The organism is Micromonospora sp. NPDC006431 (genome assembly GCF_042870725.1).
Lineage (GTDB): Bacteria > Actinomycetota > Actinomycetes > Mycobacteriales > Micromonosporaceae > Micromonospora.
This window is the reverse complement of record NZ_JBIAHQ010000001.1, coordinates 379,103-605,217: the sequence shown is the minus strand read 5'-3', so window position 1 is coordinate 605,217 and position 226,115 is coordinate 379,103. Positions and strand designations below refer to the sequence as shown.

At 72.4% G+C, this 226,115-nt stretch carries 213 protein-coding genes, 4 tRNA genes, 6 pseudogenes and 1 riboswitch (2 of these 224 running past the window's edge); of the genes and pseudogenes, 90 read left to right on the top strand and 133 right to left on the bottom strand.

The annotated features are described in order from the left end of the window. The 3 genes from ACFYM6_RS02970 to ACFYM6_RS02960 all read left to right on the top strand — a co-directional run. On the top strand, positions 1–2,185 hold the 3' portion of the coding sequence (locus ACFYM6_RS02970) for an immune inhibitor A domain-containing protein (protein ID WP_387271626.1). It extends 122 nt beyond the left edge of the window; the window shows 2,185 of its 2,307 coding nt (coding positions 123–2,307); its start codon lies off the left edge, out of view; its stop codon occupies positions 2,183–2,185. 279 nt (positions 2,186–2,464) lie between these two features. Then, positions 2,465–4,906: an immune inhibitor A domain-containing protein gene (locus ACFYM6_RS02965; RefSeq protein WP_387271863.1), complete on the top strand. Its 2,442-nt coding sequence runs from the start codon at positions 2,465–2,467 to the stop codon at positions 4,904–4,906. 184 nt (positions 4,907–5,090) lie between these two features. Beyond that, entirely contained in the window at positions 5,091–6,023 is a 933-nt protein-coding gene (locus ACFYM6_RS02960) for an alpha/beta fold hydrolase (protein ID WP_387271624.1), read from the top strand. Between the two features lies 1 nt (position 6,024). On the opposite strand, the gene ACFYM6_RS02955 is transcribed toward ACFYM6_RS02960, so the two are convergent. Together ACFYM6_RS02955 and ACFYM6_RS02950 are read right to left on the bottom strand one after the other, a co-directional pair. Then, on the bottom strand, positions 6,025–6,390 hold the full coding sequence (locus tag ACFYM6_RS02955; protein ID WP_387271622.1) for a hypothetical protein: 366 nt from the start codon (positions 6,388–6,390) through the stop codon (positions 6,025–6,027). Continuing rightward, positions 6,387–9,077 (bottom strand): SseB family protein, encoded by a 2,691-nt coding sequence (locus ACFYM6_RS02950; protein ID WP_387271620.1) that lies wholly within the window; start codon positions 9,075–9,077, stop codon positions 6,387–6,389. Before ACFYM6_RS02950 ends, ACFYM6_RS02955 begins: the two co-directional genes overlap by 4 nt. Before the next feature lie 152 nt (positions 9,078–9,229). On the opposite strand from ACFYM6_RS02950, the gene mycP reads away from it, so the two are divergent. Beyond that, on the top strand, positions 9,230–10,564 hold the full coding sequence (gene mycP / locus ACFYM6_RS02945; RefSeq protein ID WP_387271618.1) for a type VII secretion-associated serine protease mycosin: 1,335 nt from the start codon (positions 9,230–9,232) through the stop codon (positions 10,562–10,564). A 123-nt stretch (positions 10,565–10,687) separates the two neighbouring features. Here mycP and ACFYM6_RS02940 read toward each other — a convergent pair whose 3' ends face one another. Next, positions 10,688–10,981, bottom strand: coding sequence for a WXG100 family type VII secretion target (locus ACFYM6_RS02940; RefSeq protein ID WP_357434745.1), 294 nt, complete (start codon positions 10,979–10,981; stop codon positions 10,688–10,690). An 18-nt stretch (positions 10,982–10,999) separates the two neighbouring features. Further along, positions 11,000–11,317, bottom strand: coding sequence for a WXG100 family type VII secretion target (locus ACFYM6_RS02935; RefSeq protein ID WP_357434744.1), 318 nt, complete (start codon positions 11,315–11,317; stop codon positions 11,000–11,002). Positions 11,318–11,614: 297 nt separating this feature from the next. Between ACFYM6_RS02935 and eccE the strand changes: the two genes are divergently transcribed. From eccE to rarD, 4 genes are all read left to right on the top strand, one after another. Further along, positions 11,615–13,411 carry a type VII secretion protein EccE gene (eccE, locus tag ACFYM6_RS02930; RefSeq protein ID WP_387271616.1) on the top strand — a complete coding sequence of 599 codons (1,797 nt, stop codon included), beginning with the start codon at positions 11,615–11,617 and terminating at the stop codon, positions 13,409–13,411. 65 nt (positions 13,412–13,476) lie between these two features. Then, positions 13,477–13,863: a phage holin family protein gene (locus ACFYM6_RS02925; RefSeq protein WP_387271614.1), complete on the top strand. Its 387-nt coding sequence runs from the start codon at positions 13,477–13,479 to the stop codon at positions 13,861–13,863. 93 nt (positions 13,864–13,956) lie between these two features. After that, positions 13,957–14,445: a GNAT family N-acetyltransferase gene (locus ACFYM6_RS02920; protein WP_387271612.1), complete on the top strand. Its 489-nt coding sequence runs from the start codon at positions 13,957–13,959 to the stop codon at positions 14,443–14,445. After that, a complete protein-coding gene (rarD, locus tag ACFYM6_RS02915) occupies positions 14,442–15,368 on the top strand; it encodes an EamA family transporter RarD (RefSeq protein WP_387271610.1) in 927 nt (308 codons plus the stop codon). The genes ACFYM6_RS02920 and rarD overlap by 4 nt, the downstream gene beginning before the upstream one ends. Positions 15,369–15,375: 7 nt before the next feature. On the opposite strand, the gene ACFYM6_RS02910 is transcribed toward rarD, so the two are convergent. After that, the gene (locus ACFYM6_RS02910) at positions 15,376–16,062 is read right to left on the bottom strand and encodes an anti-sigma factor family protein (RefSeq protein WP_387271608.1); all 687 of its coding nucleotides are present in this window, start codon (positions 16,060–16,062) and stop codon (positions 15,376–15,378) included. Further along, on the bottom strand, positions 16,059–16,553 hold the full coding sequence (locus ACFYM6_RS02905) for a sigma-70 family RNA polymerase sigma factor (protein WP_387271861.1): 495 nt from the start codon (positions 16,551–16,553) through the stop codon (positions 16,059–16,061). Before ACFYM6_RS02905 ends, ACFYM6_RS02910 begins: the two co-directional genes overlap by 4 nt. 239 nt (positions 16,554–16,792) lie before the next feature. Between ACFYM6_RS02905 and ACFYM6_RS02900 the strand changes: the two genes are divergently transcribed. Then, positions 16,793–18,910 carry a PhoX family protein gene (locus ACFYM6_RS02900; protein WP_387271606.1) on the top strand — a complete coding sequence of 706 codons (2,118 nt, stop codon included), beginning with the start codon at positions 16,793–16,795 and terminating at the stop codon, positions 18,908–18,910. A 76-nt stretch (positions 18,911–18,986) separates the two neighbouring features. Here the strand turns inward: ACFYM6_RS02900 and ACFYM6_RS02895 are convergent, their stop codons facing one another. Next, the gene (locus ACFYM6_RS02895; RefSeq protein ID WP_387271604.1) at positions 18,987–19,769 is read right to left on the bottom strand and encodes an IclR family transcriptional regulator; all 783 of its coding nucleotides are present in this window, start codon (positions 19,767–19,769) and stop codon (positions 18,987–18,989) included. Positions 19,770–19,943: 174 nt separating this feature from the next. Here ACFYM6_RS02895 and ACFYM6_RS02890 point away from each other — a divergent pair, with 174 nt between their 5' ends. Continuing rightward, positions 19,944–21,140, top strand: a complete 1,197-nt coding sequence (locus tag ACFYM6_RS02890) for an MFS transporter (RefSeq protein ID WP_387271602.1) — start codon at positions 19,944–19,946, stop codon at positions 21,138–21,140. 94 nt (positions 21,141–21,234) lie between these two features. Here ACFYM6_RS02890 and ACFYM6_RS02885 read toward each other — a convergent pair whose 3' ends face one another. The 20 genes from ACFYM6_RS02885 to mqnC all read right to left on the bottom strand — a co-directional run bounded on the left by ACFYM6_RS02885 (position 21,235) and on the right by mqnC (position 43,753). Continuing rightward, complete coding sequence (locus ACFYM6_RS02885) at positions 21,235–22,317, bottom strand: polyprenyl synthetase family protein (RefSeq protein WP_387271600.1); 1,083 nt, start codon at positions 22,315–22,317, stop codon at positions 21,235–21,237. An 85-nt stretch (positions 22,318–22,402) separates the two neighbouring features. Then, positions 22,403–23,956 (bottom strand): NADH-quinone oxidoreductase subunit NuoN, encoded by a 1,554-nt coding sequence (gene nuoN / locus ACFYM6_RS02880; RefSeq protein ID WP_387271598.1) that lies wholly within the window; start codon positions 23,954–23,956, stop codon positions 22,403–22,405. Beyond that, positions 23,953–25,485: an NADH-quinone oxidoreductase subunit M gene (locus ACFYM6_RS02875; protein ID WP_387271596.1), complete on the bottom strand. Its 1,533-nt coding sequence runs from the start codon at positions 25,483–25,485 to the stop codon at positions 23,953–23,955. The genes nuoN and ACFYM6_RS02875 overlap by 4 nt, the downstream gene beginning before the upstream one ends. Positions 25,486–25,549: 64 nt before the next feature. After that, complete coding sequence (nuoL, locus tag ACFYM6_RS02870) at positions 25,550–27,508, bottom strand: NADH-quinone oxidoreductase subunit L (protein WP_387271594.1); 1,959 nt, start codon at positions 27,506–27,508, stop codon at positions 25,550–25,552. 10 nt (positions 27,509–27,518) lie between these two features. After that, positions 27,519–27,818 carry an NADH-quinone oxidoreductase subunit NuoK gene (gene nuoK / locus ACFYM6_RS02865; protein WP_073834091.1) on the bottom strand — a complete coding sequence of 100 codons (300 nt, stop codon included), beginning with the start codon at positions 27,816–27,818 and terminating at the stop codon, positions 27,519–27,521. Further along, the gene (locus tag ACFYM6_RS02860; protein WP_073834092.1) at positions 27,815–28,585 is read right to left on the bottom strand and encodes an NADH-quinone oxidoreductase subunit J; all 771 of its coding nucleotides are present in this window, start codon (positions 28,583–28,585) and stop codon (positions 27,815–27,817) included. The genes nuoK and ACFYM6_RS02860 overlap by 4 nt, the downstream gene beginning before the upstream one ends. Continuing rightward, positions 28,582–29,223: an NADH-quinone oxidoreductase subunit NuoI gene (nuoI, locus tag ACFYM6_RS02855; protein WP_387271592.1), complete on the bottom strand. Its 642-nt coding sequence runs from the start codon at positions 29,221–29,223 to the stop codon at positions 28,582–28,584. The genes ACFYM6_RS02860 and nuoI overlap by 4 nt, the downstream gene beginning before the upstream one ends. 1 nt (position 29,224) lies before the next feature. Further along, on the bottom strand, positions 29,225–30,574 hold the full coding sequence (nuoH, locus tag ACFYM6_RS02850) for an NADH-quinone oxidoreductase subunit NuoH (RefSeq protein ID WP_387271590.1): 1,350 nt from the start codon (positions 30,572–30,574) through the stop codon (positions 29,225–29,227). Next, the gene (locus ACFYM6_RS02845) at positions 30,571–33,087 is read right to left on the bottom strand and encodes an NADH-quinone oxidoreductase subunit G (protein ID WP_387271588.1); all 2,517 of its coding nucleotides are present in this window, start codon (positions 33,085–33,087) and stop codon (positions 30,571–30,573) included. Before ACFYM6_RS02845 ends, nuoH begins: the two co-directional genes overlap by 4 nt. Beyond that, positions 33,087–34,403, bottom strand: a complete 1,317-nt coding sequence (gene nuoF / locus ACFYM6_RS02840) for an NADH-quinone oxidoreductase subunit NuoF (RefSeq protein WP_387271587.1) — start codon at positions 34,401–34,403, stop codon at positions 33,087–33,089. Before nuoF ends, ACFYM6_RS02845 begins: the two co-directional genes overlap by 1 nt. Beyond that, the gene (nuoE, locus tag ACFYM6_RS02835; protein WP_387271585.1) at positions 34,400–35,230 is read right to left on the bottom strand and encodes an NADH-quinone oxidoreductase subunit NuoE; all 831 of its coding nucleotides are present in this window, start codon (positions 35,228–35,230) and stop codon (positions 34,400–34,402) included. Before nuoE ends, nuoF begins: the two co-directional genes overlap by 4 nt. Further along, the gene (locus tag ACFYM6_RS02830; protein ID WP_387271583.1) at positions 35,227–36,555 is read right to left on the bottom strand and encodes an NADH-quinone oxidoreductase subunit D; all 1,329 of its coding nucleotides are present in this window, start codon (positions 36,553–36,555) and stop codon (positions 35,227–35,229) included. The genes nuoE and ACFYM6_RS02830 overlap by 4 nt, the downstream gene beginning before the upstream one ends. Beyond that, entirely contained in the window at positions 36,552–37,289 is a 738-nt protein-coding gene (locus ACFYM6_RS02825; RefSeq protein ID WP_387271581.1) for an NADH-quinone oxidoreductase subunit C, read from the bottom strand. Before ACFYM6_RS02825 ends, ACFYM6_RS02830 begins: the two co-directional genes overlap by 4 nt. Then, positions 37,286–37,963 (bottom strand): NuoB/complex I 20 kDa subunit family protein, encoded by a 678-nt coding sequence (locus tag ACFYM6_RS02820; protein WP_387271579.1) that lies wholly within the window; start codon positions 37,961–37,963, stop codon positions 37,286–37,288. The genes ACFYM6_RS02825 and ACFYM6_RS02820 overlap by 4 nt, the downstream gene beginning before the upstream one ends. A 14-nt stretch (positions 37,964–37,977) precedes the next feature. Further along, the gene (locus ACFYM6_RS02815; protein WP_073834101.1) at positions 37,978–38,343 is read right to left on the bottom strand and encodes an NADH-quinone oxidoreductase subunit A; all 366 of its coding nucleotides are present in this window, start codon (positions 38,341–38,343) and stop codon (positions 37,978–37,980) included. Positions 38,344–38,476: 133 nt separating this feature from the next. Continuing rightward, complete coding sequence (locus ACFYM6_RS02810; RefSeq protein ID WP_387271577.1) at positions 38,477–39,751, bottom strand: geranylgeranyl reductase family protein; 1,275 nt, start codon at positions 39,749–39,751, stop codon at positions 38,477–38,479. Positions 39,752–39,885: 134 nt separating this feature from the next. Then, positions 39,886–40,104: a hypothetical protein gene (locus ACFYM6_RS02805; RefSeq protein ID WP_073834102.1), complete on the bottom strand. Its 219-nt coding sequence runs from the start codon at positions 40,102–40,104 to the stop codon at positions 39,886–39,888. 90 nt (positions 40,105–40,194) lie between these two features. Next, on the bottom strand, positions 40,195–40,905 hold the full coding sequence (locus ACFYM6_RS02800) for a demethylmenaquinone methyltransferase (protein ID WP_357434727.1): 711 nt from the start codon (positions 40,903–40,905) through the stop codon (positions 40,195–40,197). A 164-nt stretch (positions 40,906–41,069) separates the two neighbouring features. Beyond that, positions 41,070–42,269, bottom strand: coding sequence for a hypothetical protein (locus ACFYM6_RS02795; protein WP_387271575.1), 1,200 nt, complete (start codon positions 42,267–42,269; stop codon positions 41,070–41,072). Between the two features lie 293 nt (positions 42,270–42,562). Next, entirely contained in the window at positions 42,563–43,753 is a 1,191-nt protein-coding gene (gene mqnC, locus ACFYM6_RS02790; protein ID WP_387271573.1) for a cyclic dehypoxanthinyl futalosine synthase, read from the bottom strand. Between the two features lie 134 nt (positions 43,754–43,887). Between mqnC and ACFYM6_RS02785 the strand changes: the two genes are divergently transcribed. Continuing rightward, entirely contained in the window at positions 43,888–44,568 is a 681-nt protein-coding gene (locus ACFYM6_RS02785; protein WP_387271572.1) for a hypothetical protein, read from the top strand. A 72-nt stretch (positions 44,569–44,640) separates the two neighbouring features. On the opposite strand, the gene paaE is transcribed toward ACFYM6_RS02785, so the two are convergent. The 5 genes from paaE to paaA all read right to left on the bottom strand — a co-directional run bounded on the left by paaE (position 44,641) and on the right by paaA (position 48,542). Continuing rightward, the gene (paaE, locus tag ACFYM6_RS02780; protein ID WP_387271571.1) at positions 44,641–45,777 is read right to left on the bottom strand and encodes a 1,2-phenylacetyl-CoA epoxidase subunit PaaE; all 1,137 of its coding nucleotides are present in this window, start codon (positions 45,775–45,777) and stop codon (positions 44,641–44,643) included. Beyond that, positions 45,774–46,250 carry a 1,2-phenylacetyl-CoA epoxidase subunit PaaD gene (gene paaD, locus ACFYM6_RS02775; RefSeq protein ID WP_387271570.1) on the bottom strand — a complete coding sequence of 159 codons (477 nt, stop codon included), beginning with the start codon at positions 46,248–46,250 and terminating at the stop codon, positions 45,774–45,776. Before paaD ends, paaE begins: the two co-directional genes overlap by 4 nt. A 55-nt stretch (positions 46,251–46,305) precedes the next feature. Beyond that, positions 46,306–47,031, bottom strand: a complete 726-nt coding sequence (paaC, locus tag ACFYM6_RS02770; protein WP_387271568.1) for a 1,2-phenylacetyl-CoA epoxidase subunit PaaC — start codon at positions 47,029–47,031, stop codon at positions 46,306–46,308. Between the two features lie 76 nt (positions 47,032–47,107). Then, the gene (gene paaB / locus ACFYM6_RS02765; RefSeq protein ID WP_357434720.1) at positions 47,108–47,395 is read right to left on the bottom strand and encodes a 1,2-phenylacetyl-CoA epoxidase subunit PaaB; all 288 of its coding nucleotides are present in this window, start codon (positions 47,393–47,395) and stop codon (positions 47,108–47,110) included. Positions 47,396–47,471: 76 nt separating this feature from the next. Next, on the bottom strand, positions 47,472–48,542 hold the full coding sequence (paaA, locus tag ACFYM6_RS02760; RefSeq protein ID WP_387271566.1) for a 1,2-phenylacetyl-CoA epoxidase subunit PaaA: 1,071 nt from the start codon (positions 48,540–48,542) through the stop codon (positions 47,472–47,474). A gap of 368 nt (positions 48,543–48,910) precedes the next feature. Here paaA and ACFYM6_RS02755 point away from each other — a divergent pair, with 368 nt between their 5' ends. Further along, a complete protein-coding gene (locus ACFYM6_RS02755; RefSeq protein WP_387271564.1) occupies positions 48,911–49,864 on the top strand; it encodes a hypothetical protein in 954 nt (317 codons plus the stop codon). Further along, entirely contained in the window at positions 49,864–50,808 is a 945-nt protein-coding gene (locus ACFYM6_RS02750; RefSeq protein ID WP_387271562.1) for a hypothetical protein, read from the top strand. The genes ACFYM6_RS02755 and ACFYM6_RS02750 overlap by 1 nt, the downstream gene beginning before the upstream one ends. A gap of 72 nt (positions 50,809–50,880) precedes the next feature. Here ACFYM6_RS02750 and ACFYM6_RS02745 read toward each other — a convergent pair whose 3' ends face one another. The 3 genes from ACFYM6_RS02745 to ACFYM6_RS02735 are packed head-to-tail and all read right to left on the bottom strand — an operon-like array spanning position 50,881 to position 53,768. Beyond that, complete coding sequence (locus tag ACFYM6_RS02745; protein WP_387271560.1) at positions 50,881–51,732, bottom strand: menaquinone biosynthetic enzyme MqnA/MqnD family protein; 852 nt, start codon at positions 51,730–51,732, stop codon at positions 50,881–50,883. Positions 51,733–51,765: 33 nt separating this feature from the next. Next, the gene (locus tag ACFYM6_RS02740) at positions 51,766–53,139 is read right to left on the bottom strand and encodes an MFS transporter (RefSeq protein WP_387271558.1); all 1,374 of its coding nucleotides are present in this window, start codon (positions 53,137–53,139) and stop codon (positions 51,766–51,768) included. A gap of 47 nt (positions 53,140–53,186) precedes the next feature. Next, positions 53,187–53,768, bottom strand: coding sequence for an ArsR/SmtB family transcription factor (locus ACFYM6_RS02735; protein WP_387271556.1), 582 nt, complete (start codon positions 53,766–53,768; stop codon positions 53,187–53,189). A gap of 182 nt (positions 53,769–53,950) precedes the next feature. Between ACFYM6_RS02735 and ACFYM6_RS02730 the strand changes: the two genes are divergently transcribed. Beyond that, a complete protein-coding gene (locus ACFYM6_RS02730; protein WP_387271554.1) occupies positions 53,951–56,158 on the top strand; it encodes a HelD family protein in 2,208 nt (735 codons plus the stop codon). Positions 56,159–56,280: 122 nt separating this feature from the next. Here the strand turns inward: ACFYM6_RS02730 and ACFYM6_RS02725 are convergent, their stop codons facing one another. The 4 genes from ACFYM6_RS02725 to ACFYM6_RS02710 form a co-directional block, all read right to left on the bottom strand. Continuing rightward, positions 56,281–56,880, bottom strand: coding sequence for a hypothetical protein (locus ACFYM6_RS02725; protein ID WP_387271552.1), 600 nt, complete (start codon positions 56,878–56,880; stop codon positions 56,281–56,283). Positions 56,881–56,884: 4 nt separating this feature from the next. Then, positions 56,885–57,238: a YbaB/EbfC family nucleoid-associated protein gene (locus tag ACFYM6_RS02720; RefSeq protein ID WP_357434712.1), complete on the bottom strand. Its 354-nt coding sequence runs from the start codon at positions 57,236–57,238 to the stop codon at positions 56,885–56,887. A gap of 9 nt (positions 57,239–57,247) precedes the next feature. Next, on the bottom strand, positions 57,248–58,174 hold the full coding sequence (locus tag ACFYM6_RS02715) for a WXG100 family type VII secretion target (protein ID WP_387271550.1): 927 nt from the start codon (positions 58,172–58,174) through the stop codon (positions 57,248–57,250). A 90-nt stretch (positions 58,175–58,264) separates the two neighbouring features. Beyond that, entirely contained in the window at positions 58,265–58,585 is a 321-nt protein-coding gene (locus ACFYM6_RS02710) for a type VII secretion target (RefSeq protein WP_073834123.1), read from the bottom strand. Between the two features lie 184 nt (positions 58,586–58,769). Here ACFYM6_RS02710 and ACFYM6_RS02705 point away from each other — a divergent pair, with 184 nt between their 5' ends. The 3 genes from ACFYM6_RS02705 to ACFYM6_RS02695 all read left to right on the top strand — a co-directional run bounded on the left by ACFYM6_RS02705 (position 58,770) and on the right by ACFYM6_RS02695 (position 61,275). After that, positions 58,770–59,657, top strand: coding sequence for an ABC transporter ATP-binding protein (locus ACFYM6_RS02705; protein WP_387271548.1), 888 nt, complete (start codon positions 58,770–58,772; stop codon positions 59,655–59,657). Positions 59,658–59,669: 12 nt separating this feature from the next. Continuing rightward, positions 59,670–60,407, top strand: coding sequence for an ABC transporter permease (locus ACFYM6_RS02700; protein ID WP_387271547.1), 738 nt, complete (start codon positions 59,670–59,672; stop codon positions 60,405–60,407). A 94-nt stretch (positions 60,408–60,501) separates the two neighbouring features. Continuing rightward, positions 60,502–61,275, top strand: a complete 774-nt coding sequence (locus ACFYM6_RS02695) for a VOC family protein (protein ID WP_387271545.1) — start codon at positions 60,502–60,504, stop codon at positions 61,273–61,275. Between the two features lie 44 nt (positions 61,276–61,319). On the opposite strand, the gene ACFYM6_RS02690 is transcribed toward ACFYM6_RS02695, so the two are convergent. The 4 genes and pseudogenes from ACFYM6_RS02690 to ACFYM6_RS02675 all read right to left on the bottom strand — a co-directional run. Further along, the gene (locus tag ACFYM6_RS02690; protein ID WP_387271543.1) at positions 61,320–62,129 is read right to left on the bottom strand and encodes an ABC transporter ATP-binding protein; all 810 of its coding nucleotides are present in this window, start codon (positions 62,127–62,129) and stop codon (positions 61,320–61,322) included. Further along, a complete protein-coding gene (locus tag ACFYM6_RS02685) occupies positions 62,126–63,214 on the bottom strand; it encodes a FecCD family ABC transporter permease (protein WP_387271859.1) in 1,089 nt (362 codons plus the stop codon). The genes ACFYM6_RS02690 and ACFYM6_RS02685 overlap by 4 nt, the downstream gene beginning before the upstream one ends. Positions 63,215–63,356: 142 nt before the next feature. Beyond that, a complete protein-coding gene (locus ACFYM6_RS02680; RefSeq protein WP_357434706.1) occupies positions 63,357–64,295 on the bottom strand; it encodes an ABC transporter substrate-binding protein in 939 nt (312 codons plus the stop codon). A gap of 112 nt (positions 64,296–64,407) precedes the next feature. Then, a riboswitch (cobalamin riboswitch) is annotated at positions 64,408–64,501 on the bottom strand. Positions 64,502–64,620: 119 nt separating this feature from the next. Further along, positions 64,621–65,937, bottom strand: a pseudogene (locus tag ACFYM6_RS02675) (M14 family metallopeptidase); the annotation flags it as partial. A gap of 205 nt (positions 65,938–66,142) precedes the next feature. Here ACFYM6_RS02675 and ACFYM6_RS02670 point away from each other — a divergent pair. Continuing rightward, entirely contained in the window at positions 66,143–67,480 is a 1,338-nt protein-coding gene (locus ACFYM6_RS02670; protein ID WP_387271541.1) for a C39 family peptidase, read from the top strand. 28 nt (positions 67,481–67,508) lie between these two features. After that, complete coding sequence (locus ACFYM6_RS02665; protein ID WP_387271539.1) at positions 67,509–68,852, top strand: C39 family peptidase; 1,344 nt, start codon at positions 67,509–67,511, stop codon at positions 68,850–68,852. A 72-nt stretch (positions 68,853–68,924) separates the two neighbouring features. Here ACFYM6_RS02665 and ACFYM6_RS02660 read toward each other — a convergent pair whose 3' ends face one another. The 17 genes from ACFYM6_RS02660 to mqnE all read right to left on the bottom strand — a co-directional run bounded on the left by ACFYM6_RS02660 (position 68,925) and on the right by mqnE (position 88,293). After that, positions 68,925–69,410 (bottom strand): hypothetical protein, encoded by a 486-nt coding sequence (locus ACFYM6_RS02660; RefSeq protein ID WP_387271537.1) that lies wholly within the window; start codon positions 69,408–69,410, stop codon positions 68,925–68,927. Positions 69,411–69,535: 125 nt separating this feature from the next. Then, a complete protein-coding gene (locus ACFYM6_RS02655) occupies positions 69,536–69,814 on the bottom strand; it encodes a DUF4229 domain-containing protein (protein WP_387271535.1) in 279 nt (92 codons plus the stop codon). 36 nt (positions 69,815–69,850) lie between these two features. Beyond that, entirely contained in the window at positions 69,851–70,273 is a 423-nt protein-coding gene (locus ACFYM6_RS02650; protein ID WP_387271533.1) for a hypothetical protein, read from the bottom strand. 57 nt (positions 70,274–70,330) lie between these two features. After that, on the bottom strand, positions 70,331–70,786 hold the full coding sequence (locus tag ACFYM6_RS02645; RefSeq protein WP_387271531.1) for a hypothetical protein: 456 nt from the start codon (positions 70,784–70,786) through the stop codon (positions 70,331–70,333). Beyond that, positions 70,783–71,889, bottom strand: a complete 1,107-nt coding sequence (locus tag ACFYM6_RS02640; protein WP_387271530.1) for a WxL protein peptidoglycan domain-containing protein — start codon at positions 71,887–71,889, stop codon at positions 70,783–70,785. Before ACFYM6_RS02640 ends, ACFYM6_RS02645 begins: the two co-directional genes overlap by 4 nt. 114 nt (positions 71,890–72,003) lie before the next feature. After that, on the bottom strand, positions 72,004–73,194 hold the full coding sequence (locus tag ACFYM6_RS02635) for an Ig-like domain repeat protein (protein WP_387271528.1): 1,191 nt from the start codon (positions 73,192–73,194) through the stop codon (positions 72,004–72,006). A 156-nt stretch (positions 73,195–73,350) separates the two neighbouring features. Continuing rightward, positions 73,351–74,124, bottom strand: a complete 774-nt coding sequence (locus ACFYM6_RS02630) for a phosphate ABC transporter ATP-binding protein (RefSeq protein WP_387271857.1) — start codon at positions 74,122–74,124, stop codon at positions 73,351–73,353. 183 nt (positions 74,125–74,307) lie between these two features. Continuing rightward, positions 74,308–75,255, bottom strand: coding sequence for a sortase (locus ACFYM6_RS02625; RefSeq protein WP_387271525.1), 948 nt, complete (start codon positions 75,253–75,255; stop codon positions 74,308–74,310). Between the two features lie 79 nt (positions 75,256–75,334). Continuing rightward, complete coding sequence (locus ACFYM6_RS02620) at positions 75,335–77,287, bottom strand: Ig-like domain-containing protein (protein WP_387271523.1); 1,953 nt, start codon at positions 77,285–77,287, stop codon at positions 75,335–75,337. Positions 77,288–77,385: 98 nt separating this feature from the next. Next, entirely contained in the window at positions 77,386–78,555 is a 1,170-nt protein-coding gene (locus ACFYM6_RS02615; RefSeq protein ID WP_387271521.1) for a hypothetical protein, read from the bottom strand. Between the two features lie 187 nt (positions 78,556–78,742). After that, the gene (locus ACFYM6_RS02610) at positions 78,743–81,370 is read right to left on the bottom strand and encodes a hypothetical protein (protein WP_387271519.1); all 2,628 of its coding nucleotides are present in this window, start codon (positions 81,368–81,370) and stop codon (positions 78,743–78,745) included. Beyond that, complete coding sequence (pstS, locus tag ACFYM6_RS02605) at positions 81,367–83,079, bottom strand: phosphate ABC transporter substrate-binding protein PstS (RefSeq protein WP_387271517.1); 1,713 nt, start codon at positions 83,077–83,079, stop codon at positions 81,367–81,369. The genes ACFYM6_RS02610 and pstS overlap by 4 nt, the downstream gene beginning before the upstream one ends. A 4-nt stretch (positions 83,080–83,083) precedes the next feature. Continuing rightward, the gene (pstA, locus tag ACFYM6_RS02600) at positions 83,084–84,346 is read right to left on the bottom strand and encodes a phosphate ABC transporter permease PstA (protein WP_387271516.1); all 1,263 of its coding nucleotides are present in this window, start codon (positions 84,344–84,346) and stop codon (positions 83,084–83,086) included. 10 nt (positions 84,347–84,356) lie between these two features. Beyond that, positions 84,357–85,403 carry a phosphate ABC transporter permease subunit PstC gene (gene pstC / locus ACFYM6_RS02595; protein WP_387271514.1) on the bottom strand — a complete coding sequence of 349 codons (1,047 nt, stop codon included), beginning with the start codon at positions 85,401–85,403 and terminating at the stop codon, positions 84,357–84,359. Next, positions 85,400–85,912 carry a hypothetical protein gene (locus tag ACFYM6_RS02590; RefSeq protein WP_387271513.1) on the bottom strand — a complete coding sequence of 171 codons (513 nt, stop codon included), beginning with the start codon at positions 85,910–85,912 and terminating at the stop codon, positions 85,400–85,402. The genes pstC and ACFYM6_RS02590 overlap by 4 nt, the downstream gene beginning before the upstream one ends. Before the next feature lie 343 nt (positions 85,913–86,255). Next, the gene (locus tag ACFYM6_RS02585) at positions 86,256–87,005 is read right to left on the bottom strand and encodes a hypothetical protein (RefSeq protein WP_387271511.1); all 750 of its coding nucleotides are present in this window, start codon (positions 87,003–87,005) and stop codon (positions 86,256–86,258) included. Positions 87,006–87,123: 118 nt separating this feature from the next. Then, positions 87,124–88,293, bottom strand: a complete 1,170-nt coding sequence (gene mqnE / locus ACFYM6_RS02580) for an aminofutalosine synthase MqnE (RefSeq protein WP_387271509.1) — start codon at positions 88,291–88,293, stop codon at positions 87,124–87,126. A 242-nt stretch (positions 88,294–88,535) separates the two neighbouring features. Between mqnE and ACFYM6_RS02575 the strand changes: the two genes are divergently transcribed. The 4 genes from ACFYM6_RS02575 to ACFYM6_RS02560 all read left to right on the top strand — a co-directional run bounded on the left by ACFYM6_RS02575 (position 88,536) and on the right by ACFYM6_RS02560 (position 94,439). Continuing rightward, positions 88,536–90,101: an NlpC/P60 family protein gene (locus ACFYM6_RS02575; RefSeq protein ID WP_387271508.1), complete on the top strand. Its 1,566-nt coding sequence runs from the start codon at positions 88,536–88,538 to the stop codon at positions 90,099–90,101. 111 nt (positions 90,102–90,212) lie between these two features. Further along, complete coding sequence (locus tag ACFYM6_RS02570) at positions 90,213–91,454, top strand: hypothetical protein (RefSeq protein WP_387271506.1); 1,242 nt, start codon at positions 90,213–90,215, stop codon at positions 91,452–91,454. A 184-nt stretch (positions 91,455–91,638) separates the two neighbouring features. Then, the gene (locus ACFYM6_RS02565) at positions 91,639–93,669 is read left to right on the top strand and encodes a DEAD/DEAH box helicase (protein WP_387271504.1); all 2,031 of its coding nucleotides are present in this window, start codon (positions 91,639–91,641) and stop codon (positions 93,667–93,669) included. Positions 93,670–93,818: 149 nt separating this feature from the next. Next, positions 93,819–94,439 (top strand): putative glycolipid-binding domain-containing protein, encoded by a 621-nt coding sequence (locus ACFYM6_RS02560; RefSeq protein ID WP_387271855.1) that lies wholly within the window; start codon positions 93,819–93,821, stop codon positions 94,437–94,439. A gap of 16 nt (positions 94,440–94,455) precedes the next feature. Here the strand turns inward: ACFYM6_RS02560 and ACFYM6_RS02555 are convergent, their stop codons facing one another. The 3 genes from ACFYM6_RS02555 to ACFYM6_RS02545 all read right to left on the bottom strand — a co-directional run bounded on the left by ACFYM6_RS02555 (position 94,456) and on the right by ACFYM6_RS02545 (position 96,929). After that, the gene (locus ACFYM6_RS02555; RefSeq protein ID WP_387271502.1) at positions 94,456–95,547 is read right to left on the bottom strand and encodes a PLP-dependent cysteine synthase family protein; all 1,092 of its coding nucleotides are present in this window, start codon (positions 95,545–95,547) and stop codon (positions 94,456–94,458) included. A gap of 22 nt (positions 95,548–95,569) precedes the next feature. Beyond that, positions 95,570–96,400 (bottom strand): SDR family NAD(P)-dependent oxidoreductase, encoded by an 831-nt coding sequence (locus ACFYM6_RS02550; RefSeq protein WP_387271500.1) that lies wholly within the window; start codon positions 96,398–96,400, stop codon positions 95,570–95,572. Between the two features lie 70 nt (positions 96,401–96,470). Further along, positions 96,471–96,929 (bottom strand): Lrp/AsnC family transcriptional regulator, encoded by a 459-nt coding sequence (locus ACFYM6_RS02545; RefSeq protein ID WP_357434683.1) that lies wholly within the window; start codon positions 96,927–96,929, stop codon positions 96,471–96,473. A 270-nt stretch (positions 96,930–97,199) separates the two neighbouring features. Here ACFYM6_RS02545 and ACFYM6_RS02540 point away from each other — a divergent pair, with 270 nt between their 5' ends. Continuing rightward, complete coding sequence (locus ACFYM6_RS02540; protein ID WP_073834151.1) at positions 97,200–97,466, top strand: BldC family transcriptional regulator; 267 nt, start codon at positions 97,200–97,202, stop codon at positions 97,464–97,466. Positions 97,467–97,496: 30 nt separating this feature from the next. Here ACFYM6_RS02540 and ACFYM6_RS02535 read toward each other — a convergent pair whose 3' ends face one another. After that, positions 97,497–98,141, bottom strand: coding sequence for a UbiX family flavin prenyltransferase (locus ACFYM6_RS02535; RefSeq protein ID WP_073834152.1), 645 nt, complete (start codon positions 98,139–98,141; stop codon positions 97,497–97,499). A gap of 170 nt (positions 98,142–98,311) precedes the next feature. Here ACFYM6_RS02535 and ACFYM6_RS02530 point away from each other — a divergent pair, with 170 nt between their 5' ends. Continuing rightward, positions 98,312–99,307, top strand: a complete 996-nt coding sequence (locus ACFYM6_RS02530) for a terpene synthase family protein (protein ID WP_387271497.1) — start codon at positions 98,312–98,314, stop codon at positions 99,305–99,307. 8 nt (positions 99,308–99,315) lie between these two features. On the opposite strand, the gene mqnP is transcribed toward ACFYM6_RS02530, so the two are convergent. After that, the gene (mqnP, locus tag ACFYM6_RS02525; RefSeq protein ID WP_073834153.1) at positions 99,316–100,230 is read right to left on the bottom strand and encodes a menaquinone biosynthesis prenyltransferase MqnP; all 915 of its coding nucleotides are present in this window, start codon (positions 100,228–100,230) and stop codon (positions 99,316–99,318) included. Continuing rightward, positions 100,230–101,690, bottom strand: a complete 1,461-nt coding sequence (locus ACFYM6_RS02520; protein ID WP_387271495.1) for a menaquinone biosynthesis decarboxylase — start codon at positions 101,688–101,690, stop codon at positions 100,230–100,232. Before ACFYM6_RS02520 ends, mqnP begins: the two co-directional genes overlap by 1 nt. Before the next feature lie 309 nt (positions 101,691–101,999). On the opposite strand from ACFYM6_RS02520, the gene ACFYM6_RS02515 reads away from it, so the two are divergent. Together ACFYM6_RS02515 and ACFYM6_RS02510 are read left to right on the top strand one after the other, a co-directional pair. After that, the gene (locus tag ACFYM6_RS02515) at positions 102,000–102,752 is read left to right on the top strand and encodes a hypothetical protein (RefSeq protein ID WP_387271493.1); all 753 of its coding nucleotides are present in this window, start codon (positions 102,000–102,002) and stop codon (positions 102,750–102,752) included. Continuing rightward, complete coding sequence (locus ACFYM6_RS02510) at positions 102,749–103,972, top strand: S8 family serine peptidase (RefSeq protein WP_387271491.1); 1,224 nt, start codon at positions 102,749–102,751, stop codon at positions 103,970–103,972. The genes ACFYM6_RS02515 and ACFYM6_RS02510 overlap by 4 nt, the downstream gene beginning before the upstream one ends. A gap of 82 nt (positions 103,973–104,054) precedes the next feature. Here the strand turns inward: ACFYM6_RS02510 and ACFYM6_RS02505 are convergent, their stop codons facing one another. Next, the gene (locus ACFYM6_RS02505) at positions 104,055–104,615 is read right to left on the bottom strand and encodes a carboxymuconolactone decarboxylase family protein (RefSeq protein WP_387271489.1); all 561 of its coding nucleotides are present in this window, start codon (positions 104,613–104,615) and stop codon (positions 104,055–104,057) included. Between the two features lie 63 nt (positions 104,616–104,678). Here ACFYM6_RS02505 and ACFYM6_RS02500 point away from each other — a divergent pair, with 63 nt between their 5' ends. Further along, the gene (locus ACFYM6_RS02500) at positions 104,679–105,149 is read left to right on the top strand and encodes a MarR family winged helix-turn-helix transcriptional regulator (RefSeq protein WP_387271487.1); all 471 of its coding nucleotides are present in this window, start codon (positions 104,679–104,681) and stop codon (positions 105,147–105,149) included. 134 nt (positions 105,150–105,283) lie between these two features. Here the strand turns inward: ACFYM6_RS02500 and ACFYM6_RS02495 are convergent. The 8 genes and pseudogenes from ACFYM6_RS02495 to hemL all read right to left on the bottom strand — a co-directional run. Continuing rightward, positions 105,284–105,409 (bottom strand): annotated as a pseudogene (locus tag ACFYM6_RS02495) (DUF397 domain-containing protein); the annotation flags it as partial. Positions 105,410–105,524: 115 nt separating this feature from the next. Continuing rightward, positions 105,525–107,051 (bottom strand): ATP-binding protein, encoded by a 1,527-nt coding sequence (locus ACFYM6_RS02490; RefSeq protein WP_387271485.1) that lies wholly within the window; start codon positions 107,049–107,051, stop codon positions 105,525–105,527. A 186-nt stretch (positions 107,052–107,237) separates the two neighbouring features. Continuing rightward, positions 107,238–108,221, bottom strand: coding sequence for a c-type cytochrome biogenesis protein CcsB (gene ccsB, locus ACFYM6_RS02485; protein WP_387271483.1), 984 nt, complete (start codon positions 108,219–108,221; stop codon positions 107,238–107,240). Then, positions 108,221–109,837 (bottom strand): cytochrome c biogenesis protein ResB, encoded by a 1,617-nt coding sequence (locus ACFYM6_RS02480; protein WP_387271481.1) that lies wholly within the window; start codon positions 109,835–109,837, stop codon positions 108,221–108,223. Before ACFYM6_RS02480 ends, ccsB begins: the two co-directional genes overlap by 1 nt. Further along, positions 109,837–110,718: a cytochrome c biogenesis CcdA family protein gene (locus ACFYM6_RS02475; RefSeq protein ID WP_387271479.1), complete on the bottom strand. Its 882-nt coding sequence runs from the start codon at positions 110,716–110,718 to the stop codon at positions 109,837–109,839. Before ACFYM6_RS02475 ends, ACFYM6_RS02480 begins: the two co-directional genes overlap by 1 nt. Continuing rightward, a complete protein-coding gene (locus ACFYM6_RS02470; RefSeq protein ID WP_073834163.1) occupies positions 110,718–111,290 on the bottom strand; it encodes a TlpA disulfide reductase family protein in 573 nt (190 codons plus the stop codon). Before ACFYM6_RS02470 ends, ACFYM6_RS02475 begins: the two co-directional genes overlap by 1 nt. Then, positions 111,290–111,937, bottom strand: coding sequence for a histidine phosphatase family protein (locus tag ACFYM6_RS02465; protein WP_073834164.1), 648 nt, complete (start codon positions 111,935–111,937; stop codon positions 111,290–111,292). Before ACFYM6_RS02465 ends, ACFYM6_RS02470 begins: the two co-directional genes overlap by 1 nt. 85 nt (positions 111,938–112,022) lie before the next feature. Continuing rightward, positions 112,023–113,360, bottom strand: a complete 1,338-nt coding sequence (hemL, locus tag ACFYM6_RS02460) for a glutamate-1-semialdehyde 2,1-aminomutase (protein WP_387271477.1) — start codon at positions 113,358–113,360, stop codon at positions 112,023–112,025. A 146-nt stretch (positions 113,361–113,506) separates the two neighbouring features. On the opposite strand from hemL, the gene ACFYM6_RS02455 reads away from it, so the two are divergent. Further along, entirely contained in the window at positions 113,507–113,839 is a 333-nt protein-coding gene (locus ACFYM6_RS02455) for an STAS domain-containing protein (RefSeq protein ID WP_387271475.1), read from the top strand. Between the two features lie 114 nt (positions 113,840–113,953). Here the strand turns inward: ACFYM6_RS02455 and ACFYM6_RS02450 are convergent, their stop codons facing one another. Beyond that, positions 113,954–115,546, bottom strand: a complete 1,593-nt coding sequence (locus tag ACFYM6_RS02450; protein WP_387271473.1) for an ABC transporter permease — start codon at positions 115,544–115,546, stop codon at positions 113,954–113,956. After that, positions 115,543–116,460, bottom strand: a complete 918-nt coding sequence (locus ACFYM6_RS02445; RefSeq protein WP_387271471.1) for an ATP-binding cassette domain-containing protein — start codon at positions 116,458–116,460, stop codon at positions 115,543–115,545. The genes ACFYM6_RS02450 and ACFYM6_RS02445 overlap by 4 nt, the downstream gene beginning before the upstream one ends. Before the next feature lie 96 nt (positions 116,461–116,556). On the opposite strand from ACFYM6_RS02445, the gene ACFYM6_RS02440 reads away from it, so the two are divergent. After that, positions 116,557–117,063 (top strand): GbsR/MarR family transcriptional regulator, encoded by a 507-nt coding sequence (locus ACFYM6_RS02440; protein WP_387271469.1) that lies wholly within the window; start codon positions 116,557–116,559, stop codon positions 117,061–117,063. Between the two features lie 4 nt (positions 117,064–117,067). On the opposite strand, the gene ACFYM6_RS02435 is transcribed toward ACFYM6_RS02440, so the two are convergent. Then, positions 117,068–117,625 carry a two-component system response regulator gene (locus ACFYM6_RS02435; protein WP_073834170.1) on the bottom strand — a complete coding sequence of 186 codons (558 nt, stop codon included), beginning with the start codon at positions 117,623–117,625 and terminating at the stop codon, positions 117,068–117,070. Beyond that, positions 117,622–121,989 carry a HAMP domain-containing protein gene (locus tag ACFYM6_RS02430; protein ID WP_387271467.1) on the bottom strand — a complete coding sequence of 1,456 codons (4,368 nt, stop codon included), beginning with the start codon at positions 121,987–121,989 and terminating at the stop codon, positions 117,622–117,624. The genes ACFYM6_RS02435 and ACFYM6_RS02430 overlap by 4 nt, the downstream gene beginning before the upstream one ends. Positions 121,990–122,152: 163 nt before the next feature. On the opposite strand from ACFYM6_RS02430, the gene ACFYM6_RS02425 reads away from it, so the two are divergent. Continuing rightward, entirely contained in the window at positions 122,153–124,219 is a 2,067-nt protein-coding gene (locus ACFYM6_RS02425; protein WP_387271465.1) for a SpoIIE family protein phosphatase, read from the top strand. Positions 124,220–124,318: 99 nt separating this feature from the next. Here the strand turns inward: ACFYM6_RS02425 and ACFYM6_RS02420 are convergent, their stop codons facing one another. Beyond that, positions 124,319–125,788: an FAD-binding oxidoreductase gene (locus ACFYM6_RS02420; RefSeq protein WP_387271463.1), complete on the bottom strand. Its 1,470-nt coding sequence runs from the start codon at positions 125,786–125,788 to the stop codon at positions 124,319–124,321. Between the two features lie 183 nt (positions 125,789–125,971). Between ACFYM6_RS02420 and ACFYM6_RS02415 the strand changes: the two genes are divergently transcribed. Continuing rightward, complete coding sequence (locus ACFYM6_RS02415) at positions 125,972–128,089, top strand: S9 family peptidase (protein ID WP_387271853.1); 2,118 nt, start codon at positions 125,972–125,974, stop codon at positions 128,087–128,089. 99 nt (positions 128,090–128,188) lie between these two features. Here ACFYM6_RS02415 and ACFYM6_RS02410 read toward each other — a convergent pair whose 3' ends face one another. Continuing rightward, positions 128,189–129,142: a threonine/serine dehydratase gene (locus tag ACFYM6_RS02410; RefSeq protein WP_387271461.1), complete on the bottom strand. Its 954-nt coding sequence runs from the start codon at positions 129,140–129,142 to the stop codon at positions 128,189–128,191. A 52-nt stretch (positions 129,143–129,194) separates the two neighbouring features. Here ACFYM6_RS02410 and ACFYM6_RS02405 point away from each other — a divergent pair, with 52 nt between their 5' ends. Beyond that, positions 129,195–129,374, top strand: a complete 180-nt coding sequence (locus ACFYM6_RS02405; RefSeq protein ID WP_387271459.1) for a hypothetical protein — start codon at positions 129,195–129,197, stop codon at positions 129,372–129,374. 8 nt (positions 129,375–129,382) lie between these two features. On the opposite strand, the gene ACFYM6_RS02400 is transcribed toward ACFYM6_RS02405, so the two are convergent. The 4 genes from ACFYM6_RS02400 to ACFYM6_RS02385 form a co-directional block, all read right to left on the bottom strand. Further along, a complete protein-coding gene (locus ACFYM6_RS02400; RefSeq protein ID WP_387271458.1) occupies positions 129,383–130,933 on the bottom strand; it encodes an FtsX-like permease family protein in 1,551 nt (516 codons plus the stop codon). Beyond that, positions 130,930–131,631: an ABC transporter ATP-binding protein gene (locus tag ACFYM6_RS02395; protein ID WP_387271456.1), complete on the bottom strand. Its 702-nt coding sequence runs from the start codon at positions 131,629–131,631 to the stop codon at positions 130,930–130,932. The genes ACFYM6_RS02400 and ACFYM6_RS02395 overlap by 4 nt, the downstream gene beginning before the upstream one ends. After that, positions 131,628–132,164, bottom strand: a complete 537-nt coding sequence (locus ACFYM6_RS02390; RefSeq protein ID WP_387271454.1) for a PadR family transcriptional regulator — start codon at positions 132,162–132,164, stop codon at positions 131,628–131,630. The genes ACFYM6_RS02395 and ACFYM6_RS02390 overlap by 4 nt, the downstream gene beginning before the upstream one ends. Positions 132,165–132,239: 75 nt before the next feature. Next, positions 132,240–132,806, bottom strand: coding sequence for a TIGR03086 family metal-binding protein (locus tag ACFYM6_RS02385; protein ID WP_387271453.1), 567 nt, complete (start codon positions 132,804–132,806; stop codon positions 132,240–132,242). A gap of 31 nt (positions 132,807–132,837) precedes the next feature. Here ACFYM6_RS02385 and ACFYM6_RS02380 point away from each other — a divergent pair, with 31 nt between their 5' ends. Then, entirely contained in the window at positions 132,838–133,647 is an 810-nt protein-coding gene (locus ACFYM6_RS02380; protein ID WP_387271451.1) for a DUF6597 domain-containing transcriptional factor, read from the top strand. Positions 133,648–133,666: 19 nt separating this feature from the next. Here ACFYM6_RS02380 and ACFYM6_RS02375 read toward each other — a convergent pair whose 3' ends face one another. Further along, entirely contained in the window at positions 133,667–134,869 is a 1,203-nt protein-coding gene (locus ACFYM6_RS02375; protein ID WP_387271449.1) for a PP2C family protein-serine/threonine phosphatase, read from the bottom strand. Positions 134,870–135,057: 188 nt separating this feature from the next. On the opposite strand from ACFYM6_RS02375, the gene ACFYM6_RS02370 reads away from it, so the two are divergent. Then, positions 135,058–135,414: an STAS domain-containing protein gene (locus ACFYM6_RS02370; RefSeq protein WP_387271447.1), complete on the top strand. Its 357-nt coding sequence runs from the start codon at positions 135,058–135,060 to the stop codon at positions 135,412–135,414. Here the strand turns inward: ACFYM6_RS02370 and ACFYM6_RS02365 are convergent. Further along, positions 135,375–136,703, bottom strand: a complete 1,329-nt coding sequence (locus ACFYM6_RS02365) for an MFS transporter (RefSeq protein WP_387271445.1) — start codon at positions 136,701–136,703, stop codon at positions 135,375–135,377. The genes ACFYM6_RS02370 and ACFYM6_RS02365 overlap by 40 nt on opposite strands. Before the next feature lie 49 nt (positions 136,704–136,752). Between ACFYM6_RS02365 and ACFYM6_RS02360 the strand changes: the two genes are divergently transcribed. The 4 genes from ACFYM6_RS02360 to ACFYM6_RS02345 all read left to right on the top strand — a co-directional run bounded on the left by ACFYM6_RS02360 (position 136,753) and on the right by ACFYM6_RS02345 (position 138,667). After that, positions 136,753–137,436, top strand: coding sequence for a FadR/GntR family transcriptional regulator (locus ACFYM6_RS02360; RefSeq protein WP_387271443.1), 684 nt, complete (start codon positions 136,753–136,755; stop codon positions 137,434–137,436). A gap of 41 nt (positions 137,437–137,477) precedes the next feature. Continuing rightward, positions 137,478–137,948, top strand: coding sequence for a large conductance mechanosensitive channel protein MscL (mscL, locus tag ACFYM6_RS02355; protein WP_387271441.1), 471 nt, complete (start codon positions 137,478–137,480; stop codon positions 137,946–137,948). Between the two features lie 80 nt (positions 137,949–138,028). Beyond that, positions 138,029–138,277, top strand: coding sequence for a hypothetical protein (locus ACFYM6_RS02350; protein WP_073834232.1), 249 nt, complete (start codon positions 138,029–138,031; stop codon positions 138,275–138,277). Positions 138,278–138,307: 30 nt separating this feature from the next. After that, a complete protein-coding gene (locus ACFYM6_RS02345) occupies positions 138,308–138,667 on the top strand; it encodes a hypothetical protein (protein ID WP_387271439.1) in 360 nt (119 codons plus the stop codon). Between the two features lie 8 nt (positions 138,668–138,675). On the opposite strand, the gene ACFYM6_RS02340 is transcribed toward ACFYM6_RS02345, so the two are convergent. Continuing rightward, positions 138,676–139,896, bottom strand: a complete 1,221-nt coding sequence (locus ACFYM6_RS02340; protein WP_387271437.1) for a benzoate/H(+) symporter BenE family transporter — start codon at positions 139,894–139,896, stop codon at positions 138,676–138,678. A gap of 83 nt (positions 139,897–139,979) precedes the next feature. Between ACFYM6_RS02340 and ACFYM6_RS02335 the strand changes: the two genes are divergently transcribed. From ACFYM6_RS02335 to eis, 3 genes are all read left to right on the top strand, one after another. Next, complete coding sequence (locus ACFYM6_RS02335) at positions 139,980–140,528, top strand: helix-turn-helix domain-containing protein (protein WP_387271435.1); 549 nt, start codon at positions 139,980–139,982, stop codon at positions 140,526–140,528. A 103-nt stretch (positions 140,529–140,631) separates the two neighbouring features. After that, positions 140,632–141,351 carry a PP2C family protein-serine/threonine phosphatase gene (locus ACFYM6_RS02330; protein WP_387271433.1) on the top strand — a complete coding sequence of 240 codons (720 nt, stop codon included), beginning with the start codon at positions 140,632–140,634 and terminating at the stop codon, positions 141,349–141,351. Between the two features lie 49 nt (positions 141,352–141,400). Next, entirely contained in the window at positions 141,401–142,597 is a 1,197-nt protein-coding gene (gene eis / locus ACFYM6_RS02325) for an enhanced intracellular survival protein Eis (RefSeq protein ID WP_387271431.1), read from the top strand. A gap of 160 nt (positions 142,598–142,757) precedes the next feature. On the opposite strand, the gene ACFYM6_RS02320 is transcribed toward eis, so the two are convergent. The 3 genes from ACFYM6_RS02320 to ACFYM6_RS02310 all read right to left on the bottom strand — a co-directional run bounded on the left by ACFYM6_RS02320 (position 142,758) and on the right by ACFYM6_RS02310 (position 144,792). Then, entirely contained in the window at positions 142,758–143,840 is a 1,083-nt protein-coding gene (locus ACFYM6_RS02320) for an NAD-dependent epimerase/dehydratase family protein (RefSeq protein WP_387271429.1), read from the bottom strand. 44 nt (positions 143,841–143,884) lie between these two features. After that, a complete protein-coding gene (locus tag ACFYM6_RS02315) occupies positions 143,885–144,184 on the bottom strand; it encodes a hypothetical protein (RefSeq protein ID WP_387271427.1) in 300 nt (99 codons plus the stop codon). Positions 144,185–144,306: 122 nt separating this feature from the next. Next, complete coding sequence (locus ACFYM6_RS02310) at positions 144,307–144,792, bottom strand: DUF1772 domain-containing protein (RefSeq protein ID WP_387271425.1); 486 nt, start codon at positions 144,790–144,792, stop codon at positions 144,307–144,309. A gap of 113 nt (positions 144,793–144,905) precedes the next feature. Between ACFYM6_RS02310 and ACFYM6_RS02305 the strand changes: the two genes are divergently transcribed. Continuing rightward, positions 144,906–144,977: transfer RNA gene (locus tag ACFYM6_RS02305), tRNA-Lys, on the top strand. Positions 144,978–145,127: 150 nt separating this feature from the next. Next, complete coding sequence (locus tag ACFYM6_RS02300; RefSeq protein ID WP_387271423.1) at positions 145,128–147,206, top strand: helicase-associated domain-containing protein; 2,079 nt, start codon at positions 145,128–145,130, stop codon at positions 147,204–147,206. A 260-nt stretch (positions 147,207–147,466) separates the two neighbouring features. On the opposite strand, the gene ACFYM6_RS02295 is transcribed toward ACFYM6_RS02300, so the two are convergent. The 3 genes from ACFYM6_RS02295 to ACFYM6_RS02285 form a co-directional block, all read right to left on the bottom strand. Further along, complete coding sequence (locus ACFYM6_RS02295; RefSeq protein WP_387271421.1) at positions 147,467–147,877, bottom strand: type II toxin-antitoxin system VapC family toxin; 411 nt, start codon at positions 147,875–147,877, stop codon at positions 147,467–147,469. After that, complete coding sequence (locus tag ACFYM6_RS02290; RefSeq protein ID WP_387271419.1) at positions 147,874–148,152, bottom strand: type II toxin-antitoxin system Phd/YefM family antitoxin; 279 nt, start codon at positions 148,150–148,152, stop codon at positions 147,874–147,876. The genes ACFYM6_RS02295 and ACFYM6_RS02290 overlap by 4 nt, the downstream gene beginning before the upstream one ends. Positions 148,153–148,599: 447 nt before the next feature. After that, positions 148,600–148,902: a MerR family transcriptional regulator gene (locus tag ACFYM6_RS02285; protein ID WP_387271417.1), complete on the bottom strand. Its 303-nt coding sequence runs from the start codon at positions 148,900–148,902 to the stop codon at positions 148,600–148,602. Positions 148,903–149,730: 828 nt separating this feature from the next. Between ACFYM6_RS02285 and ACFYM6_RS02280 the strand changes: the two genes are divergently transcribed. Continuing rightward, entirely contained in the window at positions 149,731–150,384 is a 654-nt protein-coding gene (locus tag ACFYM6_RS02280) for a hypothetical protein (protein WP_387271415.1), read from the top strand. 335 nt (positions 150,385–150,719) lie between these two features. On the opposite strand, the gene ACFYM6_RS02275 is transcribed toward ACFYM6_RS02280, so the two are convergent. Continuing rightward, positions 150,720–151,190 carry a hypothetical protein gene (locus ACFYM6_RS02275; protein WP_387271413.1) on the bottom strand — a complete coding sequence of 157 codons (471 nt, stop codon included), beginning with the start codon at positions 151,188–151,190 and terminating at the stop codon, positions 150,720–150,722. Positions 151,191–151,816: 626 nt separating this feature from the next. Here ACFYM6_RS02275 and ACFYM6_RS02270 point away from each other — a divergent pair. From ACFYM6_RS02270 to ACFYM6_RS02250, 5 genes are all read left to right on the top strand, one after another. After that, the gene (locus tag ACFYM6_RS02270) at positions 151,817–153,973 is read left to right on the top strand and encodes a hypothetical protein (RefSeq protein ID WP_387271411.1); all 2,157 of its coding nucleotides are present in this window, start codon (positions 151,817–151,819) and stop codon (positions 153,971–153,973) included. A 492-nt stretch (positions 153,974–154,465) separates the two neighbouring features. Then, positions 154,466–155,554 (top strand): hypothetical protein, encoded by a 1,089-nt coding sequence (locus ACFYM6_RS02265; RefSeq protein WP_387271409.1) that lies wholly within the window; start codon positions 154,466–154,468, stop codon positions 155,552–155,554. 159 nt (positions 155,555–155,713) lie between these two features. After that, entirely contained in the window at positions 155,714–156,391 is a 678-nt protein-coding gene (locus tag ACFYM6_RS02260) for a hypothetical protein (RefSeq protein ID WP_387271407.1), read from the top strand. A 356-nt stretch (positions 156,392–156,747) separates the two neighbouring features. Next, positions 156,748–157,161 (top strand): ATP-binding protein, encoded by a 414-nt coding sequence (locus ACFYM6_RS02255; RefSeq protein WP_387271405.1) that lies wholly within the window; start codon positions 156,748–156,750, stop codon positions 157,159–157,161. Continuing rightward, on the top strand, positions 157,158–157,508 hold the full coding sequence (locus tag ACFYM6_RS02250; protein ID WP_387271403.1) for an STAS domain-containing protein: 351 nt from the start codon (positions 157,158–157,160) through the stop codon (positions 157,506–157,508). Before ACFYM6_RS02255 ends, ACFYM6_RS02250 begins: the two co-directional genes overlap by 4 nt. Before the next feature lie 137 nt (positions 157,509–157,645). Here the strand turns inward: ACFYM6_RS02250 and ACFYM6_RS02245 are convergent, their stop codons facing one another. Continuing rightward, complete coding sequence (locus ACFYM6_RS02245; protein ID WP_387271401.1) at positions 157,646–159,040, bottom strand: hypothetical protein; 1,395 nt, start codon at positions 159,038–159,040, stop codon at positions 157,646–157,648. Between the two features lie 41 nt (positions 159,041–159,081). Between ACFYM6_RS02245 and ACFYM6_RS02240 the strand changes: the two genes are divergently transcribed. Beyond that, positions 159,082–159,843, top strand: coding sequence for an alpha/beta fold hydrolase (locus ACFYM6_RS02240; protein WP_387271399.1), 762 nt, complete (start codon positions 159,082–159,084; stop codon positions 159,841–159,843). Positions 159,844–159,923: 80 nt separating this feature from the next. Here ACFYM6_RS02240 and ACFYM6_RS02235 read toward each other — a convergent pair whose 3' ends face one another. Continuing rightward, positions 159,924–160,118, bottom strand: coding sequence for a hypothetical protein (locus ACFYM6_RS02235; protein WP_387271398.1), 195 nt, complete (start codon positions 160,116–160,118; stop codon positions 159,924–159,926). Between the two features lie 125 nt (positions 160,119–160,243). Here ACFYM6_RS02235 and ACFYM6_RS02230 point away from each other — a divergent pair, with 125 nt between their 5' ends. The 4 genes from ACFYM6_RS02230 to ACFYM6_RS02215 all read left to right on the top strand — a co-directional run bounded on the left by ACFYM6_RS02230 (position 160,244) and on the right by ACFYM6_RS02215 (position 163,840). Beyond that, positions 160,244–160,432, top strand: coding sequence for a DUF2795 domain-containing protein (locus tag ACFYM6_RS02230; protein WP_387271396.1), 189 nt, complete (start codon positions 160,244–160,246; stop codon positions 160,430–160,432). Between the two features lie 343 nt (positions 160,433–160,775). Next, on the top strand, positions 160,776–161,960 hold the full coding sequence (locus ACFYM6_RS02225; protein ID WP_387271395.1) for a low temperature requirement protein A: 1,185 nt from the start codon (positions 160,776–160,778) through the stop codon (positions 161,958–161,960). 392 nt (positions 161,961–162,352) lie between these two features. Continuing rightward, a complete protein-coding gene (locus ACFYM6_RS02220) occupies positions 162,353–163,192 on the top strand; it encodes a helix-turn-helix domain-containing protein (protein WP_387271393.1) in 840 nt (279 codons plus the stop codon). Positions 163,193–163,258: 66 nt separating this feature from the next. Continuing rightward, positions 163,259–163,840 (top strand): dihydrofolate reductase family protein, encoded by a 582-nt coding sequence (locus ACFYM6_RS02215; protein WP_387271391.1) that lies wholly within the window; start codon positions 163,259–163,261, stop codon positions 163,838–163,840. 146 nt (positions 163,841–163,986) lie between these two features. Here the strand turns inward: ACFYM6_RS02215 and ACFYM6_RS02210 are convergent. From ACFYM6_RS02210 to ACFYM6_RS02175, 8 genes and pseudogenes are all read right to left on the bottom strand, one after another. Then, positions 163,987–164,756, bottom strand: a pseudogene (locus ACFYM6_RS02210) (ISL3 family transposase); the annotation flags it as partial. Between the two features lie 9 nt (positions 164,757–164,765). After that, entirely contained in the window at positions 164,766–166,739 is a 1,974-nt protein-coding gene (locus tag ACFYM6_RS02205) for a zinc ribbon domain-containing protein (RefSeq protein WP_387271389.1), read from the bottom strand. A gap of 179 nt (positions 166,740–166,918) precedes the next feature. Further along, a pseudogene (locus tag ACFYM6_RS02200) lies at positions 166,919–167,394 on the bottom strand (ISL3 family transposase); the annotation flags it as partial. Between the two features lie 41 nt (positions 167,395–167,435). Beyond that, positions 167,436–168,083, bottom strand: coding sequence for a pentapeptide repeat-containing protein (locus ACFYM6_RS02195; protein WP_387271388.1), 648 nt, complete (start codon positions 168,081–168,083; stop codon positions 167,436–167,438). Between the two features lie 26 nt (positions 168,084–168,109). Continuing rightward, entirely contained in the window at positions 168,110–168,544 is a 435-nt protein-coding gene (locus ACFYM6_RS02190) for a hypothetical protein (RefSeq protein WP_387271387.1), read from the bottom strand. Positions 168,545–168,833: 289 nt separating this feature from the next. Continuing rightward, positions 168,834–169,535, bottom strand: a complete 702-nt coding sequence (locus ACFYM6_RS02185) for a WXG100 family type VII secretion target (protein ID WP_387271385.1) — start codon at positions 169,533–169,535, stop codon at positions 168,834–168,836. Next, positions 169,532–169,861 carry a type VII secretion target gene (locus tag ACFYM6_RS02180; RefSeq protein WP_387271383.1) on the bottom strand — a complete coding sequence of 110 codons (330 nt, stop codon included), beginning with the start codon at positions 169,859–169,861 and terminating at the stop codon, positions 169,532–169,534. Before ACFYM6_RS02180 ends, ACFYM6_RS02185 begins: the two co-directional genes overlap by 4 nt. A gap of 5 nt (positions 169,862–169,866) precedes the next feature. Then, positions 169,867–170,253: a YbaB/EbfC family nucleoid-associated protein gene (locus tag ACFYM6_RS02175; protein WP_387271381.1), complete on the bottom strand. Its 387-nt coding sequence runs from the start codon at positions 170,251–170,253 to the stop codon at positions 169,867–169,869. A gap of 309 nt (positions 170,254–170,562) precedes the next feature. Here ACFYM6_RS02175 and ACFYM6_RS02170 point away from each other — a divergent pair, with 309 nt between their 5' ends. Together ACFYM6_RS02170 and ACFYM6_RS02165 are read left to right on the top strand one after the other, a co-directional pair. Further along, a complete protein-coding gene (locus ACFYM6_RS02170; protein WP_387271379.1) occupies positions 170,563–171,456 on the top strand; it encodes an SdrD B-like domain-containing protein in 894 nt (297 codons plus the stop codon). A 126-nt stretch (positions 171,457–171,582) separates the two neighbouring features. Continuing rightward, positions 171,583–172,209: a phosphatase PAP2 family protein gene (locus tag ACFYM6_RS02165; RefSeq protein WP_387271377.1), complete on the top strand. Its 627-nt coding sequence runs from the start codon at positions 171,583–171,585 to the stop codon at positions 172,207–172,209. 140 nt (positions 172,210–172,349) lie between these two features. Here the strand turns inward: ACFYM6_RS02165 and ACFYM6_RS02160 are convergent, their stop codons facing one another. Beyond that, the gene (locus ACFYM6_RS02160; RefSeq protein WP_387271851.1) at positions 172,350–173,030 is read right to left on the bottom strand and encodes a prepilin peptidase; all 681 of its coding nucleotides are present in this window, start codon (positions 173,028–173,030) and stop codon (positions 172,350–172,352) included. Positions 173,031–173,816: 786 nt separating this feature from the next. Here ACFYM6_RS02160 and ACFYM6_RS02155 point away from each other — a divergent pair. From ACFYM6_RS02155 to ACFYM6_RS02100, 12 genes are read left to right on the top strand one after another with little or no spacing between them, the layout of a single operon-like run. Next, positions 173,817–174,278 carry a hypothetical protein gene (locus tag ACFYM6_RS02155; RefSeq protein WP_387271849.1) on the top strand — a complete coding sequence of 154 codons (462 nt, stop codon included), beginning with the start codon at positions 173,817–173,819 and terminating at the stop codon, positions 174,276–174,278. Then, the gene (locus ACFYM6_RS02150) at positions 174,272–175,213 is read left to right on the top strand and encodes a hypothetical protein (RefSeq protein ID WP_387271375.1); all 942 of its coding nucleotides are present in this window, start codon (positions 174,272–174,274) and stop codon (positions 175,211–175,213) included. The genes ACFYM6_RS02155 and ACFYM6_RS02150 overlap by 7 nt, the downstream gene beginning before the upstream one ends. A gap of 19 nt (positions 175,214–175,232) precedes the next feature. Then, positions 175,233–175,889, top strand: coding sequence for an SAF domain-containing protein (locus ACFYM6_RS02145; protein WP_387271374.1), 657 nt, complete (start codon positions 175,233–175,235; stop codon positions 175,887–175,889). Continuing rightward, the gene (locus ACFYM6_RS02140) at positions 175,889–176,722 is read left to right on the top strand and encodes a ParA family protein (RefSeq protein WP_387271372.1); all 834 of its coding nucleotides are present in this window, start codon (positions 175,889–175,891) and stop codon (positions 176,720–176,722) included. The genes ACFYM6_RS02145 and ACFYM6_RS02140 overlap by 1 nt, the downstream gene beginning before the upstream one ends. After that, positions 176,712–178,241 (top strand): CpaF family protein, encoded by a 1,530-nt coding sequence (locus ACFYM6_RS02135; protein WP_387271370.1) that lies wholly within the window; start codon positions 176,712–176,714, stop codon positions 178,239–178,241. Before ACFYM6_RS02140 ends, ACFYM6_RS02135 begins: the two co-directional genes overlap by 11 nt. Beyond that, positions 178,238–179,137: a type II secretion system F family protein gene (locus ACFYM6_RS02130; protein ID WP_387271368.1), complete on the top strand. Its 900-nt coding sequence runs from the start codon at positions 178,238–178,240 to the stop codon at positions 179,135–179,137. The genes ACFYM6_RS02135 and ACFYM6_RS02130 overlap by 4 nt, the downstream gene beginning before the upstream one ends. A 52-nt stretch (positions 179,138–179,189) precedes the next feature. Next, on the top strand, positions 179,190–180,050 hold the full coding sequence (locus ACFYM6_RS02125; protein WP_387271847.1) for a type II secretion system F family protein: 861 nt from the start codon (positions 179,190–179,192) through the stop codon (positions 180,048–180,050). A gap of 24 nt (positions 180,051–180,074) precedes the next feature. Beyond that, positions 180,075–180,284 carry a hypothetical protein gene (locus ACFYM6_RS02120; protein ID WP_073834216.1) on the top strand — a complete coding sequence of 70 codons (210 nt, stop codon included), beginning with the start codon at positions 180,075–180,077 and terminating at the stop codon, positions 180,282–180,284. Then, complete coding sequence (locus tag ACFYM6_RS02115) at positions 180,284–180,772, top strand: TadE/TadG family type IV pilus assembly protein (RefSeq protein ID WP_387271366.1); 489 nt, start codon at positions 180,284–180,286, stop codon at positions 180,770–180,772. The genes ACFYM6_RS02120 and ACFYM6_RS02115 overlap by 1 nt, the downstream gene beginning before the upstream one ends. Before the next feature lie 5 nt (positions 180,773–180,777). Beyond that, positions 180,778–181,245 (top strand): TadE/TadG family type IV pilus assembly protein, encoded by a 468-nt coding sequence (locus tag ACFYM6_RS02110; RefSeq protein WP_387271365.1) that lies wholly within the window; start codon positions 180,778–180,780, stop codon positions 181,243–181,245. Further along, positions 181,242–181,673, top strand: a complete 432-nt coding sequence (locus tag ACFYM6_RS02105) for a hypothetical protein (protein WP_387271363.1) — start codon at positions 181,242–181,244, stop codon at positions 181,671–181,673. The genes ACFYM6_RS02110 and ACFYM6_RS02105 overlap by 4 nt, the downstream gene beginning before the upstream one ends. Before the next feature lie 15 nt (positions 181,674–181,688). Beyond that, complete coding sequence (locus tag ACFYM6_RS02100; protein WP_387271361.1) at positions 181,689–182,774, top strand: LysM peptidoglycan-binding domain-containing protein; 1,086 nt, start codon at positions 181,689–181,691, stop codon at positions 182,772–182,774. Between the two features lie 13 nt (positions 182,775–182,787). Here ACFYM6_RS02100 and ACFYM6_RS02095 read toward each other — a convergent pair whose 3' ends face one another. Continuing rightward, positions 182,788–183,639 (bottom strand): Rieske 2Fe-2S domain-containing protein, encoded by an 852-nt coding sequence (locus tag ACFYM6_RS02095; RefSeq protein WP_387271360.1) that lies wholly within the window; start codon positions 183,637–183,639, stop codon positions 182,788–182,790. 137 nt (positions 183,640–183,776) lie between these two features. On the opposite strand from ACFYM6_RS02095, the gene ACFYM6_RS02090 reads away from it, so the two are divergent. The 3 genes and pseudogenes from ACFYM6_RS02090 (at position 183,777) to ACFYM6_RS02080 (ending at position 185,872) form a co-directional block, all read left to right on the top strand. Further along, positions 183,777–184,676, top strand: a complete 900-nt coding sequence (locus ACFYM6_RS02090; protein WP_387271359.1) for a DMT family transporter — start codon at positions 183,777–183,779, stop codon at positions 184,674–184,676. Between the two features lie 77 nt (positions 184,677–184,753). Further along, positions 184,754–184,933 (top strand): annotated as a pseudogene (locus ACFYM6_RS02085) (DUF397 domain-containing protein); the annotation flags it as partial. Positions 184,934–185,107: 174 nt separating this feature from the next. Further along, positions 185,108–185,872 carry a crotonase/enoyl-CoA hydratase family protein gene (locus ACFYM6_RS02080; RefSeq protein ID WP_387271358.1) on the top strand — a complete coding sequence of 255 codons (765 nt, stop codon included), beginning with the start codon at positions 185,108–185,110 and terminating at the stop codon, positions 185,870–185,872. A gap of 6 nt (positions 185,873–185,878) precedes the next feature. Here the strand turns inward: ACFYM6_RS02080 and ACFYM6_RS02075 are convergent, their stop codons facing one another. Beyond that, positions 185,879–187,360, bottom strand: a complete 1,482-nt coding sequence (locus ACFYM6_RS02075) for a dihydrolipoyl dehydrogenase family protein (protein ID WP_387271845.1) — start codon at positions 187,358–187,360, stop codon at positions 185,879–185,881. A 94-nt stretch (positions 187,361–187,454) separates the two neighbouring features. On the opposite strand from ACFYM6_RS02075, the gene ACFYM6_RS02070 reads away from it, so the two are divergent. Next, a complete protein-coding gene (locus ACFYM6_RS02070) occupies positions 187,455–188,558 on the top strand; it encodes a serine hydrolase domain-containing protein (RefSeq protein ID WP_387271357.1) in 1,104 nt (367 codons plus the stop codon). Between the two features lie 9 nt (positions 188,559–188,567). Here the strand turns inward: ACFYM6_RS02070 and ACFYM6_RS02065 are convergent, their stop codons facing one another. Beyond that, complete coding sequence (locus ACFYM6_RS02065; RefSeq protein WP_387271356.1) at positions 188,568–189,494, bottom strand: phytoene/squalene synthase family protein; 927 nt, start codon at positions 189,492–189,494, stop codon at positions 188,568–188,570. A gap of 117 nt (positions 189,495–189,611) precedes the next feature. Between ACFYM6_RS02065 and crtI the strand changes: the two genes are divergently transcribed. The 8 genes from crtI (at position 189,612) to ACFYM6_RS02025 (ending at position 195,415) form a co-directional block, all read left to right on the top strand. After that, positions 189,612–191,093 (top strand): phytoene desaturase family protein, encoded by a 1,482-nt coding sequence (gene crtI / locus ACFYM6_RS02060; RefSeq protein WP_387271354.1) that lies wholly within the window; start codon positions 189,612–189,614, stop codon positions 191,091–191,093. A 40-nt stretch (positions 191,094–191,133) separates the two neighbouring features. Beyond that, entirely contained in the window at positions 191,134–191,736 is a 603-nt protein-coding gene (gene idi / locus ACFYM6_RS02055) for an isopentenyl-diphosphate Delta-isomerase (protein ID WP_387271353.1), read from the top strand. Beyond that, a complete protein-coding gene (locus ACFYM6_RS02050) occupies positions 191,726–192,724 on the top strand; it encodes a MerR family transcriptional regulator (protein ID WP_387271351.1) in 999 nt (332 codons plus the stop codon). The genes idi and ACFYM6_RS02050 overlap by 11 nt, the downstream gene beginning before the upstream one ends. Positions 192,725–192,797: 73 nt before the next feature. Further along, positions 192,798–193,586: a polysaccharide deacetylase family protein gene (locus ACFYM6_RS02045; RefSeq protein WP_387271349.1), complete on the top strand. Its 789-nt coding sequence runs from the start codon at positions 192,798–192,800 to the stop codon at positions 193,584–193,586. Positions 193,587–193,729: 143 nt separating this feature from the next. After that, positions 193,730–193,802: transfer RNA gene (locus tag ACFYM6_RS02040), tRNA-Glu, on the top strand. Between the two features lie 33 nt (positions 193,803–193,835). After that, a tRNA-Asp gene (locus ACFYM6_RS02035) sits at positions 193,836–193,912 on the top strand. A 71-nt stretch (positions 193,913–193,983) separates the two neighbouring features. Further along, positions 193,984–194,057: transfer RNA gene (locus ACFYM6_RS02030), tRNA-Phe, on the top strand. Positions 194,058–194,899: 842 nt separating this feature from the next. Continuing rightward, a complete protein-coding gene (locus ACFYM6_RS02025) occupies positions 194,900–195,415 on the top strand; it encodes an SRPBCC family protein (protein ID WP_387271347.1) in 516 nt (171 codons plus the stop codon). A 72-nt stretch (positions 195,416–195,487) separates the two neighbouring features. Here the strand turns inward: ACFYM6_RS02025 and ACFYM6_RS02020 are convergent, their stop codons facing one another. Both ACFYM6_RS02020 and ACFYM6_RS02015 read right to left on the bottom strand, forming a co-directional pair. Next, entirely contained in the window at positions 195,488–196,195 is a 708-nt protein-coding gene (locus tag ACFYM6_RS02020; protein WP_387271346.1) for a DUF2786 domain-containing protein, read from the bottom strand. Between the two features lie 108 nt (positions 196,196–196,303). Further along, positions 196,304–196,693: a hypothetical protein gene (locus ACFYM6_RS02015; protein ID WP_387271344.1), complete on the bottom strand. Its 390-nt coding sequence runs from the start codon at positions 196,691–196,693 to the stop codon at positions 196,304–196,306. 166 nt (positions 196,694–196,859) lie between these two features. Here ACFYM6_RS02015 and ACFYM6_RS02010 point away from each other — a divergent pair, with 166 nt between their 5' ends. Beyond that, positions 196,860–198,200: an ABC transporter substrate-binding protein gene (locus tag ACFYM6_RS02010; RefSeq protein ID WP_387271342.1), complete on the top strand. Its 1,341-nt coding sequence runs from the start codon at positions 196,860–196,862 to the stop codon at positions 198,198–198,200. A 61-nt stretch (positions 198,201–198,261) separates the two neighbouring features. On the opposite strand, the gene ACFYM6_RS02005 is transcribed toward ACFYM6_RS02010, so the two are convergent. Beyond that, on the bottom strand, positions 198,262–199,005 hold the full coding sequence (locus tag ACFYM6_RS02005; protein WP_387271341.1) for an enoyl-CoA hydratase/isomerase family protein: 744 nt from the start codon (positions 199,003–199,005) through the stop codon (positions 198,262–198,264). A 76-nt stretch (positions 199,006–199,081) separates the two neighbouring features. After that, positions 199,082–199,939, bottom strand: a complete 858-nt coding sequence (locus ACFYM6_RS02000; RefSeq protein WP_387271339.1) for a 3-hydroxyacyl-CoA dehydrogenase family protein — start codon at positions 199,937–199,939, stop codon at positions 199,082–199,084. A 166-nt stretch (positions 199,940–200,105) separates the two neighbouring features. Between ACFYM6_RS02000 and ACFYM6_RS01995 the strand changes: the two genes are divergently transcribed. Next, on the top strand, positions 200,106–200,393 hold the full coding sequence (locus ACFYM6_RS01995) for a hypothetical protein (RefSeq protein ID WP_387271337.1): 288 nt from the start codon (positions 200,106–200,108) through the stop codon (positions 200,391–200,393). A gap of 74 nt (positions 200,394–200,467) precedes the next feature. On the opposite strand, the gene ACFYM6_RS01990 is transcribed toward ACFYM6_RS01995, so the two are convergent. Continuing rightward, the gene (locus tag ACFYM6_RS01990; RefSeq protein ID WP_387271335.1) at positions 200,468–201,244 is read right to left on the bottom strand and encodes a class I SAM-dependent methyltransferase; all 777 of its coding nucleotides are present in this window, start codon (positions 201,242–201,244) and stop codon (positions 200,468–200,470) included. A gap of 54 nt (positions 201,245–201,298) precedes the next feature. On the opposite strand from ACFYM6_RS01990, the gene ACFYM6_RS01985 reads away from it, so the two are divergent. Continuing rightward, complete coding sequence (locus tag ACFYM6_RS01985) at positions 201,299–201,679, top strand: PPOX class F420-dependent oxidoreductase (RefSeq protein WP_073834992.1); 381 nt, start codon at positions 201,299–201,301, stop codon at positions 201,677–201,679. A gap of 87 nt (positions 201,680–201,766) precedes the next feature. Here ACFYM6_RS01985 and ACFYM6_RS01980 read toward each other — a convergent pair whose 3' ends face one another. Together ACFYM6_RS01980 and ACFYM6_RS01975 are read right to left on the bottom strand one after the other, a co-directional pair. Then, entirely contained in the window at positions 201,767–201,976 is a 210-nt protein-coding gene (locus tag ACFYM6_RS01980; RefSeq protein ID WP_007073996.1) for a BldC family transcriptional regulator, read from the bottom strand. 253 nt (positions 201,977–202,229) lie between these two features. Continuing rightward, on the bottom strand, positions 202,230–203,069 hold the full coding sequence (locus tag ACFYM6_RS01975; protein ID WP_357434596.1) for a hypothetical protein: 840 nt from the start codon (positions 203,067–203,069) through the stop codon (positions 202,230–202,232). A 173-nt stretch (positions 203,070–203,242) separates the two neighbouring features. Here ACFYM6_RS01975 and ACFYM6_RS01970 point away from each other — a divergent pair, with 173 nt between their 5' ends. Continuing rightward, entirely contained in the window at positions 203,243–204,325 is a 1,083-nt protein-coding gene (locus ACFYM6_RS01970; protein ID WP_387271332.1) for a Glu/Leu/Phe/Val dehydrogenase, read from the top strand. A gap of 300 nt (positions 204,326–204,625) precedes the next feature. Continuing rightward, a complete protein-coding gene (locus ACFYM6_RS01965; RefSeq protein WP_073834995.1) occupies positions 204,626–204,841 on the top strand; it encodes a DUF3073 domain-containing protein in 216 nt (71 codons plus the stop codon). Between the two features lie 147 nt (positions 204,842–204,988). Here ACFYM6_RS01965 and amcA read toward each other — a convergent pair whose 3' ends face one another. From amcA to ACFYM6_RS01935, 6 genes are all read right to left on the bottom strand, one after another. Then, complete coding sequence (gene amcA, locus ACFYM6_RS01960; protein WP_073834996.1) at positions 204,989–205,225, bottom strand: multiple cyclophane-containing RiPP AmcA; 237 nt, start codon at positions 205,223–205,225, stop codon at positions 204,989–204,991. Next, complete coding sequence (amcB, locus tag ACFYM6_RS01955) at positions 205,194–206,297, bottom strand: cyclophane-forming radical SAM peptide maturase AmcB (RefSeq protein ID WP_387271843.1); 1,104 nt, start codon at positions 206,295–206,297, stop codon at positions 205,194–205,196. Before amcB ends, amcA begins: the two co-directional genes overlap by 32 nt. A 122-nt stretch (positions 206,298–206,419) precedes the next feature. Further along, on the bottom strand, positions 206,420–207,574 hold the full coding sequence (gene purM / locus ACFYM6_RS01950; RefSeq protein ID WP_387271330.1) for a phosphoribosylformylglycinamidine cyclo-ligase: 1,155 nt from the start codon (positions 207,572–207,574) through the stop codon (positions 206,420–206,422). Positions 207,575–207,636: 62 nt separating this feature from the next. Next, positions 207,637–209,184, bottom strand: coding sequence for an amidophosphoribosyltransferase (gene purF / locus ACFYM6_RS01945; protein WP_387271328.1), 1,548 nt, complete (start codon positions 209,182–209,184; stop codon positions 207,637–207,639). Between the two features lie 165 nt (positions 209,185–209,349). After that, positions 209,350–209,703: a sterol carrier family protein gene (locus tag ACFYM6_RS01940; protein ID WP_387271326.1), complete on the bottom strand. Its 354-nt coding sequence runs from the start codon at positions 209,701–209,703 to the stop codon at positions 209,350–209,352. 190 nt (positions 209,704–209,893) lie between these two features. Continuing rightward, on the bottom strand, positions 209,894–210,355 hold the full coding sequence (locus ACFYM6_RS01935; RefSeq protein WP_387271325.1) for a hypothetical protein: 462 nt from the start codon (positions 210,353–210,355) through the stop codon (positions 209,894–209,896). Between ACFYM6_RS01935 and ACFYM6_RS01930 the strand changes: the two genes are divergently transcribed. Continuing rightward, positions 210,336–211,880 carry a hypothetical protein gene (locus ACFYM6_RS01930; RefSeq protein ID WP_387271323.1) on the top strand — a complete coding sequence of 515 codons (1,545 nt, stop codon included), beginning with the start codon at positions 210,336–210,338 and terminating at the stop codon, positions 211,878–211,880. The two genes, ACFYM6_RS01935 and ACFYM6_RS01930, sit on opposite strands and share 20 nt — an antisense overlap. 642 nt (positions 211,881–212,522) lie before the next feature. Here ACFYM6_RS01930 and ACFYM6_RS01925 read toward each other — a convergent pair. From ACFYM6_RS01925 to purS, 4 genes and pseudogenes are all read right to left on the bottom strand, one after another. Then, positions 212,523–213,271 (bottom strand): annotated as a pseudogene (locus tag ACFYM6_RS01925) (2-phosphosulfolactate phosphatase). 10 nt (positions 213,272–213,281) lie between these two features. Beyond that, the gene (purL, locus tag ACFYM6_RS01920; RefSeq protein ID WP_387271321.1) at positions 213,282–216,167 is read right to left on the bottom strand and encodes a phosphoribosylformylglycinamidine synthase subunit PurL; all 2,886 of its coding nucleotides are present in this window, start codon (positions 216,165–216,167) and stop codon (positions 213,282–213,284) included. Positions 216,168–216,234: 67 nt separating this feature from the next. Then, on the bottom strand, positions 216,235–216,918 hold the full coding sequence (purQ, locus tag ACFYM6_RS01915) for a phosphoribosylformylglycinamidine synthase subunit PurQ (protein ID WP_387271319.1): 684 nt from the start codon (positions 216,916–216,918) through the stop codon (positions 216,235–216,237). Beyond that, on the bottom strand, positions 216,915–217,178 hold the full coding sequence (gene purS / locus ACFYM6_RS01910; protein WP_073835003.1) for a phosphoribosylformylglycinamidine synthase subunit PurS: 264 nt from the start codon (positions 217,176–217,178) through the stop codon (positions 216,915–216,917). Before purS ends, purQ begins: the two co-directional genes overlap by 4 nt. A gap of 362 nt (positions 217,179–217,540) precedes the next feature. On the opposite strand from purS, the gene ACFYM6_RS01905 reads away from it, so the two are divergent. Both ACFYM6_RS01905 and ACFYM6_RS01900 read left to right on the top strand, forming a co-directional pair. Continuing rightward, positions 217,541–218,221 (top strand): S1 family peptidase, encoded by a 681-nt coding sequence (locus ACFYM6_RS01905; RefSeq protein WP_387271317.1) that lies wholly within the window; start codon positions 217,541–217,543, stop codon positions 218,219–218,221. Positions 218,222–218,245: 24 nt separating this feature from the next. Beyond that, complete coding sequence (locus tag ACFYM6_RS01900; RefSeq protein WP_387271315.1) at positions 218,246–218,815, top strand: YbjQ family protein; 570 nt, start codon at positions 218,246–218,248, stop codon at positions 218,813–218,815. A gap of 143 nt (positions 218,816–218,958) precedes the next feature. Here ACFYM6_RS01900 and purB read toward each other — a convergent pair whose 3' ends face one another. The 4 genes from purB to ACFYM6_RS01880 all read right to left on the bottom strand — a co-directional run bounded on the left by purB (position 218,959) and on the right by ACFYM6_RS01880 (position 223,001). Continuing rightward, positions 218,959–220,383, bottom strand: a complete 1,425-nt coding sequence (gene purB, locus ACFYM6_RS01895) for an adenylosuccinate lyase (protein ID WP_387271313.1) — start codon at positions 220,381–220,383, stop codon at positions 218,959–218,961. Between the two features lie 124 nt (positions 220,384–220,507). Continuing rightward, positions 220,508–221,776 (bottom strand): hypothetical protein, encoded by a 1,269-nt coding sequence (locus ACFYM6_RS01890; RefSeq protein WP_387271311.1) that lies wholly within the window; start codon positions 221,774–221,776, stop codon positions 220,508–220,510. Then, the gene (locus ACFYM6_RS01885; protein WP_387271309.1) at positions 221,773–222,288 is read right to left on the bottom strand and encodes a SigE family RNA polymerase sigma factor; all 516 of its coding nucleotides are present in this window, start codon (positions 222,286–222,288) and stop codon (positions 221,773–221,775) included. The genes ACFYM6_RS01890 and ACFYM6_RS01885 overlap by 4 nt, the downstream gene beginning before the upstream one ends. Before the next feature lie 113 nt (positions 222,289–222,401). Then, positions 222,402–223,001, bottom strand: coding sequence for a hypothetical protein (locus ACFYM6_RS01880; protein WP_387271307.1), 600 nt, complete (start codon positions 222,999–223,001; stop codon positions 222,402–222,404). Between the two features lie 123 nt (positions 223,002–223,124). On the opposite strand from ACFYM6_RS01880, the gene ACFYM6_RS01875 reads away from it, so the two are divergent. Further along, positions 223,125–223,865, top strand: coding sequence for an SDR family NAD(P)-dependent oxidoreductase (locus tag ACFYM6_RS01875; RefSeq protein WP_387271305.1), 741 nt, complete (start codon positions 223,125–223,127; stop codon positions 223,863–223,865). 101 nt (positions 223,866–223,966) lie between these two features. Here the strand turns inward: ACFYM6_RS01875 and ACFYM6_RS01870 are convergent, their stop codons facing one another. From ACFYM6_RS01870 to ACFYM6_RS01860, 3 genes are all read right to left on the bottom strand, one after another. Next, the gene (locus ACFYM6_RS01870; protein ID WP_387271303.1) at positions 223,967–225,253 is read right to left on the bottom strand and encodes a hypothetical protein; all 1,287 of its coding nucleotides are present in this window, start codon (positions 225,251–225,253) and stop codon (positions 223,967–223,969) included. Further along, positions 225,250–225,768 carry a SigE family RNA polymerase sigma factor gene (locus tag ACFYM6_RS01865; protein ID WP_073835012.1) on the bottom strand — a complete coding sequence of 173 codons (519 nt, stop codon included), beginning with the start codon at positions 225,766–225,768 and terminating at the stop codon, positions 225,250–225,252. The genes ACFYM6_RS01870 and ACFYM6_RS01865 overlap by 4 nt, the downstream gene beginning before the upstream one ends. 285 nt (positions 225,769–226,053) lie before the next feature. Then, a protein-coding gene (locus ACFYM6_RS01860; RefSeq protein ID WP_387271301.1) for an acetyl-CoA C-acetyltransferase crosses the window boundary here: on the bottom strand, positions 226,054–226,115 show its end. The gene runs 1,231 nt beyond the window's last position; only the last 62 of its 1,293 coding nucleotides appear in the window; its start codon lies beyond the right edge, outside the window; the stop codon is at positions 226,054–226,056.

The following is a 226,115-nucleotide window of genomic DNA, read 5'->3' as shown; positions in this document are numbered from 1 at the left end:
GAAGCACGGCAGGGACAACCTCCCGGATCCGAAGGCGGATCAGCACCGGGAGGTCCGGAAGCAGGCCATCGCCGACCTGCTGACGGGCAAGGCCAAGCTTCAGACGCGCAACGGCTCGAAGGTCATCCAGGTAAAGGACGACCTGTTCGTCGAGTACCAGCAGGCGCCGAAGGTCGACCCCATCTTCACGATGCTGGTCAACTTCGGCGACAAGACCGACCCGCGTACCGGGGGCACCCCCGGCCCGGTGGTCAACCAGATCCCCGAGCCGGACCGCAATTGGGACGGCGGCTCGACCGACAACAACAGCACCCTGTGGCGCCCGGACTTCCACCGGGAGCACTACACGGACATGTTCTACGGTTCGGGCGAGTCGATGCGGGACTTCTACCTGCAGCAGTCCGGCGGCCGGTACACGGTCGGCGGCGACGTCAGCGACTGGATCTCCGTGCCGTACAACGAGGCGCGGTACGGCAGCAACAAGATCTCCGACGCCGACGGCTCCTGGAACTTCGTCAAGGACAGCGCCACGTCCTGGTATGACGCCCAGGTCAAGGCCGGCAAGACGCCGCAGCAGATCAAGGACTACCTGGCCCAGTTCGACGTCTGGGACCGGTACGACTACGACGGCGACGGCAACTTCAACGAGCCCGACGGCTACATCGACCACTTCCAGGCGGTGCACGCCGGCGAGGGCGAGGAGGCCGGCGGCGGCGCTCAGGGCGAGGACGCCATCTGGTCGCACCGCTGGGCCGCGTTCCCCAACCTCGAGGGCAAGGCCGGCCCCGCCGGCAACCTGGCCGGTGGTGTCCAGATCGGTGACTCCGGTTTCTGGATCCGGGACTACACCACGGAGCCGGAGAACGGCGGCCTGGGCGTGTTCGCCCACGAGTACGGCCACGACCTCGGCCTGCCGGACCTGTACGACACCGCTGGCGGCGACAACGGCGTCGGCTTCTGGAGCCTGATGGCATCGGGTTCGTGGCTGAGCCACGGCACCGACGACATCGGTTCGACCCCGGGCTACATGGACCCGTGGTCGAAGCTCTTCCTGGGCTGGCTGAACCACTCGGTGGTCGACCAGAAGAGCGGCACCACCCAGGTGACGCTCGGGCCGGCGGGCGACAGCGACGGGCCGAAGGCCCAGGCAGTCGTCGTCAACCTGCCCTCGCAGACCCAGACCACGAACTACAACACGCCGTTCGGCGGGTCGTACGAGTGGTGGGGCGGCAGCGCGGACGACCTGAACACCACGCTGACCCGCACCCTGGACCTGACCGGCTCGGCCTCCGCGTCGATCACCGCGAAGGCCCAGTGGGACATCGAGGAGGACTACGACTACCTCTACGCCGAGGTGTCCACCGACGGTGGCGCCACCTGGCACTCGCTGAGCAACTCGCTCATCGACCAGGGTGAGACCGGGGTCGACGGCTCCACCAGCGGCGCGTGGGTCGACCTGACCTACGACCTGTCGGCGTACGCCGGCAAGACCGTGACGTTCCGCTACCGCTACGCCACCGACGGCGGCGTGCACCTGGCGGGTCCGTTCCTGGACAACATCGCGCTGACCAAGAACGGCACCGTCGCGTGGACCGACGACGCGGAGACCCTGGCCGCGGCGTGGACCGCGAAGGGCTGGACCCGGATGGGCGGCTCGGTCACCGACACCTTCCCCCGCTTCTACATCGCCGAGAACCGGACCTACTTCGGTTACGACGACGCGCTGCGGACCGGTGGGTACAACTTCGGCTGGGCCAACTCCCGGCCGGACTTCGTGGAGCGGTTCTCGAACCACCCCGGTCTGCTGATCTGGTACGTGAACTACGCGTACGGCGACAACAACACGTCGCAGCACCCGGGCTACGGCCTCAACCTGCCGATCGACGTTCGGCCGGGCAAGATCCAGGTCGGCAACCAGGGCACGATCACCAACCGGCGCGGCGGCTACGACTCGACGTTCAGCCTCTACGCCAAGCCGGCACAGACGTTCCACAAGAACGGCGCGTCGATGACGGTGCCGCAGCTCGACCCGACGCCGGTGTTCACCGACAACGGGGTGAACAAGTACTGGAACAGCAACAACCCGTGGAACTCGGTCAAGGTCGCCGGCACCGGCACCAAGATCGAGATCCTGCAGCAGGGCACCACCCCGACCAGCGACATGGTCATCAAGGTCAGCAACTGATCGGGTAGCACCAAACCGGAAAGGGCCGGTGGCGGAAACGCCACCGGCCCTTTCGCGTGCCCGGGACGTTCCCCTGATCGAACCACCCGATCGACTGATGCGGATGTGACGGTGAGGAGCGTTCCCATCAAAAAGTTGCTACAAATCGATGCGCCCTTCTTCCCACCCGTCACAGGAGTGTCTATCTTCACCAGTGGTCCCACTCGTGGGACGTCTTCACCGGCCCGACCCCGTGGGCCGATTCCCTCACACCGGAGGTACCACGTGCGCAAAGTCGCAGTGGGTCTGCTCGGGCTTTCGCTGACAGCGACGGGACTGGTGGCGGGCACGGCCGCCAGCGCCGCGCCGCAGCCGAAGTTGCCGGCCACCGCTCCATCGGTGGCCGAGCCCGCGCAGGCTGAGCATGATCTGCCGGACAAGTTCGAAGAGAAGCGCCGCGCGCTTCGTCAGGAGGGTCTCAGCGAGGTCCTGTCCGGCAAGGCCACGCCGCAGAAGATCAACGGCAGCACCGTCGTCAAGGTCGGCGAGACCGCCGGCGGCGCGGCGACGGCGGCCGGCGCCCGGAGCGCGGCCCCGGGCAAAAGCGGCAAGAAGAACCAGTACGTCGAGTTGGCCCGGGAGCGCACCGACAAGATCTTCGTGATCCTGGCCGAGTTCGGCGACGAGCGGGACCCGGCCTACCCGGACAAGGACATGAACCCGGACATCCCGGGTCCGACCCGGTTCGACGGGCCGCGGCACAACGAGATCCCCGCACCGAACCGCGCGGTCGACAACTCCACCGTCTGGCAGGCCAACTACAGCCCGGAGCACTTCCGCCAGCTGTACTTCGGCACGAAGCCGGGCGACGAGTCGCTCAAGCAGTACTACGAGGCCCAGTCGTCCGGGCGGTACACCGTGGACGGCATGGTCACCGACTGGGTGAAGGTCAAGTACAACGCCGCGCGGTACGGCCGCTCGGACGACCCGATCGCGGACGACGACGTCGACAACCCGGCCAACGACCCGGCGGTCTGCGACAGCAACGTCTGCCAGAACACCTGGGACCTGATCCGGGACGCCGCCAACCAGTGGGTCGCCGACCAGAAGGCCCAGGGGCGCACCGACGCCCAGATCAAGGTCGACATGCAGTCGTTCGACCAGTGGGACCGGTACGACTACGACGGCGACGGCAACTTCAACGAGCCGGACGGCTACATCGACCACTTCCAGATCGTTCACTCGGGCGGCGACCAGGCGGACGGCGACCCGCACCAGGGCGAGGACGCGATCTGGAGCCACCGCTGGGCGGCGTACAACACCTCGCAGACCGGTCCGGCGAACTTCCCGATCGGCGGCACCGAGATCGGCGACACCGGCGTCTGGATCCGTGACTACACCATTCAGCCGGAGAACGGTGGCCGCAGCGTCTTCTACCACGAGTACGGCCACGACCTCGGCCTGCCGGACGACTACAACGTCCTGAACGGCGGCGACAACAACAACGAGCACTGGACCCTGATGGCCCAGAGCCGGCTCGGCGACAAGAACGACCGCGGCATCGGCGAGCGCGGTGGCGACCTGGGCGCGTGGAACAAGCTCCAGCTCGGTTGGCTCGACTACGAGGTGGTCAAGGCCGGTCAGAAGCGCACCCTGGAACTCGGGCCGCAGGAGTACAACTCCAAGAAGCCCCAGGCCGCGGTCGTGGTGCTTCCGCCGCGGACGTACACCTTCAACAACGGCAAGCCGTTCGAGGGCGCCAAGCAGTACTTCTCGGGTAACGACGACGACCTGGACAACACCATGACCAGGACGATCGACCTCACCGGGAAGTCGACGGCCGCCCTGTCGATGAAGGGCCGCTACTCCATCGAGTCCGGCTTCGACTACCTCTTCTTCGAGGCGTCGACCGACGGCGGCAAGACCTGGTCGGCGCTGCCCGGCACGGTCAACGGCAAGGCACTCCCGCCCGTCTCGGGCAGTGACCCCCGTCCTGCCCTCAGCGGCAGCAGCGGCGGCAAGTGGGTGGACATCAACATCCCGCTGGACGCGGCGGCCGGCAAGGTGACCCAGTTCCGGTTCCACTACGTCACGGACGGCGGGCTCTCCGCGGGCGGCTTCTTCGGTGACGCGATCACCGTGACCGCCGACGGGCAGACCCTGCTCAGCGACGGCGCCGAGAACGGCGCCGGGGACTGGGCGCTCAAGGGCTGGAGCATCGCCGAGGAGACCTACACCCGGGACTTCGCCAACTACTACATCGCCGGCAACCGGTCGTACGTCTCGTACGACAAGTACCTGAAGACCGGCCCGTACTACTTCGGCTACCTGAACAGCCGGCCCGACTGGGTGGACCACTACGCGTACCAGCAGGGTCTGCTGATCTCCTACTGGAACCTCCGGTGGGCCGACAACGACACCTTCGCCCACCCGGGCGAGGGTCGGAACATGATCATCGACGCGCACCCGCGGCCGATCTACAACCTGACCGGCAACCCCTGGCGGGCCCGGGTCCAGGTCTACGACGCGCCGTTCAGCCTCAACAAGGCGGACTCGTTCACGCTGCACATCAACAGCCAGCCGCAGTACATCCGTGGCCAGGACGCGCAGCCGCTGTTCGACGACACCAAGCAGTACTGGTTCCCGGAGCTGCCGAACCACGGCGTCAAGCTTCCGGCCACCGGCACCAAGATCAAGGTTTTGAAGCAGAGCGGCACCTCGATGAAGGTCCAGTTCTCCTGAGCCGCTGATCACCGCACGACGCGATGCCCGGGCAGGCCACCTGCCCGGGCATCGCCCGTTCCGGCCTGACCCGTCGCCGCGGCGTCGGCAGCGACGCAGGTCGCCCTGATCGGCGGCAGCCGTGTGGAGCGCCGGCCCGACGGCGCGCGGCGGCCGCACGCGCGCAGCGCCTACGCTGGGGCACATGACCGACCAGCGCGGCGGACCTGTCGACGAGTCCTGCGTCCTCCCCGACGGGCCGTGGGCGCACCGGTTCGTCGGCGCCAACGGCAGCCGCTTCCACGTCGTCGAGGCCGGCACCGGTCCGATGGTGCTCTTCCTGCACGGGTTCCCCGAGTACTGGTACGCCTGGAAGGACCTGCTGCCGGCGGTCGCGGACGCTGGGTTCCGGGCCGTCGCGGTCGACCTGCGCGGGTACGGCGCGAGCGACAAGCCACCGCGGGGGTACGACGGCTACACCCTCGCCGCCGACGTCGCCGGGCTGATCCGGGCGCTCGGCGAGCGGTCGGCGACCCTGGTCGGCTCCGGGGCCGGCGGCCTCATCGGGTGGACCGCCGCCTCGTTCCATCCCAGCCTGGTCCGGCGACTGGTGGTGCTCGGGGCACCGCACCCGCTCCGGCTGCGGGCCGCCATCTTCGCGGACCCGCGCGGCCAGTTCGCCGCCTCCACGCCCACGCTGAAGTTCCAGCTACCCCGCTACGAGCACGTGCTGACCCGGGACGACGCCGCCGAGGTGGAGGCGATCCTGCGCCGCTGGGGCGGACCCCGCTGGGTCCAGGGCCCGGACTTCGCGGCGTACGCCCGGTGCTGCCGGGAGGCGATGCAGATTCCGCAGGCCGCCTTCTGCGCCATGGAGGGCTACCGGTGGGCGTTCCGTTCGGTGCTGCGGCTGCATGGCTACCGGTTCGTCAAGCTGATGCAGAAACCGCTGGTCACGCCGACCCTGCAGCTCCACGGCGCGCTGGACCAGGCGTCCCTGCCGCGTACCGCCCAGGGTTCCGGCCGCTACGTCATCGCGCCGTACGAGTGGCGGCTGCTCGACGGGGTCGGCCACTTCCCGCACGTGGAGGCCCACGACGTGGTGCTCGGCGAGATCCTGCGCTGGACGAAATCCTGACTCAGACCCGCTGCTCGCGCCGGTCGGAGACCTCGTGCGCCGGCGCCCAGCCCTGGTAGACGCCGAACTCGAACGCCTCCAGGCCCATCGCGCGGGCCACCGGCCAGCGGCCGCCGGTGTACTCCACCCGCAGCCAGCCCTCGTGCTCGGCCAGCACGATGAACGGCTGCCCCTGCCAGGTGCAGGTGGTCCGCACGTACGCCAGGTCGTCGACCTCGGCGACCGGCACCACCCGGACGTGGCGGCCGGGGCGTACCTCCGCGAAGCCCTCGCCCGGTTCGGGCTGGTAGAGGCGGACGTCGTCGCCGTCCGGGCTGGCCTGGTACTCCCGGCCCCGCCAGCGGGCCACGTAGCCGTCGCGGCTCACGACTCGTCACCGACCGGGCGCCAGCGCAGCGCGTCGGTGTCGAGCACCGCCACCATCCGTTCGCTGCCGTCCGCGCCGATCCGCCACAGCTGCGCGCCGTGCGGCAGCCGGGCACTGTCCACCTTGAACTCGGCCACCACGTCGCTGCTCTCGCCCGGCGCGAAGCCGTTGCCGCGGAACGGGGGCCGCTCGATCACCCAGCCCTCCATCGCCCGCATGGCGGCCTCGTTCTGCCCGCCGTACGGGATGCGGTAGAGGCTGGGCCGGTACGCCGGCCAGCGCAGCACGTAGATCTCCTCGGCGTCGCGGGCGAACGGCGAGTCGGGATGGCCGAGGCCGAGCGCGTCGTACAGCCTGGCCGGGGTGCTCAGGTGGGCCAGCTCGCCGGCCCGGTGCACGAAGCCGGACACCCGGTCGTAGCCGCGCTCCAGGTAGTACGCGAGCTGGCTCGGGGCGACCGCCTTCTGCATGGTGACCGGCCGGCTCGGGTCCACCGGGGGCACCGCGGGTCGGGCCGGGGCCGCCGGCTCCGGCGCGGGCGGCTCCGGATCGCCCTCCGGGTCGTCGCCGAGGCCCACCTCGGCGGCCCAGTTGGCCAACGCCAGGACCTGCTCGCCGGGGTACTTCGCGCCGACCGGGGTGCCCGGGTTCACCGCGAACGACCAGTTCTCGTCCGGCCAGCGCCGGATGAGCTGGACGAACTTGACGCGTACCGTCTCGACCGGCCCGTCGACCCGGTCCGCGAGCCGCTCCGGCGAGGTGTAGACCACCACGTACGTCTCGCCGTCGAGCTCCTCGGTCCGCCAGACAAACGCGGAGTCGCCGGGTCGGGCACCCGGCGCGGAGTCGGCCGCGACCGGCAGCAGCACCCGGGCCAGCAGGAGGGTGGAGAGGAAACCGTCGGTGCTGCCGCTACCCACGGCACCGAGGAGTTCCTCCTCCACCTCGTTGGCGGGCACGAAGTTGGCCGGCCCGGGTGCCGGGGGCGGTGGACCGGCGGGGGTGGCGTCCGTGCCCGCGGTCTCCCGGGTGCGGCCGCTCGTCGGCACGGCCGGGGCGGCCACCTCGTCCGGTGCCGTCGGTACGCTCGCCCGCGCCGTGGGCTCCTCCCCCATCCTGGGCGGCGCGGCCGGCGACGTGGCACGCTGCTCCGGCGGGCCGGCGGGCTGGAACAGCGACCCGGTGCCCGGTTCCGGGGAGGCGCTCCGGCCGAACAGCGGCACGGTCTGCTCGGCGGCGGGCGACGGGGGCGGGTCGACCGTGATCGGCACGGTGGGATCGGCGGGACCGGCCCAGGGCGTGGGTGCATCGTCGCCGTCGGCCCGGTACGCCGTCGGCACCGTCGCGGTCGCCATCGCGGAGGCGGCGGCAGGGACGGTCGGTACGGCGTACGGCTCCGGCACCACCGGCGGTGGACCGGCGGCCGGGGCCGCCTCCGGCTCCTCCGGCTCGGTCAGGTCCCGGGCCTCGATGACGGTGCCCTCGATGACGATCGGCGAGAAGCCCCGGCGGGGCGCGGGCGGGCCGGAAACCGGTTCGGCGATCGACGGAGGCAACTCTTTTGCGTCCGCCGGCCCGGAGAGGGTCCGGTCAGCGGCGCCGCCCGGGTGGGCGCGAGCGGGAATCGGCTGGGTCGCTTCCTCCGCACCCGGCCCGGAGCGGGGATACCGGCGGGGCAGCGCCTGGGTGGCCTCCTCGGCGGCGATCGGGGCGGCCGGCCGGGACAGTCGGGGCGGCTCCGCCGGACGGATCGCCTGGGTGGCCTCGGCGGCGTCCGACCGGAACGCATGGGTGGGGTCCGCCGGCACCGGTTCGCTCAGCGGGCGGCGACGCGGGAACGGCTGGCTGCCGCCGGCGAACCGGGACGGCGGCACGGCCCGTGGCGCCGCATCCGGCGGGCGGGACGCCCGGCCCGAGGCGGGCTCGAAGAACGACCGGGCGGGCTGCGGTGGGGCGGCCTCGCCGGACCGGCCGGGGCGGGCGAGCGGACCCTGCTCGTCGGGACGCCGATGCCGGTCGGTGAGCCAACCGGACCGGCCGTCGGCACCTGGCTCGGCGGCGGACCGATCGCCGACGCGGGCGGAGCCGGCGGTCGACCCGCCGGGCCACCCGTCGCGAGCCGGCCGGTCGTCCTCGGCCGACCGGCCGAGCGGCGCCGGGGGGCCCGGGGCGCGGTGGCCGTTCGCCGGATCAGGCCGGCGGGCGGCCGGCGGGCCGGGCGGTTCGGTCGAGCCCGCGGCCCGGGCCCGGGTGGCCTCCACCCGCTCCAGGCGGGCGCGGGCGCCCATGGTCCGGCCCGGCAGCCGGACGTCGCCCCGGGCGAGCTGGGCGACGAACCAGGCCGGCAGGTAGCCCTCGATGGGCAGGCCAGGGTTGACCGCCAGCCACCACTCGTGGTTGGGCCAGGTAGCGGCCAGGTCGGCGTACCGGACGCGGCGGGTGGCACCGGTGTTCTCACCCAGGCAGGCCCGCAACGCGGTGGCGGAGGTGAAGGCGAGGACGTGGGTCCGGCCGCCGGTGGTCCAGGTGCCCCAACCCAGCTGGGCCTGCCCCGCCAGCCCCTCCGCGGCGACCGGCAGCAGCAGATCGACCCGGGTCAGGACGCGGAAGTAGAGCTGCTGGTCCTGGGCCCGCAACGCGTCCCGCATCGCCACCTCGGCCTCGGTGGCCGGCTCCCATCCGGTCACGGCCACCTCTCCTCCCGCGAACAGGCCATAGGCATCGCCTACAACCTACAAGGTGGTAACAAGATCACAATGGCTGGCCGTCGGCGGTCTGCCGGACCACGAGCGAGGCGCTAACATCCCGTTCCGGAGCCGACACGATACGGAGGCGGTCGATGTCCCGGCCCGTCACGCGCCCGCCCCTGGCCGCCCTGGCGGCCCTTCTCGCCGCCGTGCCACCGGCCGTCTTCGGCACCGCGCCACCACCCGCCTCCGCGGCTGCGCCACCGGCCGTTTCCGCCACCGTACCGCTACCCGCCGTCGTCGCCGCCGCACCGGTCGTTCCCGCCACCGCGCGGCGACCCGCGTTCGCCGCCGGGCCCGTGGCGCGCGCGCCGCAGGGCTGCGCCACGCCGCCCGCGCCGGCCCGCCCGGTGGCCGACCAGCCGTGGCCGCAACAGCGGTACGCGCCGGACCGCCTCGACCCGCTCGCGACCGGCGCCGGGGTGGTCGTCGCGGTGGTCGACTCCGGAGTGGACCGGACCCACCCGCAGCTCGCCGGACGGGTGCTCGCCGGCACCGACTTCCTGGACCCCGGCGGTGACGGCAGGCGGGACTGCGCCGGGCACGGCACCGGCGTGGCGAGCATCATCGCCGCGGCGCCTCGCCCGGGCGTGGCGTTCCGGGGACTCGCGCCGGGCACGCGCATCCTGCCGGTACGGGTCAGCGAACAGCAGGTCGTCGAGGGTCGGGAGTCGGGGCGTACGGTCGGCGCGGCCGAGTTCGCCCGGGCCATCCGCTGGGCGGTCGACCACGACGCCGACGTGCTGAACCTCTCCGTCGTGCTGTACGTGGATCATCCCGCCGTCCGCTCCGCGATCGCCTACGCGGTGCGCCGCGACGTCGTCGTGGTGGCCGCCGCCGGCAACCTGCACGAGAGCGGCGACCCGCGGCCGTACCCGGCCGCGTACGACGGGGTGCTCGGGGTGGGCGCGATCGGGGCGGACGGCAGCCGGGCGCCCTTCTCCCAGACCGGCCCGTACGTGGACCTCGTCGCGCCCGGCGGTGACGTGCTGATGGCGGCGCCCGGTCAGGGGCACCACCGGGCGGAGGGAACCAGCTACGCCACGCCGTTCGTGGCCGCGACGGCGGCACTGCTGCGGCAGTACCGCCCGGAACTGAGCGCGGTGGACGTGGCCCGGCGGCTGGTGGCGAGCGCCGACCCGGCCCCGGGGCGCGGGGACGGCTATGGTGCCGGGGTGCTGAACCCGTACCGGGCGGTCACCGAGTCACCCGGGCCGGTGGCGGCCCGCCCGGCTCGGGGCGCAGCGCTGGCGGTGGACCAGCCGGACCCGGCCGCGGTGGCACAGCGGGCCCGCCGGGCGACGGCCCGACAGCGGGCGCTGCTGGTGGCCGGCACGATCGGAGCGGCGACGGCGGCAGTGGTGTTGCTCGCCGTGGTGGTGCCCCGGGGTGCCCGGCGCCGCTGGCGCCCCGCCGACCCGAGCTGACCCACCCGGTCGCCGCCACGCCAGCCGCCAAGATCCGCACAACTTCAGGGAAGCTGCGACCGGCTGAGCACAGGCACATCTTCCGGGAGGTTGTGCGGATCTTGGCGGCACGGGCGGCGACGACTACTGGAACAGGTTGACGTTCCGCTTCTCGGTGTCGAGGTAGTCGGCCGCGGATTCCTCCACCGCCAGCTTGATGTCGCGCAGCATGGCCTGGAGATCCTGCGAGGCGGCCCGCCACCGCGCCTGCCGCTGCTCGTACGCCTGGCGGGCCTCGCCGGTCCAGCTCGCCACCAGCGGCGCGGCGTCCCGTTCGAGCTGGCCGAGCTGGCTGTCGAGGGTGTTCAGCGCCTTCTGGATGTCCGCGCTCGCCTGCTGCAACGCGGCGAAATTGACGACCAGCACACCGTGATCCATGAGATCGGTCCTTCCTTGTCAGAGCGGCAGCTGGATGCCGCGGTGGGTGCCGGCCACCCGGCCGGCGGCCTCGGTGTCGGAGACGTCGTACTGCTGGCCGGCGGTGCGGATGGCGGTCGCGGTCTCCCGCAGGGCCCGCTGCAGCGCCGCCTGGTCCTGCGCCCACTGCTGCTTGACCTGCTCGAAGGAACGCCCACCGGCGCCCCGCCAGGCCTGCTGCAACACCTCCAGCTCGGCCATCAGGCCGCTCAGCATGGTCTGCAACGACTGGTCCACCTGCTCGAACTTCGCGGCGGTCTGCTGCATCACCGCGGCTTCTGCCTGGGTCTGGGACACCCCGAACGTCACCTCGTCTCCTCGGTCGTGGCTGGCCGCTGGAACGACCACCGTGGACTCGCCGGAGCGCGAGAGCCGGAGTGGTGGGGCGGGGGACGGCGCGCGCTCGGCGGAACTCGTCGCTGACGGTAGCCGCCCGACTGCGGTTCTGCTACCCCCTCGGGCTCCCCTGTGGACAACGCTGCCCTTACGATGAGCCACGCCACCGTCACCCGGCGACCACGCGGAGGGAACCGTGAGCGCGAGGAGTGAGCCGAAACTGCGAGCCCCGCAGCCGCGAACCAGGAGGGCCGCCCGGTGACGGCGGCCGCCACCGGACGGCCGGCGCCCGCGACCGCCAGGGCGGCGCAGTGGACGGTGTCCGCCGTACGGGCCGGGCAGGTGGTGGCGGCACAGATCGCGGTGGCGGCGCTGGTCGCGGCCGTCGGCCGGGGGGTGGCGGTGACCGCTGCCGCCCTGCTGCTGGCCACGCTGCTGCTCCCCGCCGCATGGGTGCGGTTCCGTGGCCGGTGGCTCTACGAGTGGCTGCTGGTGGGTCTGGGGCACCTGACCCGGCGGCGCGCCCTGCCGGCGGCGGCCGGGCCGGCGGCGCTGGTGGAGCTCGTCGCGCCCGGTACGGCGGTACGCGCGGCCGAACTGGCCGGCGGTCCGGCCGCCGTGCTGGACGACGCCGCCGGGATGACCGCGCTGCTGGAGATCGGCGACCCCGGTGACCTGCTCGGGGACGGCCCGCAGGCCCTCCCCGCGCCGCTGTCCCTGCTGCCCCCATCGGGCCCGGAGGGCCCGCCGGTCCGGATCCAGCTCCTGCTCGCCGCGTCCCCCGCCCCGGCCCCGGCCGCCGGGGCCGGCACCGCCGGGACGTCGTACCGGCAGCTCACCGACGGGCGGCTGGCGGGCCGGACCCGGGCGGTGCTCGCCGTCCGGGTGCTGCGCGTCGACGGCTGGTCGGACGAGGAACTGCGGCGCACCCTGTCCGGCACGGTCCGGCGGATCGTCCGCCGCCTCGGCCCGCTGACCGGCCGCCCGCTGGGCGGGCCGGCGGCGCTCCGGGTGGTCGCCGAACTGGCCCACCATGACGTCGGAGCGCCGGTCCGGGAGAGCTGGCCAACGGTGACGGCGGGCGGGCTGGCGCAGGCCACCTGGCGGCTGCGGCGCCGGCCGGACCCGCGGACCGACGCGGCCCGCGGCCTGGTGTCGCGGCTGCTGGCGCTGCCGGCCACGGCCACCACCGTGTCGCTCTGCGTCGGGCCGCGCACCGACTCCGCAGCGGTGCCGGCCGGGCTGACCGTACGGCTGGCCGCCTGGACCGCCGCGGAGCTGTCGGCCGCCGAGCGGGCGCTGCGCCGGCTGGCCGGGGATCTCGGCGCGGACGTCCGGCGGCTCGACGGCGAGCACCTGGCCGGCCTGGCCGCCACCCTGCCGTTCGGGGCGGCCCCGGCCGGCACCGCCCCGGCCCCGACCGACCTGGCCGGCCTGGCCGGCCTGGAACTCTCCCTGGGCGAGTCGGGGCTGATGGTGGGCACCAACCGGCGTGGCGGGGCGGTGACGGTGCGCCTGTTCCGGCCCGGGGCGACCCGGCTGCTGCTGGTCGGCGGGGTACGCGCCGCGCAACTCATCGCGCTGCGCGCGCTGGCGCTGGGCGCCCGGGTGGTGGTGCAGACCGCCCGGCCCCGGGTGTGGGAGCCGTTCGTGCGGGGCGTGGGCGGGGCGGTGCCGCTGATCCCGCCAGGGCGGCCGGTGGGCGGCGCGCCGGGTTCGCCGTTGCAACCGTTGCTGCTGGTGGTCGACGCCGGGCCGGTGTCGCCCGAGGCCGGGCCGGAGGCGGCCTGGCGGTCCGTCCTGGTGGTCCGGGACGAACTCACCCCGGCGGACTCGGCGGCGCTGGCCCGCGCCGACCTGGCGATCCTGCAACCGCTCGACCCGGCGGAGGCGGCGCTGGCCGGCACGGCCCTCGGCCTCGGCGGCTCGGCGGAGTGGCTGACCCGGATCCGCGACGACATGGTCGCCGTGGTGAACCGGCGGGCGTTGCGCTGGGCGCTGCTCTCGCCCACGCCGATCGAGTCGCAACTGGTCGGTCGCCCGGTACGCCGCTGAGCCGGCCGCGATTCGTCGATCTTCCCGGGTTCCCCAGTTGGACGGACCGTGGCACGATCCCGGCCATGGATTTTCTGAAGGGTCTTCTGATCCGGCTGGCCACCACGGCGGTCGCCTTCTGGCTGGCCGCGCTGCTCATCCCGGGCATCACGTTGAACACCGAGTCGGTCACCGACAAGGTGATCACGCTGGTGCTGGTCGCGGCGATCTTCGGGGTGGTCAATGCCGTGCTCCAGCCGATCATCAAGACCGTCGGTTGCGGCTTCTACCTGCTGACCCTCGGCCTGATCGCGCTGGTGGTGAACGGCCTGCTCTTCCTGCTCACGAGCTGGATCGCCGGTCAGGCCGGGCTGCCCTTCCACGTGGACGGCTTCTGGCCGGCCGCGGTGCTGGGCGCGCTCTTCGTCGGCATCGTGACCTGGATCCTCGGCGCCGTCCTCGACCGCGACTGATCCCCAGCACCCGTCGGTTCCCGCCCACCGGCCAGGCCAGTGGGCGGGAATTGGCTGGTGAGGGGCGGGTGGAGAGGGCCTAGCGTGGCAGGCGTGTTCGCCCTGACCCGCCCTGACGGCTACCACCTCAGCACCGATCCGACCCGGCTCGACCTCGACCGGGTGCACCACTGGCTCTCCACCGACGCGTACTGGGCGCTCGGGCGCGAGCGGGACACGGTCGAGCGGGCCTTCGCCGGCTCGCTCGGTTTCGGTGTCTACCGGCCCGGCGACGGGCAGCAGGTGGCTGTGGCCCGGGTGGTCACCGACCGGGCCACCTTCGCCTGGCTCTGCGACGTCTACGTGGACCCGGCTGAGCGCGGCCGGGGGCTGGGCACCTGGCTGGCCGGGGCGGTCCGCGACCACCTGGCCGAGCTGGGCGTACGCCGGATCGTGCTGGCCACCGCGGACGCGCACGGGGTGTACGCGAAGATCGGCTTCGTCCCGGTCGAGCCCGACCTCTGGATGAAGTGGACATCGCCGGTGAACCAGGTCACCGGAAAGGACCAAAGCGCGGCATCACCGCTTACGGTGGAGGCGTGAACCAGACCCGCCTCGGCTATCTGTTCGGCTTCGGCGCGTACCTGATCTGGGGTTTCTTCCCGATCTACCTGAAGCTGCTCCGGCCGGCCGGCCCGATGGAGATCCTCGCGCACCGGATCGTCTGGTCGGTGGTCTTCGTGGCCCTGCTGCTAGCCGCGCTGCGCAACATCGGCTTCCTGCGGGCGCTGGCCCGCCGACCCCGGGCGCTCGCCGGCATCGGCACCGCCGCCGCGCTGATCGCGGTCAACTGGGGCACCTACATCTACGGGGTGAATTCCGACCGGGTGGTGGAGACCGCCCTCGGCTACTTCATCAACCCGCTCGTCATCGTGCTGATCGGGGTCTTCCTGCTGCGCGAGCGGCTGCGCCCGGCGCAGTGGGTCGCGCTCGGGGTGGGCGGCCTCGCGGTGGCGGTGCTCACCGTCGACTACGGCCGGCTGCCCTACCTGGCGCTCGTCCTGGCCTTCAGCTTCGCCGGGTACGGCCTGGTCAAGAAGCGGCTGGCGCTGCCCGCCGCGGAGGGACTCTTCGTCGAGTCGGCGGTGCTGGCGCTGCCCGCACTGGCGTACCTGGGCTGGCTGACGTACCGCGGCGCGGCGACCTTCGGGCAGGTGTCGGCGGCGCACACCGCGCTGCTGGTGCTGGCCGGCGCGGCCACCGCGATCCCGCTGCTGCTCTTCGCCGGGGCGGCGAACCGGCTGCCGCTGTCCACCATCGGCATGCTGCAGTACGTCGGCCCGATCCTCCAGCTCGGCTGCGGGGTGCTGATCTACCACGAGCCGATGCCGCCGGCCCGGCTGGCCGGCTTCGCCCTGGTCTGGCTCGCCCTGGTCATCTTCACCACGGACGCCTACCGCAACGCCCGCCGGACCCGGGCCGAGGCCCGCGCCGCCGCCACCCCGGTCCCGGCCGCGACCCGCTGACCGCTCCTCAGCGGAAGTCGTAGGCGAGGACGGGAGTGCCGTCGGCGCGCAGCAGTTCGAGGCGGACCAGTTCGCCGTGGGTGAAGTGGGTGGCGCCGACCATGCGCAGGTCGTCCCCGGGAGCGGCCAGCCAGGTGGCGACCTGCTCCGTCGCGCCGTCCGGGCCGTGCGCCACCAGCCGGAAGGTGTACGCCTCCCGGTGGCCCGTCCGCTGGTCATATCCGCAGCGCAGGGTGACCTCGGTGCCCCACTTCTTGTCGGTCAGCCCGACCTCGGCGTGCAGCGGGACCGGGCCGGCGACCGGCCGCATCGCGGTCAGGGACACCTGCGGCGCCGGCGGGGTGGCCGGGCGGACCAGGCTCACCCCGACGCCCGCCAGCACGGCCAGCACGGCAGCGGCGAGCCCGCTCAGCGCGTACCGCCGGCGTGCCCGGGACCGTTCGCGGCGCCGCTGCTCCCGGGCGGCGTCGAGCAGCGCGGGCAGCCGGGAGGCCTCCGACGCCGACGGCAGGAACTGCTCCAGCCCGGCCGGGTCGAGCCGCCCCAGCAGGCCGGGCAGCACCGCGATCTCGGCCACCGCCTCCCGGCAGGCCGCACAGCCGGCCAGGTGCCGCTCATAGGCGGCCCGCTCCGCGGGAGCGAGGGCCCCCAGCACGTACGCGCCGTCGTCGTACGCGAACTCGCAGCGGCTCATCGGGTCACCCCCATCTCGGCCAGGACCAACCGGAGTGAGCGCAGCGCGTAGTGCGTACGCGACTTGACCGTGCCCGGCGGCACGCCCAGCCGGGCGGCGGCCTCCGCCACCGACCGCCCCTGGTAGAAGCACTCCACCAGGACTTCACGATGAGTGGGGCTCAGCCGGTTCAGCGCTTCCGCCACGGTCCACGCCTCCACCGCGCGCTCGGTTTCGTCCGCCGTGTCAACCGGCTCGGGCAGCTCGTCGGTGTAGACCTCACCGACCCGGGTGGAGCGGCGCCGCCAGGCGTCGATGGCCAGGTTCCGGGCGGTGGTGAACAGCCAGGCGCGCACCGACCCCCGGGCCGGGTCCAGCGACTCGGGGTGCCGCCAGGCCCGCAGCAGCGTCTCCTGCACCAGGTCCTCGGCGCGCGACCGGTCGCCGTTCACCAGCCGGAGGGCGTGCGCGAAGAGCGCGTCGGCATGCTCGTCGTGCAAGGCGCGCAGCAGTTGGGCGTCGTGGTCGCTGATGGCGGTCTCCTCGCTCCCGTACGACGAGTCCGGTGGTGCGTTCATTCCTGGATACGTGTGGTGACGCTGTTCGGTTCAGCCCAGCTCACGCCGCAGCTGTTCACGAGTGGTTCACATTACGGCCGACACCCGCTCACCGCGCCCTGGCAGCGTCCGGCCGGTACGCGCGCGGATGATCCCGGGCGCGCCATCCACGTCTTCCCAGGAGGCACCTTCCGATGAGCGACCGTCCCCGGCTGCTCCCGCTGCTGGGCGCCACCCGGCACGGCTCCCGTGATGCGATGACCTGTCTGTACCGCTGCGGCAACGCCTGCGACCACCCGGTACCGAACGCTTCCGACAACCCGTACTTCGGGGACCTGGTCGACGCCGAGGTGTCCCGGCGCGGCGTGGTCCGGGCCGGCGCCGTCGGCGCCCTGGTGCTCGGGTTCGGTGGCAGCGTCGCCGGTGCGCTGGCCGGCGCCGCCCCGGCCGCCGCCGCACCGGCCGCGCCGGCCGTCCCCGGCGCGGGCGAGGCCGCCGCGCCGCAGGGCGGGGTGGGCAGCGGCGCCCTGACCTTCAAGCCGATCCCGCCGAACAAGCTCGACACCCTGGTCGTCCCAAACGGGTACGACCACGCCGTCGTGATCAAGTGGGGCGACCCGGTCGTCCAGGGCGCGCCCGAGTTCGACCTGCACGGCCAGACCGCCGCCGCGCAGGCGCAGCAGTTCGGCTACAACAACGACTTCGTGGGCGTGCTGCCGATCGACCGCAAGCGGGCGCTGCTCGTGGTCAACCACGAATACACCAACGAGGACCTGATGTTCCCCGGCTTCACCAGCCAGGATGCGCTCTCGGTGGAGCAGTTGCGGGTGGCGATGGCCGCGCACGGCATGTCCGTGGTGGAGCTGGAGCGGGTGGAGAGCACCGGACAGTGGCGGCCGGTGAAGCACGGCCGGCGGTACAACCGGCGGGTCACCGCGCTGGCCACGAAGTTCGAGCTGACCGGTCCGGCCGCCGGCTCGGCCTGGCTGCGCACCGCCGCGGACCCGAAGGGTCGTACGGTGATCGGCACGCTGAACAACTGCGCCGGCGGGGTCACCCCGTGGGGCACCGTGCTCTCCGGCGAGGAGAACTTCAACCAGTACTTCGTCGGCGGCGACGGCGCGCCGGCGGAGCTGAAGCCAAAGCTGGCCCGGTACGGCATCCCGACCGACTCGCGCTACCCGAGCGGCAGCCGCAAGTGGGAGCGCGCCGACGAGCGCTTCGACCTGGCGAAGCACCCGAACGAGGTGCACCGGTTCGGCTGGATCGTCGAGATCGACCCGTTCGACCCGGACAGCAAGCCGCGCAAGCACACCGCGCTGGGCCGGTTCAAGCACGAGGGCGCCAACGTCATCGTGGCGAAGGACGGCCGCGTGGTCGCGTACATGGGCGACGACGAGCGGTTCGACTACCTCTACAAGTTCGTCTCGGACAAGAAGTTCCTGCCGGGCAGCTCCTCGGTGGCCCGCCGGCACAACCTGACCCTGCTGGAGTCCGGCACGCTCTATGTGGCCGCCCTGGCGGGCAACAGCGCCGCCGAGATCGACGGCACCGGCAAGCTCCCCGCCGACGGGGCCTTCGACGGCCGGGGCCGGTGGATCAAGCTGGTCAGCGGCAACCGCTCGTACGTCGACGGGATGACCGCGGCCGACGTGCTCACCTTCACCCGGCTCGCCGCCGACAAGGTCGGCGCGACCAAGATGGACCGGCCGGAGGACGTCGAGCCGTCCCTGCTCACCGGCAAGGTGTACGTGGCGCTGACCAACAACACCGACCGGGGCAAGGCCGGCAAGGCCGCCGCCGACGAGGCGAACCCGCGTAACCTCAACAAGCACGGGCAGATCCTGGAACTGGTCGAGGACCGCGACGACAACACCGCCGAGTCCTTCGCTTGGTCGCTGCCGATCGTCTGCGGCGACCCGGCCGACGCGTCCACCCACTTCGCCGGGTACGACAAGACCAAGGTCTCGCCGATCTCCTGCCCGGACAACGTGGCGTTCGACGCCACCGGCAACCTCTGGATCTCCACCGACGGCAACGCGCTGGGCAGCAACGACGGCCTGTTCGCCACCGCGCTGGAGGGCCCGGAGCGGGGCCACCTGAAGCAGTTCCTCACCGTGCCGTACGGCGCGGAGACCTGCGGCCCGTTCATCACGAACGACAACCGCTCGGTCTTTATCGCGGTGCAGCACCCGGGCGAGATCACCGGCGCGTCGGTGGAGAACCCCGCCTCCACCTGGCCCGACGGCGACTTCGCCAAGCCCGGCGTGGTGGTGACCTGGCGCCTCGACGGCGGCCCGATCGGCAGCTGACCCCACCCCGAGCGGTCCGGCGCTGGACCGCTCCCGAAGGGGCCTCTCCCCCGCCGGGAGGGGCCCTTCGGCGTACTCAGGTGTCGGCGGCGATGCCGTCGGCCACCGCGCGGGCCACGGCGAGCAGCTTGGCCCGGACCACCCGGGCGGAGGTCATCATCTCGCTGGCCGGCAGCGCGCACGCCAGCACCACCCGGCGTTCCATGTCCTTGTCCGGGGTGACCAGCACCGCCGCGCAGGCCACCCCCTGCCGGAACTGCCCCAGCTCCAACTGCATGCCGCGCCGGTCACCGGCCGCCAGGTCCGCCTCGAACGCCTCGGGGCTGGTGAGGGTGGCGCTGGTGAACGGGCGCATGCCGTACTCGCGCAGGTAGCGGAAGCGCTGCTCGGGGGTGAGCGTGGCGAGCAGGCTCTTGCCGAGGGCGGTGGCGTGCGCGCCCTCGTCGAAGCCCGGCACCAGGTCCTCCAGGTAGGGCGAGCGCGGCCCCTCGGCGACCGCCGTGACCGCCACCTGGCCGCCCACGAAGCGCCCCAGGTAGTGGCTCCAGCCGGTGTCCGCGGCCGCTCGCCGCAGCGACTCGCCGACCGCCGGCGGCCCCCGGAAGGCCGTCACCAGCTCCCGGTACCGGTCGGCCACCTCCAGGCCGACGATGTACGTCCCGTCCTCCCGTCGGATCACGTATCCCTCGTAGGCCAGGGTGCGCACCAGGTGGTACGTGGTGGCGACGGTCAGTTCGCAGCGGCGGGCGATCTGCTTGACGGTGAGTCCCCTCGGCGCACGGCCGACCGACTCGAGCACTCGAAGCGCGCGGGAGACACTTCGGATCAGGTCCGAAGGTTCCGCCAAGGGGTCGCGCACAACCACCTCCGCCGCCGGGGACTTACACCATATGAAAAACAGGCCGCGCGCGAAATGCCTGTTCGGATCGAGGATGCCAGATCAGCGGGCACAGACCGTGCACCGACAGACACGATCAGCTGCTAAAACGCGACGGCGGCCGCCGAAACGTGACCGGCGTAGGTTTGCCTGGCCATGACTGAGACCGTGCTGCACCCCTCGCCACCCACGTCCCGCCGTACCGTCCGCGCCAGCGCGGGCGCCATCGCCACCACCATCGCCTGCGTCCTGCCCGTCTTCCTGGTCGGCGGCCTCGCCGTGCAGATGGGCGACGAGCTGCACTTCTCCCCCGCCGGGCTGGGGTTGGCCGTCGCGGTCTACTTCGGGATCAGCGCGCTCGCCTCGGTCCCCTCCGGCGCGCTGGTCGAGCGGTACGGTTCCGCCGTGGTGGCCCGCGCCGCCATCGTGCTCTCCGCCGGCTCGCTGCTGGCCGTGGCGGCACTGGCCCGGTCGTACCCGGTGCTGGTCGCGCTGCTCGGCCTCAGCGCCGCCGCGAACGCCCTGGGGCAGCTCGCCAGCAACGCGGCGCTGGCCCGGCACGTGCCCGCCCACCGGCAGGGGCTCTCCTTCGGAGTGAAGCAGGCGGCCATCCCGGTCTCCACCCTGCTGGCCGGTGCGGCGGTGCCCACCATCGCGCTGACCGCCGGCTGGCGGTGGGCCTTCGTGGCCGCCGCCGGGGCGGCGCTGGCCGCGCTGCCGGCCGTACCCGAGCAGGAGCGCGACCCGGCACGACCGGCCACCGGCGGGCGGGCGGGCCGGGCCACGGTGGCGCTGGTGGTGATCGGCCTGGCCGCCACCCTGGCCTCCGGCGCGGCGAACGCGCTGGGCACCTTCCTGGTGGACTCGTCCGCCGGCCGTGGGCTGTCACCGGCCCTGGCCGGCCTGACGCTCACCCTGGGCAGCGCGGTCTGCGTGGTGGCCCGGATCGGCACCGGCTGGCTCGCCGACCGCCGGGAGACCGGGCACGTCGCGCTGATCGCCGGCATGCTGGTGGTCGGTGCGGTCGGGCTGGCCCTGCTCGCGGTGGCCGGGCCGGTGTCGCTGGTCGTCGGCGTGCTGCTCGGCTTCGGCCTCGGCTGGGCCTGGCCCGGGCTGATGAACTTCGCGGTGGTCCGGCTCCACCCGCAGGCTCCGGCCGCCGCCACCTCGATCACCCAGACCGGCGTGTATGCGGGCGGCTGCCTCGGCCCGCTGTGCCTGGGCACCCTGGCCGGCGCGCTCGGCTACCCCACCATGTGGACCGCGGCCGCCGCCTCGATGCTGCTGGCCGCCCTCCTCATGCTCACCGGCAGCCGCCTCCTCACCCACCCCACCCCTGACCACTTCCGTTGATCATGAGGTTGGCGGCACTCATCGCGATCAACATCGCCGCCAACCTCATGATCGACGCGCGAGGGCGGGGCGGGAGGGTAGGGGGTAGCGGCCGTCAGCTGGTGCGGTCGGCGATGTAGTCGCAGAGGGACCAGAGGGCGCGGCGGGCGGGGCTGTCGGGGAGGGGGGCGAGCTGCGCCCTCGCGTCCTCGGCGTAGCTGCGGACGGTCTCCCGGGCCCGCTTGAGCGCCGGGGATTCGCGGAGCAGGCCGAGCGCCTCGGCGTGCAGCGCATCGTCGACCAGCGGACCGGTGACCAGGATCTCCCGCAGCCGGACGCTCGCGGCGTCGGAATCGTCCCCGGCGAGCGCGTAGAGCACCGGCAGGGTCGGTACGCCCTCCCGCAGGTCGGTGCCGGGCGTCTTGCCGGACTGCACCGACTCGGAGGCGATGTCGAGCAGGTCGTCGGAGAGCTGGAAGGCCACGCCGATGATCTCGCCGTACCCGGCGAGGGCCTCGATGTGCTCGGCAGACGCACCGCCGAACATGCCGCCGAAGCGGGCCGAGGTGGCGATCAGAGAGCCGGTCTTCTCGGCGATGACGTGCAGGTAATGCGCGACCGGGTCGGTGTCCCGCGGGCCGACCGTCTCGGCGATCTGCCCGTGCACCAGCCGGGCGAAGGTCCGCGCCTGCAGCCGTACGGCGTCCGGGCCCAGGTCGGCCGCGATGTCCGCGGCCCGGGCGAAGAGGTAGTCGCCGACCAGGATCGCGACCGAGTTGGTCCAGCGCGAGTTGGCGCTCGGCGCGCCCCGGCGCACCGCCGCCTCGTCCATGACGTCGTCGTGGTAGAGGGTCGCCAGGTGGGTGAGCTCCATCACCACGGCGGCCGGTACGACCTGGGCACCGCTCGGATCGCCGAACTGGGCGCCCAGCGCCACCAGCAGCGGGCGGAACCGCTTGCCGCCGGCCTCGACCAGGTGCCGGGCCGCCTCGGTGACGAGCGGGTCGGCACTGGCCACACTGGCCCGCAGCTCGCTCTCGACCCGCTCGAGCAGACCCAGCACGGACGCCTCGACGTGCGGGTCGGCGAGGTGCAGGCCGAGCGCGCCGAACTGACCCGTGCTCTCCGGACCCCGGCGACCGCCGGAGCCGGTGGCACCTGAACGCTCGCCAGCCGGAATCACCACGCCTTCAACCATGCCACACCCGTTCGACCTGCCCGAAGAGGGGATACGACGGGGGCCGGTACGCCAGGCGTACCGGCCCCCGGTGGGAGAACCTCGGTCATCGCACGAATTCGGCGGCACCGGTGGCCAGATCGAGCAGGGGTGCCGGGGCGACCCCCAGGACCAGGGTGGCCAGCACCCCGATGACCAGCGCCGCCGAGGTGAGGGCCCCCGGCACGGTGACCGTCGGGGTGGCGTCGCCCGGCTCGGAGAGCCACATCATCACCACGACCCGCAGGTACGGGAAGGCCAGCACCATGCTGGTCAGCACACCGGCGATCACCAGCCAGGCCTGGTTCGCTTCCAGCGCCGGGGCGAAGATCGCGAACTTGCTGGTGAATCCGCTGGTCAGCGGGATACCGGCGAAGGCCAGCAGGATGAAGGTGAAGACCGCGGCGAAGAACGGCGACCGGCGGCCCAGCCCGGCCCAGCGGGACAGGTGGGTGGCCTCCCCGTCGGCGTCCCGGACCAGGGTCACCACGGCGAACGCGGCGAGCACCGAGAAACCGTACGCGACCAGGTAGAACATCGTGCCCGACAGCCCGTCCTTGCTCGGCGCGAGCACGCCCACCAGCAGGTAGCCCGCGTTCGCGATCGACGAGTAGGCGAGCAGCCGCTTGATGTCGGTCTGGGTGACCGCCAGCACCGCGCCGACCAGCATGGTCAGCACCGCAACCGCCCCGATCACCGGGGTGAAGTCCCAGGCGGCCCCGGAGAAGGCGACGTGGAAGACCCGCAGCAGGGCGCCGAAGGCGGCGACCTTCGTGCAGGCGGCCATGAAGCCGGTCACCGGGGTCGGGGCGCCCTGGTAGACGTCGGGCGTCCAGACGTGGAACGGCGCGGCGGCGGCCTTGAAGAGCAGGCCGATGGCGAGCAGCGCCATGCCGGCGAAGAGCAGCACCTGGCTGGACGAGGACTCGCCGACCGCCGCGTGCACGGTGGCGAAGTCGACGCCGGCCGCGCGGTCCGGCACACCGGCCGTGAAGCCGTACACCAGCGCCACCCCGAAGAGGAAGAACGCCGAGGCGTACGCGCCGAGCATGAAGTACTTCAGCGCGGCCTCCTGGCTCAGCAGCCGCCGGCGGCGGGCCAGCGCGCAGAGCAGGTAGAGCGGCAGCGAGAAGACCTCGAGCGAGATGAACATGGTCAGCAGGTCGTTCGCCGCCACGAAGATCAGCATGCCGCCGATCGCGAACGTGGTCAGCGGGTACACCTCGGTGGCGCCGCCCGCGCCCGCGGCCTGCCGCCGGTCGTCGACCGACTCGGCGGTCACCGCGGCGTGGGCCACGAACGCCCCGCCCCGCTCCACGGCGCGCTCACCGATGAGCAGCAGCGCCATCGCCGCCAGGATCAGGATCGCGCCCTGGAGGAAGAGCGTCGGTCCGTCCACCGCAATGGCGTGGCCGGCGGTGATCAGCCGGTCGTCGGCGTTGAGGATCACCATGGTCAGCGCCGCGAGCACCGCCGCGAGGGCGAGCAGCAGCTGCACCGGGTTGCGCAGCCGACGCGGCACGAACGCCTCGACCAGGACGCCGAACAGGGCCGCGCCCAGCATGATCAGGATCGGGGCGAGCGCCGCATAGTCGATCGACGGCAACTTCAGCTCGGTCATTTCGCGGCCTCCTGGACGCTGCCGACCGTCGGGGCGGGGTCGGTCCGACCGACGTCCTGCATGGTCGCCCGGACGGCGGGGTTGATGACATCGGTGACCGGCTTGGGATAGAAGCCGAGCAGCACGATCAGCGCGATCAGCGGGGCGACCACGACCTTCTCGCGCAGGCTCAGGTCACGGCGCATGCCGTCGACCTCGGTCAGGGCCGGGTTGAGCGTGCCCTGGGTGGTGCGCTGCACCATCCACAGCACGTACGCCGCCGCCAGGATGATGCCCAGCGTGGCGATCACCGCGACCGGCTTGTTGGTGGTGAACGTGCCGATCAGCACCAGGAACTCGGAGACGAACGGCGCGGTGCCGGGCAGCGCCAGCGAGGCCAGGCCGGCGAAGAAGAGCACCCCGGCCAGCACCGGGACCAGCTTGCCCGCGCCGCCGAAGTCGCTGATCAACGCCGAGCCGCGGCGGGCGATGAGCATACCCACCACCAGGAAGAGCAGGCCGGTGGCCAGGCCGTGGTTGAGCATGTAGAGCACCGCGCCGGTGCCGGCCTGGGTGGTGAAGGCGAAGATGCCGACCCCGATGAAGCCGAAGTGCGCGATCGACGTGTACGACACCAGCCGCTTGAGGTCGTTCTGCCCGACCGCCAGCAGCGCGGCGTAGATGATGCCGATCAGGCCCAGCGCCAGCGCCCACGGGGCGAACCACTTCGACGCCTCGGGGAAGAGCGGCAGGCAGTACCGCAGGATCCCGAAGGTGCCGACCTTGTCCAGCACGCCGACCAGCAGTGCCGCCGCGCCGGCCGGGGCCGCGCCACCGGCGTCCGGCAGCCAGGTGTGGAACGGGAAGAACGGCGCCTTGATCGCGAACGCGAGGAAGAAGCCGAGGAAGAGCCAGCGCGCCGTGTCGGTGGGGAGGTCGGCCTGGCTCAGCGCCTGCCAGTCGAAGGTCTTCCCGCCGACCACCCAGAGGCCGATCACCGCGGCCAGCATGAACAGACCGCCGACCAGGGAGTAGAGGAAGAACTTGACCGCCGCGTACTGCCGCTGGTGGCCGCCGTAGCTGCCGATGAGGAAGTACATCGGCACCAGCATGACCTCGAAGAACACGTAGAACAGGAAGACGTCGGCGGCGGCGAAGACGCCGATCATCGTGCACTCGAGGACGAGCAGCAGCGCGAAGTAGACCGGCACCGAGCGCTTGGACGACTCGGCGTCGTGCCAGGAGGCCAGGATCACCAGCGGCACCAGGATCGCGATCAGCATCAGCATGACCAGCGCGATGCCGTCCGCCGCGAAGGTGAAGTTGACCCCCCAGTTGGGGATCCACGCGTACGACTCGCGGAACTGGAAGCGGTCGCCGTCGGACTGGAAGGCAATCCACATGGCCACCGAGAGCACCAGCACCAGCAGCGACCAGGCGAACGCCACGAGCTTGGCGAGGTCCGGACTGCGGCGCGGCAGCAGGGCCACCACCAGGGCGCCCACCAGCGGCGCCACGGTCAGCACCGAGAGGAACGGGAAGTTGGACATTATTCGGCCTTACCTCCGTCGTGACTGCATGGCCCGCCGGCGGGGGCGGCCGCGTTGAGGTCGATCACGCCAGCCACCCCGCCTGCACCGCCAGGAACGCCGCCACCACGAGCAGCGCGCCGGTCAGGATCGAGGTCGCGTACGACCGCACGAAACCGGTCTGCAGCCGCCGGAGCCGGCCCGAGCCCCCGCCCACGGCGGCGGCCAGGCCGTTGACCAGCCCGTCCACGCCCCGGTTGTCGAGGAAGACCAGCGCCCGGGTGAGGAAGATGCCCGGCTTCTCGAAGACCGCCTCGTTGAAGGCGTCCGTGTAGAGGTTCCGGCGCGCGGCGGTGACCAGCACGCCGGCCGGCTGCGGCGCGGTGGCCGTGCCGTTGCGGAACAGGAACCAGGCCAGTCCGGCGCCGAGCACGGTGACCAGCAGCGAGAGCGCGGTGATCAGCCAGTGCGCGAGGACCGCCTCGTGCTCCGCGTGCTCGCCGCCGAGGCCGGCGGTGGCGGTCAGCCAGTCCGGCACGGACGTGGAGAGCAGGAAGCCGGCACCGACCGAGCCGATCGCCAGCAGGATCAGCGGGACGGTCATCAGCTTCGGCGACTCGTGCGGGTGCTCGATGTCCTCGGTCCAGCGGGCCGGGCCGTGGAAGGTGAGCACGAAGAGCCGGGTCATGTAGAAGGCGGTGAGCCCCGCGCCGAGCAGCGCGGCGCCGCCGAACAGCCAGGACGTCCAATCCCCCCGCTCGAACGCCGTCGCGATGATCGGCTCCTTCGAGAAGTAGCCGGAGAGCGGCGGGATGCCGATGATGGCGAGCCAGCCCATCATGAAGGTCAGCCAGGTGACCTTCATGTACTTGGCCAGGTTGCCGAAGCGGCGGATGTCCACCTGGTCGTTCATGCCGTGCATGACCGAGCCGGCACCGAGGAACATGTTGGCCTTGAAGAAGCCGTGCGCCAGCAGGTGCACGATGGCCAGCGCGTACGCCCCGCCGCCCAGACCGACGCCGAGGAACATGTAGCCGATCTGGCTCACCGTGGACCAGGCCAGCACCCGCTTGATGTCGTCCTTCGCCGCGCCGATGAGGCAGCCCATCAGCAGGGTGACCGCGCCGACGCTGACCACCACCAGCTGGAGCGTGGCGTTGGCCGAGAAGATCGGGTTGGAGCGGGCGATCAGGTAGACACCCGCGGTGACCATGGTGGCCGCGTGGATGAGCGCGGAGACCGGGGTCGGGCCCTCCATCGCGTCCGGCAGCCACGCCTGCAGCGGGAACTGGCCGGACTTGCCGGCCGCGCCGAGCAGCAGCAGCAGGCCGAGCACCAGCACCGTGGTCTGGCTCAGCGCACCGACGCCGCTGAACACCTCGTCGTACTGGGTGGTGCCGAGCTGGGCGAACAGCACGAAGATGCCGATGGCCAGGCCGGCGTCGCCGACCCGGTTCATCAGGAACGCCTTCTTGCCGGCGGTGGCCGCGCTCGGCCGGCCGTACCAGAAGGAGATCAGCAGGTACGACGCCAGGCCGACGCCCTCCCAGCCGAAGTAGAGCATCACGTAGTTGTTGCCGAGCACCAGCAGCAGCATGGCGGCGACGAAGAGGTTGAAGTACCCGAAGAACCGTCGCCGGCCCTCGTCGTGCGCCATGTACTCGACCGCGTACAGGTGGATCAGGAAGCCCACCCCGGTGATCAGCAGGACGAACACCGCGGCCAGCGGGTCGAAGAGCAGACCGAAGTCCACCTTCAGGTCGCCGACCGTGATGAACTGCCAGAGGCTCAGCTGGACCTGCTTGTTCTCCAGACCACGGAGCTGGAGGAAGTAGGTCAGGCCGAGCACGAAGGCGGCGCCGATCGCGCCCACCCCCAGCCAGTGGCCCCAGCGGTCCGCCCGCCGGCCGAGCAGCAGCAGGATCGCCGCGCTGACCAGCGGGATCGCCACCAGCAGCCAGACGCTGCCGAGCAGCCCATCCGCCGTCGCGAAAGCAACGGCCCCGGTCGGTTCAGCCGACGCAAAGGTCAGAGTCTGTTCCACCGCAGGCCCCTCAGTACTTCAGCAGGTTGGCGTCGTCGACGCTCGCCGAGCGTCGAGTCCGGAAGATCGACATGATGATCGCGAGCCCGACCACGACCTCGGCCGCCGCCACCACCATCACGAAGAACGCCATGATCTGGCCGTTCAGGTCGCCGTTGATCCGGCTGAAGGTGACCAGCGTCAGGTTGGCGGCGTTGAGCATCAGCTCCACGCACATGAACAGCACGATCGCGTTACGCCGGATCAGCACGCCGACGGCACCGATGGTGAACAGCACCGCGGCGAGGATCAGGTAGTAGTCCGGGGTCACTTCTCCGTCCCCTTCAACGAGGTCTCCTCGGCGGTCAGCTCCCGCACCGGCAGGATCTCCGGGATGCTGCGGTCGGACAGCCGGCCGTCGGGCAGGCGGGCCGGGGTGGCCACCGACGAGGAGGTGGCGAAGACACCCGGTCCGGGCTTCGGCCCGGGGTAGTTGCCGGGGCGGAACCGGGCCTTCATGGTGGCAATCTGGTCCATCCGGTCCTCCTTGCGCCGCTCCACGTGCGCCAGCACCATCGCGCCCACGGCCGCCGTGATCAGCAGCGCGGAGGTCAGCTCGAAGGCGAAGACGTACTTGGTGAAGAGCAGCCGGGCGATGCCCTGCACGTTGCCCTCGGCGTTCGGCTTGTCCAGGCCGACCGCCTGGACGCCCTCCAGGGCCCGGTAGAGGCCGCTGCCCACCAGGCCGGCGAAGCCGACACCGAGCACCACCGCGGCGACCCGCTGGCCGCGCAGCGTCTCGATCAGCGAGTCGGAGGCGTCCCGGCCGACCAGCATCAGCACGAACAGGAAGAGCATCATGATCGCGCCGGTGTAGACGATGATCTGCACCATGCCGATGAACGGCCCGGCCTGCAGGACGTAGAACACGCCCAGGCAGAGCATGGTCAGCACCAGCCAGAGCGCCGAGTGCACCGCGTTCCGCGCCCAGACCATGCCGATGGCGCCGATCAGCGCCAGCGGGGCGAGGATCCAGAAGGTGACCTCCTCACCCCCGGACACCTGGCCCGCCGCGGCGAGCACTGTCTGAGTGGTCATGCTCCTGCTCCCTTGCCCGCCTCGGCCCGCTGCGCGGCCTGCTCGGCGCCGGGGAAGGTCACCCCGGGGTGCTCGTCCACCCGGTACCGACCCGCGCCGTTCGGCGAGTGCTCCGCGCCGGCGGACGTGCCCGGGTTGGTCAGCCCGCCGACGTAGTAGTCCTTCTCGCTGTCGCCCAGCCGCATCGCGTGCGGCGGCTGCTCCATGCCGGGCAGCAGCGGCGCGAGCAGCTGCTCCTTCGTGAAGATGAGGTCCTGCCGGTTGTCCCGGGCCAGCTCGTACTCGTTGCTCATGGTGAGCGAACGGGTCGGGCAGGCCTCGATGCACAGCCCGCAGAAGATGCACCGGGCGTAGTTGATCTGGTAGACGCTGGCGTAGCGCTCACCGGGGGAGAAGCGCTGCTCCTCGGTGTTGTCGCCACCCTCCACGTAGATCGCGTCCGCCGGGCAGGCCCAGGCGCACAGCTCACAGCCGATGCACTTCTCCAGGCCGTCCGGGTGCCGGTTGAGGATGTGCCGGCCGTGGTAGCGCGGCGCCGAGACCGGCGGCTTGAACGGGTAGTCGGTGGTGACGACCTTCCTGAACATGTGCGAGAAGGTGACCCCGAAGCCCTTGAACGTTCCGGTGATCGCGCCCACGTCACACCTCCCTGGAGTCCGAGCCGACGTTGGCCGGCTCCCGCTCGGCGACCACGCGCCTGGTGCGCGGGCTCGGTGGTACCTGAAGATCCATCGGCGGCAGCGGGAAGCTGCCGTGCGGCCGGCTGTTGACCTGCTCCTGGAGCGACGGCTTCGGCTCCTTCTTCCGGCTCGGCCAGAAGAGCGTGGCCAGCAGCAGGACGCCGGCGCCGATGCTGGTGGCGACGATCCGGTCCTCGGTCTGCCAGTCCTCGATCGAGCGGAGCCCGGCCAGGACCAGGATCCAGATCAGGTTGATCGGGAGCAGGACCTTCCAGCCGAAGCGCATGAACTGGTCGTACCGGAGCCGGGGCAGGGTGCCCCGCAGCCAGACGAAGACGAAGACCAGGATCAGCACCTTGCCGAAGAACCAGAGCATCGGCCACCAGCCCGAGTTGGCGCCGGCCCAGAAGGTGGTGATCGGGGCCGGGGCCCGCCACCCGCCGAGGAAGAGCGTGGTGGTGACCGCGGACATGGTGACCATCGAGACGTACTCGGAGAGCATGAAGAGCGCGAACTTCAGCGAGCTGTACTCGGTCATGAAGCCCGCGACCAGCTCCGACTCGGCCTCGGGCAGGTCGAACGGCGCCCGGTTGGTCTCCCCGACGGTGGCGATGAAGAAGATGATGAAGCTCGGCAGCAGCAGGATCGCGTACCAGCCGGGGGCCTGGACATCTGCGCCGAAGAGGTTCAGATGGGTGCCGTGCGCCTGTTGGGCGACGATCCCGCTGGTGGACATCGTGCCGGCGGTCATGAACACCGCCACGATGCTCAGCCCCATCGCGACCTCGTACGAGATCATCTGGGCGCTGGACCGGAGACCACCGAGCAGCGGGTACGTCGACCCGGAGGCCCAACCGCCGAGCACGATGCCGTAGATGCCCATCGAGGAGCAGGCCAGCAGCACCAGCACCGCCACCGACACGTCGGTCACCTGCAGCGGCGTCCAGTGGCCGAAGATGCTGACCTTCGGGCCGAACGGCACCACCGACAGCGCGGTGACCGCGCAGATCACCGAGATGGTCGGGGCGAAGAAGTAGACGACCTTGTCGGCGGTCCGCGGGAGGATGTCCTCCTTGAAGGCCATCTTCAGACCGTCGGCGAGGGTCTGCAGCAGACCGAACGGGCCGACCTGGTTGGGTCCGGGCCGCACCTGCATGTAGCCGACGACCCGACGCTCGAACCAGACGCCGAGCAGCGTGGCCAGCAGGCCGAAGACGAACGCGAAGACGATCTTGATGAGGACCAGCCACCACGGGTCCTTGCCGAAGTCGGCCAGCGTCGGGTCCTGCGCCGCGAGGTAGAGGTTCACTGGACACTCCCGGTGTTGAGGAGCGGACCCGGGCGGCCATCCGCGTCCGCGGCGACGCGCCCGGCCGGAACGGCCGGAGCGTCGACCGACGCGGCGGAGACCTGCACGACGTCGCCGGACGTAGCGCCGAGGCTGCGCCGGACGGTCGAGCCGGGTGAGTTGGTCGGCAGCCAGACGACGCCGTCCGGCATCTCGGTGATCGCCGCCGGCAGGGTGACCGCGCCGCGGTCGGTGCCCACGGTCACCGGGTCGCCGTCGGCGACGCCGAGCGCCTCGGCGGTGCCCTTGCCCAGCCGGACCACCGGCGGGCGGGCGGTGCCGGCGAGGTGCTCGTCACCGTCGGTGAGGCTGCCCAGGTCGATCAGCTGGTGCCAGGTGGCCAGCACGGCCTCGCCCGGCCCAGGCTGTTGGACGGCGCCCGGCTCGACGCTGGGGGCGGCCGGGGCATCCACCCGGGTCGGCGGCAGCGCGGCCAGCTCGCGGCGGACGCTCGTCACGTCGCCGGTGCCGAGCCGGACATCGAGCTGCGCGGCCAGCGCGTCGAGCACCCGCCCGTCGCTCATCGCCGCGGTGTCCAGCACCTTCTCGAAGGTGCGCAGCCGGCCCTCCCAGTCCAGGAAGCTGCCGGCCTTCTCGACCACCGGGGCGACCGGGAAGACCACGTCCGCCCGGCGGGCCACCGCGCTCATCCGCAGTTCCAGGCTTACCAGGAACGGCACCGCGTCCAGGGCCTGCTCGGCCAGGCGCGGGTCGGCCACGTCTGCCGGGTCCACCCCGGCCACCACGAGGGCGCCGAGCTGGCCGTTTGCCGCCGCGACGAGGATGCCGTCGGTGTCCCGGCCGGCCTGGCTGGGGATCACCCCGGCCGCGATGTCCCACGCCTCGCCCAGCTCGGCGCGGGCGGCCGGCTCGGTGACCAGGCGGCCACCGGGGAGCAGGTTGGGCAGGCAGCCCGCGTCGACCGCGCCGCGGTCACCCGCGCGCCGCGGCACCCAGGCCAGCTTGGCCCCGGTACGCCGGGCGACGTCCGCCGCGGCGGAGAGCCCGCCGGGCACCGCGCCCAGCCGCTCGCCGACGATCAGGATCGCGCCCGGCTGGCTCAGCGCCTCGGCCACCGTGGCGTGCTCGGCCAGCACGCTGGCCTCCTCGCCCGGCACCACCCGGGCCAGCTTGGCGCCGAGCTTCTCCAGGCCGCGCGTCGCGAACGGCGCGATCGCGTACACCGTGAGCTTCTTCTGCTGGTACGCCTTGCGCAGCCGTAGGAAGAGGATCGGGCACTCCTCCTCCGGCTCCAGGCCGACCAGCACCACCGCGGGCGCGTTCTCCACGTCCGTGTAGGTCACGTCGGTGACCCCGGCGACGCTGCTGGCCAGGAAGTCGGCCTCCTCGCGGGAGACCGGGCGGGCCCGGAAGTCGATGTCGTTGGTGTGCAGCGCGACCCGGGCGAACTTGGCGTACGCGTAGGCGTCCTCGACGGTCAGCCGTCCGCCGGTCAGCACGGCCGTGCCCGGCCCGCCGTCCCGGGCGGCCCGCAGGCCCTCGGCGGCCCGGGTCAGCGCCTCGCTCCAGGACGCCTCGCGCAGCTCACCGGTCCGCTCGTCGCGGACCAGCGGGGTGGTGAGCCGGTCGAACGCCCGGGCGTACTGGAAGCCCCAGCGGCCCTTGTCGCAGTTCCACTCCTCGTTCACCGCCGGGTCGTCGCCGGCCAGCCGGCGCAGCACCTTGCCGCGCCGCCAGTCCGTGCGCTGGGCGCAGCCGGCCGAGCAGTGCTCGCAGACGCTCGGGGTGGAGACCAGGTCGAACGGGCGGGCCCGGAACCGGTACTGCGCGCCGGTCAGCGCGCCCACCGGGCAGATCTGCACCGTGTTCCCGGAGAAGTACGAGTTGAACGGGACGTCACCCGCCTCGTCCCCGGACTCCACGCCGTACGCGTCGTCCCGGTAGATGTTGATCTCCTCGGCGGACGACCGGTTCATCAGGTCGATGAACTTGTCACCGGCGATCTCCTCCGAGAACCGGGTGCAGCGCTGGCAGAGCACGCACCGCTCGCGGTCGAGCAGCACCTGGGTGCTGATCTCCAGCGGCTTCTCGTACTCCCGCTTGTGCTCGTGGAACCGGGAGTCCGTCCGGCCGGTGGACATCGCCTGGTTCTGCAGCGGGCACTCGCCGCCCTTGTCACACATCGGGCAGTCCAGGGGGTGGTTGAGGAGCAGCAGCTCCATCACCCCCTCCTGCGCCTTCTTGGCGACCGGCGAGGTGAGCTGGGTCCGCACCACCATGCCGTCGGCGACGGTCTGGGTGCAGGAGGCGACCGGCTTGCGCTGGCCCTCCACCTCCACCAGGCACTGCCGGCAGGCGCCGGCCGGGGCCAGCAGCGGGTGGTCGCAGAAGCGCGGGATCTCGGTGCCCATCTGCTCGGCGACCCGGATCAGCAGCGCCCCCTTGGGCGCGGTGACCTGGACGCCGTCGATGGTCAGGGTGACGGTCTCGGTCTGCTTGGCTACGTCGGTCATCAGTGGGCTCCCACCAACTGCTTGTCGGAGAGCTTCGGCGCGGTACGTCCCTCGATGTAGTCGAGGTAGTCCTGCTTGAAGTACTGCAGCGACGAGGTCACCGAGCTGGTCGCACCGTCACCCAGACCGCAGAACGAGCGGCCGAGGATGTTGTCGCAGGTGTCGAGCAGGGTGTCCAGGTCCTCGTGGGTGCCCTGGCCGGCGAGGATCCGCCGGTAGACCCGGACCATCCAGTAGTTGCCCTCGCGGCACGGGGTGCACTTGCCGCACGACTCGTGGTGGTAGAACTCCAGCCACCGGTACGTCGCGTACACCGGGCAGTCCTGGTCGGAGAAGATCTGCGTGGCCGTGGTGCCCAGGATCGAGCCGGCCGCCGCCACCCCCTCGAAGTCCAGCGGCACGTCCAGGTGCTCGGCGGTGAGCAGCGGCGTCGACGAGCCGCCCGGGGTCCAGAACTTCAGGTTGTGCCCGGGCAGCATCCCGCCGGCCAGCTCGATCAGCTCGCGCAGGGTGATCCCCATCGAGCATTCGTACTGGCCCGGGTTGGCGATCCGGCCGGAGAGCGAGTAGATCATCGGGCCGGACGACTTCTCCGTGCCCATGGTCCGCCACCAGTCCGCGCCACCGAGCACGATGTAGGGAACGCTGGCGATGGTGCCGACGTTGTTGACCACGGTCGGGCTGGCGTAGAGGCCGTGGGTCGCCGGGAACGGCGGCCGCAACCGGGGCTGGCCCCGGAAGCCCTCCAGCGAGTCCAGCAGCGCGGTCTCCTCGCCGCAGATGTACGCCCCGGCGCCGGAGTGCACCACCAACTCCAGGTCGAAGCCGCTGCCGAGGATGTTCCGGCCCAGGTAGCCCTTGGCGTACGCCTCCTGCACGGCGTTGCGCAGCCGGCGGGCGGCGTGCACCGCCTCACCCCGGATGTAGATGTAGGCGCGGTTGGCCCGGATCGCGTACGAGGCGATGATCACGCCCTCGACCAGCGAGTGCGGGTCGTGGGTCATCAGCGGCAGGTCCTTGCAGGTGCCCGGCTCGCCCTCGTCGGCGTTCACCACCAGGTAGTGCGGCTTGCCGTCGCCCTGCGGGATGAACCCCCACTTGAGGCCGGTCGGGAAGCCCGCGCCACCCCGGCCGCGCAGCCCGGAATCCTTGATCAGCTGGATCAGGTCGTCCGGGTGTGCCCTGAGCGCCTTGCGCAGGGCGGCGTAGCCGTCCAGCTTCTCGTAGGTGCCGATCCCCCAGGCGTCCGGCGACAGCCAGCGCTTGGTGAGCACCGGCGTCAGCTTGGCCAGCGTCTCCGGCCGAGGAGTGGTCACTTCTTGGCCTCCGCTTCCTTGAGGTTGCGCTGCTGCGCCCCGGCCCCGTCGCCGGCCGGCTTGCGGTCGGCGGCTGGCGGGTTGGCCGCCGCGCCCGCGGCCTGGGCGGCCTTGGCCTGCTCGGCGGCCTTGTCGGCCTCGACCTTGCTGCGGATCGGGGTGTTCGGGTCGAAGCCCGGCACCGAGATGCCGTGCTGCTCGGCCAGGCGCAGGCCGCGCAGGGTCGGCTCGCCCGGGCCGCCGTCGGCGACCGCGCCCTCCCGCTCGTCGGCGAAGCCGGCGAGCTGGACCGACATCTCCTTGAGGCTGCAGAGGCGGGCGCCCCGGGTCGGCATCGGCCGGCCGCCGGCGCGCAGGTCCTCGACCACACCGAGCGCGGTCCGCGGGTCGACCCCGTCGAAGAAGTCGTAGTTGACCGTCATCACCGGGCCGTAGTCGCACGCCGCCAGGCACTCGGCGTGCTCCAGGGTGATCCGGCCGTCCTCGGTGGTCTCGTCGTGCCCGACGCCCAGGTGCTCGGCGAGGGTGTCGTAGACCTCCTGGCCACCCAGCACATTGCACATGGTGTTGGTGCACACGCTGACCAGGTAGTCGCCGGTCGGCTTGCGCTTGTACATGGTGTAGAAGGTGGCCACGGCACCGACCTGGGCCTTGTTCAGGCCGAGCACCTCGGCGCAGAACTCGACACCGGCCGGGGAGACGTAGCCCTCCACCGACTGCACCAGGTGCAGCAGCGGCAGCAGGGCCGAGCGGGACCGGTCCGCCGGGTACCGGGCGATGATCTCCCGCGCCCGGGTCCGGGTCTCTTCAGTGAAAGTCGTCGTCATCGGTCACATCCACCCATCACGGGGTCCAGCGAGGCGCCACCGGCGATCACGTCGGCGATCAGGCCGCCCTCGGCCATCGCCGGGAGGGCCTGCAGGTTGACGAAGCTGGGCTCCCGGTAGTGCACCCGGTACGGCCGGGTGCCACCGTCGGAGACCGCGTGCACGCCCAGCTCGCCGCGGGGCGACTCGATGCCGACGTACACCTGGCCCGGCGGGACCCGGAAACCCTCGGTGACGAGCTTGAAATGGTGGATCAGCGACTCCATCGACTGACCCATGATCTTGGCGACGTGCTCCAGCGAGTTGCCCATGCCGTCGACGCCGATGGCCAGCTGCGCCGGCCAGGCGATCTTCTTGTCGGCCACCATCACCGGGCCGGGCTTGCTCAGCCGGTCCACCGCCTGCTCGACCAGCTTGAGCGACTCCCGGATCTCGGCGAGCCGGACCTGGTAGCGGCCCCAGACGTCGCCGTCGGTGTGGGTCGGGACGTCGAACTCGTACGTCTCGTAGCCGCAGTACGGCATGGTCTTGCGCAGGTCCCAGGCGAGACCGGCCGAGCGGAGCACCGGACCGGTGACGCCGAGCGCCAGGCAGCCGGTCACGTCGAGCACCGCGACGTGCTTGGTGCGCTCGACCCAGATCGGCTGGCCGGAGAGGAGGTCCTCGTACTCCTTGAGCTTCTTCGGCATCATCTTCAGGAAGTTGCGGATCTTGACGATCGCGTCGTCCGGCACGTCCTGCGCCACCCCGCCCGGCCGCACGTACGCGTGGTTCATGCGCAGGCCCGTGATGGTCTCGAAGATGTCGAGGATGTACTCCCGCTCGCGGAAGCCGTACAGCATGATCGAGATCGCGCCCAGCTCCATGCCGGTGGTGGCCAGCCAGACCAGGTGCGAGGAGATCCGGTTGAGCTCCATCATGAGCACCCGGATGGTGTTGGCCCGCTCGGTGACGTCGTCGGTGATCCCGAGCAGCTTCTCCACCGCCAGCGCGTACGCCGTCTCGTTGAACAGCGGGGCGAGGTAGTCCATCCGGGTCACGAAGGTCGAGCCCTGGACCCAGTTCCGGTATTCGAGGTTCTTCTCGATGCCGGTGTGCAGGTAGCCGATGACCGAGCGGGCCTCGCGGACCGTCTCACCCTCCAGCTCCAGGATCAGCCGGAGCACGCCGTGCGTGGACGGGTGCTGCGGACCCATGTTGACGACGATCCGCTCGTCGTTGATCGGGTCGGTGCCGGAGACGACCGTGTCCCAGTCCCCACCGGTGACGGTGAAGACCTTGCCCTCGGTGGTCTCGCGCTCGGTCGCGTAGTTCGACGTCGTCACTGGTACGACCTCCGCTTGTCCGGCGGCGGGATCTCCGCGCCCTTGTACTCGACGGGCACGCCGCCGAGGGGGTAGTCCTTGCGCTGCGGGTGCCCCTCCCAGTCGTCCGGCATGAGGATCCGGGTCAGGTTGGGGTGGCCGTCGAAGACGATGCCGAACATGTCGTACGTCTCCCGCTCCTGCCAGTCGGCGGTCGGGTAGACGCTGGTGACGCTCGGCAGGTGCGGCTCCTCGGCGGAGACCGCGGCCTCCAGCCGGACCCGGCGCCGGTAGGTCATCGAGGTGAGCTGGTAGACGACGTGCAGCCGGCGCTCCTCCGCGCCCAGGTAGTCGACGCCGGACACCGAGGAGCAGAGCTCGAAGCGGAGCGCCAGGTCGTCGCGCATCACCTGGCAGACCTCGGCGATCCGCTCCGGGCGGACATGCAGGGTCAGCTCGCCCCGGTCGACCACGACCTTCTCGATGGCGTCGCCGAAGTCGGGGTACGCCTCCTCCAGCGCGTCCCGGACCTCGTCGAAATAGCCGCCGTACGGCCGGGGGCTGTCCTCGATCGCCGTGCGCTGCCGGACCAGGCCGCCGAAGCCGGAGACGTCGCCGGTGCCGTGGATGCCGAACATGCCGCGGCCGGCGGGGCTGGCCGGCGGGAGCTCGGCCGGTGCGCCGCTGGTGGCGCCGGCCGGCGGCACCGGTACCGGCACGCCGCCGATGTTGTTGCTGTCGTTTGGTGCGGTCACTTCGGGCCCCCCTGCGCGTGGAGGTGGTTCTGCGCCTTCATCCAGTTCTCGATCCGCAACTGCTCCTCGCGCCCCTCGCGAACCGCCCTGGTCCACTCGGCGCGCCGGGCCTTGTCGTTGCGGTACGACGACGGCATCGAGCCGTACGGCACGACCGGCACATCACCGCGCTCCTTGCGGGCCTCCAGCATCTTGCGGCCGTTCGGACCCAGCGGCTCGTACATGATCTTCTCGCGGAGCTTGAGGATCGCGTCGATGAGCATCTCGGGCCGGGGCGGGCAGCCCGGGAGGTACATGTCGACCGGGACGATGTGGTCGACGCCCTGCACGATGGCGTAGTTGTTGAACATGCCGCCGCTGCTGGCGCAGACGCCCATCGAGAGCACCCAGCGGGGCTCGGCCATCTGGTCGTAGATCTGGCGCAGGACCGGGGCCATCTTCTGGCTCACCCGGCCGGCCACGATCATCAGGTCCGCCTGTCGGGGCGAGGCCCGGAAGACCTCCATGCCCCAGCGACCCATGTCGTAGTGCGGGCCACCGGCCGCCATCATCTCGATGGCGCAGCAGGCCAGGCCGAACGTGGCGCCCCAGACGGACGACTTCCGCGACCAGTTGACCAGCTTCTCGACGGTGGTGAGCAGGACGCCGGAGGGAAGCTTCTCCTCGATGCCCATCTGCCGTACCTCCCTCAGTCCCAGTCCAGGCCGCCGCGCCGCCAGACATAGGCGTAGGCGACGAAGACCGCGACGATGAACAGGACCATCTCCACGAAGCCGAAGATCGGCAGGGCGTCGAAGGAGACCGCCCAGGGGTAGAGGAAGATGATCTCGATGTCGAAGACGATGAAGAGCATCGCCGTCAGGTAGAACTTGATCGGGAACCGGCCGCCGCCGACCGGCTGCGGACTCGGCTCGATACCGCACTCGTACGCCTCGAGCTTGGCCTTGTTCAGACGCCGGGGGCCGGCGAATCGGGCGGCGGCCACGGAGAACAGCGCGAACCCCGCGGCGAGGGCGAACAGCCCGATGATGGGTGCGTAAGGAGAGAGCGTCATCGTTGTCTCCTGCTCGTCCTTCCCTGACCTCGGTGGTTGGCAAAAATCACACTATTCACGTCCCTCGTGACCTCGGCCGGCGGGGGTCGATCTTTGTCGGCGCCCGCGGCCTCATCGGCCGCCGGCGCCGTTGTCAGACGGCCGGCGCCACCCGTGTCATCGCGTTGATGACCCGGTCCATCGCGTCCCCGCCGCGCGGGTCGGTCAGGTTGGCCAGCAGCTTGAGCACGAAGCGCATCAGCATCGGGTGCGGCATGCCGTGCTTGGTGGCCAGCCGCATGATCTCCGGCCGGCCGATGAGCTTCACGAAGATCCCGCCGAGCCGGTAGTAGCCGCCGAAGCGGGTCTTCAGCTCCTGCGGGTACGCCATCAGCGCCCGTTCCCGCTCGGCGCCGGCCGGCCGGGCGAGCGCCTGCACCGCCACCTCGGCGGCCAGCTCGCCGGACTCCATCGCGTACGCGATGCCCTCGCCGTTGAACGGGTTGACCATGCCGCCGGAGTCGCCGACCAGCATCGCCCCGCGGGTGTAGTGCGGCACCCGGTTGAAGCCCATCGGCAGCGCGGCGCCGAGGATCGGCCCCTCGGCGTTCGCCTCGTCGGTCATCCCCCAGTCCTCCGGGGTGTTGGCCAGCCAGTCGGTGAGCAGCCGCCGGTAGTTGGTCTTGCCGAACGCGGCGGAGGAGTTGAGCACGCCCAGGCCGACGTTGACCCGGCCGTCACCGAGGCCGAAGATCCAGCCGTAGCCGGGCAGCAGCGCGTCGCTGCCCTTGGCCCGCAGCTCCAGCCACGACTCGAGGTAGTCGTCGTCGTGCTTGGCGGGCGAGCGGTAGTAGCGGCGGACCGCCACGCCGATCGGCCGGTCCTCCCGCTTGGCCAGCCCGAGGGCGAGCGGGAGGCGGCCGGAGACGCCGTCCGCGGCGACCACCAGCGGGGCGTGGAAGGTGGCCGGCTCCTTGTCCGGGCCCACCTCGGCCTGCACGCCGATCACCCGGTCGTCGGCGTCGAGCACCGGGCCGGTCACGTTCACGCTGGTCCGTAGCTTCGCCCCGGCGGCGACGGCCCGCTGGGCGAGCAGGTCGTCGAAGTCGAGCCGGGTCCGGACCAGGCCGTAGTTGGGGAAGCTGGCCAGGTCCGGCCAATCCAGTTCCAGGCGTACCCCGCCGCCGATCACCCGCAGGCCCTTGTTGCGCAGCCAGCCGGCCTCGGGCGAGGTGTCCACGCCCATCCGGATCAGCTGCCGCACGGCCCGGGGGGTGAGCCCGTCGCCGCAGACCTTCTCCCGGGGAAACTCGGTCTTCTCCAGCAGCAGCACGCGTGCGCCGTGCCGCGCCAGGTGGTACGCCGTCGCCGATCCTCCGGGACCGGCGCCCACGACGATCACGTCGGCGTCGTTCTCCACCGCGGTCATCTGCGCCTCCTCCCGCATGCTCGTGAAATGGTTCACAAGCCGATCGGGTTGGAGTCTATGACCGGGGTTACACCTGGAGGTGGTGAGGGGTACCTAACTTCGCGGAAACGGGCCGGTAGGAGTCCATTTCGACGTCACGGGCGGGCGGAAGTGGCCGGCCCGAGGCCGGCGTCAAGGCGGATCGCCTCCGGCAGGTGCTCGCGCAGCGCGCCGCCGGCCGCCCGGTCGAGCGCGGCCAACACCTCCGCGACCACCTGACGGACGTCGGCGGGATCCGCGCCGGCCAGCTCCTTGAGCTGCGCGATGAGTTCCGCGGCGTCATCGTCCGTGGCCACCTGCTCGGGTCCCGTCATGGGCCGAGCCTACGAAACTAAGTAGACCAAAAACGGATATTCACGAAATAGGGTGGTTTGCCCTGCCTCTGGCGGCGGGCCGGCCCGTCGTCAGTCCCGGACTGCGCGGTGCAGGGCGACGACGCCGCCGGTGAGGTTGCGCCAGGCCACCCGGCTCCACCCCGCCGCGCCGATCCGCGCGGCCAGCGCCGCCTGATCCGGCCAGGCCCGGATGGACTCGGCGAGGTAGACGTACGCGTCGGGGTTGCTGGAGACCGCCCGCGCCACCGCGGGCAGCGACCGCATCAGGTACGACAGGTAGACCGTGCGGAACGCCGGATTGACCGGCCTGCTGAATTCGCAGACCACCAGCCGACCGCCCGGCCTGGTCACCCGGGCCAGCTCGCGCAACGCCGCGTCGGTGTCGTTGACGTTGCGCAACGCGAAGGAGATGGTGACCGCGTCGAAGCTGGCGTCAGCGAAGGGCAGCCGCAGGGCGTCCCCGGCCAGCAGCGGCACCGCCGGGCGGGTGCGCTTGCCGGCGTGCAGCATGCCCAGCGACAGGTCGGCGCCCACCGCGTACGCGCCGGAGTGGGACAGCTCCTCGGTCGAGACGCCGGTGCCCGCGCCCACGTCGAGCACCCGCTCCCCCGCGCTCAGCCCGAGCGCCTCGCGGGTGGCCCGCCGCCAGAACCGGTCCTGCCCGAAGGAGAGGACGGTGTTGGTCAGGTCGTAGCGGGCCGCCACGCCGTCGAACATCGCGGCGACCTCGTGCGGCTGCTTGTCCAGGTTGGCGCGCTGGCCCTGCGGGGTACGGCTCACCCCTCCACTCTGCCAGCCGGGCCGCGGGCCGCCCCCGACGGGTGCCACCCCGGACCCGCCGACGGCGGGATGGTGCGAAGACAGTGGGGGCGGGATGGTGAACCATCCCGCCCCACTGCCGTGCGTTATGTGAACGGCCCTCGCGGGCCGATGGAGGACGACCGTCAGGCGGTCGGCTTCTCGTCGCCCGGGGTCACCAGGACCACCCGGCGCCGACGGGCGACCAGGAACATCGCGCCACCCGCGAGCAGCACGGCCGCGCCGATACCGCCGATCAGGCCGGCCTTCGCGCCGGTCACCGGCAGGCCACCCTCGCCGCCGCCGGAACCGCCGTCGGCACCGCCGCCACCGGCGCCACCCTTGGCGGCCACCACCACAGCGTAGTCGTCGGTGTTGTCCGAGGCGTCCACATCGGTCACCTCGGACGTCGCCGCACGCACCCGGGCGTGCTCGAAGATGGTCTTCCGGGCCTGCTTCACCAGGCCGGCATCCACCGGCGCCGCCGCCAGGGCGTCCGCCACCAGCGAGCCGCCCGGCAAGGTGGACGGAGCCTTGACGCCGGCCGCCACCTTGATCGGGAAGGCGATGGTCAGCAGCTCGTCCGGCGCCAGCACGAGGCCGGGGTCGGCGCAGTTGGCGGTGCGCCGGTCGGCCGTGTACTCGCAACCCTCGTACTCGTCGGTGAAGGTGACACCCGCCGGCGCCCGGAGCGTGATCTTGACGCCCTTGGCGACCATGTCACCCTGGTTGAAGATCTCGCCGATCACGGCGGTCTCGTCGCCCGGGTACAGCGCCTGCCCGGCCTGCTCCAGCGTGTCAATATCGATCTTGGCCTTGACGTCCGGCACCACCACGCCGAGGTCGACACCTGGCTGGCCTTCGAACTCCAGCTTGACCTCCTTGGTGTTGTTGTCCGGAGTGGTGTCGTCAGGCGACCGGAGGTAGAACCTGATAGAGGTTTCACCGCCGACGTAGCCCTCGGGACGCTTGATGGTGATGACTGGGAACTCCAGCGTCTCGCCGGGACCCGGAATCTTCGCCGCCGGCACGGGGCACTCAAGCGTGTCGATCGGGCCGCCCTCGCAACCGTCGACGAGCGGGAGGGTGATGATCCGCTCGTCCTTGAAGTAGGACAGGTCGACAGCAACCGTCATCGCGCTCGGAGTTCCCGGGCCGTTGTTCTTCACCTTGACCCAGCCGACCTTGTCCTTGGTGCCCTGGGCCAGCGTGGTGCCGGCGACCGTGAGCTCCAGGTCGGCCTTGGTGTCGGCGGCCTGGGCCGGAGAGCCCGCGATCGGGACCACGCCGGCCGCGAGCAGCGCCGCCGCTCCGATGCTGAGTTGGACCCGCTTCCGCATGTTCATCTTCGAGATGCCCCCGTAATGCGATCTGTGACGATGGACCCGGGGAGGCTATCGACGGATCGACACGTGCGCCATCCCACACGCGGGAACCCCGATCCGCCGCATCACGGACGAGGCCAGTTTTGCCCGTATTGATACGGTTTATCGGCGGCTTCAGGCATCGTCGGATGCCGGCTGGCCAGCAAGTACGACCCGTCCGGCCGACCCGAGGTCGGATGTTCGGCCAACCGTGGCGGCCGCCGGATCCTCGACCGACGCGCACCAGGCGCGATCGCCCGCCCCGGCGCCAGGCGTCAGTTGACCTCGACGAGCGGCAGTGACTTCCCGGCCCCGCCACCGGGCAGGGCGATGGAGGAGAAGTGCGAGACCACCCGGTCGTCGCTCGGGTCGTCGGCCGGCGTCCGGTGCACCGCGAGCCGCTGGTAGAGGGTGTCCCGCTGCGCGGGGATCCGGTCGGCGCTGCGGATCATGCCGATCAGCTCGTGCAGGTTGGACCGGTGCCGGGCACCGGCCGAGGAGATGACGTTCTCCTCCAGCATGATCGAGCCGAGGTCGTCCACCCCCATGTGCAGGGCGAGCTGCCCGACGTCCTTGCCGGTGGTCAGCCAGGACGCCTGCAGGTGCGGCACCGTCTCGAAGAAGAGCCGGGCCACCGCGATCAGCCGCAGGTATTCCATCGTGGTCGCCTGGGTGCGGCCCTTGAGGTGGTTGTTCTCCGGCTGGTAGGTCCACGGGATGAACGCCCGGAAGCCGCCGGTGCGGTCCTGCACGTCGCGGATCATCCGCAGGTGCTCGATCCGCTCGGCATTGGTCTCGCCGGTGCCCATCATCATCGTCGCGGTCGACTCGAGGCCCTGCCGATGTGCCAGCTCCATGACCTCCAGCCAGCGCGCGCCCGACTCCTTCAGCGGGGCGATTGCCTTGCGTGGCCGGTCCGGCAGCATCTCGGCGCCGGCGCCCGCGATGGAGTCCAGCCCGGCCGTCTTGATCCGGGCGATGGCCTCGTCCAGGCTCACCCCGGAGACCTTGGCCATGTGCAGGATCTCGCTCGGGCCGATCGAGTGGATAGCGAGCTGCGGGTACGCCCGCTTGACCGCGGAGAAGAGCTCCTCGTAGTAGTCCACGCCGTAGTCCGGGTGGTGGCCGCCCTGGAGCATGACCTGGGTGGCGCCCAGCTCGACCGCCTCGCCGCAGCGGCGCAGGATCTCCTCGGTGGGGTGGGTCCACCCCTCCTTGTGCTTGGGTGCCCGGTAGAAGGCGCAGAACTTGCACGCCGTCACACAGACGTTCGTGTAGTTGATGTTGCGGTCGATCAGGTACGTGACGATGTTGTCCGGGTAGCGCCGCCGGCGCACCGCGTCCGCCGCTTCGCCCAGCGGGTGGAAGGGCGCCTCGGTGTAGAGCAGCAGGGCCTCCTCGGGCGTGATCCGCCCGCCGTCCGCGCCGCGCTGCAGGATGTCGTCGATCTCCCGGCTCACCGTCACGCCTCTGAGCCTACGCCCGCTTGACGCCACGCCTTGTCGGGGTGTTCCGCCATGTGACGTGCCCGGCGGGACAACGAAGCAGTTGGTCGTCGCCTATCGTGCGGTGGTTCTCAGGCCTCTCACAAGGAAGAGTCGTGACCGCACCATTCCCGCACCAACCTCAGGTTCCGCCCGCCCCGCAGCCGGCGGCCGCGCCCGGCGCCGCTCCCCTCACCTGTCGCTTCTGTGGATCGATTCCGGCGATCAAGGCGACGCTGCACGGGCATCAGGGCTTCCTCATCTTCATGCGTGTCCTCACCCAGCACGGCCCGTACTGCAGGGCGTGCGGCATCGCCACCTGTCGCGACATGAGCGCGAAGACCCTCTGGCAAGGCTGGTGGGGCTTCCTCTCCATGATCATCACCCCACTCGTCCTGATCGGGAACCTCGTCACTCGGGTCCGGCTCGGCCGCCTGGGCGAGCCGGTGCCCGGCGCGCCGGGCGTACCGGCGGTGCCGGGCAAGCCCGTGTTGCAGCGGGCCGCGGCGTTCGGCCTCGTCGTACCCGTGGCCATCGCCTTCGCTGTCGGCTGGGCCATTTCCAGTGACCCGGCCTACGCCGAAGTCGGCGCGTGCGTCAGCGCCGAGGGCACGAGCACGAACCCGGATGTCACGGTCGTCGACTGCGGCGACCCGGCGGCCGCGTACGTCATCCTCGGCAAGGTCGAGGACACCACCGACGATGCGAAGTGCGAGCAGTTCCCCGGCACGGTCGCGAGCTACACCGAAGAGCAGAACTCGCGCAAGCTCCTGCTGTGCCTCGGCCAGAACGGGTGACAGTTCCTTCGCTGGCCTCTGCCCGCTGCGTGCCGGTCCCGGATCACGGACGGACCGGCACGCGGCGTGGCGTCAGGCGTCGTAGTCGACGGTGAGTTTGTCGGTCACCGGGCTGGACTGGCAGGTGAGGACGTAGCCGGCCGCCACCTCGTCGGGCTCCAACGCGTAGTTGCGGGCCATGGTCACCTCGCCCTCGACCACCTTGGCCTTGCAGGTCGAGCAGACCCCGCCCTTGCAGGCGTACGGCAGCTCGCCGCGGACCTTCAGCGCCGCGTCCAGCACCCGCTCGTCCCGGCCCATGGTGAACCGCGACGAGCGCCCGTCCAGCACGATCGTCACCTCGGCGCCGGCGCCGGGCTCGTCGGTCGGGCGGCGGACCGGCTCCGGCGGGGTGTCGACGTGGAACAGCTCGGTGTGCACCGCCGAATCCGGCAGGCCGCGGGCAGCCAGCACCGCCTTGGCGTCCACCACCATCCCGTACGGGCCGCAGAGGAACCACTCGTCGATGGCGTCGCCGGGGACGATCGTGTCGAGCAGCCGAGTGAGCCGGTCGGCGTCGATCCGCCCGGACAGCAGCGGCGACTCGCCCAGCTCCCGGGAGAGCACGTGCACCAGGTGCAACCGGGTGGGCCAGCGGTCCTTCAGGTCGGCCAGCTCCTCGGCGAACATCACCGAGTTCGCCGTGCGGTTGCCGTACACCAGGGTGAAGGTGCTGGCCGGCTCGACGGCCAGCGCGGTCGCGACCAGCGAGAGCACCGGGGTGATGCCGGAGCCGGCCACCACCGCGCCGTACCGGCGGACCCGGTCCGGCGCGAACGCCGTGGTGAAGTGCCCGAGTGGGGGCAGCACCTCGACGGTGTCGCCGCCGCGCAGGGCGCCGCAGGCGTGCGCGGAGAAGGCGCCGCCGGGAATCTCCCGCACCCCGATCCGCAGCCGGCCGTGCCGCGCCAACTCCGCCGGCGTCGAGCAGATCGAGTACGACCGCCGCACGTCCTCCCCGCCCTCGACGGCCGAGCCGGTGAGCCCGCCACCGGCGGGAAGCCGGACGGTGAGGTGCTGACCGGCGGAGAATGCGAAGGTCTCCCGCAGCTCCTCGGGTACGGCGAAGGTGATCGCCACGGCGTCGGCGGTGAGCCGGTCGACGGCGGCGACGGGGAGCGGGTGGAAGACCGGCCGGCGACGGACCGGTCGGGTGATCGTGACAGTCACAGCGCCTTCAGGTGGTCGAAGGGTTCGGAGCAGGAGCGGCAGCGCCAGAGAGCCTTGCACGCGGTGGAACCGAAGCGGCTGACCTGCTCGGTCTCCGCGGAGCCGCAGCGCGGGCAGCGTACGGCGAGGGTCAGCGGCACGACGGTGCCGGCGCGGGTCGGCGCGGGCGGGGCGATGCCGGCGGTGGCCAGCTTTTCGCGGCCGCTCGCCGAGATCCAGTCGGTGCTCCACGCCGGGGAGTACACGGTGCGGATCTCGGCGTCGGGGTGGCCGGCGGCGGCGAGCGCCCGGCGGATGTCCGCCCGGATCACGTCCATCGCCGGGCAGCCGGTGTAGGTGGGGGTGATGGTGACGACGAGCCGGCCGGTGGCCGGGTCCTCGTCGACCGACCGCAGGATGCCCAGCTCGTCGATGGTGACGACCCGGATCTCCGGGTCCACCACCGCCGCCACGGCCGCCCTGGGGTCACTCACCGGTGCCACCTTTCGTTCGCGACTGCGGGGCTCCGCTCCGCTGCACTCCTGGCGCTCACCAGTGCGCCCCCGGATGGGCGCGGTGCAGCACCTGCATCTCGGCCAGCAGGTACGAGAGGTGTTCGGTGTGGACGCCGTCCCGGCCACCACCCGGGGCCCAGCCGTCCGCCGGGCGGGTCAGCGTCGCCTCGACCAGCACGGCGCAGACGTGGGCGTCGAAGTCGGCCCGCAGGGTGGCCGGGTCGACCGGCGCCCCGGGATCCGCCGTGAAGAGCTCGTGGACGTACGGCCACACCTGGTCGACCGCGGCCTGCATCCGGCGGTGCGACTCCTCGGTGCCGTCGCCGAGCCGCCGCACCCAGAGCGAGGCGTGGTCCAGGTGGTAGGCGGACTCCTTGCGGGCCTTCGCGCCGATCGCGGCCAGCCGCTCGTCGCCGCACCCGGCCAGCGCGGTGTAGAGCGGGAGCTGGTACGCGGCCAGGAAGAACAGCTTCGCCATGGTGACCGCGAAGTCGCCGTTGGGCAGCTCGACCAGGAGGCAGTTGCGGAACTCCCGGTCGCCGCGAAGGTAGGCCAGGGCGTCCTCGTCCCGCCCCGCGCCCTCCAGCTCGCCCGCGTACGTGAGCAGGAGGCGGGCCGCCCCGAGCTGGTCGAGGGCGATGTTCGCCAGCGCGACGTCCTCCTCCATCTCCGGCGCGCGGGAGGTCCACTCGCCGAGCCGCTGCGCCGCGATCAGCGCGTCGTCGCCGAGGCCGAGGGGGAAGTCGAATGGGGCGCTCACGCCGCCACCTCGCTTCGCTCGGCGGCGGCGCTTCGCACCACGCTGCTGAGCCGAATGGTTCGCTCGCTCCGCTCGCTCACAGGTGGGCCACCCCGTCCGGCACCTGGTAGAAGGTCGGGTGGCGGTAGACCTTGTCGGCGGCCGGGTCGAAGAAGGCGTCCTTCTCGTCCGGGCTGGACGCGGTGATCGCGCTCGCCGGCACCACCCAGATGGAGACGCCCTCCTGCCGGCGGGTGTAGAGGTCCCGCGCGTTGCGCAGGGCCAGCTCCGCGTCGGGGGCGTGCAGGCTGCCCACATGGGTGTGCGACAGCCCGCGTCGGGCCCGCACGAACACCTCCCAGAGCGGGGTCTGTTCCTTGCTCATACCGGCACCTCGCTCCGCTCGGCGCCGGCATGAGGCACTTCCGCGCTGTGCTGATGACTCGCTCGCTGACGCTCGCTCATGCCGCCACCTTCTCTTTGTTCTTCTCCGCCCGCTTGACGGCGTACGCTGCGGCGGCCTCGCGTACCCAGGCGCCCTCCTCGTGGGCGCGGCGCCGGTGCGCCATCCGCTGCCGGTTGCACGGCCCGTCGCCCTTGATCACCTGCATCAGTTCGTCGTAGTCGGGCTGGCTGAAGTCGTACGCCTGCCGCTCCCCGTTCCACCGCAGGTCGGGGTCGGGGAGGGTGAGCCCGAGGATCTCCGCCTGCTGCACGCACATGTCGACGAAGCGCTGGCGCAGCTCGTCGTTGGAGAAGCGCTTGATCTTCCAGGCCATCGACTGCGCACTGTGCGTCGAGTCACCGTCGGGCGGGCCGAACATCGCCAGGGACGGGTACCACCAGCGGTCCACCGCGTCCTGGGCCATCGCCTTCTGCTCCGGCGTGCCGTGGGCCAGGGTGTGCAGGATCTCGTACCCCTGGCGCTGGTGGAACGACTCCTCCTTGCAGACCCGGATCATCGCTCGCGCGTACGGGCCGTAGGAGCAGCGGCACAGCGGCACCTGGTTGACGATCGCCGCGCCGTCCACCAGCCAGCCGATCGCACCCACGTCGGCCCAGGTCAGGGTCGGGTAGTTGAAGATCGAGCTGTACTTCTGCCGGCCCTCGATCAGCAGCTCCACCAGCTCGTCCCGGCTCACGCCCAGCGTCTCGGCCGCCGCGTAGAGGTAGAGGCCGTGGCCGGCCTCGTCCTGCACCTTGGCCAGCAGGATCGCCTTGCGCTTGAGCGAGGGGGCGCGACTGATCCAGTTGGCCTCCGGCTGCATGCCGATGATCTCGGAGTGCGCGTGCTGGGCGATCTGCCGGATCAGCGTCTTCCGGTACGCCTCCGGCATCCAGTCCCGCGGCTCGATCTTCTGATCGGCGTCGATCACGTCCGCGAAGTACGCCTTGAGGTCCTCGCCGGGCGCCGGACCGCCGCGTCGGGCCCGCGCCGCGGCCTCCCGCAGCGCTGCTTCCGCCGCCTCCACCTCGCCGAGCAGGCCGCCGCCCGGACCCTCCTCGGGCGGGGCGAAGTCGTTGCCATACATGAGGCCAGTGTTACAGCTCGCGACCGATGACACCAGAGGGTGTAACAGGTTTCCGGACACACCTTCCGTCACCCGATGACCGGTTACGGTCAGTGGCCCCGATCTGCCGCCATGCTGTGATGTCGACCACGTCCAGAAGGTGAATCCTCACAAGCACGGCACAACGGCGAATTGCCCCGCCTTCACGGCGAGTTGCCACCACGTGAGTTCTGGCATCGGGCCTGTCCGGAAGTAGACTTCCCCCGGCACACCGATCGGCTGCTGACGATCGCCACCGGCTCCAGGCCACTCCCCCGGCCCCGGCGATCAGGCCGAACACATTCGGAAAAGCCGGTCCCCCCGGCCAGACATCTGGAGTTCACCCACTCATGCGACATCGCGTGATCATGGTGCTCGCCATCGTGACGGTCCTCCTCGGTGGCGTCATGCTGGTGCCCGCCGCGTACGCCCGCCTCAGTGGCGGCGACGCCATCGCCAGCCTCGGCGGCATCGGTGGCGGCGACAAGGTCCCCGCGCCCGAGCCCACCGCGCCAGCCCCGCCTACCCTGGCCGCCGCACCGGTCTCGGTGAACTTCACGGGCGAGTTCTTCTCCTGGGCGCTGATGGACCGCAAGAGCGGGGAGATCAGCGGCGCGAAGAACATGACCGAGACGAACTCGACCGAGTCGATGATCAAGGCGTGGATCGTCTCGGACTATCTGCGCCAGCTCGGCAACAAGCCGCTCACCACGCAACGGAAGCAACAGGTTGTCACCGCCATCCGGGACAGCAACGACGTGGCCGCCGAAGCGCTGTACAACGCCGGAGGACGGCGGCCGGTGCTGGAGCGGCTGATCAAGATGTGCAAGCTGACCGACACGACGATCGAGCCCACCCGGGCGAAGTGGGCGTACACCCAGATGTCGCCGCGCGACGCGGTGCGGATGGGCGACTGCATCGGTGACGGCACCGCCGCCGGAAAGAAGTGGACCAAGTTCGTCCTCAGCGAGATGACGAAGGTCCGCGGTGGCGTCGAGGACCAGAAGAGCACGACCGTTCAGGGTGGTCGCTGGGGCATCATCGACGGCCTGCCCGACTCGATCACGTCCCAGCAGCCGGTCAGCATCAAGAACGGCTTCACCATGCTCTGGGCCGACGTCCAGTGGCACGTCAACTGCCTCGCGATCACCGACGACTGGACCCTGACCGTGATGATGCGCTACCCGCAGAAGGCCGGCCTGGAGTACGGCGCGAAGGTCTGCGCCAGCGTCGCCACCCAGCTGGTGACCCCGCAGCCCGGCGCCGCCCTGAAGGTGCCGCAGCAGCCGCTCGGGAAGCTCTGATGGCCGGCACCCGCCGCCGCCCGGGCAGCAATCACCGCCCGCTGGCCCTCGCCGCCGTCGCCGTCATCCTGGTCGGCCTGTCGGTCGTGGCGCTCCGGCTGGTGCCCGGCTCGCCGCTGCGCCCCGCCGTCGCCTCGCAGCCGGCCGCGGCGGGCGGCCGGTCCGCGGGTACGCCGACCGATCGCAACACCCGTCCCGCCCCGTCGTCCTCGCCCTCACCCTCCCCGTCCCTCGAGCCACTGCCGTTCGCCGCGCAGGACCTCGACGACCTCGGGATCACGGGCTGGTACGCGTGGAGTGTCCTGGACAAGCGGACCGGGAAGATCATCGGTTCGGAGAACATGGCCGAGACCAGCACCACCGCGTCGATGATCAAGTCGTGGATCGTGGCCGACTACCTGCGGCGGGCGGCCGAGAACGGGCAGACCCCGAGCGACGCGAAGCTGGCCGACGCCACGAAGATCATCCGGGACAGCGACAACACCCGCGCCGAGCAGTTCTACAACAGCGTCGGCCGGTCCGCCTCGATCAAGCGCCTGATCTCGATGTGCGGGCTGACCGACAGCAAGGTCGCCAGTGACGGCGGCTGGAGCCGGACCAAACTGTCCCCACGGGACACCGCCCGGCTCGGTCTGTGCATCGACGACGGCCGGGCGGCCGGACCGAAGTGGACCAAGTGGCTGCTCAACGAGATGCGGCTGGTCCGTGGTGCCGGCGACTTCGGCATCCGCAAGGCGTTCCCGGCCAAGGTGCAGAAGACCATCGCCATCAAGAACGGCTGGATCGACCGGACCAAGGAGCAGGAGATGCACATCAACTGCCTGGCCATCGGCGACACCTGGACGATGGGCGTGATGGTCCGCTACCCGATCGGCATGGGCTACGACTACGGCATGAAGAACTGCCAGAAGATCACCGAGGCGTTGCTCCGCCCGGCCACGTAACCGCCCGTTCCCCAGCTCGCCGATGTGGCGGTGTCCCGGCTCCCGGGAGACCGCCACATCGCCGTTTCGGCGTCAGCCGAGGAAGAACTCCGGCCCGCCGGACGCGAGGGCGGGGGCCTCACCCATCGCGGCCGCCCGGCGGGCGAACTCACGCAGCCCGGTCACCTGCCGCTCGCCCAGCGAGAAATCGAGGGTACGGAAGTAGGTGGCCAGGGTCGCCGCGTCGAACGGCTCCCAGCGGGCCGCCGCCTCCGCCACCTGGTCCAGCTCGGCCAGGCAGAGGTCCCGCGAGCGCAGGAACGCCTCGTGCACCTCCTTCACCACGCCGGGGTGGGCGGCGGCGAAGTCGCGGCGGACCGCCCAGACGGCGAACACCATCGGCAGCCCGGTCCACTCCCGCCAGGCCTGCCCGAGGTCGGTCACCTGGAGGCCCTTGCGGGGCGCCTCGTAGAGCGCGCGCAGCGCCACGTCGCCGATCAGCACACCGGCGTCGGCCTCCAGGAGCATCTGGGTCAGCTCCGGCGGGCAGCGGAAGTACTCCGGACGTACGCCGTACCGCTCGGCGAGCAGCAGCTGGGCCAGGAGCACCCCGGTACGGGAGGTCGAGCCGAGCGCGACGCGGGCACCGTCCAGCTCGGCGAGGGGCTTGGTGGAGACCACGTTGACCGAGAGCACCGGGCCGTCGCTGCCGACCGCCAGATCCGGCAGGAGCAGCAGCTCGTCGGCGTGCCGCAGGTACTCCACGTGCGAGATCGGCCCGATGTCGAGGTCACCGGCGACCAGTGCGGCGTTCAGCCGGTCCGGCGAGTCCTTGTGCAGGTCGACGTCGATCAGCGCGCCGGACCGCATCAGCCCCCAGTAGATCGGCAGGCAGTTGAGGAACTGGATGTGTCCCACCCGGGGGCGGGCGATGCGGTCGGCCATGACCCGACGTTATCGCCGCGCCGCCTCGCCGGCTCACGGGGAGGGCAGATGAGTGGCCAACTCCGCACCGGCGGCCACCTGCCGCGGCGCGGACGCCGCCGGATCGACCGGTCCGCCTTCGGCCACGCCGCCGGGCCGGAGCGCCGGTGCTTCGGCGGGCCCGGCCGGGGGTACGCCGACCGGCGCCCGCGCGGCCCGGACGGCCCGGGTGACCGAGGGCACGACCAGCGCGATCACCAGCAGCCCGGCGACACCGCAGCCGGCGACCAGGGATCGGGGCGTGGCCGCCTCGAGCAGGAGACCGCCGAGCAGGAAGCCGACCATGGAGGCACCCTGGACGGACCCGCCGAGCGCGGCGTACGCCCGGCCGCGGCTCGCCTCGGGCACCCGCCGGGCCAGCAGCACGTTGTCGAAGACGTTCGCCCCGCCGTTGCCCACGCCACCGAGCAGCCAGACCGGCACCAGCAGCAGTGCGGAGGGCACCGCGGCGGAGAGCAGGATCATCAGGCAGCATCCGGCGAGCAGGACGAGGTAGCCGACGAGCAGCCGGCGGTCGTCGACCAACCGCCGGGCCAGCCGGGCGAAGAGCCATGCCCCGACCAGGATGCCGAGCGTCCACGAGCCGGTGACCAGGCCGTACATGGTGGTGGAGCTGTGCAGGGTCTCGCGGATGAAGAAGACCTCGACCACGTTGATCGCCCCGACGGCGGCGATCACGCCGGCGATGGTGACGATCATCGCGACCAGCATCGGGTCGCCGCGCAGCCGCCAGGCGACCGCGACCGCGGGCGCGGCGGACGTGCCGGGTGCCGTCGCCGGGTCCGATCGGCGGCTGCCACCCCGGCGGGTCCGGATGAGCAGCGCGGCCGCCACGAGCGCGAGGTAGCTGGCGGCGTCGAGGAGCAGCGGCAGCCGGGTGCCGAAGCCGCCGACCAGCACTCCGGCCAGGGCCGGGCCGGCCAGCGCGCCGAGCGTCCCGGCGGTCTGGTTCAGCGCGGCGGCCCGGGGCAGGTCCTCGGCCCGGACCATGGCCGGCACCAGCGCGGAGAGCACCGGCTGGGTGACCGCGAGGCCGGACGCGAGCAGCGCCACCAGCGCGATGACCAGGGCCGGGTGACTGGCGTAGGCGAGGGCGAGACAGGCGGTGGCCTGGCCGAGCCCGGCGACCACCAGCAGCAGCCTGCTGTCCACCCGGTCCGCGAGCCGGCCGGTCAGCGGAGCGAGCGCCACCAGCGGCGCGGTGGCGGCGAGCATCAGCCCGGACACCGCGAGCCCGCCCGCGCCGGCGGACTGGAGCGCCAGGGTCAGGGCGGTGGCGGCGAGGAAGTCGCCGCAGGTGGAGACGGCGCGGGAGCCGGTGACCAGCCAGACGTCGGACCAGCGCGAACGGCCAGATGCGAAGGACATATTTCGAAAATAATCCTTCACAACTGGTCGACGCAATCCCCCCGATGTCAGTCGAGGGGCAACGCCCGGTACTGCACCGCGACGCTTCGGGATCCGGCGGGCGGGTTGGCCCGCAGCCGCCGCCGGTACGGCTCGATCAACGCCTGGATCGCGTTGTTGAGTCCGGTCAGTTCCTCAGCGGTGAGCTGCAGCAGGCTGTCGCTGAACCAGGCCGCCTCGTACCACTCGCGCGGCTCGTCAGGGGCGCGCTGGATCCAGTCCCGGACGCGCTGGCTGTCCCGGGCCATGTGGGCCTCCACCAGGGCCGCCTCCGCGGCGCGGGCCTCCGAGTCGGCGTCCGGACCCGACTCGATGTAGTACGAAGGGCTGAACGCCTGCCAGACCCGCTCCCGGGCGTCACCACGGCTGGGGGCCTCCTCGATCAGCCCGTACTTCGCCAGCTCCCGCAGGTGGTAACTGGTCGCGCTCGGGGAGAGGCCGGCGATCTGGGCGCACTCGGTGGCGGTCGCACCGCCCTCCACCGTGCTGAGATGTTCCATGATCGCCATACGGGCGGGGTGGGCGAGGGCCCGCATCACCTGCGGGTCGCTGATCGTCACCCGGCGCTGTTCGGGGCGCTCCTCGGTCATGCCCCCATGATCCCGCGCCGGGAACGGCCGACGAAATTCGGTTGCCCGCCACCCCGGTGGGAGTAAACTGCTCTGTCCCGCCCGACGGCCGAGGTGAGTAGCACCGCAGCGGACGTCCCCGCGCCGACCCGTGGTCGGAAACGCGAGCGGCAGCGTTTTTCCCCGTGACGAGGAGTACGTGGATGACCCTGCACGCCCCCGAACAGACCCTGGACCTCGAACTCGCCGCCGAACGCGCCCACCTGGAGACCTCCCGGGCGGCACTACGCCGGATGCGGGAGCGCGCGAAGACCCTCTTCGCCACCGGCGACAAGGTCGCTGGCGACGCGTACACCGCCGAGCAGTTGGGCCGCCACATGGCCCGGCGGGTCAAGGAACTGGCCGACGACCCCACCACGCCCCTCTTCTTCGGCCGGCTCGACTTCGGCGGGAGGGCCGACAGCCGGCACAGCGGCGGAACCGCCGACAGCCGGCACAGCGGCGACGCCGAGCCCGACGACATCGTCGGGGTGTACCACGTCGGGCGCCGGCACGTGACCGACGACCTCGGCGAGCCGCTGGTGCTGGACTGGCGAGCCCCGGTCTCCCGGTCGTTCTACCGGGCCAGCGCCCGTGACCCGCAGGGGGTCGCCGTCCGACGCCGCTTCGGGTTCAGCTCCGGCCTGCTGACCAGCTTCGAGGACGAGCACCTGGACCGGGGGGAGGAACTGGGCACAGCCAGCCGGATCCTGACCGCCGAGATCGAGCGTCCCCGCGTCGGCCCGATGCGGGACATCGTCGCCACCATCCAGCCCGAGCAGGACGAGCTGGTCCGGGCCGACCTGGCCGACTCGATCTGCGTGCAGGGCGCGCCCGGCACCGGAAAGACGGCGGTCGGGCTGCACCGCGCCGCGTACCTGCTCTACCTGCACCGGGAGCGGCTACGCCGGTCCGGAGTCCTGATCGTCGGGCCCAACCGGGCGTTCCTGTCGTACATCGCCGCGGTGCTGCCGGCGCTCGGCGAGGTCGAGCTCGAGCAGGCCACGGTGGAGGACCTGGTCGCCCGGGTGCCGGTACGCGCGGTCGACGACCCCGCCGTCGCCACCGTCAAGCACGACGCCCGGATGGCCGAGGTGCTCCGCCGCGCGGTCGACGCCCACATCGGTACGCCCACCGAGCCGATCATGGTGTCGGACGGCTCGTTCCGCTGGCGGATCGGCCTCGACCCGCTGCACCGCGTGGTCGAGGAGACCCGCCGGGAGGGGCTGCCGTACGCGACCGGCCGGGAGCGCGTCCGGGCCCGCGTGGTGGGCCTGCTGCAACGCCAGGCCGAGGCCCGCCGGGCGGAGTCGCCCAGCGACGCCTGGCTGCGCCGGATGGGCAAGGCCAAGCCGGTCACCGCCTTCCTCGACGCGGTCTGGCCGGCGCTCACCCCGGACGGGCTGCTGCACCGCCTCTGGTCCGACGCCGCCATCCTCGCCACGGCGGCCGGCGGCCTGCTCGACGCCGAGGAGCAGGCCCTGCTGCTCGGGCACGCAGGCCCCGGCGGGCGACCGGGGCCGGAGGACGCCGAGCCAGGAGATGCCGGGGCGGGCGGGCCGGAGCGCGCGGACACCGACCGGCGGCGCGGGTCGGCGGCCACCGGGACAAAGCTGGGCCGCACCCCGAAGGCGACGAAGTGGACGGCCGCCGACGCGGTCCTGATCGACGAGGCGGCCGGGCTGATCGAACGGCCGGCCGGCTTCGGGCACGTGGTGGTCGACGAGGCGCAGGACCTGTCCCCGATGCAGTGCCGCGTCATCGCCCGCCGCAGCGAGCACGGCTCGATCACCCTGCTCGGCGACCTGGCCCAGGGCACCGCACCCTGGGCCGCCACCGACTGGCGGGAGTCCCTGACCCACCTGGGCAAGCCGGACGCCACCGTGGTGCCGCTCAGCGTCGGCTTCCGGGTGCCGGCGGCGGTCGTCGCGTTCGCCAACCGGCTGCTGCCGGCGCTCGCGGTCGACGTACCCGCGGCCGAGTCGCTGCGCCGCGACGGGACGCTGGACGTGCGTACGGTCGAGGACCTGACAGCGGCGACGGTGGCCGAGGTGCACGCGGCGCTCGCGCACGACGGCTCGGTCGGCGTGATCGCCGCCGACGACGCGGTGGACCGGCTCCGCGCGGCGCTCTCCGCCGCAGGCGTCGAGACCGCGACCGCCGACGACGTGGAGACCGCGGCGCGCGTCACCGTGGTCCCGGCGACCCTGGTCAAGGGCCTGGAGTACGACCACGTCGTGGTGGTCGAGCCGGCCGCGATCGTGGCGGCCGAGCCGCGGGGCCTGCACCGCCTCTACGTGGTGCTGACCCGGGCGGTGTCCCGGCTGGCGGTGCTGCACCGGGACCCGCTGCCCGTTCCCCTGGCCGGCTGACCGCGGCTGGGCCCGTCGCCGGCCGCAAGCAAGAGCACGCTGTATCCGGGATGTAGTGGCCTCCCGGACTCCGGTAGGCCACTACATCCCGGTTCGAGCGCGATCTTGGGGGTGGCGACGGCTCAGCCCGAGAGGGCGGCGGCGAGGTCACGGAGCGGGCGGCCGGATTCGGCGATCGGCACGGTGAAGGCGAGCCACGAGCCGTCCGTGAAGTCGATGCGTAGCCGCTTCGGGTTGAGCCGGTGCCAGCCCACCCGGGCCGACGCCACCTCGGCGCGCGACGCCGACCAGGCCACCCGGGTCTCGGCCAGGGCCCGCTCGTCGTCCCCCCGGCTGGCGAGCAGCTTCACCGGCCCGGTGAGGCAGACCAGCAGCCGCCGGTCGCTGACGGCGAGCAGGGTGTGCCGGAGCTGCCCGTCCGGCCGGAGCGGGTTGACCGCCCGGTGCAGCCGGGAGGCAGCCGAGCCGGTAGCACCGCGGCCGGCGATGCCCCAGGCGATCACGTCCACCAGCCGGTCGCCGCGGTCCCAGGTGGCCAACGGGGCGAGCACGTTGAGCAGCACCGAGCCGACGGTCGTCCGGCCGGAGACCTCGGGTGCGCCCGGGTCGCGCGGCGGGGCCGGCGTGGCCCCGTTGGCGACCTCGGCCTGCGCCACCGTCAGCACCCGCTCACCCGACTCGGCCAGCTGGCCGATCCGGTCGCGGTACCTGGTCTCCTCCATCGGCTCAGTACCGGTCGTAGCCGTAGTCGTCGGCGGCCGGGCGCGGCGCGGCCGGCGCGTTGCCCATCACCTCGCCGACGATCTCGCGGACCCGGGCGGCGGCGGCCTCCTGGGCACGGTTCGCGGCGGCGGTGAACTCCTCGGCGAGGGTGTACGAGTCGAACCGCATCGCCCGGGCGTTGATCTCGGTCGAGAGGATCTTGCCGTCGGCGGCCGCGGTGACCGTGACCAGGCCGGAGTCGCTCACCCCCTCGGCGCTGCTCTGCTCCAGCTCGGCCATCCGCGCGCCGAGTTCACGCTGCCACCCGTCGAGGTTGCGGGCCAGCGCCTCGATCCGGTCCAGGGCGGGGAAGGTCATGGCTGCCTCTCAGTTGACGATCGAGTCGAAGACATTCTGGACGCCCTTGGTGTACGGGCCCAGGTCCTCCTTGTAGGTGCCGTCCACCAGGTAGTTGCGGTCCTTGTGCCCGTCGGAGATGTCGTGCAGGCCGACGCCGGTGTCCAGCAGGGTGCCGCCGATACCGGGGATGTTCACCGGGGACGCCTGGTTGATAGCGAACTTGCCGGGGAACAGGATGGCGGTGCGTTTCATCTTGAACGCGAACGCCTCCTTGGTGTACCCGGACTTGTTCCACGCCTTGTACGCCTTCTTGGCCTTGCGCAGCTCCATCACGAGCTTGCGGTAGCGGGTGAGCAGCTCGGCGACCTTCTCCAGCTTGGTCACCAGCTTGGTGAGGATCTCGGCGAACCGCGCGACGATCTTGACCATGCGGCCGACCGTGGTGGCCAGCCGGGCCAGCACCCGGACCACCGTGGCGGCCAGCGTCACGCCCGCGCTGAGCACGGCGGCCACCGCGGCGATGATGACCTCGGTCAGGAACCAGAGCAGGAACTCCAGGATCAGCTCGACCAGGAGGTTGAACGCCTCGACCGCCGCGTTCGCCGCGTCGACCAGCACCTCCTTCGTGCCGTCCAGCCCCTTGGCCAGCTCCTCGATCGCCTGCTCGACGGACTCCATCGAGGCGTGGAACTTCTCCGCCGCGTCGCCGTCCCAGGCGCCGCGCAGCCGGGCCCGGTCGGCGATCTGGTCGCCGGCGATCTGCCGCACCGCCTCGCCGGTGGTCAGGGCGAGCTGGGCCGCCTGCATCAGATCGTCCGGCTCACCGGCGACCAGTTCCAGCAGCTGCTCGAACGGCCAGAGGACGGCCTGGGAGAGCGGCTTGAACGGGTCGGGGGTGCCCGACACGACCTGCTCGAAGTAGGTCTTGTTGCGCTGCAGCGCCTCAGTGCTCATGCGCCCACCTCGCTCCGCTCGGCGGCCGCATGAGGCACCACGGCACTGCGCCTGATAATTCGCTCGCTCCGCTCGCTCATGCCATCCCCCTCAGGCGCCCGGCACGAACATGTCGTTGGTCGCCACGTCGGTCCCGGTGTAGGCGTCGGCCGTGTCGCTCATTCCCTCGGCGATGTCGGCCATCGTCTCCGCGCCCTCCTCCAGCCCCTGCAGGCACGCCTCGAACTGCTCGGCGTACGCGGCCGCGAGACTGAAGGACGCCGGCATGATCCCGAAGGCGTGCCGGGGCACGTGCCCGTCGCGGAAGACCCGGGCCAACTCGTTGAACCGGGTCGCCCGGCCCCGGGAGGCCGCGGCGAACGCCTTCAACGCCTCCGGTTGAACGTCCAGGTTCTTGCTCGGACTCGTCACGAACCCTCCCCAGTGTCCAGTCGGCACGTGTCCGTCGTCGCCGTGGCGCGAAGCGGCCGACGGGAATACCACACTAGGCGATCTGCCGAATCCGTCGTCGCCCCGTCCCAGGGCGGCGGAGACTGGCGCCGGCGCGCTACACATGGGGCGGCACAACTGTCGCCCGCATCCCGAGGAGTCTCCGATGATCCTGGCCCGCGCCGACCAGGTCAGCCGCCGCTACGGCGAGGTGCTGGCCCTGGACCGGGTCGACCTGACCGTCCACGCCGGTGAGCTGGTCGGCCTGCTCGGCCCGAACGGCGCCGGCAAGAGCACCCTGATCAACCTGCTGGTGGGGCTGCGCCGGCCCACGTCCGGCCGGGTGGAGCTGTTCGGCGGCGACCCGCGCGACCCGGCGAGCCGGCGGCAGCTCGGGGTGACCCCGCAGGAGACCGGCCTGCCCAGCACGTTGCGGGTCGGCGAGGTGGTCGACTTCGTCTCCGCGCACTTCCCCGACCCGATCCCCCGGGGCGAACTGCTCGACCGGTTCGGCCTCGCCGACCAGGTGAAACGGCAGACCGGCGGACTCTCCGGCGGGCAGCGCCGCCGGCTGGCCGTGGCCCTCGCGTTCGTCGGCCGCCCCCGGCTGGTCGTCCTAGACGAGCCGACCACCGGGCTGGACGTCGAGGCGCGGCACACGCTCTGGGAGGCGATCCGCAGCTTCCACGCCGACGGCGGCACCGTGCTGCTCAGCAGCCACTACCTGGAGGAGGTGGAGGCCCTCGCCCAGCGGGTGGTGGTGATCGGCCAGGGCCGGGTGCTCGCGGACGACACGGTCGAGGCGATCCGGGGCATCGTCGGCGTACGCCGGGTCAGCCTGGTCGCCGACGACCTGCCGCCGTTGCCCGGGGTGGTCGCCACCGAGCACACCGACGGGCGTACCCACCTGCTCACCACGGACGCCGACCAGCTCGTCCGCGACCTGGTCGCCGCCGGGGTGGCGTTCCGCGACCTGGAGGTGCGGCCCACCTCCTTGGAGGAGGCGTTCCTCGCCATCACCACCGGCGACCGGCCCACGCCCGCCACCGTCTGAGGAGAAGATCTCGTGCCGCTCGCCCTGGTCCACGCCCGTTACCAGCTTCTCGAGACCGTCCGGATCCCGGTCGCCATCTTCGGCAGCGCGTTCTTCCCGGCTGCCGCGATGCTCTTCTTCGTGGTGCCGTTCGCCGGTGACGACCCGGCCGGGGCCAGCTACGCCACCTGCGCCATGGTCACGTTCGCGGTGATGAGCGCCAACATCTTCCAGTACGGGATCGGCGTCGCCGAGGACCGCGACCAGCCGTGGAACCCGTACACCCGGACGCTGCCGGCCGGTCCGGGGCCGCGCCTCGCCGGCCGGATCCTGGCCGGCCTGGCGCTCACCTACCTGTCCATGCTCCCGGTGGTGGTGATCGCGGCGGTGGCCACGGCGGCCCGGGTCACCCCGGCGCAGTTCCTGCTCGGTGCCGCCGGGGTCGCGGTGATCTCGGTGCCGTTCACCCTGCTCGGGCTGGCCATCGGCTACTCGCTGCCGAGCAAGGCGGCGATCGTGGTCGCCCAGCTCATCTTCTTCCCCCTCGCCTTCGGCGGTGGCCTGCTCTCCGGCCCGGACGACGCGCCCAGCTTCATCAAGGCGATCGCCCCCTACCTGCCCACCCGGGGCGCGGTGGAGCTGATGTGGGCGGCGGTCACCGACTGGCGGCCGAACCTGGTCTCCCTGGCCATGCTCGGCGTCTGGATCGTGCTGCTGGCCGGGGTCGCCGGATGGGCGTACCGGCGGGACGAGGGACGGCGCTTCACCTGACCTCTTGTCCGATTCCGGCCCGGCGGGCGACGGGACGGTGCCACGATGCCGGCAGGGCGTGCCAGCGGGGCCGCCCCCGGCGAGAGGGGTCAGCGTGAGCGGCGTCGAGCCCGGCACGCCCTGCTGGACCGACCTGGCCACGCCTGGGCTGGCGGACGCGAAGCGGTTCTACCCGGAGCTGTTCGGCTGGACCGGCCGCGCCTCCCCGGAGCCGGCGGCCGGCGGCTACACGGTCTTCCTCAAGGATGGGCGGGCGGTCGCCGCGGCGGGCCCGCCGGCCGCCCCGGAGCAGGTGCCGATCTGGTCGACGTACGTGGCGACCGACGACGCCGATCTGGTGGCCACCCGGGTGGAGGCGGCCGGCGGCCAGGTGGTGGTCGCCCCGTTCGACGTCTTCGACCAGGGCCGGATGGCGGTCCTCTCCGACCGGGCGGGCGCGGTGTTCAGCGTCTGGCAGCCGATGGCGATGCGCGGCGCGGAGCTGTTCAACGCCCCCGGGGCGATGTGCTGGAACGAGCTGGTCACCCCCGACCCGGAGGGTGCGCGGGACTTCTACGCGCTGGTCTTCGGCTGGCACGCGGAGGAGCAGCCGACGCAGCCCGCCCCCTACACGGGCTGGCGGTGTGGTGCCCGGATCGTCGCGGGCATGACGCCACCGCTGGAGGAGCTGCCGGCCGACCTGCCCGCGTACTGGTCGGTGTGGTTCGCGGTGGCGGACGCCGAGGCCACCGCCGCCCGCGCCGCCGAGCTGGGTGGCACGGTCCTGGTCCCGCCCCGGGACACCCCGCGGGGCCGCCTCGCCGCCCTCCGCGACCCCGAGGGCGCCCTCTTCTCCGTCCTCACCCTACGTCCCGGCCACACTGGTTGATCATGTCGTGCGCGACCCCGGCAGGCTGCGGCAACAACTTCTGATCAACCTGGCAGGGGGCGGGGGCGGACCGGGACGACGAGCGGGCCGTGGTCGCCCTGGATGACCCGGACGTGGGCGCGGTAGTGGGTGGCGAGCAAGTGCTCGGTGAGCACCTCCCGAGGTGGGCCGGCCGCGGCCACCCGGCCGTCGGCGAGCAGGACCAGCCGGTCGGCGTACTCGCCGGCCACGGAGAGGTCGTGCATGGTGGCGAGCACGGTCAGGCCGTGCTCGCGGCGGAGCTGGTCGACCAGCTCGAGCACCTCCTGCTGGTGGCCGATGTCCAGCGCGCTGGTCGGCTCGTCCAGCAGCAGCAGGGTGGCGCCCTGCGCCAGGGCACGGGCCAGGAAGACCCGCTGCCGCTCCCCGCCGGAGAGGGTGGCCAGCTCCCGGTGCCCGAACGCGCCGAGGTCGAGCCCGTCCAGCACCTCGTGCACGGCGGCCAGGTCGGCGGTCGACTCCCGGCCCAGCGGCGGGATGTACGGGGTACGCCCGAGCAGCACGTAGTCGAACACCGACATGCCGGCCGGCACCACCGGGGACTGCGCCACCGTGGCGACGACCCGGGCCCGGTCCCGGCGGCGGAGGGACTGGATCGGCGTACCGAACAGGGAGACCGTGCCCGGCCCGGGCAGCAGGCCGCCGACGGCGCGCAGCAGGGTCGACTTGCCGGCGCCGTTCGGGCCGATGACGGTGACCCACTCGCCCGCCGCGACGGTCAGGTCCACGCCCGCCAGGATCGACGTCCCGCCCAAGTCGACGTGCAGGTCGCGCACCTCTACGGCGCTCGTCGTCGTGGCGCTCCGCGGGCTCATGTGAACACCCGGCGGGAGGTGCGCAGGACCAGGACGAAGAACGGGCCGCCGAGCAGCGCGGTGACCACGCCGATCGGCAGCTCGGCGGGGGCGGCGACGGTCCGGGCGGCCACGTCGGTCAGCGCCAGGAAGGCCCCGCCGAAGAGCATCGACAGCGGCAGGATCACCCGGTAGCTGGACCCGGCCAGCAGGCGTACGGTGTGCGGCACGATGATGCCGACGAAGCCGATCAGCCCGGAGGCGGAGACCGCTGCGGCGGTGCCCAGCGACGCGGCGGCGATCAGCAGGTAGCGCGAGCGCTGCGGGTGCAGCCCCAGGCTGGTGGCCTCGTCGTCGCCGACGGAGAGCACGTCCAGCTCGCGCCGGTGCAGCAGCACCACCACCGCGGTGAGCACGAAGTACGGCAGCACCAGCCGGACGTCCTGCCAGCCGGCGGTGGCCAGCCGTCCGAGCAGCCACGAGTAGACCTGCTGGATGCTCTCGGCGTGGCGTTGCAGCAGGTAGGTCTGCCCGGCGGCGAGGAACGCGGACACCGCCACCCCGGCCAGGATCAGCGTGGCGGGCGACCGGTCGCGCCCGCCGGCCGCGCCGAGCAGGTATGTCATGGCGACCGCGCCGAGCGAGCCGACGAACGCGGCGAGCGGGATGGTCAGCGGCATGCCGCTCAGCGCCCCGCCCGCCCCGACGCCGAGCGCGATCACCGTGGTCACCGCGAGCCCGGCGCCGGCCGCCACGCCCAGCAGGTACGGGTCGGCCAGCGGGTTGCGGAAGACGCCCTGGTAGCAGCCGCCGGCCAGGGCCAGCAGTGCGCCGACCAGCAGGCCGAGCACGGCCCGTGGCAGCCGCAGCTCGGTGACGATGGCGATCTCCCGCTCGGTGAGCCCGCTGTCCAGGTGCACCCCGGGCAGCAGGTTGAGCAGTTCGGCGGCGACGCTGCCGGGCGGCAGGCTGACCGGGCCCAGCGACACCCCGGCCAGCAGCGCGACCAGCACCGCGCCGAGGCCGGCGAACAGCCAGCGTTTCCGCAGCCCGGCCGGCCGGACCGGGGCACCCGGCCCGGCTGCGGCGTGCCGACGACCGGGCATCGCCCCGCCGGCCCGCCCGGGGCCGGTGCGGGTGGCCGGCGCGGTCGCCGAGTCGTTCGGGGACCGGCCGGACGGCCGGGACGCCTCGGGCGTCCCGGCCGTCGGGCCGGCGGAATCCGCTGGTCGCACGGTCACCGGTGGGTCACGCCGGAACCTTGGCGGTGGCGTCGACGATCGCCCGGACCAGGTCGACCACGCGCGGGCCCCAGCGCGAGGCGATGTCGTCGTCGAGGGCGACGATCTGGTTGTTCTTCACCGCGGTCACCCCGGCCCAGCCGCTGCGGGCCTTGACGGTCTCCGGGGACTGCTGGCAGCACTTGGTGTCGGACAGGAAGACGAAGTCGGGGTTCGCCTTGACGATGACCTCCTGGGACAGCTGCGGGTAGCCGCCCTTGGCGCCGTCGGCGTCGGACGGGTCGGCGATGTTCTCCAGGCCGGCGAGGGCGTAGATCGAGCCGATGAAGGTCTTGCTGGTCGCGGTGTACAGCTCCGGGCCCAGCTCGTGGTAGTAGGTGAGCTTCTTCGCCCGCTGCGGCAGGTCCTTGGTGAGCGCGGCGATGTCGTCCTTCATCTTCTTGGTGACGTCCGCCGCCTCGGAGGCGTGGCCGGTCAGCGTGCCCAGGTCGGTGATCTGCTGGTACGTGTCGTCGAGCGTGGCGGCGGCCGGGGTGAGCAGCACCGGGATCTTCAGCGTGGTGAGCTGGTCGACGATCTTGTTGATGTCGTTGGAGAGCACCACCAGGTCGGGGTTCTTGCCGGCGATCGCCTCGGCGTTCGGCTGGAAGCCGGACAGGTCGCTCTTCGGCGCCTCCGGCGGGTAGTTCGACTGGTCGTCGACGGCGACGACCTGCTTGCCGGCCCCGATGGCGAAGAGCATCTCGGTCGCGCTCGGCGAGAGCGAGACGATCTTCTCCGGGCGCTTCTCCAGGGTCAGCTTGCCGACGGTGGCCGGGAACGCGGCAGCCGCGGAGCTGCCGCCGGCGGCCGGGGTGTCGGTCGAGGTCTTCTCGGCGCAGCCGCCGAGGAGGAGCGCGCCGACCGCGAGGGCGGTGGCGAAGAGCCGGGGGGTACGTCTGGACATCGGTCCTCCTGTCGGTCGAGGAGCTGGTGCTTCGCCGACAGGACCGCCTGGGCTCGCCCGTCCGCGAGGCGCCCTTCCTCGAGAGCGCGTGTCGCGACCGTGCCGCAGGCGACCTGGCTCGTCCCCGCAGTCGTCAGCGCCGGCCGGTGGGCCGACGCCACGTGCGGGGCATCACAGTTGCGGGACAGCGCCGGTTTCGCACCGGCTTCGCTGCGGGTTGGTCGGTGCCACGGTAGCGCATGACCAGCGGAGATCGTCCGGACGGGAGGGGTGGGTGGGGGCTCCGCCGGGGGTGCCTCGGAACCCCCACCCGCGAGTCACGTCAGCAGTACTGGGTCTGCTTGCCGATCGCCCGGTACGGGCAGTCGGCGTACTCGGACAGCAGCAGCACGGCCTCCCGGTTGCGGGAGGTCTGCGCGGGGATCACCTCGTCGGGCGGGTAGAAGCCGCCGCCGGAGGCCGATCCCGGGTACATCTCGAAGGTGTAGGCCCAGATCCGGTGCGCACCCCACATCCAGTCGATGCTGGTGCCGTCGGCGATGTACAGATCGCTGGACTGCTCCGGCGTGTAGCCGTTGCTGGAGGCCATCTGCCGGCCGATGGTGGCGAAGGTGTTGTACTGGTCGGCGGTCATCCCGCTGGGGGTGTTCGCGGTGGTGTAGCCGAAGGGCCAGAGCACCAACTGTGAGTAGGTGTGGAAGTCGATGTTGGCTTTGAGCTGCTGCACCCCGCCGACCACCCGGCTGTTGACGAAGTTGCGCAGCGCCTGCGTCTCCGGTGCGGAGAAGGCGGACGGGCCGCGGTAGGTCTCCGACGAGGTGGAGCCGGAGGAGCCGCCGCAGCAGCCCCACTGGTACGACCAGTTCCGGTTCAGGTCGGTGCCGACGTACGACGAGCCGCTGTTGGGCTGCCGGTTCTTCCGCCAGGACCGGTACGAGCCGGTGGCGATGTCGTACTCACTGCCGTCGGGGTTCAGCGTCGGGACGATCCAGATCTCCCGGGAGTTGACGATGTTGGTGATCCGGGAATCGGTGCCGTAGTTGTCGGTGAAGAGGTTGAGCAGGTAGATCGCCATCTCGACGGTCAGGTGCTCGCGGGCGTGCTGCTGGGCGTTGAAGAGGATCTCCGGCTCGTTCTCGTCCGTGCCGACGTTGTCGGAGATCTTCACCGCCATCAGGTCCCGGCCCTGATAAGAGGTGCCGATGCTGAGCTTGCGGGCGATGGCCGGATGGTCGGCGACCACCTTGTTCACCACGGCGGTCAACTCGGCGTAGTCGTGGTAGTTGGAATCGGCGGGCGGGAAGGCGTAGGCGGTCGCCCCGGCGGCGGGGGCCGGAGCGACGTCCTTGTCGAGCCGGAAGCCGAGCCGGGTGATCGCGGCGGCTTCCGCGCTGGTCGCGGTGACGTGCAGGACGCCGTGTTCGGAGTAGTCGATCGCCGCGCCGGTGCGCGCGACGGCGTTCCGGTCGGCGAGCGTACGCGGACCGAGCACGCGGTAGCCGACGGCAGCCGGCTCGCTGGACCGGTCCGGGGTGGGCCGGGCGGCGGCCGGACCGGTGGTGACGGTGACGGTGACGAGGGTCAGGCCGACGGCGGCGGCGAGGGCCAGCCGGCGGCGGAACAGGGGCGTGCGGAACGCCATGGACAACCTCCTCGGGGTACGGAGATCCCGCGTCCGCACACTTCAGCAGGAGTCACATGGTCATATCAATATTCGTCGTTGGATCAGCCCCATCCCGACCGGATCCTCACTCCGGCAATGATTTTCCATCCTTTGACCTCTGGCGAAAGTTCCCTCCAGGCGCGACAGTGAACGGCAACGATGCCCGTTTCCCTGGGGAGCTGCCATGGCCATGAGACCCCTGCGCGCGGCCGCCGTCGCCGGTGTCACCGCGCTCGCCATCCTCGGCACCACCAGCCCCGCCGGGGCCGCGAAGCCGGCCACCGGGACCACCACGGCCATCCACGACGAACAGATCACCTGGCAGGGCTGGTCGGGCGCGGCCTGGTCGGCCGGCGCCGCCGCCGGCACCACGGTCACCGCCGCCGGCCTCACCCTGGGCACCCCGATCGGCACCGTCCAGTACAAGGACCCGCACCGCAGCGTCCGGCGCAGTTGGGCGTACGGGACCTGGACGTCGCCGCTGACCGAGGTCGGCTTCGGGGCCACCGAGCTGGTCGCCTCCTGGAACGCGGACACCCCCGCCGGCACCTGGCTCCAGGTCGAACTCCAGGGCACGTACACCACCGGCGTCCGCACCCCCTGGTACGTCATGGGTCGCTGGGCCTCGGGCGACGCCGACATGACGCGGACCAGCGTCGACCGGCAGGGCGACCGGACCTCCAGCATCTGGACGGACACCTTCGCCATCAACAACCCCGGCGCCGGGGTGCTGCTGCGGGCGTACCAGCTCCGGCTGACGCTCTACCGGGACCCGGCCGGGACCGCCTCACCCGTGGTCCGGTCGGTGGGCGCGATGAGCTCGACCGTGCCGGACCGGTTCACAATCACCCCGAGCCCCGGCCACATCGCGTGGGGCACCGAACTGGCCGTGCCGCGCTACTCGCAGAACATCCACGCCGGCCAGTACCCGCAGTACGGCGGCGGCGGTGAAGCCTGGTGCTCGCCCACCTCCACGGAGATGGTGGTCGAGTACTGGGGCCGCCGGCCGTCCCCGGCCGACACGTCCTGGGTGGACCCGAGCTACGCCGACCCCACCGTCGACCACGCCGCCCGGATGACCTACGACGCCCAGTACGGCGGCACCGGCAACTGGCCGTTCAACACCGCGTACGCGGCCACCTTCCCGGGGCTGGAGGCGAAGGTGACCCGGTTGCACTCGCTCGACGAGATCGAGCACTTCGTCGCCGCCGGCATCCCCGTGGTGACCAGCCAGTCCTTCCTCGCCAATGAGCTGGACGGGGCGGGCTACGGCACCGCCGGGCACCTCATGGTGGTGATCGGCTTCACCGCCACCGGCGACGTCATCGCCAACGACCCGGCCTCGCCCAGCGACGATGCCGTCCGCCACATCTACCGGCGGGACCAGTTCGAGCAGATCTGGCTCCGGACCAAGCGGACCACCGCCAACGGCGGCACCGGCACCGGCTCCGGCGGCGTCGTCTACCTGATCAAGCCGACCACCGTGGCCTGGCCCTCGGTGGCCGGTTCCACCAACTGGTGATTTCCCCTACCCACCCCATGGAGATGACATGATCAGACCCGCCCTACGCGCGGCGGTCGCCCTCGCCGGCGTCGCCGCGCTCAGCCTCCTCGGCACCGCCGTGCCCGCCCACGCGGACAACAACCTTCCCGTGGTCGCCCACGACGAGCAGATCACCTTCCAGGACTGGTCGAAGTACCCGGACTGGCGCACCGGCACCCACCAGGGCACGTACGCCATCCCCGGCCACCGGACCGGGATCACCATGGGCGAGCCGGTCGGCACCCGCCCGTACACCGACAAGCACACCGGTGCCACCAGCACCTGGGAGTACGCCACCTGGACCTCTCCGGAGCGGCAGATCGGCTTCGACGCCACCGAGCTGGTCGCCTCATGGAACGCGGAGACCCCGGCCGGCACCTGGATCCAGGTCGAGCTGCACGGCACGTACAACACCGGCCAGCAGACCCCCTGGTACGTGATGGGCCGCTGGGCCTCCGGGGACCAGGACATCAAGCGGACCACGCTGGACGGCCAGGGCGACCCCTGGTCGACCATCTGGACCGACACCTTCTCCATCGACGACGCCAAGAAGGGTGTGCTGCTCCGGTCGTACCAGCTCCGGCTGACCCTCCACCGGGCGCCGGGGCAGGCCGCCTCGCCGCGGGTCTGGATGCTGGGCGCGATGAGCTCCAACGTGCCGGACCGGTTCACCGTCACGCCGAGCAAGGGCGGGATCGCCTGGGGCACCGAGCTGCCGGTGCCCGCCCGTTCCCAGATGATCCACCGGGGCAACTACCCGGAGTGGGGCGGCGGCGGCCAGGTCTGGTGCAGCCCGACGTCGACCACGATGGTCCTGGAGTACTACGGCAAGAGGCCCTCGGCTGAGGACATGTCCTGGATCACCCCCGGCTACACCGACCCGCAGGTCGCCTACGCCGCCCGCATGACCTGGGACTTCGAGTACGAGGGCGCGGGCAACTGGCCGTTCAACACCGCGTACGCAGCCAGCTTCCCGGGCATCGACGCCAAGGTCACCCGCCTGCACTCGCTGGACGAGGTGGAGCGCTTCATCAAGGCCGGCATCCCGGTCATCACCTCGCAGTCCTTCCTCGGCAACGAGCTGGACGGATCGAACTACGGCACCTCCGGGCACCTGTTCGTGATCGTCGGCTTCACCGCCGACGGTGACGTGATCGTCAACGACCCCGCGTCGTCCTCGAACGACGCGGTGCGCAACGTCTACAAGCGGGCGCAGTTCGAGCAGATCTGGCTGCGCACCAAGCGGTACCGGGCGAACGGCACGGTGGCCGGCGGCTCGGGCGGCATCGCCTACCTGATCAAGCCGGCGGACCGGGCCTGGCCGGTCGTGCCGGGCTCGACCAACTGGTGACGGGACGGGCCCGGCATCGTCCCGCTCGGGGCGGTGCCGGGCCCGTCGGTACGGTCCTGGGGCCGCCCGGTGCTACGCCGACGGCGCGAACGAGGCGGGCGGGGCCGACGGCCGGGCCGCCTCGCGGCGGCGACGGATCGCCCGCACGATGATCACCACCCACACCACCAGGGCGATCACGCCGCCCAGGGTGAGCCCGGTGACCAGCAGGTACGTCGACCCGCCGGTGGTGGAGAAGACGCCCGCGCGGGCGCCCGTGTCGCGGGCCGGGGCGGTGGCGCCGGCGGTCAGCCCGTCCGGCGCGTCGTAGAGGATCACGTCGGTGCGCCGGGTGCCGCCCTCCGTGGCGACGAAGTCTCCGCGCCAGTCGCAGTTGCGTCGGCCGCACTCCTCGTTCACGGCGGTGAACGTGCCCGGCGTTCCGCCACCGTTCTTCGCCTGCCAGGTCGGGGCGAGGTCGGTGGCGCCCATCATCAGTCCGATGGCGGCGATGACCGGCAGACCGATCCAGACGAAGACCTTGGTCCGCCACCCGTTGATCGTGTTCAGCAAACTCACAGCGGCCGACCTTAGCGGCGTCGCCGCCATCCCGCTGCCCCGTTTCCCGCGCCGCACGGTCCGGCCGGTGACCGGGGCGGCGGTCGCGGCCCGGCCGACGACGCGGAGGGCGGACGACCGCCGGCCTACTCCTCGCGGCGCGGCTCGGCCGGCTCGGGCTGGTCCTCGCCGGCGAGCGCCGACCGCAGCCGCTCCTTCTCGGCCCGGCGCCGGTCCGACGCCTCGGCCATCTCCCCGGCCATCTCGTCCCGCCAGCCACGGAGCAGGAAGAACGACAGCGCGGCCGAGAAGACCAGCGCCAGCATCAGCCGCAGGAACGGGTTCATGTCGACGAACCAGAGGGCCGCCAGCACGCCGACGAACAGCCCGATCCGGCCCAGCGTGTACTTGACCGCCGCGCTCACGTTCGCACTCCGTTCTCCATCACCGGTGGGGCGGCCTCAACCCGCACGCCGGGCCAACCAGTGCACGCCCTGAAACCAGATCATCGCGTAGACCACGGTGAACACCGCCGCGGCCAGCGCGCCGGAGAGCAGTGGCGGCAGCCCGGCGGCCAGGCCGGCCGCGAGCAGCCCGGCGACCACCCCGACGGCGAGGCCGCCCAGCGCCGCCACCACCCGGGCCGCGCCGAACTCCCAGGCCCGGAAGTCGTCCCAGAAGAGCCAGACCGGCAGGATCACCGCCAGCCAGCCGTTGGTCCGGCCGAACCCGCCCGCGCCCATCGTGGCGAACGCCCACTCGAAGAGCACCAGCGCGAGCACCCCGATCACCAGGCCGGCCAGGCTCACCCCGAGCAGGTCGCCCAGGGTGAGAATGCGCCCCTCCGCGTCCCGCCGGGGGAAACCGCTCCGCTGCTCGCTCATGACCCTACGAGGGTACGCGAACCCGCTGAGCGGCCACGACTGGCCGGCCGGGAGGGGTCAGCCGCCCGTCCGGCTCAACCAGGCCTCGGCGGTGGCCCGCCGCCGGGCCGACCAGCGCAGCGCCACGCCGCCGGCGACCAGCGCACCGCCGACGAGGAGCAGCCCGCCCAGCGCCACGCCGGTACGCGGCAGGGATCCGCCGCCCGCCGGCGGGCTGGTCGGCGTGGTCGTCGTCGCCCCGGACGGGGACGGCTCGGTGGTGGGCGACGGCTGGCCGCTCGGGGACGGGCTGCCGGTCGGGGACGGGCTACCGCCGGGCTTCGGGCCGATCGACACGCCCACCCGGATCGACACCTGACCACCGGGCGTCGGCTCGGCGACCGGGACCGCCCCGGCGGGGTGCCCCGGCCAGAGTGCCACCGCGAACGCCACGGCGAGCAGGGCGGTCACCACCGCGCCGGCCGGCCGCACGCCGACCCGGCCGCCGCGGGCCACGTTCCGGGGCCCGCTCACCGCGCGGTCCGCTCGGGTTCCCGGGCCGGTGCGACCGGGTCCACCGGCGCCGCCAGGAGCCGGCGGGCCCGGCGCAGCCAGAGCCGGTACGCGACCACGGCCAGGATCAGCACCAGCAGGCCGAGCAGCGCCCACGGCATCGCGAGGACGGAGCTGAAGCCCTCCTGCGTGGGCAGTGACTCCTTGTTCGTGTCGGCGTTCAGCACCACCGTGGCGGTGAGCGGGCCGGCCGGTACGACGTGCGCGAACTCCTGGGTCAGCCGGATCTCCGAGTCGGGCAACACCTCGGGCAGGTCGATCACGTCGCCCGTCGCCAGCCGGACCCCGAGCGGGCCGCGGACCTGCACCCGGGCCTTGCCGGAGATCCGCACGTTGCCGGTGTTGGCGATCCGGTAGGTGACCTTCATCCGCCCACCGGGGACCGGCACCACCGGGTTGGCGTACTCGACCTGGACGGCCCGGACCGCGGCGGCGGGGGCGAGCGGGCCGGCGACCCGCAGGTAGACCCGGGCACCGATGCGGCGCTCGACGTACACCCGCTGGCCGTCCTTGCCGACCTGCTCCTCGGTCACCGCGGCGAGGATGCCGCCGACATGGTCACCGGGGGCGGTGCCGGCCGGCACGGACAGCCGGAACGGCATGTCCGCCCGCTTGCCCGGGGGCAGCGTGACGGCCGCCCGGGGCAGCTTGATCCACGAACCCACGTCGCTGGGTGCCTGGCTGCGAGGCAGCAGGGCGAAGCCGCCGTCCAGGGCGGTGAAGGCGTCGGTGGGATACAGGTCCACCTTGATCGGCTTGTCGCCCAGGTTGCTCACCGAGAACCAGTCGGTGATCTGCTCGGTCGGCGACAGCTCGTAGTCGAACTGCTTGCGACCCTTGGGCCCGCTGGGGCTGGACGGCACCACCGTCCAGGTCGGCTCGTCCGACGCGGCGGCCCGCGCGGGCGACGGCGCGATCAGGCTGCCGAGCAGCGCGAGTGCGGTGACGAGTAGGGCCCCGACACGTCGCGCGGGGACCGGTGAGCGCGAGAAGTGCAACGGAGCGGAGCTCCGCAGTCGCGAACGGAAGGTGGGGACGGTCCGGGGTGCGGGGAGGTTGGTCATGCGGGGCTCCGGGGTTCGGGGCTGGCACCGGACACGGCGGAGACGTCACGGGCGGGTGCCCGCGACGCCTCCGCCGCTGCTCCACCCCGGGCGGGTGAGCCCGGGTGGGACCGGTCAGGCCAGGGTGAGGGTGAGGGTCGCGGAGTACTCGCCCGGCGGCACGTTGTCGGGGATGGTCAGGTTGAGGTCCGCACCGCAGGTGAAGACGCCGGCGCTTGCGCCGGAGGTCGCCGAGCAGAGGGTGCGGGTGTCACCGAGGTCGGCGGCGGCGCCGGCCGTCACCGCACCCGAGCCGCTGGTCTTGGCGGCACTCGGGGTCCAGGTGAGGTTGCTGTTGGCGATGGTGTTGGCGCCCAGCGTGAAGTCCTCCAGCTGGCCGGTGAGGTCCCAGCCGACGTTGGTGCCGCGCAGGTCGGTCACCTTCGCGGCGGGCAGCTCGCCGGCCGCGGTGCCACCGACGGTGCCGCCGGTCAGCGACGCGGTCGGGTTCGCCACGTCGAGACTGAACGCGCCGGGGGCGACGTCGGCGATGATCTCCACCGGCGCGGTGATGGCACCCGCGGCGGCCGTCACCTGGAAGGAGGTGGCGCCCGAGGCGGACGGCTTGTAGGCGGTCGCGTCGGCCGGGGTGAACGCCGCGGACAGTGAGAAGGTGCCGACCGGCAGGGCGGTGGTGGACAGGACGGCCTTGCCGCCGCTAACCGTGGCGGTGCCGAGCGACGAAGCGCCGCGCCGGAACTCGACCGTGCCCGTGGCGGTGGCCGGGGAGACGGTCGCGGTCAGGGTGACCTCGGTGCCCTGGGAGACCGGGCTGGCGGGGCTGACGGCGAGCGAGGTGGTGGTGTCCTCGGCCACCGGCACGCGCCAGGTGTTGCCGGTCACCTGGATGGAGGTGCGGAACTCGTCGACGTGGCGGCCCTCGGTGAGGCTGTAGCACTCGACGACGATCCACCACTCACCCGCGGCCGGCGCGCCACCGATGGCGGTGGAGAACGACCGGTTCGGGTTGATGGTGATCGGGTTCTGGTCGTACCCGCCGCCGCCCAGCGCCACGGCCAGGTTCGAGTACGGGCCACCCGGGCGGCCGATGCGCAGGTTGGCGTTCTCGCCGTACCCGGTGGGGCACTTGGCGGTGGTGGCGCTCGCGAAGATCGGGGTGTCGGTCACGGTGCCGCTGGTCTGCGACAGGGTGACGTCACCGAGCGAAGCCGCCTGCGCCGGAGCGCCGACCGCGATCACCAGGCCGGCGGAGAGCACCGCGGCGCCGAGGAGGGCGCCGGCGCGGGCGAGCAGACGCTTGTTCATGAATCACTTCCTCTCGTGAGGGTGAAACCGGTCGGTCCCCCTGGACCGGCCTCGATCAGGCTCCACAGGCGCTGTGTCCCGACATGCAGGCCAACCTCTCCGCCGAACGTGCGCAAAGCGAATTCTGGGTGCCCGAGCATCAGGAAAATGGGGCGATCAGCCGAATCGGCCGTTTACGTAGTCGTGCGTCCGCTCGTCCTGTGGATTGTCGAACATCGCTGCGGTCGGGCCGTATTCGACGATGGCGCCGGGGGCGCCGTGCGAGGCCAGAAAGAATGCGCACTGGTCGGAGACCCGGGCGGCCTGTTGCATGTTGTGCGTGACGATGACGATCGTCACCTCGGCGGCCAGTTCCGCGATGGTCTCCTCGATCCGGCGGGTCGAGGTCGGGTCCAGCGCCGAGCAGGGCTCGTCCATCAGCAGCACCCGCGGCCGCACCGCGAGCGACCGGGCGATGCAGAGCCGTTGCTGCTGGCCGCCGGAGAGGGCGCCGCCGGGCTGGCGCAGCCGGTCGCGCACCTCCTTCCACAGGCCCGCCTTGGTGAGGGTCTCCTCGACCAGCGCCTCCCTGGTGTCCCGGGAGGCCCGGATGCCGGTCAGCTTCAGGCCGGCCAGCACGTTGTCGTAGATGGACATGGCCGGGAACGGGTTCGGCTTCTGGAACACCATGCCGACCTGGCGCCGGGCATCGGTGATCCGCCGGTCCGGCGCGTACAGGTCCCGGTCGTCGAGCAGCACCTCACCGGCGAGTGACGCCGACGGGACCAGCTCGTGCATCCGGTTGAGGATGCGCAGGAAGGTGGACTTCCCGCAGCCGGACGGCCCGATCAGGGCGGTCACCTGGCCGGCCGGCATGGTCAGCGAGACCCGGTCGAGCACCTTGTGACTGCCGAACCAGGCCGAGATGGACCGCGCATCCAGGGTGGCCAGGTGGTCGGCCGGCGCCCGGTGCGCCGGCACCGGTGGCAGGTCGACCCGGGTGGGGGCGGCGATCGCCGGGCCGGTCGCGCCGGCACGACCGGGGGCGTACGTCGCCGGGGCGGGGCTCTCGATGTGCTGCGTCACGGTCGGTCCTTCACTCGTCTCGGGGTGCACACTCGTCGGGTCCGGCGGTCACAGCAGGTTGGGCAGCAGGCGGACGGCCTGGTCGGCGGTGGCGACGCCGAGCGCGAGCAGCACCGGCACGCTGACGATCCAGCTCTGCCAGCGGCCCCAGCGGGCCCGTAGCCAGGTGGTGCCGAGCGCGGCCAGCAGCAGCGCCTGCCCCCACAGCAGCACCGGCGTCCAGGCGTCCGCGTCGCTGGCCATGGCCTGCTCGCTGGCGGGCAGGGCGGTGGCGCCGAACCGCCGGGCCGGGGCGGGCTGGGCCGGGCTGGCCAGGGTCGCGTCGACCCGCAGCACGTCGGTCGGCATGAACTCGGTGCCGAGCGCGGTGATCAAAGTGAGCCGTCCCTGCCCGGTGTCGGGCGGGGCGGGCGCCGGGTCACCGGGCCGGCGCAGCCCGGTGACCACGTAGGTGTGGCTGCCCTGCCCGGTGGTCGCGGTGATCGTGTCGCCGGGCATCAGCAGGTCCAGGTCCCGGAAGGGCCCGCCGTACGCGGCCCGCCGGCCCATGATCACGCTGTTGCCGGCCTGCCCGGGCAGCACGGTGTCCCGGCGGTGCCCCGGGCCGGAACGCAGCACCCCGCCGTCGGTGCCCTCCCGCACCACCGTGTTCAGGCCGACCCGGGGCACGCTCAGCACGGCGACCGGCGAGCCCGGCTCGACGAGCCGCTCCGGACCCGGAACGCCGTTGACGAACTCGGTCCGGAACTGGCCCACCGGGGCGGTGCCGAGCGCCAGCTCCGCGCGGAAGTCGGCGAACGCGGTCTGCTGGTCCCGCTCGTACGCCAGCTGGGAGATCAGCACCAGGTGGCAGACCAGGCCCAGGGCGAGTGCGGCGAGAATGCTCAACGCGGTCCCCGGCACCTGGTAGGCCAGGGACGCCGCCCCGCGGGGCACCCCGGCCGGGGCGTCCGCGGACGGCCGCGGTCCCGGGGGGTCGATGGTGACCGTCGACATGCTCTCTCTCCTCGTCCTGGCACCCGGACCGGGCGGTCCGCCTGGCCGGCGTACCGCCCGGCGGGCGTGACGACCTTGCTCAGTCGGTGGGGTTCTCGTTGTCCGGCCAGACCACCGGCGCGGGCTCCGGACGCCGGCGGCGGGTGAACACGACGGCGCCGCTGCCGGCCCCGACCAGCGCCATCCCGGTCAGCCCGATGCCGATCAGGGGAAGGCCGGTCCGGGGCAGCTGACCGCCGCTCGTCCCGCCGTCGCCACCGTCGCCGTTCCCGTCGCCATCCCCATCCCCGTCGCCATCCCCGTCGCCATCGCCGTCGCCGTCGCCGTCGCCGACCACGGTGAAGTCGAAGACGACCCGGTGCGCGGCGCCGGCGAGGATGAGCCGGGCGGCACCGTCCGGCGCGTCGGCCGGGACGGTCAGCTCGTACCGGGCGGTCCCGTCGGCGGCGGTGACGGTCGTCGGCTCGCCGTCGTTCAACGTGACGGCGACCGTCTCGTTGCCGGCGAAGCCACAGGCCACGACGGTGACCTTCTGCCCCGGGCGCAGCGTCGGATTGACGCCCAGCTTGTTGCCGTCGGCGTCGGTCACCTCCAGGCCGTCCACCTGGCCGGGCGCGGTGACCTGGTAGGTCACCTCCTGAGACGTGGAACCCGAGTGGTTCACCTCGTTCTGCGGGGTGAAGACCGCTTTGAGCGGGTGGCTGCCCGCCGCCAGCTGGGTCGTCTTCAGGCTGGCCGCCCCGGCGACGACCAGTTGGGCGCCGCCGAGCGCGGTGCCGCCGTCCATGAACTGCACGCTGCCCGTCGCGTCGGCCGGCGTGACCGTGGCGGTCAGGGTCAGCTCGGTGCCCTGCGGCTTCGGGCCGGCCGGCGTGACGGCCAGGGTGGTGGTGGTGCCGGTCGGCGTACCGATCACGAAGTGGGTCCGGCCCGATTCCGCGGCCAGCCAGCCGCTGCCGGCCGCCGGGATGAAGATGGCCCTGAGGTCGTAGCTGCCACCCGGCAGGTCGGCGGCGCGTACCGTCGCCGCGCCTTCGGCCAGCTCGGCCGAGCCGATGGCCTCCTCGCCGCTGCTTTCCCCACGGGCATACCGGACGAACGACACCGAGCCGGTGGCCAGCTCGCCGTCGACCCGCGGCTTGACCTTCGCTGTCAGCGCCAGCTCGGTGCCGGGCGGCTGCGGGCTGCTCTTGTCGGTCTCCAGCGTGACCGTCACCGAACCGGCCGGGACCACGGTGAGGTCGGTCGGGGTGGAGGTGGAGGTCAGGAAGGCGGCCGGGTCAGCCGGCTGGAAGGTGGCGGTGAGCTGGTGCGCCTTCTCCAGTTCGGCACCGGCCGGGCCCGGCAGATCGGAGGTGGTCAGCACGGCCTGCCCGCCGCTGACCGGGGCAGTGCCGACGTCGGCCGTCTCCGTCCCGGTGGTACGCCGGAACAGCACCGTGCCGGCGGCCGCCGGCTTCACGGTCGCGGTGAGGGTGACCGGCGCGCCCGCGTACGCGGTACCCTTCGGCGTCACCGTCAGCTCGGTGGTGGTCGACGCGGCCGCGGGGCAGGTTTCCTCGGTCGTCCAGATGGAGCCGCAGACCTGGATAGGGGCGCGGAACTCGTCGACGTGGCGTTGCCCCTCAAGGCTCCAGCAGTCGACGATGACCCACCACCTGCTCTTGTCCTCAGGAACGCGGCCGGCGGCGGTTTCGAACGAGCGGTTCGGGTTGATCTCGAACGGCGCCAGGTCCCACCCGCCGGCGCCCAGCACCGGGGCCAGGTTGGTGTACGGACCGCTGTTTTCCTTCCCGATGCGCAGGTTGGCGTTCTCGCCGTACCCCGTCGGGCAGGCCTTGGGGGTGGTGGCCTTGAGGAACATCGGGCTGGCGGTGACGCTGCCGCTGGTCTGCGAAAGGGTGAGCGTGCCGAGCGACGCGGCCCGCGCCGGTCCGCTGAGCGTCAGCACCACCCCGGTGACGAACGTGCTCATCGAGAGCGCGAACACCGCAGCCGCCGCCATCGCGCGGGCGAAGCCGGGCCTGCTCATCTGCGTCGTCCTCTGCTGGTCGTCGGCGTCCGCGAACGCCGGTGGATGGGAAACGTGGCCGGTGGCCCGGGCACCGGCCCGGGCCACCGGATGGGAGGTCAGTTGCCGAACCGAAGGTTGGTGAAGCCGCAGTTGGCGTCGAGCGGCGAGACCAGGGTGCTCCGGACGCCGAACCCGAACAGCTCGACGACCGATCGCTGGGTGCCGCCGTCGTTGACGGTGGCGGTGCAGACGGCCGAGCTGCCACCGACGAAGGTGGCGGCGACGGTCGGGTTGGTCAGGTCCGCGGTCGGCACAATGTTGTAGACGTCCCGGCGGAGCGGGAAGTTGATGTTCAGGACGCCGTTGACCACCGGCTGCTGGACCGCGCCGCCGGTCGGGCGGATGCCGGACAGCGCCGCCTCCCCGCGCCGGTCGGCCACCGTGACGCCGGTCAGGCTGGCGATCTTCGCGGCGTTGCCCTGGGCGATGAACTGCCCGGCCGAGAAGGGGGCCACCCGGGTCGGGAAGCCGGTGAGCACCGTGCCGTCGTGCTCCTGAGCCCGCGGGATCAGCGGCACGGCCGCGGTGGCCGGGTTGCTGTCGGTGTCCGCAGCCAGGCAGGGGTAGTCCCCGAGGTTGATCTCGACCTCGGTGATGCCGACCTTCGAGGACCAGAAGTCCCAGGTGCCCGAGCCGGCCTGGAGCATGACCGGGCTCACCGGGTTACCGGCGATGGTCCGGTCGAAGCACCGGTACACCCGCTGCACCTGCGCGAACGACACGTTGACCGGCAGGTCGCCGGTGACGTTGCGGGCGAGGGTCACCGCGTCCACCCCGAACGGGATGTAGGTGTAGTTGCCGGTGCTCGACGGGGTGCTGCCGCCGCCGTAGCTCGACGAGCGGGCAAAGTCGACGCAGCCCACCACGTTGACGTTGGACCAGAAGCCGGGACCGCCCTGGCCGATGTCCTCACCCTCGGAGGCCCGCAGCGCCCGGCGGCCGTTGCTGGAGCCGTTCGGCCGCGGGAAGTCGCAGTTCGCGGCCTTCGTCCGGACGTTGGCGGTGCCGCGGGCGTCCCAGGAGGCGATGACCTTGTTGCCACCGCTGGTGATGACGTTGCCCAGGCCGTTCATCACGTCCTGGGTGGTGTCCGAGCCGACGCCGGCCAGCGTGCGGTACTCGGTCACCGGCGAAGGGTCGGCCGCGGCCGGCGCGGCCACCAGGCCAACGGCGACCACGGCGGCGAAGCCGACCGCGGCCACCTTGCTGATGGATCTGACCTTCATGCTGCTCCCTTTCTACGGGGCATGACAGTTCCGCCCACCCGATGGGCGGGTGAGCCGCAGTCATCGTCGCGGCGTCGGCCGGGCATTCGAAACCGCGCGTAGACAAACGTTTCGAAGTGCGATCTCTCGCCAACACGTAGGCCGAATGAACAACAGCCGACAATCGAGTCCAGCGCCATTTCCGGGTTCATTCCGCGCCACCCGCCGGCCTATTTCGAGTGCCGAACCGGCGCAACACCGGCCCGATCACCCCGCCCACGAGGCCGGTCGCGAAAATGACGACCAGCACGTACCGGAGGGCACCCACCGGGCTGCCGGGGGTCGCGTTCGAGGCCTGCCGGGCCGGCGGCTGCGGCGACGGCGCCGTACCACCGGGCGACGGCGTGGCACCCACGGAGGGCACCGCACCGGGGGCCGGAACGGCCGGGGCGGGCGGCGCCGCGGGCGGCGGTTCCGTGGCACCCGATCCGTCGGACGACGCCGAGGCTGACGGGGCCGGCAGGTCCACCTCCAGCAGGGCGGCGGCGGCCTTGGTGCGCTCCCGCAGGGCCTGCGGCAGCGGCACGTAGCCCTCCGGGAGCATGCCCCGGCCGACGCCCCGCCGCTGACCCTGGTCGGCGGCGTGCCGCAGCAGCTTGGCGTAGTCGCGGCGGGCGTCCGCCGGGTCGGTGCGGTCCGCCACCGCGTAGGTGAGCAGCGACAGCGGGTACGCTCCCGCCGTCGCCCAGGCCTTCGCCGGGTCGATCACGGAGACCCCGGCCACCTGGCTCGGCGCGGCGGTGCCGGCCGCGGCGCTGATCGCCTCGTCCGTCGCGCCCCGGCAATCGCTGGCCGTCCACGCCCCGTCCGTGCCCTTCGCCGCCCTGCAGAGCTGGGCGGTGAACAGGCCGTACCGGGCGGCCGAGGCGGAGTCGGTGACCGCCATGGTGAACCGGAAGCCCGGCTGCTCCCGGGGCAGCCGGTCGAACCGGGGCGGAGTCACATTGCTGTTCAGCGACTGCCCGAACGCCCCGGTGTCGCCGCGCAGGGTCTGCGCCGCGCCCCGCCCGAAACCGCCGGTGTACGGCCGCAGCTCCTGCGAGCAGAGCTGGTAGGTCTCGCCCGCGAACGTCTCCTCGTAGCAGGAGCGGTCCGCCTTGGGGAAGTAGTCCGGGGTCTCGCCGGTGAACAGCGGCTTGAAGGCGGGGTTCACCACCATCTCTTTGCCGGACGCCTCGTCCTTGTCGGGCGTACCGCCGAGCCATTCCTTCGCCGCCGGGTCGGCGAGGACCCACTGCCAGAGCGCGCGGGCCGCGACCGAACTGCCGTTGGGCACCATCAGGCCGTTCAAGGTCACCCCGGCCCGCCGGTCCCAGTCCTTGAACAGCGGGTTGAGGCCCAGGAACTCCGGGTCCTGCTTGATGCTGTCGTAGTTCGTCGCCAAGGCCTGGCCGCCACCGCCGGGCACGTCCCGACGGTAGGACTGGGTGAGCAGCTTCGCCACCAGCCGGGGGGTGAGCTTCAGCTCGTTCAGGGCGGTGCCACGTAGCTCGGCCACCTTCTGTGGCAGCGGCACGTTCTCCAGGTTGACGTCGATGTTGAGCGCGATGACCAGGCCGCTCAGGGTGACCGGGGCGTGCACCACCGGCGGGTCGTCGGCGGTGGCGGTCACCGGGTCCGAGCTGTAGATCAGCCCCGGCGCGTTCGGCGAGGTCGAGAGGAGTTGACGGGCGGCCTCGTCGTCGCCGATCGGCGAGTAGCTGATCGACGGGCCGCTCACCGCCGCGCAGAGCGCGGGACGCCAGGCGGCGGCCGCCTCGGCGGCCAGTTCGGTGCCGGCGGTCAGCCGTTCCTGCTGGTCGCTCGCGCAGTAACCGGTGACCGGTTCGAACTCCAGCGGCACCACCATCCGGTACTGCCAGTTAGGCACGATCAGCGGGGAACCCTGCGGCGAGCCGGTGGCCGACACGTCCTGGCCCGTGTAGGGGTGGTGGTGACCGCGCGGCACGATCACCAGCCAGCACGGCCGGGACGGGCGCGTCGCGCCGGTGGCGTCGGTGTAGGGATCGCCACAGCCCAGATCGGGAGCCAGGGCGGAGTTCTGCACCTCGAACGAGATCCGGCCGGTGCCGTTCGCCGCGGTCAGCGCGTACGGGTACTCGTTGGTCACCGACTTGTTGAAGTAGCCGGACAGCACCTCGTCCGGGTACGCCTCCCGCTCGGCGCCGGTCTGCGGGTCGGCGATCACCGGGAACGGCTGCGCCTGGCTGCCGTCCGGCGTACGCGGACGCTCGCAGGAGGTGGTCCCCACCGGGCAGGAGACCGGCCGGAAGGGCACCATCCGGGCGTCCTCCGGCAGGGTCTCCCGGGGATCCTTTGCCGGGTAGCCCGGCGCATCGAGGTGCAGCTCGCGGGAGTTGGCGTTGGCCGCGGCGGCGGCCGTCACCTCGAACGGCATCACCGGCGTGTCCAGCTTGGTGCCGAACTGGCAGGTCTCCCGGAACTTCAACCCGTCTGGGTCGCCGGGGGCGTGCGGGTCGCCGTAGCACTGCATGACCTGGAGGAAGTCCACCCCGAGCGGACGGTTGCGCGGGGTCGGGGTCCCGCCGGTCCAGGTCACCACGACGGCCTGGTTGACCAGGTCCTTCGTCTGGTCGACCGTCACGGACAGCCCGGTGAAGTCCTCGTACCCACCGTCCACTTTGACGCCGTGCACGGTCATCGCGGTGGAGCCGGTGTCGTCGGCGCGGGCCGGGGCGGCGGCCGGCGGCACCGGGGCGAGCGCCCCGACGGTCAGCAGCAGGGCGGCCCCGGCCAGCCAGCGGCGCGGGTTCACCGGTCGCCCCGGTGGTCGTCGCGGCGGCCCTGCAGCGCCTGGGAGACCAGCGGCGGCCCGACGATCAGGGCGACCAGCAGCACCGCCGCGAGCAGCATGAGGGTGTGCCGCAGCCGCCAGCCGTCCGTGCCGTCCAGCGCCACCGGCACCGCCGCCACCTGCTCGCCGGACGCCACACCCGCGGTGCCGCCCACCACCTCGCCGGTGTCCGGGTCGATCTGGGGAGCGGCGCCGGGCACCGGAACTCCGCCGGTCGGGCCCGCGGTCGCCGCGGTGCCGCCGGGGGTGCCGGCGCCGGTGGTGCCGCCGCCCGCGGCGGTGTTCCCGCCGCCGGCGGTGTTCCCGGCCGCGCCGCACCGGGCCGCCGCCAGCACGGGCGTCTCCTGGCGCGCGCCGGCCGTGCCGGTGCCGGTCTGGGTCGGCCCCCGCTTGTCGCAGGGCGAGGGCTGCGGGGCGTTCTTCGCCAGCGCGTTGCCGCCGTCCGCCGAGACGGTCGGGTTGTTGCAGCTCCGGAGCTTCTGGGCGATGTCGATCGTTTCGTGGCTGGGGATCTTCTGGACCTGCTCCATGCCGGCCTGCACCAGGTTGATCGGCAGGGGTGAGTAGCCCAGCACCTCGGCCTGCCGCTGCCCCTCGCAGAGGAAGTAGTAGGCGAACTTGCTGAGGGTGTACCCGGCGTCGGCGGTCAGGTTGTACTCGAGCTTGGTCGGAATGATCATGTACGAGTACGAGGAGAGTGGGTAGGCGCGCGGGTCGCTGGACCGGTAGACGTCGTCCAGGATCTGGGTCAGGTAGTCGTCGGACTTCTGGTCCTTGTTGATCCGCGCCCGGGTCAGTGCCACCGCCACGTTGCTGGCCGTCGGCTCGACGTAGTAGCCGCCGGCGTTGAGCACCTTCACCACCGGGAACTTCGCGTTGATCGCGTACGAGTACTCGACGTAGGTGATCGCGCCCTCGGCGTTCTCCTGCCGGACGTAGCCCGACACCCCGTCGGAGCCGGTCGCGCCGACGAAGCCGGACCCGGACTGGCGCGGGTAGACCGAGGTGATGCCGCACGGCGTCGGCTTGTTCCACTTGCGGCAGTAGTTGTCCCAGATGGCCTGGTGCTGCTTGCTCATCCAGAGGGTGAACTGGGCGGTGGTGCCGGAGCCGTCCTGTCGCACCACCGGGATGATCGAGCGCGCCGGCAGGGCCAGCCCGGGATTGTCCGCCTTGATCGCCGGGTCGTTCCACTTCCGGATCACGCCGGTGAAGATCTTGGCGATCACCTCGCCGGAGAGCCGCAGGTTGGTGACCCGCCGGCCGCCGATCTTGAGGTTGTACATGAACGCCGTGCCGCCGGCCACGATCGGCATGTACGCCGACTGCCGGGAGCCCTTGCTGTCGGTGCCGCTGAAGATGTCCTTCATCCCGTACGGGATCTCCGAGACGCCGAAGTGGGCCTTGCCCTCCCGGAACTGCACCCGGCCCTGTGTCGAGCCGGCAGCCTCGTACTCCACCTGGATGTTGCTGGCCTGCACGTTGCGCGCCCAGGCGGTGATCGCGTTGGCGCTCCAGGTCGAGCCGATCCCGACGATCGGCACCAGCCGCGGCGCGGCGGACGCCGGCGGCGCGGCGGTCAGCAACACGGCCGCGGCGGCCGCGGCGGCGACCACTCGGGCCAGGCGGGCGGTCGTCCGGGGTCGACGGCGGATCCACTGCTTGAACATGTCGCTACCTCTGGTTCGGGTGATCGGGCGGGGAGGCGGCGGCTCGCCGGGCGAAGCGCATGGCGTCCCGGCGCGAGGCCAGCGCCCGGCGGCGGCGCTGGGCCCGGCTCAGTTGGCCGGGGGCCCGCCCGCCGAGCAGCCGGGCCAGCACGAACAGCAGCAGCACCAGCGCCATCAGCACAGCTGCCGCACCGAAGCCGCGGGCCACCATCGTGGCGTCCGGCCGGCGGATCGAGTCGAAGACGAACAGCGGCAGGGAGACCTGGTTGGCCTGGAACGGGTTCGCGTTGGTGAACTGGGTGAAGCCCGCGGTAAGCAGCACCGGGGAGGTCTCGCCGATGCCCCGGGCGGTGCCCAGGATGATCGCCGTCATCGCCCCGGAGCGGGCGGTCGGCAGCACCACGTGCCAGATGGTCCGCCACTGCGAGGCGCCCAGCGCCAGGCTCGCCTCGCGCAGGGTGCCGGGCACCAGGCGCAGCACCACGTCCGCCGCGCGGATGATGATCGGCAGCATCATCACGCTCAGCGCGAGCGCGGCGGCGAACCCGGACTTCTGCCGGCCGAGCGCGAGGATCACCGTGGCGTAGATGAACAGGCCGGCCACGATGGACGGCAGCGCCGTCATCGCCTCCACGACGATCCGGACGAACCGGCTGAACGCGCCGGGCAACTCGCTGAGGAAGACCGCGCAGAGCAGGCCGAGCGGGATGGTGATCGCCAGTGCGATGCCGATCTGCTCCAGCGTGCCGATGATGGCGTGCCGGATGCCCCCGACGCTCAACGGGTCGAGCGGCCCCGCCGACCTCATGTCCTGCGTGTAGAAGTTCGCCCAGGCCAGCGGCTCCCGCCCGCGGAAGAGGGTGAACCCGATCACCACCACCAGCGCCACCAGCATGGTGACCGCCAGGCTGTGCACCAGGACCCCGGCGAGCCGGTCCCGGACCACCGGGCCGGCCTCGTCCAGCCGGACCAGCACCAGGTAGCAGGCCAGGAAGAGGAGGTACGCCACGACCAGGAAACCGAGCGCGCCGTCGAAGGGGGCCAGCGCGGTGAAGAGCAACGCGGTCAGGCACACCGCGGCCACCGCCGCGCCGAGCACCGCGAAGACGTCGGTACGGCGTACCGTGCCGGTCGTGCGGCGGCGCTCCGCGCCCGGGTGGTCCGGGCGTACCGGGATGGTGGTGGCCGGCCTGGGCGGCGCGGTGGGCGGCTCCGGCGCCGGCGGCGCGGCCAGGTCCCCGGCGTAGGCGGTGGGTCTCGGCGTCACCTGTGGCTCCTCACGCGTCACTGGCCGCGCCGGACCGGCTGCGGTTGATGATCAGGCCGGCGCCGAAGTTGACCAGCAGCGTCATCCCGAACAGCACCAGGCCGGCGGCCATCAGACCGGCGATGCCGATCGGGTTGGACTCGGCGTAGCGCAGCGCGATGAGCGACGAGATCGAGCCGCCGCCGACCTGCAGGATGTGCGGCTGGATGACGAACACGAACGAGATGACGAGATAGACCCCGATCGTCTCGCCGAGCGCCCGGCCGAGGCCGAGCATGGTGCCGCCGATCATCCCGCCCCGGCCGAACGGGAGCACCACCGAGCGGATCATCCCCCAGCGGGTCGCGCCCAGGGCGTACGCGCCCTCCCGCTCGCCGATCGGGGCCTGGGAGAAGACCTCCCGCATCACCGAGGAGATGATCGGCGTGACCATCATCGCGACGATGATCCCGGCGATGAACGTGGAGCTGGTCAGGGAACTGTTGCTGCCCAACGGGTCGCTCGGGTCGAAGCCGTCCACCCGGAACAGCGGGAACCAGCCGAGGTAGGTGGCGAGCCAGCGGGGCAGGCCCTCACCGTGCTCGCCTTGGACGAGCAGGTGCGGCTGGAGCAGGTAGAGACCCCAGATGCCGTACACCACGCTGGGCACCGCGGCCATCAGGTCGACCAGGTTGACCAGCACCGGGGCGATCCGCCGGGGCGCGTACTCGGCGATGTAGAGGGCGGTGCCGGTGGCCAGCGGCACCGCGATGACGATCGCCACCGCGGCGATCAGCAGGGTGCCGAGGAGCACCCCCGCGACGCCGAAGTCGCCGCCCGCCGGGTCCCACTCTTGCGCGGTGAGGAAGCGCCAGCCCATGGTGCGCAGGGCGGGCACCGCCCGCAGGGTGAGGAAGATCCCGACCAGCAGCATCACCGCGAGCACGACGATCCCGCCGACCCGGATCACGCCACGGAAGACCAGGTCGGAAGGGGTCCGGCGCTGGCGTAGGCGGCGCGGGGCCGCGGGCCGCGCGGCGGTCTCCGCCGGGTCGGGCGGCGAAACGACGACGGTCATCGGCTCGCATCCCGCCTTCGAGGCTCGATGCCCGACGCCGGCCGGTACGCCAGGCGCGTCGGCGGGACCAGCGGTGCCGCGAGCGTCCCGCCGGACAGCGGCGTAATGGGCTCGGAGGCGGCCCGCCGGCCGCGCCGGACGGCACGGGTGCCGGGGACCACCTCCGCGTGCGGCAGCGCCTCGAGGAACCGGTCCAGGTTGTAGCGGCACTCGCGGGCGCGCAGGTACGAGCGGCTGGACAGGGCGACCGCCACCTCGTCGAGCTCGATCCGCCAGGTCCACTGGCCGCTGGCCGGCACCGTGCCCTCGACCGGCACGATCCGGTCCATGCTGGCCTGCAGTGCCAGTACCGACTCCCGGCACCCGGCGTAGGCCGCGTGGTAGACCGCGCCCCGCCCCAGTGGGCGGTTGTTCGGTGAGACGAGCATCCACAGGACGCCGTCGGTCGGCTGTCCCTGCGGCGCCCCGGGCATCGGCGCGGCGAGGAACACGAACCGTGAACGCTGCACCTCGATTCCCTTCCCTTTCGGCGCGCCTACGCGCGCAGGTTGCCGCTTCCCCAGGACTTCCGAACTGACGGGATCAGCGTCGGCAGCATCGGTGACTCGGTACGCAGCCATCCGCTCACGCCAGACGTGCAGCATGTGAACAGCGAGTACCGAGGCATCCACCGTTCGGATACACCCAGCCGCCACGGGGCTGACCCGACATCGGTTCGTACCGATTCGTCACCCGGATCCGGTGGGGAACGGCGATGGCCGCCGGCTCGGTCATCCCAGGACCGGTCGGGAACGGCGATGGCCGGCCGCGTCCGCGTGGACGCGGCCGGCCATCGCACCGGTCGGGGTCGGTTCAGCGGCGGGTGCCGCCCGGCTTCCCGCGGCGCGTCGTGAGCCAGGCCGCACCGACCAGGGCCAGCGCCCCGAGCAGGGCGAGGATCCACCAGATGTTGGCCACCGAGGCACCGCCGACACCGCCGTTGCCGGTCAGCCGCCGGGCCACGCCGGTCTCCGGCCCGGCGCTGCCGGGGGTCGGGGCACCGGCAGCCGGCGCGGCGGCCGGCGGAGGGCCCACCGGCGGGGCGCCGGCCGCCCCGGTCGACCCGGGCACCACCAGCGGAGCCCCGGCAGCGCGAGGCGTCGCCCGGGGCGCGCCGGCCGGGCGACCGGCGCGCCACTGCCGCCCGGAGACGGTGATCGGGGTGATGAACCGCTCCGGGTGTACGCCCTGGGTCTCGCTGACACACTCGACGACGACCCACCACTCCCCGTCGACCGGCGCACCACCCAACGCGGTGGCGAAGGACCGGTTCGGCGTCACGGTCACCGGCTGCCGGTCGTACCCGCCGGCGGTCAGCGGCCGGGCCAGGTTGCTGTACGGCCCGCCGGGCGGCCCCACCCGCAGCTGGGCGTTACGGCCGAACCCGGCCGGGCAGGGCGCCGACGTGGTGGCGCTCGGGAAGACCGGGGCGGCGTCGACGCTCCCGCTGGTCGCCGAGAGTTGCACCCCGCCGAGCGGGGCGGCCCGGGCCGGCGTGGGAAGGACGAGGCCGGCCGCCAGAGTGCTCGCGGCCGCGGCGAGGACAGACAGTTTTCGAAGCACACCGCCGGTCTAGGCCCACAGTGGAACCGCCCGGACACCGGGAGTCACGCGCCGGACAGCCAGCAGGTGAACAGGCGACGGCGACAACTGTGCCGGCCCGCGCGGGCCGGCGCCGAGGTCAGGCCCAGACCTGCTGCGGCTCGGCCCGGCGCTCGGCCAACGAGGGGGCCGGATCGTACTCGCGGACGGTCTCGTAGCGGGTGTTCCGCTCGACCGGGCGGAAGCCGGCGTCCCAGATCAGGTGCAGCAGGTCGTCCCGGTGCATGGTGTTCGGCGTGCCGTACGCGTCGGCGTCGTGGGTGATCTTGTATTCCACGACCGAACCGTCCAGGTCGTCCACCCCGAAGTTCAGCGAGAGCTGGGCCACCGAGAGACCGTGCATCACCCAGAAGCACTTCACGTGCGGGACGTTGTCGAAGAGGAGCCGGGAGACGGCGAAGGTCTTCAGCGACTCGGCCGGGGACGCCATCGTGGTGCGGGCCTGGATCCGGTTACGGATCTTGCCGTCCGCGGAGTCGACGAAGTCGTGCTGGTAGCGCAGCGGGATGAAGACCTGGAAGCCGCCCGTCTCGTCCTGCAGCTCACGCAGCCGCAGCACGTGATCGACCCGGTGCCGGGGCTCCTCGATGTGGCCGTAGAGCATGGTCGACGGCGTCTTCATGCCCTTCGAGTGGGCCAGCCGGTGGATCCGCGACCAGTCCTCCCAGTGGCAGGCGTGGTCGACGATGTGCTGCCGGACCTCCCAGTCGAAGATCTCCGCGCCGCCGCCGGTCAGCGACTCCAGGCCGGCGTCCATCAGCTCGTCCAGGATCTCGTCCGCGCTCAGGCCGCTGATCTTCTCGAACCACTGCACCTCGGTGGCGGTGAACGCCTTGAGGTTGACGTTGGGCAGTGCGGCCTTCAGCTCCCGCAGCACCTTCGGGTAGTAGCGCCAGGGCAGGGTCGGGTGCAGCCCGTTGACGATGTGCAGCTCGGTGAGCTGCTCGTCCTCCATCTCCTTGGCCTTGCGGACCGCCTCGTCGATACGCATCGTGTAGGCGTCCTTCTCACCCGGCTTGCGCTGGAACGAGCAGTACGCGCACGAGGCGGAGCAGACGTTGGTGAGGTTGAGGTGCCGGTTGACGTTGAACATCACCCGGTCGCCGTTCAGCTCGGTGCGCTTGTGGTGGGCCAGCCGCCCGAGCCAGGCGAGGTCGTCGGACGCGTAGAGGGCGATGCCGTCCTCGCGGCTCAACCGCTCCCCCGCGTAGACCTTCGCTTCGAGCTCGCGCTTGAGTCCGGCGTCCATCCGAAAGCCACGTCCCTTCCACCCGCTGTCCCGGTCGAGCGTACGTCGGCCCTCGGACGAACCGGCGACGCGGTCAACCGCAGCGACCAAGTTCACCGGCCGCCCGTTCGGCCGTCACCCTCCGCACATCGACATAGCTGCGCCGGTGAGGTAAGACAGGATGGGGCGGAACACACACTGGCACCGTCCCGGTTCACCGCGCCCACCTCGCGCGGAAGACGCCACACCGGACGGGGAGCGGAATGGGCTACAGCAAGCAGGGCCGACGGCAACGACGCAGGAGCCCGGTGATCTCTCCGGTGCTGCGGCCGAAGCTCTGGTCCGCTCTGCTCGGCGTGGTGGCGGCCGCGGCGCTCGCCACCCCGGTCTGGGCCGATCCGCTTCCCGACACCATCCCCAACGCCGGCTCCCGGCCGGAGGTCACGGGCGCCTTCCAGCTGCCCGCCTCGGTGCCCGGGATACCCGGCGTCACCCCCTCGGGCGGGCTCGGCGTCACCCCCGGCGTCACCAACCCGGCCGACGGCCCGCTGATCGCCCAGATCAACCAGGCCGACACGCGGGTCGCCCAACTCGGCGAGGACCTGATCCGGCTGAAGGGCGACCGCGATGCGGCGCAGGCCCAGCTCGCCTCCGCCACCGCCACGCTCAGGGAAGCCGAGGACGCGCTCGCCCAGGCCCGGCGGAAGGCCGAGACCACCGCCGCCGACGCGGTCAAGGCCGCGGCCGCGCTCCCGCCCGGCGACTTCGGCACCGACCTGCGCGACCTGAACGCCCTGCAGCGCATCATCCGCGGCGACAAGGCCGAGGGCGCCACCGGCGCCGTGGACGGCGAGGTCGCCCGGGCCACCGCCGCCGAGAAGATCGCCCGGGAGGCGTACACGGCCGCGCAGCAGCGCGCCACCGACACCGCCGCGGCGTACGCCAAGGTCGAAGCGGACCTGCGCCAGCAGGAAGCCGCGCTGCTCAAGCTGCGGAAGGACAACGCCGCGCTGCTGCTCGAGGCGGCCCGGCGCGAGGACGCCGCCGAGCAGCAGATCGGCAGCTCGTACGTCAGCAACCAGAGCGTCAGCGGGATGGTCGCCCACCCGACGGCGCTGGCCGCCGTGCGGTACGCCCTCGCCCAGCTCGGCGACCCGTACCTCTGGGCGGCGGAAGGCCCGGACCGCTTCGACTGCTCCGGGCTGGTGCTCGCCTCGTACCGGTCGGCCGGCTACCGTGGCCTGCCGCGGGTCTCCCGCGACCAGTACTACGCCACCCGCTCCCGCACCGTCGACCCGAACGCGCTTCTCCCGGGTGACCTGCTCTTCTTCGCCTCGGGGAGCAGCTGGACGACCATCCACCACGTCGCCATGTACATCGGCAACGGCAAGATGGTCGAGGCGCCGCGCACCGGGGACGTCGTCAAGATCTCGGTGGTCCGCTGGAGCCGGCTCTACGCCGCCACCCGGGTGGTCGGCGCGGTCCCTGCCCCGGCCACCCCCACGCCGGCCCCGACCCAGCCGACCACTCCGGCGACGCCGAAGCCCACCCAGACGGCCACCCCGAAGCCGACCCAGACCGCCACCCCGAAGCCGACCAAGCCGCCGACGCCGCAGCCCACCTCGCCCAGCCCCAGCCCGTCGACCTCGCCGAGCACCTCGCCGTCGCCAAGTCCGTCCGACTCGCCGTCCCCCTCGGCGACGAGCGCCTCGCCGACCACCGCGCCGAGCGACGCGGCCAGCAGCGCGCCGGCCTCGACGACGAACGCCGCCGATCCGTCCAACAGCGCGGCGGAGAGCAGGTCGGCCAGCCCGAGCACCGGGAGCTGACCCAACCGTCCACTCCGGCTGTGCGGCCGGGCCGGAATGTGGCACGGTGAGACTCAGGCACTCCCGGCCGGCGCCACGGCCCGGGGCGAGCGCGGGCGCGGAGGGGCGAGCATGGGCGAGCACGAAGTTCCGGCGGAGACGGTCCACCCCGGATCCGAGCCCGACCGCACCGACCGGCCGGCCGGGACGGAGACCGGCCGGGCCGGCGCTGCGCCCGCCGCGGTCGTGGTGGCCCGGGCCCGGGTGGGTGTCCCCGCCCGGGCGGCGGACCCGGCGGTCCTGGACCGCCCGTCCGACCAGGACGGCGCGGCGGCCGGCGGTCCCGGACCGGCGCCGACGAGCGCCCCGCCCGCGCCGCGGGTCTCCGGTTCCGCACGGGTGCCCGTCCCCGAGGGAAAATCGCCGGCACCGGTGCCGCCCGCGCCGCGCGCCGAGGCGGAACAGGCCCGGGCCAGCGCCGCCGTGCCGGGGCTGAACCGGGTCTCGCCGGGCGAGGTCGCCGACGCGGTGGTGGCGAAGGCCGGGGTGGCCAAGGTCTACCGCGGAAATCCGGTCAACCCGGAGCCGCCCGAGCCGGCACAGCCACCGGAGCCGGCTCAACCACCGGCGCCGCCCACGCCGGAACCCGAGCCGGCGCCGACCCCCGTACCGGGCCCGACGCCACCGTCGCCGGCGCCGCCCATACCGGAACCGGAGCCGCCGTTCCGCCCGACGCCGCCGGTGCCCAACCCGCCGCCCGGGCCCACCCCGCCGGGACCGGTCCCGCCGATGCCGACGCCGCCGGCGCCCCCACCGGCCCCGCCGGTGCCCGCGCCCCCGCCGCCGCCCGGCCCCATGCCGGCCCCGCCGTTCCCGCCACCGCCCGCGACTGCCGGTGTCCTCGGGTCCCCGTCCGCGCCGACCGCCCGGGCGAGCGCGTCGGTCTCGGCGCCGCCCGCGTCGGCCGCCGCCCCGCCGCTGGTGCCGGCACCCGCGCTGCCGACCTGGCCGCCCTCGGCCACCCCGACCGGGCCGGCCGATCGCGGCGGCGCCCCGGCGAGCCGGCCGCCCGCCGCGCCGGCCTACCAGGGCGGTCCCGACCTGGCCGGCACGGCGTACGGCGGCACCGACGGGCCCGGCTTCACCACGGTGTCGTTCCCGCAGGGCAGCCCGCTGGAGAACTCCGGCTCGCTGACCGGGCACATCCTGGCTCAGGGTTGGGCCGAGGACGCCCCGGCGACCCGGTCCAGCAACACCAGGGTGATGATCGTGCTGGCCGCCTCGCTCGCCCTGCTGATCGCGATCAGCCTGCTGGTGGTGTTCCTGGCCAACGACGCGCTGAGCGGGTTGACCGACGCCGCGGTGAGCAAGTGACGGGGTGAGCCCGCCCACTACCGCCTCGCGGCACCGCGCCGTACCCATCGTCCCGCCGTACACTTGTGGAGATCACTGACCCGGCGCGCCGTTGCGCGCCCATGGGCGATCTTGCGGGCGATTCGGCGGCGTGCAGCGCTGCGGCAGGCCATCGCGAAGATGCGCCCCGCTCGAAAGGCATTTCTTGACCACCTTCGCCGCCTCTGGCACGTCCCCGTCCGCCGACTTCACCCCGATGCCGGAGCTTCCGGCCACCGAGACCCCCGACTTCGCCGCCCTGGGCCTGCCCCGGCAACTGGTTGACGCGCTGGCCCGCCAGGGCATCACCACCCCGTTCGAGATCCAGCGGGCCACCCTGCCGGACGCCCTCGCCGGCCGGGACGTGCTGGGCCGGGGCCAGACCGGTTCCGGCAAGACCCTCGCCTTCGGCCTGCCGGTGATCGCCCGGCTCGCCGACCGCAACCGGGCCCGGCCGCTGCACCCGCGCGCGCTGGTCCTGGTGCCCACCCGCGAGCTGGCCATGCAGGTCAACGACGCGCTGGTGCCGCTCGGCAAGTCCGTCGGCATCTTCCTCAAGACCGCCGTCGGCGGCGTCCCGTACGACCGCCAGATCGACGCGCTACGCCGGGGCGTGGAGATCATCGTGGCCACCCCGGGGCGGCTCGGCGACCTCATCGAGCGGGGGGTCTGCCGCCTCGACGACGTCGAGGTCACCGTGCTGGACGAGGCGGACCAGATGGCCGACATGGGCTTCCTGCCCGAGGTCACCGAGCTGCTCGCGAAGACCCCGGCGGGCGCCCAGCGGCTGCTCTTCTCGGCGACCCTGGACAACGACGTGGACACGCTGGTCAAGCGGTTCATGACCGACCCGGTCACCCACTCGACCGCGCCGCCCACCGCTGCGGTGTCCACCATGGACCACCACCTGCTGCTGATCCCGCCGCACGACAAGTTCGCCGTGGCGGCCTCCATCGCGGCCCGGGACGGCCGCACCATGTTCTTCGCGCGTACGCAGCTCGGTGTGGACCGGCTGGTCGAACAGCTCGCCGCGGTGGGCGTACGCGCCGGCGGCCTGCACGGCGGCAAGACCCAGCGGATGCGTACCCGAACCCTGGCCGAGTTCCGTGAGGGCCGGGTGAACGTGCTGGTCGCCACCGATGTGGCGGCCCGGGGCATCCACGTCGACGGGGTGTCGCTGGTGCTGCACGTGGACCCGCCGAAGGACCCGAAGGACTACCTGCACCGGGCGGGGCGTACCGCCCGGGCCGGCGAGTCGGGTGCGGTGGCGACCCTGGTGCTGCCGAAGCAGCGCCGGACCACGCTGGCCATGCTGGAGAAGGCGGGCGTCGAGCCGGCCGAGACCCGGGTCCGCGCTGGCGACCCGGCGCTGGCCGAGCTGACCGGTGCCCGCGAGCCGAGCGGGGTGCCGGTCCGCAACGAGCCCGAGCCGCGCCGGCACGGCGACCGCCCGTCCGGCCCACGCCGCTTCGGCGACCGCCGCGAGCGGAGCTACCCGGACCGGGGCGAGCGCAGCTTCGCGAACCGGGGCGAGCGCCGCGAGCGAAGCTTCCCCGACCGTGGCGAGCGCAGCTTCGCGGACCGCGGCGAGCGGAGCTTCCCCGACCGTGGCGAGCGCAGCTTCACGAACCGGGGCGAGCGCAGCTACCCGGACCGGGGCGAGCGCCGCGAACGGAGCTACCCGGAGCGCGGCGAGCGCAGCTCCACGGACCGCGGCGAGCGCAGCGAGCGCGGCTACCCGGACCGGGGCGAGCGCAGCGAACGCAGCTTCGCGGACCGCGGCGAGCGCAGCTACCCGGACCGGGGCGAGCGCAGCTACCCGAACCGGGGCGAGCGCAGCTTCGCGGACCGGGGCGAGCGCCGCGAGCGGAGCTACCCGGACCGCGGTGAGCGCAGCCTCACGGACCGGGGCGAGCGCCGCGAGCGGGGCTCCGTGGACGGGCGCGGCGAGCAACGGTACGGCGACCGCGGTGACCAGCGCTCCGGCCGGCCCTCGTGGGAGCGGCGCGAGCCCGCCGCGGACCGGCGCTTCGGCGACCGGGACCGGGACGCGTTCGACCGCGACGGCCGGGGCGAGCGGCGTTTCGGCGACCGCGACGGGCGGGGCGGGTTCCGGCCGGAGGGCCGGGGCCGCGACGACCGGTCGCGCGACGACCGGCGCGGCTTCGGCGGGCGGCCGGCGGCCCGCACCCACTGACCGGGCGAGAATCGCCGGCCGGACGGGAATCCCGCCCGCCGGCACCACCAGCCTGATGGACGCCGCCGTCGAGCGACTGCTCGGCGGCGGCGTCGCCGCATCCCGCGACGGCGTCGGTCGGGTGGCGTAACGTCCGGTTCATGCCCACGATGCCGAAGTCGTTCTTCTGGTCCAGGACCGACACCGCCGGTTCGGAGCACGCCGTCCTCGACGACCGCCAGGGCCTCACCGCGCAGGGCGTGATGCTGGCCGTGGACCCGATCCCGTACACCTGCCGGTACCGGCTTACGGCCGGCGCGGACTGGTCGACGACCCGGCTGGAGGTCGAGGCCGACGGCGCCGGCTGGGCGCGGAGCGTACGTCTGGAACGCGACGGGGACGGGTGGCGGGTGCGCACCGGCGAGGAGGGCGACCTGGACGCGGTGCTGGCCGCGGCCGGGCATCCGCCCGCCGGGCTGCCCGGCACCGACGAGCCGGACCGGCTGGCCGCGGCGCTCGACGTCGACCTGGGCGGTGCCGCGCTGTTCAACACCCTTCCGATCCGCCGGCTCGGGCTGAGCCGGGCTCCGGCGGAGCAGGCCCGGCGGATCGCCGTCGCCTGGGTGCTGGTGCCGGGCCTGGCCGTGATCCCCGCCGAGCAGATCTACACCTCGCTCGGGCCGGCCCGGATCCGCTTCGCCAGCGACAGCTACACCGCCGACCTGGACCTCGACCCGAACAGCTTCGTGGTGCGCTACCCGGGGCTGGCCGAGCGGGTCTTCCCCGGCTGACCTGCCCTGCGTTCCGTCAGGCCGGCCAGGCGCCGGTGGCGAGGAAGCGGTCGATGGTGGCGCGGTGCGGGGCCAGGTCGAGGCCCTGCCCGGCGACCCAGTCGTCGGCGTAGTACGTGTCCGCGTACCGGTCGCCGGCGTCGCAGATCAGGGTCACCACCGACCCGCTCCGCCCGGCGGCGACCATCTCCGCGATCAGCCCGAACGCGCCCCACAGGTTGGTGCCGGTGGAGCCGCCCACCCGGCGGCCGAGCACCGCCGAACCGGCCCGCATGGCGGCCAGCGACGCGGCGTCCGGCACCTGGACCATCCGGTCCACCACCGAGGGCACGAACGACGCCTCGACGGTGGGCCGCCCGATCCCCTCGATCCGGGAGCCCCGGCCGGTCCGCACCGACCAGTCGGCGGCCTGCCAGGCGGGGTAGAACGCGGAGTTCTCCGGGTCGACCACGCAGAGTTTGGTGGGCAGCCGGCGGTAGCGGGCGTACCGGCCGATGGTGGCGCTGGTGCCGCCGGTCCCGGCGCCCACCACGATCCACGCCGGTACGGGGTGCCGCTCCAGCGCGAGCTGCGCATAGATCGACTCGGCGATGTTGTTGTTGCCCCGCCAGTCGGTGGCCCGCTCGGCGTACGTGAACTGGTCCATGAAGTGGCCACCGGTGTCCTCGGCCAGCCAGCGGGCCTCGATCACCACCTTGGCCGGATCCGGGACCAGGTGGCAGCGCCCGCCCTGGAACTCGATCTGGGCGATCTTCTCGGGCGAGGTGCTGGCGGGCATCACCGCGATGAACGGCAGCCCCAGCATCCGCGCGAAGTACGCCTCGGAGACCGCGGTCGAGCCGGACGACGCCTCGATGATCGTGGTCGCCGGCCCGATCCAGCCGTTGCACAGCCCGTACAGGAAGAGCGAGCGGGCCAGCCGGTGCTTGAGCGAGCCGGTGGGGTGCACCGACTCGTCCTTGAGGTAGAGGTCGATGCCCCACTCGCGGGGCAGCGGGAAGGGGAGCAGGTGGGTGTCGGCGGAGCGGTTGGCGTCCGCCTCGACCGTGGCAATCGCCTCGGTCACCCAGGCTCGGCTGGCCTCGTCACACCGGTCGAGATGAGTCACGCCGGCAACGTTACAAGCGAGGTCAGCTCGCGCCCGGGGGGACCCGGTGCGCCTGCCGGCGCTGGCCGGCCCGACCGGCGGCCCGGATCACCGGGGTGAGGGCCAGGGCGAGCCGGGGGAAGGCGTCGAGGAGCCGGACCTGGGCACCGCGCCAGCGTGGCAGGCTGACCACCGGGCGCGGGCGGCGGGCCAGCCGCGCCGCCCGCGCGGCCACGCGCTCCGGCGTGAGCAGCGACCCGGTGAAGGAGGCCAGGGCCCCGGGGTCGTCGAGCTTGTCGTGCAGCATCGGCGTCCAGATCCCGTCCGGGCAGAGGCACGACACGTGTACGTCCCGGATGCCGGCCATCCGCAGGTCGGCCAGGGTGCCCAGGCTGAACGCGAGCAGGGCGTGCTTGCTGGCCGCGTAGACGGTCTCGCCGGGGGCGGCGATCAGCCCGGCCAGGGAGACGACGTTGAGCACATGCCCGTGGCCCTGTCGGCGCATGACCGCCAGAGCGGCGAGCGTCCCGGTCATCGCGCCCAGCGCGTTCACCTCGACCAGCCGCCGGCGGGTCGCCGCGTCGTGCGTCCAGGCGGGTCCGGTGGCCAGCAGGCCGGCGTTGTTCACCCAGAGCCCGAGCCCGCCGGCCGCCCCTGCCGCCGTGGCGGCGACCTCGGCGCAGGCGGCCTCGTCCCGGACGTCGAGCCGTCGGGACCAGCCGCCGAGCGGCGCGGCGGCGGCGGCCACCGCCTCGGCGGCCACATCGGTGAGTAGGACCCGCCATCCGTCGACGTGCAACGCGGCGGCGATGGCCCGGCCGAGCCCGCCGGCCGCCCCGGTCACCACGGCCGCTCCCCGCGCCGAGATCGTCATCGGCGCACCGTATCCCCGCGGCCAGGTCAGGACCAGAGGTCTCGGGGACCGGCCGGCCGGCGCGAGCCGGTCAGGAGGCGGACGGCTCGATCGGCTGGGGCCGGTTCTCCCACTTGGTCGACAGGGCGATCCCGGTACGGGTGGAGGCCACCCCGGGCGTCCGGTTCAGCCGGACGATGAGCTGCTCCAGCTCGGCGATGGTGCCCACCCGCGCCTTGAGCAGGAAGGACTCGACCCCGGCCATGAAGTAGCAGGACTCGATCTCGGGCATCTGCCGGAACGCCTCCAGCACGTCGTCGGTGTCGGCGTTGGAGTCCTCGACGATGCCGATCAGCGCGGTGACCCTGAGCCCGATCGCCTCCGGCTCGACCTCGGCCCGGTACGCCCGGATGACCCCGCTCGACTCGAGCTTGCCGACCCGCTCGTGCACCGCCGGGGCGGAGAGCCCGACCTGGCGGGCCAGCTCGGCGTACGACAAACGGGCGTTGCCGCGCAACAGCTCCACGAGGCTCAGGTCGATCGCGTCCACGGAGTGTCACCCTATCCGTTCGGGCGTAACGCCCGACGGTCGGCAACAGTTGAACATGACGTCATGTAACGGTTCACAAACCAGCAGTCAGGGCAGTTCTCGGCCGGTACCATTTACTAACTTCTCACTTCCGTGCGTTTTTCGCGTTTTGGCGTACAGGCCAGGTCGCTGGTGCTGTAATTGCCATACGTCCCTCATGACGGCTCTGGGCTCGCACCGGCCGGGGGCAGTGTGTTCAGCCGGGGGCTTCGTCGATGCGAGGAGGGGGCTGTGGACACTGGAGATCGCCTGCTGACACCGGGTGAAGTCGCCGCGCTGTTTCGGGTTGACCCGAAGACCGTGACGAGATGGGCAGCGGCCGGCCGGATAGGCAGCATCCGGACTCCAGGCGGGCATCGCCGGTTTCGGGAATCGGAGGTACGGGCTCTGCTCGAGGGGGAGGGCATGCTGGACGAGGCGGAGGACATGGGCAAGTCGCGCAACATGGGTCCGACCGCCTCGACCGGCCCCGGACCGGCGAACGCCGGCATGTACTGAGTCGGTAACGATCGGCACGCGGGCCGGCCGTCAGGCCCGGTCCGCGTCCCGCCGGGCCGCGGCCAGCTCACCTGACCAACGACGAAAGAGCGTGTGCGGTACGCCGAGCGCGTCCAGCACCTTGCCGGCCACGAAGTCGACCAACTGCTGGGCGGAGGCCGCCGCGCCGGCACCGTAGAAGCCGGGGCTGGCCGGCAGCACGACCGCACCGGCGTCGTGCAGGGCGATGAGGTGCTCCAGGTGGCTGCGGGTCACCGGAGTCTCCCGCGGCACCACCACCACCGGCCGCCGTTCCTTGAGGTTCACCTCGGCGGCGCGCTGCAACAGGTCCTTGGAGAGGCCGATCGCGATACCCGCGCAGGCCGCGGTACTCGCCGGGACCACCGCCATCCCGCGTACCCGGTAGGAGCCGCTGCTCGGGCCGGCCGCCAGGTCGCCGGCGGGCCAGTGCCGCAGGTCCGCGTCGGCGAGGTCGCGGCCCAGCCAGGCGGCCAGGTCGTCGGCCCAGTGCGCGTCCCGGAAGGCGCGGCCGGTCTCGTCCAGGATGGTCAGCCGGGCGGCCCGGGAGACGATCAGGTCCACGGCCTCGCCGGCGTCGAGCAGGCCCCGGACGACCGCGGCCGCGTACGGCGTGCCGGAGGCCCCGGAGACGCCGACCACCCATGGTTCGCGCATACCGTCAAGCGTGCCTGGTCGGCCGGGCGGCCGGGCGGGGACCCCCCCCACGGCACGCCTGGGCCGTCCTGCTTGTCCCACGACAAGCGACGTTGTCCGACCGGGGCGGCGGGCGCCCCGTCGACCTGCCATGCTTCCGACGATCATTCATGTCCATGAAGGGATCGGTGATGACGGAGGCCGTGCTCCGCTCGCTGCGGTCCGACTGCCCGATCCGGCCCCGGCTCTCGCCGTATGCGGACGGGGTGCAGGAGTGGCTGGGCGACCAGCTCGACCAGCTGGGCCTGCTCCGGGACGCCGCCGCCCGGGAGCGGCTGGCCCGGGCCGGTTTCGCCCGATACGCCGGCCGGCTCTACCCGGACGCCACCGAGCCCGACCTGCGCGCGCTGGCCGCCCTGTTCGCCTGGTTCTTCCTGGTCGACGATCTGTGCGACGGGCCGGGACGGCCGGACCCGGCGGGCATCCGGGCGCTGCGGGATGGGACGTTGGCCCTGCTCCGGGAGGGCCCCCGGGCCCGCCACCCCGGATTCTCCGGTCCCCTGCGCCGGCTGCTCGTGCAGGCGTGGCGGGAGCCCCGGCGGCGGATGCCGGCCCGCTGGCGGCAACGCTTCTCCGACGCCGTCGCCGACCATCTCGACGGTGCCTGGCGGGAGGCGGCCGCCAAGGCCGCCGGCCGCCCGCCCGGGATCGAGGAGTACGTGGCGCTGCGCCGGGCCACCTCGGCCGCGTACGTGTCGTACCCACTGATCGAGTTCGCGACCGGCCGGCCGCTGCCCGACCCGGTCTACCACCATCCGGCGCTGCGCCGCCTCGCCGAGCTCGCCAACGACCTGCTCTCCTGGTTCAACGACCTGGCCTCGCTGGACCGCGACCGGGCCACCGCCGGCGGCCACAACCTGGTGCTGGCGCTGGCCGCCGAGCGGGGCGTGCCGGCGGCGGAGGCGGTGGCGCTGGTCGCCGACCGCTGGCGCACCGAGATGGCCCGCTTCATGACGCTGCGCGCCGCCGTACCGTCGTTCGGCCCGGCGCTGGACGGGTCGGTCGCCGTCCACCTCGACGGCTTCTCGAACGCGGTCCGCGGCACCGTCGACTGGACCTTGGAGAGCGCCCGCTACCCGGCCGGCGCCACCCGCCGACCCGGGCTCACGGGCACCGCCGCCCGCTGACCTTCGACTCAGGCCCGCAGGCCGAGGCGGACCACCAGGTCGAGCAGGGCGAACACGAACAGCGCGATGCCGACGAATCCGTTGGCGGTGAAGAACGCCCGGTTGACCTTGCTCAGGTCGGTCGGGCTGACCACCAGGTGCTGGTAGCCGAAGGCGAGCGCCGTGAACGCCAGCCCGATCCACCAGAGCCAGCCGAAGCCGACCAGCGCGCCGAACCAGATGAACAGCGCGAAGGTCACCACGTGCGCGACGGTGGAGGCGTGCAGCGCGAAGCGCAGCCCGTAGCGCGCCGGGACGCTGTGCACGCCGATGGTCCGGTCCACGTCGGCGTCCTGGCAGGCGTAGATCAGGTCGAAGCCGCCGATCCACAGGCCGACGGCCGCGCCGAGCAGCCAGGCCGGTCCCGAGCCGGCGAGGGTGCCGGTGACCGCCAGCCAGGCGCCGACCGGCCCGACCGCCTGGGCGACCGCCAGGATGGCGTGCGGCCAGTTGGTGAACCGCTTGCCGTACGGATAGACGACCAGCGGGATCACGGCGAGCGGCGCGAGCGCCAGGCAGAGCGGGTTGAGCAGGGCGGCGGCGGCGAGGAAGACCACCACCGCGACGGCCGCGCCGGTCCAGGCGGTCCGCAGGCTCACCGCCCCGGTGACCAGTTCCCGGTTGGCGGTACGCGGATTCCGCGCGTCGATCCGCCGGTCGAGGATCCGGTTGGCGGCCATGGCGAACGTCCGCGCCCCGACCATCGCCACGGTGATCAGCAGCAGGTCGACCCAGCGGACCCGCCCGCCGTGGACCTGCATCGCGGTCAGCGCGGACAGGTACGCGAACGGCAGCGCGAAGACCGAGTGCTCGATCGTGACCAGCTTGAGGAACGACTTGACCTTGCCCGGGCGTGCCACCGGGGCCTCGGCGACGGCGGCCATCAGATCCCGTACTCCTTCCAGCGCTTGTCGACCAGCGAGACCACCTCGGGCGACATGGTCATCTCCTCCGGCCAGCCCCGGGTGTAGCCCTCGGCGGGCAGCTTGCGGGTCGCGTCGATGCCCGCCTTGCCGCCCCAGAACTGCTGGTACGACGCGTGGTCGAGGTGATCCACCGGCCCTTCGGTGATCAGCAGGTCGCGGGCGTAGTCGACGTTGCCGAAGGCACGGAAGGCGACCTCGTTGTAGTCGTGCACGTCGCAGTCCTCGTCGACGATCACGATCAGCTTGGTCAGCGACATCAGGTGCGCGCCCCAGATCGCGCTCATCACCTTCTGCGCGTGCTTCGGGTAGCGCTTGCGGATCGACACGATCGCGCAGTTGTGGAAGACCCCGGCGGCCGGTAGGTCGTAGTCGACGATGTCCGGGATCAGCAGCTTGAGCAGCGGCTGGAAGATCCGCTCGGTGGCCTTGCCCAGGCCGTGGTCCTCCTGGGGCGGCTTCGAGGTGACGATCGAGTGGTAGACCGGGTCGCGCTGCATGGTCATGGTCTCGACGTGCAGCACCGGGAACGGCTCGACCGGGGTGTAGAAGCCGGTGTGGTCGCCGAACGGCCCCTCGGGCAGCCGCTCGCCGGGCTCCAGGTAGCCCTCCAGCACCACCTGGGCGTGCGCCGGCACCTGCAGCGGCACGGTCAGGCAGTCGACCATCTCCACCCGCTCACCGCGCAGGAAGCCGGCGAACAGGTATTCGTCGATGTCGCTGGGGAGCGGCGCGGTGGCCGCGTACGAGACGACCGGGTCGCAGCCGATCGCGATGGCGACCGGGAGCCGCTGGCCGAGCCGCTCGGCGACGGCGTGGTGCGCGGTGGAATCCTTGTGGATCTGCCAGTGCATGCCCAGGGTGTTCCGGCTGTGCTGCTGGAGCCGGTAGAGGCCGAGGTTGCGCTTGCCGGTCTCCGGGTGCTTGGTGTGGGTCAGGCCGAAGTTGTGGAAGATCCCGCCGTCCTCCGGCCAGACCTGCAGGCCCGGCAGCCGGTTCAGGTCGACGTCCTCGCCCCGGTAGACCACCTGCTGGCAGGGCGCGGTCTTCACCTTGCGCGGCGGGACCGACTTGAGCTGCATGACCTTGCCGAGGCCCTCGCGGATGCCGGACCAGCCGACCGGCAGCTCCGGCTTGATCAGCCCGCCGATCCGCTCGCCGATCTCGTCCAACGAGTCGACGCCGAGCGCCATCGCCATCCGCTTCTCGGTGCCGAACAGGTTGATCGCCACCGGCATCTCGCCCCGGGTCGGCCGCTCGAAGAGCAGCGCCGGGCCGTCGGCCCGCACGGTCCGGGTGACCACCTCGCTGATCTCCAGCGTCGGGTCGACCGGGACGCTCACCCGCCGCAGCTCGCCCGCGCGCTCCAGCGCCGCGAGGAAGTCCTTGAGATCGGTGTACGGGAAGCCACGAGCCGCCATGACCGCCAGTGTCCCCCACCGGCCACCCGCCCGGCCTCGCCGGGGTCCCTGGATGGCACGGTTGGCCGCCGGCCACCCTGACAACCTCCTCCGCGCCGTGAGTGGGCACCGTGCACACCCTGAGGAGGAATTTGAGCATCGTGCACGGTGGCTCCGGCAGGATGGCGCGTCATAGTGTGCTGCCTGCATGCAGGAAGGATCGTTTTGTCATACCCTCAGCCACCCCAGTCGTTCCCGGGGCCGCCACCCCAGCCGGGCTTCCCCGCGGTGCCACCCCCGCCATCACCGGCAGGAGCGCCCCCGTACGGGATGCCGCCCGGCCTCCTCCCGGCGCCGCCGGTCAAGCGGAAGGGCACGAAGCGCAAGGTCTTCGGCATCCTGTTCGCGGCGCTCAGCATCTTTCCCATGCTGATCGGCGGTGTCGTGGTCCTGCAGGCATACAAGAACCATCAGATCCAGGTCTCGAACGACGCCTTCAACCCGGTGGCCTGGCACAACCTGAAGACCGACGAGATCTTCCCCGACTACCTCGGCTGGCCCCGCGGCGACGAGGAGACTCGCGCGTGGTCGCGGCAGGGGATCGCCAAGGAGGCGTCCTGTGAGGAGGCGCTCCGAAAGGCTTTCGCTGAGGCCCTCACGGCCAAGGGCTGCAAGGCCGTACTGCGCGCTACCTACGTGCACATCGGCGGAGACGCCGCGGCGACGATCGCGGTCATCGTCCTCGACTCCTATGCCGAAGCCAAGCCCGTCGTCGAGGAGTTCTACTGGGCCAAGGACCCCGGGCCGCTGGTCGTTCCGGTCGCGGTTCCAGGTACGCCCGCCGCCACGTGGGTCAAGGCGCGGGCCTTCGCCGGCGGCGCGACCGGGATCGGGTTCGACATGCCCTACGTGGCGGCGATTTCGGTCGGCCCGGCCGACGGCACTCGAAACATCGGCGTCCTGCCTGGGGAGTGGAAGCTGGACGGCGAAGAAGACATGCGGAGCTACCCGGACATGTCCGACATTCTGCTGAGAGGGTACGCCCAGGTGCTGGATTACGCGATCACGGGACGGGGTCAATGATCAAGCTGTCGTCCCGGGTCCGTCAGGTGTTCGCCGTCCCGGCCCTGCTCGCCGTGACCGCCGGCGTCGTCACCAGCACACCGAGCCCGGCCCGCGCGGCGCCGAACGGGTGGGAACTGGCGGCGATGTCCGTGCCGGCCGCGCACAAGATCAGCAAAGGCGACGGCGTCACGGTCGCCGTCATCGACACCGGGATCCGCACCGGCCACAAGGCGCTGCGTGGCCGAGCCACGGAGGGCACCGACTTCCTCGGCGAAACCGATCAGAAGGAGTCGTGGTACGGCCGCCACGGCACCTCCATGGCCTCCAGCGTGCTGGACGTCGCACCGGCCGCCCGGGTGCTGGGCCTTCGAGCCATCCGCGACGATGAAGATCCGGACTTCCAGACCTGGCTCGAGCAGATGGAGAGCTACGGAGAGAACCCGGACAAGGAGAAGCGCGAAGGGTTGGCCGTGGAGCGGGCGATCCGTGCCGCGGTTGACCAGGGCGCCAAGGTGATCTCCATGTCGCTCGCCAGTGAGACATCTTCCGGGTCCTATATTCATCGGGAAGCCGAGGCGATCGCGTACGCCTTGTCGAAAGGCGTGGTGGTGATCGCCGGCGCCGGCAACTGGGGTGACGAACAAAACGAGCTGGCCTACCCGGCCGCGTACCCAGGGGTGATCGCAATCGGCGCTGCCACCCCACAGGGCACCCGGGCGAAGTTCTCCCAGGTCCACAGCTATGTCGACGTCGTCACGCCCGGGGTGGAGATCTACTCCGCCAACATCGACGGCGGGCGCAAGAAGGTCCAGGGCACCTCGTCGGCCACTGCCCTCGCCGCGGGCGTCGCGGCGCTGCTCGTGTCGAAGTACCCCGACCTGTCGCCACGCCAGGTCGAACAGCTCCTCCAGCGGACCGCCTCGACCCACCGCAAGGGGCACAACCCGCAGACCGGGTACGGCATGGTCGACGCCGAAGCCGCGCTCAGGGCGGCCGCCGGCCTGAAGCCGGGCACGGCCGCCCTGCCGGTCGGCAAGCAGGGCGCAGGCGGCCACTTCGGCCCCGGGGACGACGGCACCCCGCAGCGCATCGGGCAACCGTGGGACAGGTCGTACCTGGTCGTCGGCGGCATCGGAGGTGGGCTCGGACTGCTCGGTCTGGTCATCGGCCTGGTCCTGTTCCTCGCCGGCCGCCGGGCCGCGGCTCACGGCCGGCCACCGGTCCCTGCACCGCGCTGATCACCAGCACGGCGAAGGGGTGGGCGTCGCACTCGCGGTGGCCACCCCTTCGCCGCGCGCACAGTCAGGCGAGCGTCCTCGGTCAGGCGGCCGGCTCCCAGCCGTACGCGGCGAGGGGCGGGTCGAGCGGGGCGTCGGTGAGCCGGTTGGCGAACGTCGAGATGGTGTACGTCCCGACGCCGAGCACCACGTCCAGCGCGTGCCTGGGCAGCCAACCCTCGGCGAGGAAGGCGTTCAGCTCGCCGTCGGGCACGGCGCCCCGGTGGTCGAGCACGGCGAGGGTGAACCGGCGGAGCGCGTCGAGCCGCCGGTCGGGCAGGTCGGTGCCCGCACGGAGCGCCGCGACCAGTTCGGGCGGGCCGCCGTGCCGGGTGAGGGTGGCGGTGTGCATGGCCACGCAGAGGTGGCACTCGTTGCGGGTGGCGACGGTCAGCACCACCACCTCGCGGGCGACCGGGTCCAGGTCGGTGGCCTCGAAGGCGGCGTTGGCGGTGAGGAAGCCCTTGAGCAGCTCCGGGGACTCGGCCATCAGCGCGACGGCGCCGGGCAGGTGACCGAGCTTGCGGTGGACGCCCGCCATGGTGGCGCGGGCCTCGGCGGGCGCGGTGTCGGGGGTGTGTGCGGTGAAGACGCCTCGGGACATGCCGAGCCCTCCCAGGTACGATAGTCAACGTGGTTGACCAAATAGTAAACGTGGTTGTCGAACGTGGCAACGCCTGACCGCCCCGGCTTCGCGCTCCCGCTGCTCCTGCTCGCCGGCTTCCGAACGCTCATCGACGACCTGCACGCCGAGCTGGCCCGGCAGGGCCACCCCGACCTACGCCCGGTGCACGGCTTCGTCCTCCAGGCGGTCGGCGTGCCCGGCACCACCGCCGGCGAGCTGGGCCAACGCCTCGGCGTCTCCAAACAGGCGGCGGGCAAGACCGTCGACCGGCTGGTGGCGCTCGGCTACCTGGAACGCGCCGACGACCCCGCCGACGCCCGGCGCAAGCTGGTCCGACTGACCGACCGGGGGCTGGACGGGCTGCGCCGCTCCGCAGCCGTGTTCGACCAGCTCCGGGACCGCTGGGTGGCCACCCTCGGTGCCGACCGGGTCGCGGCGCTGGAGGACGACCTGCGCCGGGTGGTCCCGGCCGACGTCTTCCGCCTCGACGTCCCCGGCTGGTTCGGCGCCTGAACCGTCAGGATCGGTTACGCCTCAGCGACCCGATATGACGGGGCAGACGCCACAGAGCTGCCAACGAGTCCTGGCCGCCCTCGCGCCAAGATCCGCACAACTTCCCTGAAAGAGTGCCCGCGCTCATGCACCGCGCCAGCACGGTCCTTGGAATCCCGTACGTGCACCCGGCCGGGCAGATTGCCGGCGACCTCGACACACGCGCCGCTGTCGTTGCCGCTCCGGGTGGACTTGCGCCACTGGGCGCCGTTCAGGTCCATGGCTCCGCGATCTCCTCGATAGTCGAGCTTGGGCGCCTCCCGTTTCAGAGAAGGAGACGCCGCGCAGGCGGACGAGACACATCGTGTCGGACGGTAGCGACCCGGAAGCGTCCTGTCAGGCCCGCAGCTCAGGTCCTGGAAGAGAAGTGGAGGCCCTGCCCTCGATGCCGTAGAGCACTCCCGGGTCAACCAGGATGACGTCCGGTCGCGTCGACGCGGCCGTGATCAAGTCCTCAGTGAACCCCTCCGCGCTCGCCAACAGCAGGCGAGTGTGGGCGGTGTCGACTCCTGGACGGCGGACGAGCAACTCCCGTACGCGCCGCAACCGCTCCAGGTCCGCCTGACCCAACCGTCGGCCCCACTTCGTCTCCCCGATCGCGAGCAGCGGACGCGGACCGTCACCGAGCGGCGGCTCACCCAGCGCGACGAGATCCAGCTCGTGGCTGGTACGGGAGGACGGGTCCGTCACGGTCGCGGCACTGGCCTCCGCGACGATGCCGTCGAAGACGTCGAGATCGGCGAAACGGATGGCCCACTGCCGAACGATCTCCTCGAACCGGGGGCCGAGGACCGCACTGGTGTACCGACGCTTCGACCTACGCCAGACGTCTCCGCCGCGCCGCTGTTCCAGCGCGGTCCAGGCGGGTCGCATGACGGCCTGGTAGAAGGTGATGAGCGGTTCGGTGATCCGGTAGCTGCTGCGTCCGCTCCGCAGCGGGTCCGGTTCTCGCACCAGCAGGCCGGCATCCTCCAGCACGGTGAGTGGATGTTGCAGGTCATTCGCCTTGCGTCCGATGTAACCGGCGATCCCGCCACGACTGGCGTTGCCCTCGGCAACCGCCGCCAGTACGGAGTGGTAGAGAGCGACATCACGCAGATCGGGGTCCTCGGCAAGCAGATAACGCGCCTCCCGGAACAACGGCCGCGCCGGGTTGAGGACCGCGCGCACCACCCAATTGTCGAAGTCGTCCGGACCGCTCGGCGCGTCGTCCTGGACGTACTCCCGACGATAGGCCGGCGTGCCACCCACGATGGCGAAGACCTTCACGGCCAGCAACGGGTCCTCGATGCCCCAGAACGTCGCGGCGGCCCGATAGTCCAGCGGCTGCACCGGTAGCTCCAGGCCGGCCCGGCCGCGCAGCGGGGCGGACCCGGCGAGCAGGCCACCCATGAAGGACAGGGCCGATCCGCAGAGCAGCAGACGGGTACGGGACTCGGCACGTTCCGGCCGCCCGGGAGTAAGGGCGTGCTGGATGATCGACGGAAGGTCCCGGGCCCCACGCACCAGATACGGGAACTCGTCGATGACCACGGTCACCGGGCGCTCCCGCCCCAGGGCGAGCAGGGCATCCACTGCCGCGCTCCAGTCCGCCAGCCGAACCGGGCCCGGCGCATCCGCGTAGGCGCCGAGCGCCTCGCCGAGCCGCCGCAGCGACTCCGCCGCCGTCGCCTCGGTGGCCCCGAAGTAGAAGCCGCCGCTGGCTCGGGCCAGCTCGTAGAGCAGGAGTGTCTTGCCCTGCCGGCGTCGCCCACTGACCACCCCGAGCGTCGCGCCGGGGCGCTCGTCGGTGGCGAAGCGGGTCAGCTCGGCCCACTCGACGTCCCGGTCGAAGATCCCCTTCGGCTTGGACAGTTGAGCCACGAGAGCCACCGCATTTCATAGAACTACAGTTCTTAGAAGTGTAGTCCTACATCTTGCAGAGGTAGGAGTAGACACGGTCGCCCCGTGGCGCGGCCGAGCGGATCGAGCTGGCCGACATCCCCGAGATCGCCTACCAGGTGACGCTCGGCGTCGACCGGGTGCTCACCGGCCGACGCCCGACGGGGATCAGTTGACGCCGGCGTACGAGTGCAGGCCGGTGAAGAAGAAGTTGACCCCGAACAGGTTCATCAGCATGGTCAGGAAGCCCAGGATCGAGATCCAGGTGGCCACGTTCCGCTTGACGCTCGGGGTGGCCCGGGCGTGCAGGTAGCCGGCGTACACCACCCAGGAGATGAACGCCCAGGTCTCCTTGGGGTCCCAGCCCCAGGCCCGACCCCAGGCCGCCTCGGCCCAGATCGCCCCGGCGATCACCGCGAAGGTGAAGATCGGGAAGGCGAAGGCGTGCAGCGCGAAGGTCAGCCGCTCCAGGCCGGCCGCCGCCGGCAGCCGGCGGGCCAGGGTGTACGGGAAACTCCGCCGCCCCTGCTCCCAGCCGGCCCGCATCAGGAACGCCGCAGCCGGCACCACGCCCAGCAGGAAGATGCCGGAGGCGAAGATGATCGTCGACACGTGGATGATGAACCAGTACGACTGCAGCGCCGGCATCAGCGGCGTGACCTGCACGTAGAGCTTCAGCTCGGCGAACGCCAGCAGCAGCACCATGACCAGGGTCAGGAAGAGCCCGAGCCGGCGCAGCGCGGGGTGCCGCCAGAGCACCGCCAGCCAGGCCCCGGCCCCGATGAAGGTGACCGTCAGCACGAACTCGTACATGTTGCCCCAGGGCATCCGCTCGGCGGCCACGCCCCGGGTGACGACCGCGCCCAGGTGCAGCACGACGGCGAGCGCGGTGACCCAGCCGGCGATCCGCCCGGCGAGCACGGCCCGGGTGGCCAAGCGGCTGGGGCGGGTCTCGGCCGGGGCCGGTGCCGGCGCCGACACGGTCCCGCCGGCACCGCCGACACCGGCGCCCACCAGCTCACGGGCCGGGGCGGCCGCCTTCACCGCCACCGCGCGGGCGTTGCCGAGCGCGTACTCGACGGCGTGGCTGATCATCGCGACCAGGTACGCCAGGATCGCGTACGTGACCAGCTGGTCGGAGAGTGCGGACATCACTCGACCCCTTCTCGCGCCCGGCCGGCGCGTCGCCCGTCGTCGCTGACCGCGGCGACGAGCTGCGCAAACTCGTCGGCGAACCCCGGATGCTCGGTGCGCGACAGCCCACCGGCCTCCACCAAACTACTACCGCGCGTCGGAGATCCACCCTCGGGGGGCGAAACCCGGAACCAGACCCGCCGCCGCCGGGCGAAGAGCGAGCCCATCAGGCCGGCGAGCAGCGTCACGCAGGCGCCGAGCATCAGCGTCTGCCCGGGGGCGTGGCGGACCGCGATGGTGATGTAGGGCTTCGTGCCCACGAACTCCAGCGTGCTGCCGTCGTCCAGGGTCCACTTCTCGCCCACGGCCAGCTTCTTGTTGCCGATCTCCTTGAGCTTGCCGTTGTCGATCTGCCGCTGGTCGAGCTGGTAGACCGACGCGGGGATGCCGGCGTCCAACCCGAGGTTCCCGCGGTAGGCGCGCAGGTTCACCACCGGGTTGCGCTCCTCGGGGAACTGCGACGCGACGAACGGGGCACTCTCCGGAGCGGTGGGCAGGTAGAGCCCGTCGAAGGCGATCTGCTGGTCCGGGTCCCGCTGGCCGCTCCTGGGGTCGACGTTCGCGTCCGGGAACGCGGCCACCCCCTCCTCCGTCGCGTTCGCGTCGCCGGTGCGCAGGAACGGTGCCTCGCTGGTCTGGGTGTTGCCGTACTTGTCGGTGTACCTGAGGATCGGCGCGTACCCGTTGCCGAGCAGGTAGACATTGGCCGAGCCGAGCCGCAGCGGCGAGTTCACCGAGAAGCCGGCGGTCCGCTCCGACCCGTCGGCCAGGTGGTCGACCTTCACCGTGGCCCAGTAGCGGGCGGCCTGCCCGGAGGCCAGGTAGTCCGCCTCGAACCGCTCCAGGGTGAGGCAGAACGGCGGCAGGTCGGCGCTGTCCACCCGGGGGCCGAGCGTCGCCTCGGCGTACTGCTGCCGGGTGTTGCAGAAGGCGTTGTCCGCGCCCGCCACGAGGATGCGGTTGCCGTGCCAGCCGTACCAGGACCCGACCGCGACCCCGAGCAGGACGGCGACCAGCGAGACGTGGAAGAGCAGGTTGCCGGTCTCCTTGAAGTAGCCCTTCTCGGCGGAGACCTCGTTGCCGCGGACCACGACCCGCCAGCGGCGGCGGCGCAGCACCGCCGCGATCGCCTCGGGGTCGGCGGCGGCCGGGGCCTCCAGCACCGCGTGCTGCGGCAGCCGCTCCAGGCGCTTCGGGGCGGCCGGCGGCCTCATCCGCAGCGCGCGGCCGTGGTCGCGGGCCCGGGGCAGGATGCAGCCGACCAGCGAGGTGAAGAGCAGCAGGTAGATCGCGGAGAACCAGACCGAGCCGAAGACCTCGAACATGCCGAGCTGGTCCAGGCGCGGGGCGAGGTCGGGGTGGTCGACGAACCACTGGTTGACCTTTTCCGGGCTGACGCCGCGCTGCGGGAGCACCGAGCCGGGGATGGCGGCGACGGCGAGCAGGAAGAGCAGGATCAGCGCGGTACGCATGCTGGTGAGCTGCCGCCACGAGTTGCGCAGCAGGGCCAGCACCGGGTTGACCCGCCGCCGGGGCGCGGGCGGGGCCGCCGGCCGGTCGTCCACGGTCGTCATCAGATGCTCACCTCGCCCACGCCCACGTGCGTCTGCAGCCAGATCACGAAGTTCTGCCAGCCGCCGGTGACCAGCGCCAGGCCGATCAGGATGAGCAGGGCACCGCCGATCCGGGTGACCCACCGGCTGTTGCGCCGGACGGCGCGGAACACCCCGAGCAGGCGGCGGAAGCCCAGCCCGAAGACGACGAACGGTACCCCCAGCCCGAGGCAGTACGCCACGGCGAGCAGCACCGCCCGGTCGGTCTTGCCCTCCGCCGTCGCCAGGCCGAGCACCGCGCCGAGCGTCGGGCCGGTGCACGGCAGCCAGCTCAGCGCGAAGACCGCGCCGAGCACCGGGGCGCCGAGCAGTCCGGCGGCGGGCAGCCGGCGGATGCGGAACTCGCGCTGCAGCCCGGGGATCACCCCGAGGTAGCCGAACCCGAGCACCACGACCAGCGCGCCGATGACGATCTCCAGCGTGCGCTCGTGCTCGAAGAAGAGCCTGCCGACGCCGGAGAAGAGGATCGCGGTGGCGGTGAACACGGCGGTGAACCCGGCGATGAAGAGCAGCGTGCCGGCGAGCACCCGCCCCTTGACCGCCGCCACCGGCCGGGCCGCCGGGGGCGCCGCGACGGCCACCGCGCCGCCGGTCGGGCCGTCCCCGCCGCCTTCGCTGTCCGCCGGGGCCCCATGCTCGGCCGGGGACGTTGACCGGGGATCGTTCCTCTGCGCCCGCCCCTCCAGGTCGGTGCCGGCCAGCCCGGTGACGTACGACAGGTAGCCGGGCATCAGCGGCAGGACGCACGGGGACAGGAAGCTGACCAGCCCGGCGAGCGCCGCCGCGCCCACGGCCAGCAGCAGCGGGCCGGACTCGGCGAGCTGGCGGAAGGTCTCACCCATCAGCGGGATCCGGACGCCGGCTGCTCGGCGGCGATCCGCTCGACGACGGGCCGCAGCCGGTCCTGGGTCACCGCGGCCCGGATCACGACGGCGATCCGCCCCTCGCGGTCCAGCACGACAGTGGCCGGGATGGTGTTCGGCGGGATGTCCAGGGCCAGCGCCAGCCGGCTCGCCGGATCGAAGAGGCTCGGGTAGGTGACCCGGCCCTCCTCGAAGGCGATCGCCTTGTCCTTGCTGTCCTGCACATTGATGCCGAGGAAGCTGACCCCGGACGCCTTGGTGGCCTGGTAGGTGGCTTCGAGGTCGTCGGCCTCGGCCCGGCAGGGCGCGCACCAGGAGCCCCAGAAGTTGACCACGACGACCTGACCGCGCGCGTCGGCGACGTCGTACCGGCCGCCGGTGAGCAGGTCACCGGCGAGCTTGGGGGCCTTCGACCGCTGGTCGGGCGCGCACTCGATGACGCCGTTCTGGTCGGAGCAGCGGCTCTCCTGGCTCCCGGAGGAGCAGCCGACCAGCGCCGTACCGGCGGTGACGGCGGCGAGCAGGGCGGCGACGAGCCTCCGGGTGAGCATCAGGCCCCCTTGGCCGTCCGGGCGGTCGGCGAGATCGCGATCAGGTGGGCCGCCGGCTCGGAGTACCCGATGCCGACGATCTTGGCGCCGTCGAAGTGGAACGAGGTGAGGCTGGCCAGCCCGCACTGCCGCTTGCGCGGGTCGTGCCAGAGCCGCTTGCGCTCGACGTAGCGGCGCAGCGTCCAGATGGGGAGCTGGTGGGAGACGAGCACGGCCTCGCGTCCCTCGGCGGCGATCCGGGCGGCGTGCAGCGCGGCGAACATCCGCTCGGCGATCGCCCGGTAGGCCTCACCCCAGGACGGGGTGACCGGGTCGCGCAGCACCCACCAGTTGCGCGGGTCGCGGAACGACCCGTCGCCCGGGGAGACCTTCTTGCCCTCGAACCAGTTGGCGCTCTCGATCAGCCGCTCATCCACCCCGACCGGGAGACCGAACTGCGCGGCGATCGGCTCGGCGGTCTGCTGCGCGCGTTCCAGCGGGCTCGCCACCACGTGCACCACGGTCTTGTCGGCGAGCGCCTGGGCGGCGGCCTTGGCCATCTGGACGCCCAGCTCGGAGAGACGGAAACCGGGCAGCCGGCCGTAGAGGATGCCGTTCGGGTTGTACACCTCGCCGTGCCGCAGCACGTGGACCACCGTCTCGCTCACGCCGCCACTCCGCTCCGCTCCGCGGCGGCGCGAGGCGCCACGCTACTGAGCCTGATGGTTCGCTCGCTCCGCTCGCTCACGACCTCTACCCCCCGTGTCCCGCCGCTGCCGCCGCCGTCGCCGCGCCCGGCAGGGCGTCGGCGATCTGCTCCAGGGCGGCGTCGTCGATCGCCGCCGACACGAACCAGGCCTCGAAGGCGCTCGGCGGCAGGTAGACGCCGGCTGCGAGCATCGCGTGGAAGAACGCCTTGAACGCGGGCACCTGCTGGGTGCGGGCGCTGTCGTAGTCGACCACGTCGACGTCGGTGAAGAAGATCGAGAACATGTTGCCCGCGGTCGCCAGGCGGTGCGGGACGCCGGCGGCGGCCAGCGCGTCGGTGGCGAGCTTGCCCACCACGGCGGCCGTCTCGTCCAGCTTCCGGTAGAGCGCGTCGTCCGCCAGCCGCAGCGTGGCCAGGCCGGCGGCGCACGCCAGCGGGTTACCGGAGAGGGTGCCGGCCTGGTAGACCGGGCCGGCCGGCGCCAGCCTGGACATGATCTCCGCACGCCCGCCGAACGCCGCGGCGGGCAGTCCGCCACCCATGACCTTCCCGTACGTCCACAGGTCGGCGTCGCTGGCGTCGAGGCCGTGCCAGCCGGCGCGGGAGACCCGGAACCCGGTCATCACCTCGTCGACGATGAGCAGCGCGCCGTACGCGTGGGCGATCCGGGCGAGCTGCTGGTTGAAGCCGTCGCGCGGGGCGACCACGCCCATGTTGCCGGCGGCCGCCTCGGTGATGATCGCCGCGATGTGCGCTCCCTCGGCGGCGAAGGCCTCCTCCACCGCGCGGAGGTCGTTGTACGGCAGCACGATGGTGTCGCCGGCGGCCGCGCCGGTCACGCCGGGCGAGTCGGGCAGGCCGAACGTGGCCACGCCGGAGCCGGCGGCGGCGAGCAGCGCGTCCGAGTGGCCGTGGTAGCAGCCGGCGAACTTGATGATCTTCGCGCGGCCGGTGAAGCCGCGGGCCAGCCGGATCGCCGACATGGTCGCCTCGGTGCCCGAGTTGACCAGGCGGACCTGCTCGACCGGGGTGCGGTCGACGATCTCCGCAGCCAGCTCGACCTCGCCCGGGGTCGGCGTGCCGAAGCTGGTGCCGTACGCGGCGGCGGCCTGCACCGCCTCGACCACCGCGGGGTGGGCGTGGCCGAGGACCAGCGGCCCCCAGGAGCAGACCAGGTCGACGTAGCGGCGACCGTCGGCGTCGAAGAGCCAGGGACCCTCCCCCCGGACCATGAAGCGCGGGGTGCCGCCGACGGCACGGAACGCGCGTACGGGGGAGTTCACCCCGCCGGGCACGATGGCCTTGGCGCGGTCGAACAGGGCCTCGGAGGCCGGCGCGTCGGCCGGGTAACGGCCGGATCCGGCGGAAATGGTCTCGGTCACGATGCCGCCATTGTGTCAGCGTCGGGCGGCTGATCAGCAGCCACCCCGCACGGGGGGTTACCGGGCTCACGCCGTCCGTCCGGCCGAGATCGACAGCTAAGGTGCCTCGACGGGCCGGGCGGTCGAGATCGCGATAGGCTAACCGGGTGGATCGTGCCGAACTGTCCATCGCGGTACACCGGTCGGGCGACGAAGCCGTGCTTCGCCTCGCTGGTGAGATCGACATGCTCACGGCCGCCCAGCTGTCGACCGTCGTCAATGAGGTGCTGGCCGATCCGCCGCCGCGCATCGTGCTCGACCTCGGCGGGGTGACCTTCTGCGACTCGCAGGGGCTCGGCACGCTGGTGGTGCTGAGCCGCAAGGCCAGCCACGCGCAGAGCCTCCTGGTGCTCAGCAACGTCGGCGACTTCCTCCTGCGCGTCCTGGACATCACCGGCCTCCGCTCGGCCCTGATGATCCGCAACGAAACCGCCCCCTGACCCACCCTCACCCCCCGCGCCCCCACCTCGCGCCCCGGCGATCATGAGGTTGACGGCGATGTCGATCTCGCCAGGCGCCGCCAACCTCATGATCAACCTGGTTGGCCGCGTGGGTCAGGTGACGGGGGTGTCGCGGCGGCGGAAGGCCGTGAGGCCGGCGAGCGCGAGCAGCAGCGCCACGAGGGCCAGCACGTAGAGCGGGGTGGCGTTCCAGTGCTCCCGCAGCACCTGCGGGGTGTGGTTGAACGGGGAGAGGTCCAGCAGCCACCGGTCCAGCTTCAGCACAGCGCCGAGCTGGCCGAGCAGCACGCAGACCGCGAGCACCGCCCAGGCCATCGAGGCGAGCCGGGGCAGCAGCCCGAAGAGCAGCACGGCGATCCCTGTCAGCACCCACGCCGCCGGCACCTGGGCCAGCCCGGCGCCGACCATCCGGGGCAGCTCCGCCGGCACGTCGTGCACGCTCAGCCCGTAGGTCAGGCCGGTGGTGAAGCCGGTCACGGCGAGCACCACCACCGGCCCGAGCAGCGCGAACACCACGTGGGACAGCAGCCAGGCCGAGCGTTGCACGCCGGTCGCCAGCAGCGGCTCGGCCCGCCCGGCGGTCTCCTCCGCCCGCATCCGCAGGGCGGCCTGGACGCCGTACCCGGCCGCGGCCAGGCCGGCCAGGCTCAGCGTGGCGCCCAGGTAGGCATCGGCCAGCCCCGAGGCACCGCCGATCCGGGCCATGATCTCCTCCAGCTGCGGGTTGCCCTCGACGGACCGGCCGGCGGCCTGCGCCGCCCCGCCGAGGATCAACCCGAGCAGGCCGAAGCCGACCGACCACCAGAGGATCTGCCCGCGGTGCAGCCGCCAGGCCAGCCCGAACGATCCGGAGAGGGCCCGGCCGGCGGCGGCCGGCCCGAGCCGGGGCGGCAGCACCCCGGCCCCCAGGTCGCGGCGCACCGAGACCGGGTACGCGACCGCCGCGATCAGCACCGACGCGACCAGCGGCAGGGCCAGCACCCACCAGCGCTCCCCCTCGTATGGCCGCACCCGCGGCGCCCAGCCCAGCGGGGAGAGCCAGCTCGGCCAGTCGTGCGTGGCGGTGTCACCCAGCAGCCGGAGCCCGAAGGCGGCACCGAGCACCCCGATGGCGATGCCCCGCGCCCCGCCCGCCGTCTCGGTGAGCTGGGCGGCCAGCCCACCGATCGTGGCGAAGACCACGCCGGTCAGCGTGGCGGACAGGCCGTACGCGTACGAGCCGGCCGCCGGCAGCCCGGCGGAGACCAGCCCGGCCGCGGTGAGCAGCCCGAGCAGCAGGTCGGCCGCGTACGTCACGAGCAGCGCGGCGGTCAGCCCGGCGTACCGGCCGAGCACCGTGCCGCCGAGCAGCTCCCGCCGGCCGGCCTCCTCCTCGGTGCGGGTGTGCCGGACGACGGTGAGCAGGCTGGCCAGCGCGATGATCACCAGCAGGAAGCCGGAGCGCTGGGCGGTCAGCGCGCCGACGCTGTCGCCGTACACCGGGCCGAGCAGCGCGACGATCGACGGGTTGCGGGCCGTGCCGGCGGCGTACGCGGCCCGGTCGGCGTCCGTCGGGAAGAGCTCGAAGAAGCTGGTCGCGTACGTCATCGGCAGGACGGCGAGCAGCAGCACCCAGAGCGGGAGCAGGACGCGGTCCCGGCGCAGGATCAGCCGGGCCAGGTGACGCGTGCCGGTCAAGGTGTTCATCGGGTCGCCTCGGCAGGGGCCGGTTGGCCGGGGATCGCCTCGTAGTGCCGCAGGAACAGCTCCTCCAGCGTCGGCGGCTGGCTGACCAGGCTGCGTACGCCCAGCTCGGTGAGCCGGCGCAGGGCGGTGTCCAGGGCGGCGGAGTCCACGTCGAAGCGCACCCGGTTGCCGTCCACCCGCAGGTCGTGCACACCCGGCAGGTCGGCCAGCCCGTCCAGTGGCGCGGCGACCTCGGCGTCGATCGCGGTGCGGTGCAGGTGGCGCAGCTCGCCGAGGGTGCCGGACTCGACGGCGCGGCCGTTGCGGATGATCGTCACCCGGTCGCAGAGCGCCTCCACCTCGGCCAGGATGTGGCTGGAGAGCAGCACGGTGCGGCCGTCCTGCTTGGCCCGGCGGACCCAGTGCTGGAAGACCTCCTCCATGAGCGGGTCCAGCCCGGAGGTCGGCTCGTCGAGGATGAGCAGCTCGACGTCGGAGGCGAGCGCGGCCACCAGGCCCACCTTCTGCCGGTTGCCCTTGGAGTAGGCCCGGCCCTTCTTGCGCGGGTCCAGCTCGAAGGACTCCAGCAGCTCGGCGCGGCGCTTCGGGTCCAGCCCGCCGCGCATCCGGCCGAGCAGGTCGATCACCTCGCCGCCGCTCAGGTTCGGCCAGAGCGTGACGTCACCGGGGACGTACGCGAGGCGGCGGTGCAGGGCGACGGCGTCCCGCCACGGGTCACCGCCGAGCAGCCGGACGGCCCCCGCGTCCGCCCGCAGCAGGCCGAGCAGCACCCGGATGGTGGTCGACTTGCCGGCGCCGTTGGGGCCCAGGAAGCCGTGCACCTGCCCGGTGCGGACGGTCAGGTCGAGTCCGTCGAGTGCCCGGGTCCGGCCGAAATTCTTCACCAGGCCGGACACCTCAATTGGGGTTTCCATACTTCGGAAGCTACGCTCGTTTCATAAACTTGTGAAGACTGTGAGAGCTGGGGCACCATCGTCTTCACGACTTTTTTACGGGAGGAGCCACCGCCGATGCTTGACGCCCACCGTCCGACCCGGAGCGAGGAAGGGGTCCACCTCTTCGTCGAGCGGATGGCGATGGCCTTCGCGGACGTCGGCATTCCCCGGATGGCCGCCCGGGTGCTCTTCACCGTGATGAGCGCGGACGGCCCGCTGACCGCCGGCGAGATCGCCGAGCGGCTCGGAGTCAGCGCGGCGGCTGTCTCCGGCGCGGTCCGCTACCTGACCCAGTTCGGCATGCTGGTCCGCGAGCCGGTCAAGGGCTCCCGGCGAGACCACTACCGGATGCCGGACAACCCCTGGTACGAGGCCACCATCGCCAAGACCGGCATCTACAAGAACTTCATCGACATCGCCACCGGCGGCGTGGACGCGCTGCACGGGCGGGCCACCCCGGCCGGCGAGCGGGTGGCCGAGATGCTGGACTTCTTCGTCTTCGTACAGGAGGAACTCGACACGCTCGGCGAACGGTGGCGCGCCCGGCGCGCCGCGGCGGGGCGCGGCGACCGGGCCGGCTGACAGCTCAGCCGGGGTTGCCCCAGCGGGCCTGCTCCAGGATGTCCACCGCGCGCTCCCGGGCGCCCGGGCCGTCGTCAGCGCGCAGCAGCGTCGTCGCCTCGTCCACCGCGTCGGTGAGCACCCGCCACTGAGCGTCCCGCTCCCGCACCAGGTCGGACTGGGCGGCGAGCTGCCGGGTCTTCACCCACAGCTCGACGAAGACCGACACCTTGGCACGCAGCACCCAGGGGTCGAACGGCTTGGTCAGGTAGTCGACCGCGCCCACGGCGTAGCCGCGCAGGGCGAGCTGGGCGTCCTTGTCCGCCGCCGTGAGGAAGATGATCGGCACGTGTCGGGTCCGCTCCCGCCGCTTGATGTGGGTGGCGGTCTCGAAGCCGTCCATGTCGGGCATCTGCGCGTCGAGCAGGATCACCGCGAAGTCGTCGACGAGGAGCTGCTTCAGCGCCGCCTCGCCGCTCTCCACCGCGACCGACTGCACCGGCAGCCCCTGGAGGATCGCCTCCAGGGCCATCAGGTTCTCCCGCCGGTCGTCCACCAGCAGCGCCTTGGCCGTCTGGGTCACGGGGTCTCCTCGCCTCGGCTCCGGCCGATCCAGGACGCCATCATCTCGATCAGCTCGTCCAGGTCCACCGGCTTGGTGATGTAGTCACTACCCCCGGCCGTGATCGCCGAATCCCGGTCACCGGGCATCGCCTTGGCGGTCAGGAACACGATCGGCAGGTCCACGAAGCGGTGATTGCGCCGGATCTGCCGGGTCGTCTCGTAGCCGTCCTGGTCCGGCATCATCGCGTCCATCAACACGATGTCCACCTCCGGATGCTCGGCCAACTGGCGGACGCCGTCCGCCCCGTTGTCCGAGTACAGCACGGTCATCCCGTGCAGTTCCAACGCGGAGGTCAGGGCGAACACGTTGCGGACGTCGTCGTCGACGATCAGGACGGTCACGCCCTCCAGCCGCCGGGCCGCCGGAGTCTCCTGCGGCTGCGGCAGCTCCATCGGCATGAGCAGCGACGACGGCAGGCCCGCGCGGCTCGGCGAGGGTGGCGCCGGCGCCACCACCGCGTCCGGTGCCAGCACGTCCGGTACGAAGAGGGTGAAGGTCGACCCCTGGCCGGGCGCCGACGACACGGTGATCGTGCCGCCGAGCAGGCGCGCCAGGTCCCGGCTGATCGACAGACCCAGCCCGGTGCCCCCGTACCGCCGGCTGGTGGTGCCGTCCGCCTGCTGGAAGGCCTCGAAGATCAGCGACAGCTTGTCGTCGGAGATGCCGATCCCGGTGTCGATCACCGTGAACGCGATCACCCGCCGGGCGTTGGTCAGCGCGGGCACGTCGAAGACCGCGTTCTCGGCGGCCGGGGCTATCCGCAGCGTCACCGCGCCGTGGTCGGTGAACTTCACCGCGTTGGAGAGCATGTTGCGCAGGATCTGCTGCAACCGCTGGGCGTCGGTGACCAGCGCCGGGGGCAGGTCCTTGCTGATCCGTACCTGGAAGTCGAGGCCCTTCTCCTCGGCCTGCGGGGCGAACGCCTGCTCGACGTAGCCGCGCAGCTCGGAGAAGCGCACCTCGGTCGGCTCCACATCCATCCGGCCCGCCTCGATCTTGGCCAGGTCCAGGATGTCGTCGATCAGGGAGAGCAGGTCCGATCCGGCGCTGTGGATGGTGCGGGCGAACTCGGTCTGCTTCGGCGTCAGGTTCTGGTCCGGATTCTCGGCCAGCAGCCGGGCCAGCAGCAGCAGCGAGTTCAACGGCGTGCGCAGCTCGTGGCTCATGTTCGCCAGGAACTCCGACTTGTACGCCGACGCCCGGGTGAGCTGCTGCGCCTTCTCCTCCAGGCCGAGCCGGGCCAGCTCGATCTCCCGGTTCTGGGTCTCGATGTTGGCCTTCTGCTCGGAGAGCAGCTTGGCCTTGTCCTCCAGTTCGGCGTTGGTGCGCTGCAGCTCCGCCGACTGCTCCTGGAGTTCGAGCGCCAGCCGCTGCGACTGGGCCAGCAGCTCCTCCGTACGCCGGTTGGCCTGGATCGTGTTGACCGCGATGCCGATCGTGGTGACCAGCCGCTCCAGGAACGACAGGTGCAGCTCGGAGAAGGTGATGACCCCGGCGAACTCGATCACGCCGAGCAGCTCGCCCTCGAACAGGACGGGCAGCACCACGAGGTCGGCCGGGGGCGTCTCGGCCAGCCCGGAGCGCAGCATCAGCCGCCCGTCGGGCTGGGCGCTGACCCTTATGGTCCGACGGGAGAGGGCGGCCTGGCCGACCAGCCCCTCGCCGGGCCCGAAGGTCACGTCGTGCCCCCGCGCCACATACCCGTACGAGGCGGTGAGCCGCAGCCGCATGCTCCCCTCGGAGCTGTCCGCCAGGAAGAACGCGCCGAGCTGCGCGTCGACCAGCGGGGTCACCTCCATCATGATCATGCGGCAGACCTCGCCGAGGTCCCGCTGGCCCTGGAGCAGGCCGCCGATCCGGGCCAGGTTGGAGTCCAGCCAGCCCTGCTCGGCGTTCTTCTTCGTCGTCTCCCGGAGGGTGACGATCATCTGGTTGATGTTGTCCTTCAGCTCGGCGACCTCGCCCTGCGCCTTGACGGCGATCCGCTGGGTCAGGTCGCCCCGGGTCACCGAGGTGGAGACCTGGGCGATCGCCCGGAGCTGGGTGGTCAGGGTCGAGGCGAGCTGGTTGACGTTCTCGGTGAGGTCGCGCCAGGTGCCGGAGACGCCCTTCACCTGCGCCTGACCGCCGAGCTTGCCCTCGGTGCCCACCTCACGGGCCACCCGGGTCACCTCGTCGGCGAAGGACGACAGCTGATCGACCATCGTGTTGACGGTGGACTTCAGCTCCAGGATCTCGCCCTGCGCGTCCACCGTGATCTTCTGGCTCAGGTCACCCTTCGCGACCGCCGTGGTGACCGAGGCGATGTTCCGCACCTGACTGGTCAGGTTCGACGCCATCGAGTTCACGTTGTCGGTCAGATCCCGCCAGGTGCCGGACACCCCCTTCACCTGCGCCTGACCGCCCAACTTGCCCTCGGTGCCCACCTCACGGGCCACCCGGGTCACCTCATCCGCGAACGACGACAGCTGATCCACCATCGTGTTCACGGTGTTCTTCAGCTCCAGGATCTCGCCCTGCGCGTCCACCGTGATCTTCTGCGACAGATCACCCTTCGCCACCGCCGTGGACACCTGGGCGATGTTGCGCACCTGGCTGGTCAGGTTCGACGCCATCGAGTTCACGTTGTCGGTGAGGTCGCGCCAGGTGCCGGCGACGCCGCGTACCTGGGCCTGGCCGCCCAGCTTGCCCTCGGTGCCCACCTCACGGGCCACCCGGGTCACCTCGTCCGCGAACGAGGAGAGCTGATCGACCATCGTGTTGACGGTGGACTTCAGCTCCAGGATCTCGCCCCGGGCGTCCACCGTGATCTTCTGGCTCAGGTCACCCTTCGCGACCGCCGTGGTGACCGAGGCGATGTTCCGCACCTGGCTGGTCAGGTTCGACGCCATCGAGTTCACGTTGTCGGTCAGGTCCCGCCAGGTGCCGGACACACCCTTCACCTGCGCCTGACCGCCCAACTTGCCCTCGGTGCCCACCTCACGGGCCACCCGGGTCACCTCGTCGGCGAACGACGACAGCTGATCCACCATCGTGTTCACGGTGTTCTTCAGCTCAAGGATCTCGCCCTGCGCGTCCACCGTGATCTTCTGCGACAGATCACCCTTCGCCACCGCCGTGGACACCTGCGAGATGTTGCGCACCTGGCTGGTCAGGTTGCCGGCGAGCTGGTTGACGTTCTCGGTGAGGTCGCGCCAGGTGCCGGAAACCCCGCGTACCTGGGCCTGACCGCCCAGCTTGCCCTCGATGCCCACCTCACGGGCCACCCGGGTCACCTCGTCGGCGAACGACGACAGCTGATCCACCATCGTGTTCACGGTGTCCTTCAGCTCCAGGATCTCGCCCTGCGCGGCCACCGTGATCTTCTGGGAGAGGTCGCCCCGGGCCACCGCGGTGGAGACCTGGGCGATGTTGCGCACCTGCGCGGTCAGGTTCGACGCCATCGAGTTGACGCTGTCGGTCAGGTCCTTCCAGGTGCCGGCGACGTTCGGCACCTCCGCCTGGCCGCCCAGCTTGCCCTCGGTGCCCACCTCCCGGGCCACCCGGGTCACCTGCTCGGCGAAGAGCCGCAGGGTGTCGGTGAGCGAGTTGAAAGTGTGGGCCAACTCGGCCACCTCGCCCTTGGCCGACACGGTGATCTTCTGCGACAGGTCACCCTTCGCCACCGCCGTGGCCACCTGGGAGATCGACCGCACCTGGTAGGTGAGGTTCGACGCCATGGTGTTCACCGAGTCGGTGAGGTCCTTCCAGGTGCCGGCGACCCCGCGTACGTCGGCCTGCCCACCCAGCTTGCCCTCGGTGCCCACCTCGCGGGCCACCCGGGTCACCTCGTTCGAGAAGGACGAGAGCTGGTCGACCATGGTGTTGACGGTGCGGCCGATGCGCAGGTACTCACCGCGCAGCGGGCGGCCGTCGATCTCCAGCGCCATGTGCTGGGACAGGTCGCCGTCGGCCACCGCCACGATGACCCGGGCGATCTCGGTGGTCGGCCGGCCCAGGTCGTCGATCAGCGAGTTGATCGCCCGCTGCCCCTCCGCCCACGAACCGTCCAGGCCCTCGTCGTCGAGGCGTTCGGTCAGCCGGCCGTCCCGGCCGACGATCCGGCTGATCCGGCGCAGGTCCAGGTGCTGCCGCTCCTGCAGCGACACCACGTCGTTGAAGGCGTCGGCCACCTCACCGGCCAGGCCGGCCCGTCGAGGCAGCCGGACCTTGAGGTCGCCCCGGCGCACCTGCCGCAGCGCCTCGACGAGGTCGCCAAGGAGCGCCTCGTGCTCGGGCGCGGACGGGTCCGCGGCTAGCGACTGTTTCGCCGTGGTCATCATTCCTCGCTCAGCTCGGGGCCAACCGGCTCGTGCCGACATCCCACCATTCTGCCCTCGGCAGGTCGAGGTGACGACCAGCCGACCCGGCGCGCCCCCTCGCTTGGCGGAGTGGCGCGGCGGGGGGCGCTTGGCACCGGGGACGGCGGCGGTGGAGGATACGAAGGTGTCAGCGGAGGCGGGGCCCGCGATGGACGGCGGCGCGGACGAGCACGTCCGGCGTGTCCGGCTCCCCGCCGACCGGCGTACGCCCGCCGCGGCCCGGGCGCTGGTCCGGTCCGTTCTCGGCGAGGCGGATCTGGACGAACTGCTCAACGAGGCCCTGCTGCTCACCACGGAACTCACCACCAACGCCATCGAGCACGCGCGCACCGAACTCGACATCGAGGTCGAGGCGGACAACGGGGGACTGACCGTCACGGTCACCGACTTCGCGTCCGGTCCGGTCGAGGAACTGATCGTCGGGGTACGCAACGTCAGCGCCGAGATCGCCGAGGTGGCCGAGCGCGGGCGCGGCCTGCTGCTGGTGGACCACTTCGCCAGCCGGTGGGGCACCACCTACCTGCCCACCGGCAAGGGCGTCTGGTTCCGGCTCGACCGGCACGAGGTGACGTCCGCCACGCCGCCGGCCGTGGCCGAGCACCACACGGCGGTCACCCCGGGCGGGGCGACGGACAGCGCCCCGAGCGCCGCCGCGATGAGCGAGCTGATGCAGACCACCCCCGACCCGTACGCGGACGACCCGCTGCCGGAGTTCGCCAACGGGCTGCTGGCCCGGCTCGCCGAGATGGTGGGCGCGGCCGGCGGCGTGGTCCGGCTGGACCGGGGCGACGGGCAGGGCACCCAGGTGCTCGCCCGGTACGGCCGGCAGCTCCGGGCGGGCAACGAGCTGCTCCGGGTGCCGCTCGCCGTGCACCGGCCGTACGCCGGTGACCTGGAGCTGGACGCGGCGCCGTCGGCGTACGCCCGGCCGCTCGCGGTGCTGGCCGCCGAACGGCTCTCGCTGCACCTGGAGAACGACCGGCTGCGCCGGGCGGACGTCCGCCGGTCGGCCTGGCTGACCTTCCTCGCCGAGGCGAGCGAGCTGCTCGCCCAGTCCCTCGACGTCGAGCTGACCATGGCGCTCATCCCGCAGCTGGTGGTGCCGCGGCTCGGCCAGTGGTGCGCGGTGCACACCACCGACGAGTGGGGGCGGCTGCGGCTCGCCGCGTGCAGCCACGCCGACGAGTCGGTGCTGCCGCAGTTGCACCGCGTGCTCGAGGAGACCGGACCGGACTCGATCCAGGCCCGGCTGCGGGAGGCGTCCCGGAGCGCCGCGCAGGTGCCGCTCAGTGGGCCGATGGAGGGCTTCGCCGTGCCGCTGATCGCCCGCGGGCAACGGCTCGGCACCCTGGCCGTCGGCCGCCACCAGCGGCATCGGCACGACCCGGACGAGGTGTCGGTGCTGGAGGACGTGGCCCGGCGGGCCGCCCTCGCCATCGAGAACGCCCGCATCCACGCCGAGCGTCGACGGGTGGCCCAGACCCTCCAGCAGTCGCTGCTGCCGCCGGTGCTCCCGGTCGTCGAGGGCATCGGCTTCGCCGCCGAGTACGTCCCGACCGGCGACGATGCCGACGTCGGCGGCGACTTCTACGACGTGGTCCCGTTGCCGGACGGCCGGTGGCTGGTGGTCATCGGGGACGTCTCCGGCAAGGGCGTGCAGGCGGCGGCGGTGACCGGTCTGGTCCGGGACGTGATCCGGGTGCTGGTCGGCGACGGCAAGCCGCTGCCGGAGGTGCTGGGCCGACTCAACGAAACGCTGGTGGAGCGCGGCAGCGGCCGGTACTGCACGCTGGCGCTGGCGGCGGTCGGGCCGGGTGAGGGCGGCCAGCTCGACGTGTCCCTGCACCTGGCCGGGCACGACCGCCCGGTACTGCTGCCCGGTGGCGGTGGGGCGGCCTTCGTCGGCACCGGCGGTACGGCGCTCGGGCTGCTCGACTCGATCACCACCCCGACGGCCGAGATCACCCTCGGCCGGGGTGACGCGCTGATCTTCTACACCGACGGGGTCACCGAGCGCCGGCGCGGCCGGGAGCTGTTCGGCACCGAACGGCTGCGCGAGTCTGCGGCCCCGCTGGCCGGCTACTCCGCCGACGTGGTCGCGGCCCGGCTGCGCGCCACGGCGATCGGCTTCTCCGTGGAGACCCCCCGCGACGACATCGCCATCCTCGTCCTCCGCAACGACACCCTCTGACCGCCGCCCCTCTGGCGGCGTTGATCAAGAGGTTTGCGTCCGGCGCGGGCCGCCGGATCCTGACGCAAACTCCTTGACCAACGAGAGCGGGGCCGGGGGTCAGAGGCCGCCGGGGAGGCGGCCGGGGGCCAGGCGATGGTGGGGGTCGAGGTGCGCCTTCGCCGTGCGGAGGCAGGGCAGGGTGGGCAGCTCACCCCAGAGATCGACGGCGCGGCGGACCGGGGCCGGGGCGGACACCACCACACAGCGGCCCTGGCGGGCGAGGAGCACCCCACGGACGGCCGCGAGGATCGAGGCCACCCGGTCGGGGGCCAGCGAGCCGGGCAGCGCGGCGTGCACCGTGCCGACCCCGGCGGACCCCCGGACCGGCACCGGGCTGCCGGCCGCGTCGCGCAGCGCGTAGACCGCCGCGTGCAGGTCGTTGATGGGCACCTCGATCCGCAGCGCGGTGTCGCCGGGGGCGAAGGGGTAGCGCCCCCACCACTCCGGCGCCGCGTGGCCGACGACCGCATCGCCGCCCAGCAGGGCGGTGAGCCGCTCGGCCCGCTCCGCGACGTCCGCCGGGCCGCCCTCCAGCAGCACCACCAGGCTGCCTGCGGCGGCCGGCCGGGTGGCCTGCCCGGTCAGCGCCGGGTGGTCGGGTCGCCCGGCGACCGACGGGTGCCACGGGGAGACCCGCCGGCGCGGCAGCGGCACCGGTACGGGCAGGTCCAGCTCGACGGCCGCCGGGTCGAGCCGGGCGGCGAGCACCGCCCGGACCAGGTCGTGCACCTCCAACGGGGTCCAGACCGGCCGGGACACCCAGACCCGGCTGGCCGGCGCGGCCTGCACCCGCAGGGTGGCCGAGACCAGCACGCCCAGGCCGCCCTGCGAGCCGCAGAGCAGCCGGGCCACGTCCAGCCCCGGCAGGTCGCCCGTGCCGAAGAGCGCCGCGGCACCGCCCGGCCCGCCGGCGGGCGTCGCCGAGCCGCTCGCCCGGTTGCGAGCCGTCGGTGCCGCCCGGCCCAGCGACGGCGTCCCGGGCTCGCCGACGCTGACGAGTTCGCCGTCGGCGTCCAGGTAGCGCACCCCGACGAGTTGGGCGCACGGGCTGCCGTGCCGGAGCCGGAGTGGGCCGGCCTCGTCGGCGGCGAGCACTCCGCCCAGGGTCGCCCCCGGGGAGGGCGCGTCGATCGGTAGGCGCTGGCCGGTGCGTTCCAGGGTGGCCTGGACCGCCCGGAGCGGGGTGCCCGCGCCGATCTCGGCCACCCCGGAGCCCTGCGGTTCGTGCCAGATCCCGGCGAGCCGGCCGGTGTCCAGCATGATGTCGACCTGCGCCGGGGCGGCCCCCCAGTCGATCTTCGTGCCGGCGCCGCGCGGCACCACCGTCAGATCGTGCGCGGCGGCCAGCCGCAACACCTCCGCGGCGGCGTGCGGGCCACCCGGCACCGCCACCCAGCGGGCCGTCCGGCCGGCCACCTCGTCGGCCGGGCCGGCGAACCGGGCGAACGGCGGGCCGCAGATCTCGGCCAGGCGCCGGGTGATGTCGAGGGCTCCGGGACGATGGGTGGAACTCGCTGCAGCCGCCATGGCGGTCATCGTACACATGTTCGAAAGACTCGGCGGCAAGTTGCCGGATCCGGCAGAGCGCAGGCCCGGAGCCGGGCGGCCGGCCGGTAACGTGACGCCGTGACCACCGAGACTCCCGACAACTCCAGCTCGGCTGGCGGCCATAATTCGGCCTCCACGCCGCCAGGCGGCGTTCCGGACCGAATGAAGGCCGGTCTGACGCCGCGCCGCGACCTGGAGCCGTCGCCCGTCGCCAAGCGCGTGCCGAGCGAGCGCACCCACCACGACGACACCGTCGTCGACGAGTACGCCTGGCTGGCGGCCAAGGACGACCCGGCGACGATCGCCTACCTGACCGCGGAGAACGCGTACACCGAGGACCGCACCACGCACCTGGCGGAGCTGCGGTCCCAACTGTTCGAGGAGACCCGCCGGCGCACCCAGGAGACCGACCTGTCGGTGCCCACCCGCAAGGACGGGTACTGGTACTACACCCGCACGGTCGAAGGCCAGCAGTACGGCGTGCACTGCCGCCGGGCCGTCCGGGACGGCGAGACCGCGCCCCCGATCAGCGCCGACGGCGCCCCGCTGGACGGCGAGGAGGTGCTGCTCGACGAAAACGTGCTCGCCGAGGGGCACGACTTCTTCGCCCTCGGCGCGTTCGACGTCAGCCCGGACGGGCGCTGGCTCGCCTACTCGACGGACTTCGCCGGCGACGAGCGGTTCACCCTGCGGATCAAGGACCTGAGCACCGGCGAGGTGCTGCCCGACCAGATCCCGGACACCTTCTACGGCACCGCCTGGTCGAGCGACGCCTCGACGCTCTTCTACGTCACGGTGGACGACGCCTGGCGGCCGAACCGGGTCTGGCGGCACGCCGCCGGCACCCCGTCGAGCGAGGACGTGGTGGTCCACCAGGAGGACGACGAGCGGTTCTGGGTGGGCGTCGAGCTGACCCGCTCCGAGCGGTTCGTAATGATCGACATCCACAGCAAGATCACCAGCGAGGTACGGGTCGTCCCGGCGGCCAACCCGACCGGCGAGCCCGCCGTCATCGCCCCCCGCCGACAGGGCGTCGAATACTCGGTGGAGCACCACGGGCACCGGTTCCTGATCCTGCACAACGACGGCGCGGAGGACTTCGCCCTCGCGTTCACCTCGGCGGACACGCCCGGCGACTGGACCCCGTTGATCGAACACTCGCCCGGCACCCGGCTGGAGTCCGTCGACGCGTTCGAGAACCACCTGGTCGTCTCGCTGCGCAGCAACGGGCTGACCGGGCTGCGGGTGCTGCCGGTCGGCGGCGGCGACCCGTACGACATCGACTTCCCGGAGCCGATCTACAGCGTCGGGCTGGACGCCAACCCGGAGTACCGCACCCGCGAGCTGCGGCTCCGCTACACCTCGCTGGTCACCCCGGACTCGGTCTACGACTACGACCTGGTCACCCGGCAGATGGTGCTGCGCAAGCAGAAGCCGGTCCGCCCCGGGCCGGACGGGCGGGCGTACGACCCGGCCGACTACGAGCAGCACCGGGACTGGGCGCTGGCCGACGACGGCACCCGGGTGCCGATCTCGCTGGTCTGCCGGAAGGACACCCCGCGCGACGGCTCCGCCCCCTGCCTCATCTACGGCTACGGCTCGTACGAGGCGAGCATGGACCCGTGGTTCTCCATCGCCCGGCTCAGCCTGCTCGACCGGGGCGTCATCTTCGCCGTGGCGCACATCCGCGGCGGCGGCGAACTCGGCCGGCGCTGGTACGACGAGGGCAAGCTGCTCGCCAAGAAGAACACCTTCACCGACTTCGTGGCCTGCGCCCGGCACCTGGTCAAGGCCGGCTGGACGGCCACCGACCGCCTGGTGGCCCGGGGCGCGTCGGCCGGCGGCCTGCTGATGGGCGCGGTGGCCAACCTCGCGCCGGACGCGTTCACCGGGATCGTCGCGCAGGTGCCCTTCGTGGACGCGCTCACCTCGATCCTCGACCCGTCGCTGCCGCTCACCGTCACCGAGTGGGAGGAGTGGGGCAACCCGCTCGACGACCCCGAGGTGTACGCGTACATGAAGTCGTACACCCCGTACGAGAACGTGGCCCCGGTCGCCTACCCGGCCATCCTTGCGGTGACCAGCCTGAACGACACCCGGGTGCTCTACCACGAGCCGGCCAAGTGGATCGCCCGGCTGCGGGCGGTCGCCCCGGGGGGCGACTACCTGCTCAAGACCGAGATGGGCGCCGGCCACGGCGGCCCGAGCGGTCGCTACGACGCCTGGCGCGAGGAGGCGTTCATCAACGCCTGGATCCTCGACCGGCTGGGCCGCGCCTGATCCCGCCGCTGACGCGCCGCCCCGCTGGCCCCGCTTTCCCGGAAAGAGTGCCTATTTCGACTCCGGTAGCCACTCTTTCCGGGAAAGCGCGCCAGGGTCTCAGGAGGCCGGAGTGGTGAGCACCGACGCCAGGACCGCCGGGTCGACGTTGCCGCCGGTGAGCACGGCGGCGGTCCGGCCGGACGGCAGCGCGTCGGCGTGGAAGAGGCGGGCGGCGACCGCCACGGCTCCGCTCGGCTCCACCACCAGCCGGGCCTCCCGGGCCAGCCGGCCCATCGTCGCGGCGATCTCCTCCTCGGTCACCGTGATGATGCCGTCGAGGCGTTCCCGCAGGTGGGCGAGGGTCAGCTCGGAGAGGTTGGTGCGCAGCCCGTCCGCGCTGGTCCGGTAGGTCCGCTCGACGTCCCAGACCACCAGCTCACCGGCGGCGAGCGACTCCTGGGCGTCCGCGGCGAGCAGCGGTTCCACCCCGACGACGGTGGCCGACGGTCGCAGCGCCTTCACCGCGGTGGCGACTCCCGAGGAGAGCCCGCCCCCGCCGACCGGCACCAGCACCACGTCGACGTCGGGCAGGTCCGCCACGATCTCCAGCCCGATGGTGCCCTGTCCGGCGATGATCCGCCGGTCGTCGAAGGGCGGCACCAGCGTGGCCCCGGTGTCGGCGGCGATCCGCTCCGCCTCCGGCAGCCGGCGGGCCCGCGGGACGAACCGCACTTCGGCGCCGAGCACCCGGATCTGGTCCACCTTGACCTGCGGCGCTCCCTCGGGGACGACCACCGAGCACCGGACCCCGAACGCCCGCGCCGCGTACGCGAGGGCCTGCCCGTGGTTGCCGGACGAGTGGGTCACCACGCCCCGGGACCGGGCGGCCGGGTCGAGCCGGGCCACCGCGTGGGTCGCGCCGCGCAGCTTGAACGACCCCACCGGTTGCAGGCTCTCCGGCTTGAGCCAGAGTTCGTCGTCCCACGATGCCGGCAGCAGTGGGGTACGCACGACCGTTCCGGCGATGTCGTCGGCAGCGGCCTGGACGTCCTCGATCGAGATCAGCTCCATCGGCCCATCCTGCCCCGCCGCCGCGAAACTTCGCCGCCCCTAGACTGCCAGGATGACCGGGACCGCCGAGGAGGAGCCGGCCAGGGCGCAGGCACCCCCGGCGGGGGCGACCCGGCGCGGGCCGACCTGGGTGATCCTCGCGGTGGTGGCCGCCGCCCTGCTGGTCTGCTGCTGCTCGGCGGTGATCGGCCTGGTCGTCGCCTGGTCCGCCGGCCTGCTCACCACCCGCTGACCGTCACCTCAGGCCGTCCGCAGCTCCGTCGTCTCCGTGCTCGGACGCAGGAAGAGCAGGCCGACGCCGACGGTCACCAGCACCGCGGCCAGGGCACCCGCGCCGTAGAGGGCGAGCAGCTCGACGGGTACGTGCACGACCCGTTCGACCGCCGGGACGACGATCTCGCGGGTGTGCTCAGCCGCTGTCACCGGGTTGTCGCAGACCTCAGGGCCGCCCTCGCACGAGCCGTACGTCGATCCCCCGTCCCGCACCGTGCGGCCGAAGACGCCGAAGACCAGCAGCGTGCCCACGGCCAATGCGATCAGGATCGCCGGCACCGCCGGCACCAGGGCCTGCCAGGCGATGGACCGCCCGATCACGCTGCGCGGCACCCCGGTCGCCACCAGCGCGGCGTACGCACGGCGACGACTGACCACGCTTTCGCTGATCGCGACGAGCAGCCCGAGGGTCGCGATCACCAGGGCGACCACCACCGAGGTGTGCACGAGGTCCATGGTCCGCAGGTAGAAGTCCTCCTGCTCGCCGGAGGGCACACCCGGCTGCCCGACCAACTCGTCGAAGCGGCGCTGGCCTGCTGCGTACGCGGCCTGCCGCGCCTCGAACCAGGCGCTCATGACGGCGGCGCCGGCCCCGAAGATGAGCGCGGCGAGCAGGGCGGCGAAGGTCCGGCTGCCCATCCACGGGTCGGCCATCAGCCGACGGGCGGCCAACAGCACGGCGGGGCGCCGGGCGTGCCGGTGCAGCAGCCGGCCGGTGGTGTGGGAGATCCAACCGGTGCCGGTGACCACGCCGATCATGGCGACCAGGCCCCCGCCGACCAGCAGCGTCGGCAGCAGCCACGGCGGCGGTGCGGCGTGCCGCCGGTCGTACCAGAAGATGACCGGCCGGAAGGCCGCGAAGGCCGCCAAACCCGCGATGATCAACAGTCCCGGCCAGGGCCAGGGCGCTCGCGTCCGCACTCTGCGCACCACGCCGAACGGGGTGGTGGTTACCCTGCGGAGCATCAGCGCGGTGGCCACCGCGGCGATCACCGGCAGCCCCAGCACCACCGCCAGCGTCCCGACCGCGGCCGGATACACGTCGGTGGGCAGCGGAAGCCGCCCCTGCGCGTCGGGTCGGTGCAGCAGTCGGTGGCCGACGAGATAGAGAGCCAGGCCGACGAGCGTGCCGAGCAGGCTCGCCAGCCCAGTCTCCGCCATCGCGACGCGGGTGACCTGGCCGGGCGTGGCCCCGGCCAGCCGGAGCGCGGCAAGCCGGCGGTCCCGGGCCGGTGCGCCGATTCGGGCGCACTGCCCGGCCAGCGCCAGCACCGGGACGGTGAGCAGCAGCAATGCGAATGCGACGCCACCGCGCAGCCCCGGCTCCCGCAGCAGCGCGTTGCTGTACTGCTCCGACTGGGTCCACGCGTCACCGGGCGGCTTGCGGATGGCCAGCACGGTCAGCGCGGCCAGACCGGCGAGGGTGGCCAGCGCGGCGCTCAGCGCGGTCAGCGCCACCCGGGCCAGGTCGGTCCGGGTGCCGGCCAGGGCGAGCCGGAACAGGGCGTCGGGCCTCACCGGTGGCCGCCCGGTATTGGCGCGTCGAGTCCCAGGCCCGACTGGTCGACCAGCCCGTCGCGCAGCATCACCTCGCGGTCGGCGTACGCGGCGATCCGCGGCTCATGGGTGACCAGCACGACGGCGGTCTGCTGCTCGCGGGCGAGCCGGACCAGTTGGGTGAGCACCTGCTCGCCGGTGAGCGTGTCCAGGGCACCGGTCGGCTCGTCGGCGAAGAGCACCCGAGGCTCGGTGACCAGGGCCCGGGCGGTGGCGCAGCGCTGCTGCTGCCCGCCGGACATCTCGCCCGGCCGGACGTCGGCCACCTCGGCCACGCCGAGCCGATCCAGCCAGGTCAACGCCGCCGTCCGCGCCTCTCGCCGCCCCGTGCCGGCGAGAAGCAGCGGAAGGGCGACGTTCTCCGCCGCGGTCAGCTCGGCGACGAGCTGACCGAACTGGAAGAGCACCCCGAACTCGGTGCGGCGCAGCCGGGACCGGACCTTCTCCGACCACAGGTCGATCCGCTCCCCCCGCCAGGTGACCTGGCCGGCATCGGGGCGCAGGATGCCGGCGAGGCAGTGCAGCAACGTCGACTTGCCGCAGCCGCTCGGCCCGGTGACCGCGAGGATCTCCCCCTCCGCCACGTCGAGCGTCGCGCCGCGCAGGGCGGGTGTCCTGCCGTACGCCTTGACCAGCCCGCGGGCCTCCAGACATGTCACGAGTGCACCTCCCGGTGCCAGTCGGCGACGCGCTCCAGGGTGGTGTGCAGCCACCGCAGGTCGGCGTCGAGATGGGCGATGGCGAAGTCGGCCGCGATCACCTCGTCGAGGCTGGCCGAGGGGGCGGTCTTCACCGCGGTCAGCTCGCGGAGCCGCTCGGTGTGCGCCCGGCGCTGGGCGATCAGGTAGGACCGGGCCCGGTCGACGTCGTCGACCAGCAGGGCGACCATCACCTTGGCGAAGAGGGCGCTGGCCACGTACGGCATCGGCGGCTCGACGGTGGCGAGCCACCGGTCGAGCGCGGCCCGGCCCTCCGGGGTGAGCGCGTACGAGGTGCGGTCCGGGCCGCCGTCGCGCTCCTGGCCGGCGGGGACCACCAGGCCGTCCCGCTGCAGCCGGGCGAGGGTGGCGTAGACCTGCCCGAAGGCGAGCGGCCGGGCCCGGGGCAGCCGCTCGTCGTGCGCGCGCTTCAGCTCGTACCCGTGCCGGGCGCCCCCGGCGAGCAGCCCGAGCAGAACGTGCGGGGTGGACACCTGGTTAACTATTCATTCAGCGAATAGCAGTGTCAAGGACGGCCCGCGCGGCGTGCTGCCGGGCGGGCCGTGGCGTCAGGGCGTCCAGGCGGGATTCCGGCCGGTCCGGCCGAGCAACTGGTCCAGCGCGGTGGCCTCCGAGGTGGCGGGCACCGGCTCACCGAAGGCGCCCATCCGCTGGCCGGTCTCACCCATCCGGTCCATGAAGCCGTGCCCCGCGGCCAGCACCGCCGGCTCGATCTCGAGCCGCTGGCCGGTCGCCCGGGCCAGGTCCCAGCCGTGCACCGCGAGGTCGATCAGGGCCATGTCGCCGACCGTCTCCTGCGGCAGCCCCATCCCTGGCGAGACGCCCTCCAGCGCCGCCGGGTCCGACCACGCCTCGATCAGCCGTCCGGTCTCCGCCGCGAACCGGTCCCGCCACCCCTCGGTCAGGTGGTCCTCCTTCGCCGACCAGTCCACCGCCTGCCGTCGGGCCAGCGCCTGGAAGTTGACCACCACGTCGTACAGGTGGTTGATCAGGTCGCGCACGGCGTAGTCGGGGCACGGGGTGGGCAGGTCGAGCTGGTCGTCGGAGATGCGCTGGACCACCGCCACCGTCCGGGGCGCGGCGGCGGCCAGCAGCTCACTAGTCTTCGTGCTCATAGGGCCAGCGTATGGGGGTGGTCTTGAAAAAATGCGACACGAACCGCGACGGGACAGCCGGGGCATCCTCGACCCCGGCCGGCTGCTGCGGACGGTCCGCTTCCGGCGCCGGCTGGCCGCCCCCGCGCTGCGCCCGTACGTCGAGCACTACTGGCTGGTCGACTGGGCGCTGACCGAGCCGCACCGGCAGCGGGTGGTGCCGCACCCGGCGGTCAACGTGGTGTTCCAGGCCCAGGCCGGCGGCCCGGAGACCGGCGAGGTCGCCGGGGTCGGCCTCGAACTGTTCACCGTCACGCTGCACGGCACCGGCCGGGTCAGCGGGATCCAGTTCCGCCCGGGCGGCTTCCGGCCCTTCTGGCGGCGGCCGGTCCGTGAGCTGACCGGACGGCGCCGGCCGCTCGTCCAGGTCGGGCTGCCGGTCGAGGGCGAACACTGCGCCGGCCCGGACGACGAGCGGTGCCGCCGGCTGGACGCGCTGCTCACCGCCTGGGCACCCGCGCCGGACCCGCTCGCCGCCGAGGCCACCGCGCTGGTCGAGGAGATCCGCGCCGACCGGCGGATCCTGCGGGTGGACGACTTCGCCCGGCGGCACGGTGTCTCAACCCGGCGGCTGCAACGGCTCTTCCTCGACCACGTCGGCGTCGGCCCGAAGTGGGTGATCCGGCGGTACCGGCTCCAGGAGGCGATCGAACAGGCCGCCGCCGGGCCGCTGGACTGGGCGCGGGTCGCCGCCGACCTCGGGTACGCCGACCAGGCCCATCTGGTCCGCGAGTTCAGCGCGGTCACCGGTGTCTCCCCCGCGGCGTACGCCCGCTCGCTGGCCGCGTCCCGCGGTGGGTGACGGCCGGACGGACCGGCACTCAGCGGCGGCGGACCGCGACCACCGCGACGTCGTCGTGGATCTCCGGCGGCGCCAGTTCGACCAGCAGCCGCTGACAGAACTGGTCGAGGTCGTCGTCCACCCGGGTGGCGACGGCGCCCAGCGCCGCCATCCCCTCGTCGATGGTGGTGTCCCGGCGCTCGATCAGGCCGTCGGTGTAGAGGACCAGCGTCGCGCCGGCCGGCAGCACGAACTCCAGGTCCGGCGGGCGGGGCGCGCGAACCCCGAGCAGCGGGGCGGACTGCTGCACGAACTCCACCCGGCCGCCGGTGCTGATCAGGGCCGGCAGGTGCCCCGCGCTGGCCAGCCGGACCAGCCCGCTGCCCGGGTCCAGCAGCAGCAGGCAGAGCGTGGCCAGCTCGTCCGGCAGCAGGATGCGCATCAGCTCGTTGACCCGGTCCAGGATCACCCCCGGCGGGTGCCCCTCGACCGCGTACGCCCGCACCGCGTGCCGCAGCTCGGCCATCACGGTCGCGGCGTGCAGCGAGTGCCCGGCCACGTCGCCGATCGCCATCAGCAGGTGGCCGTCGAGCATCACCAGCTCGTAGAAGTCGCCGCCCACCTCGGTGTGGGCGCTCGCCGGCTCGTACCGGACGGCCAGGTCCAGGCCGGCGACCTCAGGAAGCCGGCGGGGCAGCAGGCTGCGCTGGAGGGTCACCGCGATCCGGTGCTCCTGGTCGAAGGAGCGCTGGGCCTCCACCGCCGAGGCGACGGCCTGGGCGAGCTGCACCAGCACCGGCGTACGGACGGTCTGCGTGGCTGTTGGCACGACCACGTAGAGCGGAGCCCGGTCCTCGCGTAGCCGGGCGGCGGCGACCGTGACCGTGTCGCCGGTCGGCCAGTCGGCCAACGCCCACCTGTCCGGGTCGTCGATCCGGACGGTGGTGCCGATCGGCATCCCGGTGTCGTCGATGGTCCATGGGACGAGGACCCCGGCGGCGTCCGGCGCGGCGGCCACCCCGGCCAGGCAGTCGCCGTCGAAGCTCTCGGCAATCACCGCCGCCGGGCTCTTGAAGATCTGCGCCGCACCGGCCGCGGCCGCCGCCAGCAGCCGGCCGAAGTTCGGCGCGGCATGCATCTGCACAGTCGTGTCGGCCAGCGCGACCAGCCGCTCGGCGAGCAACTCGGCCCGCTGCCGGGCCTCGCGGTAGCGGAGCATGGCCGCGCCGCTGTCCACCGTCACGCTCCGGCCGAAGGGAGGATGAACGCCACGACGACCTCCCTGATTTCTGGACGGGCGGACTCTATCACCGGAATCTGCGGGCTACTTGTCACGCAGCAAAGGAATGATCAACAGCACGATGCCGGCTCCCGTTCTGCGTATCCCCCCGTTCGTGGGATACCGTTCCACCGAACACAGGAGGTCTGCGTATGTCCCTGAGGGTGCACACGGAACAGCGCGGCGACGTGGTCGTCGTGTCGGTCGCGGGCGAACTGGACATGGCGACGGCACCGCAGCTGCAGGACCAGATCACGGACCTGCTGGACAAGGGGCGCAACCGGCTCGTCTTCGACCTGGCTGAGCTGTCGTTCTGCGACTCGACCGGGCTGTCCGTGTTCGTGCGGGCGAAGAACAGCTGCGACGAGGCCGGCGGCGTGGTCCGGCTGGCCGCCCCGCAACGCGGGGTGCTCCGCATCCTCGAGGTCAGCGGCCTGGTCGAGGTGCTGCACACCTACCCGACGGTGGATCAGGCAGTCGCGGGCGACCCGACGCCGGCCTCCCCCTGACCGATCCCCCTCAGCGGCTCGTCCTCGATGTAGCGGGGACGAGCGATCACCAGGCCCGCCGCCGTCTGCATCGCGAGCGCGACCAGCAGGAAGCCGATCGGCGCGGTCCAGCCCCCGGTCGCCTCGTAGAGGATGCCGACCAGCAGCGGACCGAGCGCGGCGATGACGTATCCGGTGCTCTGCGCGAAGGCGGACAGCGCCACCGTGCCCTCGGCGGTCCGGGCGCGCAGCCCGATGGTGGTCAGGATCAACGGGAACGCGCCCTGGCCGAGGGCGAGGAGCAGCACCCAGAGCGGCGCGAGGCCGTGCGGGGCGACGGCCAGACCGAGGTAGGAGGCCGCCGAGAAGACGGTCAGCCCGAGCACCAGGGGCCGCAGCGTCCGCAGCCGGCCGGCGAGGGCCGGCATCGCCAGCGCCACCGGGACGCCGAGCGCGGTCACCCCGGCGAGCAGCAGGCCGGCTGTCCCCGGTGCGTAGCCGGCGTCCCGGAAGAGCTGGGCCAGCCAGCCCATGATCGCGTACCCGCTGAGCGACTGCGCCCCGAAGTAGACCGCCATGGCCCAGCCGAGCCGGGTCCGCGCCGGCCGTACCCGGGCTGGGGCCGCGCCGGTCGCGTCCCCGGTCGCCGTCCGCCGCGCGGCACGGGCACGCAGCGCCAGCGGCACCCACGGGAGCACGGCCACCGCGGCCAGCCCGGCCCAGACGCCGAGCCCGGCCCGCCACGACCCGAAGGCGTGCGCCACCGGCACCGCCGAGGCGGCGGCCACCGTCGTGCCCGTGGTCAGGGCCATCGTGTACGCCCCGGTGACCAGCCCGGTGCGGTGCGAGAAGTGCTGCTTGACCAGCATCGGCAGCAGGATGTTCGCCACCGCGATGCCGGCCAGGGCGAGCGCGCTGGTGAGCACGAAGATCGCCGCCGAGTCGGTGACCACCCGGAGCACCTGCCCGACGGTGAGCGCGAGCATCGCCACCACCAGCACCCGGGCGGCCGGCCAGCGGCGGACCAGCCACGGGGTGAGCGCGCCGAGCCCGGCGAACGCGATGGTGGGCAGGGTGGTGACGAAGCCGGCCATCGTGCCGGAGAGGCCGAGGCCGCCGCGCACCTCGTCCAGCAGGGCGCCCAGGCTGGTCACCGCGGCGCGCAGGTTGAGCGCGACCAGCAGCATGCCGACCAGCACCAGCGCGCCGCCGCCGGCCGCCCGCCGGGCCGCCGGCGCCGGACCGGGCGTCACGTTGGCGGTGATCTGGTCGGCGGCCGGTGCCTCGGTGCAGGTGGGTGGCGGCGTCATGACCTCCAACCTACAATCATGGGATGAATTTCGGCAGGAGTTGTTACCGGTGACACCCCCCGTCGACGCCGTCGCCGTGCCCCCGCGCGGCCACCGGGTCCGCCAGACCATCGAGCAGCTCCGGGCCCGCATCCTCGGCGGCGAGTGGCCGGTGGGCGGCCGGATCCCGACCGAGCCGCAGCTCGTGGCCGCGCTGGGCGTGGGGCGGAACACCGTCCGCGAGGCGGTCCGGGCGCTGGTGCACGCCGGGGTGCTGGAATGCCGCCAGGGCTCCGGCACGTACGTGGTGTCGACCGACGAGCTGGCCCCGGTGGTGGCCCGCCGGCTCACCGACGACCGGATGACCGAGGTGATCGAGGTCCGCCGCGCCTTCGAGGTGGAGGCCGCCCGGCTCGCCGCGCTGCGGCGTACCCCCGAGGACCTGGCGGCGCTCGACGGCGCGCTCGCCACCCGGGAGGCCGCGTGGCGCTCCGGCCGGGTGGACGAGTTCGTCGAGGCGGACGCCGCACTGCACACCGCGGTGGTGGCCGCCGCGCACAACGCCATGCTGGCCGAGCTGTACGCCTCGGTCGGCGCCGCGCTGCGCAGCACGGTCGCCCAGGCGATGGGCGACGCGCTGGAGCCCGAGCGGTACGTCGACCACGGTCGACTGGTCGACGCGATCCGGGACGGCGATCCGACCCGGGCCGCGCTCGAGGCCGGTGCTTTTCTGGAGGCGCCGCCCAGGGCATAGGTTGTCCCGGACCCCCGATACCGGACAGCACGGGAGTGCGGATGCTCAAGGGCTTCAAAGACTTCATCATGCGCGGCAACGTCGTCGACCTGGCGGTCGGTGTCGTCATCGGCGCCGCGTTCACCGGCGTGGTCACCCAGCTAACCAAGTCGTTCCTGGAACCGCTGGTGCGGGTCGTCATCGCGCTGCTCACCGGCAGCAAGAACGGGCTCACCGGCTCGATCCCGACCTTCCGCAGCATCCCGTTCGACTGGGTGGCCTTCATCAACGCGGTGATCACCTTCCTGCTCACCGCGGCGGCGCTCTACTTCCTCGTGGTCTTCCCGATGAACAAGCTCGCCGAGCGGCGGCGGCGTGGCGAGGAGCCGCCGCCGAAGGCACCGAGCGAGGAAATCAAGCTGCTCACCGAGATCCGGGACGCGCTGCTCGCCGGCAACCACGCCACGCCGGCCCAGCGGGGCGCGCTGAACGACGTGCTGGGTCGCCGGCAGGAGCCGCCCGCCGCGCGCTGACCCACCCGAGCACACCGGCCCTCGTGGGAATCCCACGGGGGCCGACGTGTGTCGAACACATGTTCGATAGAGTCCGCGTCATGGAGCAGCGCAGGCACTGGTGGAACGGGAAATGGGGGCGGCTGGCCCGGCGGGACGTCTTCCTCCGGGTCGACGGCGACCGCTGGCACGTCGAGCAGCGCGCCGGCGGCGCCGAGGGGGTCTCCCAGTTCTACGAGTACGGCAGCGTGGAGGAGGCGGAGGAGACGGTCCGGGCGCTGCTGGAGGGGACGGACACCTGGCGCGAGCTCTCGCCCCGCCCGCCGAGCGGCTGGGCCCCGCCCGTTTAGCGCCGGGCCGGCCCGGGAACCGCTGACGGCATGAGTCAGCAGGTCATTTCCCGGGTCACCACCGGCATGCGGGTGGTCGACTCGACCGGCGCCGAGGTCGGCACCGTGGATCTCGTCCAGCGCGGCGACCCGAACGCGGTGACGGTGCAGGCGCCCGCCGGGGTCGACCCGGGCGGCAGCCTGGACGAGCTGATCGAGTCGGCGGCGGTCGAGGAGCCGGACGTCCCCGCCGACCTGGCCGCCCGACTGCTACGTACCGGATATCTCAAGGTCTCCACCGAACGGGCCCGGACCGGCGCGGTCTACGTGCTGGCCGACCGGATCACGGCCGTCACCGACGACGGCGTACGCCTCGACGTCCCGGCCACCGAGTTGCCCGAGGAGGAGTGACGCCCTGATCAGCCGGCCCGGGCCGAGGTGACGGGCTCGGCGGCGGACCGGTCCGCCGCGGGCGGTGCCGGCCGGTCCGCGGCCCGACGGCGGCGGAACAGCAGGAGCATCAGCCAGCCGGCGACCAGGCCCCAGAACGCGCCGCCGATGCCGAGCAGGCTCACTCCGGAGGCGGTGACCACGAAGGTGACCACCGCCGCCTCGCGGGCGTCCGGCTCGGCGACGGCCGCCGAGACCGCGCCGGCCAGCGCACCGAGCAGCGCAAGCCCGGCCACCGCCTCGACCAGGATCGGCGGGGAGAGCAGCACCAGGGCGGTCGCCACCCCGGCACCGAGGCCGAGCAGCGCCATGCCGATCCCGGCGGTGACCGAGGCGATCCACCGCCGCTCCGGGTCGGGGTGGGCGTCGGGGCCGGCGGCCAGGGCGGCGGTGATCGCGGCCAGGTTCACCGCGTGCCCGCCGGCCGGCGCCCCGAGCGCGGTGGCGAGGCCGGTCACCCGGAGCGCGGAGCCCAGCGGGGCACGGTAGCCGTAGCCGGCGAGGACGGCCGTGCCGGGCACGTTCTGCGCGGCCATGGTGACCAGGAACAGCGGCAGCGCGAGGCCGACCACCGCGGGCAGGGTCCAGGTGGGCGTGGTCAGCGCGATGGTTGGGGCGAGCTGCGCTCGGGTCGGCCCGGACGCGGTCAGCGCGATCGCCACGGCCGCCACGGCCAGCGCGCCCGGCACCGCCCACCGGCGGGCGAAGCGGTGCAGCACCAGCCAGGTGAGCACCACCGGCCCGGCCAGCCTGGGCACCTCGACGAGGGCCCGGACGGGCGCGGTGCAGAGCGGCAGGAGCACCCCGGCGAGCATGGCGCTGGCGACCGGGGCGGGGATCGCGGCGACCGCCCGGCCGAGCGCCGGGACCAGTCCGGCGGTGGCGATCAGCAGGCCGGTGAGCAGGAACGCGCCGACCGCCGCCGGCCACCCGCCGGGCACCGGACCGGTGGCCACCAGCAGCGCCGCGCCCGGGGTGGACCAGGCGATCGCCAGGGGCAGCCGGTGCCGCAGGCCCAGCCAGACCGCGCAGCCGCCGGTGGCGAGGCAGAGCGCGAGCAGGCCGGAGGCGGCCTGCGCCTGGTCCGCGCCGACCGCCCGCAGCCCGGCCAGCACCACCGTGAACGAGCTGGCGAATCCGACCAGCGCGGTCACCACACCGGCCAGCACCGGTTGGAGTCGACCCGCCACGCGCCTTCCTCCCGCCGTCGTTCCGTCGACCATTCCGTCGACCGTTCCGTTTACGGAACGCCTCGGTGTAGCACCATAGCCGCATGGCAGCAGCCCCACCAGCCCGGGACCGGGCGCCCGAGACGGTCGGCCGCCGGGTCCGTGCCCTGCGGGAGGAGCGGGGCATGTCCCTCTCCACGCTGGCCCGGCTGGCCGGCGTGGGGAAGGCCACCCTCTCCGGCCTGGAGAACGGCACCCGCAACCCGACCCTGGAGACCCTGTACGCGATCACCGCGCAACTCGGCGTACCGCTCACCGCCGTCCTCTCCGAGCCCGCGGCGGCCCCCACCGTCACCGGTGCGGCGGTCACCGCCACCCTGCTGGAGGTGTTCACCGACACCGACGCGACCTACGAGCTCTACCGGATGCGGGTCGCCCCCGGCCCGGGCCAGCTCTCCCCCGCGCACCAGCCCGGGGTGACCGAACACATCACCGTCTTCGCCGGCGTGCTGCGGGCCGGGCCGCTGGACGCCCCGCTGACCGCCGCGGCGGGCGAACACCTGCGCTGGACCTCCGACGTCCCGCACAGCTACGCCGCAGTCGGCGACGAGGAGGTACGGGCGAGCCTGCTGCTACGCTACCCTCGCCGGTGACCACTGTGGACGATGATGCCGACCGATCACCGGGAATCTTTCTCCGGCATACCCGCCGGTAGCGTAGAGACGCCGGTGGGGTCTTCTTGGCAAGCTTGACCCCATGACGCTCATCCTCCGCTCGGCCATCCTCAACGACGTCGGCCTCGTCCGGACCAACAACGAGGACTCCGCCCTCGCCGGTGACCGCCTGCTGGCGGTCGCGGACGGCATGGGCGGACTGCCCGCCGGCGAGGTGGCCAGCGAGATCGTCATCCGGATCCTGGACGAGCTGACCCCGCCGACCGTCCCCGACGAGGCCGCCGACGCGTTGCGCGCCGTGGTCAGCACCGCCAACCAGCGCATCCGGGCCGCCATCACGGTGGACCCGGCCCGCGACGGCATGGGTACGACGCTGACCGCCGGCCTGCTCGCGGGCGACACCCTGGTCCTCGCCCAGGTCGGCGACTCCCGCTGCTATCTGCTGCGGGACACCGCGCTGGCCCAGCTCACCCGGGACGACACGTTCGTCCAGGCGCTGGTCGACCAGGGTGCGCTCTCCCCCGACCAGGCCCGGCACCACCCGCAGCGCTCCCTGGTCACCCGCGCCGTGCAGGGCTCGGACGCGCCGCCCACCATCGGAATGCTCACCGTCGCACCCGGCGACCGGCTGCTGCTCTGCAGCGACGGCCTCTCCGACTACGTGGAGGACGCCGCGATCGCCTCGGCGCTGGCCACGTACGGCGACCGGCAGCAGTGCGGCGAGCAGTTGGTGAAGCTCGCCCACCAGGCCGGCGCGCCGGACAACGTCACCGTCGTCGTCTCCGACGTCACCGCGGTCTGACCCTGGCAATCGGGTTGCGCCGACCGCCCGGCCGGGTTGGGATGGACGAATGATCATCCGCCGGTTGACCGCCGAGGAACGTCTCACCCACAGCTTCCCGCTCCAGGCGTACGCGTTCGAGGCGTCGCCGATGGGGCCAGGCCGGGTCGAGCAGTTCCGGGAGTACCTGCCGTACAACGCGGGCAACCGGACGCTGGTCGTCGAGGAGGACGGCGGCACCATGGCCGCCGTCTCGGCGGTGCCGATGCGGCAGAACCTGCGCGGACGCGTCCTGCCGATGGCCGGCGTGGCCGGGGTGGCGACCCACCCGCTGGCCCGCCGGCGCGGCCACGTCCGGGCGCTGCTGCACCAGCTCCTCGACGAGATGCGCGCCGAGGAGCACTCGCTGACCGCGCTCTACCCGTTCCGTGCCTCGTTCTACGAGCGCTTCGGATACGTCGGGCTGCCCGCCCGGCGTACCGCCGTCTTCTCCCCGGCCGACCTGGCCCCGCTGCTCCGGGCCGAGCTGCCCGGCGAGGTGGTCTGGGAGCGGATCGGCGCCGGCTACCCGGCGTGGCGCGCGTTCACCGAACGGTGCCTGCAGGACCGGCACGGGTTCGCCGTCTTCCCTGACTTCCGCGCGGTCGGGCTGCGCGACCGGGACGACCGCTGGCTGCTCACCGTCGTCCGCGACGGCGAGACGGTCGGCGCGGTCACCTACCGCATCGACGACCACGGCGGCGAGCTGATCGCCGACGACCTGCTCGCCGGCGACCCGTACGCCCGGGCGTCGCTGCTCCAGTTCTTCGCCCGCCACGTCGACCAGGTGGACCGGGTCCGGGTCCAGCTGCCCGCCGACGAGCTGCCCGAACTGTGGCTCACCGACCTGGCGGTACACGTCGAGGCGCGGGTGTCCCGGCCGGGGTCGCCGGCCCCGATGGCCCGGCTGCTGAGCCTGGACGCGCTCGCCGGCCTGCCGGCCGGGACCGGCCGGGTCACCGTGGAGCTGGTCGGCGACCGCTGGCTGGCCGGCACCCACCTGCTCGACGGCACCGGGCGGCTGGAGGTGCTGCCCGGGGACGCCGCCGCCGTCGGCACCGTCCCCACCGCGACGCTCACCGCCGCCGGGCTCAGCGCCCTGGCGTACGGCGTGCTCGACCCGGCCGAGGTCGCCATCCGGGGGCTCGGCGTGGTACCGGTGGACGCGGCCACCGAGCTCCGCCGCATCTTCCCGCGCCAACTGCCGTACCTCTTCGCCGACTTCTGAGCTGGTTCGTCGCCTTCGCCCTCTCCCACACCTGACCCGCCCCCGCACACCGCCCCCTCCGGCTCGAACTCGGTGATCAAGAGGTTTGCGTCGCCTGGAAGATCCGCTTCGACGCGAACTCCTTGATCATTCCGGCGGGGTTGGCGGTGGGGTGGGTGGGTTAGTAGGGGTTGGGGTGGCCGGGGAGGCGGGAGTGGAGCAGGGCGGCGGGGCGGCCGGGGAGGGTGGGGGCGGTTGACAGGGGCGGCGAGTGGGTGCCGGCACGGTCTGCCATGCCGGTGAAGAGTTCCCGGAGCGCGGTGACCGAGTCGATTTGCGGGGTCCAGCCCAGCTCGGTTTCGGCGCGCTCGCTGGACATCAGCGGCACGTTCAACGCCAGGTCCACCCAGCCGGCGTCGACCGGTTGCAGCCGCGCCTGCCAGGTCAGCGCCGCCGCCACGCGCAGCACCGGCGCGGCCACCGGCAGCGTCCAGCCGTGGAAGTGCCGGGCCACCAGTTCCGGGGTCAGCACCGGGTCCGCGGCCACGTTGAAGGCGCCGCGCGCGTCACCCAGGACCGCCTTCGCGTACGCGTCAGCCACGTCGTCGGCGTGCACCGCCTGGATCCGGAGGCGGCGGTTCGTGGGTACGAGCGGGATGCGGCCGTACCGCAGCAGCCGCACCGGGGCCAGCGGGCCGAGAAAGTAGCGGGTGATCTCGGTGCCGGCGTCCCGCTGGAAGGTCAGCCCAGGCCGCAGCCGGACCACCCGCAGCTCCGGGTGCTCCCGCTCGACCTCATCGAGGAGCGCCTCCACCTCGGCCTTGTCCCGGCTGTACGACGACTCGGGCACCCCGGTCGCCGGCCAGCGCTCGCTGACCGGGTGGTCCTTCGGGCCGGCCGCGTACGTGCCGACGGACGAGGCGTACACCAGGGCGGGGACGTTGGCCCGGACGGCCGCCTCGATCACCGCCCGGCTGCCGCCGACGTTGGTCCGGTACAGGGTGCGCCGGTCGTGGCTGGGCTGGATCTGCCAGGCCAGGTGCACCACCGCCCGCGCCCCGGCGAAGATCGCGGCCAGCCGCTCGACCGCCCCCGGGTCGCCAATGTCGCAGGAGTGCCACGCCACCCGGTCGTACGGCTCCCCCGGGTCCAGCCCCGGCAGCCGGCGCGCCACGCCGACCAGTTCCGTCCCGGACTCCCGCCGCAACCGGCGCAGCAGCGCCGTCCCCACGTTGCCGGTGGCCCCCACGATCACGATGCGCATGTCGCCTGCCGTACCCGCTGCGGCGGGTCCCAACCGCGGACCGGTCAGGGCCGTGGCGCGTGCCGTACCCAGCTCCGCTCCTGCCGCCGGCGACCCTGCGTGGCGGCCAGGCAGCGCCGGCAGACATACCCCTCCGGGTCGGCATCGGTGAGCACGTCGGTGGACGAGTAGTCGAACGGCACGTGCGGGAAGCGACGCAGCCGGGTACGGCTCAGCGGCAGCCCGCAGACCGTCTGGTTCTGCCCGGGCAGCCAGGCGTGCACCTCACCACCTGGCCGGCGTACCCCGTCGGCCCCCGCCACCTCGCTCGACGCGGCCACCGCGGGCCTGCTGCTCAACCTCATGCCCCACCCGGTTCCCCACCGGGCCGGTGCCATGCCCGGCAAGACTGGTGCGACGCCAGGTCGGCGATCTGGCGGTGACCCGCCGGCATGACCCCGCCACGTCGCCGATCCGCCGCCGTGCGTCAGTCGCTGCCCACCAGGGCCCCGATCAGGCAGCCGAACGCCGCGACCGAGGTGATCGTCCGCGCCAGGTTCCACCGCACCCACGGTGCCTCGAAGCGCCCGCGGACCTCCGCCGGGTCGTCGGCCGGGCCGGCCCGGTCGAGCTGGTCGTTCAGCGGCACGTTCCACCGCATGGTGATCACCAGCGTGGCGCCGTAGAGGACCAGGGCCACGCCGGTCCAGGCCAGCACCGGCCCGTTCCTGAAGTGCAGCGCGACCGCCGCCACGAGCAGCACCATCGACCCGAGGAAGGCGGTGAGGAACCACCCGTTCAGGATCCGCCGGTTGATCCATCGCATGGTCTGCACGAAGCTCCGGTCGTCCGTCGCGGCCAGCCCCGGCATCACCGAGCACGAGTACGCGAAGAACAAACCCGCCATCAGCCCGGTCAGCAGGGTCGCCGCGACCAGCACCCCCGTACGCACGATCATCATGCGGTAAGCCAAGCGGAGAACCACGTTCCGTACCACCCCTCACCGGTCGGGTGTCGTACTGAACATCGATGGACGGCGGGAAGCCGGAATCCCGGCCCGGGCGGGTTCCGGTAGCCTGAGCGGGCGGGCCGCTAGCTCAATGGCAGAGCTGTGGACTTTTAATCCATAGGTTCAGGGTTCGAGTCCCTGGCGGCCCACTCGAAACGGATACCCAAACGGAGGGGGTCAAGGGGACAGCCGCACGCACCACAAGCCTGATCGCGCGGTTGATCCACATCGTGTGGCACGGTCCCCGGCGCGGCGTACCTGTCGTCTCCCGCCAGAGCGGGTGGTCGTAGGTTGGCACGGTGCAGTCCCTCGCCGCTCACCTTCGCACCCTGACCCTGGAGCAGCTCACCAGTCTGGTCGCGAATCGTCGCGACGCGGCCCTCGAGCCTGCACCGAAGACCGCCGACCAGCTCGCCGTACGGCTGCTTCACCCGTCGTCGATGGCGGCTGCCTGTGCGTTGCTCACCCTGCCGCAGCTTCAGGTGGGCGAGGCCGCCGCAGCGGTGGGCGACGGATGCACCACCGCGCGGCTGGCGACGCTGTTGGGCGTACCGGAGGGCGACGCGGACCTGGCCGCGGCACTGCGCCGTCTCACCGAGCTCGCCTTGATCTGGCCGTACGCCGACGGCTTCGCGGCGGCACATCTGAGCCCGATGTGGCCGCACCCGCTGAACCTCGGACCCGGCGCCGCGGAGCTGCTCGTCGCCCGGAGCATGAACGAGCTGCGCAGGCTGGCCAAGGTGTACGGCATCCCCGTGACGGGCCGCGGCAAGGACGAGTTGATCGTGGCGCTGGTCGGCTGGCTGGCGCGGCCGGAGAACGTGCGCCAGCTCGTGGCGCAGGCCCCTGCCGACGTTCGCGCCCGGCTCGCCGCGCTCGCCTTGCGGCCGGCACAGCCCTTCGGTGTGCGAGGGATCATGTTCGGCTCGGCGGGGGTTGCGCTGCCGTGGGCCACCGAGCGTGGTCTCGTCGTCGGCTCTGCATGGGGCGTCGAGGAGATGCCCCGCGAGGTCGCCCTCGCGCTGCGGGAGGGCTACGTCGCGCCGTTCGACCCGCAACCGCCGGCCATGCCTACCACCCAGGTCGAGACAAAGGACGCCGAACGGGAGGCCGCAGCCACCGCCTCGGAGACCCTCGACGCAATCACCGCGATCGTCCGAACCATGAGCGGCGGCGCGGTGCCCCTCCTCAAGACGGGCGGTCTCGGCGTACGCGAGCTCCGTCGGATCGCCAAGTCGTCCGGCCAGGACGAGGATCATGCCCGCCTGACCATCGAACTGCTCGCCGCGGGCGGCCTCACCGAGGCCTCGGACACCGGGTTGGCCCCGTCGGTGGCCTATGACGAGTTCGCCGCCGCCGAACCCGCGGACCAACTGCTGGACATCGTTGACACCTGGCTGACGATGCCCGCATGCCCGCTCGCCCCGGCCGACTCCACCGCGGTCTCCTCCCGTGCCCTCTACTGGGACGAGGGCGAGGAGATGACTTTGACGGGTCTGCGCGCCCTGACCTTGCGCACTCTCGCCGACGTCCTACCCGAAGGTCACGCCACCGAACCCGACACGCTCGCCGACCGGCTGGCCTGGCAGAGCCCTGTCCTGACCGACCAGGCCGACGAGGATCTGCAACGATACGTCACCGGCATCTGGCGGGAAGCCCACCAGCTCGGTCTGCTCGCCCACGGAACAGCGACCAGGCTCTGCCGTAGTCTGCTGACCGGTGACGCCGACGCGACTCATCGGCACGCTCAGGCCATGCTGCCCCGGTCCCGCGGCAAGGTCCTGTTGCAGAACGACCTCACCGCGGTGGTGACCGGCACCCCGTCGGCCAACCTGCTGGCTCTGCTGGACAGCGCGGCCACGCCCGAGTCCCGCAGCGGCGCCTGGACCTGGCGCTTCTCGCCGGCCAGCATCCGCGGCGCACTTGACGCCGGAAGCACCCCGGCGGATCTGCTGGCCCAGCTCACCGAGCTGGCCGAAGGCGGCCCCGTGCCGCAGACACTCACCTATTTGATCAACGACGTGGCGCGTCGATACGGCCGCGTTCAGGTACGCCCAGCCGGCTGCTGCCTGTGCAGCGACGACGAAACCCTGCTCACCGAAATCCTCAACACCCGCTCGCTGCAGGCCCTGCAGCTGGTCCGGCTCGCCCCGACCGTGCTCGCCAGCGCAAAATCGCAGGCCGAAACCCTGGCCGCACTGCGCGCCGCCGGCCACGCCCCGGCCGGCCTCCGCCTCGACGGCAGCGCAGCGATCGAGATTCCGCAACGACGCCGCGCCGATCCACTACCCACCGAGCCGGACAGCGGTGACATGTTCCCTCTGCCACGCCTGAGCGACCCGGCCGACGTCGCACGGACCTTGCTCGGCAACCGCTGACCTCGGCAAACACACCCGGCCGGCCGAGGCGCGTTGGAGCGCGATGATGTCTGTCGCGGCTTCCTCGACGACCGAAACTCCCGCTCGCCGCCGACGGCCCACTGGTCCTGTGGACGTGCCTCGATGGGGCGCGGATGCGCTCGGACGCACACCGGATCGGCTGGAGTTGGGCGTTGCGCGGCACACCGGCTCGCTCACGCGAGCAACTCAGCCTGCCTTTGGGAGATCACCTTCCGGTGCCCGCCTTCGGGAGTCGCGGGTCAGTTCTGGCCGGGGCTTGCTACGGGTAATCCTGCGGCCTTGGCGCATTCGAGCAGTCGCCGGTCGTAGGTGACGAAGGCGATGAGTGCTGTTCCGGACTCGTTGGTCAGAACCTGGGCGGTTGCGAGGTGGATGGCGTCGAGGCTGCGTAGCGTCGGCTCAGCGAACGCGGCTGCAGTCGCGCGGATCGTACTGTCGATCTCCAGTCGGAAGAGCCGCCCGACGGCCGCCGGCACTCCGATCAAGGCTTGCGGAGCTGATCGGCGCAATGCTCCGGGCACTTCCACCTCGACGAGAGCGGAGGAGACCAGCGGCACGTCGTCGTGGGTGTTGAGCCAGGAGACAAGGTCAGCAGTGCATGCCTCCTGCCGAACCAGCTTGACGACGGCGGCGGAATCGAGGTAGATCACCAGCGCTCCTCGTCTCGCATTCCGGCGAGCGTGGCGGCCACGTCCAAATCCTCGTCACCGAGCTTCGGTGGAAGCGGAACGGGACCGCCGCCGGTCGGGGCAACAGCCCTTCCCGCAGCTACGAGCTTGGCCAGCATCGACCGGTCGTCGCCTACCGGCACAAGTCGGGCGATCGGGTGCCCACGATCGGTGATCTCGACGGTCTCGCCGCCGCTCACCCGAGCCAACACCTGGCTCGTGTTCTGGTTCAGCTCCCGGACACCGATGCGTTCCATGGACAAGAGAGTAGAACTAAATGTTCTACCTTGCCAGCTGCTCGCGTGACCAGGGCTGCCTCCCCGCCCGGAACGGAACCGGCGGCACCAGGCAGAGGGCCACTGCGACTCCGGGCCGTTCAGTGAGCGGGCACAGCAACGAAGTAAGCAGTAGGCCCTTGATCGGTCGAGCGCCTGGCCGAGCCGCTTGAGCGCGTCGCGAGTGGGCGCCGACGACACCGTGTAGATCTCCACGATGATGGCGAACTGTGCGTGCCGAAGGATCTGCATCGCCATTCCGGGGATGCACGTCCAGGTCAGGCTCCACGGAGTGCGGAAGCCCTTCAGCTGGCCGCCCCCGGGTGGCGATGGGCTCGGTGGGCATGGTGATAGCGTCCGTCCGGGCGTCTGCGGCACGGGGCCGGGGCTGCGAGCGGTGACGCCAGGTCGTCGCCGGGTCGGGTGTGGTCAGCGGGACTGCTGAGATTGGTTGTGCCGCAGGGCTTCCTCAAGTTGGTCTTCGAGGATGATGATCCGTACGGCGGAGGCCATGTCGGTGCCCTGGTCGCACATCTCGCGGGCGCGGGCGGCCAGCCGCAGTTGGTATCGCGAGTAGCGGCGGTGGCCGCCGCCGGAGCGGTACGGGTCGATCAGTTTCGCCTCGCCGAGCCGGCGTAGAAAGTCCGGCGAGCAGCCGACGATTTCCGCCGCGCGGCCCATCGTGTAGGCCGGGTAATCCTCGTCGTCGAGCCTGTCATCCGGTTGTGCCATGCACACCTCCATCACGAGGGCCCCGGCGCCGTAGCGCCGGGGCCCAAGGGTTACGGGTCAGAAACACCATTCACCGACAGGAACGTCGGTGAGTCATATCCGCACCAGCCGCGCGAGTCGGCTTCGGGTGCGGGGATCGCATAAGCGTGACCGGAGACCACCTCTCGTTCGATGGAAACAACGGTGTCCGCGCCGAGCCCAGTCGATGCGGCCGACAGCGGGCGATCCAACGGTGTGTACAGCCCTCCCTCTCCTCTGACTTCCTCTACTTCTACTTGCTGTCCGCCGGTGTCGGAACCCCACGCGACTTCATGGCCCCAGACACGTGCGGCGGAACGGTTACTGCTAGCAGCGGAACCCTGAACTCTGACATCGGCCCCGCCACTTCGGTGCGCCCGGGAGCATGTCTCCCCCGGGTACTGCCGTACTGAACTTCCACTTCAACTACAAGGTGCTGTCGTTCAACTGCCTGGTACTTCTCGTGCTGAGCAGGGCCGTGTCGCTTGCTGGCCCTGCCCCCCTCGCCTCGTCGGGCGGTTTCGTCCGCGCCTTTGTTGTTCCTCTGCTCTCAACCTCAGAAAATATAACCGGTGACGGCGAGCATGTCTACTAACTCGCGCATAGATTCCGCCGAGTCGGTGCGGCGTGCCGGGGGACCGACCGGGTATGCGGGCCACGAACTGGCCGGGCTCGCCAGCGGCCGTGCACCGGACCATGTCGCCGTGATGGATGCCGCTTGGCTCGGCCGGGCGGTGCCGTTAGGGTTCCGTGGAATCTCGGGCTGTCGCAGGCCCGGCAGCGGGGAAGCGGCGAGGCAGGAGACGTCGAATGGCCCACTTCCGCAACACGAACCTGTTCAAGGAACGGCTCGCCCAGCTTGAGCAGGAAGCCCGCGAGCAAGGCGTCGTCTTCGTGCCGGCCGAAGCCGCGGACCTCCTCGTGGACCGGGTCACCGCGGTGGCCAGCCAGTTGGGCGTCACCGAGCGGACCGCGCTGCAGACATACATCACCCCGCAGGTCATCGCGCTGATGGCGAAGATCCTCGGCGCGCACGCCGCGACCTACCACGAGGTGATGACCGAAGCCGAACCAATGGCCCTCACCGTGCCGGACGCGGGGCGCGTGCTCGCCGCGCTCGGCATGGTGTGCAAGCTGGCCACCGAACAGATCGGCGAGGCACCTGCCGACGCCGCCGGAGTCCTCACCGACGCCGCCGACGCGATCGTCGGCATCAGCGCGCAGCTCAGAACCAACACCAGCAAGCAGCCCGTCACCGTCGGCGGCACCACGCTGGTGTACTCGCGCACCGTGCTCGTCCGCGCGATCGACGCGTTAGGCAGCGGCCAGTGGCAGTGCCCCTGCTCCGAGCCGCACTCACCCGCAGGCAGCCCCTGCTCCCTGATCGTGAACCTGAAGGCCGACCTCGCCGTCGTCGGCGGCTGGCCCGCTGGGGCCGATGAGCAGCCCGGAAACGAGCGGTAGACCTGCGCTCCCGCCCGCTTGCCGCTCTCGGCTTGGCCGCGTGAGCGGAACCCGGCTGGCCAGCCTGGGCGTTGCGGCAGGACGGTTCGACTTGCTGCTGGCGCCTGTTCCACTGACCAAGCCGCGCCGGTCGGCTGATCCAGTCGCCATCGCTACGCAGGATGAAAGTGGCTCACTGATCGAGCTTTACCGAACCCGACGACGCGCTTCTACGTGAAACCTCAGCGCATGGCAGCGGCACTTGAATAGGGCCGCCGGAACATCGAGCGACGTCCTCAATTCGGATGAGGATGAGGATGTGTGACGACAAGGTTGCTCGGATGGGTCGCCGCGTCCTAGGTGATCGAGAAGAGACGATCAACGGGGTCCACGACGGCGGCCAGCAACGCGCCGGGCACGAGGGCCGGGTCGTCGGCGCTGATCGTGTCTGCCTCGAACGTGGCGAACCCGGGCCCGCTGATACGCAGGTGAAGTTCCAGCCCAGGTTCCTCTCCGCCGAGGTGGTTCGCCACCGCGAGAATCTCCGCCGTCGCGGCGACACCAGCGGCGGATAGCCGACGCGCGTCGCGGCGCGAGCGGGTGACCAGCCGCCAGCCGAAGACGCCGAAACCGACACCGACGATCGTCACCAGTACGCCACCAGCGAGTAGGCCCCAGAAGTCTGCGGGCGACCGCAGTGGGTCTAGCGTCGCAGCGACGGCGAGCAGGACCGGTCCGGGCAGGCAGATGGCCAGGAACATCAGTCGGCAGAGTAGCGCGCCGACCGGACCGAGGCGCGCTTCCGCTTCCCGGGGGGTACTCGTCACCCTCGCACTGTAGTGCAGCTCCCATCGTGACTGACTGAGTCGTTCTTCGTCCTTAGTAGCGGGTCGCCTTCGACGCGGTGTAGGACGAGGAGGGCTTGGAGCCGCGCCCTCATCAATCCCTCGGTTCGCGCACCTGCTCTGAGCTGCGAGATCAGCTTGGAAAGGCTCATTCATCATGTGAAGGCGCTTCTCATGTGCCAGCAGGGGAAATCTGGTGAAGTACTGTCTTCCACTGGCCGATGTGGTACCTGTCGGGTTTCGCTGCGCGCCGAGCGATCCGGGGAAAGGTGACGATGGGCTACCGCCGCTGTGTCCGTCGTGCCGTCTGTTGGCTCTGGATCCGCAGCGGCTGCGGGCTCGGGTTTCAGCACAGGTCTCAGATGGGTGGGCAAGGCACGAGCGGATCGGTGCGGTGGTGGTCGTCGGCTGCTGACGACATCAATAAAAAGCAGCCGACGCGCGAGCGGCACACTGTCGGCTGAAGCAATTCACGGTTTCGGCAGCGGGTGGCGGTGGTCGTTTGTGACCCTGTCGGCGTGGGCACTGCAGGTGGGGGTGAGGCTGTCGAGTTGCGTGTGCACGGGGTGTCGGGCGCGTCGGCGGAGACGATTCTCGATCATCCGGTCGTGGTGCGCGTGGCCGGGGACCGGCATGCCGGGTTCTACCGGGTCCGGCCGGACAACGGCTCGGCCGGGGGTGCCACCGCCGGGGTGGCGGTCGAGGCGTACCGCTGGGGTGCTCTGACAGCTGGCGCGGCGGTTCGTACCGCCTCGATGCTGTTGCTGTTGCCGTTCATGCTGGGCAACGTCGCGATCTGGTTACGCCCGACGCCGACGGATCGGTTCGGTCTGCTCGGCGCGTTGTGTCGCCTGCTCGCCGGCTCCCTCACCGTGGCGTTCACGCTGGCGATCGTCGGCGTCACGGTGAACCTGGTGGGCTGGCAGTGCGTGCCGTACGTCGAGTGCCGCGCTGGCCGGTGGTACCTGTCCTGGCTCGCCGCGCTGCCGATGGGACCCCGCCTGGCAGTGCTGGCGCTGATCCCGCTGCTCGCGTTGCGCCTGTTCTGGGCGGTCGGTGCCCGGTCGGCGCGCGCTTTCGAGGGCTTCGGCGCGTCGTCGCCGCAGCCGCAGCCCTCGGAGATGACGGAGAGCCTCAGCACGCCGGGGTTCTGGGACGACGAGCGGGTGACCTCGTGGCTGCGTCACATCCACGTCGGGCTCGGTGCCGGCACGGTCGACGTGAGCCTGCTCGCCGGCGTCTCGGACGGCGGGCGGAACCTGGTCGGTTCGCTGCTGCTGGACGCCGCCACCGGCCTGGTGGCGTTCTGCGTGGTGCTGCTCTGCCTGCCCGTGCCAGCGGGGCGGCCGCGGGCCCGGCGCTTCCTGCGTCTGCTGTGGGCGATCGTCGCCGGGGTGACCGTCCTGAGCCTCGGATACGCCGCGCTCACCCGCGAGGTTCAGGCCGTGGTTGGGCAGTTGCCGAGCTTCGAGGGCAGCGCCGCCGGCCTCATCGCGGCGCAGGGCGTCCTGCTCGTGCTGATCGCCGCGCTCACGGTCGCGCGGCAGCGGACACACCCGGCCGGTACCCGCCCATTCCTGCGTGGGCTCGGCACGCCGGTCGTGGCGGCGTTGTCGGTCAGTGTCGCCTCCGCGTTCACCGCCACGCTGGTCTTCCGGGTCGCCGACCATCTCGACCGCGGTCGCATTCCCGATCCGATCCGGCCGAACCCACCGGCCCTCGGCCCGCTGGAGCCGCCGGTGGCGTACTGGTGGGCCGCGCTCGCCGGACTCACCGCCCTGTTGATCGTCACCGCGGCCGCCGCCATCACGCTGCTGGTCAGCCGCCGACGGCGGCGCGCCTACGCGCAACGCATCATCAAGCAGGACTATCCCCATGCCCCCACCGGCGCGGCATCCCGGCTCCATGTGGTCCGCGAGACCATCGCCAGATCCCACGTGGCCGAGGAACTGGGGCCCATGCTGGTCGCGTTCTTCGTGATCTCGTCGGTCGGCCTGGCCACCATCGCGCTCGACCTGATCGGAGTCGGTCCCACCCAGCTCGTCGCCGAGATCGGCGGGCAGCGCGACGGTGCTGCCGTGCTCGCCGCGTACGTCACCGACGTCGGGATCTGGATCATCAGCCTGCTTGTCATCGGGCTGCTGATCCTCGGCTTCCGCGCCTACCGATCGGCCGAAACCCGACGGCTCGTCGCGGTCCTGTGGGACCTGGGCACCTTCTGGCCGCGCACCGTCCACCCGTTCGCGCCCCCCTGCTACGCCGCCCGCGCCGTGCCCGAGTTGACCAAACGGGTGTCCGCGCTCGCCGCGCAGGGCCCCGTGGTCATCTCCGGACACAGTCACGGCTCCGTCCTGGCCGCAGCCACCGTCCTACAGCTACCACCCGACGCCCTGACCCGGGTCGCCCTGCTGACCCACGGCTGCCCGCTACACCGCATCTACGCCCGCCTCTACCCCGCCTACCTCGGCCAGCAGACCCTGTGCGACCTCGGCGAACGGCTCGACTGGCGCTGGCGCAACCTCTGGCGAGACACCGACCCCATCGGCGGACCCGTCTTCGACCACCACCACGACGCACAACCACCGTACGAGCCCCCGGCCGCCGAGGCGGTCGACGTCCGGCTACGCGACCCCCGCGCCGTGACCATCGACCCGGCCGACACCGTGCCACCACCGGTCGAACGCCACTGGCCATACCACACCCAACCGCCGTACCAGGCAGCCGTACAGCACCTCACCGACCAGATCAACCACCCCAGCACCTAACAGCACGAATCACCAGCGGCGCGCCTACCCGACGCCGACGCGACAGGCGACAGGCGACAGGCGACTCGACCGCACTGTTGTGGAATCAGCCGACATAGCCACTGTGGCAGCTTCGCCGACACCGGCGTGGCCCTGTGAGCTGACATGGTGGCGGGGGGATGGGCTATCAGGGGGCGCAGCAGCGGAGGCCGTCGCCCCGTCGCCCAACACCCATCCAGGCGCGCCCGCTGGTCGCAACTCCAGGTCGTCCTCCGGACCAGCTTTTCGTTTTCCCGGGCGGTGAGTACCGGGCGGCGCGCTGACGCTTGCCCGAGGCACCGAGGACCAACGAGCTTGACAGCTCATGGGCCCGGTGGTTGCCAGCGGCCGGAGCATCCACGCCTGCGACGCGACGCCCTGTTCCGATCTGCGGCAGACTGTGATCGATCGACCGCATTCGGTAGAGTGCGGGAGTTGACCGTCGGCGATGGCCGGGGGTCGGAAGGGTGCCGGATGACTCGACGGGGCGGGCGGTGGACGCGGGTCGCGCTGCGCCTCGGGCTGCTGCTCGGCGGGGTCGTCGTGGCCTGGGGCGCCCACGAGGCCGCCACCACCGGAGTCGCCCACGCCGCCGACCGTCCGCCGGCCGTGCCGGTGGACGCCGCCGTCGACCTGCTCACCAGCGTCCTCTGCCCGATCCTCGACACGGCGACTCCACCGCCAGCTGCCCCGGATATGCCTCCCGGCGAGACGGCCCCCGGCACCCCGCCGAGCGGAGCCGGCCCTCACCCGGCGCCGAGCCGTCCGCCGACCCGGCCCGCCGCTCGGCCGGCGAACCCGGTCACCCCACCGCCGGCCCGCCCCGTCCAGGTCGGCACGCCGAAACCCGCCGATGGCGCGGGCCGACCAGCCCCCCGGCCGGGCGGCGGGAAGGTGCTGGCACCGGTGGGTGATGCGCTCCGTCCGGTCACGGAGCCGGTCCGGGCCGGGGTGCTCACCCCGGTGGCCGACGCCCTGCGCCCGGTCACCGACCCGGTGCGGTCCGGCGTGCTCGCCCCGGTGGCCGACGCCCTGCGTCCGGTGATCCAGCCGCTCGCCCCGGTCCTCTCGCCCGTCTGGCGAGGGCTGAATCCGGTGCTCGAGCCGCTGGATCCCGTGCTCGAGACCCTCGACCCGGTGACGGACCTCCTGGACCCGCCGGCCACCGCACCCCCCGCGACGACGCCGCCGACCGGTCCGGTGGTCGGACCGGCCTGCACCGGGCCGTTCACCGGACCGGTCGCCGCACCGGCCAGGCCCGCCTCGAAACCGGCCCCCACCAGCATCCCGACGGACTGGCACACCACGGCACAGCTGTCGTCGCTGCCGCGCCTCGCCGGGGCGGACGGGCCGCACCCGCTGCGGCCGGACGCGGACTCCGCGCCAGCGACGCCCTTCCCTGGCACCAGTGGTTCCGGCGCGTCCGGCTCCGTCCACGGCAGCCCAGCCGACGCCCCCACGTCGGTGTGGACGCCGCCCAGCCTGGCCGGGCGCCGCTGCCACCCGACCGGCGACGACGCCCTCCCGTCCCGCTCGCCCCGACCGGGCACCCGGCCCGCCTGACCGGCGGGCCGTTTGCGTGCCGTCCGCGCGGCACCGGCGGCCTCTGCGTACCCGTATGCCTGACGGCCCCTGGTGGCCCGCGCCGGCCCGCGGCGGTCCCGCGACGACGCCGGCGTCCTTCCCGACGTACCCGATCACGATGGTGACCAGGAGTTACCCATGAACGTGAACATGCCCGTCGTCCGGGCCCGGTGGTGCGACATCGGCCGGATCGCCGATCTCGTCACCGACGCCCTCTCCCCCACCGCCCTCGGCGCCTGGCTCGTCCCCGACGAGCAGCAGCGGCCTACCGTTCTCGCCGCCGTGGCCCGGATCTGGACCGAACACGCGCTGCTCTTCGGCGACGCGTTCCTGCTCCCCGACGGCACGGCCGCTACCGTCTGGCTCCACCGCTACCGACCCATCCCACCCCCCGCCCGCTACGCCGACCGACTCGCCGACGCGTGCGGCGCACACCAGAACCGGTTCCTCCAGTTCGACCAGGCCCTCGCCGCGCGGCGGCCCACCGAGGCGCACAACCACCTGGCGCTGCTCGCCGCACCGGGATCGGGGGAGTCGGGCCGCGCCAAGGCGGTCCTCGCCGGAGCACAATCCTGGATGGACACGCTCAGCCTGCCGACGTACGCCGAGGTGTTCACCGACGCCGACCTCAACCTGTTCCGGCGGCACGGATACACCCAACGGGCCGCCTTCCCCGTCGGCGGCCACACCACACACGCGATGTGGCGGCTGCCGCCGTTCTGGACCGGCCGGTCCAGCCGCAACACCCGCTCACCGGCGCGGCGTCCGCTCGTCCTCGCCCGCAACAACCCGTCAACCCGGTGGGCGGTGCGCTGATCCACCCGGCCTGACCGGGGCGTCGTCGCCGCCGGGTCAGCGGGCCGCGGAAACGGCGCATCGCCGGTCGGCGACCCGACGCGAGGATCAGCAGCATGGACCCGATCACGGCGACCGACCGGAGCAGGGCGGTGGCCAGCGCTCGCATCGGTCCATGCCAGACACTGATCTAGGTACGTGCCCGAACGTGTCGGTGGCTCTGGTTTGTCGGCCTTGTGCCATCGCTGTCTCCGTTGTATTGAAGGGGCTGTGGCGGCAGGGTGCTCGTCGCGCCCTCGCCGCCGTGCACGGGCCGCCCTCGGCGGTGGTCAGCAGGTACAGCGGCGCAGGCACACCAGGTGGTGTACGGTCCGGACATGCTCAGCGCGAGCGGCGACACCACGCTGTTGCTGGCTGCCCTGATCACGGCCGAGCGGGTGCCCGAATTGCGGCACGCCGTCACCGCCGCCGCCGCTGCCGCCGGCCTCGCTGGAGAGGAGTTGGAGGACTTCGTGCTGGCCGTGAACGAGCTGACCACCAACGCCGTGCGCCACGGCGGCGGCAGCGGGCAGCTGACGCTGCGCCAACTCGGCGACCAGCTCACCTGCCAGGTCAGCGACCACGGTCCCGGCATAAGCGAGGACTTGCCCGCCCTACCCGAACCCACCCGACCCGGCCGCCGCGGCCTGTGGCTCGCCCAACACCTCACCACAGGACTCATGCTCGACAACACCCCAACCGGACTGACCGCCACCGTCACCACCACACTGCCCACGGGGACGGCGTCATGAGCAGGGACAAGCTGTGGCAGGCCCGCGCCGAGACCCACCCCGACCGCGCCGTGGTGACCCTGTCCGGAGAACTCGACCTCACCGCCGTCGACCAACTCCGCGACCTGCTCACCACCACCCTGCAGGCCAACCCCGTCCTCGACGTCGACCTGTCCCAGCTGACCTTCCTGGACTCGACAATCCTCAGCGTCCTCGTCACCGCCCACCACGACGCCACCGCTGCGGGCGGCACCCTGAACTTGATCAACCCCACCGGCCACGTCCGCAAAGTCCTCACCGTCACCGGCATCCTGCCCCTGCTCGAACCCGACGACACCACAGAAGCCAGCCCGTCCCGCGGCACCTGACATGCGGCTGGGACGGCTCGCGCGGCCCGTCCTCCGCCTAGGGCAGGCCGCAGGTCAGCGAGCTCCACCGCAGCCGTCACGCCAACTGCACGCAGGACGTCCGTTTGTCGGTGCGTTGCGCGTAAGGAGTTCACAGATCAGGCGATCTCCACCCGCGGGTAGCGGTCCGGGGCGTTTCTCAGGAATGCCGCGATTGCGGTCAGGGACAAGGGCCGTGGGAGGGGGTGCCGGTCTGGGATGGTGCGCAAGGCGCGCTGGTAGCCGAAGAAGGTGTATGGGTCGTTGGGGTACCGGCCGGGTGAGACGCCGGCGAATGCACCGGCGACCCGGGCCCGCTGTAGAAGCTCGCGCCATTGTTCGACGGTCGCGATTCCGACGGAGTCGACGCCGTGGCAGAACAGCGCCAGATGCAGGTAATCGTAGTCGTCGCCGCTATCGAGGTAGCGGCGCAGGCCAGCGAGTGATGGCTGGACCGGAAAGGCCGTCCAGTACGGCACACTGCCGGTGAGCAGCGTCCACCGGGGGTCGAACAGTATGAATGAGTCGATCAGTAACCGGTTGGCTGGCAGGGTCCGTTGCCGGTACCACCAGCGGTAGAGGTCTGCGATCAGCGGGCTGAGGTCCTCGGGCTGGTCGAACACCAGCCGGGCCGTCTGGAAGCCGTGGCGGTCGGCATAGGCGGTGATGTCGTCGCGGAGTGCCGGCTCGAAGCCCCATTCCGCTTCCGGGCTCTTGGCATCGGCCGGGGGCGCCTGCCATCGGGAGCCCGCGGCACCATAGCGACGCAGGTAGTCCGCCACCCGCAGGCCGCCGTCGCGATATTCCTCGGCCGGCATGCCGCCGACCGCGCCCAACTGAAACAGATGGCGTTCACCGATGCGGGTGGTGGGCCACCGTTGGCCGCATTCGGCGATCAGGACGGTGCCGCCCGGTTCGAGGACGTCGGTGATGAACTTCTCGTACGCGGGCCCCAGCCGGGTGCGTTTGACCCGGAAGTACGCCATCCGGCGCAGGGTGAGGCGATCCTGGTTCGGGTCGTGCATGTGGTGCAGCACCAGAGCGGGATTGCGATCGAGCAAGGCGCGGGCGGTGCGGTCGAACGCGTGCGCCGCGCGCATCGGGTCATCCGGTGGGACGTGCTGCTGGCGTACGGGGAGCAGCAGCGTCTGTGGCAGCCAGGGCACGCCCATCGCGGCGCAGAGGTGGGTCAGCGCGCCGTTGGAGGATCCGATCACCACCGCCGGGTAGCGGCGGCGCGGATAGAGACCGGCTACCGCGGCGGCGACGGCATCGGCGTCGATCCGAGCGATGTCCGCCTCGGGGCGGCCCTCAGCCCCGCTGAACACGCTGTAGATCCACTGGCGGGTGGTCACCGGCAGTCGGGCCGCCACGGCGGCGGCAGGCCGCAATGCCCGGAAGGCCGGCTTGCCCAGCGGCGGCGTGTCCCGGCCGTGCAGGAACCGGGCCAACGCCACCACCATCGCGGACGCGGAGTCGAAGCCGGCGACCTCCCGCGGCAGCCCCATGGCCACCTCCGGCCGAATCATGCCTGCAAGCGCGGGTACCACGAGCTATGCCCGAGTTCCCGCGCGACGTCACCACGTCATACCACGACGGGGTGCTGGGCCGGATGCGAAGCCGGGCAGTCGGTGTCCCGCGCCCCGAAGTGCCACAGGTCGTCCTCGTCCAAGGGATGGCCGTGGCCGACTACCTGTTGCCGGGACTGGCGGCGTTCGGCAGGTGGACTCGCGCGCACCTGGTGGAGCTGCCCGGGTTCGGCGGCAGCGGCGAGCCACCACACGAGCTGTCGGTTCCGGAGTTCGGACACGCCGTGGCGGACTGGCTGACCACCCGACAACCCGACCCCGTGATCCTGGCCGGGCATTCCAGCGGCACCCAGGTCGCCGCGGAGGCGGCCGTGGGCCATCCCGGCGTGGCTGGACTGGTACTGGCCAGCCCCACCGTCGACCCGGTGGCCCGCGGCCTGGTGCGCCTGCTCGTTCGGTGGCAGCTCGACGGCCGGCATGAGCCTCCTGGTCTGACCGAGTCGCACTGGCCGGAGTGGAGGCGCGCGGGACTGCGCCGGCTGGTGCATCTGGTCCGGGCTCATCTTCGTCATGTCATGGAGGAGCCACTGGCGCGGCTGACGGTCCCGCTGTTGGTCCTGCGAGGCGAACAGGACCGGCTCAGCACCCGCCAGTGGGCGCGGCACCTGGCCAACATCGTGCCGAGCGGCCAGTTCGTTGAACTGCCTGGCGCACACACGTTCCCCTGGCTAGACCCGCAGGCATGGTCAGAACCAGTACGCAGGTTCGCCGAGGCACTGCGGCCATGAGTAATGCCCCTACGAGGTCCAGTGTTGACGGGGCGAATGCAGTCCCTGTGTCGGCCGCCGAAGCGGCGGCAAGCCGGACCTCAAACCCCGCAAACGAGCCGCGACCTGATGCGGTTTGCGCCAAGTGCGCCCGGGAAGTCACTGCGGGGTTCCTGTTCGTACGCCCGGCAGGCGCCGGCGCAGATCCGCCCGCGCAGTTGTTGAGCGCCTTGATCGGCGGCGAGCTCGGCATGGCCAAGGATGATCGACTTCAGGTACGTGTCGAGCATCGGCATGCCGGTTGCTCGGTATCGGACAACTCCTCTCCGCCGGTTCCAACCGCCCCAGGCGAGAGAAGTCCCGGTGCACACCAGATCACGGGCGGCGGCATAGGGCACGCCGCAGCGGGTACCGGCCAAACATGGCGACCAATCCGATCCAGCTGCAGAAGCACCTCGGCGGCGTCGACTACCCGGTCGACAAGCGGACACTGATCCAGCGGGCGCGCGACAACGGCGCCGACGACGAGGCGCTCCGCACGCTGGAGAACCTGCCCGCCGACCGGTTCAACTCCCCCAATGACGTCAGCGAAGCGTTCGGGAAGGAGTAACCGTGGAGGCGGCGACGCTGGCCGAAGCCCCGCCTTCAGCCGTACGACCAGCGGCGGCAGCAGCGAGGACTTGGCCATCCAGTTCGTCTTTGACAGCCCGAGGACGGGGGAGTCGGCTGGTGGTCGTGGCTCCGTAGTCGCCGCGCAATGATCGACCGCCTCGAGTTTCAGCCGAAGCACGATGGTCTGGATTGAGGCGTGTTGACAGTCTTTAGGAACTTCAAGCCGAAGGTCGGCTATTGTCAACGACGACGACCGCTGGATCATTCGGTCCGACCGGTCCCGCTGCCCGGAAACTGTCGTCGATCCCTCAAGACCGGAGTCAACCCAGGACGCGCATCCAATGACGACCGATCAGGCGGTGGGGCTGGGACGTGACGGCGGCGGCCCACAACGCGCGACCTTGCTGGAACTGTTCCTTGATCTGGCGTTCGTCGCCGCGCTCGCCCTGATCTCGCGAACGTTGGCCCACGATCTCAGCGGGGGCGGGATCCTCCAGGCCGTGGTGCTGCTGATGGCGGTCTGGTGGGTCTGGTCCGTCACCGCACTGGCAACCGACCTCTACCACCCACAGCGGCCACCCATCGTCGTCATGACGCTCTGGGCCATGCTCGGCACCCTCCTGATGGCCGGCTCGCTGCCCGCAGCCTTCTCCGGCCACGCCCTGGTGTTCGCGGGCGCGTACGTGGCGATCCACGTTGGCCGAGGCCTCTTCCTGGCCGCCGCGCTGCACGGACGCCAAGCACGAGTGCACGCCGGGCGGTTCGTCTTCTGGTTCCTTGTCTCCGCCGTACCATGGCTCACCGGCGGCCTCGTGGCCGGCGCAACCGCGCGGGGCCTGCTGTGGGCGGCCGCGCTCGCCATCGATTACGGCTCAGCCTGGCTTCGCTACCCCACACCCGGGCTCGGTCGGGTACCGGCCTCCCAGTACGGGGTGGCAGCCGACCACCTGGCGGAGCGTTACCAGCAGTTCTTCACCCTCACCCTCGGCGACCTCATTCTCGTCACCGCCCTCACCTACGCCGGCCACGACCTGACGGCCGACCGCACCGCGGCGCTCCTCGTCGCGTTCGCCGCCACCGTGCTGCTGTGGCAGATCTACGTCCACCGCGCCGGGGCCCTGCTGAAAGCCGCCATCCAGTCCTCCCGGGATCCCGGCGGATTCGTGCGGTCCGCGCCCTACACCCACCTGCTCATGGTGGCCGGCGTGGTCGCCGCCGCCGCCGGATTCGAAATCGTCATCGCCCATCCCGCCGAACACACCACACCCTGGCTGACGGGCGTCATCCTCGGCGGACCCGCACTGTTCCTGGCCGGACGAGCCCGATTCGAATACGAGGTGTTCAGCCGAGTGTCGCCGTCCCGGCTGGTCGGACTGCTCGTGCTGGCCGTCTCCGCACCCGCGATGGTGCTCGTACCCTCACTGGTGGCCGCCCTCACGGGAACCCTCGTGCTAGCCGGGATCGCCATCTCGGACGCCGTTCGCGCCCACGGAAAACCACCCGAGCCACCCTCGCCCGCCATGTAAACGCAGGCGGCCCCAACCGTCCGCCCGGCAGGTGCGTCGTCGAAGAATCCAGCCTCCCCGTCCCTCTAAAACCGGGGGCCTCACGCCAGTTGGCAGGGGTGCTCCACGGGTGCTCGGATGTTCCGATGCCGGCCGGATTCACGGCTCTTCACAATGCAAAGTGTCTTCGGTGACGCTGATACGCCGATCGTCGTCGAACTCGCGCAAAAACCAGATCTACAAGGCGTTCCTGGAGGGCCGAGAATCCTCCATCTCTCACGCAGCACGCGTATCCCACGCAAATGTCCGCGGCCGGGCGCTCGTCCGGGATCGGCGCCGGCTCGATGCTGGCGGCAGCGCGGCTGGACCATCCCGGCGCGCGATGCCGGCGGGGCGTCGGCGATGCTGTGGGCGTGGAGTACGTGTCCAGAGTGCCGCGACCGCCGCTGGACGGGCTGATCGACGACCTCTACTACCTGGAGGGTGCGCCGCCGTACGCCCGGCTGACGCTGCCGCCGATGCCGGCGGCGTTGCTCATCGTCAACCTCGGGGCGCCGTTCCGCATTCGTGCCGGCGCTGACATCGAGACGGCCGAGTACGCCGACGGCTGCGTGGTCACCATGCCCACCCGCGCGTTGGAGTTCGGTTACCCACTCCGGACCCGGTCCGTCGGCGTGCACTTCAAGCCGTGGGGGCTGGCGCCGTTCCTGCCGATGCCCGCGGCCGAGCTGTGTGACCGGCCGGTGACGGTGGAGCAGGTTTGGGGCCGGCCCGCCATTGCTGAGCTGCGAGACCGGCTGGCCACGGCGGACGGACCGCACGAGATGCTGACGCTGCTCGAGGAGGAGCTAATGCGACGGCTGTGCGAGACCGCCGGCCTGGGGCTGGTCCGCCATACGAGCAGCGTCATCGCGGCGACCAGCGGGGCGGTGGCGATCGGCGACCTGAGGGTGGCAGCCGGTGTCAGCAGCACTCATCTGACACAGCGGTTCAAGGAGCTCATCGGCGTCACGCCGAAGCGGCTGGCCCGCACCTACCGCTTCGCCGCCACCGTGTTCGCGATCAACCCCGCCGGACCGATCGACTGGGGCGACCTCGCCGGTGGCGCAGGCTACTTCGACCAGGCCCACTTCGGCCACGAGTTCCGGGCGTTCACCGGACTCACGCCGACCCGGTACGTCGAAGTCCGGCGGCGGTTCCTGCGCGAACATCCCGGCCACGCGCTGGACGGCTGGCCGCTGCCGGCCGATTGATTTCTTACAAGAGCGACAGCTCACGACACGCTAATTTGGGGGCATCCCAAAGCAGAGGAGAGCCCCGTGGGCAAGGTGGTCATGTACAGCTCGGTGTCGGTGGACGGATTCGTCGCAGACGAGAATGACCAGCCCGGACCGCTGTTCGACTGGTTGTCCAGCGGTGACGTCCCGTTGGACGAGAGCGGCGAGGTGAAGGTGTCGCAGACGTCCTACGACTACACCCGGCCGTACTGGGACCAGATCGGGGTGACAATCGTCGGCCGCCACGTCTTCGACATGACGGACGGCTGGGACGGGAAGCCTCCGGGCGGGATCGACCACGTGGTCGTCGTGACGCACCGGCCGGCGCCCGAGGGCTGGGACCCCGAGGCGCCGTTTCACTTCGTCGACGGCGTCGAGGCAGCCGTGGCCAAGGCGCAGGAGCTTGCGGGTGACCGCATGGTCGAGGTCGCCGCTGGCGACGTCGGTGGCCAGGTGCTTGCCGCGGGCCTGGTCGACGAGGTGCGCATGGACGTCGTACCCGTCGTGTTCGGGTCCGGCAAGCGCTACTTCGGGTCGGTCGACGCGCAGCACCTGTTGGAGGATCCTGACGTGGTGATTCAGGGCGACCGGGTGCTTCACCTGCGCTATCGGGTGCGCCGTTGACCGATCTGAGCGGGTACGCGAAGAAGTCCACTGCGAACGGTGACACAAGATCGGGCCTCCGGCTGCGTTTGCGCATCGCTGTCCCTGGTCGGGTAGCCGACGCCGATCCGCCCCAGCACCTCACCTGTGGCAAGTTCAACTCAAGATCACTGGTTGCCGGTTTCCGTCGTATCTTTGGCCGACCCCCAGGAAGAGCGGCTCTTCACCAATGCAGGGTGTAGTCGGGGTCTGAATCCGCCTGTCTCGAGTAGGGATCGGGCGATGTAGGTGGTGAGGTTGCGGAAGCCGAGGGCGGAGCCGCGCAGGTGCTCCAGGCGGCCGTTGATCGCTTCGGCTGGACCGTTGCTGGTGCGGGGCCGGTCGAAGTAGGCCAGTACGTCAGCGGCTCGCTTGCTCAGGGTGCGGCCGAGCTTGGCGATCTCGACCAGCGGCCTGGGGACGCCGGCGCTGAGCGACTCGATCAGCTTGACCATCAGCTCGCGGCCCGCGGCTGGGTCGGGGTGCCGGTAGGCGGCGATCATCCGCTGGTAGATGCCCCAGGTGGCCTCGACCTCGACGTGCTCATCGATGGCGAACAGGGCCGTGAGTCGGGCGGCCTGCTGTCGGTGAGCAGGTCCACACCGGTGTGCAGGGTTCGCCGGGCACGGTAGAGCGGGTCGTTCTTACGGCCGCGGCGGCCGCGGGTGGTCTGCTGAACGCGGCGGCGGCAGTCGTTGAGGGCGTCGCCGGCCAGGCGCACCACGTGGAAGGGGTCCATCACCGCGACCGCGGCGGGGATCTCCTCAGCAGTGGCGGTCTTGAAGCCGGTGAACCCGTCCATCGCGACGACCTCCACGGCCTCGCGCCACGCCTGGGGGCGCTGGGTAAGCCAGGCCTTGAACGCGGCCTTGGAGCGGCCCGGGATCATGTCCAGCAGCGTCCCTGATCAGCTTAGCGATCCTGAGTCGGATGGGGTTTCCGGGATCGTTTCCCACCGTGGTGGAGATGCATGGGCGTGGAGATGGAATCCGGCGCCCAGTGCGGCTCCGCGTGGCCGGTGGCCGGTGGTGGTGGGTGTGCTGATCGTGTTCACGCCCTGGTGTCGGTGGGCTGCGCGGGGCAGCCTCCGGTCCGTTGGTGCGTGTCCCTCCGGACGCTTGCCCGCCTGGCCGTGAGGCCGGGTGGGGGAGGGTGCCCCGCGTCGCCTGGGCGCGGGGCGTGAGGTGCGGTGCCGGGTGGGGCCGGTCTTGGACCGGTCCCTCCGGCTGCCCGTGGTGCTTGGGGTGACGACGGCGCTGGCTTCGAGCTCGTCGACGACCGTGCGGATCACCAGGGCGCCGGTGGTCTTGTCGGTGACGGTTTTGGCTTGGTGGGTGAGGCCGCGGGCGGCGATGCGCCGCCATGCTCCGTGGTCGCGGTCGCCCTGCCAACGGCAGGACTGGTCGGGGCAGATGGCCCATTTCCATCCCGCGACGGTCCGCTTGTCGGGGGCTTTACGGTGCCGCAGCGGGGTCAGGCACTGCGGGCAGTGCTTGGAGGTGTTGCGGGCGGGGACGGTGACCACGGCGATACCGTGCTCGGCGGCAAGGTGCCGCATCCGGTCGCTGATCTTTCCGCGGACCTGCTGGGACAGACGCGTGTTCAGGCTGTGCCCCATGCCCTTGGCTTCCAACGAGCGCAGGTCTTCCAGATAGATCACCGTCGCCCGGGCGGCGATCGCCTGGTCGACCGTCCAGCGGGCGGCAGCCCACGCGAGCGCATCGTTCAAGTTTTGGCGGCGGGCGGACACGTGGCGGATCTCGCCGGCCAGCACCTCGTGTTTCGCGCTCACATGCTCGTCGGGGCGGCCGCCGAGCAGCCGCGCGTACTGGTCGGCCTTCGCATGCAGCCGCTCACTGTGGCGGCGCAGGCGGTGCTGCTTGGCTAGGACCCCGGGGGCCCGGAATTGTCCACCTGCCCCCAACGCCGTGATCCGGCCATCCTTTCCCAGTCGCAGGGCTCCGGCGCTGAGGAGGGTGTTGAGGCCCCAGTCCACACCGACCGCCACCGTGTGACCGGTCCGCGCGGCTTTCGGCACCGGGTGCGTGTATGCCAGGTCGGCACGCACCGTCCCGTCGGTGACGCGGAGGGTGGGCAGGTGCAGCACCGCCGCGGCAGGAACCGTAGGCGGCAACGTGATCCGGCACGCCACCCACGTCCAGTCCCGATACCCTCGCGGATCCGGACGGGTGGGCAGTTGCAGCCGCAGCAGCGCCCTGCCCGGGTCGGTATCGCTGCGTTCGATGGTGGCCTGCTGCCGATCACACGCGGCCAGCAACAACATCCGCCCGATCCTCGGGACGCCTTCGAGTTCGAACACGTCCACCGGCAGCCGGCCGTTGACCTTGGCGAACGTGCCGGCCTGCCGGGTCCGGGACTTGATGATGCTGGCCGGCAGACACTCCCCGCCGGGGATCGAGGCCCGAACCTGATCCCACTCGGCGGGAGTGCGCTTACGCGGATCGGCCGGCCACGTCGCCAGGACCCCGGCCGTCAGGTCGGCACGCCACTTCACCGACCGCAGCGCACGCCCCGCCTGCTCCAGGGCCATCCGGATGATGCGGTCATTGACCCTCACACCCTGAGGCGTGGTCGCGGTCCAGCCCAGCCGCCGCAGCGCCATCCACGCGTTCGACGGCAACCGCCGCCCACCCGCATCCACCCCGGAAGCCAACACCTGCACATCCACGCTGTTCCAATGCGCGCCGATCAACGCGGCCGCCATGCCCGCCACCAGATCGGCACACCAACCAACCCGCTGCGCCAGCACCGCCGGAGACAGCACCTCGCCGGTTTCCTCGTCCACCCCTACGCGGAGCAATGCGCGGGCACACGCGGTGCGGGCCATCTCACCCTCGGCCAGCCGCAGCTTCCCGCTCACCGACTCAACGCCTCAACACCGATCCACAAAAACCGGCCCTCACGACCGACCCACGCCACCGGAACCCTCCCCGAACCAACCCAAACGTGATGCGCCACAGGGCGAACACCGACACGCTTCCCGCCTTGGAAAGCCGAAAACGTTCCACACAGGCCAACCTATGATCACCGATGATCGATAATCAAATCGGTCAGCCTCGCTGGACCCGTACCGGCGCGCACCGGCGTGAGGTCGATGATCACGGTGACGTACTTGTCCCCGCGGCGGGTGTGGCGCGCCACGCGTGCTCATCGACCCCGATGACCTTCACACCGTTCAACCGGCCGGGATCGTTGATCAGCACCCGTCGGCCCTCGGCCAGGACCGCGTCGTTTGCGGTGTTCCACGCGACGCCAAGCCCTTGGGCGACGCGAGCGATGCTCAAGTGCTGACACACGATCGCCTCCAGCGCCCAGGCCAGTCCACGACGCGACAGCCTGGCCCGCGGCTGGGCCGCGCGGCTGGTGTCCTGGCGCCACACATGCTCACACCCGGTGCACCGGTACCGGCGGATCGTCACCAGCAGGGTGGTCGGTCGCCAGCCCAGCGGCTCGTGCGCCAGCTCCCGCGTGACGGTGTCCCGGGGTCTTCCCACATACCCGCAGCGTCGGCACCAGCCCTCAGTGCCGTCATCAGCGCTCGCGAAGGAGGCGCTGCTCAGTCCGAGACACGGAGCACCTGGATGTTTTCCGCGCCCCGTTCCGAGAACCACGCCTCGAGTTCGGCGCCGTCGAGCGACCGGGTCCCGTGCTCGTCCACCACGACCGGGCCGACCACGGTCCCCTTGGCGCCCTCAAGTTGGCAGCCGAACATCCGTGCGCCGGTCAGGACTGCGGGCATGGTGCCGCCCCCGAGGTTGCACCACCGCAGGCTCGCGAACTCGAGGTTGGCTCCGCGCAGATCGGTCTTGTACAGCTTGGCCGAGTTGAGAATCGCGTGGCTGAGGTCGGCGCCCGCCAGGACGGCTTCGTCGAGCTCCGCCGCGAACAGCCTCGCACCGCGAAAGCGGGCGTTCGGGGCCGAGCAGCCAACCAGTTCCGCCTTGGCCAGGTCGGCGAAGCTCAGGTCGGCGTCCGCAAGCTCGGCGTTGTTCAGGTTTGCGCCGCCGAGATTGGCGTCCTCGAATCGGACGCCGGTCAGGCAGGAACTGACCAGGTAGGCATCCGTCAGGTCGATGGTGCTGAGGTCCGCGCCGCGGAAATCGAGAAAATCGCCCGACAGGTACGACGTGGGGTCCGAGGCAACGGCGGTGAACCATTCCTCGAGCGCCTCCCTGGCCTCGGGACTGTCGGGCCAACGGGTCACGTCAGCGCTGCTCTGCTTATACCTGCTCATTCGAGGAACACCACCTTGCCGTCCAAGTCCGTGTTACCGGCGACCCGCCTCTTGAGGTCGGCCAGGGAACTCGGAGACAGGTTTTTGCTGTCGATGATGACATGCTGTCCGCCGTCCACCTCGTCGGCGAGCTTCTGCTCGAACTCGGCGCCGTCGTAGCGTCCCTTCGTGCCCTCGGGCATCGGCTGGCCGGCCTGCCGGCCGGCTGGGAAGGTGTCGACCGGACTCTTGACGTCCCAGTTGTTTCCGTTGGAGTCGATGAACTCGCCCTGATCCTTCTGGAATGCAGGATCGGTGTTGTCGAGCTCGGCGCGGCGAATCGGGCCAGGGATCTTGCCCTGCGCCTCGGCCTCGAGCCCGACCTCCGCCTCTCGGCGCGACTTGGCGCTGATCTTTCCGTTGTGGGCCGGGTCGGCGGCGAGCTCTTGCACCCGGCGGTCGTACTCCGGAGTGCCGGGTTTCGGGGTCTGGTATCCGTCGTCGCTGCCCGAGGGTTTGCCCTGCGAGCCGCCCTGGTCGCCGCCCGGGCGGCCCTGGCGTGCCTCCTCGGCGACGGTCTCCTGCGCTCGGCTGACGTTCTCGGGGACGTCGGTACTGCGGCGTCGCCCTGACGGGGTACCGGCGCCATCGCCCTCACCGTCGCCGGGTGGGCGGGACGGGTTCGGGCCGTCGCCGTTTCCGCCGCCGTGGGGGGTCTTGGGTTTCGCCATCGTCGGGCCCTCAGCCGTCCAGCAGCTTGGAGAGGTTGGTCAGGCTGGTGATCAGGGACATGACATAGGTCAGGATGCGCCCGGCCCACTTGACCACGGCTGCCGCGATCTGCGCGGCAATCACCGGGATCGTGACCACGAAGATCGCCTCGACCGCCCACACGATCACGCGGGCCACCAGGTCGGCGATGAGGTCACGCACGATGTCGCGGGTGAACATCACCAGGTTCCCGGCGGCCTGAGTGGCGGCGGCCATCGCGGCGGAGATCCCGCCGAGCCCGTTGATCGCCTCCACGTTGTGTTCCATCAGGTTGTGGTACGCCGTAGCGGCCCGCCCCTGCCAGTGCGGCATGTCCCCCTCGACGAAGGACTTGAGGTCGGCAGCCATGCTCTGCAGCGCGGCGGCCATGTTGTCCCAGGTGGCCGCGTGCGAGGCCACCACGTCGGGCATGCCGGTGAGCTCGTCGAGGATCTGCCGCAGCGGCTCGAAGTATTCCATCGCCCAGCCCAGCCCGTTGGCCAGCAGCGCGCTGAACGGGTCCATCACGCTCGCGGCGGCTTCGATCCCGAACGCCGCGCCCGCGATCAGGTCGTCGACCCAGCCCTCGCTGTGGATGGCGTCGACCAGCCCCTGGAAGCTGTCGGCCAGGGCCGCCCCGGTCCAGGGCTTGCGGGTCGAAACGACGTCGGCGACCAGCGACGTGTCGGTCATCGCGCCGCCCCCGCCAGCCCCCCACCCGCTTTACGGATCGCGGTGTCGGCGTCGGTGTCGGCGTTGTCGTAGTTGTCGGCGGTCTTCCGCAGCCCGGCGACGACCAACGACAGGTTCTCCTCGACGTACGCGATCAACTCGTCCTGCCGCCTGTGCCGGCCCTCCAGGATCGCCGGCAGCCAGCTGCAGAGCAGTCCGTACGCCTCGTCGTTCTGCGCGATGTGCGCGCTGGCGGTCTTGATCGCGTCGAAACGCCCGCGCAGCGTGTCGACATTGCGGGCATGCGCGCGGATCTGCTCGGCGTCGACCGCGAAACCGTCGGCCATCGGGCTCACCACCCGGAGTGCCGGTCGTCGGGGCTGTCCGCGGCGGGATCGGCGTCGCGTAGCTGCTGCCCGACGCGCTCAGCGATCGCTCGCGCCGCTGCCGACTCGGTGCCCACCGTGTCGGCGATGATTTCCTGCGAGCGGTCGGCCAACTGCCGTTTCGCCTCGCGGATCGTGTCCATGACCGTCCTGGCCACGACCTCGGGGGCGACCCGCTGAATCCGTGGACCCAGCCGCAGGTCGACCAACGCCCCCACGGAGTCGACCGTGACCTCGCACAGGCCGTTGCCGTCGGCAACCGTCACCCGCAGCTCCTGGAGCCGGTCACTCATCGCCTTGGTGTCGGCCGCCAACCGGTCGATCCGGCCCTTCCACGCCGCCAGCCGATCCATCGCGCCGTCCGGATCCAGCAAGCCCCCCGCGCTCGGAACGCCGGCCCCCATGTGTCCCCCGGTTGCTCACCGTGATCATTTCGTGGCCGACGCAGACTAACATCGCATCCACACGGGCGACTACCGTCGGTACCGCCACGGTCCACAACAGACGCACGTCACGGCGTTGTCGAAGATGTCGCCGACAATGCCGGTGGAGGCGGCGATTCCGACCTCGCCAAGCCGAAACCAGCATGGCCAATAAGGGTCGACGCCGGACGGCGGCCCAAGGCAAGTGACGCCGACAGACCCGGCCGCGGCACGGTCACCGTGGCCATCGCCGGCACCTGCGTCATCCGCGGCACCGTCCGGCAGGACCTGGACCGGGACGGGCAGCGCGATGCGGGTGAGCCGGCCGTCGCGGACGGCCCGGACGGCGTGCTGCGGGTGAGCCTCTGGGCCCGGCAGGGGCAGGCGGTCGGCGGCGGCTCGACCACCGTCAACCGTGGCGGCACCTGGTCCATCACCGCTCGCACCGAGCTCTACCAGGTGCGGATCGAGGCGTCCAGCCGGTACGGCCGCACTGTCGCCGACATGGGTGACGACACCACCGACTCCGACATGGTGACGTCGTACCAGTTCGAGCCCATGGCCCGTCGTGTCCATGATCCGGCTGCGAATGCCGCCCACCTGGTACGACGGTGGCAAGCATGCCGCAGTGAGGGGGTACCGATGACCGGTAGACGGGAGACCGTGGAGGTCGATCCGGTGGTGTTCCGCGCCGTCTACGACTCGCCCGCCTCGCTGCCGGGCCGGCACCGGTGGACCACCCCGGAGTCGGACGTACGCCGGCTGGAGAAGCTGCTCAACATGCCGGCGCGCAGCATCGGCGCCCCGCTCTGGGTCAGCGGCGACGAGCCGGACTGCCCGAAGTGCGGTCGCCGGGTGAACTGGTACGACATCGTCTCCTCCGCCCTGCACGGGGTGCACGACCGCGCGATGATCGCCCGGGTGATCCTCGGTGAGCGCAAGTACGTGAACACCGAGGTGCCGGACGCCATCCCCGGCGTGCACTGCGCCGACTGCCGCAGCCCGATCGATGGGCTGCGCAGCTTCAAGTGCCACAACTGGGCGTACGCCTTCGAGGCGCTGGAGGAGATCGTCGAGCGCATGTCCGGGGTGCCCGCGCAGCCGGCGCCGCCCCACCCGTCCGACGCTCCATAGCCCCCTTCCCCGCCACTGCGTGATCCCTGCCAACGGGCTGTGAACCGCCTGAGACTCCGGTGCCCGATGGGGATTTTCCCGGCACCCTCCGGGTGAACGGAGTATGAACAGTTGGTGAGGTGATCCATGGCTGACGCCGTCATGACCGACGTTCCGGATATCAGCGCGGACTGGTACCACGACATCGTGCGGTACGCCGACAGCACGCCGCAGCCGGTGCACTGGTTCGCCACCCACTTCACCGAGGGTGCGATCCTGCTGCTCGGCGTACTCATGGTGCTGGCTGCGCTGACCCGGCTGGTCGGCGGGGACGTCCGGGGTCGGGCGCTCGCCCTGGCCGCGCCGGTCACGGTGCTGCTGTCGTACGGCGCCAGCGAGGGGCTCAAGGACCTGATCGCCGAGGACCGGCCCTGCCGCAGCCCCGCCGACCTGGTGATCGTCGCCGGGCACTGCCCACCCGTCGGCGACTGGTCGTTCCCCAGCAATCACGCCACGATCGCCGGGGCGCTGGCCGCCACCACGCTGCTGCTGCACCGCCGGATCGGCCTGGTGGCCGCCCCGCTGGCCCTGCTGGCCGCGCTGTCCCGCACCTTCGTCGGAGTGCACTACCCGCACGACGTGGCCGCCGGCCTGCTGCTCGGGGTCCTCGTCGGCACCCTGCTCACCCCGCTCGCCGCCCGCCCGGTCGCCGAACTGCTGGCTCGGCGCAGCCGTCGCGCCGCCCGACCACTCACCCGCCCCGCCCGCCGCTGATCCACCCGCCGCCGCCCGTGCCCATGCCCGTCTTGGCCGCAGATTCACGGAAATAGTCCTTATCCCGCGCGTCATGGCCACGCTTTCGGTGAAGGTGCTGCCACCAGGTGGCGACGGAGGGACAGGCGCGGCGGGCGGCGTCAGGGGGTGAGGAGGAGGGCCAGGGCGGTGGCGAGGATGAGGAACGGGCCGAAGGGCAGGTGGCTGGACCAGCGGACCCGACGCGCCGCCAGCAGGGCCAGCCCGACCAGCGCGGAGAGGCTGACGGCGAGCACCAGCCCGACCACCAGCACCGACCATCCGTACCAGCCGAGCAGCGCGCCCGCGCCGAGGGCGAGCTTGGCGTCGCCGAGCCCGAACCCGCGCCGGCCGAGCAGCAGGGTGGTGGCCGCGAAGCCCGCGCCGAGGACGAGCCCGGCGGCGGTGGCCCGCAGCCAGGGCGCCGGACCGGCCCCGGCCACCGCGGCCACCCCGAGCAGCGCCCAGACGCCGGCCGCCGCCGGATAGGTGAGGCGGTCCGGCAGCCGGTGCACGGCCGCGTCGATCAGCGCCAGCGGCACCGCCCAGGCGAGCCACCAGGCCACCGCCGCCCGCCCGCCGAGCGGTCCGGCGGCCAGTGCGAGCACCACCACCGCCGCGGCCAGGGCCGCTTCCACCGCGCCGGGCGGCGCGCCGATCCGGGCCCGGCAGCCCGGGCAGCGGGCCGCCGGCCCGAGCGCCGGCAGCGGACGGTCCAGGCCGACCGGCGTGCCGCAGCGGTCGCATTCGGCCCGGTCCACCGAGCCCGGGGGTACGGCGTACCGCGCGAACGCCAGCCGCATCGGCGGGACGAGCGCCAGGGCGGCGAGCAGCCGCACCACCGGACGCCGGGCAGGGGTCTCCGGTCCGGCGCCCCGGAGCCGTACGGCCGTCACGTCACCCCTCCCGCGCGGTTGCTGACTGTTCCACTCTGGATCACGGAGAGTGATATTGGCCGCGCCGGCGTGTGGCGGATGGCGCGGAAACCGGCGTCCCGACCGCAGCGGCCGGAGACCGGGAGACCGCTGACCGACCGCCGATGACCAGCCCGGATCGCGGCGGGACGGATCGGACCAGAGGCACCCATGCCACCCATTCCTCCACCGCTCGGCCGCCAACCGGCCCGGCCGGGCTCTTGACAGGTTGCGGGCACCCCTGCCACCAGCCCGGCCGACTGTCGGGCGAGCGCCGCCGTTCGGACACCCATCGGCCACCACCACCTGTCATCACTCAAAGTAGTCGTATGAATTGCCTCTGTTGCATCGGCGGACGTCAGCCTATGCTCGCCCCTTGGGTACGACGCAACCCCGAGCAATTGGCGTCGGAGGCCAATCGGAGACAACATTTCGAATTCACTGAAGATCAACACAGGTAAATGCAATGGCAGTCAGTTGAGGCCCGGTCACATTCATCCGGGCGCGCTTCCGCATGCCCGGAGTACGCCCGCGCGACCGCTCCGGGCCATCACCGAGGAGGGCACGGCGTTGCGCACACGGGATTCCCGCCGCTGGACAAGCTGCCTGCTCAGCCTTGCCCTGCTGGGCGCGGGCACCGGTTGCGGCACCGAGCCGGAGGCGGCGGCCCGCCCATTGACCGGGCCCGGCGGCGCGCCGGCCACCCAATCGACGGCCGACGAACAAGCGGCCGGAAAAGCCGCCCTCGCCGCCTATTCCGGCTATCTGGACGCGTCCCGCGCGGCGAGCGCGCGCAGCGACCCGGCGCATCCCGCGCTGGCCCGATTCCTGGCGGATCCGCTGCTGACCCGGGTTCGGGTGGCAATTCGTGAGGCGAAGGAGCACGGCGCGATGCGCACCGGAACGCTCGTTTCCGATCCCACCGTCGTGTCGGTCGACCTGGCCGCCGACCCGCCCGTCGTGGAGATCCAGGACTGCCTGGACGCCACCGGCTACCGCCTGGTCTACGCCAAGGACCACCGGCTCGTCCCCGGCACCCGCAGCGGGCGGTACCTGGCCACCGCCACCGCCGCCCGCTACCCGGACGGCCGATGGCTGATCAACGCCGGTGCCGCGCATCAGGACCAGCCGTGCTGACCTGGGGAGGAGGGGGTGTCCCGGCCCGCGCGACCCGGGCCGGGACACCCCGAAGGCTGCTGCTCGCCGCCGGCCTGGCGTTGCTGCTCACGCTGACCGGCGTACCCGCCCGGGCGGCCGGTCCCGGCGGCGACTGCCCGCCCGGACAGAACGACTGCAACGTCTGGGACGACGATCCGGGCGTCCCGGGTCCGGGCGGCGGCGGGAACACCGGCGGGGGCGGCAACGGTGGTGGCACCGCCCCGAAATGCCAGTGGAACGGCCGGGCCATCCCCTGCTACCACGACCAGCTGGGCTGGTTCAACAACGCCGACGGCTGCTACTACAAGCTGGCCGAGCCGCAGCAGGCCGCGCCCGAGGGCAAGCAGTGGTACCTCCAGACCTGCAACGGCGGTGACCTGGGCGCGCAGACCATGGTGCTGCGGGACGCCCCGCCGCCCGGCTACGGCGCGCCGCCCGACCCGGAGGAGCTGGCCCGCCGCGCGCTCGCCTCGATCTCGCTGCTGCCGCCCCGGATCGCGGTCGCGCCCCGGCGGAGCGAGGGGCCGGGCCTGGTCGGCCTGCCGGTCTGGATGTGGGCCAGCAGCGGGTCCTCCTACTTCGGGCCGCTGCGCGCCTCCGCCTCCGACCGGGGGCTGACGGTCCGGATCACCGCCCGGGTGACCCGGATCGTCTGGAACATGGGCGACGGCAGCAGCATCACCTGCCGCAAGCCGGGCACCCCGTACGCCGCCGACGGCCCCCGGGCCGGGTTGACCTCCCCGGACTGCGGCTACCACCGCGGGTACGCCCGGGCCGGCACCTACCAGGTCAGCGCCACCACCTACTGGACCGTGCGCTGGGTCGGCGGGGGCGAGAGCGGCGACATCGCGCAGAGCCGGGTCAGCGGCACGGTCCCGGTGCAGATCAACGAACTCCAGGTGGTGACCCGATGAGCGCGAGGATGGTGGCCCGGTGAGTGTGGCGACCCGGAACGGGACCCCGCTGGACGCGCCGGTGGCGCCGCCCCGGGTGGTCCGGCAGCGGCGGATCCGCCCCGGCCTGCTCGGTCTGGCGGTGCTGCTGATCGCCCTCGGCGGGCTGGGCGCGGCCTTCGCGGTCACCGCGGTCCGGTCCACCGGCAGCTACCTGGCGGTGGCCCGCCCGGTCGAGGTGGGCCGGCAGCTCAGCGCCGACGACCTGGTCGCGGTACGGGTCTCCGGCGGCCAGGGGCTGCAGCCGGTGCCGACCCGGCGGCTGAAGGAGGTGGTGGGCCTGCGAGCGGCCGTCCGGCTGACCCCGGGCACCCTGCTCACCCCGGCGCAGCTCACCGACGCCCCGCTGCTCGGGCCCGGGCAGCAGCAGATCGCGCTCGGGCTCAAGCCGAGTCAGGTGCCGGCCCGTACGCTGCACCCCGGCGACAAGGTCCTGCTGATCAGCACCCCGGACAGGAACGCCGACGGCGAGGCGCGCGCCGGCGGCACCCGGTTCGAGGCCACGGTGATCGACACCGTCACGCCGGAGCACGACGATGTGGTGGTCTATCTGGCCCTGGCCGTCCGGGACGTGCCGGCGGTGGTGGCGCTCGCCGCGGACGACCGGATCGCGCTCGTGCTCACCGGGGCGGCCTGATGGCGGTCATCGCCCTGGTCTCGGCCAAGGGCTCCCCGGGCGTCACCACCGCCGCGCTGGCCGCCGCGCTGAGCTGGCACCGGCGGCTGGTGCTGGCCGAGTGCGACCCGGCAGGCGGCTCGATCCTCGCCGGCTACCTCGGCGGCGCGCTCGACGGTCCCCGGGGCATCGGCGAACTGGCCGTCGGGGAGCTGCGCGACGGCAACCTGGAGAGCGCCTTCTGGTCGCAGCTGGTCGACCTGGACGCCCCGAAGCGGGAGCGGCTGCTGCTGCCCGGCGTGGTCGACCCGGCCCAGGCCGGCAGCGTGAGCCCGCTCTGGCAGCGCTTCGCCGACTTCTTCACCAGTCTGGAGCAGGGTGTCCCGCCCTACGACGTGCTGGTCGACTGTGGCCGGCTCCAGGTGAGCGGCCCACCGTGGCCGGTGCTGCGGGCCGCTGCGGTGGTGCTGCTGGTCACCCGCGCGCACCTGCCGGACCTGTCGGCCACCCGGTCGACCGTCCGCGCCATCGAACGGGACTTCACCGAGCACCGGGTCCCCCCGGGCACCCTGCGCCTGCTGGTGGTCGGGGACGGGCACGGCACCAGCGAGATCAGCAAGGCGCTGCGGTTGCCCGTGATCGCCCGGCTGCCGCACGACCCGCGTACCGCCGCGGTGCTCAGCCTCGGCGGCACCGTACGCTCCGGCCGGCCGCTGATGCGCGCGGCCGGCGCCCTGGAGGTGCCGGTCGGGGCGCTGCTGGACCGGCGGCGCGCCCGGCTGGCCTGGACGGGGGCGGCGCCACCGCGGGCGGTGACCGCACCGAGCGGGCCGGGGGTGTCCGGTGCGGTTTGAGCCGGTCTCCCACGACCCGCGCGGGCAGCAGCCCGGCGCCACCTCCACCGTGCCGCCGCTGGTCCCGCCGAACCGGCACCACCCCGGCGCACCGGCCGTCGCGCCGCTGGCGCCGTCACCGCCGCCCCGCCCCCGGGTCGACTTCGCGGTGGTCCGCGAGCTGCGCCGGGAGTTGAGCGAGCGGCTCACCCTCTGGCAGCGGGGCCGGGAGTTCGACGCGGACGCCGAGGAGGTCGAGCGGGCCCGGCTGGCCGTCGCGGTGGTCTCCGCGTACGCGGACTCGGTGCGCCGGGCCGGCACGCCGATGCCCGCCGAGGCGGAACGGCTGCTGCTCGACCAGGTGACCGCCGAGCTGGTCGGCCTGGGCCGACTCCAGACGCTACTGGTCGACGAGACCATCGAGGAGGTGCACATCCTCGGCTGCGACCAGGTACGCATTACCCGGCACGGCGGCGGCGTGGACTGGGCCGAGCCGATCGCCGACAGCGACGACGAGTTGGTGGAGATCCTCCAGGCGGCGGCCCGCCGGGCCGGGGCCACCGAGCGGTCGCTGTCCACCTCGAAGCCGACCCTCGACCTGCAACTGCCGGACGGCAGCCGGCTCGCCGCCGTCTTCCTGGTCAGCCACCGCCCGTACGCGGTGATCCGCAAGCACAACACCCTGGCGGTGAGCCTGGAGGACATCGCCGGCGGCCGGCCCGACCTGGACGAGATGATCGACCCGCTGCTGCGCGACTTCCTCCGCGCGTCCCTGCGGGCCGGGCTGAACATCATGGTCGCCGGGCTGGCCGGGGCGGGGAAGACCACGGTGATCCGGGCGCTGATGGACGAGATCCCGGCGGACGAGCCGTACGTGCTGCTGGAGGAGAGCCGCGAGCTGCTGCCGGCCCGCCGGGGGCACCGGCACCGGGCGGTGATGAGCTTCGAGGCCCGGGAGGGGCACGGCGAACGCGGGCTGGACGGCCGCCCGGCCGGTGAGGTGAGCATCGCCGACCTGATCCCGGTCGCGCTGCGGATGGGCGTGCTGCGGATCATCGTCGGCGAGGTCCGGTCCCGGGAGATCGTGCCGATGCTCCAGGCCATGACCACCAGCCGCGGGTCGATGTGCACCATCCACGCCCGTACCCCGGCGGGGGTGAGCGAACGGATCATCGAGCTCGCGCTCTCCCACGGCCGGGAGATGACAGTCGACCAGGCGCGCCGGATGGCGGGCAACGCGCTCGACCTGATCGTCTACGTCACGGTGGAGGACGAGACGGCGATCGGCGGTCGCAAGCACCGCTTCGTCTCGCACGTCGAGGAGGTGATCGGCGTCGGTGACGGCAACCGGATCACCACCACCTCGATCTTCGGGCCGGGGCCGGACGGCCGGGCGGTCCCCCGCCACCTCCCCGAGCGGATCCGGGACCAGCTGCTGCGCGTCGGCTACGACGCCCGGCTGCTGACCCGCTTCATCGAGGCCGGCACCGGCGCCTGGCGCCGCCCCCGGCACACCCACCTCGACGGGCGGCAGTCATGACGATGATCGAGCTGGTCGCTCTCTTCTCCGGCGCGGCGGCGATGGCCGGGCTGGTGCTGGCCGTGGTCGCGCTGGTCGGCACCGACCGACCGGCGGGTCCGGCGGCGGGCACCCGGCCGGTGCTGCGCCGGGTCTGGACCGGGTCCGGAGCGAGCCGACGGGAGCAGCATCAGTACCAGGTGCTGCTCGGCGCGGCGGTGGTGGCCGGCGCGGTGGCCTTCCTGCTGACCGGGCTGCCGGTGGTCGGCCTGCTGGTGGCACTGGCGGTGCCCGGGGTGCCGTGGCTCTTCGGGGTCGGCCAGGCCGAGCAGCGGGCCATCGCCCGGGTCGAGGCGGTCGGCGAGTGGACCCGCCGGCTGAAGGACATCTGCGGCACCGGCCAGGGCCTCCAGCAGGCCATCATAGGCACCATCGCCACCGCCCCCGAGGAGATCCAGGAGGAGGTACGCACCCTCGCCGCCCGGCTCCAGGCGGGCTGGCTGGCGAGGTCGGCGCTGCTCGCCTTCGCCGACGAGATCGGCGACCCGGTCTGCGACCAGGTGGTGGCCGCGCTGATCCTGCACCTGACCGACCGCGGCGAGCGGCTGGGTGACGTGCTCGGCTCGATCGCCGCCGCCGCGTCGGCCGAGGTGGCCACCCGACGGGAGGTGGAGGCCAAGCGCACCCAACCCCGGTTCGCGGTCCGCTTCCTCACCGGGATGACCCTGGCCGCGCTCGCGTACGGGCTGGTCAACACCGAGTACATCCGGCCGTACCGGACGCCGGTCGGGCAGCTCGTGATGGCGGTGCTGGGTGGCGCGTTCATCGGGCTGCTGGTCTGGGTCCGGTCGATGAGCCAGCCGCCCCGGCCCGCGCGCTTCCTGCCGGCTCCTGACCCGGACGAGGTGATCGCGTGAGCGCGCGGAGTGTGCTGGCCCCCGCAGTCGCGAACGAAAAGAGGCTCAGGTGATCCTCAACTGGCAGCTCGCCGCGGCCGTGCTGGGCGGGGCCGCCGTCGGGCTCGGCCTCTTCCTGCTGGTCCGCGAGGCGCTGCCGGCCACCCCCGCGCTCGGCCCCGCGCTGCGCCGGCTGCACCAGCCGCCTGGGCAAATGGCCACCGCCCGGGGCGGGCCGGACTGGCTGGGCGGCTTCTCCCGCTGGCTGCGCCCGCCGCACCGGCAGCTCGCCCTGCTCGACCGCACCCCCGAGCAGTACGCCCTGTCGGTGCTGCTCTCCGCCCTGATCGGGTTCGCCACGCCGGCCCTGACGTCGGCCGTGCTGTTCCTCGGCGGGGTGTCGCTGCCGCTGGTCGTACCCGTGTTGGGCAGCCTGGGGGTGGCGTTCCTGGCCGGCCTGCTCGCCCACCGCGAGGTGCTGGCGAAGGCGGACGCCGCGCGGGACGAGTTCCGCCAGGCGGTCTGCACCTACCTGGACCTGGTGGCGTTGCAGCTGTCCGCGGCGCACGGCCCGGTGCAGTCGCTGGAACGGGCGGCGGCGGTTTGCGACGGCTGGGTCTTCGACCGAATCCGGGAGGCGCTGCGGATCGCTCAGCTCCAGATGCACTCGCCCTGGGACGAGCTCCAGGAGCTGGCCGACCGGATTGGCATCCCGGAGCTGGGCGACGTGGGCGCGATCATGCGCTCCTCCGGCAGCGAGGGCGCCCAGGTGCACGAGACCCTGCGCAGCCGCGCCGACTCGCTGCGCGACCAGATCCGCACCGACAACCTGGCCCGGGCCGAGGGGGTGACCAGCCGGCTGGACATCCCGGGCTCGTTGCTGGTCTTCGTACTGCTCGGCTTCGCCGTCTATCCGTTCCTCGCCCGTCTGTGAGCCACCTGCGAGAAGGAGAACACCATGCGCCTGTCCACCTACCTGTACGCCGCGGTGACCAGCCGCTTGGCCGAGCTACGGCGGGACACCGAGCGCGGCGACAGCCCGGTGCCGACCGCGGTGATCATCTTTGGCCTGGTCGCGGTCGCCATGGCGGTCACCGGACTCGCCCTGGCCAAGGCCAACAACTGGATGAACGCCATCCCGGACAACACGGCGCCGAAGGCGCCGTGATGCGTCGCCCCGCTCGTACGGACCGGACCCGGCCGGCGTCCGCCGGCCGGGCCACCGGCCGGTGCGACCCGGGGCGGATCGCCGCTGTCGTCCGTGGCCGGCTCGCCGAGGGCGGGGCGGAGCGGGGGGCCAACCCGGTCGAACTGGCGGTGGTGATGCCGGCGATCCTGGTGCTGCTCTTCGCCTCGATCCAGGTCGCCGTCTGGTTCGTCGCCCGGTCCACCGCCCTCAACGCGGCGCAGACCGGGGTCAACGCCCAGCGTGCGGTCCAGGCCCCGCCCGACGCGGGCCGGGACCGGGCCAGCGCCTTCCTGCGCGCCGCCGGTGACTGGCTCGTCGACTGGCAGGCCCCCGGTCCCACCTGCACGACGGCCGCCACCGAGGTCACCTGCACGGTCAGCGGGCGCAGCCTGTCGGTGATTCCGGGGGTCCACTTCCCGGTCCGGCAGACCGCGCACGGCACGGTCGAACGCTGGACGACGGGGTGAGGCGCATGGCGGGCCGGCGGGAACGGGGTTCCGTCTCGATCGAGGTGGCGGTGCTCGCCCCGGCCTTCATCGGGCTGATGGTGCTGGCCGGGGTGGCCGGGCGGACGGCCGTGGCCGCCGAGGCGGTGGAGTCGGCCGCGCACGATGCCGCCCGGGCCGCCTCGATCGCTCGGGACGCGGGTGCCGGCCGGACCGCGGCCACCGACGCGGCCCGCCGTCAGCTCGACTGGTCGGGGCTGCACTGCACCGCCCCGCCGGCACTGACCTTCCGAGGCTCGGTACGGGGGAGGGGAACCAGCTTCGCCGCCGCGTACCGCAGCGCGCCCGGAGTGCCGGCCACTGTCACGGTCAGGGTGACCTGCAGGGTCTCCTTCGCCGACCTGAGGGCGCCCGGGCTGCCCGGGGTGCCGGGCGGCAAGACCGTCTCGGCGAGCTTCACCTCCCCACTGGACACCTACCGGAGCCGACGATGAGCGGTGGGCACCTGTCGGAGAGCGGCCGGGTGAGCATCTTCCTCGCCGTGGCGATGACCGGCGTACTCGTGATCATCAGCCTGGCCTACGACGGCGCCGGGCAGCTCCGCTCGTTGCAGCGCGCGGACAACCTGGCCGCCGAGGCGGCCCGCAGCGGTGGCCAGGTCATCGACCGGGCCCGGGCGATCGAGGGCGGCCCGAAGGAGATCGACGAGGCGGGCGCCCGGGACGCCGTCGCGGACTACCTGCGGGCCGCCGGCGGGGTCCGCGGGCACGACGTCGGCTTCCCGCTGGTCGACGGCGAGAAGCAGATCCAGGTACGCGTCCGCATCACCTACCGCCGGGACCTGCTCGGCCTGTTCGGCCTGGACAACTCCGTCACCGTCACCGGTGAGGCCACCGCGCGGGCGCTCACCGGGGCACCGTAAGGAAAGGAAGCAGCCATGGCCGCACCGCAACGCTCCGCCGTACGGCGGATCGGCCAGGTCCTCACCGGGCTCGGCGCCCTCGTGGTGCTCTGCGCGGTGCTGGCCGGCGGGCCGATCGCGCTTCTCGCCTTCGCCGGCAACCCCCTCCCCGATCACCTGCCCACCCTCGTCGAGGTGGGTACGGCGTTGACCAGCCGCGACGATGGGCAGCTCTTCCTGCGGGCGCTGGCCGTGGTGGGCTGGTTCGGCTGGGCGACGTTCGCGTTCTCCGTACTGGTGGAGTTGCTGGCGGCGGCGGTGCGCCGGCCGGCGCCCCGGCTGCCCGGGATGCGCCGGCAGCAGCGGGCGGCGGCCGCGCTGGTCGGCTCGGTGGCGCTGATCCTGGCGGCGAGCCCGACCGCAGCGAGCGCCGCCACCCTGACCGCCCCGCACCCGGCCGCCGCGCCCCCGGTCGTGGCCGCGCCGCCGCTCGCCGCCGCGCCCCCGGTCGCCGCCGCGCCGGCCGTCTACCGGGTGGCGAAGGGCGACTACCTGGGCACGGTGGCCGAGCGGTACCTGGACGACTTCGAGCGCTACCGGGAGGTGGCCCGGCTGAACCGGCTCGCCGACCCGGACCGGATCCGCCCTGGCCAACTGCTGAAACTGCCTGCGGGGGCGGTGGACGAGGGAGCCCGCCGGCACGCCACCGGACGGCTGGTCACCCCGGCCCGGCCGGCCCCCGGCCCGGGTACGCCGGCCGCCGCTCCGGACGGACCGGCGGCGCCCGGATCGTCGACGACGCCCCTGGACGGAGCGGGCGTGACGTCGAACGCGGGCGGTGCCGGGGCGACCGGGCAGGCGCCGAAGGCGAAGCCGTCCCCAGGGCGGACCGGGGCGGGGGCCACGGTGGCGGAACCGGCGGGCCAGCCGCCGGCGATGGCGGCGGGGGCCTCCCCGGCCACCGAGGACGGCATCAACCGGCCGCTGGCGATCTCGGCGGTGCTGGCGGTGGCGAGCATCGTCGGCGCGCAGATCGGGGCGGTGCTCGGCCTGCGGAGACGGCCGGTGGCCGCGCGGGCCGCCGGCCGGGCGCTGGCCATCGGTCGGCATCGGAGGGACTGACCGGCGGCTCGGGTCAGGGCAGGCGGGCCTCGAGCCGGCCGTCGACCACCCGGGTCGGCAGGATGACCTGGTCGTTGGCGGCCGGCCCGTGCACCACCTCGCCACCGTTGAGCCGGAACGTGCTGCCGTGCCACGGGCACACCACGCAGTCGTGGCCGTCCACCTGCTCCACCTTGCCCTCGCCGAGCGGGCCGCTCTGGTGCGGGCAGCGCTCCAGCATCACGGTGACGTCGTCGCCGTGCCGGTAGAGGATCACCGCCACGTCGTCGATCTCCCGGGTGACGAGCTGCCGCTGCGGCACGCTGGACAGGTCACCCAGCGGGTGCCAGCCCTCGCTCATCAGGTGCATCTCCGAGATGCTCTGGCTGACCTGCGCCCCCTGCTTGTAGGCGAGGTGCCCACCCAGGTACGCCCCACCGCTCGCCGCCGACAGCCCCGCGTATGCGAGCGCCCGGCCCATGCCGTGCCGGCCGTTCCGCCGGGCGACCAGCGAGCCGACGTAGCAGGCCAGGGCGATGCTGTTGGCGGTGGCGTGCACCAGGCCGACCCGCCGCTGGTCGCGGGACAGGGCTGCCCAGTCGTTGAGTCCGGCGACGGCGGCCGGTACGGCAGTCACCGTGCCGGCCGCGATCAGGGTGGTCGCGGCCCGGCGCTGCCCGGGCATCAGGTCCAGCACCGCGGCGCTCATCCAGGCGCCGACGGGCAGCTGCACCATCGCCGGGTGCAGCGGGTGCCCCAGCCAGACGCCGTGCAGGAAGTCCCGGATCCGCTGGCCGCGCAGGGTGCCCTGGACGGCCCGCTGAAGCCGGTCGCCGATCCCGTCGAGCCGGGAGTTCTGTTCGAGTTTCATCAATAGTCCGCGCACCCGGTCCAACTTCCCGGCAGCCGAGCTCCCAAACCGGGCGGCAACCCCGAATCACCCCATCGGGTGTCAGCTCGCGGAGCGGCCTCGCGACGGTAAATCCGTCGCCTATCGCGCCGCCGGCCGCCATCGTGGTCCGGGTGTACGCACACGCCTCCCGCACCCCGTCGTCTTTGCCAGCGGCCCGGCTGGTCGCGGCGCTGAGCCGCCCCGAGGCCGTACCCCCGCCGCTGCTGATGCTGCTCGGGATGGTCTCCACCCAGGTCGGTGCGGCGGTGGCCAAGCAGCTCTTCGCCGCCACCAGCGCCGGGGGCACCACCACGTTGCGGCTCGGCCTCGGCGCGTTGGTCCTGCTGGCCGTCACCCGCCCGGCGCGGTGGCCCGGCTGGCGGGCGGCCGGCCTGGTCGGGGCGTTCGGGGTGGCGATGGCCGCCATGAACCTCGCCTTCTACGCCGCCCTGCAGCGGGTGCCGCTCGGGGTGGCGGTCACGGTCGGTTTCGCCGGCCCGCTGCTGGTGTCGCTGCTGGGCAGTCGCCGGGTGGTCGACGTGCTCTGGGCGCTGCTGGCCGGGTCGGGCGTCCTGCTCCTGGCCGGGCTCGGCGGGATCGGGGTCGACCCGCTCGGCCTGCTGCTCTGCGCGCTGATCGCGGTCGGCTGGGCCGGGTACGTGCTGCTCGGCAAGGCGATGAGCGGGCACGTGCCGAGCAGCCGGGGGCTGGCGTTGGGCATGGCGGTCGGTGCGCTCTGCGTACTCCCCTTCGGGGTGGCGTCCGGCGGCGCGGAACTGCTCGACCCCCGCATCGTGGCGCTCGGGCTGGGGGTGGCGCTGCTGTCGTCGGTGCTGCCGTACTCGGCGGAGCTGGCCGCACTGCGCCGGATGCCGGCCCGGGTCTTCGCGGTGCTGCTCAGCCTGGAGCCGGCGGTGGCGGCGCTGGTGGGTGCGCTGCTGCTCGGCGAGTTGCTCGCCTGGCCGCAACTGCTCGGCGTGGCCTGCGTGGTGGGGGCCGCCCTCGGCGCCACCCTGGCCCGCCGCGGCTGAGCGCCCATCGGGCAGGCTTAACCGGGCATGGCCCCAGGCTGAGCTGTCACCGGGCACGGGCCCGAAGTGGCGGAGACATGGAGCTGACGGGCGCCCGGTGGCGCAAGAGCAGCCGCAGCAGCGGCAACGGCGGCAACTGCGTCGAGGTCGCCGACAACCTTCCCGGCCTGATCGCCGTCCGCGACTCCAAGGACCCGACCGGCCCCACCCTCACCTTCACCCCCACCGTCTGGCGCGCCTTCCTCACCCAGCCACCAACTCCGGGGGAGCCACGACTGGGCCGGGCTGGTGCGCTGGCCGAGCTGGCCAGCCGGGGGCAGGCCGGTGACTTCGACGAGCTTCTCGACAAGGACACCTACCGGTCGTGAAGCCCGCCGGATCACCGCACCGGTCCCTGGCGCGCCGGCCCCAGTCGAGGGCATCCTGACCCGATGGGAGTACGCGTCGAGCGCGCCGGGCCGGTGACCACGGTCATCCTGGACCGGCCGGAGGCCCGCAACGCCGTCGACGGCCCGACCGCCCGGGCCCTGGCGGACGCGTTCCGCGCGTTCGAGGCCGACCCCGACGCGGCGGTCGCCGTGCTCTGGGGCGCGGGCGGCAGCTTCTGCTCGGGCGCCGACCTCAAGGCCATCGGTACGCCCCGCGGCAACCGCGTCGAGCCGGAGGGCGACGGCCCGATGGGCCCGACCCGGATGCGCCTGTCCAAGCCGGTGCTCGCCGCGATCTCCGGGTACGCCGTGGCCGGCGGCCTGGAGCTGGCGCTCTGGTGCGACCTGCGGATCGCCGAGTCGGACGCGGTGCTCGGGGTGTTCTGCCGGCGCTGGGGCGTACCCCTGATCGACGGCGGGACGGTGCGGCTGCCCCGGCTGATCGGGGAGAGCCGGGCCATGGACCTGATCCTCACCGGCCGCCCGGTCCCCGCCGACGAGGCGTACGCGATGGGTCTGGTGAACCGGCTGGTCGCCCCGGGCGAGGCCCGGGCGGTGGCCGAGCGGCTGGCCGCCGAGATAGCTCGGTTCCCGCAGACCTGCCTGCGCAACGACCGGGCGGCGCTGCTCGCCAACGCCGGCCTGCCCGAGCCGGAGGCGATGGCCACCGAGCTGGCCTTCGGCATGGAGTCGCTGATCACCGACGCGATGAAGGGCGCCGCCCGGTTCACCGAGGGCGCCGGCCGCCACGGCGCACCGGCCGACTGAGCCGGGCTACTTCAACGACCGCAGCGCGTCCTCGATGGCGCGGTGGAACGTCGGGTACGCGTAGATCATGTGCCGGAGGTGGCTGACCGGGACCGCCGCGTGCACCGCCACCACCAGCGCGGACAGCACCTCGCCCCCGGCCGGGCCGACCGAGGTGGCGCCGACCAGCACGCCCTGGTCGGCGTCGGCGATCAGCTTGATGAAGCCTCCGTTGCCGACCTTGTGGATCCAGCCCCGGGCCGAGGCCGTCAGGTCGGCGTACCCGACCTGGACGTTGATGCCGCGCTCGCGGGCCTGCCGCTCGGTGAGGCCGACCGCACCCACCTCGGGGTCGGTGAAGGTGACCCGGGGCAGCGCGCGGTAGTCGGCGCGCGGAACGCTGCCCGGCGCGGCGGTCGGCCCGCCGGCGCTCATCGCCCCGCCGACCGCGCTGGCCGCCCCGGCGGCGCCGCCGACCACGCTGGCGGTGCCGCTCGCGTCCGGGCCGCCCTTGGTATGCCGCATGTGGTCGAGCACGTCGGCCACCACGATGGCCGCCTGGTACATGGCGATGTGCGTGAAGGCGCCCTCGCCGGTGAGGTCGCCGACCGCCCAGATGCCCTCGGTGACGTGCATCCGCTCGTTGACCGGCAGGTAGCGCTGGGCGGCGTCCACGCCGACGGTGTCCAGGCCCAACTCCTCCAGGTGCGCCCTCCGGCCGGTCACCACCAGCAACTGCTCGCCGGTGAACTCGGTGCCGTCCGCGTGCACGGTGAAAGTGGTGCCGTCGTGGCTGACCCGCCCGGCCCGCACCCCGGTCTCGATCCGTACGCCGTCGGCGCGCAGCGCCCGGGCGGCCATCTCGGACGCCTCCGGCTCCTCGATGGCGAGCACCCGGTCGGCCGCCTCGATCACGGTCACCTGGACGCCGAACCGCGCGAAGACCTGGGCCAGTTCCAACCCGATCGCGCCACCGCCGAGCACCAGCAGCGACGCCGGCAGCTCCTCGACCTCGATCGCCTGGTGGTTCGTCCAGTACGGGGTGTCGGCCAGCCCGTCGATCGGCGGGATCGAGGGGCGGGTGCCGGTGCCCAGCAGGATCCCGTACCGGGCCTCGAAGACCTGGTCGCCGACGCGCACCCGGTTGGGGCCGTCGAGCCGGCCGCTGCCCCGGACGAACCGGCCGCCCTTGCCGGTGAAGCGCTGCACCGCCACCCTGTCGTCCCAAGTGTCGGTGGCCTCCTCGCGGATGCGCTTGGCGACCGGCGCCCAGTCCGGCCGGACCTGCGTCGAGCCGGCAAGCTCGTTGACCCGGTGCGCCTCGGCCAGCGCGTTCGCCGCCCGGATCATGATCTTGCTGGGGATGCAGCCCCAGTACGGGCACTCGCCGCCGACCAGATTCCGCTCGATCCCGACGACGGTGAGGCCGGCCTCGGCGAGCCGCCCGGCCACCTCCTCGCCGCCGACCCCGAGCCCGACCACGACCACGTCCACCAGTTCCGGCTCCACCATCCCGCCAGCATCCCGTACGCGTGGGCGGTGAGCCACCGCAGCGGGCGGAATTCGCGCGCCCGTTCCGACGTGGACGGCCTACCGTGGCCGGATGCACGCGCGCTTCGCCCCGGTCCGGGACTTCTTCCACGACCTGCTCGCCACCGGGCGGGAGACGGGCGCCGGCCTGACCATCTGGTACGACGGGCAGCCGGTGGTCGACCTGACGGGCGGGCACCGCGCGGGCGTCCCGTCCGGCCCGGCCACCGCCGACCGCGCCGCCGCCGGTAACCCGTGGCGGCCGGACACGCTGGTCAACGTCTACTCGGTCGGCAAGCCGGTGGCCGCGCTCTGCCTGCTCATGCTGGTCGACCGGGGCCGGGTCGAGCTGGACGGGCCGGTGTCCGCGTACTGGCCGGAGTTCCGCACCCCGGCGAGCGTGCGTCAGGTGCTCAGCCACACCGCCGGGCTGCCGGCGTTTCCGGTGCCTCGTCCGGCCGGGGCGGTCGCCGACTGGGCGCTGCTCTGCGCCGACCTGGCCGCCGCCGAGCCGGAGTGGGCGCCGGGCAGCGTCGCGGGCGAGCATGCCTGGACGTACGGGCACCTGGTGGGCGAGTTGGTGCGCCGGGTGGACGGGCGGTCGCTGGGCCGGTTCCTGGCCGAGGAGATCGCCGGACCGTGGCGCCTCGACCTGGGCTTCGGCCTGCGCCCGGCCGACCAGCGGCGCTGCGCCGACCTGACGTACGCCGATCCGGGCTGGCCGACTCGCATGCTGGGCGAGCCCGGGTCGCTGCGGGCCCGGGCGATCGGCAACCCGGCCGGCGGCCTCGACCTGGCGGTGGTGAACGACCCACTGTGGCGGTCCGCCGAGGTCCCGGCGGTGAACCTGCACGCCACCGCGCCCGGCCTGGCCCGCCTCTACGCGGGCCTGCTCGCCGGCGGGACCCTCGACGGGGTACGCCTGGTCAGCCCGGAGCTGGTCACCGAGGCGACCCGGGTGCAGTACGACGGCCCGGACCTGGTGCTGGACCGGCGGGCGTACTGGACCTTGGGCATGCAGTGGGAGCCGGACGGGAGCTGGGGCATGGGCGGGATCGGCGGGAGCAGCGCCTGGGCCGACCCGGAGCGCGGCTACACGTTCGCGTACGCGACCTCCCGCCTCGCCGAGCACGACCGGGTGGAAGAGCTGGTCGAGGCCCTGCACTCCTGCCTGTGACGGGCCCTTTCACACGGCCAGCGCCGGCTGGATCGCCGGCCCGGGGACGGCCACCGGCGTGCCGGCCGGGGTGAGCAGCGCCCGCGCGGCCACCGCCAGCCGCCGCGGCACGGGTACCCGGGCCCGCCGCGCGAAGACGTCGTAGCCCTGGGCGGCCACCTCGTCGAGGATCCCGCCGTAGAGCTCGTACGCGGTGCGCATGCAGGCCTGCGAGGCGGCGGTGAGCAGGGGGATGCCCGGCGCGGCCGCCGCGTAGTGGGCCTGGGCGCGGGCCACCGCGTACTTGATCAGCTCGCGGATCTGCGGCGTGCTGTGCCCGACCGCCCGGGCGGCGAGCAGGTCGGCGCGGGTGACGTCGAACATCGCCAGGTGCTCGTCGGGGAGGTAGGTCCGGCCCCGGTCCAGGTCCTCCGCGACGTCCCGGATGAAGTTGGTGAGCTGGAACGCCAGGCCGAGCTGGCGGGCCGGTTCCCGGGCGGCGACCGGGTCGGAGCTGCCCAGGATCGGCAGCATCATGGTGCCGATGACGGCGGCCGAGCCCTCCATGTAGTCGAGCAGGTCGGCATAGGTCGGGTACCCGGTGACCGTCAGGTCCATCGCCATGCTGCGCAGGAACGACGCGAAGTCGGCGGGGTCCAGCTCGAAGATGGCGATGGTGTGCAGCACCGCGGGGAGCAGCGGGTCGTCGACCGGCTCCCCGCGCAGTCCGGCGGCGAAGCGGTCGGACCAGGCGGCGAGCCGGGCGGCGCGCTCGGCCGGTGTCAGGTCCTCGGTCGAGTCGACGATCTCGTCGGCGTACCGGGTGAATCCGTAGAGGGCGTGCACGTGCCGCCGTTTCCAAGCGGGCAGCAGGCGGGTGGCGAGATAGTAGGTCCGACCGTGACGTCGGTGCAGCTCACGACAACGGTCGTAGGCCGCGGCGAGATCGGCGTCCACCAGCCCTCCTCATATCGACGCATCAATCGACGCAACTCGTAGCCTAAGGTACGCTCGCCGACATGGCCAACGACGCAATGGCGTCGAGACCGACGCAGCGGTGAGGGAGGTGGGCACATGCGGAGCGTGACCGGACGAACCGACCGGGTGGTGGTCGTCGGCGCCGGCCTGGGCGGGCTGGCCTGCGCGCTGCACCTGGCCGGACAGGGCCGGGAGGTGACCGTCCTGGAACGCGAGGCGGTGCCGGGCGGACGCGCCGGGCGGCTCGCCGTCGACGGGTACGAGTTCGACACCGGCCCGACCGTGCTCACCATGCCGGAACTGATCGCCGAGGCGCTCGGCGCGGTCGGCGAGGAGTTGACCGACTGGCTCGACCTGACCCCGCTGGACCCGGCGTACCGGGCGTACTACCCGGACGGGTCGACGCTCGACGTGATCACCGACACCACCCGGATGGCCGCCGAGATCGCCCGGGTCTGCGGCCCCCGCGAGGCCGACGGCTACCTGCGGTTCGTCGACTACGCCCGGAACCTGTGGCAGTGGGAGCGGGCCGACTTCATCGAGCGCAACCTGGACGCGCCGACCGACCTGCTCACCGTCAACCTGGTGAAGCTGCTGGCCAACGGGGCGTTCCGCCGACTCCAGACGAAGATCAACCAGTTCTTCCGCGACCCGCGTACCCAGCGGATCTTCTCCTTCCAGGCGATGTACGCCGGCCTCGCGCCACACGACGCGCTGGCCATCTATGCGGTCATCGCGTACCTCGACTCGGTGGCCGGGGTGTCCTTCCCGCGCGGCGGCATCCACGCGGTCTCCCGCGCGATGGCCGGCGCGGCGGAGAAGCACGGCGTGCAGATCCGGTACGCGACCACGGTGAGCCGGGTGGAGACCGCCGGCGTCCGGGCCACCGGGGTGGTGACCACCGACGGCGAGTTCGTCCCCGCGGACGTCGTGGTGCTCAACCCCGACCTGCCGGTCGCCTACCGGGACCTGCTGCCCGCCGACCGGCAGCGGCGGCTCACCTACTCGCCCTCCTGCGTGGTGCTGCACGTCGGTTCGAGGCAGGGCTATGCGAAGATCGCCCACCACAACATCCACTTCGGGCGGTCCTGGAAGGGCACGTTCGACGAGGTGATCCGGCGAGGCGAGCTGATGACCGACCCGTCGCTGCTGGTGACGAACCCGAGCCGGACCGACCCGTCGGTGGCCCCGATCGGGCGGCACACCTACTACGTACTCGCCCCGGTGCCGAACCTCGACCGGGCGCCCCTCGACTGGCGCGGCGACCTGACCCGCCGGTACGCCGACCAGCTCGTCGAGACCCTGGAGCAGCGGGGCTACGTCGGCTTCGGGGCCGGGATCGAAGTGCTGCACACCATCACCCCGGCCGAGTGGGCGGAGCAGGGCATGGCCGCCGGCACCCCGTTCGCCGCCGCGCACAACCTTTTCCAGACCGGGCCGTTCCGCCCGACCAACCTGCACCGGACGCTCGGCAACGTGGTCTTCGTCGGCTCCGGCACGCAACCCGGGGTGGGGGTGCCCATGGTCCTGATCAGCGGCAAGCTCGCCGCCGCGCGTATCACCGGAGCCGGTCGGTGAGCGCGTGGCGCGACGCGGCCCCGAACGAAAGGCCGGTCCCGTGACGTCCCGCGAAGAACACCTGGTCGAGTTGGTCGACGACGCCGGGCACGCGCTCGGCGAGGCCACCGTGGCCGCCGCCCACCAGCCGCCCGGTCGGCTGCACCGGGCGTTCTCGGTGCTGCTGGTCGACCCGGACGGGCGGATCCTGCTCCAGCAGCGGGCCGCCGTGAAGACGCGGTTCCCGCTGCGCTGGGCCAACTCCTGCTGCGGTCACCCGCTGCCCGGCCAGTCGCTGGCCGAGGCCGCCAACCGACGGCTGGCCGAGGAACTGGGCGTCGACCCGGTCGACCTCACCGAGGTCGGGGTGTACGTCTACTACGCCGAGGACCCGGCCACCGGCCGCGTCGAGTTCGAGTACGACCACGTGCTGCGCGCCGAGGTGCCCGCCGCTCTGCCCACCCGACCCGACCCCGAAGAGGTGGCCGGTCTGCGCTGGGTCGACCCGGGCGAGCTGACGGCCGACCTCGACGTCGACCCCCGCGCGTACGCGCCGTGGCTGGGCGGGGTGGTGAGCCGGCTGCTGCGGCCGGCGGCTCCTGTCGCCAGCCCGGCCCGTCCGGCGCCGGCCGATCAGGCACCGGAGCGGCCGGGTGGCCGATGAGGCGCTGAGCGCGGGGGCGGTCGCCCGCCGCCTGGGGGTCGCGGTCACCACCCTGCGCACCTGGCACCAGCGCTACGGCCTCGGTCCCAGTGAGCACCTACCGGGACACCACCGGCGCTACACGCCGGCGGACCTCGCCCGCCTGGAGATCATGCGGCGGCTCACCGTCGAGGGGGTGGCCCCGGCCGAGGCGGCCCGCTGGGCCCGGCAGGCGCCCGCGGTGGTCCCGCCCGACCTCGGCGCGCGACTCCGGCGACAGCGCCAGCCCGGCGGGTCTGACGCCGCGCGGCAACCCGCGGCCATCGCCCCGCGGGCCGCCCGGGACGGCGGCGGGACGACCATCCCGGTCGGCCGGGCCGGTCCGGTCGCCCGCGGGCTGGCCCGCGCCGCCATGCGGCTGGACTCGGTGGCGATCGGCGAGACGATCGCGCACGCCCTCGCCACCGACGGCGTGGTGGCGACCTGGGACGGGCTGCTCCGGCCGGTGCTTGCCGGGATCGGCGAACGGCACGCCGCCACTGCCGCGCTGATCGAGGTGGAACACCTGATGTCCCGGTGCGTCTCCGAGGCGCTCGCCGCGGCGGCCCGGTCGCACCCGACCGCCGGCCCACCCCCGATCCTGCTCTCCTGCGCCGACGAGGAACAGCACACGCTGCCGCTCGAGGCGTTGGGCGCCGCGCTCGCCGAGACAGGGGTGGGCTACCGGATGCTGGGGGCACGGGTGCCGGTGGCGGCCCTGCTCGAGGCGGTCGACCGGACCGGGCCGGCCGCCGTGGCGCTCTGGTCGCACACCCGGGCCACCGCCGGTCCGCACCAGCTCTCCGCGCTGCTCGCCGCCCCTCGCCGGCCGCTGCTGGTGCTCGCCGCCGGGCCGGGGTGGCAGGCCGACACGCTGCCGGCCGGCGTGGTACGGCCGGTGGACCTGACCGAGGCGGTCTCGCTGGCGGTGGCCGTACGGGACTCGCTGGAGCAGCCGACGGCGGGCTGACGCCCCCTCCCGGTTCGGCGCGCCGTCCACTACCGTCGGTAAGTCATACCCCGACCCCTCTTCGGGAGCGACGATGCGTTCACGCGCCGTGCTGGCGCTCACCCTCGGCCTGGTCCTGCTGGTGACCGGCTGCGGCAGCCCCGGCAAGCCCCCCGCCCAGGCGGGCAGCCCGCCGACGGCCTCGGCCACCCCAGCACCAGAGCCGAGCCCCACCCCGAAGCCCAAGCGCACCACCCCGCCGAAGCCGAAGCTGCGTCCGCTGCCCAAGACCCTGCCCGCCGGGCTGCAGCGCCGGAGCGGCACCCGGGAGATCGCACTGACCTTCGACGACGGGCCGGACCCCCGGTGGACGCCACAGATCCTGGACCAGTTGCGGGCGGCCCACGTCACGGCGACCTTCTGCCTGATCGGCACGCAGGCCCGCCGCCACCCGGCGCTGGTGGCACGGATCGTCCGGGAGGGCCACCAGCTCTGCAACCACAGCTGGCGGCACGACCTGAACCTCGGCCGGCGGCCGGTCGCGCAGATCCGGGCGGACCTGGTGCGCACCAACCAGGCCATCCGGGCCGCCGTGCCGGACGCCAAGATCAGCTGGTTCCGCCAGCCCGGCGGCCGGTGGACGCCGGAGGAGGTGACGGTCGCCCGCCAGCTCGGCATGCGCCCGCTGCACTGGACCGTCGACCCGCAGGACTGGGACCACCCGCCCGCCAAGACGATCATCAAGCGGGTGACGGCGGCGGCGCGCCCTGGCTCGATCGTGCTGATGCACGACGGAGGCGGCGACCGGCGCCAGACCATGGCGGCCTGCCGGCAGCTGATTCCCGACCTCAAGCGCCGGTACGGTCTCACCCCACCCCGCTGACCTGTGCTTCCGCCCGTCGTCACGGCCAGGGGCATACCGGTTTGGTCGACCGCCGAGGCATGGCATATGCTTCTCATGCCTCCGGCGGGGCCGGATGGGAGCAAGTCCGCTTGAAGTTGCGAGTGTGCAATGATGGCGGGGCCGCCCTCATCGTCTAGCGGCCCAGGACGCCGCCCTTTCAAGGCGGTAGCACGGGTTCGAATCCCGTTGGGGGCACGGTCCGGCTCAGGCCGGATGCAACACCAGCCAGGTCCTGTGGAGCAGTTGGAGTGCTCGCCGCCCTGTCAAGGCGGAGGTCGCGGGTTCAAGTCCCGTCAGGACCGCCAGCGCTGACGCCGCGCTCATCTGCGCGGCGTTCTGCGTATCGGACCATGCGGTAGCATGAGCCGAGCGGCACGGCCAGGTAGCTCAGTTGGTACGAGCGTCCGACTGAAAATCGGAAGGTCGGCGGTTCGACCCCGCCCCTGGCCACATAGCCTTTCGCCGGGCTACAGAGGTCCCCACCAGCGGAAACGTCGGTGGGGATCTTGCTGTTGGTATCCCGGCTGCATCGGTCGCCGTTGCCCGTGGTTGACCGCTCCTGGCTCGTGATCACCGCCACTTATCGCACGCAGATCGCACGCCGCCCCGCTTCTGCCGCCATCCCGTCCCCGCTGCCGGCTTCGGGGAATCGGCCTCGTTGTCGATCAAACGTAGACTTGCAGGCATGAAGCGCCCGCGTCTCCGGATGGCGCAGCTCGTAGGGCTCCTGCTCCTGCTTGCGTCGGGTGTCGGGGTGTGGCTGGGCTGGCCTGAAAAGGTCACGTCGCTACTTCTCGTCGCCGGGGGACTGGTGGCTCATGGTCCGACTGCCATTGCCGCTTGGCGGGAAAGGGAGTCCAAGCCGCCCAAGTCTGCGGAAGAGGTTCTGAGGTGGTACCCGAAGTGGTGGGCCTGACCGCGGGCCAACGATGCGAGCCGAGCCACTAGCTGCACGACGATGCACGGCGACCTCCGCCAACCTTCTGACCTGCGGAAATGCGGGTGCCTGAAAATCGGAAGGTCGGCGGTTCGACCGCGCCCCTGGCCACATAGCCTTTCGCCGGGCTACAACGGTCCTCACCTGCTGAATCGCCAGTGGGGACCGGTCGGCGTCTAGGCCAGATGGCCGTGTCCCTGCTGGCCGTGGTTGACCGCTTTCCCTCGTGATCACCGTCACTGATCGCACCTAGATGGCCTGGCAGTTTGCTTTCGGGAAATCTCGCTCCCAGTGTCGGGAAGCGGGCGCACTGTGAAGCTGCACAGCGAGGCATCAGCCGGTATGGTCCGGGCCTATGGGACAGGAGATGGCCGATCCGGATGAGGTTCGTCAGGAATTCGACCGGTTCACTCTCCGCAGCAGCCTTTTCGCCCCAGCCTCCGCCGCACGGGCGTTCGCGGTCTTCACCGGGTCGCTGGCCGACTGGTGGGTACGCGAATACACCTGGTCCGGGCCGGAGGCCCTGGCCGAACTGGGGATGGAGCCCCGGGCCGGCGGCATGCTCTACGAGATCGGCCCGTACGGCTTCCGCAGCGACTGGGGCCGGGTGCTGACCTGGGATCCACCCCGCCGGCTGGTCTTCACCTGGCAGATCGGGCCGGACCGGGTGGCGGTGCCGGACCCGACGCGGGCGAGCGAGGTCGAGGTCCTCTTCCAGCCGGAAGGGCCGGAGCTGACCCGGGTCGACGTCGAGCACCGCTACTTCGACCGGCACGGTGCGGCCGCCGAGGGTTACCGCGAGGCGCTCACCGCCGGCTGGCACGAACTCCTCTGCCGCTACCTGGCCACGGTCGCCCGCAACCCGGCCTGACCGGAGCGCTCCGCCGGTCCGGGCTCACCGCCGAACGTCTTACCTGAGCGGTGCACCCCCGCCGGTCCGGGCTCACCCCCCGATGCCCCGGGTCGCGGCGCCCCGGCCGGCCAGGCCGGTGCCCCCCAGGTCGGCCCGGCGACCCGCCGCCGCACCCGAGCCGAACCCGGTGCCGGCCAGCCGCCGGGCCGGCGCGGTACGCAGCCGGGGGTAGACCTCGGCGAGCCGGCGCTGGACCCGATCGGAGCGGTCGGCCAGCACCAGCGCCGCCGAGGGCGCGCCGGACTCGGCCACCGCGTCGGCTTCGGCCGCGCGCAGCCGCTCCGCCACCACCTGGGCGAAGCCGGCCAGCCAGGTACGCCGGAACGCGGCCGGATGCTCCCCGGCCGGTACGGCGGCACCGGCCAACCCGTGCGCGGCCTGCACCAGCAGCGAGGTGAAGAGCAGCTCGACCCGTTCCAGGTCGCTGGCGAAGCCGAACAGGTGCATCGCGAAGCCGCTGCCCTGCCGTCGTCGTACACAGCGGCAGCGCAGCGGGTCGGCGACCGCCGCGAGCAGGCCGGCCTTGTCCCGGGCGTACGGGGCGACGACCTCGACGACCCGGTCGCCGACCGGGTCGGTGGCCGGTTCCCGGGCGGCGAGCAGCGCCCGGTCCACGCCGTAGCGGGCGATCAGTTCGGTCGCCTTGGCCATGAACGCCGCCGCCTCGGCCGGCGTGCAGGCCGGGTCCTCGGCCTGGGCGAGCAGCTTGCGGACCTTGCTCAGCATCGCCTCGGACATGCCCCCAGAGCTACCACAGTGGCGGGACCGGTCGGGATGCGCCGGGCCCGGCGCGCTGGCCGTGCCGGGCCGACCCGCAGCGCCGGCCCTGAGCCGTGGAGCCGGCGGTCAGCCCGCCCGGCTGCGCAGCGTGGCGACCGTCGACCCGGCCAGGGTGAGCAGGCAGTCCGGCAGCAGCCCGTCGGCGACCGCGGCGCCGAAGAGCGCCTCCCCGGTGTCGTCGTCGTCGTTGGCGTACGCGCTGACGAAGCGGGCCACCCAGCGGGTGTCGTAGTCGGCCTGGTCGATCCCGGGGAAGTCGAGCGCGCAGCCGCCCGCCGGGGCGTCGTCACCGACCATCGTGGCGGCCAGGCACCACGCCACCCCGTACGCCCCGGCCAGCCCGGAGCGGTCCACCACGGCATCGAAGGTGCCCACCACCGCGTCGCCGTCACCGGCCAGCGCCGAGCGGAGCACCGCGGTCGCGTCGTCCAGCGTCTGCTGTGCTTCGTCGGTCACCTGCCGAACAGTAGGACCGACGGTCAAGCCGTGACCCCGAAACGGCCCAGCCATCACGGTCCGTGATATCCGCAGTCGGGCTGCCGACGGAGCCACCTCCACGGTCCCGCGGGCCGCCCCGGCACGCTAATGTGCGCAGCGGACCTTCGCCGGAGGAAGGACGACAATGCTCGTATCACGCGCGTCGCGCGCGGCCATTTCCGTGGCCTGCGCGGCGCTCCTGCTCGCCACCAGCGCCTGCGGGAGCGACCAGCCCGAGGAGGCGAACACCACCACCCAGGTGCGCCTCTACGGCACCGACGGCAACATGCAGAACTCGTACGCGGCCGAACTGAAGGACCGGGCGAGCCTTCTGAACGGCATGAAGGGCACAATTCCGCTCACGCAACTGCCGGAGAGCTTCAAGGAACGGCTACGGACCGTAGACCCGAAGCTGACCGACTACCTCTACTCGGCCGAGACGTACGACGCGGTGGTGATCAGCGCGCTGGCCGCCCAGCTCGCCGGCTCCACCCAGCCCGCCGAGATCGCCAAGCAGATCGTCGGGGTGACCAACGGCGGGCAGCGCTGCGAGGACCCGGCGACCTGTCTGCGGCTCGCCCGCGCCGGCCAGGACATCGAGTATCGCGGGGTGTCGCTGACCCGGGCCGGGTTCACCGACGCCGGCGAGCCGGCCACCGCCAGCTACGCCACCCTGCACTTCGACCACGAGCGGATCAACGACGGCAAGACCGAGTTCGTGGGCGCCGGTGACGAGTCGGGGGCGAGCACCAAGGCCCCGCCGCCGGGGAAGAAGCAGCGCGGCAAGCCGGGCAAGGGGGACACGCCGCTGATCATCGGCGGTCTGCTGCCGAAGACCGGTGACCTGGCCCTGGCGTACCCGCCGCTGGCCGCCGGCGCGGCGCTCGCCATCAAGGACATCAACGCCGCCGAGGGCGTGCTGGGCCAGCCGGTGATGTGGATCGACGGCGACGACGGCACCAACCCCGAGGTCGCGAAGGCGGCGGTGGCGTCGCACGTGCAGAAGGGCGTCCAGGTCATCATCGGTGCGGCCGCGTCCGGCATCTCCCGGGCCGTGCTGCCCGACGTGGTGGCCGCCGGCCGGATCCTCTTCTCCTCGTCGAACACCGACGCCGGGCTCACCACGATCGACGACAAGGGGCTTTACTTCCGCACCGCCCCGTCGGACATCCTCCAGGGCCGGGCCCTGGCCGACGTGATCATGCGGGACGGCCCGCACAAGGTCGCCATCGTGGCCCGCAAGGACTCCTACGGCGAGGGCCTGCAGGAGAACGTCCGCGCCGAGCTGGAGCGGGCCGGTCTGGGCGGCGACCAGGTCAAGCTGCTCACGTACCCGCTGCCGGCCGACGGGCAGACGGTGGACTTCTCGGCCGGCGCCAGGGAGATAAGGGACTACGGGGCGGACGCCGTGCTGATCATCGGCTTCGGCGAGTCGTTGCAGGTGATCACCACGCTGGCCGATGCCGGAGTACCGATCCAGCACTGAACGCGACGACGAGGGCTGCACCGGTTCGCCCGGTGCGGCCCTCGTCGCATGTCCGGACCGGTCAGCGGGACCGGCGCCGCTCCAGGAACTCGGTCATCCGCCGGTGCTTCTCCTCGTCCTCGAAGAGCACCGCCTGGCTGAGCAGGTCCAGCTGCGGGTGGGCGGCGGGCGGGGCGTCCACGGCCAGCTTGGTCAGCCGCAGCGCCAGCGCCGAACCCTTCGCGATCTCGTCGAGCAGGCCGTGCGCGGTGGGCAGCAGTTCCGCCGGCTCGGTCACCACCCGGTTGACCAGCCCGATCCGCAGGGCCTCGTCGGCGTCCACCCGGCGGCCGGTGAAGAGCAGCTCCTTGGCCCGGGCCTCCCCGACCAGCGCCGGCAGGCGGTAGGTCGCGCCGGCGCCGGCCAGGATGCCCAACCGCACCTCGGGCTGGCCGAACACCGCGCGCGCCGTGCACACCCGCAGGTCGCAGGCGTACGCCAGCTCGGCGCCCCCACCCAGCGCGGGGCCGTCCACGGCCGCCACGGTCGGCATCGGGAGCGCCCGAATCCGGGCGAAGGCGGCCTGGTTGATGGCGGCCAGGGCGTCCAGCCGGCCGCGCTCGCGGAGTTGGCCGATGTCCGCCCCGCCGGCGAAGATGCCCTCCGCCCCGCCGGTGAGCAGCAGCAGTCGGGGCCGCTCCTCCAGCTCGGCGCAGACCGCGTGCAACTCGGCGATCAGGTCGGCGTCGATGGCGTTGCGCTTCTCCGGCCGGTCCAGCGTCACCACCAGCCGATCCGGCAGTTCCTCGATCCGCAGCCCGCTCACGCCTGCGCCTCCCTACGGTCGGCGCCGGCGTGAGGCTTCATGGCGCTGAGCTTGATGGTTCGCTCGCTACGCTCGCTCACTGCTTGACCCCGCCTTCCCACGTGTAGAAGCCCTGGCCGGACTTCTTGCCCAGCTTCCCGGCGGCCACCATCTCCACCAGCAGCGGCGGCGGCGCGAACCGGTCCCCGTACGCGGCCTGGAGGGTGCGGGCGATGTCGAGGCGGACGTCCAGCCCGACCAGGTCGGTCAGCTCCAGCGGGCCGACCGGGTGCCGGTAGCCGAGCACCATCGCCTTGTCGATGTCGGCGGGGCTGGCCACCCCGTCCGCGACCATCCGGATCGCCTCCAGCCCGAGGGTGACCCCGAGCCGGGAGGTGGCGAAGCCGGGCATGTCGCGTACGACGACGGGGTCCTTGCCCAGCCGCCCGGCGAGCGCGACCGCCGCCTCGGTGGTTCCCGGCGCGGTGGCCGGGCCGACCACGATCTCCAGCAGCGCCATCGCCCAGACCGGGTTGAAGAAGTGCAACCCGACGAAGTCCGCCGGCCGGTCCAGCCCGTCGGCCAGGTCGGCGATCGGGATGCTGGACGTGTTGCTGCCGAGCAGGGCGGGACGCCGCGCCTCGGCCTCCCGCAGCACCGACCGTTTGAGGTCGAGCCGCTCCGGGACCGCCTCGACGATCACGTCGGGCCCCTCGGCGACCTCGGCCAACCCGGCCCGCAGGGTGACCCGCGCCCGGTTCGCCGTCGCCTCCTCGGCGGTCAGCTTGCCGCGTTGCACCCCGCGCTCCCACAGCTCGCCGAGGCGCTGCACGGCGGCCGCCCCGCGGGGCGGATCCACCTCGACCAGCTCCACCGCGTAACCGGCGCCGGCCGCCACGTACGCGATGCCGAGGCCCATGGTGCCGGCCCCGACGACCACAAAACGACGACTCATGACGTCCCCTCGCCGCGTGCGGCGGCGCGCGGGGTCCCCGCCGCGCCGGCCCGCATGCTCCGCTCGTTCCTGGGTGCGACCCTATGCAGGGCCGGCCCGGGCGGTGTGCGTGGGGGCGCGCCGGATCGGGTACGACGGCCGTCGAAGCCGACACGGAAGGACCGACATGAGCCAGGCACCGGAGAGCGCGGAGAACCCGGAGACCGTGGAGACCCGCGGCGACGAGCGGGTGGACCTGCTCCGCGCGGACACCAACAACGACGGCCGGACCGACGTGTGGGTGGTGGACACCGACGGCGACGGGAAGGCCGACCTGTTCCAGTTCGACACCGACGGTGACGGCGAGGTGGACATCACCATGGTCGACATCGACGAGGACGGCACCCCGGACGAGGTGGTCGACGGGGACGGTGGCCTCCCGCCGGAGCAGCACTCCCCGACCGTCCAGGTGTGAGCGAGACGGAGGGCCCCTGGTCAACGCCCTCGGCGGCGGCGACGCAGGGGCCCTTCCCACCTCGGGGCCCGCGCTCAGGTCAGCTTCAGCGTGGCCAGATAGTACGGGTGGTCCCGGTCGTCCACGTCGACCAGTCGCCACGGCGAGCCGTGGACCAGCTCGGCCAGCTCGTCGACCGAGCACACCAGATAGTCGAACCACTCCGTGCCGAGCAGCCGGTAGCGCAGCCGCAGCCGGAGCTGGCCGCCGAACCGGCCCCGCTGCCGGTTGCGCTCGTGGTAGCTCGTGTGCACCGGGTCGGTGGTGCCGTACGGGTCGGTGCCGTGCGCGATGACCTGGGCGCCGGGCCGGGCCAGCGCGGCGAGCGCGGCCAGGAACCCGGGTGCCCGCTCCCGTCCCTCGATCAGCCCGAGGTTGTTGCCGAGCAGCAGGAATGTGTCGTACCGGCGGCCGTCGGCGACGTGCTCGTCGATCGTGCCGTGCACCAGGTCGCGTACGCCCCGGTGGCGGCAGACCCGCAACGCCCCGACCGAGGTGTCCAGCCCGGTGACCGGGACCCCGCGCTGCTGCAGGTGCAGGGCGATCCGGCCGCCACCGACGCCCACGTCCAGCGCGTGCCCGCGCACCCGCTCCACGGCCCGGTGGTCGTACGGCTGCCACGCCTCTGGCGGGTCCAGGTAGTGCCCGGCGGGGGCGCCGTTGACCAGGCCGTCGTCCCGCTCGATGATCTCGATGACCGGTCGGGGCAGCCGCCCGCCGACAAGGGGCCGGGGTCCGACCCCGGTGGCGACCGCGTACGCGTCGCGGATCATCTCGCCGAACACGTCGCCGATCGTGGGTTTCCCGGTCACGGCGATCACGCTATCCGGGCTCGGCCGGGCTGTCGCGGCCGTATCCTGGGCGGCGTGACCGACCTGGACCGCCTGGCGGCGGAGAAGTACGTGCTGCTCACGACGTTCCGCAAGGACGGCCGGGGAGTGGCGACGCCGGTCTGGGCGGTGCGGGACGGGGACGCGCTGGCGGTGTGGACGGCGTCGGACTCCGGCAAGGTCAAGCGGATCCGGCGGGACGGCCGGGTGACCGTGGCGCCGTGCGACGTTCGCGGCCGGCCGCACGGCGAGGCGCTACCGGGGCACGCGGCGATCTGCGATCTGGTCGGCACCCAACGGATCCGCGGACTGCTGAAGCACAAGTACCGCATGATCGGGCGGCTCAGCCTGCTGGGCAGCCGGCTGCGCCGTGGAGAGCGCGGCACGGTGGGGCTGCGCGTCGTGCTGGACGAGTGAACCCCGGACACGATTAAGGGCGGCGGATCGCCGCTCGCGCGTACGTCCGGCCGCCCCTGATCGGAACGCCTGAGAAAGTCCGGGTGGTCAGTCCCCCTGGCGCTGCTGGGGAATCTGCCCCTGCAGCAGGGCCCGGACCTCCGATTCGCGGTAGCGGCGGTGGCCGCCCAGGGTCCGGATCGCGCTAAGCTTGCCAGCCTTGGCCCACCGGGTCACCGTCTTCGGGTCGACACGGAACATCGACGCCACCTCGGCCGGTGTGAGTAGCGGCTCTGGTTCATGCGTTCGCGATGCCATCGGGGTCACTCCTCCACATGTATAGACATCGGCCGGGGTCCCGCCGGCCGACGCGTCTCCCATGGTCCGGCTAGTCCCCGATGTCCGACATGGGCCGAACGGCTGAAGGTCCCTAGACGGACGGATGAACCATGCCCGATTTTTACGACTTTTACGCCGCAGAAAGTACCTTATTAGGACTCATGATCACGGTTCGTGATGCGTCAACTACGAGACACTCTCGCATCGAGAGGTCTCTATCGGGCAATTCGGGCTAGTTGCAGCGCTCCAGCAGCTGCACCGCCCGCCACCGGGCGACCAGCTTGTCGTACGCCGCCGACGCCTCCTCCGCCTCGCCCCGGGAGAGCCCGGCCAGCCCGGTCGCGACCAGCTCGGTCGAGTCGTCGGCGGCCAGCGTCTCGTCCGGCAGCAGCTGCACCAGCCCGCCGTAGTCCAGCTCCACCACCGAGCGCGGGTGGAACTCCTCCAGCCAGCGGGCGGCCTCCTCGACCGCCTCGGTGATCGGGGCGTCCCCGACCGACTTGCGCAGCACCGACAGCGCTCGGGACGACCGGCGGCGCGCCTTGGAGATCTCCGTCCGGTAGCGCAGCGCGCGCCGGTCCGGCTCGGTCACCAACTGCCGTTCCTGCCGGTCGAAGAGCACGAACCAGCGCAGCGGCACCCCCCAGGTGGCGATCTGCTCGTGCACCCGCGGCACCCCGTGCTCCAGCACCCGCGCCCCGCTGCGCCAGTCCTCCACCACCGCCTTGGCCTGCCCGGCCAGGGTGGGCGGGACGAACGCGTCGGCCAGCACCGACGGCACCCCGTCCCGGGCGCTCAGCGCCGCCTCCGCCACCCGGATCCGCAGGTTCCACGGGCAGACCAGCAGCGTGTCGTCGGTCTCCAGCACGTACGCCTCGTCCGGCAGGTCGGGCAGCCGGGTCCAGCCCGCACCGAGCGCCTCGATCACCGCGGTGCGCTGCCGGACCGGGCCCTCCAGCGGAGCGACCGCCCGGCCCTCGCTGACGTACCGGCGCCAGAACGACTGGCGGTCCCGATCGAAAGCGGTCAGCGGCTCGTACACCCGCAGGTAAGAAGCGAAGAGCGACGGCACGGGGCGATCCTCCCACGAGACGGGACCCCCGCGTCGCCGGCGTGACGGGGGGCCGTGACGTGCACGACAGTACGGTTCCGGCCGATATTAGGCTCTGCAGCACCGGCAGCATCCCGCCGGCACGCCACCAGGTCCGCGCCCCACAAGGACGCACACCGACACAGGAGTCAGCAATGGGCGTATTCGCCAGCACCGACGACCCCGGATCCACCGGCCACGAACAGGTCGTGTTCTGCCAGGACACGCAGTCCGGCCTCAAGGCGATCATCGGGATCTACTCCACCGCGTTGGGCCCCGCGCTCGGCGGCACGCGGTTCTACCCGTACGCCAGCGAGGAGGAGGCCCTCGCCGACGTGCTCGACCTCTCCCGCGGCATGGCCTACAAGAACGCCCTGGCCGGCCTCGACCTCGGTGGCGGCAAGGCCGTCATCTGGGGCGACCCGGAGCAGATCAAGAGCGAGGCGCTGCTGCGCGCGTACGGCCGCTTCGTGGAGTCCCTCGGCGGGCGCTACTACACCGCCTGCGATGTCGGCACCTACGTCGCCGACATGGACGTGATCGCCCGGGAGACCCGGTACGTCACCGGACGCAGCGTGGAGCACGGCGGTGCGGGCGACTCCTCCATCCTGACCGCCTGGGGTGTCTTCCAGGGCATGCGGGCCGCCGCCGAGCACGTCTGGGGTGCCCCGACGCTGGCCGGGCGCCGGGTCGGCGTGGCCGGCCTGGGCAAGGTCGGCAAGTACCTGACCGGGCACCTGCTGGGCGACGGGGCCGAGGTCGTGGCGACCGACGTCAACCCGAAGGCCCTCGAGTGGGTGCGCACCACCCACCCGCAGGTCGAGCTGGTCGACGACACCGCCGCGCTGATCGCCTCCGACATCGACGTGTACGCCCCGTGTGCGCTGGGCGGCGCCCTGAACGACGACACGGTGCCGGTGCTGCGGGCCAAGCTGGTCACCGGCGCGGCGAACAACCAGCTCGCCCACTCGGGCATCGAAAAGGTCCTCGCCGACCGGGGCATCCTCTACACCCCCGACTACGTGGTCAACGCCGGCGGCGTGATCCAGGTCGCCGACGAGATCGAGGGCTTCAACTTCGAGCGGGCGAAGCTGCGGGCGACCCGGATCTACGACACCACCCGGGAGATCCTGCGGCTCGCCGACGACGAGGGCGTGCCGCCGGCGGTGGCCGCGGACCGGCTCGCCGAGCGGCGGATGGCCGAGGTCGGCCGGCTGCGGACGATCCACCTGCGGTGAACATCACGCCGGGCGGGGCACCGCTCCGTCCCCGGCGTGCGGGGCTGACCTCGCCGGCGTTAAGCTGGAAATTAGGCAGCTTCGCGACGGTTTGTCCAGTGTCACGGCCGGTCACGGTGTCCGCTCCTTACCGGGTACAATTTGTGACGGCCGGAACACTGCGACGCGCAGGGCCGGCTGAAGGTAACCCGAGGTGCCGAACGGCGGCATCCCCATGTACCGTAAGAGCCACGAGAGATGCCTGACGTCATCGGGGCCCGCCTTCGGGCTGCCCCGCATTCTGTGCGAGGGGGTCGAGCCATGGGGCGCGGCCGTGCTAAGGCCAAGCAGACAAAGGTGGCCCGGGAGTTGAAGTACCACTCCCCGAACACCGACCTCGCCGCCTTGCAGCGAGAACTCGGCGGCAGCGGCAAGTCGGACCACGACTTCGACGACGACTACAAAGAGTATGTCGACGACGATGACGAGGACCACGCGGACGACGACCCGGACACCTGGGCCCGTCCGACCCGCTGACCTCCGGTCACATCTGAGCACGCGGTAGCCCCCGCGTGCTCACGCATGTGCTCAGCGGAAGCCGGCGTACCGACCGACGATCAGGGACCTGCCGCACCGGGCCGCGCCCGGGCGCACCGGCAGGTCCTTGATCGCGGACGGCTGGCGTCAGCGCGGCCGGTTGTTCCAGTTGTAGAACGTCGGGATGTTCTCGAAGTGGTTCCAGGCGCACACCGCGCTGGCTCCGTCACCGCCCGACACCTCCGCCCGCAGCAGCCGCGCGGCCTCGGCCTCGTGGAGCAGAGCGGTCAATCCCACGGCGGCTTCCCGCACGCGGTCCGCCACCGGGTCCGGTGCGGCTTCCCCGACGCGCTCAGGCTGCCGGCGACTCGCGGTCTCGGGCATGCTCCAACACTCCCTCCAGTAGGCGGATCTTGCTGTTGCGGCAGTGCTCGGTCTCCGTACCGTCGAAACGGCCCAGCTCGAAGTAGCGGTTGGCGGCGTGGCCGCCGCCACAGAACCCGAAGTAGGGGCAGGACGACCGGCACGCCTCGACGCCGGCGAGGAACTCACCGACCCAGGGCGTACGCCCCGCACCGGCGAGGATCTCGGCCAGCGGGGTGCTCAGCACGTTGCCGCTGCTGAAGTCCCCGTACCGAGCGTCGCTGAAGCCGGCCAGCTCGGGGGAGAGCACCACCACCGTACCGTCGTGGGCAACGGTGGGGATCGGGTCGAGCTGGCGGGGCAGCAGGTCGTCCGCCGCGCCGGCCAGGACGGCCCCGGCGTACCGCAGGGTCCACTCCACCTCGCGCAGGTGGATCCGGGGATCCCGGCGCCAGGCGCCGACCAGCTCCGCCCAGAATCTGGTCACCGCGACGGCGTCCCGGGCGTTGCTCCGGGTGTTGACCCCCTCGGTCTCCTCGATGTTGACGCCCAGCACGTCGCAGCCGAGGTCGAGGAAGTAGTCGTACAGCTCGGTGGCCAGGCCCGGCGCGGGCCGGGACACCACGGCGAGGGCCGAGAAGGGCAACCCGTGCCGGCGCAGCGCCGCGACCCCGGCCAGGATCCGGTCGTACGCCGGGCGGCCGCCCCGGGTGACCCGCTCACCGTTGCGCTCCCGCGGCCCGTCCACACTCACGCTGACCCGGATGCCGTGCTCGGCGAAGAACGCGCACCAGGCGTCGTCGATCAGCGTGGCGTTGGTCTGGACGTGATGCTCCACCTCAGGGCCGAAGGGGGCCAGCAGGGCCGCCAGGTGCTCCCGTCCGGCCGCCAGGGGCTCCCCACCGTGCCAGACCACCGAGAACCGCCCCGCGGCCGCCCACGGGTTCACCGCGGCCGCCACCGCCTCGGCGACCGCGACCGGCATCCGCCGGTCCGCCGCCCGCATCGGCAGGTAGCAGTAGGCGCAGTCGAGGTTGCAGAGCGTGGTCGGCTGCATCACCACGTACGAGGGGACGGCGGCGATGCCGCGCATCCCGGGATGCGTACGAGCAGCCATCAACCCTCCCCGTCAGCCCGAAGTGCCCTTCAGGCTAGGCGGCGGTGGCTACTCGGGTGAACCCCCGATCAGGTGCCCGGATGATCACCAGAGTGTGATCATCCCCGGGTGTGCTGCCCGATCATCTGCACGTTGCCGGAGCCCTCGATGATCTCGCCGGCCTGCCAGGCGTCGACGCCCCGGCCGGTCAGGGTGGCCAGCGCGCGGTCGGCGTCCTCGGCGGAGACGATGGCGAACATGCCGACGCCCATGTTGAACGTCGCCTCCATCTCCGGGTCCTCGATCCGGCCCTTGGACTGGATCAGGTCGAAGACCGGCTGGGGCTTCCAGGTGGAGCGGTTGACCACCGCGTCGACGTGCTCCGGCAGGATCCGGACCAGGTTGCCCGGGATGCCGCCGCCGGTGACGTGGGCGAACGCCCGCACCTCGGCCTCGGCGATCAGCTTGAGGCAGTCCTGGGCGTAGATCTTGGTGGGGGTGAGCAGCTCCTCGCCGAGGGTGCGCTGCCGGCCGAAGTCCTCGATCACCACGTCCAACCGCATCCGGCCGGCGCCCAGCAGCACGTGCCGGACCAGCGAGTAGCCGTTGGAGTGCAGGCCGGAGGAGCGCATCGCGATCACGACGTCGCCCACCTCGACCCGCTCGGAGCTGAGGATCTCGCTCTCCTCCACCACGCCGACACCGGTGGCGGAGATGTCGTACTCGTCGGGACGCAGCACGCCCGGGTGCTCCGCGGTCTCGCCGCCGAGCAGGGCGCAGCCCGCGTACCGGCAACCGTCGGCGATGCCCGCGCCGATCTCGGCGACCTTGTCCGGCACGACCTCACCGGTGGCGATGTAGTCGAGCAGGAACAGTGGCTCGGCGCCGCAGGCGACCAGGTCGTCGACCACCATCGCGACCAGGTCGATGCCGACCGTGTCATGGATGTCGAGCTGCTGGGCGATCACCAGCTTGGTGCCGACCCCGTCCGTGGAGGAGGCGAGGATCGGGTTCTTGTACTTCTTGGTGTCCAGCCGGAACAGGCCGGCGAAGCCGCCCAGGTCACCCAGGACCTCCGGGCGCCGGGTCTGCTTGACCTTGGACTTGAGCAGCTCGACCGCGCGGTCGCCCGCCTCGATCGACACCCCGGCGTCAGCGTAGGAGACCGAACGTTTGCGCGTCGTACGGCTCGTGCCGGCCGTCCAGGGCTGGCGGTCGCCGCCGGCGCCCGTCGGGCTGGTTCCTGCGCCGCTGCGCTCGGACACGTGCGTCACGGTTCTCCCCTTTGTGGTTCTCGCGGGCCGCTGTTGCGGTGAGCGGACCCGCGTCGGAGGTGCTATGGGCGGTGGGTAGCGGCCGACGGCTTGCGGTTGTCGCCGAGTGCGGCGGTGGTGATGTCAGCGGTGGCCTGGGCCGCCTCGGCGGTGACCCGCCGGCCCACGCCTTCGAGCACGTGCTTGCCGATCAGGTGCCCGGCCGGCAGTTCGATCGGGTACTCCCCATCGAAACACGCCCGGCAGAGCCGCGTCTTCGGCTGCTCGGTCGCGGCGATGAGGCCGGCCAGCGATACGTAGCCCAGCGTGTCCGCCCCGATCGACCGCCGGATGCCCTCGTTGTCCAGCCCGTTGGCCAGCAGCTCGGCCCGAGTGGCGAAGTCGATGCCGTAGAAGCAGGGCCAACTGACCGGCGGGGAGGAGATCCGCACGTGGACCTCCAGGGCGCCCGCCTCGCGCAGCATCCGCACGATGGCCCGCTGGGTGTTGCCGCGGACGATCGAGTCGTCCACCACGACCAGGCGCTTGCCGCGGACGTTCTCCCGCAGCGGGTTCAGCTTGAGCCGGATGCCGAGCTGGCGCAGGGTCTGCGACGGCTGGATGAAGGTGCGCCCGACGTACGGGTTCTTCATCAGGCCCTGGCCGTAGGTGATCCCGGACTCCTCGGCGTAGCCGATCGCGGCCGGGGTGCCGGACTCCGGCACCGGGATCACCAGGTCGGCCTCGACCGGGTGTTCCCGGGCGAGCTGGCGGCCGATCTGCACCCGCGCGGCGTGCACGTTGCGCCCGGCGATGGTGGCGTCCGGGCGGGCGATGTACACGTACTCGAAGAGGCAGCCCTTCGGCTCCGGGGCGGCGAACCGGGTGGATCGCAGCCCGTCCTCGTCGATGGCGATCAGCTCGCCGGGCTCGACCTCGCGGACCACGCTGGCGCCGACGATGTCCAGCGCAGCGGTCTCGCTGGCGACCACCCAGCCGCGCTCCAGCCGGCCGAGCACCAGGGGGCGCACCCCGTGCGGGTCGCGGGCCGCGTAGAGGGTCGACTCGTCCATGAACACGAAGCTGAACGCGCCGCGCAGCTGGGGCAGCACCTCCAACGCGGCCGCCTCGACGGAGAGATCAGGACGGCTGGCCAGCAGCATGGTGACCAGGGAGGTGTCGTTGGTCGAGCCGTCGGAGTCCATGCCCCGCGTGGCCGCCTCGCGCTGGAGCTCGGCGGTGTTGACCAGATTGCCGTTGTGGGCCAGCGCGATCGTGGTGCCGGAGCTGGTCGCCCGGATGGTCGGCTGGGCATTTTCCCAGGTCGAGCCACCCGTGGTCGAGTAGCGCGCGTGGCCGATCGCGACGTGCCCGCGCAGGCTGGCCAGAGTCGGCTCGTCGAACACCTGGGCCACCAGGCCAAGATCCTTGTAGACCACCACCCCGGAGCCGTCGCTCACCGCGATGCCCGCGGCCTCCTGGCCACGGTGCTGCAGGGCGTACAGCCCGAAGTAGGTCAGGTTGGCGACCTCCTCCCCCGGGGCCCAGACACCGAAGACGCCACACGCGTCCTGGGGGCCGGGTCGCTGGGGGTCAAGGTCGTGGCTCAGCCGGCCATCGCCTCGGGGCACCTGCCGCTCCCTCATGCTGGTCTGGACCCGGCCTGGCGGAGTCGGGGGTCAGCTCCGCGCGGACCGGCCGGGGCCGTCGTCGCCTGACAGTGTACGCGAATAGCAGTCGACACTGACAGTCACGTCTCGCCTGCTGATCGTGATGGCGAGCAGCCGTACCCCCAGCTAGAGCGGGAGGTGGTCGGCGAGGTCGGCGCGGATCCCGCTGACCCGTACGCGACCCTCGGTGACCGCCTCCGCCCAGCCGAGGCGGCCGCTGGCCAGCGCGAGCCAGGTCTCCGGGTCCGTTTCCACCACATTCGGCGGCGTACCACGGGTGTGTCGCGGTCCGGCCACGCACTGCACGGCACCGTATGGTGGAACCCGCACCTCCACCGATCGGCCGGGGGCGCGCTCGGCGAGGACGGCCAGCAGGGTGCGGACCGCCTCCCGGAACACCGGCCGTTCGGGCGTACGCCCCTCATCCAGCGCTGTCAACGCGGCCGCGACCGCGGCGGACTTAGTGTGCGGAGAGGACACGACGGGACGATACGATTCGACAGCATCACGGTCGACGCTGGCCCTGGGTAGAGATGATCCGGCCAGACAAGGCATAGTTGCCGACGGCGTATTCGTACCGTGAGTGATCGTCCCCGGCCCGGCGCCGGCCGGCGGGGAGAGATCAGACCCGGAAGGCGGTGGACGTGTCAACACACCGACGTGCCTGGAATCAGCGGGCCGGTGTGGTGGTGGCGCTGGTTGTCGGCGCGCTGCTCGCCGTCCCCGCCACACCCGCCTCCGCCGCCAGGATCACCTCAGCGGATGACTCGGTGACGATTGATGCCGGCAAGAGCAGTTCGGTCAACGTCGTCGTGAGACCGGACATTGGCGAAACCTCCGCGGACATCGACATCACCGATCTGCCTGACGGCGTCACCTGTGGGGGCTGCGGGCCGATCAGTTTCGAAACGCCGGGGCCGAAGCAGGTGCCCTTGACCCTGTCGGCAGCAGGCAACGCGCCGGCGGCCAACGGAGCCCAGGCGAAGATCACGGTTACGGGGGACAACAGCCCCCGCACGCTGCGCGTCACCGTCAAGCCAAGCGCGCCGCCGGAGCCGCAGACGGTCAAGTCGATCTCCGGCAAGGTGGTCATCGCGGACAACAGCGAGCCGGTGACGGGCGCCGTGGTCATGCTCCGCGACAGCAAGGGCAAGCAGTACTCGACCAACACGGACGGCAGCGGGAACTTCCGGTTCACCGGCTCGTCCTCGGCCCCGATCGCACCCGGCCGGATCGACCTGGGGGCCAGCAAGGACGGCACCCCCGGCTACAAGACGGTCAACGCGACGGCCGGCCAGGCCGTGACCGGCGTGCGGATCAGCGTGCCGATCAAGGTCGAGAAGAGTCCGAGCCCGTCGCCGTCCGCCAGCGCGGAGCCGGTGCCGACCGAGGAGCCGACCGACGAGGCCACCGACACGCCGGCCACCGAGGCGGCCGCGGGGCAGCAGCCCGCCGCCCAGCAGGACTCCGGCGGCTTCGGCAACTGGCTGCTGATCCTGCTCGGCGGTCTCTTCGTGGCCGTGGGCGTCGGCACCATCGTGCTGCTCTACATGAAGCGCAAGAACGAGGGCGACGACGACATCGACGGTGACGGCCCGGGTGGTCCGATGGGTCCGGGTGGCCCGGCGGGCGCGGGTGCCGTGCCGGCCGCCCGGGGCGCCTACCGGGGCGCCGACGACCAGACCCGGGTGGTCAACGGCATGGGCGCCGGAGCGGCTCCGACGATGGTCGGCGGCCCCTCGCTCAGCGACGCGCCGACCATGATGCACCGCCCGGTCGTGGACGACGTCCCGCCGGACCCGTACGGCGCCCCACCCGGGCCCACGTACGGCGTCGGCGGCGGGCAGGACGGCTGGGGCGGCGGTGGCTACGGCGACGAGCCGCCGGCCGGCCAGGGTGGCTACGGCCACAACGGCTACGGCAACGCGCCCTCTTCGGGTAGTGGCTACGGCAACGCGCCCTCTTCGGGTAGTGGCTACGGCAACGCGCCCTCCTCGGGTGGCGGATACGGCAACGCTCCGTCCTCGGGTGGCGGCTACGGCAGCCGGGATTACGGCGCCGGTGCCGGTGGCTACCCGCCCGCTCAGGGCGGCGGCTACGGCGGCGAGCGGTACGACGAGCCGACCGGCCGCTACACCGGCGACAACACCCAGTACGCGCCGCCGGCCGACCCGTACCCGACCAGCACCTACCAGCCGGACCAGGGTCGGGGCTACGACCAGCCCGACCAGGGGCGCGGCTACGACCAGCCGGGCCAGGGACAGTACGGCCGCGGCTCGGAGCCGGGCACCGGCTACGGCCAGGGTGGCGGCTACGGCGGCCCCTCCGGTGGCTTTGACAACGGGCCGTCGGGCGGCTACGACGGCGGCCAGCAGGGCTACGACGGCTACGACCAGCGCGGCGGCTACGACAACGGCCCGCAGCCGGGCTACGACGGCCACGACCAGCGGGGCGGCTACCGCGGCGGCGCCGGTTACGGCCAGCCGCAGCAGGGCGGCTACGGCCACGAGCAGCCGCCGCAGCAGCGGACCGGTGGCTACGACAACCAGGGCTACGACCAGGGCGGACACTACGGCGATCCGGCCCAGGCCGGTCGGGGCCGACCCGACGGCCCGCAGGAGCGCGGCGGCCGCCGCCTCGACTGGCTGGACGACTGACTGCCGGGGCCACGTGCCCCGCACGATATCGACAGTGGCCGCCCGGACGATCCGGGCGGCCACTTCGCATAATCGGTACGGCAGTCCGCAGTGGCCGACCTGGGTGGCCCGCCCGGCTCGACTCGCGTCCGGATCCGGACACATGCGCCCCGAGCCAGGTCGCGGAGCTGCCGAACAGACCGCCGTGGTCGACTTGCCGGACCGGTCCGGTCCGTCCTCGCCACCGATGAGTTGTCGGGCCCTGCTACCAACCTGGCGGCGGCGGGCGTGCCGGGCGTCATCCAGCCAGAGCACGTGCGCCTGATGGCGTAGATGAATCACCGGGATGGGCCAGCACAGCTCCGGCGCGCCCGGCCGCCGGACAGAGCGGCCGTCGGTTTCGGGTGCAGTTGTTGTCGCTGGGGCGACAACAACTGCACCCGAAGTCGCCGTGATCGTTTCGCGAACACGTGAGTCGTTTACGTCATCAGGTCGGTAGTCACCGACACGCAAGCAGCCAGCGCGCCGAAACACCGGCCCGAGCCGGACGAACAGCCGGGGACTGACTGACCAACGGGCAGAGCCGGACCAGCAGGCAGCGCCGGACCAGGCGGCGGACCCACGGACCGAACCCAAAGAGCCGGGCCAGCCAGCGGAGCCGGGTCAGGCGGCGGCGAAGTAACCCTGGCGCAGAACCGGTACCACGTCGGAGACACCCACCTGGACGGCGACCTCCACGTCCCCGGCGAAGCCGCCCTCGGCGAGTTCCCGCCCGGAGACGCACCCCCGGACGGCGGCCGGCACGTCGGGCGTGCTGGCCAGCGCGGCCAGGGCCATCGCCGCCTCCACCGAGAGCCCGCCCGGCACCCCGGACAGGGCGTCCAGCACGCTGGCCGCCCCGAGCTGATCCTCCACGCAGGGGCGCAGTGAACCGTCCGGCCAACGCTCACCGGCCGCCACCACACCCACCGGCGCGTCGTTCGAGCCGTACCCCTGGGCGCGCAGCCATCGTCCGACGGCGGGCGCGTTACGCAGGCACGCCGCCACCACCGGCAGACCGGTGGCGCTCGCGGCGGCGCTGATCGCCGAGCCGTTCGGCGAGGGCAGGACCAGATCGGCGACGGCCGGTGCGGTCCGCAACGCCGCCGGCGAGAGCGACCATGGATGCTCCACGGTCATCTGCCGGCGGCCGACCGCGGCGACCGCCCCCACCCGGCGGGCGTACTCGGCGGCCTGCTCCCCCAGGGGAACGGGTGCACCCGCATGCCGCGACCGACCGCCACCTCGACGGCGGTGGTGAACGAGAGCACGTCCACCACCACCAGGGCCGCGCAGACCCGGCCGAGTTCCGCCGCCCCGGTCAGCCCCCAGTCGAACCGGGCGCCGGCGCCGGGTTGGGCGTAGACGGCCAAGGCCTGGGCCTCAGCGCTGATCCGGCGCGGGGGCCTGGTCGTCCGGGTCACCAGCAGCCGTCGCGGAGCCCGCCGGCCCGGCCGTCGCCGGGTCGGACGTCGCCTCGGGGGCGTCGACCGGGACATCGGGCCCGTCGGTGCCCGGCGCGGCGTCCCCGGCCTCCGCCGGGGCGTCACTCGCCTCCGCCGCCGCGTCCGTAGCGGCCACGGGAACGTCCGGAGCCTCCGACGCCTCCACGGCGGCGTCCTGGGCCGCCACGGGAGCGTCCGCCGCCACTACGGTGTCCGGGGCCGTCGTCGCGGCAGCGTCCGCCGCCACCGGGGTCTCCGCCGCGGGAGCGTCCGCCGCCTCCGCCGGCGACCCGCCGTCGGCCTGGCCGGCCGGGTCGGAGGCCGGAGCGGTCGCCGGGTCGCCCGCCGGCTGCTCGCCGACGGCCGGGACGACGCCCGCACCGAGTGCCGGCACCTGGCCCGCCTCCACGCCGCCGAAGAGGCGCGGCAGGGTCGCCGTGTGCGCGGCGCGCAGCTCGTCGAGGCCGATCCGGAGCTGGTCGTGCACCTCCAGCGCGCCGCCGGCCGGGTCGGTGACGCCGATGAACTCCCACGGCACCCCGTGCTCGGCACAGAGCGCGGTGAACGCCTTCTCGTGCCCACGCGGCACCGACACCAGCGCGCGGCCAGCCGACTCGCTGAACAGGAAGACGAACGGCATCGACCCGCCGGCGAAGTGCTCGGGCACGGCGACCCGGGCCCCGACGCCACGCCGCAGGCAGGACTCGACCAGGCTCTGGGCGAGGCCACCGTCGGAGAGGTCGTGCGCGGAACTGAGGTGCCCCACCCGGGCGGCGGCGGCCAGCAGCTCGGCGAGCTGCCGCTCGCGGGCCAGGTCGACCTGCGGCGGAATGCCGCCGAGGTGCTCGTGGGTCACCCACGCCCATTCCGAGCCGGAGAGCTCGACGTGCGTCTCACCCAGCAGGAAGATCTGGTCGTGGTCGCCGCCAGGACGCGCCACGAAGCCCATCGGCACCCGGTCCGCGACGTTGTCCAGCACGCCCAGCACACCGACCACCGGAGTCGGGTGGATGGGTGCCGGGCCGGTCTGGTTGTAGAAGCTGACGTTGCCGCCGGTCACCGGGATGCCGAGCTCCAGGCAGCCGTCCGCCAGGCCGCGGACGGCCTCGGCGAACTGCCACATCACGCCCGGGTCCTCCGGGGAGCCGAAGTTGAGGCAGTTGGTCACGGCGATCGGCTTCGCGCCGGTCACCGCCACGTTCCGGTACGCCTCGGCCAGCGCCAGCTTCGTCCCGTGGTACGGGTCGAGGCGTGCGTACCGGCCGTTGCCGTCGACGGAGAGGGCGACCCCGAGGCCGGTCCGCTCGTCGATCCGGATCACGCCGGAGTCCTCCGGCTGGGCGAGCACGGTGTTGCCCAGCACGTACCGGTCGTACTGCTCGGTGACCCAGGTCTTGTCGGCCAGGTTCGGCGACGCGATCATGCGCAGCACGGTCTCCCGCAGCGCCTCCGGGTTGCTCGGCCGCGGCAGCGTCTCCGCGCGGTCGGCTTGGAGCAGGATCAGGTCGGCCGGCTCCCGCATCGGGCGGGCGTACACCGGACCGTCGTCGACCAGGGAGCCCGGCGGCACGTCCACCACGACGTGGTCGCGCCAGGAGACCACCAGACGGCCCGGCTGGCCGTCCGGCGCGGGCGGGGTGACCTCACCGATCGCGGTGGCGAGCACGCCCCACTTCTCGGCGGTCTTGAGCACCGCCTCCAGCTTGTCCGGGGCGACGACCAGCAGCATCCGCTCCTGGGACTCGCTGGCCAGGATCTCGTGCGGCTCCATCGAGGGCTCCCGCAGCGGCACCCGCTCCAGCCAGACCCGCATGCCGGTGCCCGCCGCCGCGGCGGTCTCGGTGAGCGCGCAGGTCAGGCCGGCGCCGCCGAGGTCCTGGATGCCGACGACCAGCTCGGCGTCGTACAGCTCCAGGCACGCCTCGATCAGCAGCTTCTCGGTGAACGGGTCGCCCACCTGGACGGACGGGCGGCGCTGCTCGCTGCCCTCGTCGAAGGTGGCGCTGGCCAGCACCGACACGCCGCCGATGCCATCCCGGCCGGTCTTGGCGCCCATCAGCACCACGACGTTGCCGGGGCCGGCGGCCTCCTTCTTCTGCAGCCGGTCGACCGGCAGCACGCCGAGGCAGAGCGCGTTGACCAGAGGATTGCCCTGGTAGCAGGGGTCGAAGACCACCTCGCCGCCGATGTTCGGCAGGCCGAGGCAGTTGCCGTAACCGCCGACGCCGGCGACCACGCCGGGCAGCACCCGGGCGGTGTCCGGGTGGTCGGCCGCGCCGAAGCGCAGCGGGTCCATCACCGCGACCGGACGCGCACCCATGGCGAGGATGTCGCGGACGATGCCGCCGACGCCGGTCGCCGCGCCCTGGTACGGCTCGACGAAGCTCGGGTGGTTGTGCGACTCGACCTTGAAGGTCACCGCCAGCTCGTCGGAGACCCGGACCACGCCGGCGTTCTCACCGATGCCGGCCAGCAGCCGGTCGCTCGGCGGGGCCTTCTCGCCGAACTGGCGCAGGTGCACCTTGCTCGACTTGTAGGAGCAGTGCTCGCTCCACATGATCGAGTACATGGCCAGCTCGGCCTGGGTGGGCCGGCGGCCGAGGATGTGCCGGATCCGGTCGTACTCGTCGTCGCGGAGGCCCAGCTCCGCGTACGGCTGCAGTTCGTCCGGCGTGCCGGTGGCCCGGGGCACGGTGTCCACGGCCGCGGTCCAGTCGTCGGCCGGGCCGGCCTGCGGCACCACGGTGGCCGTACGCGGCTCCGCCGGGTCGGCCGGGTGGGCGCCCGGTGCCTCCCGCAGGTCCGGGTCCGGATGGGTGGTCATGACCTCTCCTCGCTGCGCTCGCCGCCGAGGCGGCGGGTGAGCTGACCGATGATCCCGCCGCGCACGGTCACGCCGGCGCCCCCACCAGGTGCTTGAGCACCGAGGTGAAGAAGCCGAGACCGTCCAGGGAGGGGCCGGTGAGCGCCTCCACCGCGTGCTCGGGATGCGGCATGATGCCGACCACGTTGCCGGCCTCGTTGGTGATCGCGGCGATGTCGCGCTGCGAACCGTTGGGGTTGCCGCCGAGGTAGCGGGCGACAACCCGACCTTCGGCCTCCAGGCGGTCCAGCGTCGCCGGGTCGGCGACGTAGCAGCCCTCGCCGTTCTTGACCGGGATCAGCACCTCCTGGCCCGGCTGGAACGCGTTGGTCCAGGCGGTGCCGGCGGCCTCGATCCGGAGGATCTGGTCCCGGTTACGGAAGTGCAGGTGCTGGTTGCGGGTGAGCGCGCCTGGCAGCAGGTGGGCCTCGCAGAGGATCTGGAAGCCGTTGCAGATGCCGAGCACGGGCAGGCCGCCCCGGGCGGCGTCCACGATCGTCTCCATGACCGGGGCGAACCGGGCGATGGCGCCGCACCGCAGGTAGTCACCGTAGGAGAAGCCGCCGGGCAGGACCACGGCGTCCACGCCGTGCAGCCGCGGGTCGCCGTGCCACAGCCGGACCGGCTCGGCGCCGGCGATGCGGACGGCCCGGGCCGCGTCCCCGTCGTCGAGCGAACCGGGGAAGGTCACCACACCGACCCGGGCGGTCACTGGCGCGCGTCCACGGGCTCGTCGGTCTCCACCACGCGAACCGTGAAGTCCTCGATGACCGGGTTGGCCAGCAGCTTGTCGGCGATCTCCCGGGCCCGGTCCAGGTCCGGTTCACCGGTGAACTCGATCTCGATCCGCCTGCCGATCCGGACCGAGGCGACGTCGCTGACGCCGAGCCGGGGCAGCGCGTTTGCGACGGCCTGGCCCTGCGGATCGAGGATCTCGGGCTTGAGCATGACGTCGACGACGACGCGAGGCACGGGGCACTCCTGACTGTGTACGCAGTTGGGTGCCGGCCCACTACGGGCGAGCGCAGCCAGCCTACCTGGCAGATACCGCCTCGGCCGAACCGGCCGGCGCGTCCGGGCAGTGATCGACGTGACCCCGTCGAGGGGGTCGCACCGGATGTCCCTGCCTGCACGGAACGCACCCTTACCAGCAACGACAGCGCCGCCAGGTGGCCAAATCGTTACATCGGTTAATCTCTATCGACTCCTTGCCAGTGCCGCGCCGGGGCCCTACGGTACATCGATGTAAGTCGATGCACAGCCCTGGCGACCACCCGTCGCCCGCTCCCCGTCACCCGGCGACCCCGGGTGCCCCCGACGTGAAGGAGTTCCCGATGCGCATCCGCTCCCTGCTCGCCACCATCGGCGTCGCCATGGTCGGCGTCCTCGGCGCCGCGTCCGGCGCGGCCGCCGCCCCCGTCGGCCCGTACATCATCGGTGGCGGCACCGTCTCCTCCGCGCCCTGGGCCGCCGCGGTGTTCAGCAACGGCTCGTTCACCTGCTCCGGCAGCGTCATCGCGTCCCAGTGGGTGCTCACCGCCCGGCACTGCATCAGCGGCAGCATGTCCGTCCGGGTCGGCAGCGTCTACTACGCCTCGGGCGGCACCACCCGCACCGTGAGCACCACCTACACCCGCTACGACCTCGCGCTGATGCGGCTCTCCAGCCCGGTGACCACCTCCACCGTGTCGCTGGCCAGCAGCAACCCGCCCATCGGGTCGACCAACTCGATCTACGGCTGGGGCATGACCTGCTACAGCGGCTGCAACCCGTCCAGCCAGCTCAAGACCGCCACCGTCCAGGTGACCAGCAACAGCGCCTCCGACGCGTACGGCGGGCAGGCCATCCGCAGCTCCCGGATCAGCGGGAACGCCTGGCGGGGCGACTCGGGCGGCCCGCAGTTCTACAACGGCCAGCAGGTCGGCGTGGCCTCCACCGCCGACGGCGTGAGCATCCAGAATTACGGCAGCGTCGCGTACAACCGGTCCTGGATCACCTCGGTGGCCGGTGTCTGACAGTTAGCGCCGGTCGCGGCGCGGATGGTCGGTGACGCGCCGACCGTCCGCGCCGCCTCGTTTCGCAGCATCCGATCAGGTGAACAAGGCACACGTTCGGGCCGCCGACCGGCTGACAGCATCGGAAACGTGCTGGTCGTGACGACGGATCAACTGCCCGGCTACGAGATCCGCCAGATCCTCGGCGAAGTGGTCTCCTCCATGGCGAGGACCCGGAACCCGTACCGCGAGGGGGTCAAGAACCTGCGCGGTGGCGCCTACGACCCGATGGCGCCGGACAACCTCACCCGCTGGCGTACCGACTCGGTGGCCCGACTCGGCGAGGAGGCCCGCCGGCTCGGCGCGAACGCGGTGATCGGCATGCGCTTCGACAGCCGGGACTGCGGCGAGATGTGGATGGAGATCTGCGCGTACGGCACGGCGGTGATCGTCGTACCCAGGATGCCGGACGTCATGCCGCCCGACCAGCCCATGGTCGCGGCCGACACCGCCCACGAGCCGGAGATCGCCTCGGCCCCCGGCGGCATCGCCGAACCGGCGAGCGCCCCCAACCTCTCCTCCGCCGCCGAAACCCCCACCCCCAATTCCCCCTAACCCCCGCCCCCGCCGCCCCCGCCGGGCCTGCCGGGCCTGCCGGGCCCTGCCGGCGTTGATCATGAGGTTAGCGGCGGTGCCAGAGATCCACTTCGCCGCCAACCTCATGATCAACCAGCTTCGGGTGCGGTGGGGTGGGTGGGTCAGAGGATGGGGGGTGGGGAGTAGGCGGCCGCCTCGGGGTGGGACTGGACGATCTTGGCGATACGGGCGGTGACCCGGTCGACCTGGGCGCCTGCGGCGCCGACGAAGGCGTTGCGGTCGGCGACCAGGGCGTCGATCTCGGCGCGGGTGAGGCCGAGGCGCCCGTCCGCGGCGAGGCGGTCGAAGAGGTCGTTCTCGGCCGCACCCTTCTCCCGCATGGCCAGCGCCACCGCGACCGCGTGCTCCTTGATCACCTCGTGCGCGACCTCCCGGCCGACGCCGCGCCGGACCGCCGCGACCAGGATCTTGGTGGTGGCCAGGAACGGCAGGAAGCGCTCCAGCTCCCGGTTGATCACCGCCGGATACGGGCCGAACTCGTCCAGCACGGTGAGGAACGTCTGGAACAGCCCGTCGGCGGCGAAGAACGCGTCCGGCAGGGCCACCCGGCGGACCACCGAGCAGGAGACGTCCCCCTCGTTCCACTGGTCGCCGGCCAGCTCGCCGACCATCGAGAGGTAACCGCGGATGATCACGGCGAAGCCGTTCACCCGCTCCGACGAGCGGGTGTTCATCTTGTGCGGCATCGCGCTGGAGCCCACCTGGCCGGGCTTGAAGCCCTCGGTGACCAGTTCCTGGCCGACCATCAGCCGGATCGTGGTGGCCAGCGACGACGGCGCGGCGGCCACCTGGGCCAGCGCGGAGAGCACGTCGAAGTCCAGCGAACGCGGGTAGACCTGGCCGACGCTGTCCAGCACCCGGCTGAACCCGAGGTGCTCGGCGACCCGGCGCTCCAGCTCGGCCACCTTGTCGGCGTCGCCGTCGAAGAGGTCGAGCTGGTCGGCGGCGGTGCCCACCGGGCCCTTGATGCCGCGCAGCGGGTACCGGCCGATCAGGTCATCCAGCCGCTCGTACGCGATCAACAGCTCCTCGGCGGCCGAGGCGAAGCGCTTGCCCAGCGTGGTGGCCTGCGCGGCGACGTTGTGCGACCGGCCGGTCATCACCAGGCCGGAATACTCGTGCGCGTGCCAGGCGAGCCGGACCAGGGTGGCGACCACCCGGTCCCGGATCAGCTCGAGCGAGGCGCGGATCTGGAGCTGCTCGACGTTCTCGGTGAGATCCCGGGAGGTCATCCCCTTGTGCACGTGCTCGTGCCCGGCGAGCGCGCTGAACTCCTCGATCCGGGCCTTCACGTCGTGCCGGGTGACCCGCTCCCGCTCCGCGATCGAGGCCAGGTCGACGTCGTCGACCACCCGCTCGTACGCCTCGGCCACCCCGTCCGGCACCGGCACGCCGAGGTCCCGCTGGGCCTTGAGTACGGCGAGCCAGAGCCGCCGCTCCATGCGGACCTTCTCCTCGGGCGACCAGAGGGCGACCAGCTCGGGCGAGGCGTACCGGTTGGCGAGCACGTTCGGGATCGTCGTCACGTACCTCAGTCTCCCATGACCGCCGAGGCGGCCCCGACGAGGAAGTCGGCCGCTCAGGCGCCGGACGGTCCGGAGGTCGCCGGCCGGTGGCGTGCCCACCACCCACCGGCGACCTCCCGGCCGGCTACCCGAAACGGTCGGTCAGGTTGACTGCCGGATCCAACGCGACGGCCCGCTGCTGCGCGGCGGTCAGGGGAAGCTTCCCCTTCTCGCCGGCGGTGAGGCTCACCGCGAGCCAGACGCCGTCCCGGCGCAACACGTGGATGGTCCGCTCCGCCTTCACCCCAGAACCGTCGGTGGTGATGCGGTACCGCTCCCCGGCGGGACCGGTACCCGCCTCGCAGGTGTGGGTCCTGGTGCTCGCGTCGCAGGTCAGGTCACCGGCGGTGCCCGGATCCCGCCGGTGGATCCGCACCGAGAGGGTCCCGGACACGCCGTCCACCAGGACCCGCCCCTGGCCCGCGTAGCTGTCCGCGGTGTCCTGGCTGCCCCAGAAGGAACCCAGGTCGCCCGGGATCATGGCGGCCCCCCTCCCCTGGGCCCCCGTGACACGAGGCACGTGTCGCTGCACCGCGGCGAGCACCACGCTTTTGATCCACATCCGGCGGGCCTCTGTGTTGCCATGCAGCGGCTGCGCGGCCTGCCCGGCGACCGCCGGATCCAGCGCCAACGCGATCAACTGCGCAAGGGTGAGCGGGGGGTTCTCGTCTTCACCCCACATCTGCACGATGATCACCACCCCGTCGGGCCGATGCACCTCGGCGTTGCTCGACAGAGCGATCCCCCCGGACGGCTTCCGATCCAATCCACGCGCCGGGTTGCGGGCCGACATGGTGACGATCTTCTCGCCGGCCGGTCCGGTCGTGATGGCGCACCCGCTCCGCCTGACCGCATCGGCGCTGCACACCGGCGGGCCCCACCCGGCGTCGTCGATCTGCACGGACAGTCGGCCCATCCGGTCACCCGACCGGACCCTCGCCTGCCCCATGTAACCGTCGGGGGCGTATCCACGCATGGACGGGCCGGACAACCAGACCGGTTCCGCACCTTCCGGCGCGCCAAGCCCGGGTGCCCAGTCCAGGTCAGGTGCCACCCGGCCCATCGCTTCGAAGATGGCCAGGTCCATCGCGGTGAACGAGGCACCCGACGACGGCGCCGGGGTGCGTACTGCCGGGCTCGTCGGACTCGGCGCCGCCGGCACGTCGGCCCGGGGCCGGCCGGTCACGGCGGTCGTGCCGACGAGGACGACACCCACGGCCGCCGCGGCCAGGGCCGCCACGCCGACGCGCCGGAGCCGCCGGGCGCGGCGCTCCCGGGCGATGACCCGGTCCATGTCGATGGAGGTGGGCGGGATCTCGCCGACCGCCTCACGGAACATCGTCCGGTAGCTCATGCGCCCTCTCCCTTCACCGCGGAATCCAACGTCGCCAGCAGGCGCAGGCTCTCCAGCCCTCGGGCCGCCTGGCTCTTCACCGTGCCGGTGCTGACGCCCAAGGTCCGCGCCGTCTCCTCGACCGAGAAGTCGCACCAGAAGCGCAGGACGACCACCGCCCGCCGGCGCGGCGGCAACTGGGCCAGCAGGTCGAGCAGATGTTCCCGGTCGGCCAGCGCGGCCTCAGGAAACGCCACGTCCGCCCGATCGGGCACGTCGTCGGTGCTGCGCTCCCGCCGCCACGGCCGGCGCCGCTCGTCCAACCACGCGTTGGTGAGCATCCCCCGCACGTACGCGTCGACGTTCTCCATCGGGCGCACGCGGCGCCAGTGCCGGTAGAGCTTGCTGATCGTGATGGACACCAGGTCGTCGGCGGTGTGCCAGTCACGGCAGAGCAGATACGCCGTGATCCGTAGCGACTCCAGCCGGGCCGTCACGAACTGCCGGTACTCGTCTTCGTCAGCGCGGTTCACCGCGCCCGACCTCTCGTCCGTTTCATGCCTGGGGAACGGTACGAAGTGGCGACGGGGTTGCTCGCCAAGCTGGAAATCGCGATGCCCCTGTGGCCGCCGGAACGCGGGTTACCTCACACCTGGGTGATCTCGTGCACCCTCGCGGTCACCACGAGGGTTTTCTTCTGCGTGCCGTGCGCGTTGCGGACCGTCAGCAGGTAGGTGTGCTTCTGCACGTCGCCCTCGGCGCCGGAGCAGGGGAAGTTCAGGGTCTCGCTGCCCGTGGGCGGGTAGTTGTCCGCGTACACGCCGGGGCCGTCGACGGAGAGGGCGACCGAATCGACGTTGCTGGTCTTCCACTCCACGACGACCGGGGTGCCCGCGACCTGGTCGGCGTTGGTGCCGGCCGGGCAGGAGGGCTTCTGGGCGACCCGGAAGTAGGCGATCGTGGGGCCGGCCGGCTTAGGGGCGCTCGTCGTCGGCCTGCTGCCGGGCTGCCCGCCGTTGCTCCTGGTGCCGCCGCCCGTCGACCCGCTGCCGGTCGTACCGTCGCCCGTGGGCTCCGCGGAGGTTGTCGGGGCGCCGCCGGTGGACGCCGCCGGGTCGCCGGGGGCCTCGGTCACCGAGGCCGTGGCGGTGGACTCCGTGGCGTTGGTGCCGGTGGCCGCACAGCCGGCGGCCAGCACGGCAGCCAGGGCGACGACGGTGGTACGGAGCAGGGCTTGACCGGGCATGACCACTCCCTCGCGGGTGCCGCCGCCGGTGACGTCCGGGCGGGCTGGCGTCCACGGTAGGGACGGCCGGCAACCCGGATAGGGTGATCACACTCCTGAGTCGACAAACAGGATTGGGGAAGCGTGTCAAGACTTACCGGCAAGGTCGCCCTGGTCACCGGCGGAAGCCGCGGTATCGGTGCCGCCGTCGTGCGCCGCCTGGCCGAGGACGGCGCCCACGTCGCGTTCACCTACCGCGAGGCGGGGGACAGCGCGAAGGCCGTGGTCGCCGACGTCGAGGCGTACGAACGCACCGGCCTGGCGATCCAGGCCGACAGCACCGACCCGGCGGCGCTGGTCGGGGCGGTCGAGCAGACCGTCGCCGAGCTGGGCCGGCTGGACATCCTGGTGAACAACGCCGGGGTGTTCTCGTACGGACCGATCGAGGAGGTCGGCCTCGACGACCTCGACCGGGCCATTGCCGTGCATGTCCGCGGGGTGTTCCTGGCCACCCAGGCGGCGGTACGCCACATGGGCGCCGGCGGACGGATCGTCAACATCGGCAGCAGCTTCGCCAGCCGCGTCCCGGCCCCCGGGGTGAGCGTCTACGCCATGACCAAGAGCGCGGTCAACGGCCTCACCCGGGCCCTCGCCCGGGAACTCGGCCCGCGCGGGATCACCGTCAACGTGCTCCTGCCCGGTTCCACCGACACCGACATGAACCCGGCGGACAGCGCCGGCGCCGACGCACAGCGGGAACACATCGCGCTCGGCCGGTACGGGACGCCCACCGACGTGGCGGCGACGGTCAGCCACCTGGTGGGCGACGGCGGGCGGCACATCACCGGCGCGTCGATCGCCATCGACGGCGGCGGCACCGCCTGATCCGGTTGCAGATCCGGCCCGGCGCCGCCGGCAGGTGTCGCCGGGCCGGACGAGGAGCCGGGGCGGGCGGCGGATCGGCCCGCCCCGGTCTGCTCACTACTTCACTGCGCCAGGGCGATCGCCGGGTCGAACGCGATGGCCTGCTGCTGCGCCGGGGTCAGCGGGAAGTTGCCCCCGTCGCCGATGTGGTTCACCGACAGCCAGGAACCGTCAGCGCGCCGGACGTTGACCGTCCGCTCGGCCGAGGTGCCCCCGTTGGTGACAGTGCGGTACTTCTCACCGTGCGGCCCGGTTCCGGCCGTGCAGGTGTACATCTTGGTGTTCTTCCCGCAGGTCAGGCTGGCGATGCCCGGGTCGGTCCGCCAGATCTGCACGGAGAAGAGCCCGCTCGCCTTGCCGACCAGGAGCCGCCCCTGTCCCCAGTATTCGTCGGCGCTGTTCGTCCCGCCGCTGTCCGTCCAGACCGAGGCCAGGTCGGCCGGGGTGTCGTAGCCATCGCCCGCGCCCTTGACCCCGGGTGTCTGCTTGCGCAGCGCGGCGAATATCGCGTTGTCGATCCGCTTCTGCTCCGGGGAAGGCTGCCGCGGGGACGCCGATGGCGACGCCGGTGGGGCCAGACTCACACCGGGCGGGAGCGGGGCCAACACGAGGCCGGGGTCGAGACCGACGGCGGTCAACTGCTCGGCGGTAAGCGCAAATCCGCCCGTCGACGCCGCACTTTCCAGCAACACCGATACGCCGCTGTCGTCCGGCCGGTGGACGAGCAGGTAGCGATTGTCTCGGATGTGTCGCCGACCACTCGATGCCTGCTCCACCCGCGACATGTTCACCAGTGTGATCCGCTCGCCGTTCGGGCCAACGCTCTCCCGGCAGGTCTGGTTCACCTCGGGCCGCTCGACACAGGGCGCCTCGCGGGACCGGTTGCCCTGCTGGCGGTTGATAAAGATCGAGAGACGTGCCTTGACTCCGTTCACCGTGATGGTGCCGTACCCGCGGTAGGAGGCGACACCGTTCGACGGGTCCTCACCGCCGTTCCGCGGATCGCCACCGTGGTGCAAGGGTGGCCCCCCGCTGGTGCCCCAGGTCACGCCAGGCGCCGCACGCTCCACCGCCGCCTTCGCCGCGGCGTCCAGGCGCGCCACGTCCTCCGGCGTGCCCGCCACGGTGGTGATCCGGGGCCGCTCGGCGGGGGCCGGCTGCCGCCCGACCGACGGCAGCCCGAGGGCCGCCGTGGCGGTCACCCCCAGCACCGCTGCCGCCGCGCCACCGCATACCCCCCAGCGGCGCAGCCTGCGGTTGCGGCGCTGCCGCATGATCACCTGATCGACGTCGATCGTCGAGACCGGCGAGTCGCCGATCGCCTCGTCCAGAAACTGCCGGTAGCTCATGCCCACTCCTCCACGGATCGGCCCGACGCGTTGGTGGCGAGGACGCGGAGCATCTCGAGGCCGCGGGCCGCCTGGCTCTTCACCGTGCCGGGGCTGATCCCCAACGCCTCGGCGGTCTCCTCCACCGACAGGTCGCAGTAAAAGCGCAGCACGATCACCGCCCGCCGCCGCGGCGGCAGCTCCCCCAGCAGTTCGAGCAGGGCCTGCCGGTCGACCAGGGCCGTCTGCGGCAACGCCAGATCGACCTGGTCCGGCACCTCGTCCGTCGCCTGCTCGCGCCGCCAGGGCCGGCGCCGCTCGTCCAGCCAGGCGTTGGTCAGCACACCCCGCACGTACGCGTCGACGTTGTCCGCCGCACGTACCCGTCGCCAGTGCCGGTAGAGCTTGCCGATGGTGATGGAGACCAAGTCGTCGGCGGTGTGCCAGTCGCGGCAGAGCAGGTACGCCGTGCGGCGCAACGCCTCCAGCCGGGCGACCACGAACTGCCGGTATTCGTCCTCGTCGGCCCGGTTCACGATCCGGGGCCCCTCGTTCGCCTCATGCCCAGGTGACGGAGGAATCCCGGGCAGGGGTTGCCCGGGACGGGATCAGGACGGGACAGGCCGTCCGGCCGTCGGCGGGCCGGGGCGCGTCCGGGTGGCCGGTGCGGGCGGTGTGCAAACCGGCCGACGCATCCCTCCACCGGCGGCCTCCCGTCAGTTTTGCGCGCTCCATATCACGTATATGACGGTGTCCAACACCGACGGACACCACCACATCCCGGAAAAGGGTCGATCTCCGGCGGGGCGGGTGACCGGGGCTCAGCGCTCCAGGATCGCCGTCACGCCCTGCCCGCCGGCGGCGCAGATGGAGATCAGGCCCC

Excerpts from the sequence above, each read along its gene's own strand:
- ACFYM6_RS01935 (WP_387271325.1), bottom strand. The coding sequence starts at position 210,355 with ATGACCACGGCGCCCGTCACCGGCTCGCTGTTGTCCGCGATGACCACC.
- ACFYM6_RS01905 (WP_387271317.1), top strand. The coding sequence starts at position 217,541 with ATGCGCATCCGCTCCCTGCTCGCCACCATCGGCGTCGCCATGGTCGGC.
- ACFYM6_RS02690 (WP_387271543.1), bottom strand. The coding sequence starts at position 62,129 with ATGAGCCCGCGGAGCGCCACGACGACGAGCGCCGTAGAGGTGCGCGAC.
- ACFYM6_RS02430 (WP_387271467.1), bottom strand. The coding sequence starts at position 121,989 with ATGATGACCACGGCGAAACAGTCGCTAGCCGCGGACCCGTCCGCGCCC.
- ACFYM6_RS02860 (WP_073834092.1), bottom strand. The coding sequence starts at position 28,585 with ATGACCACTCAGACAGTGCTCGCCGCGGCGGGCCAGGTGTCCGGGGGT.
- ACFYM6_RS02735 (WP_387271556.1), bottom strand. The coding sequence starts at position 53,768 with ATGACCGAGGAGCGCCCCGAACAGCGCCGGGTGACGATCAGCGACCCG.
- ACFYM6_RS02845 (WP_387271588.1), bottom strand. The coding sequence starts at position 33,087 with ATGACCGACGTAGCCAAGCAGACCGAGACCGTCACCCTGACCATCGAC.
- ACFYM6_RS02440 (WP_387271469.1), top strand. The coding sequence starts at position 116,557 with ATGCTTGACGCCCACCGTCCGACCCGGAGCGAGGAAGGGGTCCACCTC.
- ACFYM6_RS02665 (WP_387271539.1), top strand. The coding sequence starts at position 67,509 with ATGATCAGACCCGCCCTACGCGCGGCGGTCGCCCTCGCCGGCGTCGCC.
- ACFYM6_RS02260 (WP_387271407.1), top strand. The coding sequence starts at position 155,714 with ATGAACGTGAACATGCCCGTCGTCCGGGCCCGGTGGTGCGACATCGGC.
- ACFYM6_RS02910 (WP_387271608.1), bottom strand. The coding sequence starts at position 16,062 with ATGAGCCGCTGCGAGTTCGCGTACGACGACGGCGCGTACGTGCTGGGG.
- crtI (WP_387271354.1), top strand. The coding sequence starts at position 189,612 with ATGCGGAGCGTGACCGGACGAACCGACCGGGTGGTGGTCGTCGGCGCC.
- ACFYM6_RS02110 (WP_387271365.1), top strand. The coding sequence starts at position 180,778 with ATGGCGGGCCGGCGGGAACGGGGTTCCGTCTCGATCGAGGTGGCGGTG.
- ACFYM6_RS02370 (WP_387271447.1), top strand. The coding sequence starts at position 135,058 with ATGTCCCTGAGGGTGCACACGGAACAGCGCGGCGACGTGGTCGTCGTG.
- ACFYM6_RS02365 (WP_387271445.1), bottom strand. The coding sequence starts at position 136,703 with ATGACGCCGCCACCCACCTGCACCGAGGCACCGGCCGCCGACCAGATC.
- ACFYM6_RS02140 (WP_387271372.1), top strand. The coding sequence starts at position 175,889 with ATGGCGGTCATCGCCCTGGTCTCGGCCAAGGGCTCCCCGGGCGTCACC.
- ACFYM6_RS02285 (WP_387271417.1), bottom strand. The coding sequence starts at position 148,902 with ATGGCACAACCGGATGACAGGCTCGACGACGAGGATTACCCGGCCTAC.
- ccsB (WP_387271483.1), bottom strand. The coding sequence starts at position 108,221 with ATGTCCGCACTCTCCGACCAGCTGGTCACGTACGCGATCCTGGCGTAC.
- paaB (WP_357434720.1), bottom strand. The coding sequence starts at position 47,395 with ATGAGCAAGGAACAGACCCCGCTCTGGGAGGTGTTCGTGCGGGCCCGA.
- pstC (WP_387271514.1), bottom strand. The coding sequence starts at position 85,403 with ATGACCGTCGTCGTTTCGCCGCCCGACCCGGCGGAGACCGCCGCGCGG.
- ACFYM6_RS02510 (WP_387271491.1), top strand. The coding sequence starts at position 102,749 with ATGATCAAGCTGTCGTCCCGGGTCCGTCAGGTGTTCGCCGTCCCGGCC.
- pstS (WP_387271517.1), bottom strand. The coding sequence starts at position 83,079 with ATGTTCAAGCAGTGGATCCGCCGTCGACCCCGGACGACCGCCCGCCTG.
- amcA (WP_073834996.1), bottom strand. The coding sequence starts at position 205,225 with ATGCCCGAGACCGCGAGTCGCCGGCAGCCTGAGCGCGTCGGGGAAGCC.
- ACFYM6_RS02625 (WP_387271525.1), bottom strand. The coding sequence starts at position 75,255 with ATGTCGACGGTCACCATCGACCCCCCGGGACCGCGGCCGTCCGCGGAC.
- ACFYM6_RS02890 (WP_387271602.1), top strand. The coding sequence starts at position 19,944 with ATGACTGAGACCGTGCTGCACCCCTCGCCACCCACGTCCCGCCGTACC.
- nuoN (WP_387271598.1), bottom strand. The coding sequence starts at position 23,956 with ATGACCGAGCTGAAGTTGCCGTCGATCGACTATGCGGCGCTCGCCCCG.
- ACFYM6_RS02010 (WP_387271342.1), top strand. The coding sequence starts at position 196,860 with ATGCTCGTATCACGCGCGTCGCGCGCGGCCATTTCCGTGGCCTGCGCG.
- ACFYM6_RS02720 (WP_357434712.1), bottom strand. The coding sequence starts at position 57,238 with ATGACCTTCCCCGCCCTGGACCGGATCGAGGCGCTGGCCCGCAACCTC.
- paaA (WP_387271566.1), bottom strand. The coding sequence starts at position 48,542 with ATGTATGGCAACGACTTCGCCCCGCCCGAGGAGGGTCCGGGCGGCGGC.
- ACFYM6_RS02940 (WP_357434745.1), bottom strand. The coding sequence starts at position 10,981 with ATGGATCACGGTGTGCTGGTCGTCAATTTCGCCGCGTTGCAGCAGGCG.
- ACFYM6_RS02725 (WP_387271552.1), bottom strand. The coding sequence starts at position 56,880 with ATGGAGGAGACCAGGTACCGCGACCGGATCGGCCAGCTGGCCGAGTCG.
- ACFYM6_RS02130 (WP_387271368.1), top strand. The coding sequence starts at position 178,238 with ATGACGATGATCGAGCTGGTCGCTCTCTTCTCCGGCGCGGCGGCGATG.
- ACFYM6_RS01880 (WP_387271307.1), bottom strand. The coding sequence starts at position 223,001 with ATGCCCGGTCAAGCCCTGCTCCGTACCACCGTCGTCGCCCTGGCTGCC.
- ACFYM6_RS02520 (WP_387271495.1), bottom strand. The coding sequence starts at position 101,690 with ATGGCGGCTCGTGGCTTCCCGTACACCGATCTCAAGGACTTCCTCGCG.
- ACFYM6_RS01900 (WP_387271315.1), top strand. The coding sequence starts at position 218,246 with ATGGTCGGTGACGCGCCGACCGTCCGCGCCGCCTCGTTTCGCAGCATC.
- ACFYM6_RS02470 (WP_073834163.1), bottom strand. The coding sequence starts at position 111,290 with ATGCTCACCCGGAGGCTCGTCGCCGCCCTGCTCGCCGCCGTCACCGCC.
- ACFYM6_RS02635 (WP_387271528.1), bottom strand. The coding sequence starts at position 73,194 with ATGAACAAGCGTCTGCTCGCCCGCGCCGGCGCCCTCCTCGGCGCCGCG.
- ACFYM6_RS02115 (WP_387271366.1), top strand. The coding sequence starts at position 180,284 with ATGCGTCGCCCCGCTCGTACGGACCGGACCCGGCCGGCGTCCGCCGGC.
- ACFYM6_RS02515 (WP_387271493.1), top strand. The coding sequence starts at position 102,000 with ATGCCGCCCGGCCTCCTCCCGGCGCCGCCGGTCAAGCGGAAGGGCACG.
- ACFYM6_RS02570 (WP_387271506.1), top strand. The coding sequence starts at position 90,213 with ATGGGCGAGCACGAAGTTCCGGCGGAGACGGTCCACCCCGGATCCGAG.
- ACFYM6_RS02175 (WP_387271381.1), bottom strand. The coding sequence starts at position 170,253 with ATGGATCGGCTGGCGGCGTGGAAGGGCCGGATCGACCGGTTGGCGGCC.
- ACFYM6_RS02815 (WP_073834101.1), bottom strand. The coding sequence starts at position 38,343 with ATGACGCTCTCTCCTTACGCACCCATCATCGGGCTGTTCGCCCTCGCC.
- mqnE (WP_387271509.1), bottom strand. The coding sequence starts at position 88,293 with ATGGACGCCGGACTCAAGCGCGAGCTCGAAGCGAAGGTCTACGCGGGG.
- ACFYM6_RS02235 (WP_387271398.1), bottom strand. The coding sequence starts at position 160,118 with ATGCCGATGCTCGACACGTACCTGAAGTCGATCATCCTTGGCCATGCC.
- ACFYM6_RS02620 (WP_387271523.1), bottom strand. The coding sequence starts at position 77,287 with ATGAGCAGGCCCGGCTTCGCCCGCGCGATGGCGGCGGCTGCGGTGTTC.
- ACFYM6_RS02000 (WP_387271339.1), bottom strand. The coding sequence starts at position 199,939 with ATGAGTCGTCGTTTTGTGGTCGTCGGGGCCGGCACCATGGGCCTCGGC.
- ACFYM6_RS02705 (WP_387271548.1), top strand. The coding sequence starts at position 58,770 with ATGATCCTGGCCCGCGCCGACCAGGTCAGCCGCCGCTACGGCGAGGTG.
- ACFYM6_RS01970 (WP_387271332.1), top strand. The coding sequence starts at position 203,243 with ATGGGCGTATTCGCCAGCACCGACGACCCCGGATCCACCGGCCACGAA.
- ACFYM6_RS01995 (WP_387271337.1), top strand. The coding sequence starts at position 200,106 with ATGAGCCAGGCACCGGAGAGCGCGGAGAACCCGGAGACCGTGGAGACC.
- ACFYM6_RS02740 (WP_387271558.1), bottom strand. The coding sequence starts at position 53,139 with ATGTCCTTCGCATCTGGCCGTTCGCGCTGGTCCGACGTCTGGCTGGTC.
- ACFYM6_RS02730 (WP_387271554.1), top strand. The coding sequence starts at position 53,951 with ATGACCCTGCACGCCCCCGAACAGACCCTGGACCTCGAACTCGCCGCC.
- mycP (WP_387271618.1), top strand. The coding sequence starts at position 9,230 with ATGTCCCGGCCCGTCACGCGCCCGCCCCTGGCCGCCCTGGCGGCCCTT.
- ACFYM6_RS02900 (WP_387271606.1), top strand. The coding sequence starts at position 16,793 with ATGAGCGACCGTCCCCGGCTGCTCCCGCTGCTGGGCGCCACCCGGCAC.
- ACFYM6_RS02185 (WP_387271385.1), bottom strand. The coding sequence starts at position 169,535 with ATGACCGACACGTCGCTGGTCGCCGACGTCGTTTCGACCCGCAAGCCC.
- ACFYM6_RS02535 (WP_073834152.1), bottom strand. The coding sequence starts at position 98,141 with ATGCGCGAACCATGGGTGGTCGGCGTCTCCGGGGCCTCCGGCACGCCG.
- mscL (WP_387271441.1), top strand. The coding sequence starts at position 137,478 with ATGCTCAAGGGCTTCAAAGACTTCATCATGCGCGGCAACGTCGTCGAC.
- ACFYM6_RS01870 (WP_387271303.1), bottom strand. The coding sequence starts at position 225,253 with ATGAGCTACCGGCAGTTTCTGGACGAGGCGATCGGCGACTCGCCGGTC.
- ACFYM6_RS02505 (WP_387271489.1), bottom strand. The coding sequence starts at position 104,615 with ATGTCCCGAGGCGTCTTCACCGCACACACCCCCGACACCGCGCCCGCC.
- ACFYM6_RS02450 (WP_387271473.1), bottom strand. The coding sequence starts at position 115,546 with ATGAACACCTTGACCGGCACGCGTCACCTGGCCCGGCTGATCCTGCGC.
- eis (WP_387271431.1), top strand. The coding sequence starts at position 141,401 with ATGATCATCCGCCGGTTGACCGCCGAGGAACGTCTCACCCACAGCTTC.
- ACFYM6_RS02335 (WP_387271435.1), top strand. The coding sequence starts at position 139,980 with ATGGCAGCAGCCCCACCAGCCCGGGACCGGGCGCCCGAGACGGTCGGC.
- ACFYM6_RS02120 (WP_073834216.1), top strand. The coding sequence starts at position 180,075 with ATGCGCCTGTCCACCTACCTGTACGCCGCGGTGACCAGCCGCTTGGCC.
- mqnP (WP_073834153.1), bottom strand. The coding sequence starts at position 100,230 with ATGGCCGCCGTCGCCGAGGCCCCGGTGGCACGCCCGGGCAAGGTCAAG.
- ACFYM6_RS01965 (WP_073834995.1), top strand. The coding sequence starts at position 204,626 with ATGGGGCGCGGCCGTGCTAAGGCCAAGCAGACAAAGGTGGCCCGGGAG.
- ACFYM6_RS02615 (WP_387271521.1), bottom strand. The coding sequence starts at position 78,555 with ATGAAGGTCAGATCCATCAGCAAGGTGGCCGCGGTCGGCTTCGCCGCC.
- ACFYM6_RS02750 (WP_387271562.1), top strand. The coding sequence starts at position 49,864 with ATGGCCGGCACCCGCCGCCGCCCGGGCAGCAATCACCGCCCGCTGGCC.
- ACFYM6_RS02715 (WP_387271550.1), bottom strand. The coding sequence starts at position 58,174 with ATGAGCACTGAGGCGCTGCAGCGCAACAAGACCTACTTCGAGCAGGTC.
- ACFYM6_RS02385 (WP_387271453.1), bottom strand. The coding sequence starts at position 132,806 with ATGAGCACGAAGACTAGTGAGCTGCTGGCCGCCGCCGCGCCCCGGACG.
- ACFYM6_RS02080 (WP_387271358.1), top strand. The coding sequence starts at position 185,108 with ATGGGAGTACGCGTCGAGCGCGCCGGGCCGGTGACCACGGTCATCCTG.
- ACFYM6_RS02960 (WP_387271624.1), top strand. The coding sequence starts at position 5,091 with ATGACCGACCAGCGCGGCGGACCTGTCGACGAGTCCTGCGTCCTCCCC.
- ACFYM6_RS02805 (WP_073834102.1), bottom strand. The coding sequence starts at position 40,104 with ATGACGGGACCCGAGCAGGTGGCCACGGACGATGACGCCGCGGAACTC.
- ACFYM6_RS02180 (WP_387271383.1), bottom strand. The coding sequence starts at position 169,861 with ATGGCCGACGGTTTCGCGGTCGACGCCGAGCAGATCCGCGCGCATGCC.
- ACFYM6_RS02160 (WP_387271851.1), bottom strand. The coding sequence starts at position 173,030 with ATGCGGCTGGCGTTCGCGCGGTACGCCGTACCCCCGGGCTCGGTGGAC.
- ACFYM6_RS02530 (WP_387271497.1), top strand. The coding sequence starts at position 98,312 with ATGACGGAGGCCGTGCTCCGCTCGCTGCGGTCCGACTGCCCGATCCGG.
- ACFYM6_RS02640 (WP_387271530.1), bottom strand. The coding sequence starts at position 71,889 with ATGACCAACCTCCCCGCACCCCGGACCGTCCCCACCTTCCGTTCGCGA.
- ACFYM6_RS02240 (WP_387271399.1), top strand. The coding sequence starts at position 159,082 with ATGCCCGAGTTCCCGCGCGACGTCACCACGTCATACCACGACGGGGTG.
- ACFYM6_RS01890 (WP_387271311.1), bottom strand. The coding sequence starts at position 221,776 with ATGAGCTACCGGACGATGTTCCGTGAGGCGGTCGGCGAGATCCCGCCC.
- ACFYM6_RS02670 (WP_387271541.1), top strand. The coding sequence starts at position 66,143 with ATGGCCATGAGACCCCTGCGCGCGGCCGCCGTCGCCGGTGTCACCGCG.
- ACFYM6_RS02885 (WP_387271600.1), bottom strand. The coding sequence starts at position 22,317 with ATGGTTGAAGGCGTGGTGATTCCGGCTGGCGAGCGTTCAGGTGCCACC.
- ACFYM6_RS02680 (WP_357434706.1), bottom strand. The coding sequence starts at position 64,295 with ATGTCCAGACGTACCCCCCGGCTCTTCGCCACCGCCCTCGCGGTCGGC.
- ACFYM6_RS01980 (WP_007073996.1), bottom strand. The coding sequence starts at position 201,976 with ATGGCATCGCGAACGCATGAACCAGAGCCGCTACTCACACCGGCCGAG.
- ACFYM6_RS02265 (WP_387271409.1), top strand. The coding sequence starts at position 154,466 with ATGACTCGACGGGGCGGGCGGTGGACGCGGGTCGCGCTGCGCCTCGGG.
- ACFYM6_RS02410 (WP_387271461.1), bottom strand. The coding sequence starts at position 129,142 with ATGGAGCTGATCTCGATCGAGGACGTCCAGGCCGCTGCCGACGACATC.
- ACFYM6_RS02925 (WP_387271614.1), top strand. The coding sequence starts at position 13,477 with ATGGATTTTCTGAAGGGTCTTCTGATCCGGCTGGCCACCACGGCGGTC.
- ACFYM6_RS02415 (WP_387271853.1), top strand. The coding sequence starts at position 125,972 with ATGAAGGCCGGTCTGACGCCGCGCCGCGACCTGGAGCCGTCGCCCGTC.
- ACFYM6_RS02420 (WP_387271463.1), bottom strand. The coding sequence starts at position 125,788 with ATGGCGGCTGCAGCGAGTTCCACCCATCGTCCCGGAGCCCTCGACATC.
- ACFYM6_RS02290 (WP_387271419.1), bottom strand. The coding sequence starts at position 148,152 with ATGGAACGCATCGGTGTCCGGGAGCTGAACCAGAACACGAGCCAGGTG.
- ACFYM6_RS02445 (WP_387271471.1), bottom strand. The coding sequence starts at position 116,460 with ATGGAAACCCCAATTGAGGTGTCCGGCCTGGTGAAGAATTTCGGCCGG.
- ACFYM6_RS02105 (WP_387271363.1), top strand. The coding sequence starts at position 181,242 with ATGAGCGGTGGGCACCTGTCGGAGAGCGGCCGGGTGAGCATCTTCCTC.
- ACFYM6_RS02330 (WP_387271433.1), top strand. The coding sequence starts at position 140,632 with ATGACGCTCATCCTCCGCTCGGCCATCCTCAACGACGTCGGCCTCGTC.
- ACFYM6_RS02230 (WP_387271396.1), top strand. The coding sequence starts at position 160,244 with ATGGCGACCAATCCGATCCAGCTGCAGAAGCACCTCGGCGGCGTCGAC.
- ACFYM6_RS02280 (WP_387271415.1), top strand. The coding sequence starts at position 149,731 with ATGGCCCACTTCCGCAACACGAACCTGTTCAAGGAACGGCTCGCCCAG.
- ACFYM6_RS02100 (WP_387271361.1), top strand. The coding sequence starts at position 181,689 with ATGGCCGCACCGCAACGCTCCGCCGTACGGCGGATCGGCCAGGTCCTC.
- ACFYM6_RS02745 (WP_387271560.1), bottom strand. The coding sequence starts at position 51,732 with ATGGCCGACCGCATCGCCCGCCCCCGGGTGGGACACATCCAGTTCCTC.
- ACFYM6_RS02315 (WP_387271427.1), bottom strand. The coding sequence starts at position 144,184 with ATGAGGTTGAGCAGCAGGCCCGCGGTGGCCGCGTCGAGCGAGGTGGCG.
- ACFYM6_RS02250 (WP_387271403.1), top strand. The coding sequence starts at position 157,158 with ATGAGCAGGGACAAGCTGTGGCAGGCCCGCGCCGAGACCCACCCCGAC.
- ACFYM6_RS02560 (WP_387271855.1), top strand. The coding sequence starts at position 93,819 with ATGCCGAAGTCGTTCTTCTGGTCCAGGACCGACACCGCCGGTTCGGAG.
- ACFYM6_RS02795 (WP_387271575.1), bottom strand. The coding sequence starts at position 42,269 with ATGAACATGCGGAAGCGGGTCCAACTCAGCATCGGAGCGGCGGCGCTG.
- ACFYM6_RS02875 (WP_387271596.1), bottom strand. The coding sequence starts at position 25,485 with ATGTCCAACTTCCCGTTCCTCTCGGTGCTGACCGTGGCGCCGCTGGTG.
- ACFYM6_RS02350 (WP_073834232.1), top strand. The coding sequence starts at position 138,029 with ATGGAGCAGCGCAGGCACTGGTGGAACGGGAAATGGGGGCGGCTGGCC.
- ACFYM6_RS02320 (WP_387271429.1), bottom strand. The coding sequence starts at position 143,840 with ATGCGCATCGTGATCGTGGGGGCCACCGGCAACGTGGGGACGGCGCTG.
- ACFYM6_RS02685 (WP_387271859.1), bottom strand. The coding sequence starts at position 63,214 with ATGCCCGGTCGTCGGCACGCCGCAGCCGGGCCGGGTGCCCCGGTCCGG.
- ACFYM6_RS02575 (WP_387271508.1), top strand. The coding sequence starts at position 88,536 with ATGGGCTACAGCAAGCAGGGCCGACGGCAACGACGCAGGAGCCCGGTG.
- ACFYM6_RS02820 (WP_387271579.1), bottom strand. The coding sequence starts at position 37,963 with ATGGGCATCGAGGAGAAGCTTCCCTCCGGCGTCCTGCTCACCACCGTC.
- ACFYM6_RS02480 (WP_387271481.1), bottom strand. The coding sequence starts at position 109,837 with ATGACGACCGTGGACGACCGGCCGGCGGCCCCGCCCGCGCCCCGGCGG.
- ACFYM6_RS02550 (WP_387271500.1), bottom strand. The coding sequence starts at position 96,400 with ATGACGATCTCGGCGCGGGGAGCGGCCGTGGTGACCGGGGCGGCCGGC.
- ACFYM6_RS02225 (WP_387271395.1), top strand. The coding sequence starts at position 160,776 with ATGACGACCGATCAGGCGGTGGGGCTGGGACGTGACGGCGGCGGCCCA.
- ACFYM6_RS02405 (WP_387271459.1), top strand. The coding sequence starts at position 129,195 with ATGACCGGGACCGCCGAGGAGGAGCCGGCCAGGGCGCAGGCACCCCCG.
- ACFYM6_RS02755 (WP_387271564.1), top strand. The coding sequence starts at position 48,911 with ATGCGACATCGCGTGATCATGGTGCTCGCCATCGTGACGGTCCTCCTC.
- amcB (WP_387271843.1), bottom strand. The coding sequence starts at position 206,297 with ATGCGCGGCATCGCCGCCGTCCCCTCGTACGTGGTGATGCAGCCGACC.
- ACFYM6_RS02650 (WP_387271533.1), bottom strand. The coding sequence starts at position 70,273 with ATGAGCGAGCAGCGGAGCGGTTTCCCCCGGCGGGACGCGGAGGGGCGC.
- ACFYM6_RS02380 (WP_387271451.1), top strand. The coding sequence starts at position 132,838 with ATGCGACACGAACCGCGACGGGACAGCCGGGGCATCCTCGACCCCGGC.
- ACFYM6_RS02810 (WP_387271577.1), bottom strand. The coding sequence starts at position 39,751 with ATGACCGCGGTGGAGAACGACGCCGACGTGATCGTCGTGGGCGCCGGT.
- ACFYM6_RS02345 (WP_387271439.1), top strand. The coding sequence starts at position 138,308 with ATGAGTCAGCAGGTCATTTCCCGGGTCACCACCGGCATGCGGGTGGTC.
- ACFYM6_RS02070 (WP_387271357.1), top strand. The coding sequence starts at position 187,455 with ATGCACGCGCGCTTCGCCCCGGTCCGGGACTTCTTCCACGACCTGCTC.
- nuoE (WP_387271585.1), bottom strand. The coding sequence starts at position 35,230 with ATGACGACGACTTTCACTGAAGAGACCCGGACCCGGGCGCGGGAGATC.
- ACFYM6_RS02045 (WP_387271349.1), top strand. The coding sequence starts at position 192,798 with ATGCGTTCACGCGCCGTGCTGGCGCTCACCCTCGGCCTGGTCCTGCTG.
- purL (WP_387271321.1), bottom strand. The coding sequence starts at position 216,167 with ATGACCACCCATCCGGACCCGGACCTGCGGGAGGCACCGGGCGCCCAC.
- ACFYM6_RS02025 (WP_387271347.1), top strand. The coding sequence starts at position 194,900 with ATGGGACAGGAGATGGCCGATCCGGATGAGGTTCGTCAGGAATTCGAC.
- ACFYM6_RS02020 (WP_387271346.1), bottom strand. The coding sequence starts at position 196,195 with ATGTCCGAGGCGATGCTGAGCAAGGTCCGCAAGCTGCTCGCCCAGGCC.
- ACFYM6_RS02165 (WP_387271377.1), top strand. The coding sequence starts at position 171,583 with ATGGCTGACGCCGTCATGACCGACGTTCCGGATATCAGCGCGGACTGG.
- ACFYM6_RS02475 (WP_387271479.1), bottom strand. The coding sequence starts at position 110,718 with ATGGGTGAGACCTTCCGCCAGCTCGCCGAGTCCGGCCCGCTGCTGCTG.
- ACFYM6_RS02255 (WP_387271405.1), top strand. The coding sequence starts at position 156,748 with ATGCTCAGCGCGAGCGGCGACACCACGCTGTTGCTGGCTGCCCTGATC.